Annotated in this window: 209 protein-coding genes and 4 tRNA genes (1 of these 213 running past the window's edge); 136 read left to right on the forward strand and 77 right to left on the reverse strand. The window is 70.8% G+C overall.

Going from position 1 to position 228,167, the window contains the following annotated elements; translation table 11 throughout:
• Positions 1-226 precede the first annotated feature (226 nt).
• The 5 genes from BCR15_RS03305 (at position 227) to BCR15_RS03325 (ending at position 8,869) form a co-directional block, all read left to right on the forward strand.
• Positions 227-1,885 (forward strand): NAD(P)-binding protein, encoded by a 1,659-nt coding sequence (locus tag BCR15_RS03305; protein WP_068750427.1) that lies wholly within the window; start codon positions 227-229, stop codon positions 1,883-1,885.
• Positions 1,882-5,457, forward strand: coding sequence for a pyruvate:ferredoxin (flavodoxin) oxidoreductase (gene nifJ / locus BCR15_RS03310; protein ID WP_068750429.1), 3,576 nt, complete (start codon positions 1,882-1,884; stop codon positions 5,455-5,457). Before BCR15_RS03305 ends, nifJ begins: the two co-directional genes overlap by 4 nt.
• Positions 5,454-6,467, forward strand: coding sequence for a dihydroorotate dehydrogenase-like protein (locus BCR15_RS03315; RefSeq protein ID WP_068750431.1), 1,014 nt, complete (start codon positions 5,454-5,456; stop codon positions 6,465-6,467). Before nifJ ends, BCR15_RS03315 begins: the two co-directional genes overlap by 4 nt.
• A 154-nt stretch (positions 6,468-6,621) precedes the next feature.
• The gene (locus BCR15_RS03320) at positions 6,622-7,701 is read left to right on the forward strand and encodes an IS630 family transposase (RefSeq protein WP_078919742.1); all 1,080 of its coding nucleotides are present in this window, start codon (positions 6,622-6,624) and stop codon (positions 7,699-7,701) included.
• An 88-nt stretch (positions 7,702-7,789) separates the two neighbouring features.
• A complete protein-coding gene (locus tag BCR15_RS03325) occupies positions 7,790-8,869 on the forward strand; it encodes a type I restriction enzyme HsdR N-terminal domain-containing protein (protein ID WP_068750435.1) in 1,080 nt (359 codons plus the stop codon).
• Between the two features lie 81 nt (positions 8,870-8,950).
• On the opposite strand, the gene BCR15_RS03330 is transcribed toward BCR15_RS03325, so the two are convergent.
• Positions 8,951-9,026 (reverse strand) — tRNA-Arg (locus tag BCR15_RS03330).
• A 465-nt stretch (positions 9,027-9,491) separates the two neighbouring features.
• Here BCR15_RS03330 and BCR15_RS03335 point away from each other — a divergent pair.
• The 13 genes from BCR15_RS03335 to BCR15_RS03395 all read left to right on the forward strand — a co-directional run bounded on the left by BCR15_RS03335 (position 9,492) and on the right by BCR15_RS03395 (position 25,599).
• Positions 9,492-10,871, forward strand: a complete 1,380-nt coding sequence (locus BCR15_RS03335; RefSeq protein WP_068750437.1) for an MFS transporter — start codon at positions 9,492-9,494, stop codon at positions 10,869-10,871.
• A 3-nt stretch (positions 10,872-10,874) separates the two neighbouring features.
• Positions 10,875-12,974, forward strand: a complete 2,100-nt coding sequence (locus BCR15_RS03340) for a molybdopterin oxidoreductase family protein (RefSeq protein WP_068750439.1) — start codon at positions 10,875-10,877, stop codon at positions 12,972-12,974.
• A complete protein-coding gene (locus BCR15_RS03345; RefSeq protein ID WP_068750441.1) occupies positions 12,971-14,455 on the forward strand; it encodes an FAD-dependent oxidoreductase in 1,485 nt (494 codons plus the stop codon). The genes BCR15_RS03340 and BCR15_RS03345 overlap by 4 nt, the downstream gene beginning before the upstream one ends.
• A gap of 106 nt (positions 14,456-14,561) precedes the next feature.
• A complete protein-coding gene (gene nirB / locus BCR15_RS03350; RefSeq protein ID WP_068750443.1) occupies positions 14,562-17,162 on the forward strand; it encodes a nitrite reductase large subunit NirB in 2,601 nt (866 codons plus the stop codon).
• Positions 17,159-17,551, forward strand: a complete 393-nt coding sequence (nirD, locus tag BCR15_RS03355; protein ID WP_068750445.1) for a nitrite reductase small subunit NirD — start codon at positions 17,159-17,161, stop codon at positions 17,549-17,551. The genes nirB and nirD overlap by 4 nt, the downstream gene beginning before the upstream one ends.
• Positions 17,552-18,682, forward strand: coding sequence for a uroporphyrinogen-III synthase (locus tag BCR15_RS03360; RefSeq protein WP_068750447.1), 1,131 nt, complete (start codon positions 17,552-17,554; stop codon positions 18,680-18,682).
• Positions 18,679-19,386 (forward strand): sirohydrochlorin chelatase, encoded by a 708-nt coding sequence (locus BCR15_RS03365; protein ID WP_068750448.1) that lies wholly within the window; start codon positions 18,679-18,681, stop codon positions 19,384-19,386. Before BCR15_RS03360 ends, BCR15_RS03365 begins: the two co-directional genes overlap by 4 nt.
• 33 nt (positions 19,387-19,419) lie before the next feature.
• A complete protein-coding gene (locus tag BCR15_RS03370) occupies positions 19,420-19,701 on the forward strand; it encodes a DUF2249 domain-containing protein (RefSeq protein WP_061620526.1) in 282 nt (93 codons plus the stop codon).
• Positions 19,701-20,159, forward strand: a complete 459-nt coding sequence (locus BCR15_RS03375; protein WP_068750450.1) for a hemerythrin domain-containing protein — start codon at positions 19,701-19,703, stop codon at positions 20,157-20,159. Before BCR15_RS03370 ends, BCR15_RS03375 begins: the two co-directional genes overlap by 1 nt.
• Positions 20,119-21,222 (forward strand): DUF8744 domain-containing protein, encoded by a 1,104-nt coding sequence (locus BCR15_RS03380; protein ID WP_197971697.1) that lies wholly within the window; start codon positions 20,119-20,121, stop codon positions 21,220-21,222. The genes BCR15_RS03375 and BCR15_RS03380 overlap by 41 nt, the downstream gene beginning before the upstream one ends.
• The gene (locus tag BCR15_RS03385) at positions 21,219-23,822 is read left to right on the forward strand and encodes a multicopper oxidase domain-containing protein (protein WP_068750452.1); all 2,604 of its coding nucleotides are present in this window, start codon (positions 21,219-21,221) and stop codon (positions 23,820-23,822) included. The genes BCR15_RS03380 and BCR15_RS03385 overlap by 4 nt, the downstream gene beginning before the upstream one ends.
• Positions 23,823-23,885: 63 nt before the next feature.
• Positions 23,886-25,265 (forward strand): UTP--glucose-1-phosphate uridylyltransferase, encoded by a 1,380-nt coding sequence (locus tag BCR15_RS03390; protein ID WP_068750454.1) that lies wholly within the window; start codon positions 23,886-23,888, stop codon positions 25,263-25,265.
• Entirely contained in the window at positions 25,258-25,599 is a 342-nt protein-coding gene (locus BCR15_RS03395; RefSeq protein ID WP_068750456.1) for a hypothetical protein, read from the forward strand. Before BCR15_RS03390 ends, BCR15_RS03395 begins: the two co-directional genes overlap by 8 nt.
• Here BCR15_RS03395 and mscL read toward each other — a convergent pair whose 3' ends face one another.
• The 4 genes from mscL to BCR15_RS03415 form a co-directional block, all read right to left on the reverse strand.
• Entirely contained in the window at positions 25,600-25,965 is a 366-nt protein-coding gene (mscL, locus tag BCR15_RS03400) for a large conductance mechanosensitive channel protein MscL (RefSeq protein WP_068750458.1), read from the reverse strand. It lies immediately after the preceding gene.
• 105 nt (positions 25,966-26,070) lie between these two features.
• The gene (locus BCR15_RS03405; RefSeq protein ID WP_068750460.1) at positions 26,071-26,700 is read right to left on the reverse strand and encodes an SAF domain-containing protein; all 630 of its coding nucleotides are present in this window, start codon (positions 26,698-26,700) and stop codon (positions 26,071-26,073) included.
• A 52-nt stretch (positions 26,701-26,752) separates the two neighbouring features.
• Complete coding sequence (locus BCR15_RS03410) at positions 26,753-27,025, reverse strand: FmdB family zinc ribbon protein (protein ID WP_068750462.1); 273 nt, start codon at positions 27,023-27,025, stop codon at positions 26,753-26,755.
• A 44-nt stretch (positions 27,026-27,069) separates the two neighbouring features.
• On the reverse strand, positions 27,070-27,645 hold the full coding sequence (locus BCR15_RS03415; protein ID WP_176715180.1) for a 5-formyltetrahydrofolate cyclo-ligase: 576 nt from the start codon (positions 27,643-27,645) through the stop codon (positions 27,070-27,072).
• 18 nt (positions 27,646-27,663) lie between these two features.
• Between BCR15_RS03415 and BCR15_RS03420 the strand changes: the two genes are divergently transcribed.
• From BCR15_RS03420 to BCR15_RS03430, 3 genes are all read left to right on the forward strand, one after another.
• Positions 27,664-28,965, forward strand: a complete 1,302-nt coding sequence (locus tag BCR15_RS03420) for a molybdopterin molybdotransferase MoeA (protein WP_068750466.1) — start codon at positions 27,664-27,666, stop codon at positions 28,963-28,965.
• 80 nt (positions 28,966-29,045) lie between these two features.
• Positions 29,046-29,819 (forward strand): hypothetical protein, encoded by a 774-nt coding sequence (locus tag BCR15_RS03425; protein ID WP_068750468.1) that lies wholly within the window; start codon positions 29,046-29,048, stop codon positions 29,817-29,819.
• Between the two features lie 61 nt (positions 29,820-29,880).
• Positions 29,881-29,956 (forward strand) — tRNA-Ala (locus BCR15_RS03430).
• Between the two features lie 10 nt (positions 29,957-29,966).
• Here the strand turns inward: BCR15_RS03430 and gtfA are convergent.
• Positions 29,967-31,463: a sucrose phosphorylase gene (gene gtfA / locus BCR15_RS03435; RefSeq protein ID WP_068750471.1), complete on the reverse strand. Its 1,497-nt coding sequence runs from the start codon at positions 31,461-31,463 to the stop codon at positions 29,967-29,969.
• Between the two features lie 44 nt (positions 31,464-31,507).
• Positions 31,508-32,698, reverse strand: coding sequence for a MarP family serine protease (locus BCR15_RS03440; RefSeq protein WP_068750472.1), 1,191 nt, complete (start codon positions 32,696-32,698; stop codon positions 31,508-31,510).
• 91 nt (positions 32,699-32,789) lie between these two features.
• Here BCR15_RS03440 and BCR15_RS03445 point away from each other — a divergent pair, with 91 nt between their 5' ends.
• The 3 genes from BCR15_RS03445 (at position 32,790) to nhaA (ending at position 36,280) form a co-directional block, all read left to right on the forward strand.
• Complete coding sequence (locus tag BCR15_RS03445) at positions 32,790-34,121, forward strand: MFS transporter (RefSeq protein ID WP_068750474.1); 1,332 nt, start codon at positions 32,790-32,792, stop codon at positions 34,119-34,121.
• 9 nt (positions 34,122-34,130) lie between these two features.
• Positions 34,131-34,727, forward strand: coding sequence for a hypothetical protein (locus tag BCR15_RS03450; protein WP_068750476.1), 597 nt, complete (start codon positions 34,131-34,133; stop codon positions 34,725-34,727).
• 260 nt (positions 34,728-34,987) lie between these two features.
• Complete coding sequence (gene nhaA / locus BCR15_RS03455; protein WP_078919739.1) at positions 34,988-36,280, forward strand: Na+/H+ antiporter NhaA; 1,293 nt, start codon at positions 34,988-34,990, stop codon at positions 36,278-36,280.
• An 18-nt stretch (positions 36,281-36,298) separates the two neighbouring features.
• Here nhaA and BCR15_RS03460 read toward each other — a convergent pair whose 3' ends face one another.
• Together BCR15_RS03460 and BCR15_RS03465 are read right to left on the reverse strand one after the other, a co-directional pair.
• Complete coding sequence (locus BCR15_RS03460; protein ID WP_078919738.1) at positions 36,299-36,784, reverse strand: flavin reductase family protein; 486 nt, start codon at positions 36,782-36,784, stop codon at positions 36,299-36,301.
• 53 nt (positions 36,785-36,837) lie between these two features.
• Positions 36,838-38,271: a uracil-xanthine permease family protein gene (locus tag BCR15_RS03465; RefSeq protein ID WP_068750478.1), complete on the reverse strand. Its 1,434-nt coding sequence runs from the start codon at positions 38,269-38,271 to the stop codon at positions 36,838-36,840.
• 86 nt (positions 38,272-38,357) lie between these two features.
• On the opposite strand from BCR15_RS03465, the gene BCR15_RS03470 reads away from it, so the two are divergent.
• Positions 38,358-39,431, forward strand: coding sequence for an FAD-dependent oxidoreductase (locus BCR15_RS03470; RefSeq protein ID WP_068750480.1), 1,074 nt, complete (start codon positions 38,358-38,360; stop codon positions 39,429-39,431).
• 6 nt (positions 39,432-39,437) lie between these two features.
• Here the strand turns inward: BCR15_RS03470 and BCR15_RS03475 are convergent, their stop codons facing one another.
• Positions 39,438-40,991 carry a dolichyl-phosphate-mannose--protein mannosyltransferase gene (locus BCR15_RS03475; protein ID WP_068751064.1) on the reverse strand — a complete coding sequence of 518 codons (1,554 nt, stop codon included), beginning with the start codon at positions 40,989-40,991 and terminating at the stop codon, positions 39,438-39,440.
• 26 nt (positions 40,992-41,017) lie between these two features.
• Here BCR15_RS03475 and rsmI point away from each other — a divergent pair, with 26 nt between their 5' ends.
• From rsmI to BCR15_RS03500, 5 genes are read left to right on the forward strand one after another with little or no spacing between them, the layout of a single operon-like run.
• Entirely contained in the window at positions 41,018-41,866 is an 849-nt protein-coding gene (gene rsmI, locus BCR15_RS03480) for a 16S rRNA (cytidine(1402)-2'-O)-methyltransferase (RefSeq protein WP_068750482.1), read from the forward strand.
• Positions 41,867-42,727 (forward strand): TatD family hydrolase, encoded by an 861-nt coding sequence (locus BCR15_RS03485; protein WP_228383442.1) that lies wholly within the window; start codon positions 41,867-41,869, stop codon positions 42,725-42,727.
• A complete protein-coding gene (gene rsmA / locus BCR15_RS03490) occupies positions 42,720-43,583 on the forward strand; it encodes a 16S rRNA (adenine(1518)-N(6)/adenine(1519)-N(6))-dimethyltransferase RsmA (protein WP_068750484.1) in 864 nt (287 codons plus the stop codon). The genes BCR15_RS03485 and rsmA overlap by 8 nt, the downstream gene beginning before the upstream one ends.
• 44 nt (positions 43,584-43,627) lie before the next feature.
• Positions 43,628-44,527, forward strand: a complete 900-nt coding sequence (locus BCR15_RS03495) for a 4-(cytidine 5'-diphospho)-2-C-methyl-D-erythritol kinase (RefSeq protein ID WP_068750486.1) — start codon at positions 43,628-43,630, stop codon at positions 44,525-44,527.
• Positions 44,524-45,009 carry a MarR family winged helix-turn-helix transcriptional regulator gene (locus tag BCR15_RS03500; protein WP_068750489.1) on the forward strand — a complete coding sequence of 162 codons (486 nt, stop codon included), beginning with the start codon at positions 44,524-44,526 and terminating at the stop codon, positions 45,007-45,009. Before BCR15_RS03495 ends, BCR15_RS03500 begins: the two co-directional genes overlap by 4 nt.
• On the opposite strand, the gene BCR15_RS03505 is transcribed toward BCR15_RS03500, so the two are convergent.
• The 3 genes from BCR15_RS03505 to BCR15_RS03515 all read right to left on the reverse strand — a co-directional run bounded on the left by BCR15_RS03505 (position 44,976) and on the right by BCR15_RS03515 (position 46,768).
• Positions 44,976-45,707 carry a TetR/AcrR family transcriptional regulator gene (locus tag BCR15_RS03505; RefSeq protein ID WP_078919737.1) on the reverse strand — a complete coding sequence of 244 codons (732 nt, stop codon included), beginning with the start codon at positions 45,705-45,707 and terminating at the stop codon, positions 44,976-44,978. The two genes, BCR15_RS03500 and BCR15_RS03505, sit on opposite strands and share 34 nt — an antisense overlap.
• On the reverse strand, positions 45,704-45,922 hold the full coding sequence (locus BCR15_RS14880) for a hypothetical protein (protein WP_068750491.1): 219 nt from the start codon (positions 45,920-45,922) through the stop codon (positions 45,704-45,706). The genes BCR15_RS03505 and BCR15_RS14880 overlap by 4 nt, the downstream gene beginning before the upstream one ends.
• 267 nt (positions 45,923-46,189) lie before the next feature.
• A complete protein-coding gene (locus BCR15_RS03515) occupies positions 46,190-46,768 on the reverse strand; it encodes a DNA-3-methyladenine glycosylase I (RefSeq protein ID WP_068750493.1) in 579 nt (192 codons plus the stop codon).
• Between the two features lie 145 nt (positions 46,769-46,913).
• On the opposite strand from BCR15_RS03515, the gene BCR15_RS03520 reads away from it, so the two are divergent.
• Both BCR15_RS03520 and BCR15_RS14885 read left to right on the forward strand, forming a co-directional pair.
• Positions 46,914-48,293 (forward strand): 13E12 repeat family protein, encoded by a 1,380-nt coding sequence (locus BCR15_RS03520; protein ID WP_068750495.1) that lies wholly within the window; start codon positions 46,914-46,916, stop codon positions 48,291-48,293.
• A gap of 115 nt (positions 48,294-48,408) precedes the next feature.
• Positions 48,409-48,487, forward strand: a tRNA-Gln gene (locus tag BCR15_RS14885).
• Between the two features lie 6 nt (positions 48,488-48,493).
• On the opposite strand, the gene BCR15_RS14890 is transcribed toward BCR15_RS14885, so the two are convergent.
• Entirely contained in the window at positions 48,494-48,670 is a 177-nt protein-coding gene (locus BCR15_RS14890; RefSeq protein WP_176715181.1) for a hypothetical protein, read from the reverse strand.
• Positions 48,671-48,756: 86 nt separating this feature from the next.
• On the opposite strand from BCR15_RS14890, the gene BCR15_RS03525 reads away from it, so the two are divergent.
• Genes BCR15_RS03525 through BCR15_RS03540 form a run of 4 tightly spaced genes read left to right on the forward strand, consistent with a single transcriptional unit; the run spans position 48,757 to position 51,149 of the window.
• The gene (locus BCR15_RS03525; RefSeq protein WP_068750497.1) at positions 48,757-49,014 is read left to right on the forward strand and encodes a hypothetical protein; all 258 of its coding nucleotides are present in this window, start codon (positions 48,757-48,759) and stop codon (positions 49,012-49,014) included.
• 9 nt (positions 49,015-49,023) lie between these two features.
• The gene (locus BCR15_RS03530) at positions 49,024-49,377 is read left to right on the forward strand and encodes a cupin domain-containing protein (protein WP_068750499.1); all 354 of its coding nucleotides are present in this window, start codon (positions 49,024-49,026) and stop codon (positions 49,375-49,377) included.
• Positions 49,378-49,382: 5 nt separating this feature from the next.
• Positions 49,383-50,603, forward strand: coding sequence for a Gfo/Idh/MocA family protein (locus tag BCR15_RS03535; protein WP_068750501.1), 1,221 nt, complete (start codon positions 49,383-49,385; stop codon positions 50,601-50,603).
• 45 nt (positions 50,604-50,648) lie between these two features.
• Complete coding sequence (locus BCR15_RS03540) at positions 50,649-51,149, forward strand: DUF427 domain-containing protein (RefSeq protein WP_068750503.1); 501 nt, start codon at positions 50,649-50,651, stop codon at positions 51,147-51,149.
• 75 nt (positions 51,150-51,224) lie between these two features.
• Here the strand turns inward: BCR15_RS03540 and BCR15_RS03545 are convergent, their stop codons facing one another.
• From BCR15_RS03545 to BCR15_RS03570, 6 genes are all read right to left on the reverse strand, one after another.
• Entirely contained in the window at positions 51,225-54,602 is a 3,378-nt protein-coding gene (locus BCR15_RS03545) for a choice-of-anchor Q domain-containing protein (RefSeq protein WP_068750505.1), read from the reverse strand.
• Between the two features lie 105 nt (positions 54,603-54,707).
• The gene (locus BCR15_RS03550; RefSeq protein ID WP_068750507.1) at positions 54,708-55,757 is read right to left on the reverse strand and encodes a LacI family DNA-binding transcriptional regulator; all 1,050 of its coding nucleotides are present in this window, start codon (positions 55,755-55,757) and stop codon (positions 54,708-54,710) included.
• 68 nt (positions 55,758-55,825) lie between these two features.
• Positions 55,826-56,557 (reverse strand): phosphatase PAP2 family protein, encoded by a 732-nt coding sequence (locus tag BCR15_RS03555; protein WP_068750509.1) that lies wholly within the window; start codon positions 56,555-56,557, stop codon positions 55,826-55,828.
• On the reverse strand, positions 56,554-59,013 hold the full coding sequence (locus BCR15_RS03560) for a hypothetical protein (protein WP_068750510.1): 2,460 nt from the start codon (positions 59,011-59,013) through the stop codon (positions 56,554-56,556). Before BCR15_RS03560 ends, BCR15_RS03555 begins: the two co-directional genes overlap by 4 nt.
• Positions 59,010-60,029 carry a LacI family DNA-binding transcriptional regulator gene (locus BCR15_RS03565; protein WP_068750512.1) on the reverse strand — a complete coding sequence of 340 codons (1,020 nt, stop codon included), beginning with the start codon at positions 60,027-60,029 and terminating at the stop codon, positions 59,010-59,012. Before BCR15_RS03565 ends, BCR15_RS03560 begins: the two co-directional genes overlap by 4 nt.
• Positions 60,029-62,095, reverse strand: coding sequence for a glycoside hydrolase family 36 protein (locus BCR15_RS03570; protein ID WP_068750514.1), 2,067 nt, complete (start codon positions 62,093-62,095; stop codon positions 60,029-60,031). The genes BCR15_RS03565 and BCR15_RS03570 overlap by 1 nt, the downstream gene beginning before the upstream one ends.
• A gap of 208 nt (positions 62,096-62,303) precedes the next feature.
• Between BCR15_RS03570 and glmU the strand changes: the two genes are divergently transcribed.
• Positions 62,304-63,785, forward strand: coding sequence for a bifunctional UDP-N-acetylglucosamine diphosphorylase/glucosamine-1-phosphate N-acetyltransferase GlmU (gene glmU / locus BCR15_RS03575; protein WP_068750516.1), 1,482 nt, complete (start codon positions 62,304-62,306; stop codon positions 63,783-63,785).
• Between the two features lie 5 nt (positions 63,786-63,790).
• Positions 63,791-64,765, forward strand: a complete 975-nt coding sequence (locus tag BCR15_RS03580) for a ribose-phosphate diphosphokinase (RefSeq protein WP_068750518.1) — start codon at positions 63,791-63,793, stop codon at positions 64,763-64,765.
• 4 nt (positions 64,766-64,769) lie between these two features.
• Here the strand turns inward: BCR15_RS03580 and BCR15_RS03585 are convergent, their stop codons facing one another.
• Positions 64,770-65,954 (reverse strand): Nramp family divalent metal transporter, encoded by a 1,185-nt coding sequence (locus tag BCR15_RS03585; RefSeq protein WP_197971785.1) that lies wholly within the window; start codon positions 65,952-65,954, stop codon positions 64,770-64,772.
• 160 nt (positions 65,955-66,114) lie between these two features.
• On the opposite strand from BCR15_RS03585, the gene BCR15_RS03590 reads away from it, so the two are divergent.
• Positions 66,115-66,870 carry an ABC transporter ATP-binding protein gene (locus BCR15_RS03590; RefSeq protein WP_068750522.1) on the forward strand — a complete coding sequence of 252 codons (756 nt, stop codon included), beginning with the start codon at positions 66,115-66,117 and terminating at the stop codon, positions 66,868-66,870.
• On the forward strand, positions 66,870-69,266 hold the full coding sequence (locus BCR15_RS03595; RefSeq protein ID WP_068750523.1) for an ABC transporter permease: 2,397 nt from the start codon (positions 66,870-66,872) through the stop codon (positions 69,264-69,266). The genes BCR15_RS03590 and BCR15_RS03595 overlap by 1 nt, the downstream gene beginning before the upstream one ends.
• Before the next feature lie 15 nt (positions 69,267-69,281).
• Here the strand turns inward: BCR15_RS03595 and BCR15_RS03600 are convergent, their stop codons facing one another.
• The 7 genes from BCR15_RS03600 to BCR15_RS03630 form a co-directional block, all read right to left on the reverse strand.
• Positions 69,282-71,798, reverse strand: a complete 2,517-nt coding sequence (locus BCR15_RS03600) for an FGGY-family carbohydrate kinase (RefSeq protein ID WP_068750525.1) — start codon at positions 71,796-71,798, stop codon at positions 69,282-69,284.
• Positions 71,798-72,958, reverse strand: coding sequence for an L-rhamnose isomerase (rhaI, locus tag BCR15_RS03605; protein WP_141680024.1), 1,161 nt, complete (start codon positions 72,956-72,958; stop codon positions 71,798-71,800). Before rhaI ends, BCR15_RS03600 begins: the two co-directional genes overlap by 1 nt.
• A 72-nt stretch (positions 72,959-73,030) precedes the next feature.
• Positions 73,031-74,050 (reverse strand): LacI family DNA-binding transcriptional regulator, encoded by a 1,020-nt coding sequence (locus BCR15_RS03610; protein WP_228383440.1) that lies wholly within the window; start codon positions 74,048-74,050, stop codon positions 73,031-73,033.
• An 11-nt stretch (positions 74,051-74,061) separates the two neighbouring features.
• Positions 74,062-74,886 (reverse strand): carbohydrate ABC transporter permease, encoded by an 825-nt coding sequence (locus BCR15_RS03615; RefSeq protein WP_068751071.1) that lies wholly within the window; start codon positions 74,884-74,886, stop codon positions 74,062-74,064.
• Between the two features lie 5 nt (positions 74,887-74,891).
• On the reverse strand, positions 74,892-75,827 hold the full coding sequence (locus BCR15_RS03620; protein WP_228383439.1) for a carbohydrate ABC transporter permease: 936 nt from the start codon (positions 75,825-75,827) through the stop codon (positions 74,892-74,894).
• 154 nt (positions 75,828-75,981) lie between these two features.
• Positions 75,982-77,313: an ABC transporter substrate-binding protein gene (locus BCR15_RS03625; RefSeq protein WP_068750527.1), complete on the reverse strand. Its 1,332-nt coding sequence runs from the start codon at positions 77,311-77,313 to the stop codon at positions 75,982-75,984.
• 162 nt (positions 77,314-77,475) lie between these two features.
• The gene (locus BCR15_RS03630; RefSeq protein WP_068750529.1) at positions 77,476-80,250 is read right to left on the reverse strand and encodes a glycoside hydrolase family 78 protein; all 2,775 of its coding nucleotides are present in this window, start codon (positions 80,248-80,250) and stop codon (positions 77,476-77,478) included.
• 143 nt (positions 80,251-80,393) lie between these two features.
• Between BCR15_RS03630 and BCR15_RS03635 the strand changes: the two genes are divergently transcribed.
• From BCR15_RS03635 to BCR15_RS03680, 10 genes are all read left to right on the forward strand, one after another.
• Positions 80,394-81,425, forward strand: a complete 1,032-nt coding sequence (locus BCR15_RS03635) for a LacI family DNA-binding transcriptional regulator (RefSeq protein ID WP_176715182.1) — start codon at positions 80,394-80,396, stop codon at positions 81,423-81,425.
• A gap of 144 nt (positions 81,426-81,569) precedes the next feature.
• Entirely contained in the window at positions 81,570-82,175 is a 606-nt protein-coding gene (locus BCR15_RS03640; RefSeq protein WP_068750533.1) for a 50S ribosomal protein L25/general stress protein Ctc, read from the forward strand.
• A complete protein-coding gene (pth, locus tag BCR15_RS03645; protein ID WP_068750535.1) occupies positions 82,172-82,753 on the forward strand; it encodes an aminoacyl-tRNA hydrolase in 582 nt (193 codons plus the stop codon). Before BCR15_RS03640 ends, pth begins: the two co-directional genes overlap by 4 nt.
• Positions 82,754-82,781: 28 nt before the next feature.
• Positions 82,782-86,264 (forward strand): transcription-repair coupling factor, encoded by a 3,483-nt coding sequence (mfd, locus tag BCR15_RS03650; protein WP_068750536.1) that lies wholly within the window; start codon positions 82,782-82,784, stop codon positions 86,262-86,264.
• Positions 86,265-86,343: 79 nt separating this feature from the next.
• Positions 86,344-86,853, forward strand: coding sequence for a hypothetical protein (locus BCR15_RS03655; RefSeq protein ID WP_068750538.1), 510 nt, complete (start codon positions 86,344-86,346; stop codon positions 86,851-86,853).
• A gap of 9 nt (positions 86,854-86,862) precedes the next feature.
• Positions 86,863-87,471: a nucleoside triphosphate pyrophosphohydrolase gene (locus BCR15_RS03660; RefSeq protein WP_068750540.1), complete on the forward strand. Its 609-nt coding sequence runs from the start codon at positions 86,863-86,865 to the stop codon at positions 87,469-87,471.
• Between the two features lie 77 nt (positions 87,472-87,548).
• Positions 87,549-88,829 carry a phosphopyruvate hydratase gene (gene eno, locus BCR15_RS03665; RefSeq protein WP_068750542.1) on the forward strand — a complete coding sequence of 427 codons (1,281 nt, stop codon included), beginning with the start codon at positions 87,549-87,551 and terminating at the stop codon, positions 88,827-88,829.
• 31 nt (positions 88,830-88,860) lie between these two features.
• Positions 88,861-89,496: an FtsB family cell division protein gene (locus BCR15_RS03670; protein WP_141680025.1), complete on the forward strand. Its 636-nt coding sequence runs from the start codon at positions 88,861-88,863 to the stop codon at positions 89,494-89,496.
• 52 nt (positions 89,497-89,548) lie between these two features.
• Positions 89,549-90,052, forward strand: coding sequence for a DUF501 domain-containing protein (locus BCR15_RS03675; protein WP_068750544.1), 504 nt, complete (start codon positions 89,549-89,551; stop codon positions 90,050-90,052).
• Positions 90,049-90,975 carry a Ppx/GppA phosphatase family protein gene (locus BCR15_RS03680; RefSeq protein ID WP_068750546.1) on the forward strand — a complete coding sequence of 309 codons (927 nt, stop codon included), beginning with the start codon at positions 90,049-90,051 and terminating at the stop codon, positions 90,973-90,975. Before BCR15_RS03675 ends, BCR15_RS03680 begins: the two co-directional genes overlap by 4 nt.
• 18 nt (positions 90,976-90,993) lie before the next feature.
• On the opposite strand, the gene BCR15_RS15425 is transcribed toward BCR15_RS03680, so the two are convergent.
• The 4 genes from BCR15_RS15425 to BCR15_RS03700 form a co-directional block, all read right to left on the reverse strand.
• The gene (locus tag BCR15_RS15425; RefSeq protein ID WP_068750548.1) at positions 90,994-92,412 is read right to left on the reverse strand and encodes a flotillin family protein; all 1,419 of its coding nucleotides are present in this window, start codon (positions 92,410-92,412) and stop codon (positions 90,994-90,996) included.
• Between the two features lie 20 nt (positions 92,413-92,432).
• On the reverse strand, positions 92,433-92,951 hold the full coding sequence (locus tag BCR15_RS03690) for an NfeD C-terminal domain-containing protein (protein ID WP_068750550.1): 519 nt from the start codon (positions 92,949-92,951) through the stop codon (positions 92,433-92,435).
• Between the two features lie 68 nt (positions 92,952-93,019).
• The gene (locus tag BCR15_RS03695) at positions 93,020-94,363 is read right to left on the reverse strand and encodes a hypothetical protein (protein WP_141680026.1); all 1,344 of its coding nucleotides are present in this window, start codon (positions 94,361-94,363) and stop codon (positions 93,020-93,022) included.
• Between the two features lie 166 nt (positions 94,364-94,529).
• Positions 94,530-95,390, reverse strand: coding sequence for a hypothetical protein (locus BCR15_RS03700; protein ID WP_068750554.1), 861 nt, complete (start codon positions 95,388-95,390; stop codon positions 94,530-94,532).
• A 140-nt stretch (positions 95,391-95,530) separates the two neighbouring features.
• On the opposite strand from BCR15_RS03700, the gene BCR15_RS03705 reads away from it, so the two are divergent.
• From BCR15_RS03705 to darG, 5 genes are read left to right on the forward strand one after another with little or no spacing between them, the layout of a single operon-like run.
• Complete coding sequence (locus BCR15_RS03705) at positions 95,531-97,387, forward strand: hypothetical protein (RefSeq protein WP_068750556.1); 1,857 nt, start codon at positions 95,531-95,533, stop codon at positions 97,385-97,387.
• Between the two features lie 2 nt (positions 97,388-97,389).
• The gene (locus BCR15_RS03710; protein ID WP_068750558.1) at positions 97,390-98,967 is read left to right on the forward strand and encodes a class I SAM-dependent DNA methyltransferase; all 1,578 of its coding nucleotides are present in this window, start codon (positions 97,390-97,392) and stop codon (positions 98,965-98,967) included.
• A complete protein-coding gene (locus BCR15_RS03715) occupies positions 98,967-100,121 on the forward strand; it encodes a restriction endonuclease subunit S (RefSeq protein WP_141680027.1) in 1,155 nt (384 codons plus the stop codon). The genes BCR15_RS03710 and BCR15_RS03715 overlap by 1 nt, the downstream gene beginning before the upstream one ends.
• The gene (gene darT / locus BCR15_RS03720; RefSeq protein WP_068750561.1) at positions 100,118-100,756 is read left to right on the forward strand and encodes a type II toxin-antitoxin system toxin DNA ADP-ribosyl transferase DarT; all 639 of its coding nucleotides are present in this window, start codon (positions 100,118-100,120) and stop codon (positions 100,754-100,756) included. Before BCR15_RS03715 ends, darT begins: the two co-directional genes overlap by 4 nt.
• Before the next feature lie 3 nt (positions 100,757-100,759).
• Positions 100,760-101,854 (forward strand): type II toxin-antitoxin system antitoxin DNA ADP-ribosyl glycohydrolase DarG, encoded by a 1,095-nt coding sequence (darG, locus tag BCR15_RS03725; protein ID WP_083196574.1) that lies wholly within the window; start codon positions 100,760-100,762, stop codon positions 101,852-101,854.
• Positions 101,855-102,050: 196 nt separating this feature from the next.
• Here the strand turns inward: darG and trhA (BCR15_RS03730) are convergent, their stop codons facing one another.
• The 3 genes from trhA (BCR15_RS03730) to BCR15_RS03740 form a co-directional block, all read right to left on the reverse strand.
• The gene (trhA, locus tag BCR15_RS03730) at positions 102,051-102,689 is read right to left on the reverse strand and encodes a PAQR family membrane homeostasis protein TrhA (protein WP_218058940.1); all 639 of its coding nucleotides are present in this window, start codon (positions 102,687-102,689) and stop codon (positions 102,051-102,053) included.
• 315 nt (positions 102,690-103,004) lie between these two features.
• Positions 103,005-103,319 carry a type II toxin-antitoxin system PemK/MazF family toxin gene (locus BCR15_RS03735; RefSeq protein WP_068750567.1) on the reverse strand — a complete coding sequence of 105 codons (315 nt, stop codon included), beginning with the start codon at positions 103,317-103,319 and terminating at the stop codon, positions 103,005-103,007.
• A gap of 3 nt (positions 103,320-103,322) precedes the next feature.
• The gene (locus BCR15_RS03740) at positions 103,323-103,556 is read right to left on the reverse strand and encodes a YlcI/YnfO family protein (RefSeq protein ID WP_068750569.1); all 234 of its coding nucleotides are present in this window, start codon (positions 103,554-103,556) and stop codon (positions 103,323-103,325) included.
• A 121-nt stretch (positions 103,557-103,677) separates the two neighbouring features.
• Here BCR15_RS03740 and BCR15_RS03745 point away from each other — a divergent pair, with 121 nt between their 5' ends.
• Together BCR15_RS03745 and BCR15_RS03750 are read left to right on the forward strand one after the other, a co-directional pair.
• Entirely contained in the window at positions 103,678-106,794 is a 3,117-nt protein-coding gene (locus BCR15_RS03745) for a type I restriction endonuclease subunit R (RefSeq protein WP_068750571.1), read from the forward strand.
• Positions 106,795-106,806: 12 nt separating this feature from the next.
• A tRNA-Leu gene (locus tag BCR15_RS03750) sits at positions 106,807-106,880 on the forward strand.
• A gap of 2 nt (positions 106,881-106,882) precedes the next feature.
• Here the strand turns inward: BCR15_RS03750 and BCR15_RS03755 are convergent.
• Positions 106,883-108,301, reverse strand: coding sequence for an MBL fold metallo-hydrolase RNA specificity domain-containing protein (locus BCR15_RS03755; RefSeq protein WP_068750572.1), 1,419 nt, complete (start codon positions 108,299-108,301; stop codon positions 106,883-106,885).
• Between the two features lie 127 nt (positions 108,302-108,428).
• Between BCR15_RS03755 and BCR15_RS03760 the strand changes: the two genes are divergently transcribed.
• Complete coding sequence (locus BCR15_RS03760; protein WP_068750574.1) at positions 108,429-109,253, forward strand: Bax inhibitor-1/YccA family protein; 825 nt, start codon at positions 108,429-108,431, stop codon at positions 109,251-109,253.
• Here BCR15_RS03760 and BCR15_RS03765 read toward each other — a convergent pair.
• Complete coding sequence (locus BCR15_RS03765; protein WP_068750576.1) at positions 109,243-109,935, reverse strand: NUDIX hydrolase; 693 nt, start codon at positions 109,933-109,935, stop codon at positions 109,243-109,245. The two genes, BCR15_RS03760 and BCR15_RS03765, sit on opposite strands and share 11 nt — an antisense overlap.
• A gap of 95 nt (positions 109,936-110,030) precedes the next feature.
• On the opposite strand from BCR15_RS03765, the gene ypfJ reads away from it, so the two are divergent.
• On the forward strand, positions 110,031-110,921 hold the full coding sequence (ypfJ, locus tag BCR15_RS03770) for a KPN_02809 family neutral zinc metallopeptidase (RefSeq protein WP_068750578.1): 891 nt from the start codon (positions 110,031-110,033) through the stop codon (positions 110,919-110,921).
• Between the two features lie 9 nt (positions 110,922-110,930).
• Here ypfJ and BCR15_RS03775 read toward each other — a convergent pair whose 3' ends face one another.
• The 3 genes from BCR15_RS03775 to BCR15_RS03785 all read right to left on the reverse strand — a co-directional run bounded on the left by BCR15_RS03775 (position 110,931) and on the right by BCR15_RS03785 (position 113,330).
• A complete protein-coding gene (locus BCR15_RS03775) occupies positions 110,931-111,920 on the reverse strand; it encodes a hypothetical protein (protein ID WP_068750580.1) in 990 nt (329 codons plus the stop codon).
• Positions 111,921-111,956: 36 nt separating this feature from the next.
• The gene (gene msrA / locus BCR15_RS03780) at positions 111,957-112,586 is read right to left on the reverse strand and encodes a peptide-methionine (S)-S-oxide reductase MsrA (protein WP_068751077.1); all 630 of its coding nucleotides are present in this window, start codon (positions 112,584-112,586) and stop codon (positions 111,957-111,959) included.
• A gap of 66 nt (positions 112,587-112,652) precedes the next feature.
• Complete coding sequence (locus BCR15_RS03785; RefSeq protein WP_068750582.1) at positions 112,653-113,330, reverse strand: uracil-DNA glycosylase; 678 nt, start codon at positions 113,328-113,330, stop codon at positions 112,653-112,655.
• A 116-nt stretch (positions 113,331-113,446) separates the two neighbouring features.
• On the opposite strand from BCR15_RS03785, the gene BCR15_RS03790 reads away from it, so the two are divergent.
• Both BCR15_RS03790 and BCR15_RS03795 read left to right on the forward strand, forming a co-directional pair.
• Positions 113,447-114,229, forward strand: a complete 783-nt coding sequence (locus BCR15_RS03790) for a hypothetical protein (RefSeq protein WP_078919728.1) — start codon at positions 113,447-113,449, stop codon at positions 114,227-114,229.
• Positions 114,230-114,231: 2 nt separating this feature from the next.
• Positions 114,232-114,675 carry a DUF2089 domain-containing protein gene (locus BCR15_RS03795; RefSeq protein WP_078919727.1) on the forward strand — a complete coding sequence of 148 codons (444 nt, stop codon included), beginning with the start codon at positions 114,232-114,234 and terminating at the stop codon, positions 114,673-114,675.
• A gap of 70 nt (positions 114,676-114,745) precedes the next feature.
• On the opposite strand, the gene greA is transcribed toward BCR15_RS03795, so the two are convergent.
• The 3 genes from greA to BCR15_RS03810 are packed head-to-tail and all read right to left on the reverse strand — an operon-like array spanning position 114,746 to position 116,256.
• Positions 114,746-115,246 carry a transcription elongation factor GreA gene (greA, locus tag BCR15_RS03800; protein ID WP_061616964.1) on the reverse strand — a complete coding sequence of 167 codons (501 nt, stop codon included), beginning with the start codon at positions 115,244-115,246 and terminating at the stop codon, positions 114,746-114,748.
• 12 nt (positions 115,247-115,258) lie between these two features.
• Positions 115,259-115,660, reverse strand: coding sequence for a DUF4307 domain-containing protein (locus BCR15_RS03805; RefSeq protein WP_068750584.1), 402 nt, complete (start codon positions 115,658-115,660; stop codon positions 115,259-115,261).
• Positions 115,657-116,256 (reverse strand): rhomboid family intramembrane serine protease, encoded by a 600-nt coding sequence (locus BCR15_RS03810; protein ID WP_068750586.1) that lies wholly within the window; start codon positions 116,254-116,256, stop codon positions 115,657-115,659. The genes BCR15_RS03805 and BCR15_RS03810 overlap by 4 nt, the downstream gene beginning before the upstream one ends.
• 93 nt (positions 116,257-116,349) lie before the next feature.
• Between BCR15_RS03810 and BCR15_RS03815 the strand changes: the two genes are divergently transcribed.
• A complete protein-coding gene (locus BCR15_RS03815) occupies positions 116,350-118,359 on the forward strand; it encodes a thioredoxin domain-containing protein (RefSeq protein WP_068750588.1) in 2,010 nt (669 codons plus the stop codon).
• Positions 118,360-118,372: 13 nt separating this feature from the next.
• Here the strand turns inward: BCR15_RS03815 and BCR15_RS03820 are convergent, their stop codons facing one another.
• From BCR15_RS03820 to trhA (BCR15_RS03840), 5 genes are all read right to left on the reverse strand, one after another.
• Complete coding sequence (locus tag BCR15_RS03820) at positions 118,373-118,984, reverse strand: anti-sigma factor (RefSeq protein WP_068750590.1); 612 nt, start codon at positions 118,982-118,984, stop codon at positions 118,373-118,375.
• Positions 118,981-119,550, reverse strand: a complete 570-nt coding sequence (locus tag BCR15_RS03825; protein ID WP_197971695.1) for an RNA polymerase sigma factor — start codon at positions 119,548-119,550, stop codon at positions 118,981-118,983. Before BCR15_RS03825 ends, BCR15_RS03820 begins: the two co-directional genes overlap by 4 nt.
• Positions 119,551-119,650: 100 nt before the next feature.
• Entirely contained in the window at positions 119,651-120,454 is an 804-nt protein-coding gene (locus BCR15_RS03830; protein WP_068750592.1) for a DUF4397 domain-containing protein, read from the reverse strand.
• A 115-nt stretch (positions 120,455-120,569) separates the two neighbouring features.
• Positions 120,570-121,916: an RNA 5'-3' helicase PhoH2 gene (phoH2, locus tag BCR15_RS03835; RefSeq protein WP_068750594.1), complete on the reverse strand. Its 1,347-nt coding sequence runs from the start codon at positions 121,914-121,916 to the stop codon at positions 120,570-120,572.
• A 183-nt stretch (positions 121,917-122,099) separates the two neighbouring features.
• A complete protein-coding gene (trhA, locus tag BCR15_RS03840; RefSeq protein WP_228383438.1) occupies positions 122,100-122,747 on the reverse strand; it encodes a PAQR family membrane homeostasis protein TrhA in 648 nt (215 codons plus the stop codon).
• A 93-nt stretch (positions 122,748-122,840) separates the two neighbouring features.
• Here trhA (BCR15_RS03840) and BCR15_RS03845 point away from each other — a divergent pair, with 93 nt between their 5' ends.
• On the forward strand, positions 122,841-123,641 hold the full coding sequence (locus tag BCR15_RS03845; RefSeq protein WP_068750599.1) for an isoprenyl transferase: 801 nt from the start codon (positions 122,841-122,843) through the stop codon (positions 123,639-123,641).
• 48 nt (positions 123,642-123,689) lie between these two features.
• The gene (locus BCR15_RS03850; RefSeq protein ID WP_068750601.1) at positions 123,690-124,247 is read left to right on the forward strand and encodes a DUF4245 domain-containing protein; all 558 of its coding nucleotides are present in this window, start codon (positions 123,690-123,692) and stop codon (positions 124,245-124,247) included.
• Here BCR15_RS03850 and BCR15_RS03855 read toward each other — a convergent pair.
• The 3 genes from BCR15_RS03855 to BCR15_RS03865 are packed head-to-tail and all read right to left on the reverse strand — an operon-like array spanning position 124,244 to position 126,432.
• Positions 124,244-124,447, reverse strand: coding sequence for an exodeoxyribonuclease VII small subunit (locus tag BCR15_RS03855; RefSeq protein ID WP_068750603.1), 204 nt, complete (start codon positions 124,445-124,447; stop codon positions 124,244-124,246). The genes BCR15_RS03850 and BCR15_RS03855 overlap by 4 nt on opposite strands.
• Positions 124,444-125,667, reverse strand: a complete 1,224-nt coding sequence (gene xseA, locus BCR15_RS03860; protein ID WP_068750605.1) for an exodeoxyribonuclease VII large subunit — start codon at positions 125,665-125,667, stop codon at positions 124,444-124,446. Before xseA ends, BCR15_RS03855 begins: the two co-directional genes overlap by 4 nt.
• A 12-nt stretch (positions 125,668-125,679) precedes the next feature.
• Positions 125,680-126,432 carry a hypothetical protein gene (locus BCR15_RS03865; protein ID WP_068750607.1) on the reverse strand — a complete coding sequence of 251 codons (753 nt, stop codon included), beginning with the start codon at positions 126,430-126,432 and terminating at the stop codon, positions 125,680-125,682.
• Positions 126,433-126,473: 41 nt separating this feature from the next.
• Between BCR15_RS03865 and BCR15_RS03870 the strand changes: the two genes are divergently transcribed.
• Positions 126,474-127,448, forward strand: a complete 975-nt coding sequence (locus BCR15_RS03870; RefSeq protein WP_068750609.1) for a 4-hydroxy-3-methylbut-2-enyl diphosphate reductase — start codon at positions 126,474-126,476, stop codon at positions 127,446-127,448.
• Between the two features lie 6 nt (positions 127,449-127,454).
• Here the strand turns inward: BCR15_RS03870 and ilvA are convergent, their stop codons facing one another.
• Positions 127,455-128,720 carry a threonine ammonia-lyase IlvA gene (gene ilvA / locus BCR15_RS03875; protein WP_078919723.1) on the reverse strand — a complete coding sequence of 422 codons (1,266 nt, stop codon included), beginning with the start codon at positions 128,718-128,720 and terminating at the stop codon, positions 127,455-127,457.
• Positions 128,721-128,812: 92 nt separating this feature from the next.
• Here ilvA and BCR15_RS03880 point away from each other — a divergent pair, with 92 nt between their 5' ends.
• Entirely contained in the window at positions 128,813-129,208 is a 396-nt protein-coding gene (locus BCR15_RS03880) for a hypothetical protein (RefSeq protein WP_068750613.1), read from the forward strand.
• 3 nt (positions 129,209-129,211) lie between these two features.
• On the opposite strand, the gene BCR15_RS03885 is transcribed toward BCR15_RS03880, so the two are convergent.
• Complete coding sequence (locus tag BCR15_RS03885; protein ID WP_068750615.1) at positions 129,212-130,768, reverse strand: DNA recombination protein RmuC; 1,557 nt, start codon at positions 130,766-130,768, stop codon at positions 129,212-129,214.
• A 95-nt stretch (positions 130,769-130,863) separates the two neighbouring features.
• On the opposite strand from BCR15_RS03885, the gene BCR15_RS03890 reads away from it, so the two are divergent.
• The 5 genes from BCR15_RS03890 (at position 130,864) to BCR15_RS03910 (ending at position 135,600) form a co-directional block, all read left to right on the forward strand.
• On the forward strand, positions 130,864-132,129 hold the full coding sequence (locus BCR15_RS03890; protein WP_068750617.1) for a M18 family aminopeptidase: 1,266 nt from the start codon (positions 130,864-130,866) through the stop codon (positions 132,127-132,129).
• 61 nt (positions 132,130-132,190) lie between these two features.
• Entirely contained in the window at positions 132,191-132,721 is a 531-nt protein-coding gene (locus tag BCR15_RS03895) for a DUF421 domain-containing protein (protein ID WP_068750619.1), read from the forward strand.
• Positions 132,722-132,811: 90 nt separating this feature from the next.
• Positions 132,812-133,909, forward strand: a complete 1,098-nt coding sequence (gene ychF / locus BCR15_RS03900) for a redox-regulated ATPase YchF (protein ID WP_068750621.1) — start codon at positions 132,812-132,814, stop codon at positions 133,907-133,909.
• An 8-nt stretch (positions 133,910-133,917) separates the two neighbouring features.
• On the forward strand, positions 133,918-134,148 hold the full coding sequence (locus tag BCR15_RS15060) for a hypothetical protein (protein ID WP_068750623.1): 231 nt from the start codon (positions 133,918-133,920) through the stop codon (positions 134,146-134,148).
• A 357-nt stretch (positions 134,149-134,505) separates the two neighbouring features.
• A complete protein-coding gene (locus BCR15_RS03910; protein ID WP_068750624.1) occupies positions 134,506-135,600 on the forward strand; it encodes a PIN domain-containing protein in 1,095 nt (364 codons plus the stop codon).
• A 15-nt stretch (positions 135,601-135,615) separates the two neighbouring features.
• Here BCR15_RS03910 and BCR15_RS03915 read toward each other — a convergent pair whose 3' ends face one another.
• Positions 135,616-136,638 carry a putative endonuclease domain-containing protein gene (locus BCR15_RS03915; protein ID WP_068750626.1) on the reverse strand — a complete coding sequence of 341 codons (1,023 nt, stop codon included), beginning with the start codon at positions 136,636-136,638 and terminating at the stop codon, positions 135,616-135,618.
• A gap of 491 nt (positions 136,639-137,129) precedes the next feature.
• Positions 137,130-137,414, reverse strand: a complete 285-nt coding sequence (locus BCR15_RS03920; protein ID WP_141680029.1) for a hypothetical protein — start codon at positions 137,412-137,414, stop codon at positions 137,130-137,132.
• A 393-nt stretch (positions 137,415-137,807) separates the two neighbouring features.
• On the opposite strand from BCR15_RS03920, the gene BCR15_RS03925 reads away from it, so the two are divergent.
• The 5 genes from BCR15_RS03925 to BCR15_RS03945 all read left to right on the forward strand — a co-directional run bounded on the left by BCR15_RS03925 (position 137,808) and on the right by BCR15_RS03945 (position 142,656).
• Complete coding sequence (locus BCR15_RS03925) at positions 137,808-138,359, forward strand: hypothetical protein (protein ID WP_068750630.1); 552 nt, start codon at positions 137,808-137,810, stop codon at positions 138,357-138,359.
• 138 nt (positions 138,360-138,497) lie between these two features.
• Positions 138,498-140,432, forward strand: coding sequence for an ATP-binding protein (locus BCR15_RS03930; protein WP_176715183.1), 1,935 nt, complete (start codon positions 138,498-138,500; stop codon positions 140,430-140,432).
• Positions 140,433-140,466: 34 nt separating this feature from the next.
• On the forward strand, positions 140,467-140,748 hold the full coding sequence (locus BCR15_RS03935) for a hypothetical protein (protein ID WP_068750634.1): 282 nt from the start codon (positions 140,467-140,469) through the stop codon (positions 140,746-140,748).
• 605 nt (positions 140,749-141,353) lie between these two features.
• Entirely contained in the window at positions 141,354-142,193 is an 840-nt protein-coding gene (cysE, locus tag BCR15_RS03940; protein WP_078919722.1) for a serine O-acetyltransferase, read from the forward strand.
• 31 nt (positions 142,194-142,224) lie between these two features.
• Entirely contained in the window at positions 142,225-142,656 is a 432-nt protein-coding gene (locus BCR15_RS03945; protein ID WP_068750636.1) for a CBS domain-containing protein, read from the forward strand.
• Between the two features lie 3 nt (positions 142,657-142,659).
• Here the strand turns inward: BCR15_RS03945 and BCR15_RS03950 are convergent, their stop codons facing one another.
• On the reverse strand, positions 142,660-143,214 hold the full coding sequence (locus tag BCR15_RS03950; protein ID WP_068750638.1) for an isochorismatase family protein: 555 nt from the start codon (positions 143,212-143,214) through the stop codon (positions 142,660-142,662).
• 54 nt (positions 143,215-143,268) lie between these two features.
• Here BCR15_RS03950 and BCR15_RS03955 point away from each other — a divergent pair, with 54 nt between their 5' ends.
• On the forward strand, positions 143,269-143,697 hold the full coding sequence (locus BCR15_RS03955; RefSeq protein ID WP_068750640.1) for an NUDIX hydrolase: 429 nt from the start codon (positions 143,269-143,271) through the stop codon (positions 143,695-143,697).
• On the opposite strand, the gene BCR15_RS03960 is transcribed toward BCR15_RS03955, so the two are convergent.
• Complete coding sequence (locus BCR15_RS03960) at positions 143,657-144,490, reverse strand: aldose epimerase family protein (RefSeq protein WP_068750642.1); 834 nt, start codon at positions 144,488-144,490, stop codon at positions 143,657-143,659. The genes BCR15_RS03955 and BCR15_RS03960 overlap by 41 nt on opposite strands.
• A gap of 49 nt (positions 144,491-144,539) precedes the next feature.
• Between BCR15_RS03960 and BCR15_RS03965 the strand changes: the two genes are divergently transcribed.
• From BCR15_RS03965 to dapC, 7 genes are all read left to right on the forward strand, one after another.
• Positions 144,540-145,043 (forward strand): GNAT family N-acetyltransferase, encoded by a 504-nt coding sequence (locus tag BCR15_RS03965; RefSeq protein ID WP_068750645.1) that lies wholly within the window; start codon positions 144,540-144,542, stop codon positions 145,041-145,043.
• A 35-nt stretch (positions 145,044-145,078) separates the two neighbouring features.
• The gene (locus BCR15_RS03970) at positions 145,079-145,585 is read left to right on the forward strand and encodes a phosphoribosyltransferase (RefSeq protein ID WP_068750647.1); all 507 of its coding nucleotides are present in this window, start codon (positions 145,079-145,081) and stop codon (positions 145,583-145,585) included.
• Between the two features lie 143 nt (positions 145,586-145,728).
• Positions 145,729-147,783, forward strand: coding sequence for a transketolase (gene tkt / locus BCR15_RS03975; protein WP_068750649.1), 2,055 nt, complete (start codon positions 145,729-145,731; stop codon positions 147,781-147,783).
• A 94-nt stretch (positions 147,784-147,877) separates the two neighbouring features.
• Positions 147,878-149,554: a signal peptide peptidase SppA gene (sppA, locus tag BCR15_RS03980; protein ID WP_068750652.1), complete on the forward strand. Its 1,677-nt coding sequence runs from the start codon at positions 147,878-147,880 to the stop codon at positions 149,552-149,554.
• Positions 149,555-149,635: 81 nt separating this feature from the next.
• Entirely contained in the window at positions 149,636-151,348 is a 1,713-nt protein-coding gene (locus BCR15_RS03985) for a VanW family protein (RefSeq protein WP_068750654.1), read from the forward strand.
• Positions 151,349-151,429: 81 nt separating this feature from the next.
• Positions 151,430-151,750, forward strand: coding sequence for a ferredoxin (gene fdxA, locus BCR15_RS03990; protein WP_068750656.1), 321 nt, complete (start codon positions 151,430-151,432; stop codon positions 151,748-151,750).
• Positions 151,750-152,841, forward strand: coding sequence for a succinyldiaminopimelate transaminase (gene dapC, locus BCR15_RS03995; protein WP_068750658.1), 1,092 nt, complete (start codon positions 151,750-151,752; stop codon positions 152,839-152,841). The genes fdxA and dapC overlap by 1 nt, the downstream gene beginning before the upstream one ends.
• Here dapC and BCR15_RS04000 read toward each other — a convergent pair.
• The gene (locus tag BCR15_RS04000) at positions 152,831-153,847 is read right to left on the reverse strand and encodes a LacI family DNA-binding transcriptional regulator (protein ID WP_068750660.1); all 1,017 of its coding nucleotides are present in this window, start codon (positions 153,845-153,847) and stop codon (positions 152,831-152,833) included. The two genes, dapC and BCR15_RS04000, sit on opposite strands and share 11 nt — an antisense overlap.
• 138 nt (positions 153,848-153,985) lie before the next feature.
• On the opposite strand from BCR15_RS04000, the gene arfA reads away from it, so the two are divergent.
• The 7 genes from arfA to BCR15_RS04035 all read left to right on the forward strand — a co-directional run bounded on the left by arfA (position 153,986) and on the right by BCR15_RS04035 (position 163,633).
• Positions 153,986-155,488 (forward strand): arabinosylfuranosidase ArfA, encoded by a 1,503-nt coding sequence (arfA, locus tag BCR15_RS04005; RefSeq protein ID WP_068750662.1) that lies wholly within the window; start codon positions 153,986-153,988, stop codon positions 155,486-155,488.
• A gap of 19 nt (positions 155,489-155,507) precedes the next feature.
• Positions 155,508-156,833, forward strand: a complete 1,326-nt coding sequence (locus BCR15_RS04010) for an ABC transporter substrate-binding protein (protein ID WP_068750664.1) — start codon at positions 155,508-155,510, stop codon at positions 156,831-156,833.
• Positions 156,833-157,795 (forward strand): carbohydrate ABC transporter permease, encoded by a 963-nt coding sequence (locus BCR15_RS04015; RefSeq protein ID WP_068750666.1) that lies wholly within the window; start codon positions 156,833-156,835, stop codon positions 157,793-157,795. Before BCR15_RS04010 ends, BCR15_RS04015 begins: the two co-directional genes overlap by 1 nt.
• Entirely contained in the window at positions 157,792-158,625 is an 834-nt protein-coding gene (locus tag BCR15_RS04020; protein WP_068750668.1) for a carbohydrate ABC transporter permease, read from the forward strand. The genes BCR15_RS04015 and BCR15_RS04020 overlap by 4 nt, the downstream gene beginning before the upstream one ends.
• A complete protein-coding gene (locus tag BCR15_RS04025; protein WP_078919719.1) occupies positions 158,625-159,623 on the forward strand; it encodes a glycoside hydrolase family 43 protein in 999 nt (332 codons plus the stop codon). Before BCR15_RS04020 ends, BCR15_RS04025 begins: the two co-directional genes overlap by 1 nt.
• 232 nt (positions 159,624-159,855) lie before the next feature.
• Entirely contained in the window at positions 159,856-161,703 is a 1,848-nt protein-coding gene (locus tag BCR15_RS04030; RefSeq protein ID WP_068750670.1) for an ABC transporter transmembrane domain-containing protein, read from the forward strand.
• A 1-nt stretch (position 161,704) separates the two neighbouring features.
• A complete protein-coding gene (locus BCR15_RS04035; protein ID WP_078919718.1) occupies positions 161,705-163,633 on the forward strand; it encodes an ABC transporter ATP-binding protein in 1,929 nt (642 codons plus the stop codon).
• A gap of 6 nt (positions 163,634-163,639) precedes the next feature.
• Here BCR15_RS04035 and BCR15_RS04040 read toward each other — a convergent pair whose 3' ends face one another.
• Both BCR15_RS04040 and dapD read right to left on the reverse strand, forming a co-directional pair.
• A complete protein-coding gene (locus tag BCR15_RS04040) occupies positions 163,640-164,458 on the reverse strand; it encodes a hypothetical protein (RefSeq protein ID WP_078919717.1) in 819 nt (272 codons plus the stop codon).
• Positions 164,458-165,390: a 2,3,4,5-tetrahydropyridine-2,6-dicarboxylate N-succinyltransferase gene (dapD, locus tag BCR15_RS04045; protein ID WP_068750671.1), complete on the reverse strand. Its 933-nt coding sequence runs from the start codon at positions 165,388-165,390 to the stop codon at positions 164,458-164,460. The genes BCR15_RS04040 and dapD overlap by 1 nt, the downstream gene beginning before the upstream one ends.
• 153 nt (positions 165,391-165,543) lie before the next feature.
• Between dapD and BCR15_RS04050 the strand changes: the two genes are divergently transcribed.
• The 7 genes from BCR15_RS04050 (at position 165,544) to BCR15_RS04080 (ending at position 171,354) form a co-directional block, all read left to right on the forward strand.
• Positions 165,544-167,121 (forward strand): circularly permuted type 2 ATP-grasp protein, encoded by a 1,578-nt coding sequence (locus BCR15_RS04050; RefSeq protein WP_068750674.1) that lies wholly within the window; start codon positions 165,544-165,546, stop codon positions 167,119-167,121.
• The gene (locus BCR15_RS04055) at positions 167,115-168,035 is read left to right on the forward strand and encodes an alpha-E domain-containing protein (RefSeq protein WP_068750676.1); all 921 of its coding nucleotides are present in this window, start codon (positions 167,115-167,117) and stop codon (positions 168,033-168,035) included. The genes BCR15_RS04050 and BCR15_RS04055 overlap by 7 nt, the downstream gene beginning before the upstream one ends.
• A 22-nt stretch (positions 168,036-168,057) precedes the next feature.
• Positions 168,058-168,900: a transglutaminase family protein gene (locus tag BCR15_RS04060; RefSeq protein ID WP_068750678.1), complete on the forward strand. Its 843-nt coding sequence runs from the start codon at positions 168,058-168,060 to the stop codon at positions 168,898-168,900.
• A gap of 13 nt (positions 168,901-168,913) precedes the next feature.
• A complete protein-coding gene (gene dapE, locus BCR15_RS04065; protein WP_068750680.1) occupies positions 168,914-169,984 on the forward strand; it encodes a succinyl-diaminopimelate desuccinylase in 1,071 nt (356 codons plus the stop codon).
• Complete coding sequence (locus tag BCR15_RS04070; protein ID WP_068750682.1) at positions 169,981-170,715, forward strand: LOG family protein; 735 nt, start codon at positions 169,981-169,983, stop codon at positions 170,713-170,715. The genes dapE and BCR15_RS04070 overlap by 4 nt, the downstream gene beginning before the upstream one ends.
• A 5-nt stretch (positions 170,716-170,720) precedes the next feature.
• Complete coding sequence (locus BCR15_RS04075; RefSeq protein WP_068750685.1) at positions 170,721-171,113, forward strand: hypothetical protein; 393 nt, start codon at positions 170,721-170,723, stop codon at positions 171,111-171,113.
• Between the two features lie 73 nt (positions 171,114-171,186).
• Positions 171,187-171,354: a DUF3117 domain-containing protein gene (locus BCR15_RS04080; RefSeq protein ID WP_068750687.1), complete on the forward strand. Its 168-nt coding sequence runs from the start codon at positions 171,187-171,189 to the stop codon at positions 171,352-171,354.
• Positions 171,355-171,408: 54 nt separating this feature from the next.
• On the opposite strand, the gene glgA is transcribed toward BCR15_RS04080, so the two are convergent.
• Entirely contained in the window at positions 171,409-172,593 is a 1,185-nt protein-coding gene (gene glgA, locus BCR15_RS04085; protein WP_068751093.1) for a glycogen synthase, read from the reverse strand.
• A gap of 97 nt (positions 172,594-172,690) precedes the next feature.
• Between glgA and glgC the strand changes: the two genes are divergently transcribed.
• Positions 172,691-173,917 carry a glucose-1-phosphate adenylyltransferase gene (gene glgC, locus BCR15_RS04090; protein ID WP_068750689.1) on the forward strand — a complete coding sequence of 409 codons (1,227 nt, stop codon included), beginning with the start codon at positions 172,691-172,693 and terminating at the stop codon, positions 173,915-173,917.
• 67 nt (positions 173,918-173,984) lie between these two features.
• Here the strand turns inward: glgC and BCR15_RS04095 are convergent, their stop codons facing one another.
• Entirely contained in the window at positions 173,985-174,638 is a 654-nt protein-coding gene (locus tag BCR15_RS04095; RefSeq protein ID WP_068750691.1) for an O-methyltransferase, read from the reverse strand.
• Positions 174,639-174,732: 94 nt separating this feature from the next.
• Between BCR15_RS04095 and dapA the strand changes: the two genes are divergently transcribed.
• From dapA to BCR15_RS04115, 4 genes are all read left to right on the forward strand, one after another.
• On the forward strand, positions 174,733-175,635 hold the full coding sequence (gene dapA / locus BCR15_RS04100) for a 4-hydroxy-tetrahydrodipicolinate synthase (RefSeq protein WP_083196575.1): 903 nt from the start codon (positions 174,733-174,735) through the stop codon (positions 175,633-175,635).
• Between the two features lie 106 nt (positions 175,636-175,741).
• Positions 175,742-176,323, forward strand: coding sequence for an RNA polymerase sigma factor SigE (sigE, locus tag BCR15_RS04105; RefSeq protein WP_068750693.1), 582 nt, complete (start codon positions 175,742-175,744; stop codon positions 176,321-176,323).
• Between the two features lie 6 nt (positions 176,324-176,329).
• On the forward strand, positions 176,330-177,748 hold the full coding sequence (locus tag BCR15_RS04110) for an anti-sigma factor family protein (protein ID WP_068750694.1): 1,419 nt from the start codon (positions 176,330-176,332) through the stop codon (positions 177,746-177,748).
• Between the two features lie 29 nt (positions 177,749-177,777).
• Complete coding sequence (locus BCR15_RS04115) at positions 177,778-178,179, forward strand: sec-independent translocase (protein WP_068750697.1); 402 nt, start codon at positions 177,778-177,780, stop codon at positions 178,177-178,179.
• Between the two features lie 11 nt (positions 178,180-178,190).
• Here BCR15_RS04115 and BCR15_RS04120 read toward each other — a convergent pair whose 3' ends face one another.
• The 4 genes from BCR15_RS04120 to BCR15_RS04135 form a co-directional block, all read right to left on the reverse strand.
• Positions 178,191-179,345: an Mrp/NBP35 family ATP-binding protein gene (locus BCR15_RS04120; protein ID WP_068751096.1), complete on the reverse strand. Its 1,155-nt coding sequence runs from the start codon at positions 179,343-179,345 to the stop codon at positions 178,191-178,193.
• Between the two features lie 68 nt (positions 179,346-179,413).
• Positions 179,414-179,752 (reverse strand): hypothetical protein, encoded by a 339-nt coding sequence (locus BCR15_RS04125; RefSeq protein ID WP_068750698.1) that lies wholly within the window; start codon positions 179,750-179,752, stop codon positions 179,414-179,416.
• A gap of 3 nt (positions 179,753-179,755) precedes the next feature.
• Positions 179,756-180,256 carry a DUF1003 domain-containing protein gene (locus BCR15_RS04130; protein ID WP_068750700.1) on the reverse strand — a complete coding sequence of 167 codons (501 nt, stop codon included), beginning with the start codon at positions 180,254-180,256 and terminating at the stop codon, positions 179,756-179,758.
• Entirely contained in the window at positions 180,249-181,535 is a 1,287-nt protein-coding gene (locus tag BCR15_RS04135; RefSeq protein ID WP_068750702.1) for a magnesium transporter MgtE N-terminal domain-containing protein, read from the reverse strand. The genes BCR15_RS04130 and BCR15_RS04135 overlap by 8 nt, the downstream gene beginning before the upstream one ends.
• A gap of 31 nt (positions 181,536-181,566) precedes the next feature.
• Between BCR15_RS04135 and BCR15_RS04140 the strand changes: the two genes are divergently transcribed.
• Genes BCR15_RS04140 through BCR15_RS04155 form a run of 4 tightly spaced genes read left to right on the forward strand, consistent with a single transcriptional unit; the run spans position 181,567 to position 184,466 of the window.
• Positions 181,567-182,478 (forward strand): HpcH/HpaI aldolase/citrate lyase family protein, encoded by a 912-nt coding sequence (locus BCR15_RS04140; RefSeq protein WP_068750704.1) that lies wholly within the window; start codon positions 181,567-181,569, stop codon positions 182,476-182,478.
• Positions 182,478-182,972 carry a YflT domain-containing protein gene (locus tag BCR15_RS04145; RefSeq protein ID WP_061616799.1) on the forward strand — a complete coding sequence of 165 codons (495 nt, stop codon included), beginning with the start codon at positions 182,478-182,480 and terminating at the stop codon, positions 182,970-182,972. The genes BCR15_RS04140 and BCR15_RS04145 overlap by 1 nt, the downstream gene beginning before the upstream one ends.
• On the forward strand, positions 182,969-183,589 hold the full coding sequence (locus BCR15_RS04150) for a class I SAM-dependent methyltransferase (RefSeq protein WP_068750706.1): 621 nt from the start codon (positions 182,969-182,971) through the stop codon (positions 183,587-183,589). Before BCR15_RS04145 ends, BCR15_RS04150 begins: the two co-directional genes overlap by 4 nt.
• 52 nt (positions 183,590-183,641) lie before the next feature.
• Entirely contained in the window at positions 183,642-184,466 is an 825-nt protein-coding gene (locus tag BCR15_RS04155) for an alpha/beta fold hydrolase (RefSeq protein WP_068750708.1), read from the forward strand.
• Between the two features lie 21 nt (positions 184,467-184,487).
• Here BCR15_RS04155 and BCR15_RS04160 read toward each other — a convergent pair whose 3' ends face one another.
• A complete protein-coding gene (locus tag BCR15_RS04160; RefSeq protein WP_068750710.1) occupies positions 184,488-185,945 on the reverse strand; it encodes an aminopeptidase P family protein in 1,458 nt (485 codons plus the stop codon).
• Between the two features lie 39 nt (positions 185,946-185,984).
• Here BCR15_RS04160 and coaA point away from each other — a divergent pair, with 39 nt between their 5' ends.
• The 4 genes from coaA to BCR15_RS04180 all read left to right on the forward strand — a co-directional run bounded on the left by coaA (position 185,985) and on the right by BCR15_RS04180 (position 190,633).
• Positions 185,985-186,968: a type I pantothenate kinase gene (gene coaA / locus BCR15_RS04165; protein ID WP_068750712.1), complete on the forward strand. Its 984-nt coding sequence runs from the start codon at positions 185,985-185,987 to the stop codon at positions 186,966-186,968.
• Between the two features lie 67 nt (positions 186,969-187,035).
• Positions 187,036-188,868, forward strand: a complete 1,833-nt coding sequence (glmS, locus tag BCR15_RS04170; protein ID WP_068750714.1) for a glutamine--fructose-6-phosphate transaminase (isomerizing) — start codon at positions 187,036-187,038, stop codon at positions 188,866-188,868.
• A 23-nt stretch (positions 188,869-188,891) separates the two neighbouring features.
• Positions 188,892-189,242 carry a holo-ACP synthase gene (locus BCR15_RS04175; RefSeq protein WP_068750715.1) on the forward strand — a complete coding sequence of 117 codons (351 nt, stop codon included), beginning with the start codon at positions 188,892-188,894 and terminating at the stop codon, positions 189,240-189,242.
• Entirely contained in the window at positions 189,239-190,633 is a 1,395-nt protein-coding gene (locus BCR15_RS04180) for an NAD(P)H-hydrate epimerase (protein WP_068750717.1), read from the forward strand. Before BCR15_RS04175 ends, BCR15_RS04180 begins: the two co-directional genes overlap by 4 nt.
• Here the strand turns inward: BCR15_RS04180 and BCR15_RS04185 are convergent.
• Entirely contained in the window at positions 190,619-191,818 is a 1,200-nt protein-coding gene (locus BCR15_RS04185; RefSeq protein ID WP_068750719.1) for a Dyp-type peroxidase, read from the reverse strand. The genes BCR15_RS04180 and BCR15_RS04185 overlap by 15 nt on opposite strands.
• 94 nt (positions 191,819-191,912) lie before the next feature.
• Between BCR15_RS04185 and BCR15_RS04190 the strand changes: the two genes are divergently transcribed.
• Together BCR15_RS04190 and BCR15_RS04195 are read left to right on the forward strand one after the other, a co-directional pair.
• Entirely contained in the window at positions 191,913-192,416 is a 504-nt protein-coding gene (locus BCR15_RS04190) for a copper chaperone PCu(A)C (RefSeq protein WP_068750721.1), read from the forward strand.
• Positions 192,417-192,453: 37 nt separating this feature from the next.
• On the forward strand, positions 192,454-194,868 hold the full coding sequence (locus BCR15_RS04195) for a glycoside hydrolase family 31 protein (protein WP_197971694.1): 2,415 nt from the start codon (positions 192,454-192,456) through the stop codon (positions 194,866-194,868).
• Positions 194,869-194,871: 3 nt separating this feature from the next.
• Here BCR15_RS04195 and BCR15_RS04200 read toward each other — a convergent pair whose 3' ends face one another.
• On the reverse strand, positions 194,872-196,008 hold the full coding sequence (locus tag BCR15_RS04200) for a glycosyltransferase family 4 protein (protein WP_068750725.1): 1,137 nt from the start codon (positions 196,006-196,008) through the stop codon (positions 194,872-194,874).
• 255 nt (positions 196,009-196,263) lie between these two features.
• On the opposite strand from BCR15_RS04200, the gene BCR15_RS04205 reads away from it, so the two are divergent.
• From BCR15_RS04205 to BCR15_RS04290, 18 genes are all read left to right on the forward strand, one after another.
• Complete coding sequence (locus tag BCR15_RS04205) at positions 196,264-198,339, forward strand: DEAD/DEAH box helicase (RefSeq protein ID WP_068750726.1); 2,076 nt, start codon at positions 196,264-196,266, stop codon at positions 198,337-198,339.
• 20 nt (positions 198,340-198,359) lie between these two features.
• A complete protein-coding gene (gene tsaE / locus BCR15_RS04210; RefSeq protein ID WP_068750728.1) occupies positions 198,360-199,280 on the forward strand; it encodes a tRNA (adenosine(37)-N6)-threonylcarbamoyltransferase complex ATPase subunit type 1 TsaE in 921 nt (306 codons plus the stop codon).
• Positions 199,277-199,924 carry a tRNA (adenosine(37)-N6)-threonylcarbamoyltransferase complex dimerization subunit type 1 TsaB gene (tsaB, locus tag BCR15_RS04215; RefSeq protein WP_068750729.1) on the forward strand — a complete coding sequence of 216 codons (648 nt, stop codon included), beginning with the start codon at positions 199,277-199,279 and terminating at the stop codon, positions 199,922-199,924. Before tsaE ends, tsaB begins: the two co-directional genes overlap by 4 nt.
• Positions 199,921-200,409: a GNAT family N-acetyltransferase gene (locus BCR15_RS04220; protein ID WP_068750731.1), complete on the forward strand. Its 489-nt coding sequence runs from the start codon at positions 199,921-199,923 to the stop codon at positions 200,407-200,409. The genes tsaB and BCR15_RS04220 overlap by 4 nt, the downstream gene beginning before the upstream one ends.
• Positions 200,402-201,445 carry a tRNA (adenosine(37)-N6)-threonylcarbamoyltransferase complex transferase subunit TsaD gene (gene tsaD, locus BCR15_RS04225; RefSeq protein WP_068750733.1) on the forward strand — a complete coding sequence of 348 codons (1,044 nt, stop codon included), beginning with the start codon at positions 200,402-200,404 and terminating at the stop codon, positions 201,443-201,445. Before BCR15_RS04220 ends, tsaD begins: the two co-directional genes overlap by 8 nt.
• Before the next feature lie 145 nt (positions 201,446-201,590).
• On the forward strand, positions 201,591-203,447 hold the full coding sequence (locus BCR15_RS04230; protein ID WP_068750735.1) for an ABC transporter substrate-binding protein: 1,857 nt from the start codon (positions 201,591-201,593) through the stop codon (positions 203,445-203,447).
• A 168-nt stretch (positions 203,448-203,615) separates the two neighbouring features.
• Positions 203,616-205,136, forward strand: a complete 1,521-nt coding sequence (locus BCR15_RS04235; protein ID WP_068750737.1) for an ABC transporter permease — start codon at positions 203,616-203,618, stop codon at positions 205,134-205,136.
• A 16-nt stretch (positions 205,137-205,152) separates the two neighbouring features.
• The gene (locus tag BCR15_RS04240; RefSeq protein WP_068750739.1) at positions 205,153-206,145 is read left to right on the forward strand and encodes an ABC transporter permease; all 993 of its coding nucleotides are present in this window, start codon (positions 205,153-205,155) and stop codon (positions 206,143-206,145) included.
• A gap of 11 nt (positions 206,146-206,156) precedes the next feature.
• Positions 206,157-207,908, forward strand: coding sequence for an ABC transporter ATP-binding protein (locus BCR15_RS04245; protein ID WP_068750741.1), 1,752 nt, complete (start codon positions 206,157-206,159; stop codon positions 207,906-207,908).
• A 1-nt stretch (position 207,909) separates the two neighbouring features.
• Complete coding sequence (locus BCR15_RS04250) at positions 207,910-208,389, forward strand: NUDIX hydrolase (RefSeq protein WP_068750742.1); 480 nt, start codon at positions 207,910-207,912, stop codon at positions 208,387-208,389.
• Positions 208,386-209,513 carry a class I SAM-dependent methyltransferase gene (locus tag BCR15_RS04255; RefSeq protein WP_078919701.1) on the forward strand — a complete coding sequence of 376 codons (1,128 nt, stop codon included), beginning with the start codon at positions 208,386-208,388 and terminating at the stop codon, positions 209,511-209,513. The genes BCR15_RS04250 and BCR15_RS04255 overlap by 4 nt, the downstream gene beginning before the upstream one ends.
• A 36-nt stretch (positions 209,514-209,549) precedes the next feature.
• On the forward strand, positions 209,550-210,128 hold the full coding sequence (locus BCR15_RS04260; protein WP_068750745.1) for a sugar O-acetyltransferase: 579 nt from the start codon (positions 209,550-209,552) through the stop codon (positions 210,126-210,128).
• 167 nt (positions 210,129-210,295) lie between these two features.
• Positions 210,296-210,592 carry a co-chaperone GroES gene (groES, locus tag BCR15_RS04265; protein WP_068750747.1) on the forward strand — a complete coding sequence of 99 codons (297 nt, stop codon included), beginning with the start codon at positions 210,296-210,298 and terminating at the stop codon, positions 210,590-210,592.
• Between the two features lie 12 nt (positions 210,593-210,604).
• Positions 210,605-212,188: a chaperonin GroEL gene (groL, locus tag BCR15_RS04270; protein ID WP_068750749.1), complete on the forward strand. Its 1,584-nt coding sequence runs from the start codon at positions 210,605-210,607 to the stop codon at positions 212,186-212,188.
• A gap of 159 nt (positions 212,189-212,347) precedes the next feature.
• Positions 212,348-213,853 carry an IMP dehydrogenase gene (gene guaB, locus BCR15_RS04275; protein WP_068751099.1) on the forward strand — a complete coding sequence of 502 codons (1,506 nt, stop codon included), beginning with the start codon at positions 212,348-212,350 and terminating at the stop codon, positions 213,851-213,853.
• Positions 213,854-213,869: 16 nt separating this feature from the next.
• Positions 213,870-214,970, forward strand: a complete 1,101-nt coding sequence (locus BCR15_RS04280) for a GuaB3 family IMP dehydrogenase-related protein (RefSeq protein WP_068750751.1) — start codon at positions 213,870-213,872, stop codon at positions 214,968-214,970.
• Positions 214,971-214,986: 16 nt separating this feature from the next.
• A complete protein-coding gene (locus BCR15_RS04285; protein ID WP_068750753.1) occupies positions 214,987-215,280 on the forward strand; it encodes a chorismate mutase in 294 nt (97 codons plus the stop codon).
• Between the two features lie 3 nt (positions 215,281-215,283).
• Positions 215,284-216,465, forward strand: a complete 1,182-nt coding sequence (locus BCR15_RS04290) for an FAD-dependent oxidoreductase (RefSeq protein WP_068750755.1) — start codon at positions 215,284-215,286, stop codon at positions 216,463-216,465.
• 4 nt (positions 216,466-216,469) lie between these two features.
• Here the strand turns inward: BCR15_RS04290 and BCR15_RS04295 are convergent, their stop codons facing one another.
• Together BCR15_RS04295 and cysK are read right to left on the reverse strand one after the other, a co-directional pair.
• Positions 216,470-217,303 (reverse strand): NAD-dependent epimerase/dehydratase family protein, encoded by an 834-nt coding sequence (locus tag BCR15_RS04295; RefSeq protein WP_068750757.1) that lies wholly within the window; start codon positions 217,301-217,303, stop codon positions 216,470-216,472.
• A 67-nt stretch (positions 217,304-217,370) separates the two neighbouring features.
• The gene (cysK, locus tag BCR15_RS04300) at positions 217,371-218,300 is read right to left on the reverse strand and encodes a cysteine synthase A (RefSeq protein ID WP_068750759.1); all 930 of its coding nucleotides are present in this window, start codon (positions 218,298-218,300) and stop codon (positions 217,371-217,373) included.
• A gap of 111 nt (positions 218,301-218,411) precedes the next feature.
• On the opposite strand from cysK, the gene guaA reads away from it, so the two are divergent.
• The gene (gene guaA / locus BCR15_RS04305; RefSeq protein ID WP_068750761.1) at positions 218,412-219,965 is read left to right on the forward strand and encodes a glutamine-hydrolyzing GMP synthase; all 1,554 of its coding nucleotides are present in this window, start codon (positions 218,412-218,414) and stop codon (positions 219,963-219,965) included.
• A gap of 7 nt (positions 219,966-219,972) precedes the next feature.
• On the opposite strand, the gene BCR15_RS04310 is transcribed toward guaA, so the two are convergent.
• Genes BCR15_RS04310 through BCR15_RS04320 form a run of 3 tightly spaced genes read right to left on the reverse strand, consistent with a single transcriptional unit; the run spans position 219,973 to position 221,560 of the window.
• Entirely contained in the window at positions 219,973-220,254 is a 282-nt protein-coding gene (locus BCR15_RS04310) for a PspC domain-containing protein (protein ID WP_068750763.1), read from the reverse strand.
• Positions 220,251-220,445, reverse strand: coding sequence for a hypothetical protein (locus BCR15_RS04315; protein ID WP_068750765.1), 195 nt, complete (start codon positions 220,443-220,445; stop codon positions 220,251-220,253). Before BCR15_RS04315 ends, BCR15_RS04310 begins: the two co-directional genes overlap by 4 nt.
• Before the next feature lie 2 nt (positions 220,446-220,447).
• On the reverse strand, positions 220,448-221,560 hold the full coding sequence (locus BCR15_RS04320) for a PspC domain-containing protein (RefSeq protein WP_068750767.1): 1,113 nt from the start codon (positions 221,558-221,560) through the stop codon (positions 220,448-220,450).
• A gap of 136 nt (positions 221,561-221,696) precedes the next feature.
• On the opposite strand from BCR15_RS04320, the gene BCR15_RS04325 reads away from it, so the two are divergent.
• A complete protein-coding gene (locus tag BCR15_RS04325; protein WP_068750769.1) occupies positions 221,697-222,953 on the forward strand; it encodes an ATP-binding protein in 1,257 nt (418 codons plus the stop codon).
• A complete protein-coding gene (locus BCR15_RS04330; RefSeq protein ID WP_068750771.1) occupies positions 222,950-223,609 on the forward strand; it encodes a response regulator in 660 nt (219 codons plus the stop codon). Before BCR15_RS04325 ends, BCR15_RS04330 begins: the two co-directional genes overlap by 4 nt.
• Before the next feature lie 73 nt (positions 223,610-223,682).
• Here BCR15_RS04330 and BCR15_RS04335 read toward each other — a convergent pair whose 3' ends face one another.
• Positions 223,683-223,946, reverse strand: a complete 264-nt coding sequence (locus BCR15_RS04335) for a GlsB/YeaQ/YmgE family stress response membrane protein (RefSeq protein WP_068750773.1) — start codon at positions 223,944-223,946, stop codon at positions 223,683-223,685.
• Positions 223,947-224,056: 110 nt separating this feature from the next.
• Here BCR15_RS04335 and BCR15_RS04340 point away from each other — a divergent pair, with 110 nt between their 5' ends.
• Entirely contained in the window at positions 224,057-224,398 is a 342-nt protein-coding gene (locus tag BCR15_RS04340) for a hypothetical protein (RefSeq protein WP_068750775.1), read from the forward strand.
• A 3-nt stretch (positions 224,399-224,401) separates the two neighbouring features.
• On the opposite strand, the gene BCR15_RS04345 is transcribed toward BCR15_RS04340, so the two are convergent.
• Positions 224,402-225,631 carry a phospholipase D-like domain-containing protein gene (locus BCR15_RS04345; RefSeq protein WP_228383437.1) on the reverse strand — a complete coding sequence of 410 codons (1,230 nt, stop codon included), beginning with the start codon at positions 225,629-225,631 and terminating at the stop codon, positions 224,402-224,404.
• Between the two features lie 56 nt (positions 225,632-225,687).
• Between BCR15_RS04345 and pcrA the strand changes: the two genes are divergently transcribed.
• Positions 225,688-228,102: a DNA helicase PcrA gene (gene pcrA, locus BCR15_RS04350; protein WP_068750777.1), complete on the forward strand. Its 2,415-nt coding sequence runs from the start codon at positions 225,688-225,690 to the stop codon at positions 228,100-228,102.
• A gap of 1 nt (position 228,103) precedes the next feature.
• Here pcrA and BCR15_RS04355 read toward each other — a convergent pair whose 3' ends face one another.
• On the reverse strand, positions 228,104-228,167 hold the final stretch of the coding sequence (locus tag BCR15_RS04355) for a M23 family metallopeptidase (RefSeq protein WP_068750779.1). Its footprint extends 950 nt past the window's final position; only the last 64 of its 1,014 coding nucleotides appear in the window; its start codon lies off the right edge, out of view — the gene reads right to left on this strand; the stop codon is at positions 228,104-228,106.

Consider the following 228,167-nt stretch of genomic DNA (forward strand, 5'->3'; position numbering starts at 1 on the left):
TTAAGCCTTTCAGCGCCGATGGTACTGCAGCGGGGACGCTGTGGGAGACTAGGACGCCGCCGGACACTTACTTGAATACAGCGAGGGGGAAGACACCCTGCCGGCCTGGCCGGTGTGTGTGTCTTCCCCCTCGCTTTTTTCATGCCCACACGAATGTCAGCTGCTCGGTGTCCCTACCCCCCGTCGATACCCCCTGGGGGAAGGTCTACGATGCTGAGTAGTAGACATGCTCTGGGAAGGGGCGATGATGGCCTTCGAGCGACGCGATATGACGGTGCAACCGGACCTCAGCCACACGGAGGGTCGGGTGGCCCCCGTCCGGGCGCGCAAACCGATCTACCTCGACATGTTGCCGCCGTGCAACGCGGGCTGCCCGGCGGGTGAGAACATCCAGGAGTGGCTGCGGCTCATCAAGGCCGGACGCGCGGAGGCCGCGTGGCGGCAGCTCATCGTCGACAACCCGTTCCCCGCCATCCACGGGCGCGTGTGTTACCACCCCTGTGAGACGGCCTGTAACCGCCAGGACCTGGACGCCGCGGTCTCGATCCACTCCGTTGAGCGCTACCTCGGCGACATGGCCATCACCAACGGCTGGAAGGTACCGCTGCCTCGGCGTCGATCGGGGCGTCGCGTGATGGTGGTCGGAGCGGGGCCCGCGGGCCTGTCGGCCGCCTACCATCTGGCCCGGCTCGGGCACGAGGTCGAGATCTTCGACGCCGGAGACAAGCCCGGCGGCATGATGCGCTACGGCATCCCCGAGTACCGCCTGCCGCGTGACGTGCTGGACGCGGAACTGCAGCGTCTGGTCGAGCTCGGCGTGGTGTTCCGCCAGAACGCACCCATCAAGGATCTCCTGGCCACGCAGGCCGAGGGCCGCTTCGACGCGGTCTTCGTGGCGGTCGGGGCCCACATCTCCAAGCGAGTGGACATCCCCGCAGCAGACGCGACGCGCGTCGTCGATGCTGTCAGCTTCCTCCGTGACGTGGCCTCCGGCGAACGGCCGATGATCGGGCGCCGGGTCGCCGTCTACGGCGGCGGTAACACGGCCATGGACGCGGCCCGCGTGGCGCGCCGGCTCGGGGCCGAGGAGTCCGTCGTCGTCTACCGCCGCACACTCGAGCAGATGCCGGCCCACGCCGAGGAGCTCGAGGGGGCACAGGCCGAGGGCGTCCAAATGAACTGGCTGCGGACGATCACGTCCGTCGACGAGGAAGACCTCACCGTCGAGATCATGGAGCTCGACGAGCACGGCAAGGCCCGGGGGACCGGCCGCTACGAGAAGCTCGCCGCCGACACCGTCATCCTCGCCCTCGGGCAGCGGGCCGACACCCAGTTCCTGCAAGCGATCCCGGGGATGAGCTTCAACGACGACGTGGTCGAGGTGGACCCGTCGACCCTGATGACCGCGGTCCCCGGCATCTTCGCTGGCGGTGACGCGGTGCCGTCGGACCGCACCGTCACCATCGGCGTCGGACACGGCAAGAAGGCGGCCAAGCGCATCGACGCCTGGCTGAACAAGGAGGAGTGGGTCCAGCCGGAGAAGCACCCGGTCGTCACCCTCGACATGATGAACGTCTGGTACTTCGGCGACCACGCCCGCAGGCAGCAGACCGAAACCGGCATCGACGAGCGCTTGGAGGGCTTCGGCGAGGTCGTCGCCGGCCTCAGCGACGAGGAGGCCAAATTCGAAGCGAACCGGTGCCTCAGCTGCGGCAACTGCTTCGAGTGCGACGGCTGCTTCGGCGCCTGCCCGGAGGATGCCGTCATCAAGCTGGGTACGGGTAACCGATACCGCTTCGACTATGAGAAATGCACCGGATGCGCCACATGCTACGAGCAGTGCCCGGTCCACGCGATCGAGATGATCCAGGAGCTTCCCCGATGAACGAACAGGCCATCATCGACGGCAACGAGGCCGCCGCCGACGTCGCGTACCGCGTCAGCGAGCTGTGCTCGATCTACCCGATCACGCCGTCGTCCACCATGGCCGAGCTGGCCGACGAGTGGTCGGCGCATCGCCGCCCCAACATCTTCGGGCAGGTGCCGACCGTCATCGAGATGCAGTCCGAGGGCGGAGCGGCCGGCGCCATGCACGGGGCGCTGCAGGGCGGCGCGCTGTCGACGACGTTCACGGCCTCGCAGGGCCTGCTGCTGATGATCCCCAACATGTACCGGATCGCGGGGGAGCTGACGTCGACCGTCTTTCACGTCGCGGCGAGATCCCTCGCGACGCAGGGCCTGTCGATCTTCGGCGACCACCAGGACGTCATGGCCGTCCGCCAGACCGGTGTCTGCCTGCTGAGCTCCGCCTCCGTGCAGGAGGCCCACGACATGGCGGCCATCTCGCATTCCGCCACGCTGCGGACGCGGCTGCCCATCGTCCACTTCTTCGACGGCTTCCGCACGTCGCACGAGCTCAACACGATGGTCCGGCTCTCGGACGACGAGCTGCGGCGCATCATTCCGCGCGAGCTCGTCCTGGAGCACCGGTCGCGCGCGCTGAGCCCGGCGAATCCGTTCATCCGAGGCACGGCGCAGAATCCCGACACCTACTTCCAGTCGCGCGAGACGTCCAACCTCTACTACCAGTGGGCGCCGAAGGTCATCGCCAACGAGATGGAGAAGTTCGCGGAGCTCACCGGCCGGCGCTACGGCCTGGTCGAGTACCACGGCGCGCCGGATGCCGACCGCGCCGTCGTCGTGATGGGCTCCGGCATCGAGGCGATCCTGCCGGTGGTGGAGCGGATGAACGCCGAGGGCGCCCGGGTCGGCGTTCTGCAGATCCGCCTCTACCGGCCGTTCCCCACGGAAGCGTTCCTGGAGGCGCTGCCGCCGTCGGTCACGCGACTCGCGGTCCTCGACCGCACGAAGGAGCCCGGCGCATCGGGCGAGCCCCTCTTCCTCGACGTCACCTCGGTGCTCGGGGAAGCTGTCGCCGGAGGCGCGCGGGAGAAGCTCCCCGTGACCATCGGCGGCCGCTACGGCCTGTCGTCCAAGGAGTTCACGCCGGCCATGGCGAGGGCGGTGTTCGATGAGCTGGCCGCCGAGTCGCCGCGGCCCAGGTTCACCGTCGGCATCCACGACGACGTGACCAACCTGTCGCTCGACTACGATCCCGCTCTCGACTTCGAGGATCCCGAGACGCTGCGCGCCGTGTTCTACGGCCTCGGATCCGACGGCACCGTCGGCGCCAACAAGAACACCATCAAGATCCTCGGATCCTCGGCCGATACCTTCGCCCAGGGCTACTTCGTCTACGACTCGAAGAAGTCGGGCTCGCGGACGGTGTCGCACCTGCGTTTCGGGCCCAACCCCATCCGCGCCCCGTACCTGGTCAGCCAGGCCGGCTTCATCGGATGCCACCACTGGTCGATCCTCGAGCGGGTCGACATCCTCGAGTTCGCCCGGCCGGGCACCGTGCTGCTGCTGAACTCGCCGCACGGCCCTGAGGAGACCTGGCATCAGCTGCCGGTGCCCATGCAGCGGCGGATCGTCGAGCTGGGCATCCGGGTCTATGTCATCGACGCCGGGAAGGTCGCCCGTGCCGCCGGGCTGGGCAGCCGGACCAACACGATCCTTCAGACGTGCTTCTTCGCTATCTCCGGGGTGCTGCCGCGGGAGCAGGCGATCGAGCGGATCAAGGCGGCGATCACCAAGACGTACGCGCGCAAGTCGGCCGAGGTGGTGCGGAAGAACCACGACGCCGTCGATTCGGCCCTCGCCGAGTTGCACGAGATGCCGGTCCCGATCGACGACTGGTCCGACCGCGGGCTTATCCCGCCGGTGCCCGAGGGTGCGCCGAAGTTCGTGCGCACGGTCACGGCCGAGATGCTCCGCGGTCGCGGCGACGATCTGCCGGTCTCGGCCCTGCCGGTCGACGGGACCTACCCGTCGGGCACGACGAAGTACGAGAAGCGCAACATCTCCGAGATCGTCGCCGAGTGGGACGCCGAGGAGTGCATCCAGTGCGGCAACTGCGCCTTCGTCTGCCCGCACTCGGTGCTGCGCGCCAAGTCCTACCCTGCGGACGCCATTGGGGATGCGCCGGAGGGGTTCCTCTCCGCGCCCCTCAACGCGGCTGGACTCCCGCAGACCCGCTACACCCTGCAGGTGTACGTGGAGGACTGCACGGGCTGCGGCCTGTGCGTCGAGGCCTGCCCCGTCAAGCCGGTGGATCAGCCGTCGCGGCGGGCCATCAACCTCACGCCCCTGCTGGACCGCGAGAAGGAGAAGCGGGCGGTCGACTATTTCGAGTCGATCCCGGTCAACGACCGGTCGCGCGTCGACTTCGGCACCGTCCGCGGCACCCAGTTCCTCGAGCCGCTCTTCGAGTTCTCCGGCGCCTGTTCGGGCTGCGGCGAGACGCCCTACCTCAAGCTGCTCAGCCAGCTCTTCGGGGACCGGGCGACCATCGCCAACGCGACCGGATGCTCGTCGATCTACGGCGGCAACCTGCCGACCACCCCGTGGGCGAAGAACGCCATGGGCCGCGGGCCCGCCTGGTCCAACTCGCTGTTCGAGGACAACGCCGAGTTCGGGCTCGGCATGCGGCTGGCCGCAGACCTGCACGAGGATCTGGCCCGGACTCGGCTGGATGAGCTGCGCGGTGCGATCGGAGATGACACGCTGGTCGATCAGATCCTCGCGGCCCCGCAGCGGCTCGGATCGGAGCTCACCGAGCAGATGGACCGGGTCAATCGCCTCAAGGCGCGCCTCGAGGGCCTGGCCGGTCCCTCCGTCGAGGACCTGCGCAGCGTCGCGGACCACCTTGTCCGGCGCTCCGTCTGGATCGTCGGCGGCGACGGGTGGGCGTACGACATCGGCAGCTCCGGCGTGGACCACGTCCTCGCGTCGGGCCGCAACGTCAACATCCTCGTCCTCGACACCGAGGTGTACTCCAACACCGGCGGGCAGGCGTCCAAATCGACGCCGCTCGGCGCCGTCGCGAAGTTCGCCTCGGGCGGGAAGCTCACCAACAAGAAGGATCTGGCCCTGCAGGCCATGAGCTACGGATCGGTGTACGTGGCGCGTGTCGCCATGGGGGCCGACCCGCAGCAGACGCTCAAGGCGTTCCGGGAGGCGGAGGCCTACGACGGTCCGAGCCTCATCATCGCCTACAGCCACTGCATCGCCCACGGCTACGACATCCGCAAGGGCCTCGAGCAGCAGTACCGCGCCGTGAACTCGGGACACTGGCCGCTCATGCGCTACAACCCGGTGATCCGCGACGCCGGCGGCAACCCCTTCCTGCTGGACTCGCCCAGGCCTCGCCTGACGCTGCAGCAATACCAGTCCGCCGAGCTGCGCTACAAGGTGCTGAAGGCGGCCGATCCCGTCGAGGCCGACCGCCTTGTCGCGCTCGCGCAGGACCAGGTGGACCGCAAGTGGGCGGAGTACGAAGAGTTGGCCAACCGCGGCGCCCACCAGTTCGCCGCCGACCCGAGGAGCCGGGCATGATCGACCTCACCACGAACTATCTGGGCTTGGCGCTGCGCAACCCGGTCGTCGCGTCGGCCGGGCCGCTGTCGCAGACCGTGGCCGGGGTGAAGTCCCTGGCCGACGGCGGGGTCGGTGCCGTCGTCCTGTACTCGCTGTTCGAGGAGCAGCTGCGCCGCGAGGCCGAGGCCACGGCCATCCTCGAGGACATGTACGAGGAGTCCCACGCGGAGGCGATCTCGTACTTCCCGACGGTGCCGAGGGCCGCCCACGACGCCTCCGCCACCTACCTCCGGCTGGTTGAGCAGGCGGCGGCGGCGATCGATGTGCCGCTCATCGCCTCCCTCAACGGCGCATCGCTCGGCGGGTGGACGCAGACAGCGCGCCGGCTCGCCGACGCCGGGGCAGCGGCCATCGAGCTCAATATCTACTTCGTGCCGGGTGACCTCACGATGACCGGGCACGCGGTGGAGGAGCGTCACCTGGCGATCCTCGCGGCCGTCAAGGGGGCGGTGAACATCCCTGTCGCGGTGAAACTCAGCCCGTACTTCTCCTCGGTCGGCAACATGGCGCTGCGGCTCGACGCCGCGGGGGCGGACGGCCTGGTGCTGTTCAACCGCTTCCTGCAGCCCGACATCGACCTGGACCGGCTGACCGTGGAGTCCGGCGTCACGTTGTCGTCGCCCGTGGACGCACGGCTGGCCAGGACCTGGATCTCCGTGCTGCACGGACATCTGGAGGCCTCCATCGCCGCCACCACCGGCGTCGACACCGCCGACGACGTCATCAAGTACATCCTGGCCGGGGCCGACGTCGTCATGACGACGTCATCGCTCATCCGCCGCGGGCCGGCGTACGCGCAGGTCCTCGTCGAGGGGCTCGGGCAGTGGTTGGCGGCTAAGGGGTTGTCACTGTCCAAGGCGAGGGGGCTGTTGGCGGTCCCGGCTGAGGCGGCTGCGGACGCATACGAGCGGGAGGGCTACGTGTCGGCGTTGGAGAAGGCGAAGTCGACGTACGGGTCGCTGCGCTGAATCGGCGACCCAACGTATGATCTGCGGTCGCGGGAGTTAGCCCAGATAGGCAGAATTGTCGCGTGACCCCGCCACAGTGGGAGTATGCGGGGACTGAGAATAACTAGTGGCGTGTCGGTGATATAACTTTACGGTTGGGTGGGACAATGGGTGCATGGCGAATCGGACAGCCCCAGCATTGGAGTTGCGTGACGGTGACAGGGGTGAGTTGGAACGCTTGACCCGGTCTGCGACGGTGATGGCCTCGACCGCGCAGCGTGCGCGGATCGTATTGTTGGCCGCTGACGGGGTCGGGAACCAGGTGATCGCAGACACCGTCGGAGTGTCAAGGCCGACGGTGAACCTGTGGCGAGACCGCTACGCCGAGCGCGGTCTGCGCGGTCTGGCTGACGAGCCCCGCCCGGGGCGACCCCGACAGGTCGACAGGGTCGCGATCCTCGCCGCCACCCTGGATCCGCCGCCGGCCAGTCTCGGGGTGACGCACTGGTCGTCTCGGCTGCTGGCCCCACGGTTGGGGGTCGACCATGCCACCGTCGCGGCGGTGTGGAAGGAGTTCGGGGTCCGCCCGTGGAAGGCGGAGACGTTCAAGTTCTCCACCGACCCGGAGCTGGTGGCCAAGGTCACCGACGTGGTTGGCCTGTACCTGGCGCCACCGGAGAACGTGATCGTGTTGTGCGTGGATGAGAAGTCCCAGATCCAGGCGTTGAACCGGACCCAGAAGACACTGCCGATGGCGCCGGGCCATGCGGAGCAGCGCACCCACGACTATGTCCGCCACGGCACCACCACCCTGTTCGCCGCGTTGGAGATCGCCACCGGGAAGGTCACCGGCCTGTGCAAGGACCGTCACCGGCATCAGGAGTTCCTCGGCTTCCTCAAACACGTGGCCCGCGCCTACCCCGACCAGGAACTGCACCTCGTCATGGACAACTACGCCACCCACAAGAAGGCCGAGGTCCGCGACTGGCTCGCCGGCAACCCCAGGATCACGGTCCACTTCACCCCGACCTCCGGCTCGTGGCTCAACCTCGTCGAGGTCTGGTTCGGCATCATCGAACGCCAAGCGATCCGACGCGGGGCCTTCACCTCGGTCCGCGACCTCACCGGCAAAATCCGCGCCTTCATCAACGGATGGAACCGGCGCAAACACCCATTCATGTGGACCAAAACTCCCGACCAGATTCTTGACCGAATAGACCGGAAACGTAAACATGTCTCAACGACAGGCCACTAGGACATCGTTGTGGAGGCGCTGCGCTTTGGATCAAGCAGGGCTGCTGATCCGGCGCATTCGATTCCAGTAGAAGGGACGTACATCACTCATGCCGATCGAAGACGCGATCAAGGAACTGGCCACCAAAGTAACCGATCATGGACGGGCTCTGCTCACCGAGGAGGCGACCAAGACCGCTGTGGTGCTGCCATTCATCGCCCGCGTGCTCGGGTACGACGTGTTCGACCCCAGTGAGGTCCTGCCGGAGTTCACGTCGGATATCGGTACCAAGAAGGGGGAGAAGGTCGACTTCGCAATCCTGCGTGGGGGAGATGTCCAGATGTTGATCGAGTGCAAGCCGATCGGCGCACCTCTCGACATCAACCACGCATCACAGCTGTTCCGGTATTTCCATGTGACTAACGCCCGCATCGGAGTGTTGACCAACGGTCAGTACTGGCACTTTTTCACGGACTTGGATCAGCCCAACAAGATGGACCAGCATCCATTCCTCCGGCTCAACCTGCTCGATGTCGACCCGTACGCGCTCCCCGAGTTACAGAAGATGACGAAATCGACGTTCGACCTCGACTCGGTGCTCTCCGCTGCCGAGGAACTGAAGTATGTCTCGGGGGTGAAGCAGGCGATCGACCAGCTTTTCGCGTCACCGACTGAGGAGTTCGTGCGGCTCCTGGCGGCCAAGGTCTACGACCGACCTCTCACCGCCAAGATGCGTGAGTTCTTCACCGGCGTTACGGTCAAGGCTTCCAAGCAGTGGATCACTGAGCAGGTCAACACTCGGTTGAAGACAGCATTGCAGGGCCAAGGCGTCAGCATGCCGGCCCCTGCCGCCACCTCTGATCCGGTTGAAGACAGCGAAGGGGATGAGGGGCCGAAGGACATCGAGACCACGTTCGAGGAGATCGAAGGCTTCAACATCGTCCGTGCTATCGCGGTCAGCGACGTACCGGTGGAGCGAGTTGCGGCACGGGACACGAAGTCGTACTTCGGGATTCTCCTCGACGACAACAACCGCAAGCCCATCTGTCGGCTGCACTTCAACCGGAAGCAGAAGTTCATCGGGATTGTCGGAGAAGACAAGAGCGAGACGCGAATTCCCATCGACAAGATCTCCGACATCTATCACCACGCCGACGCCATCCGCGAGGCAGTCAGGCGTTTCGCCTGAGCCGTTCGGCGCCTGGGTGTCGATCCGACCGCGGGGGTCGGGGACACCTTCATAGGTCCACAGCTGCCGCAGGCCTATCGTTGGCGACCCCGGGAAGATTCGAACTTCCGACACAAGGTTTAGGAAACCTCTGCTCTATCCCCTGAGCTACGGGGCCGTGCCGCCGCGACGTCGTCGGGCAACTCGGACAGGATACCGGGCTGCGCCCGCCGCTGCAGCACGCCTCCCGTGAGCACACCGTCGGGCGGCCCCACCGTCGCCTTGCGCCCCCGCCAGCCGTCCCCCGATGAGCCTGCGGAACGGCTCGACGCAGATCTGAACGATCAAACTCGAAAATTCGGTGTTGAGGTTTGGCGCAGGCTCATCGGGAGGCGACGAAACTCGGCGCAGGCTCATCCTCGGCCCACAAGGTGCGTGTCAGGCTCAACGCAGGGGGACGGGAGCCGGTGCCCACCGTCGCGCAACGCCTCCGCGGGCCTCACAGCCGACGGCGGGGGCGCGTGAGGAACTGGTGACAGGGCCGTTACCGGGCGCCCGATCGGCCGTCACACCCGGTTCGTACGTTCTGTCGTGAGCAGCGTCGCTCATGGACCGAACCGACCTACGAGCCGAAGGAGCGACCATGACCTCCACCCGCACCCTCCCGGGGGGTCCCGCGACTGCCCCACCCACCGACGACGTCCGCGCCTCAGCGCTCGAGCACCGTCCCGGCCGATGGATCGACGGATGGGACCCCGAGAACCCCACCCAGTGGGCGACGACGGGCCGCCCCATCGCCCGCCGCAACCTCTGGCTGTCCATCTTCGCCGAGTTCCTGGGCTTCGCCGTCTGGGCGCTCTGGAGCATCGTCGTCCCGCAACTCAACGGCGTCGGCTTCGACCTGAGCGTCAACGAGATGTTCTGGCTCGTCTCGACGCCCGCGCTCGTGGGGGCCACGCTCCGGATCCCGTACACCTTCGCCGTCCCGCGATTCGGGGGCCGCAACTGGACCGTCGTGTCAGCCCTCCTCCTGCTCCTCCCGACGGGGGCCCTCGCCTGGGCCGTCAACAACCCCGAGCTGCCGTTCATCGCGCTCGTGGGCATCGCGGCGCTGGCGGGTGTCGGCGGAGGCAACTTCGCCTCCTCGATGGCCAACATCTCGTTCTTCTTCCCCGCGAAGGAGAAGGGCGCGGCGCTCGGCCTCAACGCCGCCGGCGGCAACCTCGGCACCGCGGCCGTGCAGCTCGCCGTCCCGATCGTCATCACCATCGGCGCCGGGGTCAGCTTGGACCGCGCCGGGCTGATGTTCATTCCGCTGGCCCTCCTGGCCGCCGTGCTCGCCTGGCGGTCGATGGACAACCTGTCCAGCGCCAAGTCGGACCCCCGTGCCTACGCCGTGGCCCTCCGCCACCCGCACACCTGGATCCTGTCGTTCGTCTACATCGGGACCTTCGGCTCGTTCATCGGCTACTCCGCGACGTTCCCGACGCTGCTGAAGAACCTCTTCCCTGCCATGACCATCTCGCTGGCCTTCATGGGGGCTCTCGTCGGTTCGCTGGCCCGTCCCTTCGGCGGCTACCTCTCCGACCGCATCGGCGGCGCCCTGGTCACCTGCGCGTCCTTCGTCGCCATGGCGATCGGGGCGGTGGGTGCCATCCTCGGGCTGCAGGCGCAATCCTTCCCGATCTTCTTCCTCTCCTTCCTGTGGCTGTTCGTGTTCACCGGCATCGGCAACGGCTCCGTATACCGGATGATCCCGGCGGTCTTCGCGGGCACCGCGCGCGGCGACGCGGCGGCGCTCACCGCGGCCGGTCGTGCCGCGGCGGGCTGCATCGGCATCGCCGGGGCCGTCGGCGCCTTCGGGGGGTTCCTCATCCCCCAGGGGTTCGCCCTGTCGCGGACGATGACCGGCGACCTCCAGGCCGCGCTCTGGGTGATGGTGGGGGTCTACCTCCTCATGCTGGGTCTGACCTGGTTCGTGTACCTGCGCCGGACGTCGCCGCTGGCCGCGCTCAAGGTCTGAGCCATGACCGCGACCCACTGCCCCTACTGCGCGCTGCAGTGCGCCATGGACGTGGCGCCGGCCGACCCGGGGGTGACCCCGACGGTCACCCCGCTGGAGTTTCCCACCAACCGGGGACGGCTCTGCCAGAAGGGGTGGACGTCCGCCGAGGTGCTCACCACCCCCGACCGGCTCACCAGCCCCCTGGTGCGCCGCGACGGGGAACTGGTGCCCACCGACTGGGACACCGCGCTGACGCTGGTCGCCGACACGCTGCTACGCCTGCGGGCCGAGCACGGGCCGGAGTCGGTGGCGGTGTTCGGAGGCGGCGGGCTCACCAACGAGAAGGCCTACACCCTCGGCAAGTTCGCCCGGGTGGGGCTCGCCACGCCGAACATCGACTACAACGGCCGCTTCTGCATGTCCTCGGCCGCGGCCGGTGGGCGCCGGGCGTTCGGGCTGGACCGCGGCCTGCCGTTCCCGCTCGCCGACCTCGACGGGGCGGGCGCCATCCTGCTGGTGGGGTCCAACCCGGCCGAGACGATGCCCCCGTTCTGCACCCACCTGTCCGGGGCGCAGGAAGCGGGCGGGCTGATCGTCGTCGACCCCCGCCGCACCCCGACGGCGGCCCTCACGGGCGACGGCCGCGGCCTGCATCTCAGCCCGCTTCCTGGCACCGACCTCGTCCTGCTGCTGGGCCTCACCCAGATCCTGTGGACCGAGGGGCTGGTCGACCGGGACTACCTCGCGGAGCGGGTCAACGGCGTCGACGAGCTGCGCGCCAGCCTGGCCGCGTGGTGGCCGGAGCGCGTGGAGCGCGTCACGGGGGTGCCGGTGACGCAGCTGCGCGCCGCCGCCAGGATGCTGGCCGAGGCGAGCCCGGCCCGGGGCGGTAGGGGGACATACGTCCTCACCGGCCGCGGGGCCGAGCAGCACGCCCACGGCACAGACACCGTGACCGCCGCCGTGAACCTCGCCCTCTGCCTGGGACTCCCCGGAAGGGTCGGCTCCGGCTACGGGTGCCTCACCGGCCAGGGCAACGGCCAGGGCGGGCGCGAGCACGGGCTCAAGGCGGACCAGCTGCCCGGATACCGCTCCATCGCCGATCCGGCGGCCCGCGCGCACGTCGCCGCCGTCTGGGGCGTGGATCCCGACTCGCTCCCGGGGCCGGGGAAGCCCGCCGTCGCGCTGTTCGAGTCTCTCGCCTCCCCCGGAGGCCCGCGCGCCATGCTCATCCACGGCGCCAACCCCGTCGTCAGCCTGCCCGACGTGCTGCGCCTCACCGAGCGATTGGGCGACCTGGACCTGCTCGTGGTCAGCGACTTCGTGCTCTCCGAGACCGCCGCCCTGGCCGACGTGGTGCTTCCCGTCACCCAATGGGCGGAGGAGACCGGAACCATGACCAACCTCGAGGGGCGGCTGCTGCTGCGGGCCCGCGCAACCCTGCCCCCCGTCGGCGTCCGCACCGAGCTGGAGGTGTGGAGCGAGCTGGCCGAGCGTCTCGGCAGCCCCGTCGAGTTCAGCGCCGACCCCGCCGTCGTGTTCGACGAGTTGGCCCGAGCCAGCGCCGGCGGCGTGGCGGACTACGCCGGCTTCAGCCACCAACGGCTCCGCGACGGCGACGCGCTCTACTGGCCGTGCCCCGCCCCTGACCACCCCGGCACGCCGCGGGTGTTCCTCGACCGCTTCGAGACCTCCGACGGGCGCGCGGTGCTCCACCCCGTCGACCAGACCCCGCCTGACGACGAGCTGACCCCGGAGCTGCCGCTGTACCTGGTGACCGGCCGGGTCCTGCAGCACTACCAGTCCGGCGCGCAGACGCGGCGCGTCCCGACGCTCAACAGCGTGGAGCCGGAGGCCTACGTCGAGCTGCACCCGCTTCTCGCGCAGAGGTTGGGTGTCGCGGCGGGGGACAAGGTGGCCGTCCACTCCCGCCGCGGCAGCTGCGAGGCGGTGGCCCGGCTCACCGAGGGCATCCGCCACGACACTGTCTTCATGCCCTTCCACTACCCGGACGCCGGCGCGGTCAACCGGGTCACCAACGCCGCCACCGATCCCATCTCGGGCATGCCCGAGTTGAAGGTCGCGGCCGTGCGGCTGACCCGGATCGGAGCGGCGGCATGAGTCACCGGATCGTCGTCGTGGGCCACGGCATGGTGGGCCACCGATTCCTCGCCGACCTGGCCTCCCACCGCCTTGACGACGTCGAGGTCACGGTCCTGGGCGAGGAGGGGCACGCCGCCTACAACCGCATCCTCCTGCCCGACGTGATCATGGGCCGCGCCGACCTGCCCGGGCTCACGCTGCCCGAGAGCCGGGACGTACGGATGCTGCGCGCCCGCAAAGCCACCGGGGTCGACCGGCGCAACCGCGTCGTCCTCGACTCCATGGGGGAGGAACACCGCTTCGACACGCTCGTGCTCGCCACCGGCGCCGAGCCGGTGTTCCCCACCGTCGACGGCATGGTCCGCGCGGACGGCACCCCCATGCCCGGCGTGGCCGCGCTACGTACGTGGGACGACGCGGACCGGGTCCGCTCGGCCGCGGCCGCCGGCGCCAGGGTCGTGGTCATGGGGGGAGGGGTCCTCGGCATCGAGGCCGCCGTCGCGCTCGCCGAGGCCGGCAGCGACGCCACCATCGTGCACCGCGGCTCGGCCCCGCTGGACCGCCAGTTCGACCCCGCCAGCGGCGCCGTCGTCCGCGCCGGGCTGACCGACCGCGGGATCACCACGCTGGTCGACGTGCGCGTCGCCGGGGTGGAGCGTCGCCGCGACGGCGCCCTCACCTCCGTCAGGTTGACCAGCGGCAAGCACATCCCCGCCGACCTCCTGCTCGTCGCCATCGGGGTCCGGCCCCGCACCCGCCTGGCGGAGGCGGCCGACCTGTGGGTGCGCAACGGCATCCTGGTCAGCGACACGTGCCGCACGGACGACCCGGCCATCTACGCCATCGGCGACTGCGCCCGCACCCCGCGCGGCTGTCCCGGGCTGGTGGGTCCCGGCTGGGAGCAGGCCCGCGTCCTGGCGCACCACCTGGCCGAGAAGATCAGCGGCCGTTCCGGTCCCCGCCCAGTGCTCGGCGCCGACTCCGGCGTGTTCCGGGTCAAGGCCGAGGGCCTTGAGGCGGTCACCATGGGCGAGTTCCCGGCCGACGAGTTCGCGCCCGGCGCGCCGCGGGTGCTCTCCCTCACCGACCCTGTGGGGCGCCGTCGGGTCCGGGTCGCCGTCGCGGACGGACTGTTGGTGGGCGCCACCTGCGTCGGCGATCCCCAGGTCGCGGCCGACCTGACGGTGGCCTTCGACTCGCGCACGCCCGTCCCCGACGACCCGGCCGCGCTGTTGGCCCGCCCGCTCGCCGGCGCCGCGCCGGCGACCTCGGTGGCCGACCTGCCCGATGCCGCCATCGTGTGTCGCTGCAACGCCGTGACCAAGGCTGCCATCACCGATGCAGTCAAGGCCGGCGCCGACACTCCCGAGGCCGTCGCGACGGCGACCCGCGCCTCCACCGGCTGCGGAAGCTGCACCTCCGACGTCTGCAGCCTGGTCGCCGCCCTCGGCGCGGCCGGCACCCCGCGAACCTCACTCGAACGGGTCACGGTCGCGTGAGTGGCTTGTTGCACAGCCGAAACGTGACTGATCCAGCCCCGGAAACTGCGCCACTTAGCGTCGTAGATACCAAGGAGCCCAACCGACAAGACCCCTGGAGGCCGATATGAGCAAGCTGTGTGTGGTGGTCGGAGGTGGCATGGTCGCCCACCGATTCGTCGAGGCACTGCGTTCGCGCGACGAGGCCGGCGAGTGGCGGGTGACCGTCCTCGCCGAGGAGCCCCGCCCCCCGTACGACAGGGTGGCGCTGACCAGCTACTTCGAGAACCGAGACCCCGAGCTGCTGAACCTCGGCGAGGCGCACCTCTGGCAGGACCCGAACGTGAAGCTGCGACGCGGAGCCAAGGTGGTCTCCGTGGACCCGGCGGCGCACACCGTCATCACCGAGAACGGCATGTCGCACGCCTACGACTCCCTGGTGCTCGCCACCGGCTCCTATGCGTTCATGCCCCCGGTGCCCGGACGTGAGCTGCCCGGTTGCTTCGTGTACCGCACCATCGACGACGTCGCGGCCCTCCGCGGCTACGTCGAGACCCTGCAGGAGCGCAACCCGAAGCGTCGCATCCGAGGCGCCGTCATCGGGGGTGGACTGCTGGGCCTCGAGGCCGCCGGAGCGCTGAAGAAGCTCGGCGCCGACGCCACCGTGGTGGAGTTCGCGCCCAGGCTGATGCCGCTCCAGGTGGACGACGGCGGCGGCGAGTCGCTCAAGCGCCTCATCGAGGCCATGGGCGTCGACGTCCGCGTCGGCAGCGCCACCTCGGCCATCAAGGGCCGGATCGCCGTCGAGAAGATGGTCTTCAACGACGGCTCCTCCATCGACGTGGACGTGGTGATCTTCGCCACCGGCGTCCGCCCCCGCGACGAGCTCGCCCGCGACGCCGGCCTCGAGGTGGGGGAGCGCGGCGGCATCGTCGTCGACGACACCTGCCGTACCGCCGACCCCGACATCTACGCCATCGGCGAGGTGGCCTGCATCCAGGGCCGCGTCTGGGGTCTCGTCGGCCCCGGCTACACCATGGCCGAGGTGGCGGTGGACCAGATGCTCGGTCGCTCCGGCACCTTCACCGGCGGCGACCTCTCCACCAAGCTGAAGCTCCTCGGCGTCGACGTGGCCAGCTTCGGCGACGCCTTCGGAACCACTGAGGGCGCCCTGTCAGTGGTCTACACCGACCCGATCGCCGGCGTCTACAAGAAGCTCGTCCTCTCCGACGACGCCCGTACCCTGCTCGGCGGCATCCTGGTGGGCGACGCCTCGGCCTACGCCGGCCTGCGCCCGATGGTCGGCCGCCCCCTCGGCGGCGATCCGGCCGCCTACCTGGTCCCCGCGTCGCCGGAGGGCGCCGCGCCGCAGGGCGAGCTGCCCGATGACGCCCCCGTGTGCTCTTGCAACAACGTGACGGCCGGAGCCATCCGCTGCTCGGTCACCGAGGGCGGCTGCACCGACCTCGCGGGCGTCAAGGCCTGCACCAAGGCGGGCACCAGCTGCGGCTCCTGCCTGCCGCTGGTGCGCAAGTTGATGATCGCGGAGCTCGAGAAGTCCGGGACGGTGGTCAGCAACGCCCTGTGCGAGCACTTCGAGCTCTCCCGGGCCCAGCTGTTCGACGTGGTCCGCGTCACCGGGCTCACCACCTTCTCCGAGATCATCGACCGGCACGGCCGCGGCCGCGGGTGCGACATCTGCAAGCCGGTCGTCGCCTCCATCCTCGCCAGCCTCGGCAACGGGCACATCCTCGCCGGCGAACAGGCGGCGATCCAGGACACCAACGACCACGTGCTGGCCAACATCCAGAAGGACGGCACCTACTCCGTCGTGCCGCGCGTGCCGGGCGGCGAGATCACCCCCGACGGGCTCATCGTCATCGGCGAGATCGCCCGCGACTTCGGGCTGTACACCAAGATCACCGGCGGCCAGCGCATCGACCTGTTCGGCGCCCGCATCGACCAGCTGCCCCAGATCTGGCGCCGCCTCGTCGACGCCGGGTTCGAGTCCGGCCACGCGTACGGCAAGGCACTGCGGACCGTGAAGTCCTGCGTGGGCTCGACATGGTGCCGCTACGGGGTCCAGGACTCCGTAGCGCTGGCGATCGACCTCGAGCTGCGGTACCGCGGGCTGCGCTCGCCCCACAAACTCAAGCTCGGCGTCTCCGGCTGCGCCCGCGAATGCGCGGAGGCCCGAGGCAAGGACGTGGGGGTCATCGCCACCGAGAAGGGCTGGAACGTCTACGTCGGCGGCAACGGCGGCTTCACCCCGCGCCACGCCGCCCTCCTCGCCGAAGACCTCACCACCGAGGAACTCGTGCGCACCATCGACCGCTTCCTCATGTACTACGTCCGCACCGCCGACCGCCTGCAGCGCACCGCCGCGTGGCTCGAGAGCATCGAGGGCGGGCTGGACCACGTCCGGCAGGTGATTCTCGACGACTCGCTCGGCATCGCCGCGGATCTCGACGCCGCCATGGCCCGGCACGTCGAGGGCTACCGCGACGAGTGGCGCGACGTCCTGGAGGACCCGGTCAAGCTGGCCCGATTCGCCGGCTTCGTCAACGCCGCCGACGCGGTGGACGACAACCTGCAGTACGTCGGCGAGCGCGGCCAGGCGCGCCCCGCCACGGACGCCGACCGCGAGGCCGGCGTCGAGACCGTCGATTCCGAACGCCGGCCGGTCCTGGTCGCCGGCGCCACCCTGCCCGTCGGAGGACCGAGATGACCACCATGCACCCCGTCTGCACCCTCAGCGACCTGCTGCCCGAACGCCCCGTCGCCGCCCTGATCTCCGGCCACCAGGTCGCCGTCGTGCGGCTGCATGACGACCGCGTGTACGCGGTCGGCATGTGGGACCCCTTCGCCCGCGCCAACGTCATGGCCCGTGGACTCGTCGGGTCGTCCCTGGTGGATGGCGAGGAGGTGCCCGTACTCTTCTCTCCCATGTACAAGCAGGCGTTCGATCTCCGCTCAGGCGTGTGCCTGTCGGATCCCGCCGCCGCGCTCGGTACCTGGGAGGTGACGGTCCTCGACGGCCGGGTATACGTCGGGGGGCAGGTGACCTGCGAGTCGCCGGCCCGCCGCAGCGACGCGCCCCTGGCGAGGGCGGGCTGAATGGACGGTCCCGCCGCCGGCGCCCCGGGCGCCACCACCCTCGCGGGGTGCCGTGTCGTGTTGACCGCCAAGCGGCGAGCCTCTGAACTGGCCTCCGCGCTGGAACGGCGCGGAGCCGAGGTTCTGCGGGCGCCCATCCTGTCCATCGTGCCGCACGCCGACGACGAGCTGCTGATCGCGCAGACCGCGGCGCTCATCGCCGACCCTCCGGACGCGGTCGTGGCGACCACGGGAGTCGGCTTCCGGGGCTGGATGGACGCGGCCGACGCGGCCGGGTGCGCCGACGAGCTCCTCGCGGTGCTGCGCCGGGCCCGGATCATCGCCCGCGGCCCGAAGGCCCAGGGCGCCGTGCACGGGTCCGGGCTCACCGCGGACTGGGTCGCGGATTCCGAGACCGCCGCCGAGATCAAGGAACTGTTCGCCGACGAAGGTGCGGCCGGGCTCCACATCGCTGTGCAGCACCACGGCTCGGGCAGCGACGGCATCGACGAGCTCCTGACCGGGTTGGGCGCGCGGGTCACCTCCCTGGTCGTGTACCGGTGGGGGCCGTCTCCGGATCCCGAGGCGGTCTCACGCGCCGTCGGCCTGGTGGCCGGCGCTGAGGTGGACGCCGTCGCGTTCACGTCCGCCCAGGGGGTGGTCGAATTCCTGTCGGCCTGTGAGCGGGAGGGACTCCGCGACGAGGTCATCGCCGCGATGGCCGGCCCGGTGCTCCCGGCGACGGTGGGGCCGGTCACCGCCGCGCCGCTCGTCGAGCTCGGACTGAGCCCGCTGGTTCCCGACCGGTACCGGTTGGGCGCCCTCGTGCGTGAACTCAGCGCCGCGCTGAACGACCGCTCTCCGTCTGACGTCGTCACCCCGTCGGGCGTGCTGCGGCTGCGTCGCGCGGCGGCCGCCCTGGACGGGCGCGCGCTGCCGCTCAGCCAGGTGCAGCTGGCCGTGCTGAGGGCCCTGGTGAGCGCCGAGGGTGGGGTGGTGTCGCGGGAGGACATCCTGGCGCTGCTGCCCGGGTGCTCGAACGATCCCCACGCCGCCGAGGTTGCCGTCGCGCGTCTGCGAGACAGCATGGGCGACCGCTCGCTGGTGCGGACCGTGCCGCGCCGCGGCTACCGACTGGAGGTCTCCGCATGACACCTGTCCTCATCGTGTGTGCGCACGGCACCGACGACCCGGACGGGCAGGCGGTCGTCCTCGAGATCGCCGCGGCGGCCGCGCGACGGCTGCCCGGGGTGACGGTCGAGGCAGCGTACGTGGACGTCCAGGAGCCGAAGCTCGGCGACGTGGTTGACCGCTGGGTGGGTGCCAGCGCGACGGTCGTGGTCGTCCCGGTCCTCCTGACGCTCGGATTCCACACGGAGGTGGACGTCGCCGAGGCGGTGTCCGCCCACCCCGGAGCGGTCGTCTCCACCGGCCCTCTCGGTCCGGACCCGCGCCTCGAGCGCGCCCTCGTGGACCGGCTGCGGGAGGCCGGGGCTCCGGAGGACGCGGCCGTGGTGGTCGCCGTCGCCGGGTCGTCGCGCCCGGAGGCGGCCGACGTCGCGCATCAGGTCGTCGCCGGTGTGCAGAGCCTGTGGCCGGGTCGTGTCTCGGTGGGCTTCCTCTCGGCCGCCGAACCTCGGGTCGCCGAAGCCGTCGCCTCCGCCCGGGGGATGGGCCCGGTGGCCGTGGCCTCCTATCTCATCGGCCCGGGGTTCTTCCAGCGCCGCGTGGACAAGGCAGGCGCCGACGTCGCGGCAGCGCCCTTGGGCGCCCACCCGCTGCTCGTCGAGGTGGTGGTCGACCGCTACCGCGCGGCCGCGGCTGGGCTCGTCGCCGATCAAAGCCACCCCGGTTAATTGATACAAAGTCCTTGTAGTAATCTGGCAGGCATGACAGAGATCTCCCTCACCCCCAAGTCAGGCTGCGGTTGCGGCGGTCATGACGAGTCCCTGCCCGAGCTCGACGCGCGCGCGATCCCGCATGCCGTGCGTCACGCGGCCATCCACGGCGTCGTCGACGGGCTCCAGCCCGGTGCCGCCTTCGTGCTGGTCGCCCCGCACGACCCGGTTCCGCTGCTGCGCCAGATCTCGGATCGCCACGGCGACTCGATCGCCGTGAGCTACGTCCAGGAGGGCCCCGACGCCTGGAAGCTGAAGCTGGCCCGCGTCTGATGTGCAGCTACTGCGGGTGTGACTCGATCACGGTCATCGGCCGGTTCATGGCCGAGCACGTCGAGATCGTCAACGCGTGCGGCCAGTTGCGCCGTGCCGTCACCGACGGCGGGGACGTCCCCGCCCGCGCCCGCGACCTCGCTCACCTCCTCGGTCCGCACACGCAGTCCGAGGAGGTGGGCCTCTTCAGCGTCATGAAGCGCCGCGACGAGTTCACGGAGCACGTCAACGGCCTCTGCGGCGAGCACCGCTCGCTCGACGAGCTCCTGGCGGCCATCGCCGCCGGCGACCACTCGCTGATGGACACGTTCGAGGTGGCGCTGCGCGACCACATCGACAAGGAGGACAACGGTCTGTTCCCGGCGGCGGCCCTGGGCCTCGACGGAGACGAGTGGACCGAGATCGACGGCAAGACGCATGAGCACGACCACGCCACCGGCGTCCCGCACCACCACTGACGGTCCCGCCGCGACCCGCCGCCTCCGCGTCGCGCTCATCGCCCTGGCCGGCGTCTCCCTGCTCACCGGGCTGAACGCGGCGCTGCTCAGGCTGGGCGTCTGGGCGCCGGTGTCCTCGAGCCGGCTGGCCGACCTCCACGGACCAGCCATGACCCTGGGCTTCATGGGCACCCTCATCTCCCTGGAGCGCGCCCAGGCGCTGCGCAATCCGCTGGCCTATCTCGCGCCCGCGCTGCTCGGCGCCGGATCGCTGGCCCTGATTTCGGGCGCCCCACCCCTGCTGGGTGAACTCCTCCTGCTCGACGGCGGCCTCGCCTTCCTCGCCGTGGCCGGCGCGCTGTGGCTGCGCGCCCCGCTCCCGCTGGTGGCCGCGCAGGCGTTGGGGGCGCTCTTCGTCCCGCTGGCGGCCGCCGCGATCCTGCTGGCGGACGTGGCGGCGGCGCTCCCGCTGCTCGTCGCGTTCGTGGTGATCACGATCGCCGCGGAGCGCGCCGAGCTGGCCCAACTGACCATGGGGGCCCGCGCCGTCCCCACCCTGCTGACCTTGGCGACGGTGGTGGCGCTCGGCGCGGCGCTCGCGATCGCGCTGCCCGCCGTCGGATTCCGGGTGCTGGGGCTGGGCTGCGTGGCGGTGGCGGCCTGGCTGATCCGCGACGACGTGGGGCGCCGGATGATCCGCGCCGCCGGCTTCCGCCGCTTCAACGCGGCCGCGCTGCTCGCGGGCAACGTCTGGCTCACGATCGCGGGCGCGGTCTGGGTCGCAGTCGGGCAGCCGACCGCCCAAGGCCACTACGACGTCACGATCCACGGGGTGTTCCTGGGCTTCGGGGTGTCGATGATCATGGCGCACGCCCCTACCATCTTCCCGGCGGTCATCGGCCGGGCGCTGCCGTACCGAGTGTCTATGTGGCTGCCCCTGGCGCTGCTGAACATCGGCATGGCCACCCGAGTGTCCGGCGCCCTCGCCGGCGCCGGCCTGCTCTACCGAACCGGAGGAACCGTGACCGTGCTCGCTCTGCTGGCGTTCGCGCTGACCGTCGTCGCATCGGCGGTGCGGGGATGAGGCGCCGCCGCTCCCTGCGCGACTACGCGGTCCTGGTGTGGCTCCTGGCCGCGGCTGTGGTCGCAGTGGCCCACCGGTGGGTCCCGGAATCCACGTGGCTCATGGTGCACCTGGTGGCGCTCGGTGCCCTGACCCACTCGGTGATGGTGTGGAGCGCCCACTTCACCGCGGCACTGCTCAAGACCCGCGACGACGACGCCACGCGGCGGCGGGCGGACGTACGGCTCGGGGTGCTCGCCGCGGGCTCGCTGCTGGTGTTCGCGGGCGTCCCGACGGCGCAGTGGTGGCTGGTCGTCGTCGGCGCTACCGCCGTCTCAGCGGCGGTGCTGTGGCACGGCGCCGTCCTGGTCCGCGACCTCCGCCGCGCGCTGCCCGGACGCTTCCGCATCTGCATCCGCTACTACGTCGCGGCCGCAGCCTGCCTGCCGGTGGGAGCCGCGTTCGGAGCGACGCTCGCCTGGGGCCTCGACGACCGTTGGCACGCCGCATTCCTCGTCGCGCACACCATGACGATGCTGCTGGGCTGGATCGGCCTGACCGTCGTGGGAACGTTCGTGACCTTCTGGCCGACGGTGTTGCGGACCCGGATGGACGACCGCGCCGAGCGCCTCGCGAAGCAAGTGCTGCCGGTCCTGCTGGCGTCGATCGGCGTGGTCATCCTCGGCTCCATGCTGGGCGTCCGCGCCGTGTCTGTGGCCGGCCTGGTGCTGTACGCCGGGGCGCTGATCTGGTGGGGCCGCTGCCTGGTCGCTCCGCTGCGCGCGAAGCCGCCGCGCGAGTTCGCCGCGGCCTCGATCCTGGCCGGCGCGGTGTGGGCCTGTGTCGCGATCATCGCGACCGCGGTCCACGTCGGCCGCTCCGACGACGTCGAGCTGGCCTCCGGGTATCCGATGCTGGCCACCCTGTGGGTGGTCGGCTTCCTGCTTCAGCTGGTGACCGGGGCCCTGTCGTATCTCCTGCCGTCGGTGATCGGCGGCGGCCCGCGGGTGGTGCGGGCCGGTGCGGCCGAGTTCGACCGCTTCGCGACCGTGCGGCTCGTCGTCATCAACGGCGGGCTGATCGCCTGGCTGACGCCGCTGCCCAGCTGGGTCAAGGTGACGGTCTCGGTACTCGTGCTGGCCGCGCTGGCGGCCTTCCTGCCTCTCATGGTGCGCGGCATCCGCGCCTCTGTCGCCGAGCGCCGGCGCGCCGTGGCGGGCGTGCCCGCGGCCGAGATGCCGGAGCGCCGCAGCGCCTTCACCGGCGATGGGCTGGTGGCAGGGGTTGCCGCCCTGGCCATCGCCATCAGCGTCGGCGTGGGCCTGGACCCGGCCGCCGCGGGAGTCGCCACCGTGGGGTCCGCGGCCGCCCCGGTGGCGGTGGCCGAGACCGGGACCACCGTCCGGGTCCAGGTCGCGGCCCGCGACATGAGGTTCGTGCCCGCCAGCGTGGAGGCGCAACCCGGGGACCGGGTCATCATCGAGCTCGTGAACGAGGACCCCACCACCGTGCACGACCTGCTCGTCGGCACCGTCCGCACACCCCGGTTGGCGCCCGGCGAGCGGGCGGAGCTCGATCTGGGGATCGTGGGGCAGAGCATGGCCGGCTGGTGCACCGTCGTGGGCCACCGGCAGATGGGCATGACGTTCGACGTGGTGGTGGCGGGCTCGCCCGCCGCGGAGGCCGGGGCCGAGCCCGCGGCGCCGCAGCACAGCCACCAGGGCGCCGGAGACCCGGACGCGGAGCTGAGCGCCGTCGTCGACCCCGTCGCGCCTGCCCTGACCCCCGAGACCGTCCGCCGCTATGAATTCCGCGTCACCGAGGTGCCCCTCGAGGTGGCGCCGGGCGTGTGGCAGCGGCGGTGGACGTTCAACGGCGGCAGCGTCGGGCCGACGCTGCGGGGCCGGGTCGGCGACACCTTCGAGATCACGCTGATCAACGACGGGTCCATGGGGCACTCGATCGACTTCCATGCCAGCGCCCTGGACCCGACGGGGCCCATGCGCACCATCGCGCCCGGTGAGCGCCTGACCTACCGGTTCACCGCGAACCGCGCCGGGGTCTGGATGTACCACTGCTCGACGATGCCCATGAGCGCCCACATCGCCGCCGGCATGCACGGCGCCGTCATCATCGAGCCCGAGGCCGGCCTGCCCGAGGTCGACCGGGAGTACGTGCTCGTCCAGTCCGAGGTCTTCCTGGCCGACGCCGCCGCGACCGCCGAGGACGCCACCGACCTCGACGCGGACGCCGTGCTGGGCGAGCACCCGGACAAGGTCGTGTTCAACGGCGTCGCGAACCAGTACGACCAGGCTCCGCTGGTGGCCCGCACGGGGGAGCGGGTGCGGTTCTGGGTGCTCGACGCCGGGCCGAACCGGGCTACCAGCTTCCACATCGTCGGCGCGCAGTTCGACACGGTGTACCGCGAGGGCGGGTATCTGCTCAAGGAGGGCGTCGACCCCTTCGGGACCACGGGAGGCGGCGCGCAGGTCCTGGCGCTGGCGCCCGCCGAGGGTGGCTTCGTCGAACTGGAGATCCCTGAGCCGGGGCGCTATCCCGTCGTGAGTCACGTGATGGTCGACGCGGAGCGCGGCGCCCACGGGTACGTCGAGGTGTCCTGACCGTCCCGCCGCGGAGGCGCTGGCCTAGGATCGGAGTCGACCACTCGACGAAGGGAAACCGCCGTGTCTGAAGCCGGCCTCAACGCCGCCCGCCAGAAGATGATCGACGCCGGGGTCGCCGCGCCGGCCATCGAGGTCTTCTCCCGGTTCTACGAGCTCCTCGAGAGCGGCGCCACGGGTGTCATCCGCGAGGACACGATCGACCCGCTGCTGGATCCGCCCATGCTGGCCGATGTCGACATCACCGAGGCGGAGGCCCGGGAGGCCATCGGGCAGACGGTCATCATCAAGCTCAACGGCGGACTCGGCACGTCGATGGGGCTGGACAAGGCCAAGACGCTGCTCGAGGTCCGCGACGGGCTCAACTTCCTCGACCTCATCACCCGTCAGGTGCTGGCGGCGCGCGACCGCTACCACGCCCGGCTCCCGCTGCTGCTGATGAACTCCTTCCGCACGGAGGCCGACACGCTGGCGCACCTCGAGCAGTACCCGGAGCTGCCGGTCGACGGGCTGCCGCTCAGCTTCATGCAGAACCAGGAGCCGAAGCTCCGCGCCGACGACCTCACCCCGGTCGAGTGGCCGGCCGACCCCACGCTGGAGTGGTGCCCGCCGGGCCACGGCGACCTCTACCCGGCGCTGGAGGGCTCCGGCGTGCTCGATCAGCTGCTCGAGGCGGGCTTCCGCTACGCCTGCGTGTCCAACGGCGACAACCTCGGCGCGGCCCCCAACGCGACCATCGCAGGCTGGTTCGCCCGCTCGGGGGCTCCGTACGCTGCGGAGCTGTGCCGCCGGACGGTCAACGACAAGAAGGGCGGCCACCTCGCCGTCCGGAAGGCCGACGGGCAGCTCATCCTGCGCGACACCGCCCAGACGGCCCCCGAGGAGATGGACTTCTTCACCGACGAGCACCGCCACCCGTTCTTCCACACCAACAACTTGTGGTTCGATCTACGGGTCCTGCGCGAGACGCTCACCGAACGCAACTCGGTGCTCGGCCTGCCGCTCATCCGCAACGAGAAGACCGTCGACCCGTCCGACGGCGAGTCGACCCCCGTCATCCAGGTCGAGTCGGCGATGGGCGCGGCCATCGAGGTGTTCGAGGGCGCCACGGCCATCTGCGTGGGCCGGGACCGGTTCCTCCCCGTCAAGACCACCAACGAGCTGCTGCTCCTGCGCTCGGACGTGTACGAACTCACCGACGAGGGGCGCCTGGTCTCGACGACGGAGACCTCGCCCGAGGTGTCCCTGGACTCCCGGTACTACAAGAAGGTCGACAAGTTCGAGGCCCGCATCCCGGCCGCGCCGTCGCTGCGCGAGGCGGTGTCGCTCAAGGTGAAGGGGGACTGGACCTTCGGTGCCGGCGTCCGCGTCGTGGGTTCCGTGGAGCTTCTCGACGAGGGCGCGGCCCGCACGGTCCCGGACGGGTCCGTCCTCGGTGGGTGACCCTGAACTGGCGGCGGCCCTGGGGCTCGCCCTCACGGGCCGGCGCCTGCCGCTGTCCTCGCCGCAGCACCTCGCCGACGACCTGCGGCAGCTCGGCTTCGACGGCGACGCCCTGGTGCGGCTCCGCCGGGAGCGGCAGGCCGCGGGGGAGCCGTGGCCGTGCCCCGTCCCACTCGAGGAGCGGCGGGCCATCGGATTCGCCCGGTTCGACGCCGCGCTGGCCGACGCGCGCGCCGCGCTGGGGCTGTCCGGACTGACGGACGCGGTCCGCGCGAAGCGGCCCCTCAGCGCGGAGGAGCGCCGCCTGGCGGCGGACCGGCCGCCGCACTGGTGATCAGGGACGACCGGACGTCAGCGCGTCGCGGATCTCCTCGAGGAGCGTCTCGGTCTTGGTGAGCGCGGGCGCGTCCGCCTCCTCCCGGGCGAAGCGTTCCTTGGCCTTGGTGTAGGGCAGCACGACACCGAAGTACACGACCGTCGCGATGATGAGGAACGCCACCAGCGCGGTGAGGAACGCGCCGACGGACACCCCGGCCGGCTTGAACGACGAGAAGTCCGGCGTGCCGCCAAGCAGCCCGAGGAGGTCCATGAACATGGTGGTGAACGCCTGGACGACGGTGGCGAACGCGGCGCCGACGACGAAGGCGACGGCGAGCTCGATGAGATTGCCGCGCATGATGAAGTCCTTGAAGCCCTTCATGGGGGTGCTTCCTTCCGGATAGGTGACAACGTGCGACCCACCGGCACGGACCGGCGGTGGCCGGCCGCATCGATGGGCCCCGGTCACCTTAACCGCATCCTGGGCTCATGGCCCATCGGTGACGCCGCCCAGCGCGATGCTCAGCTGCCCTCCTTGGCCGAGGATCGCGACCATCGGCGCCGTCTCCGCCGGAACGTCCACCAGGAGCAGGTCGCTCTGGCTGCTGCCGACCGCGAGCCCGGTGGTTTCGACCCGCTCGGGTACTGCGGCCACCCGGGCGTCGCTCGTGAGGACGTCAGCGGATTCGGCTGCCGCGACGATAAGGGTGATGCGGTCCCCGGGGCGCAGCAGCGGCCGCAGCCCCGGATCTGCGAGCGTGATCGGCACGACGGCGCGACCAGGATCGACGGCGTCCGCGCCGGCAAGGAGGCCCGGCTGCAGGACGGTGCCCGCGGAGAGGGGGACGGCCGTCGTCGCTCCGAGCGCGGCGGCCGCATCGTTCAGTGCGTCCGCGGGAACGGCGTCGACGGGGAGGGCAGCCTGTCGGAGATTCTCAGCCGCGAGCGCGTGACCCGCGGGGACGTCGGTGGCCGCGATGAGGACCGGGACGGTGGCGCCATCTGAGCCGGCGAGCCAGTGGGCGAGTCCGAGGACCGACAGCCCGGCCAGCAGCGCGCCGATCGAGCGCCGGTGCCAGGAGACGAAGGCCGCGATGGCCGCGAGAGGTCTGGTCATGCCGCCATGGTGGGCGGTCAGCGACCCGATCCTCCGTTGTCCACAGACTGGATCAGGCGGTGGCGGCGGCCCCCGCGGTCGCAGCGGGCTTCGGCGCGGCAGGCTTGGCGTCCGCGGCGGGGGCGGGGGCCGACGTCGCAGACTTCGTCGAGCGGGAGTCGGTGGCGTAGAAGCCGGAGCCCTTGAACACCACTCCCACTGCGCTGAACACCTTGCGCAGGTCGCCGTCGCACTCCGGGCAGTCCGTCAGCGCGGGATCGGTGAACTTCTGCACCGCCTCGAGGTCGGTGCCGCAGGAGGTGCAACGGTACTGGTAGGTGGGCATGCGCGGTCCTCATGAGATGGGGGTCGAGTGCCCCCCATGGTATGTCAGGAGCGCAGGCGGACAGAAACCCGTTCCGTGACATAGCCGTCCACCGCGACGTCGTGGGACAGCGTCGGCAGCGCGTCGACGATTTCGGCGTCCCTCGCCAGGGCGATGATCCGCGCGTCGGCGGCGCGATGCACCAGCGCTCGGTCGTACCAGCCGCCGCCCGTACCGAGCCGCGAGCCGTCCCGCCCGACGGCGAGGCAGGGGACGACGATCGTGGCGGCCCCCGCCAGCGCACCCGGGGGCAGGGGCTCGCCGGCCGGCTCCGGAATGCCCATCCGGCCGGCCCGCAGGTCGTCCCAGGAGCGGACGGACGCCCACCGAGGGGTCCGGTCGAGCACGGGGAGCAGCACGCGCCAGCCGAGGGCGAGCAGCGACTCCCCGATCACGCGCGTGTCCGGCTCGTCGGGGCGCGAGGCGTAGAGCGCCACCGTGCCGACGGGGTGTGTCGCGAGGTCGTCCAGGAGCCGACGGGAGCGTGCGGCGTTGTCAGCGGCCCATTCCTCGGTGGTGAGCTGCGCCCGGCCGGCCAGGAACCGCGCCCGCAGCGCGTCCTTCCGGGCCTCGATGGTCATTGGCATATCGTAGGCCCCATGGCTTGGTTCACCCGGAAGAAGCAGGACGACGGCGTCGCGGCCGTCGAGGCACCGGTCGAGGAGGAGCCCCGCCTGCCGGAGCCTCCCCAGCTCGACGCGTCGGGTCTGCGCAGTGTCGCCGACCATCTGGCGTACCTGCAGAGCCTCGTCGAGCCGCTGCGGCCCTTCGGGATGTCGCTGCTCGAGGCGTGGGACCAGGTGATGTGCGAGGACATCGACTCGATGATCAACGTGCCGCCCAACAGCACCGCCAAGATCGCCGGCTACGCCGTGCGAGCGGCCGACCTGGTCGACGACGAGGGACACCTCGCGCCGCCGCTCGAGATCGTCGACCTCGACGTGGAGCGGCTCCCGGTCGGAGGCGCGGCCACGGTCGCGCCCGGCGACGTCCTGCCCCGCGGCGCCACGGCGGTGCTGCCCGCCACGTTCGGGACCGTCGAGGACGGCCGGGTGCGCCTCATCGAGCGGGTCTCCGACGGTGAGTATGTGCGGGCCGCCGGCGAACACCTGCGCTTCGGCACGCGGCTGCTCAGCGAGGGCGACGTGCTCGACGACCGCGGCATCGGCCTGCTGGCCAGCGCCGGCATCGACAAGGTGATGGTGCGGCCCAGGCCGCGCGTCGTGGTGGTGAGCTCCGGCGAGCATCTCGTCGAGCCCGGCCCGTCGGTCCAGCACGGTGAGGTGTCCGACGCGAACTCCTACATGGTCGCCGCGGCAGCCAAGGCGGCGGGCGCGACCGTCTTCCGGGTGGCCGTCCACTCCAACGAGCCGGACGCGATCCGGGAGGCCATCACGGACCAGCTGATCCGCGCGGACCTGGTGATCTCCACCACCGGCGGCCGGCGCGAGGACTACGAGGCCGTCGTCGACGTGATGTCGGAGCTGGGGCTCGTGGACTCGGTCAACGTGGCGATGTCGCCAGGCCGCACCCAGACCTTCGGGCTGATCGGCGAGGACCGCGTGCCCATGCTCATGCTCCCCGGGAACCCGGTGAGCGCCTACGTGTCCTTCCACGCCTTCGCGCGGCCGCTGATCCGCGCGCTGATGGGTGTGCGGGCCGAGCACCGCCCGGTCCGGGCCATCGCCGCGCAGGGCATGCGGTCCCACCGCGGACAGCTCCACCTGCTGCGCGGCCGCGTGACCATGGAGGGCTCCATCCGGCACGTCACGCAGGTGAGCGAGCCGTACGCGCTGGCCGAGCTGGCCGGGGCGAACGCCCTCATCGTGCTCGACGAGCACTCCGAGGTGGTCAACGCCGGCGAGGCGGTCAAGGTGTGGCTGCTCGACGAGGACGAGTGAGCCGGAGACTTTCCGGACCAACCTGGCGACGCGCCGACCCCTGGCGGGCGAATCACACCGTTGTTGTTTAACGTGGGGGCGTGCTCGCCGGACTCCTCATCGCCATCGTCGTCGTCGTCGGTCTGGCCGTGGGTCTGCCCTGGGTTCTCAGCAGCCGCGACACGGACCAGGAACTCGAAGGCGACCCCACCGAACGGTTCTCCGACTCGGTGCGGATCCTCCACCGCGACGTCGTCGACGCCGTGGCCGAGGAGGACGCCGCCCGCGTGTCCACCCCCCTGACCAGGCGTGCCGACCTGCTGGAGCTGCGGATGGTGGCCCGGCAGGCGGCGCGCCGCCGCCTGGTGGTGCTCGCCGTCCTCGCGCTCGCCGTCGTGACCCTCACGGTGCTCGGGGCCCTGGGCATCACGCCGTGGGGGCCGGTGGCCATCCCCGCCGGCCTCATCGTCGCCTTCCTCGGCGTCGCCCGCTTCTCGGTCGTCGCGATGCACCGCGACCTCGACCAGCGGGCCGCGGTCCTCAAGGCCGGGTTCGACGAGGACGAGGACACCGCCACCATCGATCTGACCGAACGGGAGAACACCGAGTCCGTGGAGATCTCGATCGACCTGTCGATGCCGACGACCATGGGCGCCCTGTGGGATCCCATCCCGGTCGTCCCGGCCACCTACGTCCAGCAGCCGCTGCTGCCGAGGACCGTGCGGACCATCGACCTGTCGGCGCCGGTGTCGGCCACCTCGCCCTTCGTGCCGACGGCGGACAACCCGACGCACGAGGCGGTCGCGGACGAGGCCACCGGGCCGATGGAGACGGGTCGTGTCGCGGAGTTCCGGCCCCGCGCCGTCGGGGAGTAGAGCCTGACCAGCGCGACTTGGACGCCTCTCCGGGGTGGTGCTAAGCTTCGTGATGCTTTAAGGGGCTATGGCGCAGTTGGTAGCGCGTCTCGTTCGCAATGAGAAGGTCAGGGGTTCGAATCCCCTTAGCTCCACCACAACCGGGTTTCACGCCCCGCCCAACTCCAGCAGGTCATCGACCCGCCACTCACCCTCCCGCGATTGCCAGCTGAGCCTCGCGCTGCCGTCGGCCAGAGTGATCGCCGCCTCCACCACGCAGGTCGGGTCCACGACACCCCGCCGTCGCATGGTCAGGGTCGTGCCGTCCAACTCGACCTCCAACGCGCCGTCGAAGGCGGGCAGCGTCGACCGCAGCCGGCAGAGCGCCATCAGTGCCCGCACCACGGGTCGCGCCAGCGCCTCGTCGATCTCGTCGACCGTGTAGTGGTGCCGGTTGATGTCGCGGCCCACGCTGGTGCGCCGCAACAGATCCAGGTCGTTGCCCCCGGCCAGCGCGCCCACGTAGTAGACCTGCGGTACCCCCGGCGTGAGGAACTGGATGAGTCGCGCCGCCAGGTACCTGCGGTCGTCGCCGACGGCGTCGTAGAACGTCGAGTTCACTTGATAGAGGTCCAGGTTGGAGGCCGCCGCACCCGTCGCCTGGCGCGACGCGCCGCCGGTGCGCTCGTGGATGCCCTCCACCAGGGCGTCGATCTGGTCCGGGGTCAGCAGCCCGGGCCGCGGCGGGTCGCCCGGTTCGACCGTCTGGTCGGCGCCGACGTCGATGACACCGATGCCGTCGTGCGTGTCGAGCACCGTGACGCAGTTGGTGGGGCGGATCCGTAGCCACTCCATCAGGGGGGCTCCGTCGCCGGTGTAGAGGGCGTGCAGCACGAGCGGCGGGAGGGCGAAGTCGTAGACGAGGTCCACCTTCTCGGCGATCTCGATCTGCCGCTGGTAGTAGGAGTGCACCTCTACCAGCACCTCGGCGCCGCGGGTGCGGGCCTGGTCGGCGAAGCCGGCGATGAACCGGTAGGTCTCCGGCGTCATGAACGAGGTGGTACCGGGGGTCTTGACCGCGTAGCCGACGGCGTCGAGCCGGACCAGCTTCACGCCGCCGCCCGTCACGGCGTCCAGGACGGACTCGAGGTACTCGCGGCCCGTGTGTGTGGAGATGTCGATGTCGATCTGCTGGGGTGTGAACGTCGTCCACACGTAGCGCAGGCGGTCGCCCAACCGGATCGCTGTGAACGGCAGGCCCGGCCGCGGCCGGTAGATCCTGGCCAGGTCCTCCTCGCGTGCGCCGTCGGGGAACACCGAGCCCATGGTCAGGAACAGCTCGGCCCACGGCGAGGCGTCCCCGCGCTCCCGGACGTCGAGGAACTGGGGCGAGTCGGAGGAGACGTGATTGACGATGAGGTCCGCCATCACCTCGTGGGTCGCGGCCAGGTCCGCGACATCGCCCCAGGTCCCGAGCCGGGGGTCGACGGCGGTGTGGTCGATGGGATCGAAGCCCGCGTCCGCCCCGTCGAACGGGACGTAGAACGGAAGGATGTGCACGCCGCCGAAGGCGCCCGCGAACCGGGTGCGCAACACCTCCCTCAGGCCCCGGATCGAGCCGCCCAAGCGGTCGGCGTAGGCGATGAGCTGTACCTGGTTGCGCATGGTTCCTCCCGATGCACCCGATCCACTCAGACTACGCCGGCGCCTCAGCCCACGCAGGCCTGCGTGTCGACCTCGGCGGTGGCCGTGGCGGCCCCGTCGACGAGCGCGTCCGTCTGTGCGGTGGTGAGGGCGTAGGTGGTGTCGGGGTCGACCAGTGACACGGCGAACACCGTTCCGGCCACCTCGCCCGCCTCGGTGAGCAGTGGGCCGCCGGAGTTGCCCGGCTCCGCGACGGCGCGCAGCGCGTACACCTCCCGCAGCACCCCGGTGGAGCCGTAGATGTCGTCGCCGTTGGCGTCGAGTGTCCCGCGCACGCGCCCGGAGGTGACGGTGTAGGGCCCGCCGCCCGGATAGCCCGCGACCGCCACGGCGGCGCCCGTGTCCAGCGCGCCGGCGCGGACCAAGGGCTGCGCGCCCAGACCGGGGACGTGCAGGACCGCGAGGTCCAGGTCCGGATCGAAGGCGACGACCGTGGCCGCCAGTTCCCGCCCGTCGACAGCGACGGTCACGTCGTCCGAGCCCGCGACAACGTGCGCGTTCGTCACGACGCGCTCGGGAGCGCTGACCCAGCCGCTGCCGGAGCTCGCGGCGAACGGCCCGCGGCACTCCGGCACGGGCGCGGTGATCCGCAGGACACCGTCGGCGGCCGCCTGGACGCCGGGCAGCTGGGCCGTGGCGCCGTCAGGTGCGGGCACGGGGAGGTCCGGTTCGGGGAAGAGTCCGCTGAAGACGCGCGGGAAGCCGGCGGCGTCGAGCACGGCCGTGAGGCGCGCAGCCTGCCGGGTGGCCTCCGCCGGCAGCATCCTGCCGAGGGTGGCCAAGGTGGGGGACTGGTCGATGGCCTTGGCCCACGGGGTGGGGGCGATGGGCTTGACGGCGGCCGCCAGGACCCCGATGACCAGCCCCGAGACCAGCACGGCACCGGCGGCGCCCAAGACTGCGTCGACGGGGTGCGGCCGCCGCGGCCCGCGCAGCGACCGTCCGATCGATCCGATGACGGCGTCGCCGAGGGAGGCGCCGAGGACCGCGGCGCCGATGAGAGCCAGCGTCTGAGCGACGAGCGACCAGTCGGCCCCGAACGCGGCCAGCAGCCTCGGACCGGCCCACAGCCCGCCGACGATGCCGACCACGGTGCCGACGAGCGAGAACGCCCCCGCCACCAGCCCGGTGCGCCAGCCGCGCAGCGCGTAGCCGAGCAGGAGCACGACGATGACGACGTCGAGGATCCCAGGCATGTGGCCCTCCTTCCGGGCGTAGCTCAAGGGTGCCACCACCGCCAGGTGACCCCGGGTGGACAACGTTTCCCAGTGGGGGTTGACTGTCCCGGTGAGCCGCGTCCGCAACCCCATGATCGTCACCCTGCTGGGGTTGCGCGGCAACGGCCGCGCATCGGTCTACACGGAGCCCCTGTGGGGCCTGTCGATGCAGCTGGTCCTGCCCTACGCGTCGGTGTTCATGCTCGCGCTGGGGGTCCGCGACGCGGAGATCGGCCTGTTGGCGACCATCTCGATGCTGTCCCAGGTGGTGTTCGGGCTGCTGAGCGGCGTCATCACGGACAAGCTCGGCCGGCGGATGACGACGGCGCTGTTCGACATCGTCGCCTGGTCCATCCCGTGCTTCATCTGGGCGTTCGCGCAGAACTTCTGGTGGTTCCTCGCCGCGTCCCTCATCAACGGCGCCTGGCAGGTCACGCAGAACTCCTGGGACTGCCTGCTCGTCGAAGACGTGGATCGCGCCGAGATCCCCAAGGTCTATTCGCTGGTGAAGGTCGCGGCCGAGTTCAGCGCGCTCTTCGCTCCCATCGCCGCCTTCCTGGTGTCCAGCCTCGGCCTCGAGTTGGCCGTGCGGATCCTGTACCTCAACGCGTTCTTCATCATGTCGGTCAAGATCTGGCTGCTCTACCGCTACACCACCGAGACGGCGACGGGCCGCATCCGGATGGAGCAGACCCGCGGGGTGAGTATCTGGCGGTCGCTGGCCGAGTACCGCGGCGTCCTCGGGCTGATCGTCCATTCGAAGGGAACGATCTTCTCCCTCGCCATCGCCGCCATCGTCGGCGCGGTGGCGCTCGTGAACGCCACCTTCTGGCAGGTCGTCATCAACCAGCGCCTCGGAGTGCCGGACGCGCTGCTGCCGTTCTTCCCGATGGTCCGCTCCCTGCTGTCGGTGCTGTTCTTCTTCACCCTCATCCCGATGCTCACCCACTCGCGGCACCTCAAGGCCCCCACCCTGATCGGTTTCGCGGTGTACCTGACCGGCCAACTCCTGCTCGTCGGCATCCCATCACCCGACGGCGCCGCAGAGGTTTCCACCTACGCGCTGCTGGGCGTGTGCCTGCTGTTGGACGCCTTCGGAGGCGGGATCCTGTTCATGTTGGCGGAATCGCTGGTGGCGCTGCACGTCGACCGGCATGAGCGCTCCCGTGTCATGGCCATCCAGCGCACCGTCGTCATGCTCATGACCGCACCGTTCGGGTGGATCAGCGGCTGGCTGTCGGGGATGGACCGCAGCTGGCCGTTCCTCCTGACGTCGGCCCTGCTCGTGCTCGGCCTGGTGGTGGCCGGGTTCCTCTGGGTCACGACGCACGGTGAGCACGACGATGAGGATCCGCTCGGCATCGAGGACGCGGTCCCCGGCGGGGGCGCGCCGGGCGCGTAGCCTGGACGGATGACTGAGCCGAGGAAGCCCCGCCGCCCCGCCCTCCGCGAGCCCGCGGTGCTCGACGTCATGGGGGAGGGGGTCGACCCCGTGGCCGACCTCCACGCGGCGCACGAGAGTGCCGCGGTCCTCCTGGGCGTCGGGCGCGAGCGGCGCGATCCGGAGGTCACGAACCGTCTGCTCGCCGTCGTCGACGAGGTGGGCATCACGACGTTGGCCGACCTGTGGGCGGCGCGGCCGGCTCGTTCGCTCCCCGGAGTGCTGTACCGCCTCTACGTGCTGCGGGAGTGGGTGCGTGCTGAGCCCGACCAGGCCGCGCGCCAATACGCCGCCGGGACGCACTTCTCCGAGCCCAACCACGCCGTCGCGGGCGCGGACCCGACGGGCCCCGACGCCGTGCGGCGCGTGATCGACGACATCCTGCGCGGCGTCTTCGACGGGGACTTCGGCCTCGCGATGGAACGCGCCGCGGCGTTCGCCCGGGTGGTGTCGGCCGGCCGAGACAACCTCGTCACGCGCGACGGCCACCTCTCCGGCAACCTCATGGTCCTGGCCGACGACCTCGCCGCCAGCGCCAAGCTGTGGCGGGCCGGCGCGCTCGAGTGACGCGCGGTTTGCGTCGCGGGCTGTGGCGGGTATTCTCGGCGAAGTGCCGAGCCGCGGTAGCCCCGGGCTCCAACCTTCGCCGCTGAGAGCGGCCACGCGCCGAGAGGCGCTCCCGGCTCGGCACCCCACTCTTCCCCCGGCGCGGACGCGCTGGGGGATCCCGCGGCGGGTTCGGTAATCTTGCCCCTTGGAGTGTCGGGAAGTCTGGTCGACGTCGTGTTCGGCGAACCCGCCGCACCGGCCGACCGGAAGGAGCCCGTGTGACCCCGACCCCCGAGACCATCAGCCCTCGCCAGCGACTGCGCCGCTGGGTGACGCTCGAGACCACCAGCGGTGTCCTCCTGCTGATCGCCGCCGTGCTGGCCCTCATCTGGGCCAACTCGCCCTGGTACGAGTCCTACCTGGCGCTGTCGAAGACCGTCGTCGGCCCGGAATCGCTCCACCTCGACCTGTCGCTGGCGAAGTGGGCCGCGGACGGCCTGCTGGCCGTGTTCTTCTTCATCGTCGGCGTCGAACTGAAGCACGAGATCGTCGCCGGCAGCCTGCGCTCACCGCGCGAGGCCGGTGTCCCGGTGTTCGCCGCGGTCGGCGGCATGGCAGTGCCAGCGATCATCTACACGATCGTCATCCTGTGGGCGGGGGACCGGACCGCCTTGTCCGGCTGGGCCATCCCGACGGCCACCGACATCGCCTTCGCGATCGCCGTCCTGGCCATCTTCGGCCGGGGCCTGCCGCGCGCCCTGCGCACCTTCCTCCTGACGCTGGCCGTCGTCGACGACCTGCTCGCCATCATCGTGATCGCCGTGTTCTACACCGACGGGCTGCAGCCGCTGTGGCTTCTCGCCTCCTTGGCCGTGATCGCGGTGTTCGCCTTCGTTGTGCGGTCGCGGCGTCCCTCGCCGTGGCTGCTGCTGCCGCTGGCCGCGGTGGCCTGGGCGATCATGCATGCCTCCGGCGTCCACGCGACCATCGCGGGTGTCCTCCTCGGCTTCACCGTGCCCGCGCTGCTGGTGCACGGCGAGGACCACCCCCGCACGCACCACTACGAGCAGGCCGTCCGGCCGTTCTCGTCGGGCATCGCCCTGCCGCTGTTCGCGTTCTTCTCGGCGGGCGTGTCCCTCGTGGAGGGCGACGGCGCCGCCAGCCTGTTCGCGCAGCCGGTGGTCCTGGCGATCGTGCTCGGCCTCGTGGTCGGCAAGGTGATCGGCGTGCTGGGCGTCACGGCGCTGGTGACCCGCGTGACGCCGCTGCGGCTCCCGGACAGCATCGGCCTGCGTGACCTGCTGCCCATCGGGTTCCTCACCGGCATCGGCTTCACGGTGTCGCTGCTCATCGCCGAACTCTCGTTCCCGGATGAGGAGCACACGGCCGCCGCCAAGCTGGCGATCCTGCTCGCCTCGCTGATCGCGGCCGTGCTCGGTGCTAGCTTCCTGCGTTGGGACGCCCGCAAGCTCCGCAGCCGCGACATGAACGAGGACGGCGTGCCGGACACGAAGACCGAGATCATCCGCGATGCCCGCGACGTCTCCGACGACGTCGACCCCGTCCACTGAGGCCACGGGCCCGCGCGGTCAGGGGACCGGCGCGGGCACCAGGTCCTGGAACTGACGCAGGTGGTAGGCCAGGGATGCGACGCCCCCGGTCTGCGCCGCCGTCACCGTGCCGAGGATGATCGTGTGGTCGCCGCCCGGCTCGAACGTCAGTTGGTCGCACCGGACCCAGGCCGCCACCCCTTCGATGCGGGGCAGGCCGTGGTCGTCGTGCCACGCGAGGCCGGCGAACCGGTCGGTGAGGTCGCGGCGGGCGAAGCGGAGCGCGATGTCCGACTGGCCGGCGGCCAGGATGTTCACGCCGATGCGGCCCGCGGTGCGCACGCGGTCGATCATCCCGCCGCGGTTGTCGAGCGCCAGGACCACCATGGGCGGCATGATCGACAGCGACGCGAACGCCGACACAGTGGTGCCGCTCGGCGTTCCGTCGACCGCGGTGGTGATGACGGTCACCGGCGCCGGCACCCTGGCCATGGCGTCGCGGAAGGTGCTCTGCAGGTCGTCCACCACTCCAACCTAATGGTGGGCGCCAAGCGGGCGCCCACCATGTCCGGCGGGGGTCAGCGGACGGGGTCGTCGTCCTCGTCGACGTAGATGCCCGGCGCGTCGTAGATGAGCGAGGCACCGTCGGCCGCCTCGCGCATCTCGCGGGGGGCGATGAGCCGCGCCAGGTGGTACACGCCGATGGTGACGATCGTGCCCAGCGCGATGCCGCCGAGGCTGAAGCCGTCGCCGAAGGGCAGCTGCACGTCGCCGACGCCGATGATGATGCCGGCCGCCGCCGGGATGAGGTTGAGCGGGTTGCCGAAGTCGACGCGGTTCTCCTTCCAGATCTTCGCGCCGAGCAGGCCGATCATGCCGTACAGCACGACGGTGATCCCGCCGAGCACGGCGCCCGGCGTCGCGGAGATGACCGCACCGAACTTGGGCGAGAACCCGAACAGGATCGCCACGAGGGCGGCGACGACGTAGGCGGCGGTCGAGTACACGCGGGTGGCGGCCATGACGCCGATGTTCTCGGCGTACGTGGTGGTGGGCCCGGCGCCGACGAACGTGGCGAGCATCGAGCCGGCACCGTCGGCGGCGATGGCGCGACCCATGATCGGGTCGAGGTCCTCACCGGTCATCTCGGCGACGGCCTTGACGTGGCCGGTGTTCTCCGCGATGAGCGCGATGACGACGGGGAGCGCCACGATGATCGCGGCGAACGAGAACGACGGCAGGTGGAAGCCCACGACGTTGTCGGTGGCGCCGTAGCTCCAGGTGGCGAGGTCGGAGACGGGCGGCAGGCCGAACCAGTCGGCGGAGGCGACCGACGCCCAGTCGACGCGCAGCTGCTCCGTGACGGTGCCGTCCTCGGCGACCTTCTGCATCGGCCCGAAGGCGAGGTCGAAGACCCAGCTGAGGATGTAGCCGATGACCAGCGACAGGAAGATGGCGATGCGGCCCATGAAGCCGCGCAGACCGATGCTCAGCGCGATGACGATGAGCATCACGACGAAGGCCAGCCACGGGTCGACCGGCCAATACACGGACGCGACCACGGGCGCGAGGTTGAAGCCGATCAGCATGACGACGGCGCCCGTCACGACAGGCGGCAGGGCGCGGTGGATGACCTTGGCGCCGGCGAAGTGGATGATGAGGCCGACCATGAACAGCGTGAGCCCGACGACGAACAGGGCGCCCGTCAGATCGGCCGGGTCACCGCCCGCGCCGTAAATGGCGGTGGCGACGCCGACGAACGACGCCGACGAACCGAGGTAGCTGGGGACGCGGTGCTTGACGGCGACGAGGAACACCAGCGTCGCGATGCCGGACATCATGACGGCGAGCTGCGGGTTCAGCCCCATCAGGAGGGGGAACACGAACGTGGCGCCGAACATCGCGACCACGTGCTGCGCACCCAGCCCGATCGTGCGGCCCCAGGTGAGGCGCTCCGTCGGTTTGACGACGGCGTCGGGTTCGAGGATTCCGTTGTTGTGCAGCTTCCACATGGGGCGCATTCCTTTCGTCGGGCAGATGCTACTGCCTGGCGTGCTGCTGCCCGGCACCGGGACCGCCCCACGTTAGGGTGGACGCCATGGTGCACGACGTGGTTGTGCTGGGGGCGACCGTGGCAGGGCTGACGGTGGCGCGCCGGCTCGCGGCCGAGGGATACGACGTCCTCGTCCTCGACCCGAACCTGGAGGGGCTCAGCGCGGGCATCGGGCACGGCGTCGCGGCCGTGGGGCACGCCTCGACGGCCGCGGCCATGGCGCACGCCTACGGCCTGGACAACGCGCTGGAGCACACGCGCCGCAACATCGCCGCGATCGGCGAGATCCGCGCGATCCACCCGGACCACACCGTGCTGCCGCTGCGTGACCGCTCGCTGCCGGGCGGCGACGAGCGGGAGACCCGCGAGATCGCCGAGCTGTTCCGCCGGGCGGGCGCAGACGTCGACCTGCTGCTGGCGCCCGACGGTGCGGCGCTGCGGTCGTCCGCGATCGTGGTCGACCCCCTCGAGTACTCGGCATCCCTGCGGGCCGCCGCCGTCGCGGCCGGCGTCGAGGTCCGGCACAGCGTCACGGTGACGCAGCTGGCCCGGCACGAGGGGGCAACCCGGGTTTCCTTCCGCACGAACCTGGCGTGGGAGCGCGAGTCGGGCTCGGTCGGCGGGGTCGCGGTCATCGACACGCTCGGCGTCTCGCCGTGGGGCCGGGCCGCCCGGGTCGCGCCGACGCAGTGGGTGCCGGTGGTCCGGTGCACGCCCAGCCGGCCGCTGACCGAGGTGTCGCTCACCGCCGTCGGACCTGCCTGGTTGCAGCGTCCGGTGGGGCAGCGGGCCCTCGCCCTGGGCCACAAGACGACCGGAGAGCGGATCGGGGACGCGGTGGAGGACCTCGCCCGCTGGGCCGAGTCCGCGCTGGGCGCGACAGAGGTGGAGACCGCCCGGCTCGCGATCGACCCCAGTGACCACGGGCGCCCCGTCGTCGGCGCCTCCGCGATCCCCGGGGGCTTCTACGCCCGGGGCAACGGGCGCGGGGAGCTCATGAACGGGACCGCCAGCGGGTACTACCTGGCGGGGCTGCTCACGGGCGCGGTCGGCTCGGGGAACGCGCTGCCGCCGCTGAGCCGCCTCCGCGCCTACGGCACGCGCCACCGGCGGCGCTGAGCGCGCTCAGATCCAGGCGTTGCCCAGCCACATCCGCATCAGCCAGGCCGGCCGGCTGATGACCTCGCCGGTGAGGATGGGGTAGAAGAACGCGAAGTTCAGGATGATCAGGGCCACCGCGATGCCGACCAGCATGGCCCGCAGCCGGCGGTGCGGGTGCCGAGCGGGGCCCAGGAGTTTCCCCAGCGCCATCGCCAGGAGCGTCGCGCTGAACGGGACGATCATGATCGCGTAGAAGAAGAACAACGGGCGCCCCGCGTAGCGGAACCACGGCAGATACGTCGCGGCGATCGCGAGCAGCGGCACGCCGAAGCGCCAGTCCCGCCCGACCAGCCACCACACCAGGGCGGCGCCGATGGCCAGAGCGGCGCCCCACCACAACAGAGGGGTGCCGATGCCGTTGACGATGCTGACGCACGTGGTGCCGACGGCGTCGCAGCCGTCCGTGCCGGCCTCGATGTCGTTGACGGCGTAGATCGCGATCGGGCGCGCCAGGAACAGCCACCCTGCGGGGTGCGCCTCGTACGAGTGCGTGGCGTCGACCATCATCCCGTCACCGGTGTGGAAGCGGTACATCTCGACGTGGTAGTGCCACAGCGCGCCCAACGCCTCACCGAAGCGCTGGACGACCGGGTCGTCCGGGTTGTCGCGTCCCCAGTCGCGGTAGTACCCGCCGTCGGTGGTGAACCACCGGAACCAGGACGCGAGGTACACCGGGACCGCGAGCACGACCAGGTTGACGAACGCCATGGGGGCGTCGATCAGCAGCGACCACCACCGGGAGCGGCCGGCGCCCGCCAACCGCCGGGCACCGAGGTCCCACGCCACCGCCACGAGACCGAAGACCGCGATGAGGAAGACGGAGTTCCACTTCACCGACACCGACAGCGCCAGCATCAACCCGCCCGCCAGGCGCCAGGGCCGCCACAGCAGCAGCGGACCGAACGCGCCGTCGAGGTCCGGCAGCCCGCGGGCCCGCAGGTGGTCGGCGAGGCGGTGCCGGAACCAGTCCCGGTCGGTGACGAGGGCCGCGACTCCGGCCACGGCGAACGTCGCCTGGAAGATGTCAAGCAGCGCGATGCGGCTCATGATGAAGGCCAGGCCGTCGAACGTGAGCAGGAGCCCGGCGACGGCGCCCACGAGTGTCGAGCGCGACAGCCGGCGGGCCATCCTCGTGGTGAAGAACACCAGCAGCGTGCCGAAGATCAACGCCATGAACCGCCAGCCGAACGGGTTCATGCCGAACATCGCCTCACCGACCGCGATCAGGAGCTTCCCGACCGGCGGGTGCACGATGTACGCGGCCTGCTCCTTCATGCCGCTGAGGTCGCCGTCCAGGATCATGTCGTTCGCGTCGTCGACCCACTGCCGCTCGTAGCCCGACTGCAGGATCCCCCAGGCGTCCTTGGCGTAGTAGGTCTCGTCGAACATGAGCGCGTGCGGCTCGCCGAGGTTGTGGAACCGCAACACGAACGCCAGCGCCGTGATGACGAGGGTCACGACCCAGCCCGCGGTCCGGTCGCGGAGTCGCCCGTCGTCAAGGGCCTGTTGCGTCGTCAGCACACCAGGCATCATAGGCTGAGCGCATGCACCCCCTTCCGAACGGAGCGTTGATCCTGGCCGGCACCCCCATCGGGTCGTCCGAGGACGCCAGCGGCACGCTGCGGGAGGCGCTGCTCACGGCCGACGTCATCGCGGCCGAGGACACGCGCAGGTTCCAGCTGCTGACCAAGCGCCTGGGCATCGAGCCGACGGCCCGGGTGGTCAGTTATTTCGAGGGCAACGAGGCCTCCCGCACACCTGATCTGGTCGACGCCGTCGCCGCGGGGCAGCGGGTGGTCCTGGTCACCGACGCCGGCATGCCGTCGGTGAGCGACCCCGGCTACCGGCTCGTCGTCGCCTGCATCGAGGCCGGCCTCAGGGTGACGGCGGTCCCGGGCCCGTCCGCGGTCCTGACGGCGTTGGCGGTGTCGGGGCTGCCGGTGGACCGGTTTTGCTTCGAGGGCTTCCTGCCCCGGAAGGCCGGCGAGCGAGGCCGGCGCCTGACGGAGCTCGCCGGGGAACAGCGCACCATGGTGTTCTTCGAGGCACCCCACCGGCTGGCCGAGTTCCTGGCTGACGCGGCTCGGGCGCTCGGCGCCGGGCGGCGGGCGGCGGTGTGCCGGGAGCTCACCAAGCCGTTCGAGGAAGTGATCCGCGGCACGCTCGAAGACCTTGCCGCCTGGGCGACAGGCGGGGTGCGCGGTGAGGTGACCGTGGTGATCGCCGGCGCCGACGCCGTGGAGCACACCGCCGCCGACGCGCTGGAGCTGGTTCGGCAGGCACGCGCGGGAGGTGCGAAACTGTCGGCGGCGGTCGCCGACGTGGCCCGCCTCACCGGCACCGACCGCAAGCAGCTGTACGCCGCCGCGTTGGCCGACAAGGAGACCATCTAAGTGATCCTGGACACCCTGGGCCTGCCCCCGCTGCCGGAGACGCTGCCCCGGCCCGTCGTCGACAACCACACCCACCTGTGGTCGACGGAGGAGTACTCGGGGCTGTCGGTCGCGGACTCGCTGCGGTTGGCCGCCGAGGTGGGCGTCACGCGCGTGATCGAGGTGGGCTGCGACGTGCCGTCGTCGCGGTTCGCCGTCGACCTCGCCGGGCGCGAGCCGGCCGTGCGCGCCGCGGTGGCCCTGCACCCCAACGACGCCGCCCGCACCGCGGCCCGGGACGGTGAGGAGGGTCTCGCGGCCGTCCTCGCGGACCTCGAGCCCCTGGTGGCGGAGTCCGGCGTCGTCGCGGTGGGGGAGACCGGGTTGGACTACTACCGGACTCGTGACGCGGCCGGCCAGGCGGCCCAGGAGGTCTCCTTCCGCCGCCACATCGCCTGGGCGAAGCGGCACGACCGGACGCTGATGATCCACGACCGCGACGCGCACGACGACATCCTGCGGGTGCTCGACGACGAGGGACTGCCCGAACGCGTCGTCATGCACTGCTTCTCCGGCGACGCGGAGTTCGCACGCCGGTGCGTCGAGCGCGGCGCGTACCTGTCCTTCCCGGGCGTCGTGACCTTCGGCTCGGCGGGGGACCTGCGGGAGGCGGCGCTCGCGACGCCACCGGACCGGATCCTGGTCGAGACCGACGCGCCCTACCTGACGCCCGCGCCCCGGCGCGGCAAGCCCAACGCGCCGTACCTCCTGCCGCACACGGTCCGGTTCCTCGCGGAGCTGCTCGACGCCGACGTGGCCGAGTTCTGTGACCGCATCGTGGCGAACACGGCGGCCGCCTACGGATGGGGGAGCGATGCCTGAGACCGGACTGCTGGACCCGGCCTCGGTCCGCCGGATCGCGGCCGAGCTCGACCTGCGCCCCACCAAACAGCGGGGACAGAACTTCGTCGTCGATCCCAACACGGTGCGGCGGATCGTCGCCCTGTCGGGCATCGGGGTGGACGACGTCGTCCTGGAGATCGGTCCAGGGCTGGGCTCGTTGACGTTGGGGCTGCTGGAGACGGGGGCACGTGTGGTCGCCGTCGAGATCGAGGACCGGCTGGCGCACCGGCTCGAGCGGACGGTGCGGGAGCGGATGGGCGACGACGCCGCGGGGCGCCTCGCGGTCGTCAACGCCGACGCCCTCGAGGTGTCGCAGCTGCCCGGACCGCCGCCGTCGGCGCTGGTGGCCAATCTGCCCTACAACGTGTCGGTGCCGGTGCTGCTGCGCATGATGGAGCTGTTCCCGGAGTGGCGCACGGGCCTCGTCATGGTGCAACTCGAGGTCGCGGACCGGCTCGTCGCCGCGCCCGGCAGCAAGGTGTACGGGGTGCCGAGCGCCAAGGTGGCCTGGTATGCGGAGGCGACCCGCGTCGGCACCGTGCCCCCGAAGGTGTTCTGGCCCGTCCCGAATGTCGACTCCGGGCTGGTGCGCCTGGTCCGGCGGCCTGCCCCCGACACAACGGCCACCCGTGAGGACACGTTCCGCGTCATCGACGCCGCCTTCGCGCAGCGCCGAAAGATGCTGCGGGCGGCGCTGGGCTCCCTCGCCGGTTCGGCGGCTGAGGCGTCGGCGGCCATCGCGGAAGCGGGCATCGACCCGCAGCTGCGCGGCGAGATGCTCGGCGTGGACTCCTTCGCCGCGATCGCCGAGCGGCTCGGCCCGCGCGTGCCGTGACGGACGCGCTAGGCCGCGGCGTCGGTGTGCGCTAGGTTCGTCGCGTGACGGCGGTGAGGGTTCGCGTCCCCGCGAAAGTGAACCTCGCCCTGCGGGTCGGTGGGACCGACGAGCAGGGCTATCACCGGCTGGGCACCGTGTTCCAGGCGGTCTCCCTCGGCGACGAGGTGGTCGCCGACGATGCGCCGGCGGGCGAGTTCAGGCTCGTCTTCAACGGCGAGGGGGCAGGGTTCCTGCCTGTCGACGACACCAACCTGGCCATCAAGGCGGCCAAGTTGCTGGCCACACGGTTCGGCCGGACCGACGTGGGTGTCAGCCTCCTGATCCGCAAGCGCATCCCGGTGGCCGGAGGGATGGCGGGTGGCTCGGCCGACGCGGCCGCGGTGCTGGTGGCCTGTACGGCGCTCTGGGGCATCGACGCCGACCGTGAGGAGCTGCACCGGCTGGCGGCCGAGCTCGGCGCCGACGTGCCGTTCCTGCTCATGGGCGGCACCGCGATCGGCACCGGGCGCGGCGACGTGCTGACCCCCATCATGTCCAGCGGGACGTTCCACTGGACGCTGGCCCTGTCCCACACCGGCTTGTCGACGCCGGCCGTGTTCCGCGAGTTCGACCGGCTCAGCGAGCCGCAGGACACCGAGATCCCCGTGGCGCTGCTGGAGGCGCTGCGCGCGGGAGATGCGGCGGCCGTCGGCGCCTCCCTCGTCAACGATCTGGAGCGCGCCGCGATCTCGCTGCAGCCCACCCTGGCCCGCACGCTGGAGTTGGGCCTCGCGGCGGGGGCGCTCGGCGCGATCGTGAGCGGCTCGGGCCCCACCTGCGCCTTCCTGGCCGGGTCCGACGCCCACAGCCACGAGTTGGCCGAGGCCTTGGCCGTGTTCAGCGGGGTGCGTGCGGTCCGCCGCGCGTTCGGGCCGGTCCCGGGAGCGCAGGTGCTGTCGTGACCGACGAAGTCGACGACGTGGTGTCCGCCTGGGCCCGGGAACGTGGCGACCTGGCGTTGGGTCCCATGCACATCTGGTCGCGCATTGACCGGCTCTCGGGCATCCTCGCCGGCCACCGCAAGCGTGCGTTCACCGACCACGCGATCGAGGGCTGGGAGTTCGACGTCCTGGCGGCGCTGCGCCGCGCCGGCCGCCCCTACCGGCTCTCGCCGGGCCAACTCCTCCGCGAGACGCACGTCACGTCCGGGACCATGACCAACCGGGTCGACCGGCTCGCGGCACGAGGGCTGGTCCGGCGCGACCCCGATCCCGACGACGGCCGCGGCGCACTCGTCACGCTGACCCCGGCCGGGTTGGCTCTCGTCGATGCAGCGCTCGGCACGCTGTTGGCGGTGGAGGAGTCGCTGCTGGGGGACTGGCCGGCCGACGACCGCGCCCGGCTGGCCGACTACTTGAGGCGGCTGCTGCTCGGCTCCGCCTGAACCTCGTCCGCGGTGGGGGCCTCGGCGGCCGCGTTGCGGTTCATCCGCTCCATGATGAGCCGGGGGTCGCGCTGGAGATGGGCCATGCCGTTCCACGCCAGGTTGATGAGGTGGCGGGCCACGACGAGGCGGGACGGCTCACGGTTGTCGAGCCACTGCTGGCCCGTCTGGGCGACCAGGCCGACCAGGGCCTGGGCGTACAGCCCGGCGAACTGGGGATCGTGACCGGTGCGCTCGAACTCACCGGCGAGGATGTCCTCCACCTGGACGGCGATGTCGCTGAGGATGGACGCGAACGAGCCGCTCGGCTGACCCGTGGACGAGTCGCGCGAGAGGATCCGGAACCCGTCGGGGCAGCTGTCGATGTAGTCGAGCAGGGCCATGGCGCCGCGTTCCAGCAGTTCGCGGGCGCCGGCGCCGGGTGTCGTGAGGGCGGTGCGGATGGCGGTGTGGAGGACCTGGGTCTCGCGGTCCACCACGACGGCGTAGGCCCCCTCCTTCCCGCCGAAGTGCTCGTAGACCACGGGCTTCGACACGCCGGCGCGCGCGGCGATCTCCTCGACGGACGTACCCTCGAAGCCGCGCTCCGCGAACAGCTCCCGGGCGATTTCCAGCAACTGCTCGCGGCGCTGCGCCGCGGTCATCCGGGTGCGGGAGCGGCGGGCGCGGGCTGGCTGGCGGGTCGACACGACGCTCATTCTCGCACGCCGGGCGCACTCGCCTTCTTGAACCTCTGCTGGGCACCCTGCTTCGTGAGGCCGTAGAGCTCGCCGATCCGCGACCACGACGCACCCGCCCGCCGCGCTTCCGCCACAGCGTCGAGTTCCCGTTCCTCGGCCGCCTCGCGCGTGCGCCGCGCCGCATCCAGCGCGGCGAGGGATGCGGCGCGGGGATCCGGACTCTTGTCGGCCATGGTGGCATCGTAGCCCCGCGCCGCCGTCAATGAGTGCTTGACACTAGCGTCAATGCCTGGTTGACTTGCGTGTCAACGAGCCATTGACGTAGTGGAGGTGATCTCATGGCGAAGAAGAAGGACAAGAAGAAGGACAAGGTGGTCAAGGCCGCGAAGGCTGCGAAGGCTGACAAGAAGTCGGCCAAGGCCAAGAAGGCCAAGAAGTCGAAGAAGTGACCGCGCACTGATGCGTGAAGGCCGGCCCTCGGCACAGGGGCCGGCCTTCCTTCATGTCCGGGGGGTTGTCCCGGCGAGCCAGCACCCTTGAATGTGGTCGTCGACCATGCCCACCGCCTCCATGAGGGCGTAGATGATGGTGGGTCCGACGAACCGGAAGCCGTGCTGCTTGAGGGCGGCGCTGGCCGCCATGGAGCCGTCGGTCTTGGCCGGCAGGTCCGCGAAGCTCAGCGGTGGCCGCGGCCGGGGCGCGGGGGCGTGCCCCTGGATGAGGTCGGTCAGTCTGAACCCCTCGTCGTGCATGGCCAGCAGCGCGCGGGCGTTACCGATGGCCGCGGTGATCTTGGCGCGGTTCCTGACGATGCCCGTATTCGACATGAGCCGCTCGACGTCCTCGTCGTCGAACTCCGCCACGGCGGCGGGGTTGAATCCGTGGAAGGCCTCCCGGAAGGCGTCGCGCTTCCGCAGAATCGTCAGCCACGAGAGGCCCGCCTGGAAGCCCTCCAGAACCAGGCGCTCGTACATGGCGCGCTCGTCCGGCGTGTCGGGGACGGGCCTGCCCCACTCCTCGTCGTGGTAGGCGGCGTAGAGCGGGTCCCCCGACCCGAAACAGCGAATCTTGTCATCCATGGCAACCCCTTCGTCATCCGTAGTGTGCCTCGTCACACTGGGCGGTGAGGTCGGTGCCGTTCCGCGGTCGGCATGGATTGTGGACAACTGATCGGCGTTGTCCCCAGCGTCGAAAGATGTCGGTCATGCGTTCTATTATGGGGTCATGGATGTGGAACGGGCTCGGCACCTCGCCGATGGTCTGCGGGCGGCGCGGCTCGCCCGGCGTCGTGCGGAGGCGGAGGAGTTGCGGCTGATCACGCAGTTGGCGTGCGGCTATCACCTCGAGACGGAGTCGGACGCCCACGACGCGCTCTATGAGCAGGACGAGCCGGTCGGCGGAGACGGCTGCCCGCTGGTGTCGGAGTGGTTGTCCCTCGAACTGGCCGCACTCCTCGGCTGCACGTCCCGGCAGGCGACGTCCCTGATCGGTCGCGCCCTGAATCTCAGGTATCGGCATCCCCGGTTATGGACGGCGGTCCAGCAGGTGGAACTGGATCCGCATCGGGCGGCCGCGGCCGCGGCACGCTGCGAGAGCCTGCCGCCGGACGTGGCCGACGAGGTCGGCGTCCGGTGGGCCGCCGCCCAACACCGGCTGAGCTGGGGCGCGGCCATGAATCTGATGGACCGGCTCATCATCGAGGCCGCTCCCGAGATCGCTGCGGAGCGCGAGCGGCGGACCCTCAACGGCAGGTACGTGTCGATCTCGCGGTACCGCGAGGGATCGATGCAGGTCTCGGCGCAACTAGACGTCCTGGATGCGAAGTACCTCGAGGCGGCCGTGTCCCAGATCAGTGGGCTGCTCGTCGACGACGGTGCGGCCGCCGGCTGCGATGCGGACCAGGTCCGCGCCAAGGCGCTCGGCGTGCTCGCCAACCCGGCCTACGCCTTGGCCCTGCAGCAGCGGGCGGCCATGCAACCCCGCCTCATCGAGGAGCGGGCCCCAGGGCGGTCGCCCATCCATGGGGATGAGCCGGAACCTGATCCCATGGACGGCGAGCGACGGCCGCATCCGGCCGACTGCGCGGGCCACGTGTGCGGCACGATCACCGTGCCGCTGACCCAGCTGAGGCCCGCCACGGACGTCGTCGTTCACATCCCGGCCACCGCCGTCGAGGGCCTCGCCGGCGGCGCGCGCGTGGAGCGGGCCGGGTGGCTCACGATGGAGACCCTCAAGGACCTGCTCGGGGACAGGAAAGTGGCGGTGCGGCCGGTGATCGACCTGCCCGAGATCCCGGCCGAGGACCCGTACCGGCCGTCGGCGAGGCTACGGGAGGCCGTGATTCAGCTGTTCCCGACGGAGGCGTTCCCCTATTCCGAGACGGCGTCGAGGGCTCTGGAGCAGGACCACACGCGCGCGTTCCGGACGGGGCCGCCACGGCAGAGCCGCATCGGAAACCTGGCGCCGCTGCGCACCCGGACCCACCGCGCGAAGACTGCTGGGCACTGGTGGTATGACCAGCCCGCTCCGGGGTGCCTGATCTGGCGAAGTCCGTTGGGTTATCGCTACCGCGTCACCCCCCACGGGACCTATCCCCTCAACTGATTCCCGCCCATGGCCGAGCCCGCCACCGAAGACCGGTGAGCGGGCCGTCGGTGCGTGCCCGCGGGTGGCTGGGCGCGGGTGGGCTGTATAGACTCGGGCGAGGCCCTCGGGCCGTTCCCCGGTTGGTCTTTCGGTAGGGCCCGCCTGACTTTGAATCAGGATTAGCGCAGCAGGTTCGACTCCTGCCCGGGGAGCCGAAGTCAGTCCGGCGTCTGCGTGGACTCGCGACGGGTCTCCTCGGGGTGGAGGGTGCGATCCTCGGACTCCTCCAGAATGGCGCGCGCCTGAGCCTCGGGGTCGTCGCTGCCCGCAGCCAACTCCTCGGGGAGGAGCGCTTCGCGGCCCTCGGTCTGGTGGTCGTCGTGTGATTCGGTCATGACCCGACCCTAACTCTCGGTACGCCCGGCCCCAGCAGTCTTTGTGATGAGCGTGACGGTCGCCGCTGGGAGCCTACGATGCGGAGATGAGCGCCATTGCGACTTCCTTCAACCGCTCGTCGTTCGGCCGGTGGATCAACAGTCCGGCGGGGCGCGTCTTCCGCACGGTGGCCGGGGTGGCCTTCATCGCCGCGGGGCTGGTCCGGAGAGGAAAACCGGGCAGCCTCGCGCTACTGGCCTGGGGGATCCTGCCGCTCAGCGCCGGCACGCTCGATGTCTGTTACGTGAGCGCTTCTTTGGCCGGACCTCTGCGTGGGCAGAAATGCCGGGACGAGGCCCTCTAGGCTCGGTGCATGGCGACACTTACTCCCATCACTGAATCCACCGCCCACCTGGACCTGGCCACCGCGCTGCCTGTGGTTCGCGAGTCGACGACCTCGCGCGTGCTGGTCAACAACGACCTCATGCGCGTGGTCCAGTTCACCTTCGATGCGGGCGAGATGCTGACCGAGCACACCTCGCCGCGGGCGGTGGTCGTTCAACTCGTCAGCGGCCGGATGCGGTTCACCGTCGACGGAGACGAGCACCTGATGGGGGACGGCGACATCATCTACCTCGCGCCAGGCGCGGCCCACGCCCTGGTCGCCGACACCGCGTGCCGGATGACCCTGGTGATGGTCGATGTGGCCGTCGCGACGGGGGTGTGAGAGACGTGAAGATCGGGGTCATCGGAACCGGCCAGTTCGCGCGCAGCTTCATCGCCCTGTGGCAGCTCCATCCTGCGGTCGAGGCCGTGTATGTGACCGACCTCGTCGCGGAGCGGGCCGCGCAGCACGTCGAGCAGTACGACCTGGCGGGCAGCTTCCCCGACGTTGACGCACTGCTGGCCTCGGACGTCGACTCGGTCGCCATCATGACCCAGCGCTGGACCCACGGCGAGCTGGCCCTCAGGGCACTTGAGGCCGGCAAACACGTGTACTCCGCTGTCCCCATGGCGATCACCGCGGAGGAGATCGCGGCCATCGTGGCCAAGGTCGAAGAGACGGGCCTCATCTACATGATGGGGGAGACCAGCTACTACAACCCTGCGGTGATCTACGCCCGCACGAGGATCGCCGAGGGCCGCTTCGGCCGCGTCTTCTACTCCGAGGGCGACTACGTCCACGACATGGACAACGGCTTCTCCGCCGCCTACCGGTTCAGCGGCGGGGAGGACTGGAAGTCGACCGCCAGCTACCCGCCCATGCTCTACCCCACCCACGCCATCGGCGGGGTACTCGGGGCGCTGCCGACTTACGCGACGTCCGTGTCGTGCCTGGGCATCGTCGACACCGGGACCGACGGCATCTTCGACGCGACGCTGTCGCGGTGGGGCAACGACTTCTCGAACATGACCGCACTGTTCGAGCTCGCCGACGGCGGCGCGATGCGCACCAACGAGTTCCGCCGCGTGGGCTACTGGAAGGGACACGAGTCGCGGTTCCGCTTCTACGGCACCGAGGAGGTCTTCGAGCAGTCCGGAAACGGTGCGACGCTGAGCGTCAAGACTGAGGGGGAGGACTACGCCAAGGGCGACACCCTCGACGTGAGCGACCTCCTCGCCACCGGGCCCGGCGAGCTGCCGGAGGGCTTCGGCGACGTCGACCCCGCCCTGATGCAGAGCTTCGCTTCCGGCAGCGCCAAGGTCCAGGACCGCTCCCGCCTCCCGCGTGAGTTCGACGGCGCCCACAACGGCCACGAGGGCAGCCACCACTACCTGGCCGACGACTTCGTGCGCGCCGTCACGACCCGCACCCAGCCGCCGGTCAACGCGTGGCGGGCGGCCCGATTTACGCTGCCCGGCGTGATCGCCTTCGAGTCCGCACGGCAGGGCGGTGCACGGCTTCCCATCCCGGACCACGGCGACGGCCCGGCCGATCCCGGCTGGGACTGACCCAACCCCCGGGGGTGGTCTGAGCGCCCGAGCTATCGTCGAGGCATGGCGCTCAGACCACGGCCCGACCCGACCGGCCCCGGGCAGGAGTCGGTGTGGGATTACCCGCGCCCGCCCGCGCTCCGCACATGCAGCCTGCCGATCGAGGTGATCCTCGGCGGCGAGGTCATCTGCCGCACGTCCCACTCCTGGCAGGTCCTGGAGACGAGCCATCCACCGACGTACTACCTGCCCCGCTCTGCTTTCGTCCCTGGAGCCCTGCGGCCGGCGGAGGGTCGCTCGTTCTGCGAGTGGAAGGGCGCGGCGCGGTATCTCGACGTGCACGGCGGCGGACGCACGGTGCCCTCGGCCGCCTGGTACTACCCGGCGCCGACGGACCCTTTCGCGGCGCTGCTCGACCATGTGGCCCTGTACGCCGGGCCGATGGACGCATGCCTCGTCGGCGGAGAGAGGGTGACCCCCCAGCCCGGAGGGTTCTACGGCGGGTGGATCACCTCCGCGGTCGCCGGCCCCTTCAAGGGCGTGCCTGGCTCCATGGGCTGGTGACGGCCAATCTGACCGGCCCGCGGGGAGACAGAACTCCACGCGGGCCGGCCAGGCTCATCTCACCCGAGGATCAGCTCACGCCACCTCCAGCTCGAACGACCCGGCGTCGGGGCCCGCACCCTGCGGACGGGCGACGCCGCGCTGGTCCGTGTCAGGGCCGGACGCATCGCCCGCGTCGAGGGCGGGGCTGCCGGGCAACAGGGCGTGGGTCAGCGTCGGCCCTCCGTTGTCGGCCAGCGGGCCGAGCAGGGCGTCGTCGACGACCACATCCGTGGATGCCGCCGCGCCACAGGTGGCGTCGCCCAGAACGTTGGCGCCGAGCGACTCCATCGCGAACGCGCCCCCGTAGAAGACGATGCACTCGTCGCCGGAGTTCCCTGAGACGATCGATCCCTGCAGCGAGGCGCTTCCGTTCGGCGCACCGAACGAGCCGAGGAACAGCCCGCCCGCGGTGCCGCCGGGTGCAGTGTTGCCGGTGACGGTCGACGCCGAGATGGTCATCTCGCCGTCGGTGTGGAACACGCCGCCACCGTGCCAGCCCGTGGAGGTGTTGCCGCTGATCGTGCTGTTGACGATCGTGGTGTTCCCGAGCGACCGGATGCCCCCGCCGACGTCGTTGGCGGAGTTGCCGCTGATGGTCGAGCGCTCGATGGTGACGGTCGAGTTGAAGAACCCGTACACCCCGCCGCCGGCCCCGCCCGTGACAGAGTTGTCGCGGACCGTGCTGTCGCGCAGAACCAGCGTGGCGCCGTCGCCGTTGTAGATCCCGGCGCCGCCCTTCCAGAACTCGACGGCGCCGGTGGTGACCGTGTTGTCGGCGACCACGACGTGGTCCAGCGTCAGGTGCCCGTTGTTGAGCACGCCGCCGGCCAGGTCAAACCCGTAGCCGTCGCGCAGCGTCAGCCCGGTGACGGTGGCGGTCACACCCGTGTTGACGACGAGCGCGCGCCTTGCGTCCTGGCCGCTGACGGCCACGCCGGGCGCCGCCGACGCGTCGATCGTGACGTCCTTGCCCAGCGTGAGCTCGGAGCCGCTCAGGATCGTGGCGCCCGCCAGGTCCTCGGCGAAGGTGACCGTCCCGTCGGCGCACACCGCGCCCAGCGCGGAGCGCAGGGATCCCGGACCGCTGTCCGCGTCGGTGGTGACCTCCATGGTGGAGGAGCAGGCCAGGCGCAGGTCGTCGACGAGGACGGACTCGCCGCGCTTGGTCTGGGCGCTCAGCGAGATGGCCCGGACGTCGGTGAGGTCGAGCGTGGCGCCGTCCTCATTGAGGAAGGAGCTGAACGGAAGGTTCACCGTGCGCCATCCGGCGACGTCGTCGCGGAAGGTGGAGGTGAACGTCACCGGACGGGTCGCCGGCTGGTAGACGCGGACGTAGTCGACCTTCAGCGTCTGCGGGAACGTCGTGTTCTCGCCGACTGTGCCGCCGAAGTTGCCGCCGACCGCGGTGTTCATGATGAGGAAGAACGGGTGCTCGAAGACCCACTGGTTGGGATCCACATCAGCGGGGGCAGCATCGTGGAACTCGATGCCGTCCACCGTCCAGGTGATCTCTCCCGGTGCCCATTCGACGGCGAAGGTGTGGAAGTCGTCGGCGACGGGGACGTCGAAGTCGTACGTGCCGCCGAAGGACTGGCCACCCGAGTAGCCCGGTCCGTGGATGGTGCCGAACACCGTGTTCGGGTTGCGGCCCACGTTCTCCATGATGTCGATCTCACCCGACGCCGGCCAGGGGTTGCGGTTGATGTCGCTGCCGAGCGCCCACACCGCGGGCCACAGGCCCGAACCGGAGGGCACCTGCGCGCGCGACTCGATGCGCCCGTACTGGAACTCGGCCTTGTCCTGGGTCACCAGGCGGGCAGAGGTGTAGAGGCAGGGACCGTAGTAGCACTGCTGCGCCGTCTCGGGGTCGGTCTCGCGGGTCGTGATGACCAGGTTGCCCTCGCCGTCGGTGGCCACGTTGTCCGTGCTGTCGGTGTAGTACTGCAGCTCGTCGTTGCCCCAGCCCGGCTTGCCGATGATCGTGCCGTCGCCGATCTCAGGGGTCCAGATGTCGGGGTTCGGCGCGGTGCCAGCCGGGGTGTCGAACTCGTCGGCCCAGGCGAGCTCCCAGGTCGCGGGATCGGCGTAGCCGACCTGCGCGGCGTCGTTCTCGATGCCGACGCTGACCTTCTTGCCCGTGCCCTGTCCGTAGTAGAGGAACTCGAGCCCGGCCGAGCTGCTCCAGTCCTGGGCCGCGGGGAACTCGCGGCGCACGGCGGTGTTGCCCGAAGTGGGGAGCGAGGCCTCAAGCACGTTCTCGTAGGCGTCCTGGCCGGGGACCTCCAGCGGGTCGCCGGCCGGGATCTCGCGGGTGTCGACGGTGGCGCGCTTGCCGGCGTCCCAGAAGTACGCTCCGGCTTCGAACCCGTCGATGAGGCTCGGATCGTGGCTCTCGTCGTCGAGCACCAGGACGCGCGTCAGCGGGGGCCGTCCCATGTCGGCGCCCACCGGATTGCTCAGCTCGACCACCACGCCGCGCTCGCCCTGGTAGGCGTCGTCATCGATCGTCTCGACGGCGATCGTCGCGCGGGTCTGGTTGGGTGCGAAGGTCACCGTCCCGGAGGCGGGGGTGTAGTCCCGCTCGGGTGTGGCGGTGCCGGTGGTGGTGGCCCAGTCGACGGTGACCGGCTCGGCCGATGGCTTGCTCAGCTTCAGTTCGACCGACGCGGTCTTCCCCTCGACCACCTGGGTGTCCGCGACCGAGAAGCCGACGGTGAGGGGCCGTTCCGGCGCGACGCCGTAGAGGGTGAAGTCGTCGAGGTAGTAGGACTGGGTGCCGCTCGTCGCGAGCGTCCCGAACGCCCAGCCGTGGACCTCGGTGAGGCCGAAGCCGTCGTTGGGGGCGCCGTTGCCGATCTCCTTGCGCGCCATGTCGGTGAACGGCAGCTGGATCGTCTTCCAGCCCGTGAAGTTGTCGACGAAGGCCGCGCTGAAGCGCTCGGCGGTGTCGGTCGTGGTCCCGGGGGCGGTGTTGTCGATGACGTCGATGAAGAGGTTCGTGCCGGTGTTCTGGCCGTAGAGCTGGAACTGCAGGCCCTCGTAGGCGCTCCAGTCCTGGGAGACCCACTGCTTCGCGTCGGCGTCCTCGAACCCGTGGATGATCACGCCGAAGGAGTCGACGGTGAAGTCGCCCTTGAGCACGTGGTTACCGTCGGCCGACCCCGGAACGGGCTCCGGCGCGGTCGTCGTGCGTTCGAAGGTGGTGGTGCTCTTGGGGTCAGTGGCGACGAAGAACCCCAGGGGCACGCCGGCCTCGGTGGAGGCGCCGGTGACGAGCGGGGCCTCGAAGTCGTCGACGACGGGCAGCTCCTCCGCCATGGCGGCGGGAGCGGTGAAGAGGGAGAGCAGCAGTGTGGACGCCAGCGCGGCGCCCCCGGCTCTCGGGAGGGATCGGAACCCCGGTCCGGACATGCGGTGGCCTTTCGTGAGGGTCTCGCCGGGCGCCCTCGCCCGGGAGAGCGCTCCCAGAGAGCGCTCTCTGAAGAAAACCACACAAGTGTCGCTGAGGCAAGAGGGTCAGGCGGATTCGCGCTCGACGAGAGCGACGGGCAGGACCAGGCGATCCAAGCCGCGGAGGTCGGGGAGGCCGCCGTCGGACGGCGCCGGCCGGTCGGGGCGAATGGCGCTGAGCAGCATGCGGGCCATCGCGCGGCCCTGCAGCACGGTGTCCTGACGCACCGTGGTGAGGGGCGGCTCGGCAGCAGCGGCCAGCGGGATGTCGTCGAAGCCGACCACCGCCACGTCGTCGCGGACCCGGCGGCCGGCGCGTCGGAGCGCCCGGAGGACGCCCAGCGCCATGAGGTCGGACGCGGCGAAGATCCCGTCGATGTCGGGGGCGCGGCTCAGCAGGCGTTCGGCCGCGATCTCTCCGCCCGGCTGGGTGAAGTCGCCGTGCTCCACGAGCCGCGCGTCGAAGCTCGCGCCCAGCGCGTCGGAGAATCCGCGGAGGCGGTCCGTGCCCGCGGTCATGTCGCCGGGGCCCGCGACCGTGGCGATCATTCGGCATCCCCTCGACAGGAGATGCTCGGCGGCGATCCGCCCACCGCCGACGTTGTCGTTGTCGACGTAGGGCACGCCCAGGCCGTCGTCGATCGGGCGCCCGCCGATCACGAGGGGGAGCCCGGCGTCGTGCATCGCGAGGGGGATGGGGTCGTAGGCGGCGTGCTCGGAGATGAGGAGCACACCGTCGAGCGGCGCGCTGCGCAGGTATCGCTCGATGCGGTCGAGGTCCGGATAGGACTGCGCCATGAGCAGGGTCAGCTGGACGCCGGCGTCAAGCAGCTCCTGGCTCACGCCGCGCACGATGGCGGAGAAGAACGGGTCGCCGAAGACCCGGGGATCGGGCTCGGCGGCCACGAGCGCCACGGCGTCCGTGCGTCGGGTCACCAGGGTGCGGGCCGCCTGGTTGGGAACGTAGCGCAGGTCCGCGATCGCCTTCTCCACGCGCGTGCGCAGGTCGGCGTCGACCGTGGCGACCCCGTTGACGACGCGCGAGACGGTCGCCCTGGAGACGCCGGCGGCTGCAGCGACCTGCTCGAGGTTGGGACGGCGTGTCGACGGTGTCACGTCGCCTCCTCCCGGCCATGGTGCGGGCCGCGCGCGCGGCCAGGGGTGATGCTACTGGACCGGGTCCGCTACTCGACCGGGCCCCTGTCCGGTTGCGGCCGCATGGCGTGCCAGAGGCGATGCACGCCGATGACCATCGCGAGCCAGGCCAGGCCGAGGACCCAGGCCGCGAGGACGTCGGTGAGCCAGTGATGCCCCAGATAGACCCTGCTGAGCCCCATGGTGAGGGCGTACACGGTGAAGAAGGCCACCCACGCGACCCGCGCGAGCGGGCGCCGCCCGTCCAGGTGGATCAGCACCAGGTAGCACAGGATCCCGGCGATGACGAGGGCGTTGAGACTGTGCCCGCTCGGGAAGCTCGCGGACACCTCGTGCGGCGGGATGGCCTGCTCGAACGGTGGCCGGATGCGTCCCACGGCCCGCTTGCCCAGCACCGTCATGGCCAGGGCGCCGCCCGCCGCGATGAGCGTCAGCACGAACGGGCGCACCGAGCGGTAGCGCCAGCAGAGGAACGCGACGACGGCTGCGGTGACGATGGGCTGCCACAGCGGGCCGCCCGCGTTCGAGTACCACGCGATCGCCGCGTCAGCGGCCGGCGTCCGCGCGGCGATCATCCAGTCGAGGAGGGGGCGGTCCCACATCGCGATGCCGTCGCGATCCGTCACCGACTCGAGGACCTCCCCGGCGGCCCAGAAACCCGCGACCGCGACGATGAAGGCGACGCCGACGGCGCCCCAGAGCAGTGAATACCAGGCCGGCGTCGGCGCGGGAGCGGGGACGGCATCGCTACGTGAACTCATCCGCACAGTGTCGCGGACGGGGGATCGACCGACAAGCGCAGCGGGGCCACGACGATCCGACTCACCACAGGCGATGGGCCGCCCACCGGGACGAGCCGCAGCGGATCGTCCGCCGTCTCGAGGACGACGGGCAGCGCCCGATCCCACTCGTTGGCCCAGGAGTAGGTGTACCGACACCCCGCCCGGCCCACCGGCCGCTCGCCCTCACTGAGCTCCAGGTGCCGATCGACGACCTGCGGGTTGTAGTCGTGCTCGCCGTCGAGGTCGGCGTTGGCGTACGTGATGACCACGTGGTGGGGGCCGGGGGAGGCGATGGTCCCCGTCCGCGGCACCTCCAGCGCGTCCCCGTCGGCCGCGACGACCACGCGGTCAGCGTCGTACGACGCGGCCCGGCGCAGCTCGAGCGAGATCACCTCGGCGACGCCGGCGGCCGCGGACAGCTCCACCTCCGTCACGCCCTCCACCAGGTGCACGACCGCACGACCGGGCGCATCGCCGTCGCAGTCGACGATGCCGACGGGGCAGCCGTCCAGCGCCACCACGACCCCGCCGGGGCGGGTCGTGCGGAGGATCAGTTCGTGATAGCCGGTCTCCCAGGCGGTGACGTACGCGTCGGCCCGGGCCCGGTCGGCCAGGACCGCGGCCCCGCGGGACGGCGCCCACTCGAGACGCGCGCCGTCCGCGAGCCGGAACGTCGCGGCGGGGTGCACCTCGAGGTCTCCGTCGGAGGCGTCCATGAGCGTGAACCGGTCCAGCGTGATCTCCGCGCCGGGCAGGAGCGTCACGCCGTCGAGGCTCGGGCGCACCGAGAACTCGTGCTCGCCCCGGGTGAGCGTGAGCACCACCTCGGCGCTACCCCGGTAGTGGCCCCGTGAGGTCTCGTTCAGCGCGAGACCCGCGGGATGACGCAGGAGGCCGGCAGACGCACCGTCGACGAACACCGCCAGCTGCCCCGGTTCGCCGGCCGCGGTGCCGATGGACTGGAGCCGGTACCGGCCGTCGTGGGGCAGGGCCGTCTGCCAGGTCGCGGCCGACGAGGGAGCGCTGAAGTCGACGACGTGGGCGGACCCGGAGGCCAGGAACTGCCATCCCTCCCGCGCCCGCGGATCCTGGACGGCCACGGTGGCGTCGTCGAGCCGAGTCGTCTCCGCCTCGACGTCGGCGCGCCAGCGGGCCGGCGGCAGCGCCTGACCGACGGCGGGGGTGATGAGGACCTGACAGGCGCTGGTGGGGTCCGGCAACGCGAGCCGCAGCTCGAGGGGCACGCCGTCATGGACCGCGAGCCCACGCCACGCCCTGACCACTGGCGGCGCGGGATGCAGCCCGTCGACGCCCGTGAGGCGCGCCTCGCGCACCGCGACATCGACCCTTCCGGCCAGCCCCGCCTCGGCCAGGCCCCGCAGCTCGAGGACGACCTCGCCGGAGCCACCGCCGAGCAGGACCGTCGCACGGCGGTTGGTGGCGTCGCCGGCGCCGATGGCCTGGAGCGTGTCCGGGACGTCAGCGAGCGGTGGCGCGACGCGGACCGTGGTGGCACCGTCGAGGTCGCCGTACCACTTCCACAGCCACCACCCGCCGTTGGCGCCATGGGCGCGGGCGGAGTTGTCCGAGAGGTTGCCGGCGTAGTTCCAGTACGCCACCTGCGCGTCGACCTTGGTGTCCTCGAACAGGGCGAACCATTGGATGAGCTGGCCGGGGACGGCCATGTCGCGCAGCATGCCGTACTCGGTGATGTTCACCTCTAGGGGCCCGAGTCCGAGGCGGGCCTCCAGCGCGCGGTACTCGGCCAGGTGGCCGCGGAAGGTGCCCAGATTCTCGATCCCCAGCTCGTGCCAGATGACGACGTCGGGGAGGCAGTCGTGGGCCACCGCGAACTCGAGGAAATCGGCCGTGCGCCGGGGCTGCCACTTCATGTCGCCGGGGCCGCCGATCCGGGGGCGGCCGAGCCCGTGGCGCTCCCAGACGTCACGCAGCACCTGGACGGTGGCGCGCCAGTCGGCGAGGAACTGCTCGCACTGCGCGGGCCAGTCCGGGTACCAGTTGCCCCCGTCCGGCTCGTTGAAGGGGATGAGCACGTAGTCGCCCGGCCGGGCGGAGCCGGCCGCCACCGACTCCGCGACCCGCTCGGCGACCGCGAGGAAGGACCACCTGCCGTCGGCATCGTCGCCGGGCCGCCGGCCCCCGTGATAGGGCCAGTCGGGGTAGTGGTCCTGCAGGTAGACGTACATGTCGCGGCCGTGCTTGGCGAAGAAGCCGCCCTCGACGGCAAGCGCGTCCCCGCTCGGGTGTTGCGCGCCCCCGGGCGCCTTCTGCGATGACGTCGTCACGTGGGCGCCGTTGAGGACGGCTCGGGTTGGCACGCCGTTGTCGCCCAGCCCGTACAGCGTCCCGGCGGCCCCGCCGCGGAAGGGGCCGACGGGGGCGGTGAAGTCGACGACGAGGCGCTGCTCGGTCATGGGGCGGTCCTTCCGGCAGACGGTGGCGCCGTGCTGGCGCGCAGGATGACGTCGGGGGTGAGGCTGACGAGGCGGGTGCTGGTGGATCCCTGGATGCGGCCGGCCAGCATGCGCCAGCCGCGACGCCCCAGCTCGGCGAAGTCCTGGCGCACGGTGGTGAGGGCCGGATCCCACAGCTCGGCGATCGGATGGTCGTCGAAGCCCACCAGGCTGATGTCGCGGGGGACGGCGACGCCCCGGTCGCGGAGCCCGGCCGCCACGCCCATCGCCACCTCGTCATTGCCGCAGAACAGCGCGGTCACGTCGTGGCGCTCTGCGAGCAGGTGACCGATCCGCCGTGCCGCGGCAGGTTCCCACGTCGTCTCCAGGACCTCCGGCTCCGGGCGGCCCGCGGCGCGGAGGGCGGCCCGCCAGCCGGCCGTGCGGCCGAGCTCGCCGCCCTGGGCGGGGACGCGCAGGTGGTGCACCGTGGGATGCCCCAGGCCGAGGAGATGCTCGACGACGAGACGAGCGCCGTCCTCCTCGCGGATGACCGCCTGCGCGCGTCCCCGCTCCCGCGCCCCGGCCAGGGCGACCGTCGGCAGCCACGCGGGCAGACGCTCGAGTGCCGCGGCCCCGGCGGCGTCGAACTTCAACACGACGACGCCCGCGATGGGCTGCGACATCGCGAGGGCGACCGCCCCGGCGACGGCCTCGTCGGCCGCGCTGTCCAGCGCGGTGATCGTGACGACGAAGCCGGCCGCGCGCGCCGCCTCCTCCACTCCCCGGATGGTCTCCGCGTAGCCATAGCGCGACGTGTCCCCGGTCAGCACCGACACCACCTGCGGCGGGCGGCCGACGAGCGCCCGGGCCGCGGCATTCGGCGTGAAGCCCAGGTCCGCGACGGCCGCGGCGATCCGCAGCCTCTTGTCCTCGCTCACCCGTGCGGCGCCGCTCAGGAAGCGCGACACGGTGGGGACGGACACTCCAGCCCGCTCGGCGACGTCCTTCATGGTCGCCGGACCCGAGGGGCGCATCAGGCCTCCGGGGTGAGCCGGAAGAGGCGGGCGCTCCTCGGCTCGCCGGCGCCGACCGTCAGGACGCCGGCCTCCCGGTCCCACCGGGTCTGCCAGGCCGCCAGCGTTCCGGGGAAGAGCTGCTCGACCGCGCACCCGCGCCCGCGGAGCCCGGCGAGGGGGAGCGCCGTGTCCCCGGCCCCGTCGCGGCGCCACACGGCCAGGATCGTCTCCCGTTCCGTCGCGAGCGCGACGGCGACCACCCGGTCCGTCCACCCCGGCAGGCCCAGGGGCCACGAGGGGACCGCCTCCGGGAGCACGTCGCGGAGCAGCCGCGCGACCCCCACGGCCTCCCGGACCAGCCCCAGCTCGGCCCGCGTCATGCGGTTGAGGTGACCGGAGAGGTAGAAGCGCCCGACCAGCCCGGTCACGAGGCAGAAGGCGGCCTCCTCCGCGGACATGCCCGGCTGGGGGTAGGCCCAGTTCGCGGCCTGTTCCGGCAGCATCTGCATCGGCGCCGCGGCCGCGATCGGCGGATAGAGCAGGGGCTCCTGCTGGTCCGAGGTGGACTGCAGCTGCAGCCGCGACAGCAGAGCGAAGTCCGCCCGCATCGCGCCCGATCCGCAGTTCTCCAGGATCAGGCCGGGATGCCGGTCGGCGACCCCGTCGAGCCACGCGAGGTGGGCCCGGTTGTGCTCCAGCAGCCCGTGGCCGACGCTGGGCGCGTCGACGTCAGTGCCCGGGCCCGGGTTGATGTTGTAATCGAGCTTGAAGTAGCCGACCCCGAACTCGCTGACGAGCCGGTCGACGACCTCGTCGAGGTGTCCGCGCGCCGCGGGGTGCCTCAGGTCCAGGTGGTAGCGGTCGTGTTCGACGATCCGCTGCCCGCCGCGCTGGAGGAATGCCGAATCCGGGAGCCGGTCCGCGACCGGACTGCGCACCCCGACGACCTCGGGCTCCAGCCAGAGCCCCGGCGTCATGCCGTGCGCGCGGATGCGGTCGAGGACCTCGCCCAGCCCGCCGGGGAAGCGGGTGTGTGACGGCCGCCACTCGCCGACCCCGTCCCACCAGTGACCCGAGTCGTCGTACCAGCCGGCGTCCACGACGAACACCTCGGCGCCGACGCCGGCCGCGGCGTCGATCAACGGCAGCAGCTTCTCGGTGGTCGGGTCGCCGCCCAGCGTGTTCATGTAGTCGTTGAAGCACACGGCGGGCCGGTCGTGGTCGGGGTGTGGCCGGCGCGCGGCGCGTCGGAACCGGGTCATGGCGGCCGCCGCGCCGTCGAGATCGGCCGCCAGCGCCAGCGTCACCGGGACGGTCGTGAACGACTCGCCGACGGCCAGGGGCAGCGTCCACGCGTGGTCGAGGTCGGTGGGGCCGCTCAGGGCCACGGCGAAGTCCCCGGCCAGCTCGCGCACCTCCATCCGCCACGCGCCGTTGTGCTCGACCTGCCACAGCCAGCACGCACCCGGCCCGGCCGCGGCGGCGACGGGGGCGTGGCGCCCGCTGGACCACGTTCCGGTCGACACCAGCGAGACCTCGCCGCGCGGGGTCTGTCCGGTCAACGTCGCGGCGATGTCGGGGAACAGCCCGTCCCGGAATTGCCGCGACCGCCAGCGGGACTCCGCCAGCCAGTCGCTGTCCGCGGTCACCAGCGACCATCCCGCGCCGTCGTCGGTCGCCCCGAGGGGCCCGGACCAGGAGGCCACGGACCGCAGGACCACCGGGCGATCCACGGCCGTCACCGTGAGGTGTGACCGGACCGCGGCCACGCCGTCGGGTGACTCCATCCGTGCGTCGACCCGCAGGCCGTCGGCCTCCATCGTCACGAGGAGCCGGTGCCACCCGGCGTCGCTGGTCGCCTGATGGTCGACGTAGCGCAGCAGCGACCCCAGCCGGGTCAGCCCGAGCCCTGCGCTGGCGGGCGCGTGTCCCGAATCCACCGTGAGCACCTGCGCCAGGCCGACGGGTGCCCCGCCGGCCACGTGCGCGTCGCGGGCGGCGGCCGACAACAGGGAGACCGGCGCGTCGTCGTCGGTCGAGAACGTCAGCTCGAGTGCGTCGTGGCCCCAGGTCAGCGTTCCCACGGATGTCGTCCTTCTCTCGATGCGGCGCCCCAGTCAAGCACAGACGTGATAGCGCTTTCAAGGGTGATGAACACGCTTTCATCGCGTGAGGTCCGGGCCACGGGGCGCGGGCTGGTATTTTGACGGCGAGAGAGCGGCCCCAGGCCCGTAGCTCGTCCGGCTCCACGGCAGCGGAGCGTTTCGGTCGGCACCGAAGGAGAGATATCCCGTGTCCAACTCTGACAGCGATCTGGCGCCCGTAGCGGCCGTCGTGGTGCTCGCCGCGGGAGGCGGCACCCGGATGAAGTCCAACAAGTCCAAGCTGCTCCATGAGGTGGCGGGCAAATCGATGCTCAGCTTCTCCGTCTCCGCGGCGGCGGCGCTGAACCCCGAGCACCTGGTCGTGGTCGTGGGTCACCTGCGGGAGCAGGTCGTCGAACACCTCGAGCAGCTCTCCGAGACGGTGAGCACCGCCGTCCAGGACGACCAGCTCGGCACCGGCCACGCCGTGGCGTGCGGGCTCGACGGGCTCGGCGACCTGGAGGGCGACGTCGTCGTCACCTACGCCGACGTGCCGATGCTCACGGGGGACACGCTGCGTCAGCTCGTCGCCGTGCACCGCGCGCACCACAACGCCGTCACCGTCCTCACCGCGAGGGTCGAGGACCCCACCGGCTACGGCCGCATCCTGCGCGACGGCGACGTCGTGACCGGGATCGTCGAGCACAAGGACGCCGACGAGGCCCAGCGGTCGATCGACGAGATCAACTCCGGCATCTACGTCTTCGACGCGGCCACGCTCCGCGAGGGCCTCGCCTCGCTCACCACCGACAACGCGCAGGGCGAGCAGTACCTCACCGACGTCCTGCGGTTCGCGCACGAGAGCAGCCGGCGCTGCGGGGCCCACCTCATCGACGACGTGTGGCAGACCGAAGGCGTCAACGACCGGGTGCAGCTGGCCCGCATGAACCTCGAGATGAACCGCCGCATCCGCGACGCGTGGATGCTCGCGGGCGTCACGATGGTGGACCCCGCCACGACGTGGATCGACGTCGACGTGGACCTCGCCCGCGACGTCGTCCTGCTGCCCGGCGTCATCCTCCAGGGCGCCACGACGATCGGCGAGGGCGCCATCATCGGCCCCGACACCACCCTCATGGACGTCGAGGTCGGCGCCGGCGCCGAGGTCGTCCGCACCCACGGCTCCTTCGCGGTCATCGGGGAGGGGGCCACCGTCGGCCCGTTCGCCTACCTGCGCCCAGGCACCGAGCTCGGCAAGGGCGGCAAGATCGGCACCTTCGTCGAGACCAAGAACGCGGTCATCGCCGACGGCTCGAAGGTGCCGCACCTCACCTACGTCGGAGACGCCGTCATCGACGAGGGCGTCAACATCGGCGCGGGCACGATCTTCGCCAACTACGACGGCGTCTACAAGTCGACGACGCACGTCGGCGCGCGGGCGTTCGTGGGGTCGAACTCGGTGCTCGTCGCCCCCGTCGACATCGGCCCGGGAGCGCTGGTGGGCGCCGGGTCGACCATCACCGACGACGTGCCGGCCGGCAGCCTCGCGCTCGCGCGCGGACGGCAGCGCAACATCGACGGGTGGATGGCCGAGCGCCGCCCCGAGTCCAAGGCGGCCGCCGCGGCAGCCGAGCACGACGGTGGGATCCACCCCGCCGTCGAGGAGTCCCGAGCCAAGAAGAAGGCCTGATCGCTGTGTCCCATACCGCCAAGAACACCAAGCACCTCATGCTGTTCAGCGGGCGTGCCTTCCCGGAGCTCGCGCAGGAAGTCGCCGCCCTCATGGACGAGGAACTCGTGCCGACGCGCGCCCTCACCTACGCCAACTCCGAGATCTACGTGCGCTTCGAGGAGTCGGTGCGCGGCTGCGACGCCTTCGTCATCCAGTCGCACACCGCGCCGGTCAACGAGTGGCTGATGGAACAGCTCATCATGGTCGACGCGCTCAAGCGCGCGTCCGCCAAGCGGATCACGGTCGTGGCGCCGTTCTACCCCTACGCCCGCCAGGACAAGAAGCACCTCGGCCGCGAGCCCATCTCGGCCCGCCTCGTCGCCGACATGTACAAGGCGGCGGGCGCGAACCGGATCATGTCGGTCGACCTCCACGCCGCGCAGATCCAGGGCTTCTTCGACGGCCCCGTCGACCACCTGTGGGGCCTGCCGGTCCTCTCGGACTACGTCAAGGAGAAGTACGACGCCAACGAGATGTGCGTCGTGTCCCCGGACGCCGGCCGCGTCCGCCTCGCCGACATGTGGACCGACGTGCTCGGCACCCCGCTGGCGATCGTCCACAAGCGACGCGACCACGAGAAGGCCAACACGGTGGCCGTGCACGAGGTCGTGGGCGACGTCGAGGGCAAGGTGTGCCTCCTCGTCGACGACATGATCGACACCGCGGGCACCATCGCCCAGGCGGCCCAGGCGCTGCACGACCGCGGGGCGTCCAAGGTCATCGCCGCGGCCACGCACCCCATCTTCTCCGGCCCCGCGGCTGAGCGGCTCAACGGGGCCAACTTCTCCGAGATCATCGTCACCAACACCCTGCCGACCCGCACCGACGTGCCGATCAACAACCTCACCACGCTGTCGATCGCACCCCTGATCGCCAAGGCCATCAACGCGGTCTTCCTGGACGGCTCCGTGACGTCGCTGTTCGGGGGCGTCGCCTAGCGGCTCAGCCGAAGCTCGTCGCGACCACCGCGACGTTGAGCGACAGCACCGCGGCCACCACCACCCAGGCCGCCGCGGTGAGCCACCGCGGATTGCGGTAGTCGCCCATCGTTCTGCGGCTGGCGGTCAGCACCACCAGCGGCACCACGGCGAACCCGATCCCGAAGCTCAGGACCAGCTGCGACTGTACGAGCGCCTGCGTGGGAGCGAGCCCGATCATCAGGATGGCGACGGCGGGCACCAGCGTGATCAACCGGCGCACGGTCGGCGTGATCTTCGGTGAGACTAAGTCGCGCACCATGCCCGCGCCGGCGTCGGTCCCGACGATGGCGGACCCGACGCCGGAGAACAGCAGACCGATGGCGAACACGGTCGCGGCCAGGGGACCCACCAGTGCGGTGACCTCGCCGTGTGCCGCCTCGATGGAGTCCACCGTCGCGCCGCGCAGGGCCGCCGCGGCGAACAGGAGCATCGAGACGTTCACCACCCCGGCCACCGTCAACGCGATCATCACGTCAACGCGTTGCACACGCAGCAGCCGCGGCACCGTCTCCGAGGAGCCCTCATGGCGTGAGCGGGCCAGTTCCGAGTGAAGGTAGACGGCGTGGGGCATCACGGTGGCCCCGAGCATTGCCGCCGCCAGCTGGAGTGACTCGGCGCCGGCGAATCGGGGGACGAGGCCGCCGATGACCTGCGCGGGGTCTGGCGGCAGCCAGATCAGGCTGGTCATGAAACCGATCGCGATGATGGCCAGCACGCCGATGAGCAGCACCTCGAAGAACACCTCGCCGTGGGAGCGCAGCCACTGCAGCATCACGATGGCGACCAGCCCCACGATGACGGCCCCCACTGGCAGCGGGAGGCCGAAGAGCAGGTTGAGCGCAATGGCGCCGCCCACCACCTCGGCCACGTCCGTGGCAATGGCGACGGCGAGCGCCTGGGCCGCGTACAGCGCGCGCCACACCTTTCCACGCCGACGCCTCAACAGAGAGGCGCGGACCAGGCCGCTGAGGCTCTGGCCGGTGACCACGCCCAGCTTGGCCGACAGGTACTGCACCAGCATCGCCATGAGGCACGCGAGCACCAGCGACCAGACCAGGAGGTAGCCGAACGTGGCGCCGGCCGTCAGGTTCGCCGCCACGTTGCCGGGATCCACGTAGGCCATGGCCGCGACGAACGCCGGTCCCAGGAGGGCGACGGTGCGGCGGGTCATGGCGTGAGTCTAGGCACCCTGAGGCCCTGGCAGGGTCTGGCTCAGGGAGCGGCCATACCCAGGTGCACCCCCTCCTGGACGCTCAGCCGATCCGCCGGCGGCACGCCCGGTCCTAGGTTCGATGCGAGACCCACCCATGGAGAGGACCACGGCAGTGACCGTCATCACCCACACCGCCTGCGCCACCCGGCACCTGACGAAGATCTACGGCAGTACCGCTGAGCAGGTGGTGGCCGTCGACGACGTGTCGGTCGACATCGCCCGGGGGTCGTTCACCGCCATCATGGGGCCCTCCGGCTCCGGCAAGTCGACGTTGATGCACTGCATGGCGGGACTGGACCGCCCGACGAGCGGCCAGGTCCTCATCGGCGACGACGACCTGGCGGCCCTCCCCGAGCGGGCCGTGACGCGGGTGCGCCGCGACAAGGTCGGCTTCATCTTCCAGGCCTTCAATCTACTGCCCACCCTCACGGCCGAGCAGAACATCGTCCTTCCGCTCGAGCTCGCCGGGCGGCGCGTCGAGCGGTCCGTCCTCGACGCCGTCGTCGACTCCCTCGGACTGGGCGACAGGCTGGGGCACCGACCGAGCCAGCTGTCCGGCGGGCAGCAGCAGCGCGTGGCCGTCGCCCGGGCCCTGGTCACCCGCCCCGAGGTGATCTTCGCCGACGAGCCGACTGGGGCGTTGGACCAGAAGACCGGCACCCGCCTGCTCGACTACCTGCGGGCCTGTGCCCGCGACGACGGGCAGACGATCATCATGGTGACCCACGACGCCCGCGCGGCCGCCTATGCCGATCGCGCACTCATGCTGCTCGACGGCCGCATCGTCGGCGACCTCGCCCAGCCGACCGCCGAGGCCGTCACCGGCTTCCTCGGGGCGGTGGCCGCCTGATGTTCCGCCATGCAGTCAGCGAGTTGAGGCTCCACCCGGGCCGCTTCATCGCCACCCTCGTCGCGATCGCCATCAGCGTCGGGTTCATCGTCGCCATCTCGGTGTTCATCAGCACCGAGCAGAACGGCACCGGCAAGGCCAACTCCATGGCCCTGTCCACGGCCGACCTCGTCGCCGTCGCTGGCGACGAGGGCCTCTCCGCCGAGGCCGCGGAGCTGATCGGGACCGTCGACGGCGTCGCGGCCGTCCAGCGGGTGATCAACGCGTCAGCGGAGGTCACGGCGGGGGACCGCACCGTGTTCGCCACCCTGTGGGTCAACCAGGCCCCGGAGTTCCGCTGGGCCGAGCTGGCCGAGGGCGCCTACCCCGAAGCGCCCGGGGAGATCACCGTCGCCCGGGACATGGCCGACAAGCTCGGCGTCGGGCTGGGCGACGAGGTCCAGGCCGGCCCCGGCCAGCCGCTGACCGTCGTCGGGATCACCCGTGACGCCCGCAGCCTGTTCACCTCCACGGGATACCTCTGGCAGCCGGCCGACGAGTTCCCGGCCGCCGGAGCGGTGGCGATCCTCCTCGCCGAGGACGCGGACCCGTCCGCGGTGGCCGACGAGGTCGTCCGCGCCGCCGACGGCGTGGCGCCCGGGCTGACGGTCCAGACCGCCCAGGAGTACCGCGACGCCGCCCTCGTGGCCACCACCGGTGACTTCGACGTCTTCAAGAACCTCCTGCTGGCCTTCGCCGTCATCGCGGTGCTCGTCGGCATGATCACCATCGCCAACACGTTCACCATCCTCCTGGCGCAGCGGCGCCGCCAGCTCGGGCTCCTGCGCGCCGTCGGCGCCTCGGGGAGCCAGGTCATGGGCCGCATGGTCCTCGAATCCCTGCTCCTCGGGCTCGCCGGATCGCTCGTCGGCGTCGGCCTCGGCTTCGCGGTCGCGGCCGCCGGCTCGGCCGTCACCGGCTCCTGGTACTGGGGGCTGACTGTGGACTGGGCCGAGGTCGGGCTGGCCGTCCTGGTCGGAGTGCTCGCGACGCTGATCTCCGCGGTCGTGCCGTCGGTCGCCGCCGCGCGCGTCCGGCCGCTCGAGGCCCTGCAGGCCGTACCGACCGAGGCCCAGGCCCGGCGGGCCGGCGCGGTGCGGGCCGTCGTCTGCGGCCTCCTGATCGCCGGCGGGGTGGCGTTGGCGGTGCTGTCGCAGGTCGGACGCTCGGAGATGAACCTCGTCTACGCGGCCGCCTCCGGCGTCCTGCTCACCCTGGGGGTGCTGGGGGCGGCGCCGTTCTTCGTGCCGGCCCTGCTCCGGCTCGCGGGCAGGCTGGCCGGTCCCGCCGGACCCACCGCCCGGCTGGCGCTGAAGAACTCGGCCCGCAACCCCCGCAGGGCCGCCGCCACCGCCAGCGCGCTCATGCTGGCCATCGGGCTCATCGTCACCCTGCAGATTGCGCTGACCAGCGCTCGGACGTCCGCGATGGACACCATCGACCGCGAGCTGCCGCTCGACCTGTCGGCCACCTACGAGTCGGGTGTCCCGGCCGGCACCGCCGATGCGGTCCGCGCGGTCCCCGGAGTGGCTGAGGTCGCGGTGCTGCCCGGGAAGGTGGTCGAGGTGGACGGCGCCTCGTACTTCGCCGTCGACGACCACGCCGCGCGCCTCGACATGGGGGTCGAGGCGGAGCCGATCCCCGACACCGTTGCCCGCTTCGACGAGGTGGGCCCCGACACGCCCGCGACCTTCGCGATCGGCGACGTGGAGCTGACGTCGGAGACGGGGGAGCTGTACGGCTGGCGGGCGTTCGGCGTCAGCGCCGCGACGCTGGACCGGCTGCCCGGCCAGATGGTCGACGCCGCGCTCTGGGTGAAGCTCACCGACCGGACCGACGCCACGGCCATCAACCGCGCCATCGCGGCCCTCGCCGCCGAGGAACAGCCGGATCTCAGCAACAGCGGGGCACAGATGGCCGGCATCCTCGAGCAGGTCGTCGGGGTGGTCATCCTCATCATGACGGCGCTGCTGGGCGTCGCGGTGCTCATCGCGGTGGTCGGGGTGGGCAACACGCTCGGCCTGTCCGTGCTCGAACGGCAGCGCGAGTCCGCGCTGCTGCGGGCGCTGGGCATGCAGCGCGGACAGCTGCAGCTCATGCTGCTCATCGAGGCGCTGGCGCTCGTGCTGGTCGGCGCGCTGGTCGGCTTCGCGGCGGGGATCTTCTTCGCGTGGCTGGGGCTGTCGGCGGCCTTCGCCGCCGTGCCTGGTGGCACCGTCGACCTCCGGCTCGCCATGGACCCGGCGTGGACCTTCGGACTCGTCGGGGTGTGCCTGGCGGCCGCCGCGCTGGCGTCGGTGCTCCCGGGGCGGCGTGCCGCGGGGGCGACCCCGACCGAGGCGCTCGCCGTCGACTGATGTCGCGGCGGGGGCTCAGGCCTTGGCGACCTGCCTGCGGTACGCCTCGGCCTCCCAGGTCTCGATGAAGCGACGCTCCCGCTCGTCGAGCGCCCGGACCCGGCCCAGCGCGGTCGCGGCGTGCCCCACGGTCAGGGCGTCGACGTAGACCTGCAGGGCCGTCGTCGCGGACCTCTCCGAGTCGCCCACGGCGACGACCCCGGACCCGGGCACCACCGTGACGACCGGGTCCACCCCGCGGGCCTCGCGGAACTCGGCCAGCCTCGGCTGCACCTCCGCGACGCCCGTGACGACGAGCGGGAACGAACCGGCGTAGACGATCTGGTCGGGGATGAGCGGACCCTCGACGAGGAACCGCGTGCCGGCCTCGGTGACGGGGAAGGCGCGGGCCAGGTCCCCGTCGTCGGTGGCGGCGGCGGCCGCACCGACGGCGGCGCGGAACTCCTCGGCGACGGCGGCCAGGTCGGCCAGCTCGGCCTCGGCGGCCGCGGGGGTCTCCGCCTCCCTCGCCGCGGCCGCGGCGGCGACCGCGTCCTCGATGCGCCGCAGGATCCGGTAGCTCTCCTCGGCCACGGCCACGGGATCGTCGCCGGAGACGATGAGGCCGTGGTTCATGAGGAACGTGGCGCTGGGCGCCGGGCGGCCGGTCCGTGCCGTGAACTCCTCCCGGCGGGCCTTGATCTCACGGGCCAGGGGCAGACCGGGATCGACGTAGGGCACCCAGAGGACGTCGTCGCCGAAGTGGTCGCGGGTGAGGCGCTCGCCGTCCGCGTTACAGGTGATGGCGTTGATCAGCAGCGGGTGACTGTGCAGCACGTAGGTGTCGGGGATGAGCGCGTGGAACAGGATCTCCACCGACGGGCGGCGGGGGCCGTCGTCGCGGCGGGCCAGCGTCGCGATGTGGTTGACCGGGTCGCCCAGCGCCGGGTCCGGGTCCGGCGCATCGAGCGAGTCGAGGAGCACGGCCAGGTCGAGGGGGACGAGGTCCTCGGCGGTGAGGGTGCCCATGGACACGCCGCTGGGCTTGATCCAGAGCACGCCGTCGGCCTTCGCCGACGAGTTGCCGCCGCCGGCGCGGGCGAAGGCCGGGTTGGCGCCGAACTCGTTGGACAGCGCGGTGATCGCGGCGAGCTCCTTCTCGGGGCGCGGGAGGTACTGGGTCACGGTGGTCGATGCCATCACGGTCCTTCTGAGGTCGGTGAGCGAGCCGGCGAGCAGCCCGACGGCGCGCGCCTGGATGAGGCAGTTGCCGAGTGCCGTCGCCTCGACCGGGCCCGCGGAGACGGGCAGGCCGGTGCGGTCGGCGGCGCGCTGGCACAGCAGAGTGTTATGGGAGCCGCCGCCCACCACGACGATGCGGCGGGGTGAGCGGCCCGTGATCGCGGAGATCTCGGCGATAACGTCGGCGTAGGCGTCGGCCAGGGACTCGATCAGGGCGCGGGTGAACACGGCGGGGTCGTCCAGCCGCGCGTCGCCGCCGGCCAGGGCCTTGACCCGACTGACCATGTCGCCGGGCGGCAGCAGGCTCGGGTGCATAGCGTCGAAGTGGGGCGCGTCCCGCACGGTGCGGGCCGCCGCGACCAGCTCCGGCACGGACAGGTCCCTGCCCTCCGCGGCCCAGTGCCGGACCGCCTCCGACAGGATCCAAAGACCCATGACGTTCTTGAGGTAGCGGACGGTGCCGTCGACGCCGCCCTCGTTGGTGAGGTCAGCCGCCCGGGACTGCTCCGTGAGGATGGGGGCGTCGAGTTCCATGCCGACCAGCGACCACGTCCCGGACGAGATGAACACGTCGTCGTCGGCCAGGGGCGCTCCCACGACGGCGGAGGCGGTGTCGTGGGTGCCGACGGCGACCAGTGGGACGCCCGCGGCCGGGCCCTCGGTGATGGTGCCGAGCAGCGTGCCGGGCTCCACCACCTCCGGGAAGATGCGTCGCGGGAGCCCGAGCCGGTCGACGAGCTCCCAGTCCCACTGACCCGTGAGTGGATCGAGGAGAGCGGTGGTCGACGCGTTGGTCCGTTCCGCCACCTCCAGCCCGGTGAGCCACGAGGCCAGGAGATCGGGCAGGAGCAGGAACCGCCGCGCCCGGTCGAGCCGACCGGCGGCGAGGTCGTCGGCCAGCTGGTTGACCGTGTTGAACGGCACGTCCTGCAGCCCCACCCGCGAGTACAGCTCGGCCTCGGAGATCCGCTCCCGGACGAGGGCCCGGCCGTGCTCCGTCCTGGGGTCGCGGTAGTTGAAGGGTTGTTCGAGCAGTCCGTCATCGCCGAGCAGGCCGTAGTCGACCGCCCAGCAGTCGATGCCGAGCGACACCACCGGCGCCGTGGCCGCAGCCATGGCCAGGCCGATCCCGGTCTGGATCTCCGCGAACAGCCCGGCGACGTCGAGCCGGAGCCCGTCGTCGGTCTGCCGGGCGGCGGTGGAGAACCGGTGGACCTCCGTCAGGTCGATGCGGCCGCCGGCGAGGGTGCCGAGCACCACCCGCCCGCTGGTCGCGCCCAGGTCGACGGCGATGACGGACTGCGCGGCCATCAGGCTCCCCAGCCCGCCTGCGCCCCGCCGACGCGCTCCTCGGCGATCTTGGCCAGGTAGCCGGACTCGGCGAATGCCTTCATCGGGTTGCCGGGCAGGCCGCGGGACTCGCGCCACTCGGCCAGCATGGGGCGCACGTCGGTGTAGAAGGCGTCCATGAGGATCTCGTTCGCGCCGAGGACGTCGTTGGCATCCTGGGCCGCGGCCAGCTCGTCGGCGTCGAGGAGCAGCACGCGGGCCGTCATCTCCTGCACGTTGAGCACGGAACGGATCTGGCCGGGGACCTTGTCCTCGATGTTGTGGCACTGGTCGAGCATGAACGCCACGCCGGTGGCCGGATCGAAGCCGCCGCCGCGCCGAACCTCCCACAGGATCCGGAACAGCTGGAACGGATCGGCGGCGCCGACGACCAGGTCGTCGTCGGCGTAGAACCGCGAGTTGAAGTCGAACGAGCCGAGCTTCCCCAGGCGCAGCAGCTGAGCGACGATGAACTCGATGTTGGTGCCGGGGGCGTGGTGGCCCGTGTCGAGGCAGACCAGCGCCTTGTCGCCGAGGGCGTTGACGTGCGCGAACGAGGTGCCCCAGTCCGGGACGTCGGTGTGGTAGAACGCGGGTTCGAAGAACTTGTACTCCAGCACGAGCCGCTGCTCGGCGCCGAGCTCCGCGTAGATCGTGGCGAGCGACTCGGCGAGCCAGTCCTGGCGGCGGCGGATGTCGCCCTGTCCGGGATAGTTGGTGCCGTCGGCGAGCCAGATCTTGAGGTCGGTGGAGCCGATCTCGTTCATGATCTCGAGGCACTCGAGGTGGTGATCGATGGCCTTCCGGCGCACCTTCGGGTCGTTGTGGGCCAGGCTGCCGAACTTGTAGGCCTCGTCCTGGAAGGTGTTGGAGTTGACGGTGCCGAGCTCCAGTCCGAGCTCCTCCGCGTAGGCCTTGAGCCCCGCCCAGTCGTCGACCTTGTCCCAGGGGTAGTGCAGGGCGACCTTGGGCGACAGACCGGTGAACCGGTTGACCTGCGCCGCGTCGGCCAGCTTCTCCTGGATGGTGCGGGGCGTGCCGGGCGAGCCGAAGACCCGGAAGCGGGTGCCGGAGTTTCCGTACGCCCACGACGGGACCTCGATGACCTGGGCCTCGAGTTGGGAGCTGATGGTGTCGATCATGGCGCCTCCTCGCGCTACTTAAATCGTTTCACAAACGAGTGATTGAAACGATACAACGATGGGCTCCGCCGGTCAACGGGACGTGGAGTCCCGGACGACGAGGGTGGGGGTGTAGACGATGGTGCGATGCTCGTGGTCCACGCCCGCGTCGTGGTCCTCGAGTTCCCGGATGAGCAGATCCGCGGCGGCCCGGCCCAGGTCACGCCTGGGCTGCGCCACGGACGTGAGCGGCACGGTGGCCGCGGACGCGAACTCGATGTCGTCGTATCCGACGATCGCGACCTCCTGCGGCACCCGGATCCGGGCGGCGACGAGGCCCTGCAGCAGCCCGATCGCGATCATGTCGTTGGCGCAGAAGATCCCCGTCGGGCGCTCATCGGCGGGCAGTGTGGACAGGTGTTCGGCGGCCGCCCTGCCGGATCCGAAGTCCAGGGCCGGCACTGACACGGCCAGCAGGGTGGCCCCGGCCTCGGCGGCGGCCTGTTCGGCGCCCTCGCGGCGGTCGCGGACCTGAGCCAGCGTCGACGGCCCGCCCACGAAGGCGAGCCGGCGGTGCCCCTGCGCGACGAGGTGCCTGACGGCGATGCGCCCGCCCTCGACGTCGTCGACGCCCACGGTACAGCCGGCCTCGCCGGCGGCGCGGTCCACGAGCACCGAGGGGATCCTGGCGCGGTGCAGCGCCTCGACCTCCGCCGGCAGCGCCCCGATCGGCCCGAGCACGACGCCGCGGACGCGCTGATCGCGGAACGAGCGCAGGATCGCCGCCTCGCGGTCGGGGCGGTTGTCGGCGTCGCCGATCGTCGCCCCGTAGCCGGCCTCCTCGAGGCGGGCCTGGGCGCCGCGCAGGACGTCGGCGAAGAACGGGTTCGCGACGTCCATGACCGCCAGCCCGATGGTGCGGCTCCGGCCGGCCCGCAGCGCCTGTGCCTGCTGGTTGGGGGCCCAGCCCAGCGTCCGGATCGCGTCCTCCACCCGGGCGCGGGTGGAGGGGAGCACCCGGTCCGGGTTGTTGACGACGTTCGACACCGTCCCGATGGAGACTCGGGCCAGGTCGGCGACGTCGCGCATGCTGAGGCGGGGCTGCGGGTTCACGAGGTCTATCCTCAGCCCTTCACGGCCCCGGACGTCATCCCGGCCACGATCTGACGCTGGAAGAAGATGTACATGATCAGCGGCGGGATCGTGATGAGCAGGATGTTGGTGAACAGCAGGTTGTAGGACGTGTTGAACTGGCTCTGGAAGTTGAACAACGTCAGCTGCACCGTGGCGTTCTTGTCGCCCGGGAGGAAGTACAGCGGGTTCTGGAAGTCGTTGAAGACGAACACAGACTGCACGACCACGACGGTGACGATGACACCTCGCAGCAGGGGCAGGATCACCTGGAAGAACAGCCGCATCGGCCCCGCGCCGTCGACGATGGCCGCCTCGTCGATCTCCTTCGGGATGGTCGAGATGAAGGCCCGCATCATCAGCACGGTGAACGAGAGGCCGAAGGCGACCTCGATGAGGATGAGTCCGGGCAGGGTCTTGAAGATCCCCAGGGTCTGCATGACCCAGATGGTGGGGACGACGGCCGGCGGGATGATGAGTCCCGCGAGCACGAGCCCGTTGATCCACGGGTTGATCCAGCTCTTGCGGCGCTGGAGGACGTAGGCGATCATCGCGCCGAAGATCACCATGAGGGTGACGCTCGCCACCGTGAGGATGGTCGAGTTGATGAACGCGATGATGAGCATGAAGTCGCGGGCCTGCACCACGTCGACGATGTTCTGCCACAGCTGGATCTCGGTGGGCCACGAGAACTGCAGCAGGTTCGCCTCCTGCTTGGGCTTCATCGCCGTGAGCAGGATGAACGCGAACGGCAGGATGAATACGACGGCGGTGACGGCGATCCCGATGATGCCGACGATGTAGCCGATGGGCCGCATCTTGGTCACAGGACGACCTCCTTGGAGTTGAGCCACCGCGACAGAGGGTAGATGATCGCCGTGACCACGATGAACAACACGACGTTGCCCGCGGTGGACAGGCCGTAGAAGCCGGCCTGGTACTGCTTGTAGATGACCGACGCGATGACATCGGACGCGAAACCGGGCCCGCCCTGCGTGGTCGTCCAGATGAGGTCGAACGACCGCAGGCCGCCGATGAGCGACAGGATGATGACGGTGGAGGTGGCCGGGAAGGACAACGGCAGCATGATGGTGCGGAAGATGTCCCACGCGCTGGCGCCGTCGACCCTCGCCGCCTCGTAGTACTCCTGCGGGATGGCCACCAGCCCGGCGATGTAGATGAGCGTCGCGAGCCCGATGCCCTTCCACACGTCGATCGCGGCGACGGTGAGCAGCGCGATGTCGGGATCCACCAGCCAGCGCGGTCCGTCGATGCCGACGGCGCCCAGTGCGGCGTTGACCAGGCCGTCGGTGGGGTTGAGCAGCACCTGGAACGTCAGGCCGACCCCCACAGCCGAGACGAGGACCGGGAAGAACGTCAACGACCGCAGGTAGCCACGCGCCCAGATGTGCTGCACCAGCACCACGGCCAGCGCCATGCCGAGCACGACCTTCGACCCGGACGTGACGAAGGCGTAGATGAGGGTGTTGACCAGCGAGCCGATGAGCCCCGGCTCGCTGAAGAAGGTGACGAAGTTGTCGAAGCCGACGAACGTCGCGTCGAACAGCGTCCACCGGGTGAAGGCGTAGTAGAACGACAGCACCGTCGGGACGATGAAGAGGATGAGGAAGACCAGCCCGCCCGGCACGTAGAACCACATGGGGTAGGTCTTGTCGATGTGGACGGGCGAGATGCGCGGCTTGGCCGCCGGTGGCGACGGCGGCGCCGCGGGTGTGGTGGAGGCGGTGGAGGCGGACACTCAGGGCTCCTCGGGATGGGCTGTCACGTCAGTGTGAGGCGGCTGCGCTGCCGCTGTGCGCAAAGGCGCGGGAAATGAAGCGGAGGGTGGGGGAGGAGCGAACAACCCCCACCCTCCGTCAGGAGAGGTGCCGACCGTCACCGGCCGGTCTGGCTCACCAGCCCTCGAGGCCGAGCTGCTGTGCCTGCTTCTCGACGTCCTGGTCGTAGAGCTTGGCGCCGTCGGCCGCCGAACGGATGCCGGAGCCGACCTCGACGGTGATCTTCTCCAGGTTCGGGCCCTTCACCGGGGACACGAACTCGAGCGCCGGGCTCGCCTTGCCCTCGTCGAAGTAGCTCTGCAGGTCGAGCACGGCCTGGGGCAGGTCGTCGGGCAGGGTGCAGCCCTGGACCATGTACGGGCCGGTGGGGGTCACGGCCTCGGTCTGCGCGTCGCAGGCCTCCGGGGTCGCCACGTAGTCCAGGAAGCGCTTCGCGGCCTCGAGCTCCTCGCCCTCGGTCGTCGCCGGCAGGTAGATGCCGGCCGGGGTCCACGCCGTGAGTCCGTTGGTGGCGGCGTCGTCGCCGGGCTGGGCGAAGAAGCCGATGTTCTCGGCGGCGTCGTCGGCCAGCGTCACGTACGTGTTCACCACGAAGGTCAGCATCGGGTAGTGCGCGCCCTCACCGTTGACGAGCTTGGTCAGCGCCTGATCGAGCTTCGCCGTCGCGTAGTCCTCGTTCATGTAGCCCGCCGTGGCCACTTCCTCGAGCCGCTGGAAGCCCTTGATGGCGGGCTCGTCGACGTACTTGGCCTGGTTGGCGGTGTACTTCTCAGCCCAGTCCGACTGGGCCTGCGTGACGTTGTGGAAGTCGGCCAGGATGAACAGCTGAGAGGTCCACGTGTCGCCGAAGCTCTGGATGACGGGGTCGATCCCGGCGGCCTTGATCTTCTCGTTGTTGGCCATGAACTCGTCCCAGGTGGTGGGCACCTCGAGGCCGAGATCGTCGTAGACGGACCGGTTGTAGAGGATGCCGCCGGCCATCGCCTGGCCGAACGGCACGCCGAAGACCTTGTCGCCGGAGCTGACCGACGGCAGGAACGCCTCATCCACCCGGCTCATGAACTCCTCGGAGCTCAGGTCGACCAGCTGATTGGTGGGATCCAGCGCCTGGAGGAGCGAGCCTGAGTTGTACATGAAGATGTCGTTCATCTCCCCGGTGGCCAGCTTGGTCTTGACGATGTTGTCACCGTCGGCGCCGCCCGGCCGGGATTCGATGGTGATCTCGACGTCGTCGTTCTCGGCCATGAAGCCGTCGGCGATCGCCTGGGCCGTCATCTGGCTGGTCTCCGTGTTGTCGACGAGGAACGACAGCTCGATCTTCTCCGCTGCAGCACCGCCCGAGGTGGTGTCGTCGTCGCTCGAGCCGAGCGAGCCTGCGGAACAGGCGCTGAGCGCCGCTGCGGCAGCGATGGCGATCGCTGCGATCCCGTGCTTCTTGAAGTTCATAGATGCCCTCCGTTGGACTCATCTACCTGAAACGTTTCAGGTAGGTATTGAAAGGTTAAAATCTCGACACTGGGAGTGTCAAGGGGTTTTCGGTATCGGTTTGATCACGGTTGGCGCCGCCGGGGGAAGGGCGGCGCCAACCGTAGTCAGATAAGGAACGGCCTACGCCTTGATCCGCTCGACCAGGGCGGCCAACTCCTCGCGGCCGCCGTCGCTGCCGCCCAGCGTGAACGCGTCCACGAGGACGTCGACGGGATCGTCGAGGTGGGCCTTGACCCGGTCGGCCACCGTCGCCTCGTCGCGCACGGTCACCATCCCCTTGAGCGGCACGGCCAGGGCGCCCTCGACGAACGCCGGCCAGCGGACCGGATCGTCCATGAGGTCGCGGACGGTGGCCGGGGAGCCGTGCTCGGGCTCCGGCCACTCGACGCGCCACTCGTGGCGACCCGAGCCGACCTTGGCGCTGACGCCAGGGAGGTCCACCTCGGCGGTGACGCCCGGCGGGACGCTGGCGGAGACCAGGACCGAGTCGCCGTCGCGCCGCCAGCCCACCTGGATCTCGCCGAACGGCGACAGGTGACGGGCCGAGGCGTGGGAGAGTCCACCGCCGGGCCGCGGGGCGATGCGGATCCGCCGGTAGCCGGGCTCCCGCGGGGCCAGGCCCGCGACCGTGCGGTGCAGCCAGTCCGCCACCGCGCCCAGGGCGTAGTGGTTGAACGACGTCATCTCGCCCGGGTTGATGGTTCCGTCGGGGAGCATGGAGTCCCACCGCTCCCAGATGGTGGTCGCGCCCATGGTGACCGGGTAGAGCCACGACGGGCAGCCCGTCTGCAGCAACAGCCGGTACGCGGTCTCGACGTGACCGGCGTCGGCCAGAGCGTCGGTGACCAGCGGCGTGCCCACGAAGCCCGTGGAGATCCGGAAGCCGGAGGTGCGCACCAGGTCGGCGAGGCGGGCCGCGGCCGCCGCGCGCTGGTCCTCGGTCTCGAGGAGGTCGAAGACCAACGCCATGGCGTAGACGGTCTGCGCATCGCTGAGGATGCGCCCGCCTGGGGTGACGAAGTCGCGCCGGAAGCCGGCCAGCGCCCGGTCCGCCACGGAGCGGGCATACGCCTCGGTCTCGGCGTCGCCGACGATGGCAGCGGCCCGCGCGGTGAAGTCCGCGCTGCGGTACACGTGCGCCGTCGCGACGACATCCGGATCCGCCTTGGCGCGGGCGGGCTCGTCCGGCGGGGCCGTCGGGTCGAGCCAGTCGCCGAACTGGAAGCCGCCCGACCACACGCCGTCGTCCCCAGCCGCCTTGTCCAGGTACTCGACCCAGCGCCGCATGCTCGGCAGCTGCCGGGCCAGGACCGCGACGTCGCCGGAGCGCTCGTGCAGGACGGTCGGGACGATGGCGGCGGCGTCGCCCCACGCGGTGGCGACCATGCCGCCCAGGACGTTCGGCACGACGATCGGGACTCCGCCGTCGTCGAACTGGTCGGCCTCGAGGTCGCGCAGCCAGGAGCGCAGGAACCCGGTGGCGTCGTAGAGGAACTCCGCAGTCGGCGTGAAGACCTGGATGTCGCCGGTCCAGCCCAGCCGCTCGTCGCGCTGCGGGCAGTCCGTGGGCACGTCGACGAAGTTGCCGCGCATGCCCCACACGACGTTCTCGTGCAGCCGGTTGAGGAGGTCGTGCGAGGAGTCGAACCACCCGGTGCGCTCCATGTCGGAGTGGATGACCACGGCTTCCACCGAGACGATCTCCGCCTCGGCGACGCCGTCGATGCGCGCGTAGCGGAAGCCGTGGAACGTGAACGTGGGCTCAAGGACCTCGTCGCCGGCGCCCGCGAGGTGGTACGTGTCGGTGGCCTTCGCGGAGCGCAGTGGCCGGATGCCGAGCTCGTCGTGTTCGAGGACCTCGGCCTGGGTGACGACGACCTCCCGCCCGGACTCGGCGCGGACCCTCAGGCGGACCCAGCCGACGACGTTCTGGCCGAAGTCGACCAGCAGCGCCCCCGAGGGAGACCGCCACATGGACTGGGACGCGACGACCTGGGTGACGCGCACGGGTGGGCCGTCGGGAGCCACGAGGAGGGACAGGTCGGCGTCGACCACCTCGACGGCGTCGTCGCCCAGGGGCTCGGTGATCCGCAGGTCGGTGGTGCAGCCGTCGTAGATGTCGTCGGCCAGCACCCGCGAGGTGTGGGCGCGCCAGGTGTCGTCGGTGCCGAGGACGTGGCGCGCCCCGTCGGCCGTCGTGACCTCCAGCTGCGCGAGCAGCGCGAGCCGGTCGCCGTAGACGGCTCGCCGGTCGCCCCAGGTGAGCCGACCGCGGTACCAGCCGTTGCCGAGCAGGGCGGCGACGTCGTTGGCGCCGGAGCGCAGGAGTTCGGTGACGTCGTGGGTCTGGTACCGCAGCCGGTGGTCGTAGCTGGTCCAGCCGGGGGCCAGGTACTCGTCGCCGACCCGGCGCCCGTTGATGCTGACCTCGTACAGGCCGTGCGCCGTCACGTGGAGCCGGGCCGCGACGATGTCGGCCGGCAGGTCCCAGGTCGTCGTGAGCAGGGGCGCCGGGGTCAGGATGCCGCCGAGTGTCGTGGGTGAGATGAAGCGGGCCTGCCAGTCCTCGGGGGCGAGGAGGCCGGCCTCGATGGTGACGGCGTCGCTCCACTGCGCCCACCCGCCGTCCTCTCCGCGCGCCCGCACCCGGACGACGGCGCGCTCGAGGGACGCCAGGGGGGCGTCGGGCCAGGCGACGAAGAGCTGTTCGCCCGAGTCTGCGGCGTGGACGGCGCTGTGATCGCCGCGCTCGATCTCGATCTCATAGCCCGCCTGGCGCCACCCGTCGGGTGCGTCGGTGACCTGCCAGGACAGGCGGGGGGCGGTGTCGCCCAGGCCGAGCACGGCGGGGGCGACGGGGCGGTTCTCGACCCGAAGTCGGGTGGTACTGGTCATGCGGATCCTCGACGGTGAGAGATGGACAACGCCATGAAACGTTTCACCCCATGGTGGCGCCCCTTCCGGACTCCCGTCAAGAGGGTGGACGAAGAAATCTGAAGCGTTTCATGTGGGACTCCTGGGCGCATAGAGTGACCCCCATGACACCGAGGGGGGCGGGGCGGCTGCCCAGCATGAACGACGTGGCGCGCGAGGCCGGCGTCTCGCTGGGCACGGTCTCGAACGTGCTCAACAGGCCGGAGTCCTGCCGTCCGGAGACGGTGCGGCGGGTCCAGGCGGCGGTGGAGCGCCTGGGCTTCGTCCGCAACCTCAACGCGCGATCCCTGGTCGGCGCCGCCTCACACACCATCGGCCTCAACGTGTTCGACTTGGGCAACAGCCTGTTCGTCGACATCGCGCGGGGCGCGCAGACGGTGCTGCGCGACCGTGGCTACCAGCTCGTCATCACCGATTCGGAGGTCGACCAGGGGCGGCAGCGTGATCACCTCGACTACTTCGACGAGACGCGGGTCGCCGGCGTGCTGCTGGCGCCCCAGTTCGACCCGACCGAGGACGTCCGACGCCTCGCCGGGCACGGCCGGCGCACGGTCGTCCTCAACCACGACGCGGCGGGGGCCACCTGGTCGACGGTGTTGATCGACAACGAGCACGCCGGGTACCTGGCAGCGTCACACCTGGCGGAGCGCGGCGCGCGGAAGTTGGCTTTCGTCACGGTCGCCGAGCAGCTGCAGCCGGCCGTCGAGCGACGCCTCGGCGTGGGTCGGGCCGTCGCAGGGATGGACGGTGTGTCCCTGCGCGACCTGCACGTCCCGGACCTCGAGATCGACGGCGGGATCGACGCGGGCCGTGCACTGCTGTCGCTTCCGGAGGGCGAGCGGCCCGACGGCGTCATCTGTGTCGCGGACCTCACCGGCATGGCGATCGTCCAGGTGCTGTCGGGTGCCGGCGTCCGCGTTCCCGACGACATCCTCGTCATGGGGTGTGACTCCAACATCAACGCGTGGGGTGGCGACGTGCCGCTGACCACCGTGGCCCAGCACGGCGACGAGATGGGCGCAGCCGGAGCCCGCATCCTGCTCGACGAACTGGCCGACCCGGGCCGCCCCCCGACGCGCCACGTGATCCGACCCGAGCTGATCGAGCGGGCCTCCACCTCCCCACGGTCCCGCTAGGCCACGGCGATTGGCCCGGCCGCGGGTGCTGAGGTAGGCTTGGCGGGCTGCCTGGCGAGGGACCCCCAGGGTCCGTGATCGACATGCCACTGTCCTCGCTCGGCGCCCGCACGCGTACACCACCCGAAGCTTGAGGAGTTCCGCATGGCAGACGTCACCCTGACCGCCACCACCCGCACCGAGTTCGGCAAGGGCGCCGCCCGCCGCCTGCGTCGCGCCGGCCAGACGCCGGCCGTCCTGTACGGCCACGGCACCCAGCCGGTCCACCTGGCGCTGCCCGCGCGCGAGACCTTCCTGGCGCTGCGCCAGGCCAACGTCCTGCTGCACATCACCGTCGAGGGCGAGAAGAAGCCGTTCCTCGCGCTGCCCAAGCAGATCACCCGCGACCCGATCCTCCCCGCCATCGAGCACGTCGACCTGGTGCTCATCACGGCCGGCGAGAAGGTCACGGTCGACGTGCCGCTGTTGTTCACGGGCGACGTCGAGCGCGGCGCGCTGGTGAACCACGACCTGTCGACGGTCAGCGTGCTGGCGCCCGCCACCGACATCCCCACCGAGGTCGAGGTGTCGCTGGAGGGTCTCGCCGTCGGTGCGCAGATCACCGTGGCCGACCTGACCTTCCCGCAGGGTGTCGAGGCCGCCGTCGACGGCGACACGCTCGTCGTCAGCGTCGTGCCGGCGCCGGTCGCCGACCTCGGTGAGAGCGCCGAGGGCGAGACCGAGGCCGAGGGCGGCGCCGAGAGCGAGTGACCGACTCGACGTACCTCGTGGTCGGGCTCGGCAACCCGGGTCCGACCTACGAGGCCACCCGGCACAACGTCGGGTTCTGGGCCGTAGCGGACCTCGTGGACCGCTACGGCTCGTCGTTCTCCCTCAACTCGCGGCAGCGCGCCGAGGTCGCGACCGCGCTGGTGCCGGGCACGTCGATCAGGCTCGTGCTCGCGCGTCCGACGACGTTCATGAACGATTCCGGTTCGGCCGTCCGCTCCCTGGCGACGTTCCACAAGGTCAAGCCGTCCCACATCGTCGTGATCCACGATGAGCTGGACCTGGATGCCGGCCGCCTGCGCGTGAAGCTCGGGGGCGGCGACAACGGGCACAACGGACTGAAGTCCATCCGCGCCCACCTCGGGACCGGAGACTTCCACCGGGTGCGGGTCGGCGTGGGGCGCCCCCCCGGTCGGCAGGACGCGGCCGCCTGGGTGCTGGCGAAGATGAAGCCCGCCGAGCTGGAGGAGATGCGGGTGGATGCCGCCGTGGCGGCGGACGCCGTCGAACTGCTCGTGCGCGAGGGCCTGGTGGCGACGCAGAACCGCTACAACTCGTGATGTCAGAGGGCCGTGGAAGGATGGCGACGTGTTGTTCCCCGGACTGCTGACCGCACTCGAGCGCGACCACGCCGTCGCCGCGACGCTGGCCGATTCCCGCCGCTCGGGCGTCACGACGCTCGACGTCACCGCCGTCCCCGCGTTCTTCCCGGTGCTGACGGCGGCCATCGCGGAGGAATCGGGCCGCACGGTGCTGCTGGTCACCTCCACCTACCGCGAGGCGGAGCAGGTGACGGCGGAGCTGGGCGGGTTGCTCGGCGAGGACGCCGTGGCCTACTACCCGGCCTGGGAGACCCTGCCCCACGAGCGGCTGTCGCCCCGCGCCGACACCGTGGGCCGCCGGCTGTCCGTGCTGCGCCGCCTCACCGGACACGCCGAGCTCCCGGTGCCGCGCGTCGTGGTGGCACCCATCCGCTCCGTGCTGCAGCCGCAGGTCAAGGGGTTGGCGGACATGGCCCCCGTGCGGATCGCCGTGGGGGAGGAGTACCCCCTGTCCACGCTGCTCGCGGACCTCTCCGGCGCCGCCTACACGCGCGTCGATCTCGTGGAACGGCGCGGCGAGTTCGCGGTGCGTGGCGGCATCGTCGACATCTTCCCGCCCACCGAGGAACACCCGGTGCGCGTGGACTTCTTCGGCGACGAGGTGGAGGAGATCCGGTCGTTCACCGTCGCCGACCAGCGCTCCACGGGCGACACGCTGCCCGAGATGGTGGCCCCGCCGTGCCGGGAGCTCCTGCTCACCACCCCGGTCCGCGAGCGCGCCCGGGCGCTGGCCGCCCAGCACCCCGAACTGGGGGACATGCTCGGCCGCATCGCCGAGGGTCACGCCGTCGAGGGCATGGAGGCGCTCACGCCCGTGCTGGTCGACGGCCTCGAGCTGCTCGTCGACGTGCTGCCGGCCGGGTCGCTGATCCTCGCGTCGTCGCCGGAGCTCATCCGCGCCCGCGCGATCGAGCTGGTCCAGACGAGCCAGGAGTTCCTGGAGGCCAGCTGGGCCGCGGCGGCCGGCGGGGGCACCTCGCCGATCGACCTCGGCGCGTCCGCCTACTGGAGCCTCGCCGACGTCCGTCAGCACGCGCTGGCCGTCGGCCACCGCTGGTGGTCGCTGTCTCCGTTCGCGGCAGACGACGAGCAGACCATCGACGCGGACTCCGTGCACTCCCGCTCGGTCAAGGTGGGGGCCGTCGAGTCCTTCCGCGGTGACACGGAGGCCGCAGCCCGGCACATCGCCGAACGCCGCGCGGCCGGCTGGGGCGTGGTGCTCAGCGTCGAGGGACGCGGCCTGGCGCAGCGCATGGTCGAGCTGCTCGACGAGGCGGGCGTCCCCGCCGGCATCGACGACCTCACCGAGCCACCGGGTCCGGACCGGGTGACGGTCGTCGTCGCGACGCTCACGCACGGCTGGCGGGCCGATGAGGCCAAGGTCGAGCTCATCACGTCGACGGAGCTCACCGGACAGACGGTCACCGACCGCTCCGAACGGAAGCTCCCCAGCCGCCGCAAGGCCACCATCCAGCCGCTCGAACTCAAGGCCGGCGACGCGATCGTCCACGAACAGCACGGCGTCGGGCGGTTCGTGGAGCTGGTGCAGCGCGTGGTGCAGGGCGCCACCCGCGACTACCTCGTCGTGGAGTACGCGCCCAGCAAGCGCGGACAACCCGGGGACCGGCTGTACGTGCCGATGGACCAACTCGACCAGCTCAGCCGCTACGTGGGGTCGGAGGCGCCGGCGCTCGACAAGATGGGCGGCGCCGACTGGACCAAGCGGAAGGCCAAGGCCCGCAAGGCCGTCCGGGAGATCTCGGCCGAGCTCATCAAGCTCTACGCGGCCCGGCAGGCCACCCGAGGGCACGCCTTCGGGCCGGACAACGTGTGGCAGCGCGAGCTGGAGGACGCCTTCAGCTTCGTGGAGACGCCGGACCAGCTGTCGGCCATCACCGAGGTGAAGTCCGACATGGAGAAGATCGTGCCGATGGACCGGCTGATCTGCGGCGACGTCGGCTACGGCAAGACGGAGATCGCCGTGCGGGCCGCCTTCAAGGCCGTGCAGGACGGCAAACAGGTGGCGGTGCTGGTGCCCACCACGCTGCTGGTGTCGCAGCACTACCAGACCTTCGCGTCGCGGTTCGCCGGCTTCCCGGTCCACCTCGCGCAGCTGTCGCGGTTCCAGTCCGACGCCGAGTCCAAGAAGATCCTCGACGGCCTGGCCACCGGCCGCATCGACGTCGTCATCGGCACGCACCGCCTCCTGAGCAAGGAGGTCCAGTTCAAGGACCTGGGGCTGGTCGTCATCGACGAGGAGCAGCGGTTCGGCGTCGAACACAAGGAGCGCCTGAAGGCCATGCGGGTCAACGTCGACGTCCTGTCGATGTCCGCGACCCCGATCCCCCGCACGCTCGAGATCGCCATCACCGGCATCCGCGAGATGAGCGTCATCGCCACGCCTCCGGAGGAGCGGCACCCCGTCCTCACGTTCGCCGGGCCCTACGACGACGCGCAGGTCAAGGCAGCCATCCGGCGCGAGCTGGCGCGCGAGGGTCAGGTGTTCTTCGTCCACAACCGCGTCGGCACGATCGAGAAGACGGCCGCGCACCTGCGCGAACTCGTGCCCGAGGCGCGCATCGTCACCGCGCACGGCCAGATGAGCGAGACGCGCCTGGAGCAGGTCATGCTCGACTTCTGGGAGCGCCGGGCCGACGTCCTGGTCAGCACCACCATCGTCGAGGCGGGCCTCAACATCCAGAGCGCCAACACTCTCATCATCGACCGCGCCGACACCCTCGGACTGTCCCAACTGCACCAGCTGCGGGGCCGCGTCGGCAGGTCCCGCGAGCGCGGCTACGCCTACTTCCTGTATCCGCCGGACAAGCCGCTGACGGAGGCGTCGCACGAACGCCTCGCTACGATGGCCGCCAACACGGACCTCGGCTCCGGCATGGCCATCGCCATGCGGGACCTCGAGTTGCGCGGCGCCGGCAACCTGCTCGGCGAGGACCAGTCCGGGCACATCGAGGGCGTCGGCTTCGACATGTACCTGCGCATGGTGGGGGAGGCCGTCGCCAGCTACCGCGGCGACGACGTCGAGCCCGAGCCGCAGATGCGCATCGAGCTGCCCATCGACGCCCACCTCCCGGAGGACTACATCGAGTCCGAGCGCCTGCGCCTGGAGATGTACAAGCAGATCGCGGAGATCCGCACGGAGGCCGACATCGAGGCCGTCCGGGCCGAGCTGGCGGACCGCTACGGGGAGCCGCCGGCCCCCGTCGTCGCCCTGCTCGGGGTGGCGCGGCTGCGGATGCTGGCCCGCGAACACGGAGTCCAGGAGATCGTCCCCCAGGGCAAGGTGGTGCGGTTCGCGCCGGTCACGCTGCCCGATTCCCGGCAGGTGCGGCTGCGCCGGCTCTACCCGGGTGCCACCCTCAAGCCGGGCGCCGAGCAACTGCTGGTGCCCAAGCCCGACGGGGACCACCTCGCCTGGGCCACGACGCTGCTGACCCAGCTGTACGGCTGACGCCATCGGGCCGCCGGAGAGCCATGCGCTAGGCTGGCCCGCGGTGTCACCGCCCTCCTGTTCCACCGAGAGGACCCCCATGAAGCTGACCCGCCTCATCCCGATGGCCGCGGTCGTCGCGGCAACCGTCGCCGCCGGCTGCAGCCCGATGCCGAGCACGGCCGCCCAGGTCGGCGATGCGCGGATCTCGGAGGCGCAGCTGACCCGCGTTGCCGAGGGCTGCGAGTCGGTCGGCCTCGGGCCGGACCAGGTGCAGCGCAGCCAGCTCCTCATGTCCGAGATCCTCGGTCTCATCGCCGAGGACCTCGCCGCGGACAACGGCCAGACCGTGACCGACGAGGAGGCGCAGGCGGTGCTGCGCGAGACCAACGGCACCAGCCCCGCGCTCGGCAATCCGGACTGCGCCCGGGTCGCCGCCAGCGGCGCGAAGCTGCAGATCCTGGTGACGAAGCTGGGGGAGAACGCCGACATCGCCGCGCTTCAGCAGCAGTTCGAGGCGGTCGACGTGCAGCTCAACCCGCGCTACGGCTCGTGGGACCCCGCCGGCGCCGGGATCACCGGCACCGGGTCGCTCTCGGTCCCCTCCTGAGCCGCCCGGATGGCCTCTGAACTCGAGCGGCTGCGCGGCATCATGGCCGAGCTCCGCACGAAGTGTCCCTGGGACGCGGAGCAGACCCACCGGTCGCTGCTGAACCACCTCATCGAGGAGGCGTGCGAGGTCGTCGACGCCGTCGAGGCCGGGGACGACACCGAACTGGTCGAGGAACTGGGCGATCTGCTGCTTCAGGTGTACTTCCATGCCCGCATCGCCGAGGACGAGGGCCGCTTCACGCTCGACGACGTGGCCCGCGGCATCTCCGACAAGCTCGTCAGGCGGCATCCGCACGTGTTCGCCGACGAGGACGTGCCGTCGGACATGTGGCAGTCCTGGGAGGAGCGCAAGCGCGCCGAGAAGGGCCGCTCGTCCGCCCTCGAGGGCATCGCGCAGTCCCTGAGCGTGCTCGGGCGGGCGCACAAGGTGGTGTCGCGGACACGATCCCACGGCGTCGCCGTCGACCTGCCCGACGAGCCGATCGATGAGGAGAGCGTCGGCGCGGAGATCGTCGCGCTCGTCGCCCGCGCCCAGGCCCACGGAATCGACGCCGACGCCGCCGCCAGGCAGGCGCTCAGGGCGCTCGAGGAACGCATCCGCAGCGCGGAAAGTTAAGCCGTCCCGCCGACGCTTTCCTGCCCCTGGATAGCTAGGCTGGACCCGCAAGAGAACAACTCTTCGAAAGGGAGCACATGGCATCCATCGAATTCATCCAGGCACGCGAGATCCTCGATTCGCGCGGCAACCCGACCATCGAGGTCGAGGTCGAGCTCGAGTCGGGTGCGAGCGGTCGCGCCGCCGTCCCGTCGGGTGCCTCGACCGGCGCCTTCGAGGCCGTCGAGCTCCGTGACGGTGACAAGGGCCGCTTCGGCGGCAAGGGCGTGCTGACCGCCGTCCAGAACGTCACCGAGGCCATCGGTGAGGAGATCCTCGGGCTCGACGCCTCCGAGCAGCGCCTGGTCGACATGGCGATGCTGGAGCTCGACGGCACCGAGAACAAGGCCAAGCTGGGCGCCAACGCCATCCTCGGCGTCTCGCTCGCCGTCGCGCACGCCGCGGCGGAGGAGGCCGGCCTGCCGCTGTACAAGTACGTCGGTGGCCCCAACGCCCACATCCTGCCCGTCCCGATGATGAACATCCTCAACGGCGGGTCCCACGCGGACTCGAACGTCGACATCCAGGAGTTCATGATCGCCCCCATCGGCGCCGAGAGCTTCGCTCAGGCCGTCGAGATGGGCGCCGGTGTTTACCACGCGCTCAAGGCCGTCCTCAAGGAGAAGGGCCTCAACACCGGCCTCGGCGATGAGGGCGGCTTCGCCCCCAACCTCGAGTCCAACCGCGCCGCCCTCGACCTCATCCTCGAGGCGATCAAGAAGGCCGGCTACGAGCCCGGCGCCGACGTGGCGCTCGCGCTCGACGTCGCGGCGTCCGAGTTCTACAAGGACGGCGGCTACCAGTTCGAGGGCACCTCGAAGACGGCCGACGAGATGATCGACTACTACGCCGAGCTCGTCGACGCCTACCCGCTGGTGTCCATCGAGGACCCGCTGAACGAGGAGGACTGGGACGGCTGGAAGGCCATGTCGGACCGCCTGGGCAGCAAGGTCCAGATCGTCGGCGACGACCTGTTCGTCACCAACGTCACCCGCCTGCAGAAGGGCATCGACACCGCCACCGCCAACGCGCTGCTGGTGAAGGTCAACCAGATCGGCTCGCTGTCGGAGACCATCGACGCCGTCGACCTCGCGCACCGCAACGGCTACCGCACGATGATGTCGCACCGCTCCGGTGAGACCGAAGACGTGACGATCGCCGACCTCGCGGTGGCGCTCGGCTGCGGCCAGATCAAGTCGGGCGCCCCGGCGCGCACCGACCGCGTGGCGAAGTACAACCAGCTGCTGCGCATCGAGGACGACCTGGACGAGGCGGCCGTCTACGCCGGCCGTTCGGCGTTCCCGCGTTTCAAGGGCTGAGTTACCCGGCCTGATCCGGCACACTGGGTCAGTGCCTCAGACTCCTCGGAACAAGCCGACACGCAGTGGTCCGGGACGCGGTACGCCGCGGTCCCGGACCACTGCGCGTCCGGGGGAGCGCAGCACCCGCCCCCGGGTCGAACCGCTCCCGGACCGCGACGTCACCGCCGCGATGGACCCCAAGCCGGGCCCGATTCCCCGCGCGCAGCGCGCCATGTCCGCGACGTGGCGACTCATCGTCCTGCTCGTCGTGATCGCGGGGCTCGGTCTGGTCCTGGCGCACTCGTTGCGCGTCTACTTCGCCCAGTCTCAGGAGATCGCCGCGGTGCGGGCCGACATCGCCGCCAAGCAGGAACAGATCGCCGATCTCGAAGACAAGCTCAACCGCTGGAACGATCCGGAGTACGTACGCTCCGTCGCCCGGGTCCGGCTCGGGTGGGTCATGCCCGGCGAGGTGGGCTACCGCGTGATCGGCGCTGACGGTCAGCCGCTGGAGGGCGCCGAGATCGAGACCCCGGCGGATCGCGAGGAGCCGGGACTCTGGTGGGAGAAGATGTGGCGGTCGGTGGAGATCGCCGATGCGCCGGAGCCTGAGCCCACCCCCGCCCCCAGCCCGGAGCCGGACCGCACCATCCAGCCGAGTCCTGCCCCCACCCCCGAGCGCTGACTCTCGGCGGAGTCCGACCCGCTAGGCTCGGACGTCGAGTGAGGAGGCGCCCATGAGCGAGCACACCCAACCGAGCGACGAGGATCTCGCCGCCGTCGCGGCGCAGCTCGGCCGCGAACCCCGCGGCGTGCTGGCCGTGGCCTGGCGCTGCCCCTGCGGGAAGCCTGGCGTCGTCACGACGGCACCTCGCCTCCCCAACGGGACGCCGTTCCCCACGACCTACTACCTGACCTGTCAGCGAGCCGTCGCGGGCTGCTCGGCGCTCGAGGCCTCCGGCCTCATGACCGAGATGACGCAGCGCCTGGCCGAGGACGAGGACCTCGCGGCGCGGTACCGGGCGGCCCACGAGGCGTATCTGGCGGACCGGGCCGCGCTGGGACACGTCGAGGAGATCGACGGCATCTCCGCCGGCGGCATGCCGAACCGCGTCAAGTGCCTCCATGTGCTCGTCGGTCACGCCCTGGCGGCAGGGCCGGGCGTCAACCCGCTGGGCGACGAGGCCCTGGAGCGGCTCGGCGAGTTCTGGGCCAACCCCTGTGCGCAGGAGGACGCATGACCACCGTCGCCGCCGTCGACTGCGGCACCAACTCCATCCGCCTGCTCATCCTGCGTCGGGAACAGGACGGCAGCATCACCGAACTCGCCCGTGAGGTGCGCCTCGCGAGGCTCGGTCAGGGCGTCGACGCCACCGGGGAGTTCCACCCGGACGCGCTGGCCCGCGCCAACGTGATCTTCGAGGAGTACGCGGGGCTCATCGACGCAGAAGGGACAGATGAGGTGCGGTTCGTGGCGACGTCCGCCGCGCGCGACGTCAGCAACCGCGCGGAGTTCGAGCGCAACGTCCGGGACCGGCTGGGCGTCGCCGTCGACGTCATCACCGGTGACGAGGAGGCCCGCCTGTCCACCATGGGCGTGTTGAGCGGCGTCGACGCATCCACCCCGGCCCTCGTCTTCGACATCGGGGGCGGCTCCACCGAACTCATCGTGGTCGACGACGGCGCCGCGGTCCGATCCGCCCTCAGCCTCGACATCGGCGCCGTGCGCATCAAGGAACGCTTCCTGCACTCGGATCCGGCTACCGCCGACGAGGTCGCTGCCGCGCGCGAGCACGTCGGAGCGCTCCTCGACGGGGCGGGCGTGGATTTCGCGGCCTTGAAATCGGCCATCGGGGTGGCGGGGACCGTCACCAGCGTCGCGGCGTCGGTCCTGGGCCTGCAGCAGTATTCGCGCCAGGCCGTGCACGAGACGGTGCTCAGCCGCGCCGACATCGACCGGACCGTGTCGCGTTGGTTGGCCCAGACCGCTGAGCAGACGGCCACCGAGCCGTGCATGCATCCGCTCCGCGCCGCCGTGCTCGGGGCCGGCGGCCTGATCCTGGACGAGATTTCCCGCCGCGTCCCGGACGGGGCGGTGCTGGTGAGCGAGACCGACATCCTCGACGGCATCGCGCTCGGTCTCCTCGGCCGGACTGCCGGCTGAGGAGACCGAGCGCCTCCGTCACTCGGCCGAGGCGCGATCCCTCGAGGCGAACCGGTCGAGGGCCGCGGTGAGGTCGTAGCCGGTGGTGTCCTTCACCATCTGCAGCGTCTGCAGCATGTTGGTGGTCACCGTCTTCGGGAGAGCCGAGGCGCCCTCGGTGGAGACGACCGTGAGGGTGTCGATGCCGGCCATGGGCGCGGCCACCTTCTCCGCGATCTGCGGCAGCACCTCAATCAGCATCTGCAGGACGGCCGCGTCGTTGTAGTGCGCGAAGGCTTCGGCCCGCTTGTCCATCGCCTCCGCCTCGGCCTGACCGACGGCGAGCACGGCGGCCGCCTTCGCCTCGCCCTCGGCGCGGACCGCCTCGGCCTCCGCGGTACGACGCGACTTCTCGCCCACTCCCGTGAGTCGGGCCTTCTCCGCCTCCGCCTCGGCGTTGGCGATCGACGCCGCCTTCCGGGCCTCGGCCTCGAAGATCGCGGCGTTGCGCTGCGCCTCCGCGGCGGTCTCGACGCGGTACCGCTCGGCGTCTGCCGGCCGGCGCACCTCGGTGTCCAGCTGGCGCTCCTTCAGCGCCGCCTGCGCCACGGCCACCTTCTCCTGCTCCAGCAGGATGGCCTGATCCCGGTCCGCCTGAGCCAGGGGCCCGGCCGCGGCGGCCTGCGCGCGGGCGGCGTCCGTCTCCGCCTGGATCTCGGCCTGCTTGAGGACGAGCGCCCGGTTGGCGATCGCGATCTCCTGCTCGGCCGCGATCTGCGCCTGCTCGGCCTCGCGGCGTGCCTCCGCCTCGGCCACGGCAGCCATCCGGCCCAGCTTGGCCGACTCGGGGCGGCCGAGATCGGACAGGTAGGAGCCGTCGTCGGTGATGTCCTGGATCTGGAACGTGTCGAGGACGAGCCCCTGACCGGTGAGCGATGACTCGGACTCGTCGGTGACGCGCTGGGCGAAGGCGGCGCGGTCGCGGATGATCTGCTCGACCGTCAGCGACCCGACGATGGAGCGCAGCGACCCGGCCAACGTCTCCTGCGTGAAGGTCTCGATCTCGCCCTGCTGGGACAGGAAGCGCTGCGCCGCGGCGCGGATGGAGTCCTCGTTGCCGCCGACCTTGACGATGGCGACGCCGTCGACGTTGAGCTTGATGCCCTGCCCGGACACCGCGTTGCGGATGGTCACCATGATGCGGCGGGACGACAGGTCCAGGACGTGGAGGCGTTGGATGAACGGCACGACGAACACGCCGCCGCCCATGACGACCTTCTGGCCGCTGAGGTCGGTGGACACCAGCCCGGTCTCGGGGTTCCGCACCTCCTTGCCTTTGCGTCCGGTGATGATGAAGGCCTCGTTGGGCTTGGCCACCTTGTAGCGGCTGGCGATGAGCAGGCCCACGAGGAGCAGCAGGAGGAGGAGCCCTCCTACGGCGAGGACGGCGGGTGGCATGGGGCGCCTTTCTGTCGGGTTCAGTTGGTGGAGTCGGGCAGTGCGGCCGCCGGGGTGACCTCGACGGCGGTGGGGGAGACGATGGCGGAGATCCACACGTCGGTCCCCGTTGGGATGGGCGAGTCGGCGCGGGCGGCGAGCTTGCGGACATGCCCGGCGATGCTGACGTGGACCTCGCCGTAGCCCCCGACGGGGATGGCGGTGATGACCCGGGCAGGGTGGCCGAGCATGGCGTCCGGGCGGAGCGCGGCTGAGTTATCGCCGGAGCGCAGGGCGCGGGTGAGGCTGATGGCGCCCCAGGCCGCGGCGGCACCGACGACGATCCCCGCGAGGACCGCCAGCAGGGTGTTCGGCACGAGCGCGAGCGCCAGCGCGCCGCCGAAGCCGAACGCTCCGATGAAGGCGGCCAGGCTGGACACCGAGAACAGGTCGCTGTCCAGGGCGTCGAGGCCGAGGACGCCGTCGAGGACATCGCCGATGACGAGGGTCACCACGACGAGGGCGAGACCGATCCCACCGATGAGAAGGAACGTGGTCATGGCTGCACCCTTCCGTGGGCGGACGCATCCACCCTAGCGGGAGGCCAGGTCAGCGCGACTTGGCGGCCCTAGTCAAGCGGGCGGGTGCCGGTGGTGGTGACTTCGTAGGTGAGGCCGAGTGGGCTGGACCAGATGAGTTGTCCGGGTCTGGGTTGGTCGACGCGCCAGGCGCGGTTGGTCTTGGCGCGGTGGGCGGTGCGGCCCAAGGGTGCGAGGTTCCCGACGCGGGTCTGCCCACGGCGGCCGGGCCGGTGGCTGCGGGTGTGGTCGACATCCAGGCCCTGGGACCGGTGCTGCCGGTAGAGGAACATGTCGTTGTCGAACGCGAGCAGGATGCCCCTCTTCAGCGGCACCGACGGCACGTACTGGTCCTCGGCGGGCAGCTCGGGCAGGTCGATGACGGGCTGGACCTTCACATCCAGCCCGGGCAGCAGCTCGGCCAACAGCGCGGTGGTGATGTGGCCCGCCTTGTCGACGCGGGCGGCGCCGGTGAGCCGGCCGACGGCATCGGTGTGGATGTGGACCGCGAGCTCGAGGGTGGGGCGCAGCCGCGACAGGGGCGCGGTGATGGTCCCGCACAGCGCGCCGAGGCAGTGCGGATCATGCCGCTGCCCACCCGCCTCGAAGGCTGGATCGCCGACCGGATCGTCGACCGGGTCGTCGAGTAGCGACGGCTGCGCGGCGCGCTGCAGCAGCGCCAGCGCGTAGGCCGGGTTGGCCAACACGCCCAACGCCTTCGCCCGCAGGATCGTCCTGGTCTGCTCGGGCTGCTCCACGGCCAGAATGTCGGCGACCCGATCCACGGCCGCATCCAGGTAGCGGGCATCCAGCACGTCCAGGCGTCCGGTGAGGTTCATCACACCCTCGTACAGACCCCACACGTGGACCCCGCGATCCGCGCGCTGCTTGACCTCCCGCGCGGCGGCACGTGCCGGGTCGGCCTCGATGATCAGCTTCTTCAACCAGTTGAACGCCGCGGTCCAGCCGAGCTTTCCCTGCCGCCCGAGCCACCGGCTCGTGACCTGCTCGGCCACCTCCTGCGGCAGGCCGCTGCACAGATCGGCCGCCTTACACGCCCGTGCTGGCTCGACCTCGAACAACCGCACCGCCCGAAACAGCTCCGGATGGCGATACTTCAGGTTCAGCGCGTCGGCGAGCTTCGTGGCCGCCGCCATCGGCGTGCAGCGCAGCAGCCCCGCCAACTCCAACGCGATGAACTCCGACACCCCCGGCGTCCCCGCCCCACCCACCGTGACCTTCCGCTCGGCCAGGATCTCATGGACCTCGTCACAGCCGACCGAGTACTCCTCAGCCAACTCGCACAACAACGCCACGGTGTTGGCCTCCGCGACCCGGCGCAACTCATCCGCGGAACGCAACTGCTCCGCGATCCTGCGCGCCACCTCTGTCATGACCCCCACGCTACGGACCACCACCGACAATTTCCGATCGTGCGAGCGAATCTGTGGATTTCCAGTCAGATTCTCTCTGGTCCTGGGTGAGCATCACAGGGCCGCCGGCGAGTCAAGTGCCCCCCAGAACACTCGTCTCGCCGGCGGCGGCTCGCGGGTCCTCCACTCAGGAGGCGGCGACGGTCCACGCCCCATCGGCGGTGATGAGCAGGAGGGAGGGGCCAGCCATCAGCGGCACACTGCCCTCGTAGGGACCGATCTCGTTGATGAGCAGATTGGGCCAGGTGCCATCGGACTGATGGACCACAAAGTTGGCCGACCCGGTATGGGTGATCGATGCCACGGCTGCCGGCCCCTCGTACTTGTAGACGGCGTCGCCGCTGCCCTTGAGTGGCCCGGTGGCTAGCGGTGCCGTGGTGATGGGGGCGATCTGGACGGTCCATGCCCCATCGGCCGTGATCTGGAGCATGCCGCTCTCGTCCCCCATCAGCCCGTAGGACACGGTGCCGGAGTAGGCGCCGATCTCGTTGACCAGCAGCTCCGACATCTGATTGGAGCCGTCGAGAGTCTGCAGGACGAAGTTGGCGCTGCCCTCGTGGGTCGCGGTGATGAGGGCTGCTTGGGCCTCCGCCGGGAGTTGGATGACCGAGTCGCCGGTACCGGCCCCAGCGATGGGCGTGAATGACCCGAAGCGCTCGGAGTAGGGATCAGGCGCCGTCGTCGCGGTCTCGGCAGGTGCGGCTGTGCTGGTGTCCACGGGAGACGACGCGGGTGCCGAACTGGCGGATGCGGGCGCGGACGCCGTGACTTCGGTCGGTGCGGAACTGGAAGTCGACGTGGTGGCGGCTGGGCTGCTGGCCGCAGGGGCGGCTGCGGGTGTCGTCTCGTCAGGATCGCCGAGGGCCCCGCCGATGCCGGCGAGGAGGACCAGTCCTGCGGGAATCAGGACGCGCTTCTTGCGGTACCAGGGTCGGGTGGCCGGCACGGGCGCCGCGCCTGCCGTCGGCTGCCACTGGGGAGTGGTCATGGTGTCTCCTTCGGATCGAGATGGCATCAGGTTCACACCCGACGACGAAAATGACACGTCATGTTGTGATAAGGGGGCTTATCCAAGACATTCCCCACCAAGGGGCGGCATGGCTAGACTGCGGCCGAGGAGGAACAGAGATGATGATCACCGCAGCTGACGTGGCGCTCATTGCGCGCGTCCGGAGGCCAGTGGTGACTATGTGGCGCAAGCGGTACACGGGGACCGACGCGTTTCCCCCGGCCGACGCGGAGGGGCGCTTCGACGCTGACCGCGTCGTGGCCTGGCTCGCTGAGCACGGGCGCGGGAACAACCCGCAGCCCGAGCGAACGCTGCCGCTGCTCGGCATGCTGATCGGGGCGCGCACGGACGTGGCGCGGGCGATGGAGCTGTCCGCCGTGCTCGCGCTTCGGGCGGCCTACGGCGATGACCTCGTCGACGATCTCACTTCGCGCGGAGCGGCACTCGGCGGACTCGACAAGCTGGACCGGCTCGGCTGCTTCGGCAGCGAGGTCCTGGCTCTCGGCCCTGGCCTGCCGGAGACTGCCGCGGCCGTCGACGCCTTCCTCGACGAGCGCTTCGGCGCGGCCGACGCCATGCGGTGGTTGACCGACGACTGCCTCGTCCGCCACCTCCCGACCTTCGCCGCCGCAGGTCTGTCTGACGCGGCAGCAGGGCTGGTGGCACAGGCCGCCGTGGCGCTCGCGGACCTCTCCCCGCAACCCTCCCTCCTCGATTCGGCAGGCACCGGCTTCTCCTGGCTGCAGCACCTTCCCTCGGAGTGGCCCGCGCCGGTGGGGATCCGGATGCACGAGTCACCGGTGGGCCGACACTCCCGGCGGGTCCTGCAGGTGGGGGAGTGGGACGCGCAGCCGGTGGACGACGAGCGCGGCTGGGCCGTCGCCGTCGACGCCGCCCTAGACGGTGAGCCCTCGGCGCTGTTCGCGCGCGCTGCGCTCGGTGACGACGGCCAGGTCCGCCTGGTGCTGGGCCCCGCCAGACTGCTCGCCGATCCCGCAGGGGATGTGGCCGCCCGCGACGCACTCCTCCGCGACGGCGTGGTCCGGGCGGTCGTCAAGCTACCGGCGGGCTGCCGGCCCGCCCACCCGCGCGAGGCGCTGGCGCTCTGGCTGGTGGCAGAGCGCGACGAGTTGCCGTTCGAGCAGCATCGCACCTTCGTCGCTGACCTCACCGGCTCGGATCTGACGGCCCCGCTGGTCGCCGACCTCGTCGTCGATCTCACCGTCGCCGCGCAGGACCTCCCCGCCCAGCAGCACCGAGCGTGGCGCGTCCTGCGCCCGGCCCTCACCCGGCACCTCCTTGCCCGCGGCGGCTCACTCGTGTCCACCTCGCAACCTCCGTCTGGCAAACACACCTCGGCGCCTTCGCCGGAGGAGCTGCGGGCCAAGGCCGCCGCGGCCGGCGTCGACGGGGTCCAGGTCACGCCCGGCGTCGGGGCACCCCGCCGCGACACCACCGCCCAGGCCGGCCTCACCGACGGATGGCTCAAGCTCCTCCCCGGCTCCCGGGTCTCGCCCGCCCAGCTCGGCGACGGCGACCTCACCGTCTGGACGGTCGACGGCGGACGCCTCGCCCCGGCGGCCACCGCGGACCGGCTCACCGCCCTCGCCCGCCCCAGCACCTGGCTGACGCAGCCGGGGGACGTGATCCTCGGCCCCGGACCGACCGCCGTCGTCGACCTCGACGGCGGCTCGCTCGTCGCCGCCCCCGCCCGCGCGCTGCGCCTCACCGCCGACGCGCCCGTGACCGCCCAGCAGCTGGCCCGCGCCGTCGCCACCGCACCGCGCGGCACCAGACCGTCCCAGTGGCGGCTCACCCCGCTCGATCCCGCCCAGCGCGCCGCACTGTCCGCCGCGGCTGACAGGATTGGGCAGCGTCGGGCAGAGCTCACCGCGCAGCTCGACGCCCTCAACTCGTTCGAGGACGCCCTCCTCGACGCCTGCGAGACCACCACCATCACCCTGGAGACCCGCTGACCATGGCCAGAACACCCGCCGCCCCCGCCGCGCCCAGCACCGCGAAGGAGCTCAAAGACCTGCTGTGGAAGTCGGCTGACAAGCTGCGCGGCTCGCTGGACGCCAGCCAGTACAAGGACATCGTGCTGGGGCTGGTGTTTCTCAAGTACGTCTCCGACGCGTTCGAGGAGCGCCGCGAGCAGATCCGTGAGGAACTCATCATCGAGGGCTACGACGAGGCCACCGTCGCCGAGACGCTGGAGGACCGCGACGAGTACACCGGCTCCCAGGTGTTCTGGGTGCCGCAGGAGGCCCGGTGGTCCTACCTCGCCGCGCACGCCAAGGGCACGCCGGACAAGTCCACCGGCGAGCTCGTCGACGACGCCATGCGCCGCCTCATGGAGGAGAACAAGTCGCTGGCAGGGACGCTGCCCATGGTGTTCAACCGGTCCAGCGTGGACATGCGCCGCCTCTCGGAGCTGATCGACCTGCTCAACGGCGCCCGCTTCACCGGCGCCGGCGCCACCAAGGCCCGCGACCTCCTGGGCGAGGTCTATGAGTACTTCCTGGAGAAGTTCGCCCGCGCCGAGGGCAAGCGCGGCGGCGAGTTCTACACCCCCGCCGGCGTGGTGCGGGTGCTCGTCGAGGTGCTGCGCCCCACGTCGGGCCGCGTCTACGACCCCTGCTGCGGATCGGGGGGCATGTTCGTGCAGGCGGAGAAGTTCCTCGAGTCGCACCACCGCTCGCCCGGCAGTATCTCCGTCTACGGGCAGGAGCTGAACGAGCGCACCTGGCGGATGGCGAAGATGAACCTGGCCATCCACGGCATCCTCGGCAATCTCGGCCCCACCTGGGGCGACACCTTCGCCCGCGACCTCCACCCGGACCTCAAGGCCGACGTGGTGATGGCCAACCCGCCGTTCAACATCAAGGACTGGGCCCGCCGCGAGGATGACGCCCGCTGGGCCTACGGCGTCCCGCCGGCCGGGAACGCCAACTACGCGTGGCTGCAGCACATCCTCAGCAAGCTCACCCCCGACGGTCAGGCGGGCGTGGTGATGGCCAACGGCTCGATGTCGTCCAACAGCGGCGGGGAGGGTCAGATCCGCGCCGAGATGGTGGAGGCCGACGTGGTGAGCTGCATGGTGGCGCTCCCCACCCAGCTGTTCCGCTCCACCGGCATCCCCGTGTGCGTGTGGTTCCTGGCCAAGAACAAGGGCGCCGCCGGCGAGGCGACGATGGACCGCCGCGGCCAGACGCTGTTCATCGACGCCCGCAACCTCGGCCACATGGTCGACCGGGCGGAGCGCGCCCTGAGCGACGACGACATCGCGAGGATCGCGGGCACCTTCGCCGCGTGGCGGGGCATCGAGGGCGAGTACGACGACGTCCCCGGCTTCTGCCGCTCCGTCCCGACGGCGGAGATCAAGGCCGCGGGCTACGCCCTGACCCCTGGCCGCTACGTCGGTACCGCGGCGGTCGAGGACGACGGCGAACCTCTCGATGAGAAGATCGAGCGGCTCACCGAGGAGCTGTTCGAGGCGATGGACGAGTCCGCCCGCCTCGACGCCGTCGTCCGCCAGCAGTTGGGACGGCTGTGATGCCGGCCCTGGGTGATCTCGTCCAGATCTACGACGGGCCGCATGCGACGCCTACGCGCCGCGATTCAGGGCCCTACTTCCTCAACATCTCCAGCTTGAAGTCGGGACGGCTCGATCTAGGAGAGTCTGATCACGTTTCGGAAGAGGACTTCGTCCGCTGGACTCGCAGGATGCAGCCGCGGGTGGGTGACCTTCTGTTCTCCTACGAGACGCGGCTCGGAGAAGCGGCACTCATGCCTGACGGGGTTCGGGCCTGTCTGGGACGACGAATGGGAGTGTTGCGTCCAGACCGGGCGCTGCTCGAACCTCGGTATCTCCTGTACTACTTCCTTTCCCCGCTCTTCCAGGAACTCATTGCGGAGAGGACCGTTCATGGCGCGACCGTGCCGCGCCTACTTCTGAGTGAGATGGCGTCGTGGCCCGTGGAGGTGCCGGACCTCGCCACCCAAACCGCCATCGCCGACGTCCTGGGAGCGCTGGACGACAAGATCGCCGCCAACGAGCGGGTTCGGCGAGCAGTTGGGGAGCTGTCGTCCGTGCTGTTTGCCTCTGCTACCCGCGACTCCCGAACGGCTCGACTCGGAGACTGCGCGAAGCTCAATGAACGGACGCTCAAGCCTGGCTCAGGCTCCATCCGCTACCTCGACATTTCGTCCGTCGGCGTAGGCGAGTTCGCTCAACCCATCGAGATTGCGTGGTCGGAGGCACCCGGACGTGCCCGTCGCGGCGTTCAGAACGGCGACATCATCTGGTCGACTGTTCGCCCGGAGCGCAGGTCCCATGCGTTGATTCTCGATCCCCCTGACGACCTGGTCTGCTCCACCGGCTTGATCACGATCACGCCGACCAAGGTCGGGTCAGCCTTCCTTTACGAGGCGACGCGCACCCAAGAGTTCGTAGACTTCCTGATCGCTGGTTCTACGGGCTCCGCGTACCCCGCAACGAACGCGGCCGTCTTCCTTGAAGCGCCCATTCCCCTGCCTGACGCGACAGTGCTGGGCGAGTTCGAGGCTCAGATGGGCCCGGCTTGGAGGAGGGCAGCGGTGGCGGCGGAGGAGTCACGCCGCCTCGCCGCAACGCGCGACGCCCTCCTCCCTGAGCTCATGTCCGGCCGACTCACTGTGGACGGCGTCACGGGAGGGGCGTCGGAATGATCCACGCAGACGCACGGGGAGGTGAGGCGACCCGGGTCTTCCACTTCACACACATCGATAACCTGTCGACCATCGCCCGTGAGGGGCTTCACTGCGACTCCACGGTCCAGGGCAACGGCTTACTGCTGCAGGAGGTTGGGAACCAGGACATCAAGGAACTGCGACGCCGCCGACGGGTGCCGGTGCCTCCGGGTGGTGTCGTTTCCGATTACGTTCCGTTCTACTTCGCTCCGCGAAGCCCGATGATGTTCGCCATCCACAAGGGTAAGGTGCCGACCTACCAGAAGGGTTGCGACGATGTCGTGTACCTAGTCTCAACGCTCGGACAGCTGCGTGCGGCTGGGCAGCCAGTGCTCCTTACCGACCGAAACGCGACCCTCGCGGTTGCAGCGTTCGCGACTGACGCGGGCGATCTCCGGATCGACTGGGACTTGATGGGAGAGCCGATCTGGAAGAACACTGACGAGTACCCCGACCGTCGCGAGAAGAGGATGGCGGAGTGTCTCGTCCATCGACTCGTTGAGCCAAATGGCATCAGAGCGCTCGTGACCAAGACCCAAGCGGTTGCGGACCGGGTGGGTAGACTCGTGGGCGCCACCTGGCCGGTTTATGTCCGAGGTGGATGGTACTTCTAGGACATGGAGACTGCAGTGATTGTGCGCGGCGAGGGCAACCTCCTTGAAGCGCAGGTCGATGCGTTGGTCAACACCGTCAACACCGTCGGCGTGATGGGCAAGGGAATCGCCCTGCAGTTCAAGCGCGCCTACCCAGAGATGTTCGAGGACTACGCACGGGCAGCCAAAGCGGGCGAGCTCGCGGTTGGATCGATGCACGTGTGGGCCACGGACGCGGCTCACGGTCCGCGGTACGTCATCAACTTTCCCACCAAGCAGCACTGGAAGGGCCGCTCGAAACTGGAGTACATCGAGGCTGGCCTACGTGATCTTCAGCGGGTGGTGCGAGAGCTTGACATCGAATCCGTGGCCTTGCCTCCACTCGGATGTGGAAATGGTGGCCTGCGTTGGGAAGTCGTTCGCCCGCTGATCGAAAAGGCCTTCGCCGAGAGCCCGGTGGCAGTGACGCTGTTCGAGCCCTCCGGCGCTCCTGAGGCGGCTCGGATGCCCGACAGGCGCACGAAGTCCAGGATGACGCCCGGTCGCGCCGTGCTCCTCCGCAGCATGCAGCGTTACGTGGATTCTGCGCTCGAGGACCCGTCCCATTTGGAGTTGCAGAAGCTTCTGTACTTCCTCCAGGAGGCGGGCGAGCCGCTGAAGCTTCGCTTCGCGAAGGCGCGTTACGGTCCGTACGCCGACAACCTGCGCCACGTGCTGGTCGAGCTTGAGGGCCACTACGTCGATGGCTATGGAGATGGCACAGACCCCGTCACCGAGTTTCGACCCATCCGGCTCCGGTCTGATGTCGGTGCCCCGGAACCAACTCCTGAATCTGCGGAGCGTCTAGACCGCACCATGAAGCTCTGCTCGGGTTTCGCGACGCCCTTCGGCATGGAGCTTCTGGCAAGCACCCACTGGGTTGCCACTCACGAGGGTGCTCAGGACCTTGAGGACTGCACAGCTGCCCTATGGCGCTGGAACCCGCGGAAGCGAGACCTGTTCACGGCCCACCACATCGAGACGGCGTGGACCGCCCTCCATGCCCAGGGATGGCTGGATCAGCCCTCCAGCGGGGAAGTGGCAGCTGGTACAACAGTCGACGCGATCCAGCGAGCCTGAGTCTCGAGCTCACTGCACATCACTGAGCGCTCACTGAACAACAGTGATGTGCAGTGAAGGAGAGTGACGAGTGAGGCCGGGACTGATGGACCTTGATCTGAGCACCGCGACCGTGCAGAGCCTTGACACTTTTCGAGTGTGGACGGAAAGCAGAACTCCGAGTGGGGCACGCGGCGTCATCTCGACTAGGCCTGGATCACGCGGGTAGCACGTAGAGATACATCAAGAGGTAGTGCAGGAACGCCGCGACGGCCACGAGCACGTGCCAGATCTCGTGAAAGCCGAAGATCCCGGGCCACGGGTTCGGCCGCTCGATCACGTAGATCACGAAGCCCGCGCTGTACACCAGGCCGCCCGCCGCCAGCAGGACCAGTGCGGCCGGCGGGAGCGAGACGTCCGCGCCCAGCAGCGCGATGGTCATCCAGCCCAGCGTGATGTAGAGGGTGTTGGTGACGTACTTCGGGACTCGTCGCCACACGGAGCGCAGCACGATCCCCAGGATCGCGACGGCCCACACCGCGCCGAACACCGCCCATCCGTACACGCTGCGGAAGAGAACCAGCACCAGGGGAGTGACCGTGCCGGCGATCAGGGTGAAGACGGAAGCGTAGTCGAGCGTCCGTAGCGCCTCGTTGATTCGGGGGCCGCGATCGAGCCCGTGGTGGAGCGTGCTCGCCGCGAAGAGGGTCATGAGGGACAGGCCATAGATGCTGAAGCCGACGATCTTCCACGGGTCTCCCTGCGCGATGGCCTGGGAGACCAGCAGGACCGTCCCGAGGACCGAGAAGCAGAAGGCCACCAGGTGCGAGAGGGTGTTGAACCGCTCGTCGGTCACGTGGACGCTGCCGTCCCTGCTTCTGATAGCGCTGTTCACAAGCCGCCTTCCGCCGTGTGGCCGTGCGTGAGGGGGGTCCCGTCACGACGCACTTTACCGGGGCGAAACTGTCGTATCTGCGACCTAGCGTCGGCGTCAGGAGTCGACACTCAGGTCGGCTCGCGAACGGTAGGAGGTCCTCGTAGGGTGGAGGATTCTCGGTCGGCGGCCAGGCGCGCGGCGCGTGACAGCGGAGTTCTTCCACGCCATGGGTCGGCCCGTGAAAAGCCGCCGTGCACAATCCATGAGATGCGTCACGGCTGTGCAAGCCGTTCGTCAATCAAGCAACGCGATATCGAGGTCGTAGGCCAGGACGACCGCCCGGGCGAGCTCGGCCTCCTGCCCGCGGGTCAGAAACCCGACGGTGCGCCCGAGTAGCTTACTCGGAACGGTGACGACGTTGTCGAGGGAGATTACGCCGTCGTGGTCGAGGCCGTTGGCAAGGCCGACCGGGACTTCGCTGGACAGGCCCTTGACGGTGGAGGTGATCGGCGCGATCGTGACTTTCGTCATGGCCGCCCGCGCGGCCTCGCGAGTCAGAACGACTGCTGGCCGTGTCTTGTCGAGCCGGACCAGGCAGATCTCACGCACGGGTCAGTCCTCGACGGTGGTGTGTGTGACGGACCAGTTGACCAGCTCGTCGAGCTCCTCAGTGGTGCCCCGCTCGCGCAGGATGGCGGCGTCGTCCTCGGCAACCTGACGGCGCATCTCGCGCTCGAGGGCGCGAGCCACCAGTGCTGCTCGGCTGGGAGCGTTGCCGGCGGCCACGGACTTGTCCAGGAAGGCCACCATGTCGTCGGGGAGTCGGATCGCGATCTGCGTGCTCATGTCACCATCATACCGGAGTGGGTCCCATAGTGGGATGCATGCCATTCTTGCTCAACCTGGATAACGGGCGTTCTCGCACGCCGCGTCGGATGCGGACAGACATGCGGGCAGACTAGGGCTCATGCTCGAAGACGACCTCGAACTCCTCGCCCACGACTACCTGGGCGAGCTCGGGTGGCGTCCGGTTCACGGCTCCGAGCTCAACGCCCGCCGCGGGTCGGCCGCGGACCCGGTCCTCGTCGTCGACTTCCGCGCGGCGCTGGCCCGGCTCAACCCGGCGGTGCCCGCGACACTGCTGGACCAGGCCGTCACAGAGATCCTCTCGCCGGCGTCGCAGGACGCCGCCTCGGAGAACCTGCGCCTCCACGAGCTCATGGTGCACGGCTACCGCGGGGTCAGCTGGCTGGAGCCCGACGGCACCGAGCGCACGCCCACGCTGCGGCTGATCGACCCCGACCCGTCGGCCAACGACTGGCTGGCCGCTCGCCAGGTGATCGTCCGCGACCGCGACGCCCACCGTCGCTTCGACCTCGTCCTCTACTGCAACGGCCTCCCCGTCGGCATCGTCGAGCTGAAGAACGCCGGTGACCAGTCCGCCACAGTCGCGACGGCGCACGCCCAGCTCGCCACCTACCTGCGCGAGTTCCCGATGGCCTTCCGCGCGTGCGTGGTCACGCTCCTCAGCGACGGCGTGGTGGCCAAGTACGGCAACCCGTTCGCCCCGCTCAACCACTACGCCGAGTGGAACGTCGACGACGACGGCCTCCCGCTCGCCGACCAGGCGCCCGCGCTCGAATCGCTGCTCGACGGCGTGGCCAACCTGGAGCGCTTCGGCCAGCTGATGCGCAACTTCACCGCCTTCGCGGAGGGGGAGGGCCGCATCCTCAAGCGCACCGCCAAACCGCACCAGTACTTCGCCGTCACCAAAGCCGTCGGCCGCACAGTCCAAGCCGTCGAGAGCGACGGCAAGGCCGGCGTCGTGTGGCACACGCAAGGCTCCGGCAAGTCGCTGGAGATGGAGTTCTACACCAACCTCCTCCTGCGCACCCCCCGGCTGCAGAACCCCACCGTCGTGGTGGTCACCGACCGCACCGAGCTCGACGGTCAGCTCTTCGACGGCTTCGCCGCCTCCAAGCTGTTCCCCGAGAAGCCGGAGCAGGTCTACACCCGCGAGGCTTTGCGCACCGCGCTCACCGAGCGCAACTCCGGCGGCATCCTGTTCACCACCCTGCAGAAGTTCGGCCGCACCCAGCAGGAGCGCGAGGCCGGGCGCGAGCACCCGCTGCTGTCGGGGCGCCGCAACATCGTGGTCATCGTCGACGAGGCGCACCGCAGCCACTACGACGACCTCGACGGCTACGCCCGCCACCTCGCCGACGCCCTCCCCAACGCCACGCTCATCGCGTTCACCGGCACGCCCATCAGCTTCACCGACCGCAATACGCGTGAGGTGTTCGGCGACTACATCGACATCTACGACCTCACCCGAGCCGTCGCCGACGGCGCCACGGTGCCCGTCTACTACGAGCCGCGGCTCGTCACCGTCGGGTTCGACGACGGCGTCACCGCCGAGCAGCTCGACGCGGCAGCCGACGAGCTCACCCGCGACCTCGACGAGACCGAGCGCGAGCAGGTCGAGCGGTCCGTGGCAGTCATCAACTCCATCTACGGCGCGCCCGAGCGGCTGCGCACGCTGGCGGCGGACATCGTCGAGCACTGGGAGAAGCGCCGGGCCCGGATGTACCCGGAGATCGAGGGGCCGGGCAAGGGCCTCATCGTGTGCGCGACCCGCGAGATTGCAGCCAACCTGTACTCGGCCATCGTCGCGCTGCGGCCGGACTGGCACTCGGATGCCATCGACGGCGGCCGCATCAAGGTGGTCTACTCGGGCACCGCTTCGGACCAGCCCCCGATTAGCGACCACGTCCGCCGCGAGTCCGAGAACAAGGTGATCAAGAAGCGGCTCGCCACCGCCGAGGACCCGCTGGAGCTGGTCATCGTCAAGGACATGATGCTTACCGGCTACGACTCGCCGCCGCTGCACACCCTCTACCTCGACCGCCCACTCAAGGGCGCGCTGCTCATGCAGACCCTCGCCCGGGTGAACCGCACGTTCCGCGGGAAGTCCGCTGGTTTGCTGGTGGCCTACGCCCCGCTCACCGACAACCTCGCTCACGCCTTGGCCGAGTACACCCTCTCGGACCAGCGCGAAAGGCCGATGGGGCGCGACGTCGGCGAGGCGGTCGAGCTGGCGCGGGCCCTCGTCGAGCAACTCCGCGACCTGGTCCGGCCCGTGAACTGGAGGGCCAAGCTCGGCACACCTAGAGGCTGGATGGACGCGGCCCGGCTGCTGACGGCCTGGCTGCGGGACCCGCGGAATCCGGGGAACCGCGTGGCGGAGGGGCACGCGACGCTCACCGACAGGTACCGGCACCTCACCACGCAGCTCGGCCGCGCGTGGGCGCTCTCGGCCGGTGCGGACAACCTCGCCGACATCGCCGACGAGGTCCGGTTCTACGTCGAGGTGCGCGCCTGGGTGGCGAAGCTGGATGCCGCAGAGAGGGAGGCGGACGGGCGGCCGGTGCCCGAGGAGGTGGCACGGGCGCTGCTTGCCGTCGTCGAGGACTCCACCGACTCGCGCGACGTCATCGACATCTATCAGATGGCGCAGATCACCCCGCCAGACTTCGACCATCTGGCGCCGTCGGTGCTGGAAGAGGCGCAGGCGTCGCAGAACCCGCAGCTGGCGATCGAGGCGTTGCGTGCCGCGCTGCTCCTGGAGGCGGCGCGCGTGTCGGGCCGGAACCTGGTGCGGCAGCAGACGTTCGGCGACCGAGTGGCAGACGTGATCAACCGTTACACCAACGGGCAGCTGACGTCCGCTGAGGTGCTTCTGGAGCTGTGGCGGACAGCGGAGGAGATCGCGTCGGAGGCGCGGCGGGGCGAGCAGTTCGACCCTCCGCTCGGCACCGACGAGCTGGCCGTCTACGACGCCGTCGCAGCCAACGACTCCGCCATGGAGGTGCTGGGGCAGCCGGTGCTGGGGCAGATCGCTCGCGAGCTCGTGGAGATGCTCAGGCGCGACGCGAAGACGGACTGGACGGTGCGCGACGACGTGCGCGCCTCGATCCGGGCCAAGATCAAGCGGCTGCTGCGCAAGTACAAGTATCCGCCGGACCGCTCCGAGGAGGCGGTGAAGCTGGTGGTGCAGCAGATGGAGGTGCTGTCGCGGGGATAAACTCGCCGGCACGCCCTCGTGGCCCAATCGGTAGAGGCAGGCGGCTTAAACCCGCTTCAGTACGGGTTCGAATCCCGTCGGGGGCACCTCAGTCCGCGACGTCGAGGTCCTCCGGGTCCACGCCGTCGGCGAGCAGGCTCACCACCTCGCCGTACCGCGGCACCACCGCCACCCAGTCGAGCTCATCCGCTATCCGCCGTGCGAAGGTCTCGGCCACCTCCGGTTCGCCGTGCGTCACGAAGACCGTCTCCGGAGCGGGCCGCAGTGCGCGCAGCCAGTCCATCAGGTCGGACGCGTCTCCGTGGACGGAGAACTCGTCGTCGCGGACGATCTCCGCGCGCACCGGCACGTAGTGACCGAAGATCTTCACCTCCCGGGCCCCGCTCTCCAGGGCGCGTCCGCGCGTGCCCGCAGCCTGGTAGCCCGTCAGGACCACCGCGTGCCGGGCGTCGCCGAGGATCCGACGCAGGTGGTACAGCACCCGCCCGCCCTCGGCCATGCCGGAGGAGCTGACGATGATCATCGGGTCGCTGCGCTCGTTCAGCCGCCGCGACTCTCCGGCCGTGCGGGCCTCGGTGAGGTCGAGGTCCGAGAAGTCGTCGACCGTGATGTCGTGGTCGAGTTCGTCCAAGGACTCGTCGCGGTACGCATCCAGCGCTGCCATCGCCATGGGCCCGTCGACCACCACGGGGACCCGGGGGATGCGCCCCACCCGAGTCAGCTGGACGAGCGCGTGCAGCACGAGTTCGGTGCGGTCGATCGCGAAGGCGGGGATCACGATCTGACCGCCGCGCTCCACGGTTCGGCGGACGGCTGCGGCGAGGGGCTCGTGCGCCTGCCGCGGCTCGGGGTGCTCGCGGTCGCCGTAGGTGGACTCGCAGACGACGATGTCCGCCCCGGGCGGCGTCTGGCGGTCCTTGAGGATCGGGTGGTCATGGCGCCCCAGGTCGCCCGAGAACAGCACGCTCCGCTCGCCCATCCGGACGTGGATACTGGCCGAGCCGAGGATGTGACCGGCGCGTACCCACCGTGCCGTGAGCCCGTGGAGGTCCACGTCGCGGTCCCACGGGACCGCGTGGAACAGGGGAAGGGTGGCCTCGGCGTCCGCGACCGTGTAGATCGGCCGTGGGTCGGCGTGGCGTGAGTAACCGCCGCGCACGGCGTCGGCCACCGCCTGTTCCTGAAGCTTGCCGGAGTCCCGCAGCACGATGGCGGCCAGCCGGATGGTGGCGGGAGTCGCCCAGATCCGCCCTGTGAACCCCGCCGCGACCAGGGCCGGGAGGTACGAGGAGTGGTCGGCGTGTGCGTGCGTGAGAAGGATGTCGGTGATCGACGACGGGTCGACGGGGAAGTCGTCGCGGTTCTTGAGCCGCCAACGCTTGTCTCCCTGGAACATGCCGGCGTCCACGAGGATCCGACGACCGTCCACGGTGATGAGGTACTTCGACCCGGTGACGGTCCCGGCGGCACCGAGGAAGGTCAGGGTCGCGACGTGCGGGGTGCCCATACTCGATCGTGGCACGCGGCGGTGGCCCGCGGGCGCGAAGCGACAAGCGCGGATGCTTGGCGCCCTCGGTACCATGGGCAGTGACCAATCTTCCTTCAGGTGGGGTCACCCAGAAAGAGCACAAGACATGGCCAATCCGATCATCGGTCGCCCCGACGCCTTCACGCGCGGGGCCGCCCCTCAGCCCCAGCCGGGCTACGGGTACGACCAGTACCAGCAGCCTGCCGGGCAGTACCCGCAGCAGGCTCCTTATGCCCCGTACGAGCAGCCGGTCCGCTCCGGCGGCGTGATGACGCTGGACGACGTCATCGCCAAGACCGCGATCACGCTGGGCGTGGTCCTCGTCGTCGCCATCGCCACCTTCATGTTCATCCCGACGGCGCTGCTCACGCCGGCGCTCATCGTCTCCGCGCTCGTCGGCTTCGTGACGGTGCTGTTCGTCGCGGGTCGCGCCAAGCTGCCCGTCGGCGGCGTCCTGTTCTACGCGGTCGTGGAGGGCATCTTCGTCGGCGCGTTCTCGTTGCTGTTCGAGATGATGTTCCCGGGCATCGTCGTGTCCGCGGTGCTGGCGACCTTCGTGACGGCCTTCGCCACGCTGGGCGCCTACAAGTTCTTCAACATCCGGGTCACGGCCAAGTTCCGCAAGGTCGTCACCATCGCGGTCATCTCCATGGCGGGCGTCTTCCTCGTCAACCTGGTCCTGGCCCTGTTCGGCATCGACCTCGGCCTGCGTTCGGTCGGCCCCGAGGCGGGTCTGCTCTCCATCGGGATCTCGATCCTCGCGGTGGTGCTCGCCGTCCTCAGCCTCGTCGTCGACTTCGACTCGGTCGAGCGCGGCATCCGAGCCCAGGCCCCGGCTCAGGAGTCGTGGCGCGCGGCCCTCGGCATCACGGTCACCATGGTGTGGCTGTACACCGAGATCCTGCGCATCATGAGCTACTTCAGGGACTGACCGGACGCGACAGCTTCCGGGCGAACTGCGACAGCAACGTCCGGGAGCTGTTGGTCCAATGCAACCTGCGCCAGTCGCGCACCGGCACCCAGTCGGCCCGCATCGTCGATCCACCCACATCGTGGACGACGGGGTCGCTGGGTGCTTCGCATATCGCCCCGTAGACGACCCGCAGCGCGTGGAAGTCCTCCAGCCGCCCGGTCAGCGCCCGCCCGACCCAGTGTTCGGACTCGAGCGCCAGCACCCGGTCGATGACCACGTCCTGGCCGGTCTCCTCGAACACCTCCCGCAGGACGGCGTCCGCGGGGGCCTCGCCCGGGTCCACGCCGCCGCCGGGCAGCGCCCACGTCCCCGGAGCCGCCGTGAGCGTGGAGTTCACCGTGCCGAGGATGCCGCGGTCCGACAGCACCAACGCGTAGGCCCCGATGCGTTGATGGCGGTGCGGGGTCTCCCGCGACGACGCCACGTAGACCGTGTGCCGCTCCGGTGGCCGGTGGTCCGCTGGGGACACCTCGCGGACGAGCCACGTGAAGACGATCTCGTCCCCATGCATGGCAGCGGCGAGAGGGCGCAGCGGGATGTAGCCATGGTCGAACATCGTCACCCGAGGGTGCTGGCCATGTTCGACGGCGAAGCTGGCCACTGGCGCCCCAACCGGGTTGGTGACACCGATGACGCGCATTCGGCAAGTCTAGACGCTGCTGTCAGACCCTTGATTTCCCCGACGGCGCGGAGCGCCCGGCTAGGATGACTGGACGGACCGTAGGGGAGGCAGCCATGGAATTCCGGGACAACGCCCGCATCGACAACGCCAACATCCGCTACGGCGGCGGTGGCGGCGGGCGTCGCGGCGGACGCGGGCTCGCCGTCGGCGGTGGCCTGGGCGGCCTCATCATCACGCTGCTGCTGCTCGTCTTCGGCGGCGGCAACCTGGGCATCAACCCCGACGACATCCTCGGGGGCGGACAGGCGCAGCCGCAGAGCGTCGAGCAGAATCCGGAGTGCCGCACGGGCGCCGACGTGGACGCGAATCCCGACTGCCGCTGGGCCGCCTACGTCTCGGCCATCGAGGGCTACTGGTCGCAGACGGTCGAGGGCTACCAGAGCGGCACCACCCAGCTGTTCAGCGGACAGGTGAGCACGGCGTGCGGCACCGGTTCGTCGGAGATGGGCCCCTTCTACTGCCCTGGTGACTACACCGTCTACATCGACACCGAGTTCATGGGCGTCCTCCTCGACCAGCTCGGCGCGGCAGGCGGGTACGCGGCCGAGGCGTACATCGTGGCCCACGAGTACGGGCACCACATCTCCAACCTGACGGGCACCATGCAGCAGGCCCGCTCCATGGGCAACGACACCGGACCCACGTCGGGCCAGGTGCGCCTGGAGCTGCAGGCGGACTGCTACGCGGGCGTGTGGTTCGCGAACACGATCAAGGATCCCGAGTCGCCGATCGAGTCGGTCACCCAGGACGATCTCAACCGCATCGTCGACGCCGCGCGCGCCGTCGGCGACGACCACATCCAGCAGCAGCAGGGCGGCCGCGTGGTCCCGGAGAGCTGGACCCACGGATCCTCCGAGATGCGCCAGCTGTGGGTGGCCAAGGGCTTCAACAGCGGCGACCCGCGCGTGTGCGACACCTTCTCCACCGACGACCTCGGCCAGTGAGGCACGCTCTCAGCCGATGAGGTCGGTCATGTCCCGGCCCTCGAGGTCGGAGTACGTGACCCGTCCCTGACAGTCGACGCGCGCCACGGGAGCGGACCGCCCCAGGCTCATGTCGACGACGACGTCGCACTGCTCGTCCGGTGAGCGCTGCGCCCGGGCGACCGCCTGGGCCAAGGCGGCGGCGTCGATGGCGGACGGGTCGAACGGGGTCAGCGTGGGCGTCTCGGTGCGGCGGGTCTCGAACAGCGGCACGGCCCCGACCCGGGCGCGGTTGAGGACGAGGCCCGGGTCCGTGTCGGGCAGGTCCGCCCAATAACCCCGGGTCGCATTGAACCCGACGGCGTACGCCTCGGTGGCGTCGCCGATGACCTCGGACAGGCCGGCGGCGATGTCGGCGACGCCGGTCATCCCGAGCACGGCGACGGCGGTGCCGTCGGGGCGGAAGAAGACGGTCTCCGACTCGGGCCGCGACGTCACCGTCATCAGCACCTGGCCCTCGCGGTAATCCACCACCTGCAGGACGAGATCGCCCCGGACGCCGCGGAGGTCGGCGACGTCGAACATGCGCCCCACGGAGTCGAGGGGGAAGTCGGCCGGATCGAAGGTGGCCTGTTCGAAGTACTGCACGTCCGAGTCGGCGCGGTCGATGACTCCGTCGCGCCACTGGTAGGTCACGACCGAGCGGTCCGGGCGCACCGCGCTCAGGGTGGCGGTCTCCGTCGTGACGTCCACCTTCAGCACCGGCAGCCCCCCGGCCACGCGATGCAGCTCGGCCACGACGTCAGCGGCCGCCCCGTCGACCAGCCGGCCGGTGATGGGGTGATCCAGCGGCAGCTCGTCGTCGGGGACGGGGCTCGCCGTGGCAGAGGGCAGGGCGGGTGCCGACGTCGTCGGCGGGCCCGGCTCGACGGAGGAGGATCCCGTCACGCCGGGGGCGGGGGAAGTGCAGCCTGTCGCCAGGACGGCGAGCGCCACGAGCCCGGTCCGCCACTTGGTCATTGCGCCAGTGTAGGAGGCGCGACGGCCAGGCAGCGATCAGGGCCGGGGGCCGCACGCCACGCCGGTGGCGTGCACGGGGCAGTAGCCGTGGGGGTTCTTGTGCAGGTACTGCTGATGCTCGACCTCGGCGAAGTAGAACGTCTGGCCGGGCGTGATCTCCGTGGTGATCTCACCGTAGCCGGCGGCACTCAGGTTCTCCTGGAACTCGCCGCGCGTGCGCTCGGCAGCCGCCCTCTGCTCCTCGTCCACCGGGAAGACAGCGGAGCGGTACTGCGTGCCGATGTCGTTGCCTTGTCGGTTGAGCTGCGTCGGGTCGTGGTTCTCCCAGAACAGGCGCAGCAACTCCTCGTAGGAGACGCGCTGCGGATCGAACACCACCTGCACAGTCTCCGTGTGGCCCGTCCTGCCGGTGCACGTCTCCCGGTAGGTGGGGTTCGGCGTGAAGCCGCCCATGAAGCCCGCCGCCGTGTTGACCACGCCGTCGGTCTCCCAGAACAGTCGCTCGACCCCCCAATAACAGCCCAGCGCGAAGTAGGCCACCTCGGCGCCGGGCGGGACCTCGTCCAGGGGGAGGCCGAGCACCTCGTGGACCGGCATCGGGGCGAGCACGGGCTGGGAGCGGCCGGGCAGCGCGTCTGCGGCGGACACCATCTGGGGTGCGGCCATCCGGGAGTTCAGCCAGGCGAGGACGTCGATATCCATACCCGCGATGCTAACCGGGGAGGGCAAACCTCAGGCGGGCAGCTGCCAGTCGATGGGTGCTGCCCCCCGCTCATCGAGCAGCCGGTTGGTCTGGCTGAAGGGCCGGGACCCGTAGAAGCCGTTGCGGGCGGACAGGGGCGAGGGATGGGCGCTGGCGATCACTGGGACGGAGCCCAGCATCGGCCGCGCGGTCTGGGCGTCGCGGCCCCAGAGGATGGCGACGAGGGGCCCGCCGCGCTTCGCGAGGGCCTCGACGGCGCAGGCCGTCACCTCCTCCCATCCCTTGCCGCGGTGCGACGCGGGCGCGCCCGGGCGGACGGTGAGGACCCGGTTGAGCAGCAGCACGCCCTGGTCGAACCAGTGGGTGAGATCCCCGTGCTGGGCCGGCTCGATGCCCAGGTCGGACTTGAGCTCGCGGTAGATGTTGACGAGGCTCCCGGGCAGCGGCCGCACGTCGGGGGCCACGGAGAACGACAAGCCCACCGGATGGCCGGGCGTGGGGTAGGGGTCCTGGCCCAGGATGAGGACCCGCACGTCGGCCAGCGGGAGAGAGAATGCCCGGAGGATGTGGTCGCCGGCCGGCAGGTAACCGTGACCGGCCGCGAGCTCCTCCCGCAGAAAGGCACCCATCGCGCTGATCCGATCCTCGACGGGCGCGAGGGCCTCGGCCCAGTCGGGAGCGACGAGGTCGGTGAGCGGCTTCGGCATGGCCACACTCTGGCACAGGCGCGGCCGGGGCGGAACCCTCAGGGTCGTCCCGGACAACACCCGGGAGAATGGAAAGCGCGTCTTGCCACAATGGAAAGGTGGCTTACCATTGGGCCATGACCAACCCCGATATCCGTCCCATCCTGGACGATCTGGCGGCGGGCCGCATCGATGCGCAGGAGGCCTCACGGCGCATCGAGGCGGCCAAGGCGGCCGCAGTCGAACACGACATCCCCGCCGACACCGCCACGCAGGGCGGACCCAAGGCCGGCGGGCTGGCCCGGGTCGCCGTCACCGCCGTCGGCCGCCGGGTCCGCATCGAGGGCGACCCGTCGGTCGCCACCCTGACCATCGACGGGCCACACGTCCTCCGCCGCGTCGGAACCGTCATGGAGGTGAGTTCGACCGGCGAGATCGGGCCGTCCTTCCAGGGCTTCTCGCTCATCCGCCCGCCCCGCAGCCTCGACGATCTGCGCGACCTGTCCCTGGGCAAGGAACTGGTGGTGAAAGTCAACCCGTCCCTGATCGTCGACGCCGAGGTCACCACCGGTGGCCTCCGCACGGTCGGGGTGCCGCGCCTGGGCCGGATCCGCGTGACAGCGGGTGGCTCCAGCCTGGACGACGTCCACGAGGTGGAGGACCTGCTCAGCCAGGCCGGCGGCATCAGCGTCTCCGGCCCCATCAGCGTGGGCCGCTCCCGCATCCGCGTCGAGTCCGGCACGCTCACCATCCACCTGACCAAGGGCGCCAACGTCGCCATCCGTGGTGAGGCGAAGCTCGGCCGCATCAGCTGGCCCGGCGGAGGCGAAGGGGTCGACGAGTACGTCGTGGGTAACGGCGCCGCGCGGCTCGACGTCGCCGTCGTCATGGGCATGGCGACGATCAAGACGGAGGAGTGACGATGAGCGGACGACACATGTACCACGCTCCCGCGGCCTGCCCGGTGTGCGGCGACCAGCTGATCACCACCCGGAAGGGCTGCCTGCAGTGTGGGACGGAGATCGCGGGCGAGTTCGCTGCCTGCGAGTTCTGCGCCCTCAACGAGGCGGACCTCGAGCTGCTGCGCGTGTTCCTCGGCTCCCGCGGCAACCTCCGCGAGGTCGAGCGCCACCTGCAGGTCAGCTACCCGACGGCGCGGACCCGGCTCGACGCGGTCCTGGCCAAGCTCGGCCTCACGCCCCCGGGCGACCCGGCACCCGCACCCGAGGAGCCGCCGGCCGGGGACGAGTCCGGGGAGTACGGCGAGGAGATCGGCGCGCCCGCCTCGGCGCAGGAACAGATCCTGGCTCGTGTGGCCAGCGGCGAACTCAGCGCGGAGGTCGCGGCGCAGCTGCTCGGGTCCTGATCGGTACGGAAACGAGATGGCCGCCATCCCGGGTGGGTGGCGGCCATCTCGCGTCCGATGTGGGAGTGGATCAGAAGGCGGCCACCTTGGTCACGACGACCATGATCTCTCGGCCGTTGGGAGCTTCGTAGCGGACCTCGTCGCCCACCCGCGCGCCGACGATGGCCGCGCCGAGCGGCGACTGCGGCGATACCGCGTGGTCGACGGACGAATCGGTGCCGAGGATCTCCCTCGAGCCCAGCAGGAAGGTCTCGGAGTCGTCCTCATCGCCGTCGTAGGCAACGGTGACGATCTTGCCGGGGGCGACCTCGTCGTGATCGCCTTCCGCCTCGCCGACCTGCGCGCGGCGCAGGAGGTCTTCCAGCTGGCGGATGCGGCCCTCCATCTGGCCCTGCTCCTCGCGGGCCGCGTGGTAGCCGCCGTTCTCGCTGAGGTCCCCCTCTTCGCGGGCGCTGGCAATGCGGGCGCTCACCTCGGGGCGCCCCACGGTCTTCAGCTCATGCAGCTCGGCCTCGAGCTTGTCGTAGGCCTCCTGCGTGAGCCAGATCACATCGGTGTTGGTCTCGGACATTCGACAACCCTATCAGGAGGTCACGCGGCACCGGTCGAGGCTGACGCTCGTGGCCTCCTTGATCGTGGTGAGCGTGACATCAACGGAGGTCAGCGTGTCGGCACCCGGCGCGACGCGCACGGCCTGCTCCGCCACCTTCTCGAAGGAGGGCGCCTGCGCGTAGAGCGTGCACTCCACGGGCGTGCCCGGGTCGCGGCGCTGGACGACGATCTCGGCCGTGACCTTGGTGGGGCTGACCACCTCGAAGCTGCGCACCATGCCGGCGACCGGCGGATTGGACCGCAGCACGCCGGTGACGATCACCAGGACGACCGCACCGAGTACCGCCAGCGCCGCGAGCCCGCCCAACAGATAGTCGGTGGTGGAGCGCTGCGGGTAGCGGGCGGCGATGCGGGCCTGGTCCTGGCTGGTCACCTGCCCATTGTGCCCTGTACCGCCGCCGTCGGGCGCCGGTGGAGCTGCCACGCCGCGACCACTCCGCCGAGGGCGCCGCCGAGGTGGGCCTGCCAGCTGACGCCCGGGGCGGTCGGGAAGACCCCCCACAGCACGGAGCCGTACAGGAGGAACACCACGACCGCGATGGCGATCTGCCCGGGCCGGCCGCTGAAGATGCCGCGCACCAACAGGTAGGCGAGCCAGCCGAAGATGACCCCGGACGCGCCGGCGGTGATGGTGCCCAGGGGCGACAGGAGCCAGGCCGCGACCCCGGAGGTGACGGCCGAGGTGAGCGTGGCCACGATCCAGCGCGCGACACCGGCGAGGTACGTGAGCACCCCGAGCACGAGGAACGGACCGGTGTTGCTGATGAGGTGGGCCCACCCGTAGTGCAGGAACGGGGCCACCAGGATGTTGGGCAGGTCCTCGGTCTGGCGAGGCTCGATGCCGTACTGGTCCAGGCTGTTCATCGTCAGCGTGTCGAGGATCTCGAGTCCCCACAGGACGGCCAGGAGGCCGCCGATGACGACGAGGGCTCGCGACAGCGTGGGGGCGGTGTCCTGGCGCGTGGGCATGTGTCCAGTGTGACGGACGCGCACAACCGCCGCCCATACCCGGGTCGGGTACCCGTCGGAGGCCGGGTGGGGCGGGCCGATACCCTTGTGCGCATGGTCAACCGCCTCCGGGAATCGTCCAGCGACTATCTGCGCCAGCACGCGCACCAGGCCGTCGACTGGTGGGAGTGGGGTGCCGAGGCGCTGGCCTCCGCCGTCGAGCTCGATCGGCCCATCCTGCTGTCGGTGGGTTACGCGTCGTGCCACTGGTGCCACGTGATGAGCCACGAGTCGTTCGACGATCCGGCCGTCGCGGGCTTCATCAACGACCACTTCGTCGCGATCAAGGTGGACCGCCAGCAGCACCCCGACGTGGACGCCGTGTATATGACGGCCACGCAGGCCATGAACGGCGGGGCAGGGGGATGGCCCATGACCGCGTTCCTCACCCCGACGGGCGAGCCCTTCTTCACCGGGACCTACTTCCCGCCGGAGCCCCAGGGAGGCCAGCCGTCGTTCCGGCAGGTGCTGGAGGCGATGGCCGACGCCTGGCACTCGCGCCGCGACAAGGTGAGCGCCTCGGCGGCCTACATCGTCGCCTCCCTGAGCGCACACGAGACGCCCCAGACCGACTCGGCGCCGGATCTGCGCAAGGCCGTCGACGACATCGAGTCCGCGTTCGACCTCATCCACGGCGGGTTCGGGCGGCAGCCGAAGTTCCCGGCGCCCACCCTCCTCGACGCCCTGCTCGTCAAGGGCGATCCCCGCACCCTCGAGCTCGCCCAGCGCACGCTCGAGGCCATGGCACGCGGCGGCATCCACGATCAGGTCGGTGGCGGCTTCCACCGGTACGCCGTCGACCCGGGCTGGGTCGTGCCGCACTTCGAGAAGATGCTCTACGACAACGCCCTTCTGCTCGGCACCTACGTGCGTGGCTGGCGGCGGACCGCCGACCACGACTCCGGGCTGCGGGCGCTCCTCGAACGCACCGCCTACGGCATCGTCGAGTGGCTGGAGCGCGAGATGGTGGGCGACCACGGCGCGTTCATCAGCGGCCTCGACGCCGACTCCTGCGACATCCGCGGAGCCGTGCACGAGGGCATCTTCTACCTGTGGAACCCCGAGCTCCTCGACGACGCCCTCGGGCCCGAGCTGGGGGAGTGGGCCGCCGAGACCTTCCACGTCACCCGCGGGGGGACCTTCGAGGACGGCCTGTCGACGCTGCAGCTGCGCGGCCGGCCCGACTTTGCGAAGCTGGACGAGGTGAGCCGCGTCCTGCTCGAGGAACGGGCGACTCGCTTCCGGCCGGGCGCGGACAACCTGGTGGTCGCGGCCTGGAACGGCTGGATGATCTCCTCCCTCGTCACCGGCGCCCTCATCTTCAACGAGAAGGGCTGGCTCGAACTGGCTCTCCGGGCGGCGGAGCACCTCGTGGCCGTGCACCTGGGCGACGGCGACCTGCGCCGGTCGTCGCGGGACGGTGTCGCGGGTCCGGGGACCGGGATCGCCGAGGACTTCGGGGCGGTCGCCGAGGCGTTCGCGCTGCTCGCCGGCGCGACGGGCGACGCGGGCTGGTTGCGCCGGGCCGAGGCGCTGGTCGACCGGGGTGTCGAGCTGTTCGCGCACCCCGACGGCGGGTTCTATGACGCAGCCGACACCGGCCTGTTCGACCGGCCGCGGTCCCTGACGGACAATGTCACGCCCAGCGGCACGTCCGCGATGGTCGCGGCCCTGCGGCTGGTGGGTCTGCTCGCCGAGCGCCCTGACCTCATCGAGCGTGCTGACGCCGCGGCACGGACCACCTGGTCCGCCGTCGCCGAGACGCCGCGGTTCGCGGGCGCGGCCCTGGCCGACCTGCTCATCTCCGACGAGGCCCGCCGTGGTCTGAAGCCGGCTGTCGCCGTCGTCGTCAGTGACGATCCGTTCGACGAGCTGGCCCGGGCGGCCTGGCGGCTGGCCCCGGCCGGCTCCGCCATCCTCACCGCGCCGGCGGGGGCGGAGGGCTGGGGCACGCATCTGGAGCACCGCGACCGGCACGCCGTCTACGTGTGTCGCGGGACGGTGTGCTTCGATCCGGTCACCGACTACAACGAGCTCAAGACGCCCCTGTGGACCCGGGCCTGACTCGGAGCGGCCGCTAAGCGCGCAGCTCGCCGCGCATGATCGTGTCGCCGGAGTGGCGGGGCTCGTCGTCGAACGGTTCGTTCGACAGGTCGACGATCAGGTAGCCCGAGTCGATGAGCGCGTCGTCGACGGTGAACCGCCCCACCTCGTCGGCGGCGAACACGCCGACCGAGATCATGCGGGTCAGGTCGGTGTTGATGAGCCACACCTCGACGTAGCCGTCCGGGTTGCTCAGCCCGCCGGGTACCTCGACCGCCAGGCTGTAGCCCACGCTCCGGCGAAGCAACTCGGCGCGTCCCAGCTGCTGGGAGGGCTGGTCAAGGGGGGTGAGGACCGCCCGGCGGACGGCGTCGCCGACCTCGTCGCGACCTCCGGTCAGCCAGCCGACCGCCAGGCCTGCGGCGCCTCCGACGGCCAGGCCGCCCAGGCCGAACAGCCACTGTCGCCGGCTCATCCCGGCGGGGGCGGGCTCAGGTGTCGCGGGAGCCGGTCCGGGGAGGCCCGTGGCCGCGGCGATCGCGTCCCAGGTCCCCGGGCTTGGCGACGACCAGTCCGGCTCGGAGCGGGCTGCCCGTCGGAAGCGGTCGGCGACGGCGTCCAGCGGCAGCTCGTTGCTGTCAGTCATGCCGCATCCACCTCCTCGAACACTGCCCTCAATCTCTCCAGCCCGCGCCTCACGTGGCTCTTCACCGTCCCCAGCGGGAGGTCCAGCCGCCTGGCGACCTCGTCGTGGGTGTGGTCCTCCAAGTACACCAGCCGCAGGATGGTGGCCCTCGGATCCCCGAGGGCGGCCAGCGCGTCCTGCACGATCACGGAATCGATCACCTCGTCCACGCGGGCGGCCTCGACAGGGGGCTCCCCGGCCATGGCCTCCGAAGCCAGCAGCTCGTCCTTCCGGAACGCCCGCGACCGCGCCCGGAGCGCGTCGATGACCTTGAGCCGGCAGATGCCGAGCAGCCAGGCGGGGAGGCTCTCGTCCGTGGCCCGCAGCGTCGCCCGCGACTGCCAGGCGGCGATGAACACCTGCTGCGTGACGTCGTCGGCGTCGGCCGAGGATCCGAGAGAGGTCCGCGCGATGGTGTGGACCAGCCGCGACCAGCGCTCGTAGGTCTCACGCAGTGCCGACTCGTCTCCGGCGGCGAACCGACGGGCCAGGACCCCGATGGGGGTGGTGGTGGCGTCGGCGATCACGCGCCAAGTCTCGCACACCGGCGCCCGTCCGGACGCGGACGCGGCGCGGCTCCCGCCCCTGGGAACCGTGGGAAGGGCGGGAGCCGCTGGAGCGGATGCGTCAGGCGTTGCCGCGCACCCGGGCCCGCTGGGCCGCCACGACCGTGGTCGCCACGCCCGCCAGGAGCAGCGAGGCGGCGGCGAGGTTGAGGAACGAGGTGTCCGCGGGTCCCTCGGCGCCCGTGCTGGGCATCCCGGTGGTCAGCTTGACCGTCTGGGTGGCGAGGGCCAGGTTCTCGTCGTCCAGGGAGCCCCAGGCGTAGACGATGGTGTTCATGCCGGCCGCGATCTCAAGATCGGCGGGACCCAGCACGACGGTGTCGGTGCCCGCGGCGACGACGTCGGCGGCGACCGTGCCCGCCGCGAGGTCGAGCTTGGCCTCATCGGGGTTCTCGAGCCCCGGCACGACCACGCTGCCACCGGCGCGAACGTCGACGGCCGGGGCCGCCGCCACGTGCCGGACGGTGAGGCGCGCGCCCTCCTCGGAGGCGGCGGTGTCGTTGACGAACGGGGTCAGGGTCGGCGTGCCGTCGGCCTTGAGGTGCGCCACGACGGTGATGTTCGCGCCCGCAGGGACCGCGACGTCGTTCGCCTCGATGACCGCGGCGCCGTCGGCGCCGGCCCCGGCCGCGACGACCTTGAGATCGTAGGTGCCCTCCGGCAGCTCCTGCGGGGCGGTGAGGGTGCCGGGCGTGAAGTTCGTCAGCAGGGCGGAGCCGTTGGCGTAGACGTCGACGGTGGCGCCGGGCACTCCGTGCAGGATGGACACCATCGACGTGTGGTCGTCGGCGTGGGCGAGAGCCGCGGAGCCGGTGACGGCCGCCAGGGCGAGGGAGCCGGAGAGGACGATGCGCGAGAGCTTCATGGGAGGTTCCTTTCGAAGTACTGTCGCCAGGCGACGATCGCCGTGACACCCAGTACTTCGCACCGACCCCCTCCGCCGGATGCAGCGGAGGCGAAGTTTTTTTCCCGCCGTCCGATCAGGCCAGTTCGTCGACCTCCAACATGTCGGTGACAAGGGCCGCGATCTGCGACCGCTCGGACCGCGTCAGGGTGACGTGCGCGAACAGGGGGTTGCCCTTGAGCTTCTCGATGACCGCGACGACGCCGTCGTGGCGGCCGACCCGCAGGTTGTCGCGCTGCGCGACGTCGTGCGTGAGGACGACCCGGGAGTTCTGTCCGACGCGCGACAACACGGTGAGCAGCACGTTGCGCTCGAGCGACTGGGCCTCGTCGACGATGATGAACGCGTCGTGGAGCGAACGCCCGCGGATGTGCGTGAGGGGGAGGACCTCGATCATGTCGCGCTCGAGCAGCTCGTCGATGACGTACTTGTTGGTCACCGACGACAGGGTGTCGAACACCGCCTGGCCCCAGGGGGCCATCTTCTCGCCGGCCGTTCCGGGCAGGAAGCCGAGGTCCTGGCCCCCCACCGCATACAGCGGGCGGAACACCATCACCTTGGAGTAGCGGTGGGCCTCGAGGACAGCCTCGAGGCCGGCACACAGCGCGAGCGCGGACTTGCCGGTCCCGGCGCGGCCGCCCAGCGACACGATCCCGATGCTCTCGTCCATGAGCAGGTCGAGCGCGACGCGCTGCTCCGCCGACCGGCCGTGGATGCCGAAGACCTCCCGGTCGCTGCGGATCAGCCGGAGGGTTGCGTCCGGCAGCCGGCGGGCCAGGGCGCTGGAGGTCGGGGCGTGGAGCACCACCCCGGTGTGCGCCGGCAGGTCGGCCGCCTGGGGGAGGTCGACCACGCCTCGCTCGTAGAGCTCGGCCACGTCGTCGGCCGTGACGTCCAGCTCGGCCATGCCCGTGAAGCCGGCCTGCAGCGGGAGCTCGTTGCGGTACTCCTCGGCGGCCAGCCCGACGGCCGCCGCCTTGACCCGCAGCGGGAGGTCCTTGGTGACCAGGACGACGTCGTGGCCCTCGTTGGCGTAGTTGAGGGCGACGGCCAGGATGCGGGTGTCGTTGTCGCCCAGCCGGAACCCTGCGGGCAGGGAGTGCTCGTCGGTGTGGTTGAGCTCGACGCGCAGGTTCCCGCCGATCTCGTTGGTGAGGAGGGGCGTGTCCAGTCGCCCGTGCTTGACGCGTAGGTCGTCAAGGAGTCGCAGGGCAGAGCGGGCGAAGTAGCCGAGCTCTGGGTGGTGCCGCTTCGCCTCAAGCTCCGTGATGACGACCAGCGGCAGCACGACGTTGTGTTCGGCGAACCGCAGGACAGCGCGGGGATCGGACAGGAGGACGGAGGTATCGAGCACGTAGGTCCGGATCGCGGCGTCGCTGTGGACCTGGAGGGGGGAAGTCTGCTGGTCGGATGTGTTGAGCACTGCTGCTCCCTTCGCGGGGGCGGCGCTCGGATCCGGCGGCCCCCGATGTGGGGTCAAGGGACCGGACGACTGGTGATGGAGTGGATCTCCATGGGCCCGACAATAACCGCCCCGGGGGCCGCGGTGAAGGGGTTTGGGCCGGGAAAATCACACTCGTGTGATTCACCCGGCCGAACCGCCTGGTCAGGAGCCGAAGACGGCCAGGCCGATGGCCACTGTGTGCAGCAGGGCCGCGACGATCGTGCACGCGTGGAAGACTTCGTGGAACCCGAACCAGGTCGGTGACAGCTGTGGGCGCTTCGTCGCGTAGGCGGCAGCGCCCAGCGAGTACACCAGCCCGCCCGCGATGATGAGCGCCACGATCGCCGGTCCGCCGGCCGCCCAGAACTGGCTGAGCCAGCCCACCGCGGCCCAGCCCATCGCCACGTAGAGGAACGTGTAGAGCCACCGGGGGGCCGACAGCCACACGATCCGGAACGCCACGCCGAGCACCGCGATGCTCCAGATGAGGATCAGCAGGCTCCACCGGGCCCGGCCCTCCAGCAGGCTCAGCGTGAGCGGGGTGTAGGTGCCGGCGATGAACACGAAGATGTTCGAGTGGTCGATCCTTCGGAAGATGGCGTTGGCCCGCGCCGACCACGTGCCGCGGTGGTAGGCGGCGCTGGTCGCGAACAGCTGGACCGCCGCCAGCGTGTAGACGCCGCAGCCGATGCGGCCGGTCAGGGTGGGGGCGAAGACGGTGAACACCAGGCCGACGATGAAAGCGATCGGCGCCATGCCGAGGTGCAGCCATCCGCGCAGGCGGGGCTTCGGTGCAACGGTGTCTGTCACGGGGTCCATGTCCTACCTACGGTCGGGTAACTTACGCAAGCGTAGGTTACTACCTCGGTCGCCCGATGCCAACAGGACGCTACGCTTCGTAGCATGTCTGCGGTCACTCGCCTCGTCGATCGATGGTGGCCGCCGCGATGGCTCTATGCCAGCTATGAGCGGCAGGTGCTGCGGCACCTCGACCGTGGAAGCCTCCCGCGTCACGTCGCGGTCCTGGCCGACGGTAACCGGCGCTGGGCACGCATGAACGCCCCCGGTGAGCCGCTGGTCGCCGGGTACCGCGCCGGTGCCGACAAGCTGGTCGAGTTCGTCGAGTGGTGCGACGAGACGGGCATCCGGGTGATCACGTTGTGGGTGCTCAGCACCGACAACCTGCAGCGCGCCGCCGACGACGAACTCGCGCCTCTGCTCGAGGTGATCGAGCAGCTCGTCGCGCGGCTCGCCGCCACGAGGCGCTGGTGCGTCCAGGCCGTCGGCGCGCTCGACCTCCTGCCGGCCGAGGTGGCCGACTCGCTGCGGGCCTCGTCGGAGTCGACGGCCGGCATCACCGGCCTGCACGTCAACGTCGCCGTTGCGTACGGCGGCCGGCACGAACTGCGCGACGCCGTCCGATCCCTCCTGGCCGAACGCGCAGCCGAGGGCGCGACCCTGGCAGAGGTGGCGGAGACCCTGGAGATCGACGAGATCTCGGCCCACCTGTACACCAAGGGGCAGCCGGATCCCGACCTCATCATCCGGACCTCTGGGGAGCAGCGGCTGTCGGGGTTTCTGCTGTGGCAGTCCGCGCACAGCGAGTTCTACTTCTGCGAGGCGCTGTGGCCGGACTTCCGCCGCGTGGACTTCGTCCGCGCCCTGCGTGCCTACTCGCAGCGGGAGCGCCGCTTCGGCCGGTGAGCCGCCGGCTTTTGTGGGCGCCCGGCGCCGCGTGCGACGATGGCGCGCATGGCTCGACGCAACTCTGCCGCCCGCCCGCGGGACATGGTCATCTCGATGGCCGTGCTGCTCGTGCCCATCGCCCTGATCGTGTGGTGGTTCACCGTGACGCCCGATCCTCGTCCCGAGGCCGTCGACGTCGACGCCACCCTGACCCGCGCGGTCGCGGAGTCCCCGTATCCGGTGCTCCGCGCCGAGGGTCTGGGCGAGGGCTGGCTCCCGGTGCGCGTCGCCTGGGCCAGGCAGGGCGACCCGTGGATCACGAACGAACCCGCGACCGGGAACTGGTGGCAGGTGGGGTACCTCTCCCCTGAGGAGGTCTACGTCGGCGTCCAGCAGCGCGACGGCGCCGTCGGGGACTTCGTGTCCGCGACCACGCGAGAGGGGCGGTCCCTGGGAGGGAGCGTCGACGTCGCAGGCCGGAGCTGGGAGCGCTACGAGAGCGACGACGGCCGCACCCGCAGCCTCGTCCACGTCGCCGACGACGTGACGTCGATCGTCACGGCCGACACCGACTTCACCGAACTTGAGACGTTCGCCGCCGCCCTGGTGGAGGAACGGGCCTAGTCCTCGGTGGGCGCGGGGCGGGCCTGGGCCACTTGGGCTTTGGCTCCGTCGAGGAATCCCTGGCAGATCTGCGCGAGTTTCTCGCCGCGCTGCCACAGCTCCATGGATTCGGCGAGAGACGCGCCCCCGGACTCGAGCCGTCGCACGACCTCGACGAGTTCGTCGCGGGCGGCCTCGTAGGTGAGTGTCTTGTCAGTCACTGGTCTCCTTCGGGGGTGGTGGCGACGACGTCGAGGTCCAAGGAGCCGTCGGCCAGGTAGGCGTGGATCCGGGCGCCGGGTGCGGTGTCCGCGACGCCGCACACGGAGCGGTGGGCGTCGTCGACGAGGACGGCATAGCCACGCTCGAGCGTGCGCTTGGGTGAGAGCGCCCGGATCGAGCTCACGGCCGAGCGCACGTGGGACTCCTCGTCGCGCAGCCGCCGCTCGATCGCGGCGTCGAGGCGGTGCCGCAGCAGGCTCAGCCGGTCGAAATGGGCTGCGAACGCGCTGGTCGGGTCCACGAGCACCGGCCGGGAGCGCAGCTGATCGAGGTGGCGCTGCGCCTCGGCGATCCGCACACCGACGGCGCGCCGGAGCCGGGTGCGGGCGTCCGCCAGGGCCGCCGACTCGGCCGCGTGGTCGGGCACCACCCGCTTGCCGGCGTCGGTGGGCGTGGAGGCCCGCAGGTCGGCCACCAGGTCGACGATGGGCGAGTCGCGTTCGTGCCCGATGGCTGTGACGACGGGGGTGCGGGCCGCCGCGACGGCGCGCACCAGGCCCTCGTCGGAGAACGAGAGCAGGTCCTCCAGGGCGCCGCCTCCGCGCGCCAGGATGATCACCTCGACCTCCGGGTCCCCGTCCAGCGCGGCGAGGGCCGTCATCACCGACTCGGCCGAGTTCGGGCCCTGCACCAGCGCGTGCCGGGTCCGGATCTGGGCGGCGGGCCACCGCCCCGCGATGGTGGTCACCACGTCGCGCTCCGCGTCGGAGTTCTTGCCGGTGACGAGCCCGATGACCCGGGGCAGGACGGGGAGGCGGCGCTTGCGGGCGGGGTCGAACAGGCCCTCTGCCTGCAGCTTGCGCTTGAGCTGCTCCAGCTGGGCGAGCAGGCGGCCCTCGCCGGCGACCTGCAGCTCGAGGCACTCGAACGTCAGCGACGAGTTGCGCTCCCACATCCGGGGACGGATCCGCGCCGTCACCCGGGACCCCTCCGGCAGCGGCCCGGCCGCGTCGAGCACCATGGCCGAGACGGTCACCTGGGCCGACATGTCCGCGACGCGGTCGCGGAACGTCAGGAACTGCGTCGGGGCGTTGCGCCGCTTGATCTCGACGACCTGCGCGTCCACCCAGATCTCACCCAGGCGTCCGACCCAGTCCTTCGTCGCCATGATGACGCGGCCCAGCGGCTGAGGCTGGTCCGGCGAGCTGCCTAACGCCATGCGTCCGGTCCCTCAGTCCCAGATCCCGGAGGAGCACGTGGCGTACCAGGTGCCGTGGACCACGTTGCCCACCTCGAGCGGCGTCTCGGCGGGGACGGCGCACGTGATGTCGACGGCGCCGCGGCCGGTCACGTACTGGAACTCGGCGCCGGTCAGCTCGTTGCGGCGCCGCTCCACGGCGGTCACCTCCACGCCCATGAGCACGGCGGGCGACGCCTCCTGCGGGGGGATCGCGGCGGCCTGCAGCGCCAGCAGGGACGGCGAGATGAGCGCGTCGGCCGCGATCCGGAGGTCCCCGCCGGGGGCGGCCTCCGGCGAGGCCTCGAACGCGGCCGCGTCGTCGTACACCGTCACCTCGATGGCCAGCGCCCCGACGCGCAGGTCCTCGACGACGCTGTACTGCCCGCCCGGGGCGAGGTCGTGCTGCGGGTAGGCGACCGGGTCGTCCACGAGTGCGACGAACTGCGCCAGCAGCGGCCCGGGGGACTCGGGGCCGTACAGCGCGACGCGGGCCAGCAGGTCCGTGAAGCGCACCACCTGGGCGCGGTAGCGGGTCTCCGCGGCGAGTGCCCCCGTGGTGCTGACGCCCTGCCCGGTGCGCTTGACGAAGCTGAGCCGTGCGCCGCTCGGATCGGAGTAGCTGCCGACCAGGTCGAAGCCCGGCGCGGAGTCCACGCCGCGGACGCCGGCGTCGAACGCGGCCTTGACGAGCTGGTCCAGGGACTCGGCGTCGAAGCCGACGGCGTGGAGCTGGGGCGAAAGCATGCGGCTAGGGTACCGGCGGGGTTCCACCTAGACTGGGCGCCATGACTAGCGTTGCCCCGGCCACCAAGCGTGTCGTCGTCGCAGCCCCGCGCGGGTACTGCGCGGGCGTCGACCGCGCCGTCGTCACCGTCGAGAAGGCGCTGGACCTGTACGGGCCGCCCGTCTACGTGCGCAAGCAGATCGTGCACAACAAGCACGTCGTGGAGACCCTCGAACAGCGCGGCGCCATCTTCGTCGAGGAACTCGACGAGGTGCCGACCGGCGCCACGGTGGTCTTCTCGGCCCACGGCGTGTCGCCCGCGGTGCACGCGGAAGCCGCCGACAGGGGGCTGAAGACCATCGACGCCACCTGCCCGTTGGTCACGAAGGTGCACCACGAGGCCAAGCGGTTCGCCGCCGAGGGCACCCAGATCCTCCTCATCGGCCACGCCGGCCATGAGGAGGTCGAGGGCACGATGGGGGAGGCCCCCGAGCAGACCATCCTCGTGCAGTCGCCGGCCGACGTCGACGGCCTCGATCTCCCCGAGCACGGCAACCTCGCCTGGCTGAGCCAGACCACCCTCTCGGTCGACGAGACCATGGAGACCGTCGGCCGGCTGCGGGAACGGTTCCCGCTGCTCATGGACCCGCCGTCTGACGACATCTGCTACGCCACCCAGAACCGTCAGCTGGCCGTCAAGCAGATCTCTCCCGGGTGTGACCTGATGATCGTCGTGGGGTCGCGCAACTCGTCGAACTCCGTCCGCCTCGTCGAGGTGGCGCTGGAGGCCGGGGCCAAGGCCTCCTACCGGGTGGACAACGCGGCCGAGATCGACCCGGCTTGGCTCGTCGGCGTGAACTCCGTCGGCGTCACCTCCGGGGCGTCCGTGCCGGATGTCCTCGTCCAGGGGGTGCTCGACTACCTGGAGTCCCAGGGCTTCCCGCCCGCCGTCGAGGAGCGCCTCACGGAGGAGACGCTGCAGTTCGCGCTCCCCCCGGAGCTACGCAAGGACCTGCGCCGCGCAGTCAAGCACTGACGGACGTCACACCAGGAACTGGAAGAAGGGGCTGTCGTAGGCCACCTCCTGCGCCGTCATGCCGCACTCGTCGATCCGCCGCAGCAGGAACGGGTAGTCCCCGGGGTTGCCGAGCTCGACGCCCACCAGCGCCGGGCCGGTCTCCTTGTTGTTGCGCTTGACGTACTCGAAGTAGGTGATGTCGTCCTCGGGGCCGAGCACGGAGTCGAGGAACATGCGCAGCGCCCCGGGCTGCTGCGGGAAGTCGACGAGGAAGTAGCGCTTCCGGCCCTCGTGGATGAGGGAGCGCTCGACGACCTCCGCGTAGCGCGACACGTCGTTGTTGCCGCCGGACAGCAGCACGAGCACGCGCGACCCGGTCGGGATCTGCACCCGGGGACCCACCCCGCCCGTGGGGAGTGCCGCGGCGGCCAGCGCGCCGGCGGGCTCCGCGATGATGCCGTCGGTCTGGTAGAGGTCCAGCATCTCGGAGCAGACCTGGCCCTCCGGCACCCGGACCAGCTCGACCCGGGCCTCCCGGATGACCTCGAAGGTGAAGTCCCCGACGCGCTTGACCGCGGCGCCGTCGACGAATGTGTCGATGTCGTGCAGCACCACCGGCCGGCCGGCCGAGATCGCGGCCGCCACGCAGGGCGCCCCCTCGGGTTCGACGCCGATGATGCGCACCTCGGGGTGGGCGGTCCGCAGCCACGCGGCCGCACCCGCGATGAGACCGCCGCCGCCGACCGGCAGCACGACGACGTCGGGCACGAAGCCCAGCTGCTCGAACGCCTCGACGAGCAGCGTGGCCTGGCCGGCCGCGGTCCGTTCGTCGTTGAACGCCGGCACGAGAACCTTCCCCTGGGCGGCGAGGCGGGCGGCCTCGTCGGAGGCGTCGTCGTAGGACGCGCCGTGGAGGACGAGGTCGATGTGGCCGTGCCCGATCTCCAGGATCCGCTGGCGCTTCTGGCGTGGCGTGGTGTGGGGCACGACGACCGTGGCCTGGATGCCCAGGGCGGCCGCCGAGAACGCGACGCCCTGCCCGTGGTTGCCGGCCGATGCGCAGACGACGCCGGCGCGCTTCTCGTCGTCGGACAGCTGCGCCATGAGGTTGTAGGCGCCGCGCAGCTTGTAGGAGCGCACCGGCTGCAGGTCCTCGCGCTTCAACCAGATCTCGGAACCGGTCGCCCGGCTGAGGCGCGCGTTGAGCTGCACCGGGGTCCGGCCGGCGATGCCGGCCAGGCGGTCCACGGCAGCGGGGATCTGGGCGGCGAGATCGGTGAGGGCGCTCATGGGGCCCATTGTCGTCGTCGCCCGCCGCCGGGGCCAACCGTGTCACGTCGGTGGCACGATGGAGGGAGGCCGACGATGGGAGGTGGTGCTCCGTGGACACGGATCAGACGGGCGCCCCGGGCGGACGCGACGCCGCGTTCCGCCGCCCCGGATCGAGCGCGGGCCCGGCTCAGCCCTGGCTGTTCGGCCGGGAGGACGACACGGGTCAGCCGACACCGCGCCACGGTGACTGGACGACGGCGCGCGCAGCCACCCACCCGCCACCCGAGGGCGACGGCGGAGACTGGCTGCGCGGCCCGGGGCCGGGCGTTCCGGTTGCGGGGCGGCTGGACAGCGACGGGGTCGACGAATCGGCGCCCCGCTGGTTCCGCATCGTCGGGGGAGCTGTGATCCTCCTCGTGGCGGCGTTCGCGCTGGGGGCCATGCTGTCGCGGCCGTGGACCGGGGACGGGCCACCGGGACCGGTGCCGACAGTCACGCGGCGGTAGGGCTCACGTCTCCGTGGTGCCCGTGCGGGGCCGCAGGTGCCGCACCGGGGCGTCGACGAGCGGGGGCTCGTCGACGAGGCCCTCCAGCGCTCCCTGGTCCAGCTGCCGGAGCTCCTCGAACTCCAGCATCTCGGGCACCGCGATCTGACGCGGCGCCTCCGCCGACACCACGGAGACCTCGGGGAGGTCCGACGACACGATCCCCAGCTCCCTGAACTTGCGGGCCGTGACCATGACACGGCCCTCCACCGCGCCCACGGCCTTGTTGTAGTGCCCGAGGGCGCTGCCCAGCGCCCGCCCGAGCTTGTCGAAGTGCCCGCCCAGGGTCGCGAGCCGCTCGTAGAGTTCGCGACCGAGCCGCGAAACCTCTGCGGCGGTCTCTGCGATCGCCACCCGGTGCCAGCTGCTGGCGATCACCTGCAGCTGGGGGATGAGCAGGCCAGGCGAGGCCAGCACGACCTGGCGGCGGGTGGCGTAGTCGTGCAGTGCCGGGTCCTGTTCGAGGGCCAGGCGATAGAACTCGTCCGAGGGCAGGTAGAGCACGACGAACTCGGGCGAGCCGGCGTCGAGCGCCCAGTACGTCTTCCCGGAGAGGTCGTCGACGTGCTTGCGGACGTGCCCGGCGAACGTCTTGAAATACGCCTTCTGGGCCTCCTCGTCCTCCGTGTTGTAGGCCTCGAGTGCCGCCGACAGCGGCACTTTCGAGTCGACGAAGATCACGTTGCCGCCGGGGAGGTTGACCCGCAGGTCCGGCCGGAAGCGGCCGTCCTCGGACGAGTAGGTGCGCTGGGCGTCGAAGTCGCACCGCTCGGTGAGCCCGGAGATCTCGACGATGCGCTTGAGGCTCTGCTCGCCCCAGGCGCCCCTGACCTGCGGGGTGCGCAGCGCGTTGCTGAGGCTCATGGTCTCCCGCCGGATCGCGTCTCCCGAGAGGCGCACGGCCTGCACCTGCTCCCCGAGTTCGGCGGCCATGCGGACGCGCTCCTTCTCCACCTCCTGCAGCCGCTCCTGCAGCTGGCGCAGCCCGTCGGTAAGGGGAGAGACCAGCTGTTCGGTGGCCTTGAGCCGGGCCGAGGCCGCCTCGTCGGCCTGCCTGGACTGGCGCTCTAGCGACTCGGCCGACAGCACCTTGAACCGGTCGAGCAGGGCCTCCCGGTCCGCCGCGAGCTGCTCGGCGCGGTGCAGGGCCGCGTCCCTTTGTGCCGTCACCGCCGCCACCTCCGCGGCGACCTCGGCGTCACGGCCCTGGCCCTCCGCGAGCCGGCGTTCTGCGTCCGCGACGGCGGCCCGCAGCTCGGCCTTCTCCGCGAGGTGCTGTGCGACCTCCGCCTTGACCAGCGCGGTCTCCTCCCGTACCCGCGACGCCTCCTGCCATGCCCGGGCCGACTCCTGCCGCGCGTCCGACAGCGCCAACTGTTCGGCTGCTCGAGCCTGCTGGGCCGCCTGGTCTGCCTCGCGCGCCGCTTCCGCCGCGCCCCGCCGTCGCCCGACGACGATGCCTCCGGCGAGGCCGGCGGCGAGGGCGATGAGGGCCAGGAGAATGGCGGTGAGAACGTCCATGTCCCCACTCAATCAGAGCCCCCCGACAAAACCGTGCTGCCACTCCGCCGACCCGGCGCGGCGCCCCGGCTGAGGGCCCGACTACGGTGGGACGCATGTTCGCCGACGCCTCGCTGCACACCGATGACCTGGCCGCCTTCGTCGCCGCCTCACCCACCTCACTCCACGCGGGGGAGGAGCTGGCCGCCCGCCTCCGGGCGGCGGGGTTCGAGGAGCTGGACCCGCGGCGGCCGTGGCCGGCGGTGGCCGGGCGGCGGTTCGTGCGGCGGGGCGGCTCCGTCGTGGCCTGGGTGGCTCCCGAGGAGCTCGATGACGAGGCCGGATTCCGGATCGTCGGCACCCATACCGACTCTCCCACCTTCAAGATCAAGCCCGGTGCGCCCATCCGCTCGGCGGGCTGGGTGCAGGCCGGCGTGGAGATCTACGGCGGGCCTCTCATCAACTCCTGGCTCGACCGCGACCTGGGCGTCGCGGGGCAGCTGGCCACCGTCGACGGCGCCACCCACCTCGTGCGGACCGGCCCCGTCGCAAGGATCCCGCAGCTGGCGATCCACCTGGACCGGTCCGCCAACGAGAAGCTGACCCTGGACAAGCAGAGCGCCACGCAGCCGGTACTCGGCGTGGAGGTCGCCGTCGACCTGCTCGCGCACCTCGCGGGAATCGCGGGGGTGGAGCCCAGCGACGTGGTGGCGCACGACCTGGTCCTGTTCGACACCCAACGCCCGGCCCTCATCGGCCTGGAGGGCGAGTTCCTGGCGTCGGGGCGCCTCGACAATCTGGCCTGCACGCACGCGGGGCTGGCGGCCATCGAGTCGGTGCGCCCGGGCGGCGATGTCGCGGTGTTCGTCGCGTTCGACCACGAGGAGGTCGGCTCCGCCACGACCACCGGCGCCGGCGGGCCGGTGCTGCAGGACGTGCTGGACCGCATCGCGGCCGGCTACGGCCTCGGCCTGGACCAGACGCGGGCCATGCTCGCGCGATCCAGCTGCATCTCCGCCGACACCGGGCACCTGGTGCACCCGAACTACCCGGGCCACCACGACCCGGTGAACCGGCCGCTGCCCAACCAGGGACCGCTGCTCAAGCTCAACGCCAACCAGCGCTACGCGACCGACGCCGTGGGCGCCGCGATCTGGCACCGGGCGTGCGCCGAGGCGGGGGTGCCCACGCAGCCGTTCGTGTCGAACAACGCGGTCCCCTGTGGGTCGACCATCGGCCCCATCACCGCCACCCGGCTCGGCATCACCACCGTCGATGTGGGTGTCGGTCTGTTGAGCATGCACTCCGCGCGCGAACTGTGCGGGGTCAAGGACCCGTGGTACCTGGCGCGCGCCGTCGAGGCGTACTGGCAGGGCGCCTGAGGCCGTTCGCTGAGGTCGCTCCCGGTGCACCGGCTGGGCCCGAGAATGCGACGCTAGTGGCATGTGGTTCGAGTCCTGGTCCATCCTCCTGCGCATCCTGCTCGTCGGCAGCGCCACGTACCTGACGCTGATCGCGCTGCTCCGATTGACGGGCAAACGCACACTCAGCCAGCTGAACGCCTTCGACTTCATCGTCACGGTCTCGATGGGGTCCGTGCTGGCGACGGTCCTCACCAGTGCGGACACGACGTGGGCCCAGGGAATCACGGCGCTGGGTCTCCTCGCGGCGCTGCAGTTCGTGGCCGCCTTCCTGGCGTCCCGCTGGTCACCCTTCCGGAGCGTGGTCACCTCGCGGCCCGCGATCCTGTTGTTCGACGGCGACGTGCGCCCAGACGAGTTGGCGCGCCACCGTTTGACGGAGTCCGAGCTCTACCAAGCCGTCCGCATGAGCGGCACAGGTGACCTATCCCAGGTCAAGGCCGTGGTCCTCGAGACCAACGGGACCTTCAGCGTCATCACCCGCGACAAGTATGGCGAGGGGAGTGCGCTGCAGGACTCGCTGCTCGGGGAGGGCGACTCCCCACACGGGTGACCGGTCGCCGCATGAGGAAGCACCCTGATGTGACAAGGGGGGATGGCGGGTGTTCGGCCAACGTCGCCTCGGCCGGTAGGCTGGCCCCTCGTGGCACTCACCATCGGAATCGTCGGCCTCCCCAACGCCGGCAAGTCGACCCTGTTCAACGCGCTCACCCGCAACGACGTGCTCGCGGCGAACTATCCGTTCGCGACGATCGAGCCCAACGTCGGCGTCGTCGGCGTGCCGGATCCCAGGCTCGCGAAGCTGGCCGAGCTGTACGGGTCGGAACGCATCGTCCCCGCGACCGTCAGCTTCGTCGACATCGCCGGCATCGTGAAGGGGGCCTCGCAGGGTGAGGGGATGGGCAACGCCTTCCTCGCCAACATCCGCGAGGCCGACGCGATCTGCCAGGTCACCCGCGTGTTCGATGACGAGGACGTCACGCACGTCGACGGTGAGGTCAACCCCGCCAACGACATCGACACCATCACCACCGAGCTGATCCTCGCCGACCTCGCCACCGTCGAGAAGGCGCTGCCGCGCGTCGAGAAAGAGGCGCGAATCAAGAAGGAGTCCCAGCCGAGGCTCGCGGCCTACCAGGCAGCCAAGGACGCGCTCGAGCACGGAAAGGGCGTGCGCGCAGCGGGCCTCGACGTGGAGGAGCTCCGCGACCTCTTCCTGCTCACCGCCAAGCCGTACCTCTACGTCTTCAACTGCGACCAGGACGAACTCGGCGACGAGGATCTCAAGGCCCGCATGCGCGAGCTCGTGGCCCCGTCGGAGGCCATCTTCCTCGACGCGAAGTTCGAGTCGGAGCTGGTCGAGATGGAGGAGGACGAGGCCCGCGACTTCCTCGCCGAGATGGGTGTGGACGAGCCGGGGCTCGACGTGTTGGCCCGCGTCGGCTACGACACGCTCGGCCTCCAGAGCTACCTCACGGCCGGCCCCAAGGAAGCCCGCGGGTGGACCATCCCCAAGGGGGCGACGGCGCCCGAGGCGGCCGGGGTCATCCACACCGACTTCCAGAAGGGCTTCATCAAGGCCCAGGTCATCAGCTTCGACGACCTCATGGCGGCCGGCTCCGAGGCCGCGGCCAAGGCGGCGGGCAAGATGCGGCTTGAGGGCAAGGACTACGTCATGCAGGACGGCGACGTCGTGGAGTTCCGGCACGGAGCAACCTCTGCCTCCGGCAACAAGAAGTAGGCGCTGGCATGGCAGAAAGCACCACTGAGAACTTGTTCCGCGAGTTCTACGGGGCCTCGACGTTCATCGAGAAGCGCGACATCCCGAAGAAGTTCGGCTTCCGTTCCAAGCGCAAGGGCTCGACGGACGACGAGGTCGACGCGGCGTCGAGGGCGCAACAGGTCGTCGCCTGGCAGACCCTGACGCCCGAAGCGCTCGCCTTCCAGCACTGCCTCTCGGCTCAGGGCGACGGCTCGTAGCCGTGCATTGACGCGCGTGCCGTGCCCCGCCCTGATCCCCGTTCAGGGGCACGGCTCTACGACGTGGGACGGACGGACATCGGGGCCCCGTGTGATCGACCAGTACCTCGAGAGAATGGTTGTTTGCCCGAATGCACGTGTCGGACGCAAAGGCCGTATTCGACTGTCGTGTAGCCTTCCGGATCGACCCGTCTAGTAAGGAATATTGCAGGACATAGTTTTAAGACACCTTGGCGGTGTCTGGGCGCACCCAGGGACCGTCTCGCCCACAGTCCCGGCAACTGGTCGGTTTCAGGACACGAGAGTCGACCGACTTCTGAACGGGTCGGAAGGCACCCCGCCCAATATTCTTTGGGCATGCAGCCAGTCGTGATCATCGATACGAACGCCCTCTACGGCCGGAAGCCGTTCACTCAGGCGTACAGCGTGCGGTTGCTGGCTCTCGCCGAGTCCGGACACGTCAGGTTGATCGTCCCGGAGGTGGTCCTGCTCGAACTCTCGAGGCAGTGGCTCGAGGAGGTGCAGGGGAAGTCGGCCGAGGTCCTTACGGGAGTGAAGAAGCTCAACGAGGCATTCGTCGAGTTTGAACTCGGGCAGGTCGGGCTCGAAGTCCCCAAGCCTGACCGAACTGCGTTCTACGACTATGCCGAGAACTTGTTCCGCTCCAAGCGTGCCGAGATCCCATCGCCGCCCGAAGTGTCCGTAAGAGATCTCCTGGCCAAGGAGATCGAGGTCAGGAAGCCATTCGCCAGACAGGGCACCGGCTTCCGCGACGCGCTGATCTGGGAGACCGTTCGCGAGCTCTGCGCCGACCTGGACGATCCGGAGACACCGGTTGTATTCGTCACGAACAACCACACGGACTTCTGCGACAGGAAGGGCGGCAGCCTCCACCCGGACCTGAGGGAGGACCTCGCTGCAAGTCAGGCCTTCGACGTCGTCCCCTCGCTCCGCCACCTGCTGGACCATGAGGCAGTCGCACCGCTTGCTGAGGCCTTCCGTGTAATCGAGGACACCTTCACCCCGGATCGCCTCGAGGAGCTGGTCGACAGCGCAATCGCAGACCTGCACGGCGTCGACGTCGAAGAGGCGCTCGGCGTACACGTCGGCGACGGCATGTACGAAGTGCCGATCAGTACAGGGCTCAGTGGCGCTGCATTCGAGGAGATCATGTTCGAGGAGGACACCATCTCCTCCGAGATCTACCGAGCCGGGGACGAGCTGACAATCCGCGTAACGGTGGACGCCGACTGCAGCTTCGACGGCTACATCGACAAGAGCGACTACTTCCTCCACGACGAGGCTCCTGGGTTCTCTGTGTTGGAGGACTGGAACGACTACGTCTTCAGGGCATCCGTGCTAGGGCGGCTGCGCTTCACGTTCAGCGCGTCCTTCACCGAGGCGACCATGGAGGACATCGTGCTGTCGCTCGACGAGGCTGAAGAGATCTGAACGCCGCGAGGTCGTTCACCGCATCCGCTCGGTCAGCTGGTCGAAGAACTCGGCGAGCATCGTGCCTGCGTCGTCTCGCATCAGCTCCGCTCCACCGAATCGGTAGACCTCGTACCCAGCAAGCCTGAGCCGGCGGTCTTCTGCAACCATCTCGCTGTACAGCGCTGGGCTCGCGGTGTCGCCGTTCGCGTAGTGCTGCTTCCCATCCACCTCCAGCACCACGCGATGCCGACTGGAGAACAGGATGAGGAAGTCCATCCGCTGCCGAGCCAGCGGGCTGCCGCTCTGGCCAGAGGTCTGCCTGGCGCGTTGGGTCGCAGGATCGAAGTGCAGGTAGACCTGCGGGATCAGGGCCGGGATGTCGAAACCATCCTTGTAGCGAGCGGCGTAAGCATCGAACACCTGCAACTCGACCGGGTTGTCGTCCAGGGAAGCCCGCAGACGCTGGTGCAGGTCCAGCCCGATGTCGCGTGCTGGCACCGCGTCGTCGAAGCCCTGGCGCTTGCGCCACCACTCGATCAGCGTGCTGTACGACAGCCCGTCTGCAGGAATTGGCTGGTCGAAGATCAGGCAGAACTCGGCATTGCGCACGATCTCGATGTCGTTGTTGAGGGCGTCCCGGAGTACCAGATCAGGCTTGGGTCCGTTGGCCGCGAAGATCAGGTTCTTGGCTGGCGACCCCACCCCGCCGCCGCGGTCGTACTCGTTGAGCAGGGCCTCCAAGTCCTCCAGCAGCGTGCCGGTCACCTCGAGCTCCGTGGTGATGCGCCGTGCGAGGGCTACTAGGCGGGGAAGGTCCCAGCCGTGGGTGTAGCCCTGGATGACAGCGCGCTTGGTGAAATCCGTATCGGTCGGTTGGCTGTCGGCCAGGAGCCAGGGCAGCTTCAGCTCTTCGTCCAGCACTACTTCGAGGTCGCGACGCGTGTAGCTGTGGATGAGCGCTTCCTCGATCGCGCTGCGGAAGGAGCGCGACGAGACCTTCACCGGCACCTTCGGTGCGTCGGCGAGGACCCCCTCGAAGAAGTTGAAGCTGTTCATCCCACCATTGTCGCCGCCGGGCCCGACTGATGGGTGGAGGCCAACCAGGCGCAGCGAACCCCGGCAGCGTCGCCACCGGAGTCCGGGTCCGTCCTACTTCTGTACTTCTTCGCCTGCGTCGTCCACGGTCATCGGAGCCAGCAGCGACTCCAGACCTCCCGCACTACTGGCTCGACCGCCTCGTGCTTCCTCCCCGTGGAGCTTCACCGCTCGCGGCTTCTGGGTTGACGCCGAGCCTGTCTCCGACTCGGTGCAGCCGGTCAGCCCGAGCACTGCCGTTCCCAGCAGCAGTGCGGCTATCGGCCTCTTCATGTCCCCTGGATGTAGAGAGGCCCCGGCTTCCACCGGGGCCTTCTGGTCGATTTCCTAGCCGCAGGGGCTGTCCGGATGCGCTGGCCGGAAGGTCGTTCCCGTCAACCTCAGAGAGGTCCAGCGGCTTGCTCGGATCGGCTTCCATGGTCTCGGGATCGGCAGCATGCGCCTGCCGGAGTTCAGCCCCGGCCGACCTCCTTACCGCCTGGCGCTTCGAAGACGAGCTGATTGCCCTTGATGACGCCCAGATGCTCCTTGACCAGTGTCGGAGCGCCGTCCTCGCAGGTATAGGTGCTGAGGGTGGCGTTGCCCTGGTCGTCAACGACCAGCCGCTGGCCGTGGTCATTGCCGAAGGTGTAGGCGTGGAAATACGTGCCCTGTTCGAGCGACACGGTGGCCGGTGCAGCGATCGTGCTGCAGTTCCCTCGCAAGAGAGGGTTGTGTGCGCAGGCGTGGGTGCGCATGTGCACGAACCCCCAAATCATCCGTCACATAAGTAACAAGTACAGCAAGTACCCTGTCTGACCTGCCTGTTTGGGTGTTGCCGATGGTGTTTCTGATGGTCAAGACATCCGTAACATCCGTAACGCTTCGCCTGCACCCCTCCACTGGCTCGCGACGTCGGCGCACCATCTCGCATGCACCACGGGCGGCACCTGCCTCGTGCTCACCCTCATCTCTGACCTCTCCTCCATGACGTGGAACTCTGACGAATGAAGACCGAGGCCCGCTGGCCGACAGGCCGGATCTCCTTGCCAGCATGTGATCCCGCGTGCTCGTCAGCACCTTTACCCGGCTGAGGTGGCTCGTGCCGGCAGTGCCGCCGGCATGCCCCAGTGACATGGCAGGATCGAGCCATGGATGTCCTCGCGCTGGTGATCTCGGCCCTGTCGCTGCTCGTCGCCGGCGTCGGCACCTACCAAGCGAACAAGCGCGCCAACGAGGCACTCGCCGAGTCGCGCAAGGCGGCCGAGGACGCACGCTGGTTCGCGGTGCAGGAAGCCGTGCAGCGCCTCATCGGGTTCGATCCCACCGCAGAGCCGGTGGGGGAGCGGCTGGCCAACCTGCGCATCACGTCGATCGCGCTCGTGGACCAGCTCGAAGGCTGGGACGGCATCGACTCATGGCTGGAGGCCGAGCGCACTCTGGGCGCGACCATCGGCCGGCAGGTGATGAAGGCGGCCAAACCCGGCGACACCGTTGAGCGGCGGGTGCGGAACCTCGACCCGCTGATGAGCTGGGCGCACGCGCTGAGCAGTAACCTGCGCCATTTCCGATCAGTCGGCCACGATGCCGCAAGCCTCGCCAAGCTCCAGGCCAACGCCGAGGAGCACGTCAAGGACATCCATGCACGCCACGGCTGGGATCTGCCGCCTCGGACCAACCCTCGGATCCAGCCGTTGGAGTAGATCTTTTTGCTTGGCAGCGGAGCGATAGCAACAAGGCGTCGTGGACCGCCTGCAGGCCCCGCCGCGGTCGCGATGGATGTCGCCGTCTACTGGCACACTGAGGTCATGCCTCGGGTTACCCTCACAGCTGGAAACGACTTGGTCCAGCGTCTCGCGGGTGAGACCGATCCGGTCCGAGCGGTCATCGAGCTTATCTGGAACAGCCTTGATGCTGACGCCAACGAGGTGTCGGTTATTCTCGACCGCAACGTCGCGGACGGCATTGTCGGCGTCACCGTCCGCGATGACGGCCTCGGCATGAGCCCGGAACGGGTCGAACAGGACTTCAAGTGGGTGGGGAACTCCTGGAAGCTCGGGGCACGCGTCACCGAGCGCGAGAAGCGACCCCTGCACGGCAGGCTCGGCCAGGGGCGTCTGCGCGCCTTCGCGCTGGGAACCCGCATCACCTGGGAGACCGTTGGCCAGGAGGCCACGGGCGCGTTCAAGAAGACTCGTGTGTCGTCGACAATCGACCATCGCAACGACTTCTCCGGCCCCGATCCTGTCGATGCCCAGGGGCCGACCTACACGGAGTTCCGAGCTGAAGGCCGCGACTCGCTCGGCCGGCTCGAAGGCGACTCTGCGCGGCCGCGCATCGGTGCCGCCCTCGCTCTGCATCTGCTGACTTTCCCGACGATCGAAGTCCGGTACGACGGAGTCAAGATCGACCCCGCCGCAAACATCGAGCGCGAGATGACGCACGAGCTGAAGTGGTCCTTCGACGGAGCCGACCGCCGCGCCGCACTGAGAGTCGTCGAGTGGCGGGATGTGCAGGGCCGGACACTCTATCTCTGCGACGAGAAGGGCGTTCCCGTCGATGAGACGCCGATCAGGCGCTTCGCCGACTTCAACTTCGCTGCGTACGTCCTTTGGGCGGACATGGCGGAGCATGCCAACGAGGTGCTGCTCGTCGATATGGAGCAGGAGGCCTCCCTGCTCGGATCCCTGATGCAGGTCGTGGACTCCACGCTCGAGGACCACTTCGAGGCTCGCCGGGCCGAGCAGCGTCGCGAGCTCGTCGGTCGCTGGAAAGAGACCAAGACCTACCCCTACGAAGGCGATCCCGCCTCGGAGGAGGAAGTGGTTGAGCGAGCGACTTTCGATGTCGTCGCGACCGCTGTTCGCCGGCACATTCCCAAGACCCGCGGCCAGGAGAAGCTGACGCTTGGTCTCCTCAAGGACACGCTCCAACGGAACCCTGACGGCGTCAAAACGCTCCTGAACCAGTACGTCGGGCTCACCGAAGGCGAGAGCGAAGAACTCGATCGACTTCTTGAGCGCACGCCGCTCTCAAGGCTCATCCGGGCGACTACCGACGTGACCGACCGCCTGGACTTCCTGAGCGCTCTTCGCGAGATCGTCTTCAACCCCGAAGCCAAGGGGCTGGTCAAGGAGCGCGACCACCTGCACAAGATCCTGGAGCGCGAGAGCTGGGTATTCGGGGAACAGTTCAACATGATGAGCTCTGAGATCGGTCTCACCCGAGCGCTCGAGCAGCACCTCAGCATGCTTGGCCGCGAGGGGGAGCCCACTACGAAGGTCACGAAGACCGATGGCAGCCAGGGTCGCCTGGACTTGATGTTCTCCCTGGCTGCGCCCGAGCACGAGACGAAGCGGCATCTGGTCGTGGAGCTGAAGGTCCCCTCTGTGGTTGCGTCGTACAAGGAAGCCAACCAGATCAAGGGCTATGCGCGTGCGATCGTCGAGGACCCGCAGTTTGCCGGCACACACACCGTCTGGGACTTCGTGCTCGTCGTGAGCGACTACAACAACGACGTGCGGCGCGACATCAACCAGCGTGGCCGTGAGTCGGGGTTGCTCGACGAGTCCGAGCTCGACCCGAACTCCCCATTGCGCTACCGGGTTTGGGTGCGGCGCTGGTCGGAGATCCTCGAGTCCGCGGACCAGCGCTTGCTCTACTACAAGCGCGGCCTGCAGCACGATGCCTCGCTCATCGACGTCAAGCGCTATCTGCGTGATCACCACGCGGACGTGCTGCCGGAGGGGTTGTTCTCGGAGGATGGCCCGAGCTAGATCGGCTGCCCGCCTGGTTCCGAAAGGAAGTCGCATGCCTATGAAGGCGCACGTACGGTTGCCGCACGTGATTGATGCTGCCCAGCAACTTGCCGGTGGCCTTGAGAACCCCTGTCGCCTCGTAACGCTTCATCGCGATATTGACCAGCTGCACGATGACGACGGCAATAGGCTTGGGCAGTCCAAGAAGCAGCATGCCTTGCGTTGGGCGGTGTTCACCATGGCCTATGGGGCGATTGAGGCATTCTTCAACGACATCTTGAGAGGCAATGACGACACCCGCGTCATCCCTTTGAAACCCTGGCAGACTCCGTGATGCCGGCACGAAGCAAGACGTTCGTCTCTTCACGAACGAATGGGCTGTGCGAACCCGCGCACTTCTTCAGGATCGACCCGGGCGGCGCTCTCGCTGGGTCGTCTACTCGGGAACGCAGGAGCTCAACGCGTACCTCGCCGACATGAAAATGCTTCGAGATCTTCTGAACCACGGTCAGGATCCTCGTTCGGTCTCAAATACGTCTGGCGCGCTCTGGCCGCTCGCGGACGGCAGGAACTCGATGCGCCTCATGGGTGCAGAGGGATTCATTCAGGCATGCTGTGACCTCGCGTCGCATACGGTGGTCGCATACGGTGGTTGCGCCGCAGATCTGCCAAAATGGCCCGAGCCAAAACGGGCAGGTCTGGCTGCAGAGCCGAAGCCCGACCTCGAGCTCGTGCCGTAGTCGCGTGGACACCAGTACGCGTCGGTCAAGAACTCACAGGATGGTATGTGCCGGAACTCGGTGGAGTTCCGCTTCAACGTCTAGTGATTGAACCGACCGTCGCACGCCGAGCGCCGGTTCGCCGTCAGCGGACGTTCCCGGTAGGGCTGGTGCGGGTGGGTAACGTTGGCAGGCGTCAGGCCAGCACCGAGGAGAACTCATGGATCCCGCCCGCATCGTCCCCGACGACCAGATCTGGGACGCCATCAAGCAGGAGTGCGCCGACGCCGCGGCGAACGAGCCGCTGCTGGCCGGCTTCCTCCACACGGTGGTCCTCAGCCAGCCCGGTCTCGAGGATGCGCTCAGCCTGATCCTCGCCGCGAAGCTCGACAACAGCACGCTGCCGGCCCTCAGCCTGCGCGACATCATCCACGACGTCATCCTCGAGGACGAGTCCATCCAGCGCGCCATCCGCGCGGACCTGCAGGCCGTGGTGTCCCGCGACCCCGCCTGCCCCGGCTACGCCAACCCGCTGCTCTACTTCAAGGGTTTCCAGTCGATCCAGGCCTACCGGGCCGCCCACTACTACTGGCAGCACGACCGCAAGCCCTTGGCCCTGTACCTGCAGAGCCGCATCTCGGAGGTCTTCGCCGTCGACATCCATCCCGGGGCCCGCATCGGCAAGGGCATCATGTTCGACCACGCAACAAGCGTGGTGATCGGCGAGACAGCAGTGGTCGAGGACGACTTCTCCATGCTGCACGAGGTCACGCTGGGCGGCTCCGGCAAGGAGGGCGGTGACCGTCACCCCAAGATCGGGCGCGGCGTCATGATCGGTGCCGGGGCCAAGGTGCTCGGCAATATCCGCGTCGGAGAAGGGGCGAAGATCGGCGCGGGCAGCGTCGTGCTGCACGAGGTCCCGCCCCACACCACGGTGGCGGGGGTCCCGGCGAAGGTCGTCAACGTGCCGGCGTCGGCGCTGCCGGCCTTCGACATGGACCAGAGCATCGACGACGACGACGAGGAACCGGCCGGGAGCGTCTCGGAGCACACCTGGTGACGCCGCCCCGTCCGCGGCGCTAGCGTGAAGCATGCGGATCAACGACATCATCACAGCCAAGGGCACCACCGTCATCACCGCGCGCTCGGCTCAGCGGGTCTCGGACCTGGTCCGCGTCCTCGCCGAGCACCGCATCGGTGCCGTGGTGGTCACCGACGACGGCGACATGGTCGAGGGCATCGCCGGTGAACGCGACGTCGTCCGGGCACTCGCGGAGCGCGGCGCCGCCGCGCTCGACGCCACCGTCGGGGAGATCATGGACCGCGACGTGCATGTCTGCGTGCCCGACGACGACATCGCGACCGTCGCCGGGACCATGACCGAGTTCCGGTGCCGGCACATGCCGGTGATGCTCGACGGGCGCTTCGTCGCCATCGTCAGCATCGGGGACATCGTCAAGAGCCGGATCGACCAGCTGCAGACCGAGCACGAGTACCTGCTGCACTACGTGCACGGCGAGTGAGGGTCACTCCACCCAGTCGACGCGCTCCTCGCGCAGGGCGGTGACGACGTCGGCCACGCCGTCGGGATGGACGGCCGCGACCAGGCCGCTCAGGACCCGGGTGTCGAAGCCCTCCCGCGCCGCGTCGACGGCGGTGGCCCGCACGCAGTAGTCCGTGGCGATGCCGCACACGTCGACGTCCGTGATGCCCTGCTCACCGAGCCACCGGGCGAGCCCCACGCCGTCGTCGGTGCCCTCGAACCCGGAGTAGGCGGCGGCGTAGGAGCCCTTGTCGAACACCGCATCGAACGCGACGCCTCGCAGCGCGGGGTGGAGTTCCTGGCCGGGGGTGCCGACGACGCAGTGCGGGGGCCAGGTGTCGACGTAATCCGGCTCGTCGGAGAAGTGGGTCCCGGGATCGACGTGGTGGTCGCGCGTCGCGACGACCTTGCGGTAGCCGTGGTCGCCGGCCAGCAGCGCCGCGACGCGCTCGGCCACCGCGTTGCCGCCCGTGACGCCGAGCGCACCGCCCTCGCAGAAGTCCACCTGTACGTCGACGACGATGAGCGCTCTTCCCACGGCCGCCCCCTTTCCGGTTCGATCCGCCCAGCCTAACGGCGGTAGCCTCCGGGCATGGACCGACGCATCCACGTGACCGCCGTGGTGCTGCGCGACGCCGCGGGGGCCGTGCTCCTCGTCCGCAAGCGCGGCACGGCCATGTGGATGAACCCGGGGGGCAAGCCGGAAGCAGGGGAGTCGCCGGAGGCCTGCGGTGCACGCGAGGTCGCCGAGGAACTCGGGCTGAGCCTGGACCCGGCCCTGCTGGTCCCGCTCGGCCTGTTCGAGGCCGCCGCGGCGAACGAGCCCGACCATGTCGTCGTCGCGCACGTGTTCGCCTGGCCCGATCCGGTCGAGGGGCCGGTGCATCCCGCGGCCGAGATCGACGCCGTGCGCTGGTCCGACCCGTTCGACGCCGGCCTGCTCCGGGCGGACCCGACGCTGGCGCCCCTCTACGCCGACGTCATCGCCCCGCGGCTGGGCGCGGTGCCACCGCGACCGTGAGCCCCAGCGTGTGGCTCCCGGCGGCCGGGATCGCCACGGCGCCGCCCTGCACGCACCCGTACTCGACGCACGCGAACTCCCGCCACTGCCCGTCGGCCACCTGCGCACCGCCCGGCCCCGGGTTCCACACCACCACGTTGCGCGCCCCGGCTCCGGACAGCCGAAGCTCGCGCGCCCCGTCGGTCAACCGGGTGGGCGGGGCCGCGGCGTACACGCGGTCGACGGCGCGGCCGACCCCCACCGGGGCGAATTCGACCCCCCGTGCGGCGCCCTGCGCGTAGTCGACGAACCGCACGCCGTCGAGCCCCGTCACCGTGGCCTCGGGCGCCTCACAGCGCAGGTACGGGTGCAGCGCGATGTCGACGACCGTGTCGCGGGTCGGACTGTCGACGGTGAGCTCCAAGCGAAGTCGCCGGGCGTCGGCGGTGACGTCGAGCCGGTAGCCCAGGTCGTCCGGGTAGTGCCCCGCGCCGGGCAGGTGGGCGAACGCCGGGGACTCCACGGCCAGCCGCACCCGCGCCCCCCGCTCGTCCGACGTCACCTCAAGGGTCCGCCACGGCACCCGCGACACGAGCCCGTGCGTGAAGGGCACCGGGAACGCGCCCCGGCCGGAGCCGAACCACGGCGCGCACACGGGGATCCCGCTGTGCCACATCGACCCCGGGACGAGCCGCGCCTCCCGGGCGGTGAACAGGACCTCGTCGTGCCCGGCGGGCCGCCAGCCCAGGACGCACGCGCCCAGCTCGGCGACGCGCAGCCGTCCCCAGGGGCCGCTCAGGTCGTGGATCTCCATGGCCGACCACGCTAGCGGCCCGGCGCCGCGCTGCCCCTAGCATGTGGCCATGCCGCTCATCCGCCCCGCGCAGTCGTCCGACATCCCGGCGATCACGGACATCTACAACGAGGCAGGGGTGGGCACGACGGCGTCCTACGCGCTGGAGCCTGTCACCGTCGACAACCGGCGGGAGTGGTGGCGGCGGCTGACTGCGGCCGACTGCCCGGTGCTGGTCCTCGAGGACGACGGCCACGTCGTCGGCTTCGCCAGCTACGCGCAGTTCCGGCCGCTGGCGGGCTACGCCCACACGATGGAGCACAGCGTCTACATCCGCAGCGGCCGACGCTCGTCCGGGGCGGGGCGGATGCTGATGCAGGCGCTCCTCGACTATGCCCGGGGTCGGGGCGTCCACGTCATGGTGGGTGTCGTCGACGGCGCCAACGAGGACTCGCTCGCGTTCCACCGGAAGCTGGGCTTCGAGGAATCGGGCCGGCTGCCCGAGGTCGGGCGGAAGTTCGGGCGGTGGCTCGACGTGGTGTTCATGACCCGGATCCTCGACGACTCCCACTGACCCACGGCCCCAGCCGCCCGGTTAGCATGTCACGCATGGCTTATCACGCGGACGCGACAGACCTGGCGGACAAGGAGGTCCTCACCTGGGAGGGCTTCGGAGCAGCGCAGCGCGAGATCGCCCAGGCGGTCGCCGACTCCGGATTCCACCCCACGGTCATCGTGGCGGTCGCCCGGGGCGGCATGGCCGTCGCCGGCGCGCTCACGTACTCGCTGGGCGTGAAGCTGACCGACGCGATCAACGTCGAGTTCTACACCGACGTGGATCAGACCCTGCCGGATCCGATCCTGCTGGCCCCGATGCTCGACACCGAGTCGATCACCGGCAAGAAGATCCTCGTCGTCGACGACGTGGCCGACTCGGGACGCACCCTCGGCCTCGTGATCAAGCTGCTGCGCGGCTTCGGGGCCGACGTGCGGAGCGCCGTGCTTTACGCGAAGCCCTCCACGCTGGTGCAGCCGGACTTCGTCTGGCGCACCACGGACCGGTGGATCGTGTTCCCGTGGTCCGCGGAGCCCCCGGTCACGGCCCGCGACGCCTGAGCATCTGCCCAACCTGCCCGGGGGCGGGGCAACGGACTGGAACCGGGGGGTGAGCCGAAATGACGCACGCTAGGCTTACGCCCGAGACCGCGCAGCACCGTGGACACCGCTGCCGCGCCACGACCCAAGTAAGGAACCGCAACGTGACTCTTGAGTGGACCGACCAGGACTCGCGGGCCGTCGACACCGCCCGCATCCTCGCCGCCGACGCCGTCGAGAAGGTCGGCAACGGACACCCGGGCACCCCGATCTCCCTGGCGCCCGTCGCCTACCTGCTCTACCAGAAGGTCATGAACACCGACCCGACCGACGACCTCTGGCTCGGCCGTGACCGGTTCGTGCTGTCGGCGGGCCACGCGTCGCTCACGCAGTACACCCAGCTGTACCTGGGCGGCATGGGCCTCGAGCTCGACGACATCAAGGCGCTGCGCACGTGGGGTTCGCGGACGCCCGGGCACCCGGAGTACCACCACACCAAGTTCGTCGAGTGCACCACCGGCCCGCTCGGCGCCGGCATCTCCAACGCGGTCGGCATGGCCATGGCGGCCCGCCGTGAGCGCGGCCTCTTCGACCCCGAGGCCCCCGAGGGCGAGAGCGTCTTCGACCGCCAGGTCTACGTCATCGCCGGCGACGGCTGCCTGCAGGAGGGCATCTCGTCCGAGGCGTCCTCGCTCGCCGCGACGCAGAACCTCGGCAACCTCACGATGATCTACGACGACAACCGCATCACCATCGAGGGTGAGACGGACATCTCCTTCACCGAGGACGTCAGCGCCCGCTACGAGGCCTACGGCTGGCACGTCGCCCACGTCGACTGGACCAACGGGGGCACCGAGTACCGCGAGGACATGGACGCGCTCTACGCCGCCATCGAGGAGGCGAAGGCCGTCACCGACAAGCCGAGCTTCATCAAGCTCACCACCGTCATCGGCTGGCCGCTGCCCAACAAGCAGGGCATGCACGCCGTGCACGGCTCCAAGATCGGCGGCGACGAGATCGCGGCCATGAAGGAACTGCTGAAGTTCCCGCAGGAGCCCTTCGCGATCGACACCGACATCGTCGACTACGCCCGCCGCAACGCTGCCGAGCGCGGCCGTGCGGCCCGCGCCGCCTGGGACGAGAAGTACCAGGCGTGGCGGGACGCGAACCCGGAGCGCGCCGCGCTGCTGGACCGCGCCGCGGCCCGCAAGTTGCCCGAGGACCTGAGCCTGCCGGTGTTCGAGGAGGGCAAGAAGTCCACCCGCGCCGCGTCCGGCGAGGTGCTGTCGGCGCTGGCGTCCCAGCTGCCCGAGCTGTGGGGCGGCTCCGCCGACCTCGCCGGCTCGAACAACACCACCATGAAGGGCGAGCCCAGCTTCCTGCCCACCGAGCGCGCCACGCACGACTGGCCCGGCAACCCCTACGGGCGCACGCTGCACTTCGGCATCCGCGAGCACGCCATGGGCGGCATCCTCAACGGCATCAACCTCTCGGGGCTGACCCGCGCCTACGGCGGCACCTTCCTCGTGTTCGCCGACTACATGCGTCCCGCGGTGCGCCTGGCCGCCATCATGGGCGTGCCCACGGTGTTCGTATGGAGCCACGACTCGGTCGGCGTCGGCGAGGACGGGCCCACGCACCAGCCCATCGAGCACCTGGCGTCGCTGCGGGCCATCCCCGGCGTGGACATCGTCCGCCCGGCGGACGCCAACGAGACCTCCGTCGCGTGGGGCGAGATCCTGCGGCGCACCGAGCGTCCGTCCGGCATCATCCTCTCCCGCCAGGACCTGCGCACCATCCCGCGCGGCGAGAAGTACGCCTCGGCGGAGGGTGTGGCCAACGGTGGGTACGTCGTGAGCGAGGCCGACGGGGACGCCACCGTCATCCTCATCGCCTCAGGCTCCGAGGTGGCCCTGGCCCTCGACGCCCAGGACGCGCTCCAGGCCGAAGGCATCGCCACCCGCGTGGTCTCCATGCCCTGCCAGGAGTGGTTCGACGAGCAGCCCGAGGAGTACCGCGAGTCGGTGCTGCCCGCCGCGGTCACCGCGCGCGTCAGCATCGAGGCCGGCATCGCCATGGGCTGGTCGAAGTACGTCGGGCCCAAGGGCGCGTCGGTGAGCATCGAGCACTTCGGCGCCTCCGCCTCCGGCAACAAGTGCTTCGAGGAGTTCGGCTTCACGGTCGACAACGTCGTGGCGACGGCCAAGTCCGTCCTCTGACCGCATCCGACGGCGGCGCACCCGGTACGGGGCGCCGCCGTCGCGCATGCCCGGGCGCTGACGGCCGGACTTGCCGTGTCCGTAAGCTGGGGTCATGAGCATCAAGGACGTGCTGGGGACGATCGTCGGTGACAAACCCGTCGTGCTGGAGCTCGACGTGGCCAGGGGGGTGCTGGTCGCCAAGCCCACGACGCCCGCGCAGGCGCTGCAGCTGATCAACAGCGCCAGCATGGCCGCGCTCCGCGACCACCTGGCCGCGGCGGCCGAGGATCCTCGGGTGCTCGGACTCGTCGTCCACTCGGTGCCGTCCCAGCTGCAGCTCGCCCACGTCGAGGAGCTGGCCGGCATCGTCGAGGCGTTCGACGAGAAGAAGCCGACGATGGCGTGGGCGGAGTCCTTCGGCGAGCTGGTGGGCGGCCTCGCGGCCTACCGCCTCGCCACCGCGACCCGCGACATCTGGGTGCAGCCCACCGGCATGCTCAGCATCGGCGGGGTCGAACTCAGCATCACCCTGCTCAAGGGGATGCTCACCAAGGTGGGCCTGGAGCCGCAGTTCGGTCAGCGCCACGAGTACAAGACCGCCGCCGACACCTACGCCGCCGACCATGTGACCGACGCCAACCGCGAGATGATGCAGCGGATCGGCCAGTCCCTCGTCGACGCCCTGGTGGGCGACATCGCCCGCCGCCGGGGGATCCCCGCCGAGCAGGTGTGGGAGGGCGTGAACTCCGCCCCGGTGGCGCCCGAACGGGCGCTCGAGCTGGGGCTCATCGACCACGTCGGATACCGCGACGAGGCCTACGCCGCCGCCCTCGACGCGTGGGGAGCGCGCCCAGAGCAGCTGCTCTTCGCGCACCGCTACACCTCGAAGGCCGCGCTGGCGAAGCGACTGCGGCCCGGGCAGCCGAAGATCGGACTGGTCACGCTCCGCGGCGCCATCGTCACCGGGCGCGGCCAGCGCAGCCCCCTGGGCGGGGAGCAGGCCGGCGCGGACGTCGTCGACGAACACCTGCGGGCCGCGCTGCGCGACGACGACATCAAGGCCGTGGTGTTCGACGTCGACTCCCCGGGCGGGTCCGCCGTCGCCTCTGACTTCATCCACCGGTCCGTGTCCCGACTCCGCGAGGCGGGTAAGCCGGTCGTGGCGCGCATGGGCGCCGTCGCGGCCTCCGGCGGGTACTACGTGTCCATGGGCTCCGACGAGATCGTCGCGCACGCGGCCACCCTCACCGGCTCGATCGGCGTCCTCGGCGGCAAGGTCGTCACGCAGGGCCTCTACGACAAGCTGGGGCTGATCCGCGAGACCCTGCCGTTCGGGGCGGGGGCGTCGCTGATGTCCGACGCGTCGCCGTTCAGCGACGACGAGTGGGAGCGGCTCAACACCTGGCTGGACCGCGTCTACCGCGACTTCACGACGCTCGCCGCCCAGGACCGGAGGATGGACTACGAGCACCTGGAGCAGCTGGCCCGCGGACGCGTCTGGACAGGCGCGGACGCCAAGGAGCGCGGCCTCGTCGACCACGTCGGCGGCCGCACCCTCGCCGTCGAGCGGGCGTGCGCGCTGGCCGACGTCGACCGGAAGCGGGCGAAGGTCGTCCACGTCGGCGACTCCGGCATATTGGCGCTCATCAAGCCCGCCACCTCGAGCGAGGCCGCCGCGGGGACGGCGGGACTGCCAGACGCCGAGGGGCTGCTGAGCGACCTCGCGGGCCGCGCCGGTCTCCGCAGCGACGGCGTGCTCAGCCTGCCCTGGCAGCTGCGCGTGCGCTGACCGTCGGATTCGGCCCCGGCCCTCCCGGGTGCGTACCATGGGGAGCCGGGCGTGCGGCCGTGGGGTCGCTGAGGGGTGAATGTGAAGAAGGCGTCGAAGATCGCGATCGGTTCCGGTGTGGGTGCCGTGGTCCTCCTGGGCGGGGTGTACGTCGCGTCGTACTTCGTCGCCGGCAATCAGGTCCCCGCGAAGGCGAGTGTCGAGGGGGTCGCGATCGGCGGCCAGTCCCCGGCCGAGGCCGTGGCCACCCTCCATGCAGAGTTCGCCGATCAGACCGAGCGACCTTTCCCCGTCACCGCGGCGGACCTGTCCGCGACCCTGGACCCCGCCACCAGCGGCCTGGGCGTCGACTTCGATGACACCGTCCGCAGCGCGGGCGGCGGGTTCAGCTGGAACCCCGTCGACATCGTCACGACGCTCACCGGCGGCGAGGACGTCCCCCTCGTGCGCACCGTCGACGAGGCGGCGCTGCGCGAGGCGGTCGAGGGACTCACCGACGACTTCACGGTCGAGGGCACCGACGGCTCGCTGGCCTTCGAGGAGGGCCGGATCGTCCGCACCGAGGCCGTCCAGGGCGTCGCACTGCTGGTCGACGAGACCGTCGCCGCGGTCAGCGCGGCGTACACGGGGGGCGCAGAGAGCGCCGAGGCGGCCGTGACGACGGAGGAGCCGGCCATCACCGACGCCATGGTCGATGCCGCCGTCACCGAGTACGCCGAGCCCATTCTCTCCGGGCCGATCACGCTGACCCACACCACCGGCTCCATGCAGATCGCGCCGGCCGCCATCGCCGAGGTCACCACCTTCACCGTCGAGGGCGGGGCCCTGGTGCCCACGATCGACGGCGAGGCCCTGCTCGCGATGGAGTCCACGGTCGAGGCGCAGCGCGCCCTCGACCTGAACGCCCCGAAGGACGCCTCATTCAGCTTCACCGGCGGAACGCCCGCCGTCGTGCCCGCGGTCGCCGGCGAGGTCCTGGAGCCCGAGCCCTTCACCGAGGCCGTCCGGACGGCCGCCGTCGCCGAGGGGGAGGGCCGCACGGTCCCCCTGAGCGTGACGACGAAGGAACCGGAGTTCACGACCGCCGAGGCGCAGGCCGTGCTGCCGAAGGAGGTCATCGGCGAGTTCAGCACGAACTTCCCGTACGCCGCGTACCGCAACACCAACCTGGGCCGCGCGGCGTCGTCCGTCAACGGGACCGTGCTGATGCCCGGGGAGATCTTCTCGCTCAACGACACCCTTGGGCCCCGCACCGCCGCCAACGGCTACGTCGACGGGTATGTCATCAACCAGGGCCGGCTGGTGAAGGAGTCCGGCGGCGGCATCTCCCAGGCCGCCACGACGCTGTACAACGCGGCGTTCTTCGCCGGTTACGAGGACATCGAGCACAAGCCGCACAGTCTGTACTTCGACCGGTACCCGGCCGGCCGCGAGGCGACGATCTACTACGGCGCGCTCGACATGCGATTCCGCAACGACACCGAGTACCCCGCGATCGTCCAGGGCTACATCTCGAAGGCGGCGCCCGGCAAGCGCGGCACCATCACCTTCAAGATCTGGTCCCAGCGCACCTACACGAAGGTCGAGTCGACCGAGCTCAGGAAGTCGGACTTCTACAACGGCGAGGAGCGGGTCGTCACTGACGAGAACTGCGAGCCCCAGGCGCCGATCCAGGGCTTCACCGTCACCTGGCAGCGCCTGTTCTACCAGGGCTCGGACGTGGTCAAGCGCGAGAACTACCGCTGGAAGTACGCCGCCGGCGACAAGATCACCTGCGCCGAGCCGCAGTCCTGATCGCCACGGGCGGAATGGTCGGCGGTTTCACCGCTGGCCAGCGCGCTAAGCTAAGCCCGTCCGCGCCTGAAGGAGTGAATTGTGACGTACATCATCGGTTTGCCGTGTGTCGATGTGAAGGACCGCGCCTGCGTCGAGGAGTGCCCGGTCGACTGCATCTACGAGGGCAATCGCATGCTCTACATCCACCCCGAGGAGTGCGTGGACTGCGGCGCCTGCGAGCCGGTCTGCCCCGTCGAGGCCATCTACTACGAGGATGACCTCCCCGAGGACCAGGCACAGTTCTACGACGTCAACGTCCAGTTCTTCGACGACCTCGGCTCGCCCGGTGGCGCCGCGAAGCTCGGCGTCATCGACAAGGACCACCCCGTCGTCGAGGCGCTGCCGCCGCAGGCCGAGTGATGGGCCTCGGTGCCCGCCTGCCTGACTTCCCCTGGGACACGCTGAGCGCCGCGAAGGCGCTCGCGTCCACCCACCCCGACGGTCTGGTCGACCTGTCGGTCGGCACGCCCGTGGACCCCACGCCGGATCTGGCGCGCGAGGCGCTCGCCGCGGCGTCGGACGCCCACGGCTACCCGACGGTGTGGGGGGCCCCGGCCACGCGGAGCGCCGTCGTCGGCTACCTGGCTCGGCGCTGGTCGGCGCTGCCGCTGCCCGACGAGGGCGTCCTGCCCGTGATCGGGACCAAGGAACTGGTCGCCTGGCTGCCGACGCTGCTGGACCTCCGTGCCGACGACGCCGTCGTCTTCCCCGAGTGCGCCTATCCCACCTACGAGGTCGGTGCGCTCACCGCGGGGGCGCGCCCCGTGCCACTGGACGACCCTGCGCGCATCCCCGAGGACGCCCGGCTCATCTGGATCAATTCGCCGGCCAATCCGACGGGTCGCATCCTCGGCCTCGACGAGATGCGCGCCTTCGTGGCCGCCGCCCGCGACCGCGGCGCCGTCCTGGCCAGTGACGAGTGCTACGGGGAGTTCGCCTGGGAGGCCGAGCCCTTCTCGGTGCTGGACCCGCGGGTCAACGACGGCGACGTCACCGGGCTGCTCGCGGTCGGCTCGCTGTCCAAGCGGTCCAACGCCGCCGGATACCGGGCCGGCTTCGTCGCCGGCGATCCCGCCGTGGTCCAACGGCTCGTCGCGGCCCGTAAGCACCTCGGCATGATCGTCCCCGCCCCCATTCAGGCGGCCATGGTCGCGATGCTGGGGGATCAGCGGCACGTGGAGGAGCAGCGCGAGCGCTACCTCGCCCGGCGGGCCCTCCTCGCTCCCGCGTTGCGGGCGGCCGGTTTCCGGATCGAGCACTCGGAGGGGTCGCTGTACCTGTGGGTGACCCGCGACGAGGACTGCCGGGCGAGCGTGGAATGGCTCGCGGAACGCGGGATCCTGGCCGCCCCGGGCGACTTCTACGGCGCGGCGGCGGCCCGGCACGTCAGGGTGGCGCTGACGGCCACCGACGAGCGGATCGCCGCGGCGGCAGCACGGCTCACCGCCTGACGCGTCGCCCCCTCGTCGACTCGCGAACGGTCAGCGTCCACGGCACATGCACCCGCTCGCCCGGACCGGTGTAGCCGTCGATACGCCTGGTGAGCAGCCGCAACACGTGGCTCACCAGGAGATCCATGTCCGGGGTGATCGTCGTGAGCGTGGGCGTGCTGTAGCGGCTCTCGGCGATGTCGTCGAACCCGGCCACGGCCACGTCCTCGGGGACGCGCGCACCCGCCTCCGCGCAGGCCCGCAACGCGCCGATGGCCATCACGTCGTTGAAGCAGAACACCGCGTCGGGAGGCACGGGTAGCCGCAGCAGGTCGTGCATGGCAGCGCGGCCGGCCTCGCGCGAGTACTCGTCGGTGGCGCGCAGGTAGTCGGGCTCGACGGGCATGCCGGCCGCTTCCATCGCCACCTGATAGCCCTGCTGGCGCACGGATCCGGTGCTGACGCCGCGCCCTCGCCCGATGGTCGCGATGCGCTCGCGGCCGATGTCGATGAGGTGCTGTGTCATGGAGCGCGCCGCGGCGACGGAGTCGACCGCGACGTGGTCGACTCCTGGGGGGATCGCGCGCTCACCCAGGAACACCGTGGGAACGTCCGCGCGGAGGCTGCGCTGGATGTCGCCGACGTCCAGGCTCATGGGGGAGAACACCACGCCGTCGATCATGTGGGTCTCTACCCCGCTCAACACGACCCGTTCAACGGCTGGGTCTGCGCGCGTGATGTCGAGCAGCATCATGAAGCCCAGGTCCGCGGCCGCGGCGTCGAACTTCGCTGCCAGTTCGGAGAAGTAGGGGATCGCGAGCTCCGGGACGGCGAGGGCGAGGAAGCCGCCCCGGCCGTACTTGAGGTTGCGCGCGGCGAGGTTGGGGCGGTAGCCCAGGTCGTCGATGGCCCGCTGCACCTTCTCCCGCGTGGCCTCGCGCACGTTGACGGTCCCGTTGACGACGTTCGACACGGTCTTGAGGGACACGCCGGCCCGCTCTGCGACATCCCGCAACCGCACTGCCATGCCAGCAGGCTATCCGGTTGCCGTCCCCAGCGGAACATTCCACCGTTGCAAAATCGTGACCTTCTGGGTATTGCCTCCACGGCGAGCCGTGGTGCAGACTCGTGCCACACGCAATTACTCCCGTTGTAAAGGTGCTCAATGGCCGAGTCCCAGATCACGATCCATCCTTCATACCGCGTCGGACCACTCAACCGGCGCCTCTTCGGCACGTTCGTGGAGCACATGGGCCGGTGCGTCTATACCGGCATCTACGAGCCCGGCCACGCAACGGCCGACGCCCACGGATTCCGCGGGGACGTCGCCGAGCTCGTGCGCGAACTGGGGGCGACCATCGTGCGTTACCCCGGCGGCAACTTCGTCTCGAACTACAAGTGGGAGGACGGGGTGGGCCCCAAAGAGCAGCGCCCACGCCGGCTGGACCTCGCCTGGCGGTCCATCGAGACCAACCAGGTGGGCACCGACGACTTCCTCGCCTGGTGCGAGAGGCAGGGCATCGAGCCCATGCTCGCGGTCAACCTCGGCACGCGCGGGCTGGAGGACGCTGTGGAGTACCTCGACTACGTCAACGGTAGCGGCACCACGTTGGCGGACCAGCGCGCGGCCAACGGACGCGAGGAGCCCTGGGGGGTCAAGGTCTGGTGCCTCGGCAACGAGATGGACGGGCCGTGGCAGATGGGCCACATGACGGCCGCGGAGTACGGCCGGGTGGCCGAGGAGGTCGGCAACGCGTTCCGCCGCTTCGACGACTCCCTGGAGCTGGTCGCCTGCGGCTCCTCCAACCGGCTGATGCCCACGTTCGGCGCCTGGGAACGCGAGGTCCTGGAACGCTCGATCCACGTCGTCGACCACATCTCCGCCCACGCCTACTACGAACCGATCGGCGGCGACACGACCTCGTACCTCGCCTGCGCCGAGGACATGGACCGCTTCATCACCTCGGTGGCGGCTACCGCCGACGCAGTGGCGGCGGCGCGCAAGGTCGACAAGTTGGTCACCATCTCGTTCGACGAGTGGAACGTCTGGTTCCAGGAGCGGTTCGACGGCGAGAACGCCATCCAGGTGCAGGAGGCGCCGCCGCTCATCCAGGACGTGTACGACGTCGCCGATGCCGTCGTCGTCGGATCCCTGCTCATCACCCTCATGCGGCACACCGACCGTGTCGCGATGGCGTGCCAGGCCCAGCTCGTCAACATCATCGCGCCAATCCGCACCGAGCCTGACGGACCCGCGTGGCGGCAGACCATCTTCCATCCCTTCGCACTGACCAGCCGCTACGCCCGGGGCGACGTCCTCGACCTGCGGATCGCCTCCCCCACGATCGACACCGCCGCTTTCGGGCCCGTCGACCAGATCTGGGGCACCGCCACGCTCGATGACGCCACCGGTGACCTCGCCATCTTCTGCGTCAACCGATCCGAACGTGACGACCTGACCACCTCGGTGGACCTGGCGCCCCTCGGCAACGTGGAGATCGTGGAACACCTCATGGTGCACGAGGACGATCCCTCCCTCACCAATGTCGCGGGCGACGAGCGGGTGGGCCCGAAGCCCGGCCGCAGTGCCCTCGACGGCTCCACCCTGACCCTCACCCTCCCCGCAGTGTCGTGGCACTGCATCCGGCTGTCCGTCCGGCCAGCCTGACCACCCGAAAGGAACCCTCATGAATCTGATCAGTCGACGTGGACTGCTCGGTGCCGGCATTGCCGTCGGCGCGACCGCCGGCCTGGCCGCATGCGGCCAGAGCGCCGTCACCCCCACCGGTGCGGCGTCCGCAACTGGCGACGGCGGGGCCGCCGGCTACGACGGTCCGGCGGTGACGCTGGCCTTCTGGAACGGCTTCACCGGCGGCGACGGCGCCTACATGAAGCAGCTCGTGGACCAATTCCAGGCGGAGCACGAGAACATCGCCGTCACGGTCCAGACCATGCAGTGGGGCGACTACTACACGAAGCTGCCCACGGCGGTGCAGTCGGGCAACGGCCCCGATGTCGCGGTCATGCACGTCGACTCGGTGGCCACCAACGCGGCCCGCAAGGTCATCCAGCCCCTCGACGACGTCGCCACCGCCTTGGAACTGACAGAGGGCGACTTCGCCCCCGTGCCGTGGCAGGCCGGCCTGTACAAGGACGTGCGCTACGCCATCCCGCTGGACGTGCATCCGCTGGGCTTCTTCTACAACAAGACCGTCATGGAGAGCGCGGGCCTGGACCCCGAGAACCCGCCCATGGACCACGACTCGTACATGGCCGCGCTGGACGCCCTGAAGTCGAAGGGCATCCAGGGCCACTGGGCCTCGCCGTTCAACTTCACGGGCGGGCTCACCTGCCAGTCCCTGGTCTACCAGTTCGGCGGCAGCCTGTTCAACGATGACGCCACGCAGGCGGCATGGGGCGACGAGGGCGGCGTCAAGGCGCTCACCTGGTGGCAGAACCTCATCAAGGACGGCTACTCCAACCCCAAGGTCGGCCAGGACGCCGACTTCATCGCCCTCCAGAACGGGCAGACTGCGTTCAACTGGAACGGCATCTGGTCCATCAACACCTTGGCGGAGAAGAAGGACCTGCAGTGGGGCGTCACGACGCTGCCGAACATCGGCGGCGAAAAGGCTGCGTGGGCCGGATCGCACCAGTTCGTCCTCCCGACGCAGAAGTCGCCCGACGAGAACAAGGGGCAGGCGTCGCGGGTGTTCCTCAACTGGATCTCGCAGCAGTCGCTGGAGTGGGCCAAGGGCGGTCAGATCCCGGCCCGCAACTCGGTGCGCGAGTCCGAGGAGTTCCAGGAGCTCACGCACCAGGCCGAGCTCGCCAAGCAGATCGACGACCTGCGGTTCCCGCCCGCCGTCGCCGGCATCGGTGACGCGATGCTCGAGTTCGAGAAGGCCGTCAACGAGATCACCCTCGGGATGAAGGACGTCGCGACCACGCTCAACGCAGCCGCTGACCGCGCGAACAAGATCCTCGAGGCGAACGCGAAGAAGTACGCCTGATGATGACCAGCACGACCCGCCGGGGCCGGGGTAGCCCCGGCGGGTCGCCGCTGATCGCCTACCTCTTCCTGGCCCCCTATCTGATCCTGTTCGCCATGTTTGTGCTCCTTCCGGCCCTGTACGGGTTCTGGATGTCCCTGCACGACTGGGACTTCACGTTCGAGGGTCGCCCCTTCGTTGGGCTGCTGAACTACACCGACCTCTTCGACCCGGCGTCGGTGCAGTACCAGCCCTTCTGGCGGGGCATGTCCAACACGGCGATCTTCACGGTGGCCAGCGTCCCGTTCCTCGTCGCCGTGCCGCTTGGGCTCGCCCTGCTGCTCAACACGGTGTTCCCGGGGCGCACCTTCTTCCGGGCCGTCTACTTCCTGCCCTACGTCCTCGGCGTGGCCGTCATCGGCGTGATGTGGCGCTACCTGCTCGACGGAAACTTCGGCCTGGTCAACGCCCTGTTCGGGCTCGACATCCAGTGGACCACCGATCAGCCGTGGGCCTGGATCGCCCTGGTGGGCGTCACCGTCTGGTGGACGATGGGCTTCAACGCCATCATCTACATGGTCGGCCTGGGTGACATCCCCGGCTACCTCTACGAGGCCGCAGCGCTCGACGGCGCCGGCCCGTGGCAGCGCTTCATCCATGTGACGCTGCCCGGTCTGCGGCCGGTGCTCATCTTCATCCTCGTCACGACGATCCTCGCAAGCGCCAACATGTTCGGCCAGTCCTACATGATCACGCAGGGCGGGCCGACCGAGTCGACCATGACGGCCATCATGGTCATCACGGGCGTCGGCTTCGGCCAGAACCGCGCCGGGCAGGCCGCCGCGATGAGCTACATGCTCGCGCTCGCCCTGGCCATGGTGTCGGTGCTCAACTTCTGGCTGATGCGGGATCGGGATGCGGCCCGCGAGGCGCGGGCACTGAAGCGCCAGAGGCGCCTGGCCGCGAAGGAGAACGCGCGATGACATCCTCCCGACGCAACCGCAACCCGCTGTTCTGGCTGGCGCTGGTCCTCCTCTCCCTCGTGTTCGTCGGGCCCGTGGCGATGATGATCCTCACGTCGTTCAAGACCCGGGTGGAGTCGCAGACGGTGCCCCCGACGTTCCTGCCCCAGGAATGGACGACGCGCGCCTACGAGGTGCTCTTCGCCGCGGACTCCACCACCCCCGTGCTGCGGTGGTTCCTCAACTCGATGCTCGCCGCAGCCGGCCACGCCGTGCTGGTGGCCATCGTCTGCTCCATGGCCGGTTATGCCCTGGCCCGTCTGACGTTCCCGGGCCGTGGCGTCATCTTCGGCGTCATCATCTCGACGCTCTTCGTGCCGGGCTTCATCTTCCTGATGCCCAACTTCGAGATGATGTCGAGGCTGGCCTGGCTCGACTCCTACCTCGCGCTCATCGTGCCCGGCGCCGCCGGCGCCTTCGGCGTCTTCTTCATGCGCCAGTTCTTCCTCGGCCTGCCCGTGGAGCTGGAGGAGTCGGCCCGGATCGACGGCGCGGGACCGTGGCGGATCTTCGTCAGCATCGTCCTGCCCAACGCGAGAGCGGCCGTGGTGACGTTGCTGGTCATCTCGTTCCTCGCCAACTGGAACGACTTCGTGTGGCCGCTGTACGTCATGTTCTCCACCGAGATGCTGACCATCCCCATCGGGCTGTCCCGGCTCCAGGGCGCCTACACGATCGACTACCCGGTCATCATGGCCGGTGCCACGGTCGCGGCCGTGCCCGTCCTGCTCCTCTACGTCTTCGTCCAGCGCTACATCATCGAAGGCGTCGCGTCCTCGGGGATCAAGTGATGTGGCGCCCGTTCCTCATCGCCCTCGGGGCGGTCGCGCTCGCTGCGTGCGGCGCGCCCGCCCCGTCGGCCCCGCCCAGCCAAGGAGAGACCGCCGTGCCTGAGCCCACCAACCCCGTCTACCCGCTCGACTTCCCCGACCCGCAGGTCCTGCCCGACGGCGACGGCTACCTCGCCATCGCCACCAACGGCAACGGCATGAACGTCCAGACCATCCACAGCGACAACCTCATCGAGTGGAGACAGGGTGTCGACGCGCTGCCGAGCGTGGCGCCATGGTCGTCCTCGGGCAAGGTGTGGGCGCCGGAGATCATCGAATGGCCAGACGGCGGATACCGGCTCTACTACACGACGAAGGCACCGGACCCCGCGTGGCAGTGCGTCAGCGTCGCCACGTCCGACACCCTGGCCGGGCCCTACGTGGACGACTCCGGTGAGCCGCTGATCTGCGAGATCGAGGAGGGCGGGTCCATCGACGCCTCGCCGTTCATCGACGACGACGGCACCGCCTACCTCTACTGGAAGAACGACGGCAACGCGATCGGCGTCGACACGCACCTCAAGGTGGCCCGGCTCAGCCCTGACGGCATGGCCGTGGAGGGTGAGGTCACCCAGCTGTTCAAGCAGGACCTGCACTGGGAGGGGCACCTCGTCGAAGGCCCGGCCGTGGTCAAGGTCGACGGCGTCTACCACATGTTCTATTCCGCCAACGACTATGGATCCGACCGCTACGCCGTCGGGCATGCGGTCGCCGACTCGGCCCTCGGGCCCTTCGTCAAGGACCCGGAGCCGGTGCTGTCCACCAACGAGGTCGCGGCCGGGCCGGGGCACTGCCAGCTGTTCCTCAAGGGCGGGCAGTGGTGGATGGTGTATCACGCCTGGAAGCCCGGGTACGTGGGCGATTCGCTCGAGGGGCGCAAGATGTGGCTGTCGCGGGTGGCGTTCGACGGCGCCGCGGTGACGGTTGACCCGCCGGCCACCGAACTCGAGGCGCCCTGACGACCATCCGGTGTTGACAGGGCCCGGGAGAGGTCCTTAGTGTTGCCGTGTCGTCGACACGGAGGAGGTGCACGCAGATGTTGAGCAACACTGCCGTCCTCGGTCGTCCGCGCGCGTTCGTCGCCCGCTGACCTGAGCCGCGCCGGGGCTCCACGCCCCGCCCGTGACGCCCCGCGTCCCACACCTCACACCACCTCGCGTCGTCGCGACGCCGTCCGTCAGGACCTCTCCCATGCATGCAACGCCCCGCGGGCGATACGATTTCCCGCCCGCGATCCCGCTCGACGCGCGCCCCGACGTCCGCTCGCCCATCCGATTCCTCTTCTGGCTCATCCGGTCCTACGGCTGGGTCGTGCCCGCCATGACGCTGGCCGCGTCGTCGTGGCTCATCCCCGCCGCGCTCACGCCCTGGCTGCTGGGACGCGCGATCGACGCCGGAGTCGCGCGCGGTGACGCCACTGCGACCCTCGGCTGGCTCGCGCTCCTGCTGGCCGTGATCGCCGTGGGCGTCACGGGAGGCATCCTCTTCCACACGTTCGCGGTGCGGATGTGGCTGCTCGGGATCTACGGCATCCAGCGGCGGGTCTCGCGGCACGCCGTGCACCTGGGCCACGTCCTGAACCGGCGGGTCCCCACCGGCGAGGTGCTGAGCGTCTCGTCGTCCGACTCCGACCAGTTCGGCGCCACCATCGAGTCCTTCGGCCACGTCATCGCGGCCGCGGTGAGCTTCGTGCTGGCGTCGGCGCTCATGCTCAGCACCTCGCCGTCGCTGGGCGCCCTGGTACTCGTCGCCACCCCCGTGCTGCTGCTCGCCTCGACGCCGGTGCTGCGCCCGCTGACCCGGGCGCAGTCGGCGGAACGGACCGAGAGTTCGTCGCTGACCTCGTTGGCGAGCGACATCGCGACGGGGCTGCGCATCCTGCGCGGCATCGGAGGGGAGCGCACGTTCGCGCGCAACTACGAGCGCCAGTCCCAGAAGGTCCGCGCGCTGGGAGTGCGGCTCGGGACCTGGCAGGCCGTCGTCGAGGCCACGAGCATCCTGCTGTCCGGCCTGCTGCTCGTGGCGCTGGTCCACCTCGGATCCCTCAGCCTGCTCGACGGCGACCTCAGCGTCGGGGAGCTGATCAGCTTCTTCGGCTACGCGGTGTTCCTGACCTCACCCATGCAGACGTTCTTCGACTTCGCGCAGAAGTGGGTCCAGGGCCTCGTGGCCGCGCAGAAGACGCTGGCCTTCCTCGGCTCCGAGGTGCCGTGGGCGCCGTCGGGTGCACCGCTCGGTCCGGACCCGGTGCTGCACGACGAGGTCTCGGGCGTCACCGTCCAGCCCGGACGGATGCTGGGCGTGGTGTCCGCCGACCCCGACGTCACCGCGGCGCTCGCCGACCGGCTCGGCCGCTACCTCCCCGATGGCGCGCCGGACGCGCCCGACGAGGAGGACCTGACCGGGCGCGCGCGTCGGCTCGCCAGGCGGGAGCGGATCGCCGCCCGGGCCCGGCGCGCGGCGGAGGACGCCGAGCTGGCCGCCAGGCCGTGGGGCGTGACCGCGGACGGCGTCGACTACGCGAGCCTCGACGTGGCCGATCTCAGGCGGCGTGTCGTGGTGTCCCACACCGGGGCGTCGCTGTTCTCGGGAACCCTGCAGACGGCCGTCGATCCGTGGGGGACCCACAGCCGCGAGCAGGCCGAACGAGCCCTCCTGGCGGCCGCCGCGGAGGACATCTACGAGTCTCTCCCCGGCGGGTGGCAGGGGCGCATCGACGAGAAGGGCCGAGGGCTCTCCGGCGGCCAGCGTCAACGGCTGGTGCTGGCGCGCGCCCTGGTACAGGACCCCGACGTCCTCGTGCTCGTCGAGCCCACCTCCGCGGTGGACGCCCACACCGAGGCCAGGATCGCCGTCCGGCTCGCGGGGCACCGCCGCGGCCGCACCACGGTCGTCGTGACCGCATCCCCACTGCTGCTGCGCCACTGCGACGACATCTCGCTCCTGGTGGACGGCCGCGAGGTGGCCCGCGGCACCCACGACGAACTGCACGACCATCCCGACTACCGCCGCGTCATCACCCGCGGCATGGAGCACTGACATGAGCGACTCACTGCTGGGGACGACGTCCCCCGCCACGTGGCGCGACGGGCCCGCGACCCCGCGGCTCCCCGACGGACTGGGGGCCCCGCGGGGCGTGGGGCTGCGGGACCGACTGGCCGCCCTCGTCCGGCGGCACCACATCCGCACGGCCACGGCGCTGGCCGTCTACGACGACGCCCGCGCGCCGCGGACCGGCTTCCCCGTGGCGTCGTCGACGCAGGCGCTGGGTTTCCTGCGCCGCCTGCTCGGCGGGCGGCGCCGCGCGCTGGCTTGGGCCGTGCTGCTCAACGTGGCGGCGGCGGGGGCCGGCCTGGTGGCGCCGTTCCTGTTGGGGCGCCTCATCGACCGCGTCACTGCGGGGCTGGTGGGACCGTCCGGGGTCTCGACGCTCGTCGCGGTCATCGCCGGCGTGATCCTCGCGCAGGCGGTCCTGACATTCGCGGCGCGGCGCGCGTCCGCGGTCCTGGGCTACGACCTGCTGGCCGCTGCCCGGGAGGAAGTCGTCCGCATCGTGCTGCGGCTGCCGCTCGGTCACGTGGAATCGTCCGGGTCTGGGGATCTCCTGACGCGGATCACCTCCGACGTGGGCAAGATGGCCACCGCCGCGCGCTGGGCGTTCCCCAACCTCATCGTGTCCATCGTGCTGATCGGCGCGACGCTCATCGCCATGGCCGTCAACTCCTGGCTGCTGGTGCTGCCGATGATCGGGACGGGCCTCGTGATGTGGCTCGGCGGCCGCTACTACCTGTCGCGCGCCACGGCCGGCTACATCACCGAGTCGCGGTCCTACTCCGTCATCAACTCCACCACCACGGAGACGGTGGAGGGCGCGCGCACGATCGAGGCGCTGGGCCTGGGCGAGGGGAGGATCGCCCAGATCGACGAGGACACCGAGGTGTCCGGACAGGCGGAGCGCTACACCATGACGCTGCGCAACATGCTCTTCGCCATGGTCGACTCGTCGTTCCAGCTGCCGCTCGTGGGCGTCGTCCTGCTCGGCACGTGGGGCCACGCCCAGGGGTGGGTCACGATCGGACAGATCACGACGGCGGCGCTGTACGTCTCGCAGCTGCAGGGCCCGTTGGACCGAGTCATCGCGGTCCTGGACCACCTGCAGCTGGGCATCGTGTCCACGGCGCGGCTCATCGGCGTCGCGCAGCTCGACGACGACCGGACGCCCGGAGAGGCGGAGCCCGACGGCGTCAAGCTGACCGGCAGCGACCTGCGCTTCGGCTACCGGGAGGGCGTCGACGTCCTCCACGGGGTCGACCTGGACCTGCGCCCGGGGGAGCGGCTCGCGATCGTGGGGCCCTCGGGGTCCGGCAAGTCGACGCTCGGGCGGCTCGTGGCCGGGATCAACCGGCCCCGGATCGGGGAGGTGACCGTGGGCGGCGTCGACGTCATGGACCTGCCGCTCGACCGGCTGCGCACCGAGGTGGCGCTCGTCACCCAGGAGCACCACGTGTTCGTCGGCACGGTCCGCGACAACGTGGTCCTGGCGCGGGAGACCACCGCCTCCGACGACGAGGTGATACAGGCGCTGCGCGCGGTCGACGCGTGGGGCTGGGTGTCGCGGCTGCCCGGAGGCCTGGACGCCGAGCTCGGCCACGGGAAGGCGACGCTGACGCCGGCACAGGCGCAGCAGGTGGCGCTGGCCCGGCTCATCATCGCCGACCCCCACACGCTGGTGCTCGATGAGGCCACGTCGCTCATCGACCCGTCCTCGGCCCGGCACCTTGAGGGGTCGATGGCGGCCCTCTTGGACGGCCGGGCGGTAGTGGCCATCGCGCACCGGCTGCACACGGCGCACGACGCGGACCGGATCGCGGTGGTCGAGGGCGGCCGCATCGTGGAGCTGGGCTCGCACCACGAGCTGCTGGAGCGCGACGGCCAGTACGCCGACCTGTGGCGGACCTGGCGCGACTGACGCGGGTCAGCCGAGGGTGAACTCGGCCGTGCCGGGCGCGGCGGCCCGCTCGGCCGGGCCCCACGCCGCGTCGTCGGCCGACCACTCCCGGTCGCCGACGACGGCCGACGTGACGCCGCCGGCATAGCTGTTGGCGATCACCATGTGCGTGGCCGCCCACAGCGCCGCCGGATCCGACGCGGTGACGGTGGCGACGCCGTCGCCGAGGGAGAACTCGACGCCCTCCAGCACGGCGAGCTGCCGCTCGAACTGGCCGGGGTCGGCGGCCGCGGCCTCGAAGCCGAGGCAGCCCAGAGCCTCCTCGCGGGCGCCGCTCAGCGCGGCCGCCACGGCGAGCGCCTTCTCCTCGTGCTGCCGGTAGGCCTCGGGGTGCCCGCTGCGCTGCACCTGCTGCGCCACATCGTTGACGTCGCCGGTCTCCCAGCCGTCGAACTTCACGAGCTCCTCGTAGAACCGGGCCGACGCGTACCAGGGGTCGAGGATCTGCTCCTCGGTGCCCCACCCGTAGGAGGGGCGCTGCTGGAACAGCCCCAGCGAGTCCCGGTCGCCGTAGTCAAGGTTGCGCAGGTCCGACTCCTGATAGGCCGTCGCCAGCGCGATCACCGCCGCCTGCTCGGGGAGTCCCGCCTCGACGGAGGCCGCGACGATGATCGACGCGTTGCGCGCCTGCTCCGGGGAGAGGGTGGTCACGCCGTCGTCCATCAGCACGGTGCAGCGCTCGGGTGTGACGCGCTCGTAGACGTAGCGGTAGACCCGGACCCCCACGACCGCCAGTGCGGCGATGACCGCGACCGCGAGCAGCGCCGCGATCACAGACCGGCGCATCAGTTGGCGTGCAGCTCGGAGTTGAGCGACACCTTCGCCCCGCGCCGGTTGCGGGCCATGACCGCGCCGGTGACGGAGTCGCGCAGGAACAGCAGGTCGTCCTGGCCGGACAGCTCGCGGGCCTTGACGACGCTGCCGTCGGGCAGCGTGACCTTGGTGCCGGCGGTGACGTAGAGGCCCGCCTCCACGACGCAGTCGTGCCCGAGCGAGATGCCGATGCCGGAGTTCGCGCCCAGCAGGCAGCGCTCGCCGAGGCGGATGATCTCCTGGCCGCCGCCCGACAGGGTGCCCATGATGGACGCGCCGCCGCCGACGTCGGTGCCGTCGGCCACCACGACCCCGGCTGAGATGCGGCCCTCGACCATGGACGTGCCGAGCGTGCCGGCGTTGAAGTTCACGAAGCCCTCATGCATGACGGTGGTGCCATCCGCCAAGTGCGCGCCGAGCCGCACACGGTCCGCGTCCGCGATGCGCACGCCGGCCGGGGTGACGTAGTCCACCATGCGCGGGAACTTGTCGATGCCGTAGACGGTCAGCTGCTCGCCGCGGGCGCGCAGCAGCATCCGCACCCGGTTGACGTCACCGATCCGGACGGGTCCGCGCGTCGTCCACGCGTTGTTCGGCAGCACGCCGAAGATGCCCGTGAGGTTCAGCCCGTGCGGCGCGACCAGCCGCGCGCTCAGCAGGTGCAGCCGCAGGTAGGCGTCCTCCACGGTGGCCGGCGGCTCGTCGAGCGCGATCTCCACCCGCACGGCCTTCGTCTCGACCTGCCGGATCTCGTCCACGTGCTGCGCCTCGGCCAGCAACGACGGCGGGTCGTCGGTCACCCCCGAGCCCAGCCGCGGCTCCGGGTACCACGCGTCGAGGACGGCGCCGGTGGTGTGGACGGTGGCCAGGCCCCAGGCCCAGGCGGTGCGGGTCTCGTTGGTCATGGCGGTCAGTCTAGTGGCGCATCGGGAGCGTCCAGCAGCTCGCGGGCCGTCAACGCGGCGTCCAGCGCCCCGGCCGCGTACACGACCCCAGCCTACGGGCGGATCCACGGTCGCGGATGTGGACGATCGGCCCGACCCCATACCCTGTGACGCATGAGCGCACTGTTCGACCACTACCCGCCGGGGGAGGCCTTCGACGAGATGGTCGGGCCGGAGGGCGTGCGGGCGTCCGCGACGTCGGTGGTCCAGGGGCTCGAACGGTTGGGGCTCGACGAGCTGCGCTCCCGGGCCGACTACCTGCGCACCACCTACATCGACCAGGGCGTCACGTTCGACATCGGCGGCGAGGAACGGCCGTTCCCCCTCGACATCGTGCCCCGCATCCTGCCCGCCGACGAGTTCGCGCACGTCGAGGCCGGCAGCAAGCAGCGGGTCCGCGCGATGGACGCCTTCCTCGACGACGTCTACACCGAGGGGCGCTGCTTCACCGAGGGCGTCATTCCCCGGCACGTTGTCGCGTCGTCGCCGCACTTCCACCGGGCCATGTGGGGCGTGACAACCCCCAACGGCGTCCGGGTGCACATCGCGGGGATCGACCTGGTGCGTGGCCACGACGGCGTCTTCCGGGTCCTCGAGGACAACGTCCGCAGCCCGTCCGGGGTGTCCTACGTCATGACGAACCGCCGCGCGGTCAACGCCGCGCTGCCGGAGATCGCGGCCCAGCACCGCATCCGCCCGGTGGAGGACTACCCGTCGGAGCTGCTCAAGGCGCTGCGCGCCGCCGCGCCGTCCGGCGTGGCGGACCCGACGGTGGTCGTGCTGACCCCGGGCGTGTACAACTCGGCGTACTTCGAACACGCGATGCTCGCCCGCATGATGGGCGTCGAACTGGTCGAGGGCCGCGACCTGGTCGCGCACGCCGGCCACGTGTCGCTGCGCACGACGCGCGGGCTCCGGCCGGTCCACGTCATCTACCGCCGCATCGACGACGAGTTCCTGGACCCGGCCGTGTTCCGCGCCGACTCGCTCATCGGCTGCGCCGGCCTGCTCAACGCGGCCCGCGCCGGCACCGTGACCATCGCCAACGCCGTCGGCAACGGGGTCGCCGACGACAAGCTCGTCTACACCTACCTGCCGGACCTCATCCGGTTCTACCTGGGCGAGGAGCCGATCCTCGCCAGCGTCGACACGTGGCGGCTCGAGGAACCCGAGGCACGCGAGGAGGTCCTGGACCGCCTGGACGAGCTCGTCGTCAAACCCGTCGACGGGTCGGGCGGCAAGGGCATCGTCATCGGCCCGCGCGCCACCCCGGAGGAGCTGGAGCGGCTCAAGCGCCAGATCCTGCGCGACGCCCGCGGCTGGATCGCGCAGCCCGTCGTCCAGCTCTCCACCGTGCCGACCATGATCGACGGCGAACTGAGGCCCCGGCACGTGGACCTCAGGCCCTTCATCGTCAACTCCGGCAACGACAACATCTTCGTCCTGCCCGGCGGGCTCACCCGGGTGGCGCTGCCCGAGGGCGAGCTCATCGTCAACTCGTCGCAGGGCGGCGGCTCGAAGGACACATGGGTGCCGGCCGGTCGCCGTCCGGTAATCGCACCCGTCGCCGCCGCCCCGCCGCCGCGACCCTCGTCGGTGCCGCTGTCGGAGCAGATGCTGAGCCGCGTCATCCGGCACCAGCACGAGCAGCAGCAACAACAGGAGCGGGCGGGGGAGGGGGCGCCGTGCTGAGCCGCATCGCCGACTCCCTGTTCTGGATCGGCCGCTATTTGGAGCGCGCCGAGGACACCTGCCGCATCGTCGAGGTCCACCTGCACCAGCGGCTCGACGACCCCGGCGCCTACCCCGCCCAGGCCGCCCGGGACCTGCTGCTGCTCATGGGGCGCGAGCCCGACAGCGACGAGCCGGACGTGCTGCAGGAGCTGTGCTACGACGAGAAGTCGCCGGTCAGCTTCCTGGCAGCCCTCGGCAGCGCCCGCGAGTCCGCTCGCCGGGCCCGCGAGACGGTGTCGACGGAGGTGTGGGAGTCGATCAACACCACGTGGCTCGCGATGCGCGGCGGCCGGCTGCAGCGCATGCGCCCGGCGTCGATGTTCAAGCTGGTCCGGGAGCGCTGCGCCGTCATCGCGGGCCTCGCCGATTCCACGATGAGCCACGACGAGGGCTGGCTGTTCCTCACGCTGGGGCGCAGCATCGAACGCATCGACATGACCTCCCGCCTGCTGGCCACCGCCTCGCTGGCCGGCAACTCGCCGCGCGCCTGGGACCACGTGCTCAGCGGCTGCGGCGCGCACCACGCGTTCGTCCAGCGCTACGGCGCGATCGCGTCGGACCGGGACGCCGCCGAATTCCTCATCCTCGACAGGCTGTTCCCCCGGTCGCTGATCTACACGCTGAACACCGCGGTGGACGCGCTGTCGCAGCTGGGACCGGTGAACCAGCGGATCCGCCCCGACGACCCCGCCACCCGGCTCCTCGGCGCGGCCCGCGCCACGCTCGAGTTCCTGCCGGCCGAGGAGATCCTCCTGGATCTGCCGGAGCAGATGGCGCGGCTGCAGGTGGTCTGCTCCGAGACGACGCAGGCCGTCTCCGCGCGCTACTTCGAGGGCTCGGCGGCCGCCGCCTGGGTGGGCGGTGCCTGGTGACCAGCAGCGGAAGGACCCGGCCGTGAGCCAGTACCGCATCGTGCACACCACCGGCTACCGGTACGAGGGTGGGGCGACCGACTCGTTCAACGAGGCGCGCATGACGCCGCTGACCAGCAGGCGGCAGCTCGTCCTGTCCTCGAAGCTGGACATCACCCCGGTGGCGTGGACGCACGCCTACCGCGACTACTGGGGGACCTCGGTGGTGGCCTTCGAGATCCACGAGGCGCATGCCGACCTCAACGTGGTGGCCACCTCCACCGTCGACATCCACGACGTGTCGCGGGCGGCCGAGCCGCTGGGCTGGGACGGGCTCGCCGACGCGGCCCTGCGCGACCGCTACGTCGAACTCCTCACGCTCACGGGCTACGTGCGGCCGCACCGCGACGTCGCCCGTCTGGCCGAGCAGGTCCGCCGGGCCGCCGACACGCCGGCGGACGCCGTCGGCGAGCTCACGCGACGCCTCCGCGAGCGCGTGGGCTACCTGCCGGGCGTCACCCAGGTGCACACCACGGCCGCCGAGGTGTGGGAGCACGGGGCCGGCGTCTGCCAGGATCTGGCCCACCTGACCCTGGGCGGCCTGCGCGCCATCGGCATCCCCGCCCGCTACGTGTCCGGATACGTCGTGCAACGCGCCGAGCCGGAGATCGGCGAGGCCATGGTGGGGGAGTCGCACGCCTGGATCCAGTTCTACGACGGCGAGTGGCTCGGGTTCGACCCCACGAGCCAGGCGGAGCCCCGCGGATCGCACGTCGAGGTCGGCTTCGGGCGCGACTACGCGGACGTCGCCCCGCTCAAGGGCATCTACACGGGCTCCGGAGGCTCCGAGATGTACGTGTCCGTGGAGATGACCCGGCTGACCTGACTAGGCTCGCACCATGAATCAGCTGGTTGCGGTGCTGCAGGAGATCATGGATGTCGAGTCCGTCTCGGGTGCCGAGCGCGAGCTGGCCGATCTCGTCGAGGGGTGGCTGGCCTCGTCGCCCCACCTTCGGCTCCACCGCGACGGCGACTGTGTCGTCGCCCGGACCGAGCTCGGCCGGCCCGAGCGGGTCGTCATCGCCGGCCACCTGGACACGGTGCCCGTCGCCGGCAACCTGCCGTCGCGGCTCATCGAGCACCCCGAGGGGCAGCGGGTCTGGGGCCGCGGCGCCTGCGACATGAAGGGCGGCGTCGCCGTCATGCTCACCCTGGCGCGGGAACTCACCGCGCCCAGCCGGGACATCACCTGGATCTTCTACGACCAGGAGGAGGTCGAGGCCACCCGCAACGGCCTCGGCCGGCTCGCCCGCAACCGTCCGGACCTGGTCGCCGCGGACTTCGCCGTGCTCATGGAGCCCACCGGGGCGCGCATCGAGGGCGGCTGCCAGGGGACCATCCGCATCGACGTGACCACCCGCGGCGTCGCGGCCCACAGCGCCCGAGCCTGGATGGGCCACAACGCCATCCACGACCTGGCGCCGGTGCTCGCGCGCCTTGCCGCCTACGAGCCCGAGGAGATCGAGGTCGAGGGGCTCACCTACCGCGAGGGCCTCAACGCCGTCGCCATCACCGGCGGCATGGCGGGCAACGTCATCCCGCCCTCGGCGACCGTGCAGATCAACTACCGCTTCGCGCCAGACAAGAGCGTCGACGAGGCCCTCAGCCGGCTGCGCGGCTGGTTCGCGGGAGTCGAGTTCACCGTCGCGGACGCGTCGCCCGCAGCACGCCCGGGCCTCGACCGGCCGGCCGCGCGGGAGTTCGTCGCAGCCATCGGCGAGCCCGCCTCCCCCAAGTACGGCTGGACCGACGTCGCGCGGTTCAGCGAGCTCGGCGTCCCGGCCGTCAACTACGGCCCGGCCGACCCGTCCATGGCCCACCGCGACGACGAGTTCTGCCCCGTCGCGGACCTCGACGCCTGTGCCGCCGGGCTCAGGCGATGGCTCAGCACCGAAGGAGATCCCCGATGAGCGACCAGTTGCGCCGCGCCGGCGCCGTCGTCCTGGGCGGCGGTGAGCGCACCCGCCAACCCATGGCTGACGAGGCGCTCCTCCAGCACACCGGGCAGCCGTGGAGCCACCTCGACCCGTGGCGGGTCCTGCGGATCCAGTCGGAGTTCGTCGAGGGCTTCGACGCGCTCAAGGAGCTGCCGCCCGCGGTCAGCGTCTTCGGATCTGCGCGGACCTCGACCGATCACCCGATGTACCAGGCGGCCGTGGAGCTCGGCCGCGGCCTGGTGCACCGTGGTTTCGCGGTGATCACCGGCGGGGGGCCGGGCATCATGGAGGCCGCCAACCGCGGCGCCTTCGAGGCCGAGGGCACCTCGGTCGGGCTGGGCATCGAGTTGCCCAACGAGCAGGGGATGAACGAGTTCATCTCGCTGGGGGTCAACTTCCGGTACTTCTTCGCCCGCAAGACCATGTTCCTCAAGTACAGCCAGGGCTTCATCACCATGCCCGGCGGCTTCGGCACCCTGGACGAGCTTTTCGAGGCGCTGACCCTTATCCAGACGGGGAAGGTCAAGAACTTCCCCATGGTCCTGTTCGGGCGCGCGCACTGGGCGCCGCTCATGGAGTGGGTCCGCGACACCATGGCCGAGCACGGCTTCATCGCCCGCTCCGACCTCAGCCTCGTCACCGTCACCGACGACGTCGAGGAGGCCCTCGACGCCATGGGCCGGCCCGGCGAGATCCCGGGCTGACCGCCGTGTGGATCCTCGCCGTCGTCGTCGCGATCGTGGTGCTGGGGCTGGCGGCCTTCGCGGGACTGGGTCGCCTCGGCCAGATGCCCTCGGACGCCGTGACGGATCGCCCCAAGGGGCGGATCCCCGCCGGCCCGGTGACCGCGCAGTTCCTCGCGGAGGCCCGACTCCCCACGGCCGGCACCGGATACGACCGCTCCCAGGTGGACCACTATCTGGCGCGTGTCGTCGACGGGACCGCGCCCCCGGCGGCCGAGACGGTGTTCGACGTGGTGCGGGGCGGCTACGACATGCAGGTCGTCGACGAGGTGCTGCTGCGCGTCGACTACGAGCGCCCGACGGCGGCGCCGCCCCCCGAGGACACGCCGCCCCCCGATGACACAAAGTTTCCTGGGTGAACGAACCTTGCTTGGTGCGATGCGGAATAATAGACCTCGTCCACAGTTCGACGAGCGAGAATGAGAGTGGCAGATGGCAGCGATGAAGCCCCGCACGGGTGACGGTCCGATGGAGGTCACGAAGGAGGGTCGCGGCATCGTCATGCGCGTCCCCGTCGACGGAGGCGGCCGCCTTGTCGTCGAGATGAATGCCACCGAGGCCACCGATCTGCTCAACGCGCTCAAGGACGTCGTCGGCTGACACACCCCCACTCCGTGCGCACAGGGCCGCCCCGCGGGGCGGCCCTGTCGCGTCTCAGCCCCGGGCGCCGATGGCGGCCTCGTAGACGGCCACCGTCTCGCGCGCGATCTTCTCCCAGGAGAACTCGTCGATGCAGCGCTGCCGCCCCGCCCGGCCGAAGCGCTCCGCCAGGTCCCGGTCGCGCGTGACGCGGTTCACCTTCGCGGCGAAGTCCGACTCGAACCCCGCGACGAACTCGCGGTCCCCGGCGCGCGCGGGGTCGTACGCAACCAGCAGGCCCGTCTCGCCGTCGACCACGACCTCGGGGATGCCTCCGACGGCGCTGGCGACCACGGGCGTCTCGCACGCCATGGCTTCCAGGTTGACGATCCCCAGCGGCTCGTAGATGGATGGGCAGGCGAACACCGTGGCGTGCGTGAGGACCTGGCGCACCGAGGCGCGCGGCAGCATCTCCGCGACCCAGACCACGGGGGCGGAGCGCTGTGCCTGCAGCGCGGAGAAGGCGGCGTCGAACTCCGCGGCGATCTCCGGCGTGTCCGGGGCCCCCGCGAGGAGGACGACCTGCGTGTCCGGATCGAACTCGGCGGCCGCGCGGACCAGGTGCACGAGCCCCTTCTGGCGCGTGATGCGTCCGACGAACACCACCGAGGGCTGCTCGGGGTCCACCCCGAGCCCCGTGACGACGTCGGTGCCGTGATCGGGCCGGAACTCGTCGGTGTCGATGCCGTTGCGGACCACGTGCACCTTGTCGGGGTCCAGGGCGGGATAGCTGTCGAGCACGTCGCGGCGCATGCCGGCGCTGACGGAGATGACGGCGTCGGCGGCCTCGTAGGCCGTCTTCTCGGCCCAGGAGGAGACCCGGTAGCCGCCGGCGAGCTGTTCGGCCTTCCAGGGGCGGTGCGGCTCCAGAGAGTGCGACGTCACGACGTGCGGGATGTCGCGCATGAGGCCGGCCAAATGCCCGCCCATGTTGGCGTACCAGGTGTGCGAGTGCAGGATGTCGGCGTCGTCGGCCACGGCTGCCGCCATGGAGAGGTCCGCGCCCAGGACCCGCAGGGCGGCGTTGGCGCCCGGGGGGAAGTCCTCGGCATGCGCGGTGGCGCCGTCGCGCGGCTCGCCCATGCAGTGAACCTCGACGTCGATGAGCTTGCGCAGCTGAGGCACCAGCTGGGCCACGTGGACACCGGCGCCGCCGTAGATCGTCGGGGGATATTCACGGGTCAACAGCGACAGCTTCATGGTCATGCCCGCATCGTTCCACACCATGGCTGCCCACGGGCCGGTCATTTGCGGGAATTCCTTGTGGGGGTGGTCCGTTTGGCAATAGGTTCGGGCCATGGCTGCACGTCCCAAGATCTTGTCCATCGTCCTGGCCGGAGGTGAGGGGAAGCGGCTGATGCCGCTGACGGCGGACCGGGCTAAGCCGGCCGTCCCCTTCGGCGGCACTTATCGCCTCATCGACTTCGTCCTGTCGAACCTCGCGAACTCCAACCTGCGGCAGATAGCCGTCCTGACCCAGTACAAGTCGCACTCGCTTGACCGGCACATCTCCAAGACGTGGCGCTTCTCCACCATGCTGGGCAACTACGTCGCGCCCGTGCCTGCCCAACAGCGCCTCGGGCCGCGCTGGTACCAGGGCAGCGCCGACGCGATCTACCAGTCGCTCAACCTCATCCGCGACGAGGATCCCGACTACATCGTCGTCTTCGGGGCCGACAACATCTACCGGATGGACATCGAGCAGATGATCGACGCCCACATCGACTCGGGGCTGGGCGCCACCGTCGCCGGGATCCGCGTGCCCCGCAGCGAGGCGTCGGCATTCGGCATCATCGATGCCGCCGCCGACAAGAAGATCAAGAGCTTCCTGGAGAAGCCCGCCGATCCGCCGGGCCTGCCGGACTCGCCCGACGAGTCGTTCGCCTCCATGGGCAACTACGTGTTCTCGAGCAAGGCCCTCGTCGAGGCGTTGCGCGCCGACGCCGAGGACCCGACGGCGCGCCACGACATGGGCGGCGACATCATCCCGTGGTTCACCGAGCAGGGGCAGTCGCAGGTCTACGACTTCAAGGACAACGTCGTGCCGGGCGCGACCGAGAAGGACGTCAACTACTGGCGGGACGTGGGGACCATCGACGCGTTCCACGAGGCCCACATGGACCTCGTCAACGTGGAGCCGGAGTTCAACCTGTACAACGACGAGTGGCCCATCTGGACCGACCAGGTCCAGGCGCCGGGCGCGAAGTTCGTCATCCGGGGCCGGGCCGAGGACTCGATCGTCACAGCCGGCTGCATCATCTCCGGCGGCGAGGTCGATCGCACCGTGCTGAGCCCCAACGTACACGTGGACAAGTGGGCGCAGGTCTCCGACTCGGTCCTGATGGACTCGGTGAAGATCGGCAAGAACGCCGTCGTGCGCCGGGCGATCCTCGACAAGTACGTCGTCGTGCCCGACGGAGTGCAGATCGGCGTGGACCACGAGCATGACCGGGCCCGCGGGTTCGTCGTGTCCGAGGGCGGCATCACGGTCGTGGGCAAGAACGTGGAGGTGGTCCGGGACTGACAGCGGACCCCTACGACATCGGCCCCCTCACCCGTCGCGGGTGAGGGGGCCGATTCGCGTCGGTGAGTCAGTTCTTGACAGCCAGGAGCAGCCCGTTGCCCACCGGCAGCAGCGCGCGCGTGTAGGCCTCCGTCGTGGCGACGGCGTCGAGCGCCTCGCGGATGATGATCGCCTCGTCGGACTCGTCCGCATCGTCGGCGACCCGGTTGTACCAGAGGACGTCGTGGACCAGGAGCAGCCCGCCGGGACGCAGCAGGCGCAGGGCGCCCGCGACGTACTCGACGTACTCGAGCTTGTCGCCGTTGATGAAGACGACGTCGTAGGCGGCGTCGCGCAGCTTGGGCATGATCTCGATCGGGGACCCGGCGATGAGGCGGAACCGCGACGACGGGATCCCGGCCGCGACGAAGTACCGCCGGGCGGGGAGCTGGTTGTCGGCCTCGACATCGATCGACGTCAGCACGCCGTCGTGCCCCATGCCCTCCAGGAAGGCGAGGCCGGAGGCGCCCATGAGCGTGCCCACCTCGACGACGGCGCGCGCCCCGACGGCCCGCGTGAGTGCGGTCAGGGTGGCGGCGACCCCGGGCGTGATGGTGCTGAGGCCGGCCAGCGTGGCCTCGTCGCGCGCGGCGGCGACGTGCTCGCTCGTCGGCGCGTGGTCCTCGGCGAAGGCCCAGCTGTCGGCGGTGGGGGGCTCGAGGTGATTTCCAGGCGTGTTCACGCCGCCAGCCTAGCGAGTGGTCAGGCGCGTGTGGCGCGTGGCCGCGAGACCCGACCCCGGACCCGCCCGCCGGTTCGCGGTTAAGATGACGCGCATGACAGACGACGACATGCAGCCGGTCTTCGGGCGCGTCCTGACGGCGATGGTCACCCCGTTCACGGCGGACGGCTCGGAGGTGGACTATGCGCAGGTCGCGCGCCTCGCGGCGCATCTGGTCGACGACCTCGGCAACGACGGTCTCGTCGTCAACGGCACCACCGGTGAGTCGCCCACCACCACGGACCTCGAGAAGCAGCGGGTGCTCGACGCCGTCGTCACCGCGGTGGGGGACCGGGCCAGCGTCGTGGCCGGTGTCGGTACCTTCTCCACGCGGCACTCGGTCGAGCTGGCGCGCCAGGCGGCGGACGTCGGCGTCGACGGGCTGCTCGTCGTCACCCCGTACTACTCGCGCCCGCCGGCCGACGCCCTGGAGGACCATTTCGTCGCGGTCGCGGACGCCACTGACCTCCCGGTGATGCTCTACGACATCCCGCACCGCGCGGGCATCGCCATCCCCGAGGACATGCTCATCCGGCTCGACGCGCATCCCCGCATCCGGGCCGTCAAGGACGCCAAGGGCAGCATCGTGTCGAGCTCGGTCGTGCTGGCGCGCACCAACCTGGCCTACTACGCGGGGGACGACGCCTTCCTGCTCCCGCTGCTGAGCGTGGGCGGGGTGGGCGTCGTCGGGACCTCGTCGCACTTCACCGCGGCCGCCGCGCGCCGGATCATCGACCTCTACCTGGCGGGCCGGGTGGAGGAGGCGGTCGAGGCGAACCGGGAGGCGCTGCCGGCCTTCCAGGGCATCTTCGCCACCCAGGGCTGCATGATGGTCAAGGCGGTCCTGGCCGAGCGCGGTTTCGACGCCGGCCCGTGCCGGGCCCCCATGGGGGTCCCGGACCCGGAGGTCGTGACGGGCTACGCCACCCTGCTGGAGAACCTCGGCTTCCACGCCTGACGGGAACAAACCCGGCCCTCCGGGCGTTTAACCCTAGAGGCCGCGGGTACCTTCACAGGTGCGGCACAGGTTCGGCTGTCAGGCTGGGTTCATGGAGAGGCGAGGCATGTTCAGAGGCACTCGATCGGCGAAGGCCGTTCAGGAGCCCGGCTGGACCGCGCCCACCTGGCAGGAGCTGGTGCGCGACCACTCGGCGCAGGTGTACCGCCTCGCCTACCGCTTGACGGGCAATCAGCACGACGCTGAGGACCTCACGCAGGACGTCTTCGTGCGAGTGTTCCGCTCCATCCACACGTTCCAACCCGGCACGCTTGAGGGCTGGCTGCACCGCATCACGACCAACCTCTTCCTCGACCAGGCCCGCCGCCGGCAGCGCATCCGCATGGACGCGCTCAGCGCCGCCCCGGACCATGTGTGGGGTTCCGCCAGCGGCCCGGACGAGCTTCACGACGACGCTGAACTCGACGCGGATGTCGCCGCCGCCCTGCGCTCGCTGAACCCGGAGCAGCGCGTCGCGGTGGTCCTGTGCGACATCGAGGGCATGAGCTACGAGGAGATCGCGAAGGTCCTCGACGTGAAGCTGGGCACCGTCCGCAGCCGGATCGCGCGCGGCCGCGCGGCCCTCCGCGACGCCCTCGCCCACCGGGCACCGACTGACGGCCGCACCAGGTACCTCGGAGTGTCCTGATCCGCCGTGAGCCGCTGCGACCGCATCCGACCAGACCTGTCGGCGTTCGCCGACGGGACCCTGCCGCCCCGGCGCTGGGAACAGGTCAGCTACCACCTGGCCGGATGCCGCGGGTGCCGCGATGAGGTCGCCGAGATCAGCCGCGTCTGCAGCACGCTCAGCCTCTGCAGCCGCTCGGCCGCGCCGGAGACGCTCACGGCCCGGCTCGAATCCATCGCCGGGGAGCACTCCGCCGCCCCCCTCTACATGGCCTCCGGCCCCGGCGACCTGCCCTCGACCCGGCGGCGCCGGGTGCGGCTCGCGGCCCAGTCAGGAGCCGCCCTCCTGGCCGTGATGCTGTCGGCCGTCATGCTCGCCGTCCTCGTCGCACCGGATCCCGTCCGCCTGGCGGATCCCATCAAGGCCGCCCGCGAGCAGTACTCGATGTCCACCGCCGCCATCAGTGCCACGGAGGCGGTCGGCGCCGTCCTCCTCGCGCACGAGCGGGGCGCCGATCTGGGCGAACCCACGTCCTACGCCCGCCGGGCCGCGCCCGGCGCGGGGACGCGGCTGGCGCCCGAGGAAGCCGCAGCACTGCTGCGGACCGCCACCGCCGCCGACCTCACCCTGAGCGGCGTCCAGCGCGTGTGGATCTCCGACGGGGAGGGCCGCTACCGGACCGCCGACGTCCGCACCACCAAGGTGCGGGGGGAGGGCGCCCAGCTGGAGGTCATGGACGCGCGCGGCGACCGCTTCAGCTCCAGCTTCCTGCCCCAGTTCGGCGCCACCCCCGTGGACGCGCCCGACGGGTGGCAGTTCTCGCTCGGCACCCTGCCCGAGCAGGTGGCGGGCCGCGCCGCCGTGCGCCTCGTTGCCACCGACGACGGCCGCGCCGTCGCCAGCTGGTGGATCGACGCCGTCGCGCACCTCGTGCTGTGGGCCGAGCGTTACGACAGCGCCGGCGCTGTGAGCCTCGCGGCCGGCTACACGCAGCTGACCCTCGGCAGCGCCGAGTTCCACGACGACGGCCTCACGCAGCTCATCTCGGTCCAGCCCGCCAGCGCGAGCCAGACCGAGGGGTGGTGCGTCGGCCCCGCCAGCTGCCCCCTGACCCTGGCCGGCCTGCCGATGGTCGCCTACTCGTCCACCGAGCGCCGTGGCGCCACCTCCATGAACCTCGTCTACTCCGACGGCTTCCAGACGGCCGTCGTCGGGTGGACCGACGGCGTGCTCGGCGACGACGTCACGTCGCAGGCTGACCAGTCCGCGGGCCTACCGGCCGTCAACGTCTGGCAGTCGGGCCCCGCCGTGATCTCGGTGACGACCAACGGATCCCCGGAGCTGATGGCGGCCATCCGGGAGGAACTGCCGGGCGAGGAGCCGTGCGTGCTCACGCTCCGCGACCGCGTCGCCGCCGGCCTGGTCCGCCTCGTCGGCGGGGAGTGAGCCGCGGGCGACGCGCTACCCTAGGCCCTGTGTTCGGCATCGACGCGGTAGACCTAGTCATCATCCTCGTGCTGGGCGTCGTCATGTTCGGACCTGAGCGGCTGCCCGAGTACTCGCGCAAGGCGGCGCGCGTGTTCGTGTACCTCCGGGACGTCGCGAACAACGCCAAGACCACCCTGCGGGGCGAGCTGGGCCCCGAGTACGCGGACCTGGAGCTGCGCGACCTGCATCCCAAGACGTTCATCGCCAAGCACATGCGCGAGGAGGTCGCCGCGATCGACGAGGCCCGCCGCGAACTCGACGAGGCGCGCCGCACCGTCACCGACACCGTGCACGACGCGGGCACCCAGGCGGACACGGTCATCGCGGCCGCGCACCTGGAGTTGCCCGCGCCGGTGGCCGCCTCCCCGTTCGACCCGGAGGCGACCTGACGCCGAACCGCTCAGGTGTTGAGCGGGAGCCTCGTCCCGACGAGGCCCCGCCGCCGCGCCGCGACCTCGCCCGCGAGCGCGACCATCGCCTGGGCTGCCGGATGCTCCGGATGCGTCTGGACGATGGGCCGGCCGGTGTCTCCGCCCGCGAGCAGCGTCTCGTCGAAGGGGATCTGGGCCAGTAGCGGCACCTCGTAGACGAGGCGGTCGGTCAGTGCCTCCGCGACGACCGTGCCGCCGCCCGACCCGAACAGCTCCAGGCGGTGCGTCTCGCTGCAGTGCGGGCAGGTGGTCTCCAGCCAGCTCATGTTCTCCACCACACCGAGGACGCGCTGCTCCATGATGTGCGCCATGGTACCTGCGCGCTCCGCCACCTCGGACGCCGCCGTCTGGGGGGTCGTCACGACGATGACCTCGGAGGTCGGGATCTTCTGTCCCAGCGACATCGCGACGTCGCCCGTGCCTGGGGGCAGGTCGAGCAGCAGGTAGTCGAGGTCGCCCCAGTACACGTCCGCGAGCAGCTGGGTGAGGGCGCGGTCCAGGATGGGGCCGCGCCAGGCGACCACCTGGTCCCGCGAGGGCTTGAGCATGCCGATCGAGATGACGCGCAGGCCCCCGACGGCGGGCACCGGCATGATCATGTCGTCGACCACGGTGGGGCGGGCGTCGCCCAGGCCCAGCAGATCCGGGATGGAGTGGCCGTAGATGTCGGCGTCGAGGATGCCGACGGAGCGCCCCTGCGCCGCCAAGGCCAGCGCGAGGTTGACGGTCACGGACGACTTCCCGACGCCGCCCTTGCCGGACGCGATGGCCAGCACGCGGGTGAGGTTGCCCGGCTGCGCGAACGGGATGACCCGCTGCGCCTGTCCGCCGCGCAGCATCGTGCGCATCGCCTCGCGCTGTTCGTCGTCCATCACGCCGAGGTCGACGGCGACGGAGCTGACGCCCTCGACCGCGGACACGGCCGCGGTGACGCGGGTGGTGATCTCGGAGCGCATGGGGCAGCCGACGACGGTGAGCAGCACGCGCACCCGCACCGCCCCGTCGTCGGTCACCGCGAGGTCGTCGACCATGCCGAGGTCGGTGATGGGGCGACGGATCTCTGGGTCCTCCACCTGGTGGAGGGCGGCACGGATGTGGGGCAGGAGCGGATGTTCGGTCACGATGTCCTTACTACGCGGCGACGGGCGTCGAGGCAAGTCTACGGATACCCACCCAGGGGTATCGGCGGGGGTCAGCGCGAGCGCTCGTCGAGTGCGTCGCCCAGCAGCGCCACGCTGGTCGCCACGATCGCCGGCAGCCAGAGGCCGGCGAGGCTCCCCAGGATGACGACGGCGGTGCCCAGCACCAGGGACAGCGCCAGCCGCTCGCGGTAGCGCAGCCGGGCGGGGGATCCTGGGGCCAGCAGCCGGAACCAGAGGGCCGCGACCACGGCCACCAGGAGGGCCGCGCTGGCCGCGCCCACCCACCATCCTCCCGCGATGCGCCACAGCGACACGGCTCCGAGCGCGGCGAGCGCCAGCTGGCCCACGAGTCGCACGATCCCGAACCAGCGGATCCGATCAGTCGTCATCGGTCAGGACTCGTCCCTCTGCTCGGCGGTGCGCTCCAGCCGTTCGGCCAGCTCCCGCAGCTCGGTGCGCAGCTCGCCGCGGACGAAGTCGCGGGTCGCGAGCTCGCCGAGGTTCATGCGGATCGACGCGATCTCGCGGGCCAGGAAGTCCATGTCCGCCCGGGACTGCGCCGCGATGCGCCGGTCCTCGTCCAGGCTCAGCTTGTCGCGCACCTCCTGGCGGTTCTGCGCCAGCAGGATGAGGGGCGCCGAGTAGGACGCCTGCGTGGAGAAGAACAGGTTGAGCAGGATGAACGGGTAGGGGTCCCAGCGCAGCCCGAACAGGCCGATGAGGTTGATCGTCACCCAGACGATGACGAAGACCGTCATGTAGACGAGGAACTTCGCGGTGCCCATGAACCGGGCGAAGCTCTCGGCGAACACGCCGAAGGTCTCGGAGTCCACCGACACGCGCGGCAGCCAGCTGCGCGTCCCCGGCTGCGACAGCGGGTTGCGCTCAGCCATGGCTCACCTCGGCGTTGCCGAGGTCGGTGGCCTCCACCTCGTCCATCTGCTCGCCGCGCCAGTCGTCGGGCAGCATGTGGTCGAGCACGTCGTCGACGGTCACCGCGCCCAGCAGGTGCCCGTCCTCGTTGACGACGGGCGCGACGACCAGGTTGTAGGTGGCGAAGAACCGGCTCACCTGCGTCAGCGGGTCGGCGGGCGACATGGGTTCGAGGTCGCGGTCGAGAAGCGTGGCCACCAGCGTCGTCGGCGGCTCCCGCAGCAGGCGTTGCAGGTGGGCGGCGCCCACGTAGCGGCCCGTGGGGGTCTCCAACGGCGGGCGCGTCACGAACACCATGGAGGCGAGCGCCGGGGTCAGGGACTCCTCCCGCGCCTGCGCGAGGGCCTGCGCGACCGTGGCGTCGGTGTCGACGACGATGGGTTCGGGGGTCATCATGCCGCCCGCGGTGTACTCCTCGTAGACCAGCAGGCGCCGCACGTCGGCGGACTCCTCGGGCTCCATGCGCTGCAGGAGTTCCTCGGCCACGTCGGAGGGCAGGTCCCGGATGAGGTCGGCGGCGTCGTCGGGGTCCATCTCGCCGAGCACGTCGGCCGCGCGCTCGGTGTCGAGCGCGGAGATGATGTCGATCTGCTCGTCCTTGGGCAGCTCCTCGATCGCCTCGGCCAGCGTCTCGTCGTCGAGGGCCTCGACGACGGCCGCCAGCGACTCAGGCTCCAGGTCGTGCAGTTCCTTGGCGACGTCGGCGGGCTTCATCTCCGAGAACTCGGCGATGAGGTTGGCGGCGGTCCGGCCGGTGGACAGGATGAGCCCCGGGATCTCGCGCCACGACACGATCTGCGGCGCGCTGCGGCTGCCGAACCCGAAGCGCCCGGCGCCCCCCGACGAGCGCAGCGCCACGGAGTCCAGCTCCCACTCCCGGTTGCGGACCATGTGCATGGACACGTCGAGGATGCGGGTGGGCCGCGCGCGCTCCAACGGACGGTCGAACAGGTCGGCGGCGACCAGCATCTCGGCCTCGCGCCGCTGGAACCGGCGGGCGTCCACCTGGCCCGTGATCGCGACCTGGTTCGGCGTGATGTCGTGGACCCGGATCATGGGCACGAAGATGCGCGCCCGCGCGAACAACTCGGCCACGAGGCCCTTGACGCGCGGGGCGCGGCCGTCGCTGCGCAGGTAGCACACGACGTCCTTGACGCGGCCGACCTGGTCGCCGGCGGCGTCGACGATGGGAAGGCCGATGACCCGCGAGACGAAAACCTGCGTATCTTTGGCGACCATAGGGCAAATCTAACCGCAAGGACCCGCCGCCATGACCCACCGCCCCGCCCGCGCCCGTCGCACCGTGCTGTCGGTGCCGGCGTCCAGCGACCGGTTCATCGACAAGTCGCGTCACCTGGCCGTCGACCAGGTGTTCCTCGACCTCGAGGACGGTGTCGCGGCGGCGGCCAAGGACGACGCCCGCGCCCGCGCCGTCGCGGCGCTCCGCGCCGGGGGCTGGACGGCGCCGACGGTGTCGGTGCGCGTCAACGGCTGGGCCACCGTGTGGACGCACCGGGACGTCATCGACGTGGTGACCGGGGCCGGGGACCTACTGGACACCGTGCTGCTGCCCAAGGTCGAGGGACCGGGCCATGTGGAGGCGCTCGACCTGCTCCTCACGCAGCTCGAACGGGCCGCCGGGCTCGAGGTCGGCCGCATCGGCATCGAGGCCCTCATCGAGGACGCCGGGGCCCTGGTCCGCGCCGACGCCATCGCGGCGTCGAGCCCGCGGCTGGAGGCGCTGCACCTCGGCCCGGGGGACATGATGGCGGCCCTGGGCATGCCCTCCCTGCAGGTCGGCGGCCTCGTCGACGGCTATCCCGGGGACGCGCTGCACCACGTGTACGGCCGCATCCTCGTGGCGGCGCGCGCCCGCGGGCTGCAGGCGGTCGACGGGCCGTACGTCGCCGTCCGCGACGAGGACGGGTTCCGCGCCGCGGCCCGGCGCGCGGCGGCGCTCGGCTACGACGGCAAGTGGGTGCTGCACCCGGCCCAGGTGGCGGCGGGGACCGAGATCTTCACGCCCGACGACGAGACCGTCGCGCGGGCCGAGGCGATGGTGGCCGTGGCCGCCCGGGCCGCCGACGAGCGCGTCGGGGCGGTCATGCTCGACGACGAGATGGTCGACGAGGCGGGCGTAAGCTTGGCGAAGGCCACCCTGGCACGCGTACGGAGGACCTGATGACCGAGCCGATGAGCAGCCGACTCATGCAGCTGAACTACCCGCAGCACGTCGCCGAGTTCGTCACCTACGAGGAGGCGCAGTCGGCGGTGGACTACCTGGCGGACCAGAAGTTCGCCGTGGAGAACCTGCTCATCGTCGGGACCAACCTCAAGCTCCTGGAACGCGTCACCGGCCGGCGCACGTGGGCCACCGTGCTGGGGGAGGGCGCGCTGTCCGGCCTCACCACCGGCCTGTTCGTCGGCGTCATGCTCATGCTGTTCGTCGGCAACGGCAACTTCGCGATGCTGTACGTCGGCCTGGCCATGGGCGTGGCGTTCGGCATCCTGGCCCGCATGTTGGCGCACGCGCTCACCGGCGGCAAGCGGGACTTCAACTCGGCGCGGGTCACGGTCGCGACCCGCTACGAGGTGCTGGCCGAGCACAAGGTCGCCCAGCAGGCCCGCGACATGCTCGCCGAGCGCCCCGGCGCCCGCGCCGCGATGTTCGAGTGAGCGACGCCGCCACCGCCGGGTTCTGGGACGCCCGCTACGCGCACCCCAACCACGTCTTCGGGTACCGCCCCAACGACTTCCTCCGCCAGCAGGCCCGGTTCCTGCGCCCGCGCTCCCGGGTACTGGCGCTCTGCGACGGGGAGGGGCGCAACGGCGTCTGGCTGGCCGAGCAGGGCCACGACGTCGTGAGCCTCGACTTCTCCGCCGTGGGGCTCGCCAAGGCCGAGGCGCTGGCGGCCGAGCGGGGCGTCGCGGTGGAGACCTGGCTGGTGGACCTGGCGGACTGGATCCACCACCCGGCGCCCGAGCGTCCCTGGGACGCGGTGGTGGCGATCTTCGCGCACCTGCCGTCCGCCCTGCGCCGGGACGTGGCGCGCGCCATCACGGCGCAGGCCGCGCCGGGCGCGCTGCTCATCTACGAGGCCTTCACACCGGCCCAGCCCTCGCTGGGCAGCGGGGGCCCCACGGATCCGGACCTGCTGGTGACGCGCGGCGACGTCGTCGACGACTGGGCCGGATGGCGCCCCGACGTCCGGCTCACGGAGCGACGCCTCTTCGAAGGCATGGACCACCAGGGCCTGGCCTCCGTTGTCCAGGCCTTGGGTCTCAAGGCCTGAGGCCCTCCGGTAGGTTCTTCCTCAACACCCGTGTCGCCCTGAGGAGTTCACGATGGATCTGAACTGGACGTACTACAACCCGGACACCCCCGCCGAGCGGGTGCTGCTCGTCGGCCCCAGCCTGGGCGGGAACGCGGCACACCAGTGGACGCGGGTGGCCGCCGAACTCATCGACGACGCGCGGGTGGTGTTCGTCGACCTGCCCGGCACCGGCCTGGGGTCCGTCTGGGACGACGCCGACGAGCCGACGCTGGACGCCGTCGCGGACGGGATCGCCCGCGTGGCAGCCGAGGTCCGCGCGGATCTCGGCGCCGACCTGCCCGTCTACTTCGCGGGGCTGTCCATCTCCGGCGCCACCGCGCTGCATCTGGCCCGCGACCACGCCGACGAGTTCTCCGGCGTCGTGGTCGTCGCCTCCGCCGCGACGGTCGGCGAGCCTGCCCGCTGGCTCGAGCGCGCCGACCAGGTCGAGGCCACCGGGACGCAGCAGCTGGTCGAGGAGACCACCAAGCGCTGGTTCACGCCGATGTTCCGGGCGCAGCAGCCGGCCGTCGTCGACGTCATCATGGAGGGCCTGTCGGTGGCCGACGACCACTCCTACGCCCAGCTGTGCCGGGCGCTCGCCGCGCACGACGTGCGCGACGACCTGCCCTACATCACCCTGCCCGTCGTCATGGTGGCCGGCGAGCGCGACACCTCGACGCCCATCGCGAACGTCGAGCTGGTGGCCGAGACCGTGCAGCGCGGCGAGCTGCACGTCGTGCCCGAGGCGGCCCACCAGGTGACGGTCTGCCGCCCAGCGGACGTGGCGCGGATCATCCGCGGTCTGTTCACCCGCGGGCAGACCTCCAAGGTCGTCTCCGAGTCCGCGGACTGACCCGGCGCGGGCCGCGGGGCCTCAGCCCCGCAGCCCGGCCATCCACCGCTCGACGTCGTCCGCGTCCCGCGGGAGCGCGGCCGAGAGGTTGACGGGGTCGCCGTCGGTGATGAGGATGTCGTCCTCGATGCGCACCCCGATGCCGCGGTACTCCTCGGGGACCAGCAGGTCGGTCGACTTGAAGTAGATGCCCGGCTCCACCGTGATGACCATGCCCGCGCGCAGCGTCCCGAGCCGGTAGTTCTCCGCCCTGGCCTGCGCGCAGTCGTGCACGTCGAGGCCGAGGTGATGGCTGGTGCCGTGCACCATCCAGCGGCGGTGCTGCCCGCCGTCGACCGACAGCGACACCTCCGGCGTCACCGGCAGGATCCCCAGCTCGGCGAAGAACTCGGCCAGCACCGTCACGGCGGCCTTGTGCACGTCGGCGAACAGTGCTCCGTCCCGGCACGCGGCGATGCCGGCGGTCTGCGCGGCGAGCACGGCGTCGTAGACGCGGCGCTGCGCGGCGCTGAACCGGCCGCCGACCGGCAGCGTGCGCGTCACGTCGGCGGTGTAGAGCGAGTCGACCTCCACGCCGGCGTCCAACAGCAGCAGGTCGCCGTCGTTCAGGGCGCCGTCGTTGCGGATCCAGTGCAGCGTGTTGGCGTGGTCGCCGCCCGCCGCGATGGTGTCGTAGCCCACCGCGTTGCCCAGGTGCCGGGCGTGCAGGCCGAAGATGCCCTCGACCCAGCGCTCGCCGCGACCCAGTTCGACCGCACGGGGCAGCTCGCGCGCCACCGCCTCGAAGCCGACGGCCGTGGCCGCACAGGCCCGCTCGAGCTCCGCGATCTCGAACTCGTCCTTCACGAACCGCGCCTCGGAGGCCGCGCGCTCCAGCTCGGCGTCGACGTCGGTGTGCGGGTCCCCGTCGACCCCGGCCGGGTGCGCCACCCGCGCCGCGTCGACCTGGGCCGTGACGGCGGGATCGGCCCCCCGGATCACCCCGAAGGGGCCGCCGGACTCGCGGAGGGCCGCGTCGAGTTCGCGGATGTCTCGGCAGGTCAGGCCTGTGGCGGCCGACATTTCCTCGAGGGAGTCGCGCTGACCGACCCACATCTCCCCGTAGCGCGCGTCGGCGTAGAACTCGCGGTCGGTGCGGGGGGCGCGCGGGCGGAAGAACAGCGTGGCGTCGTCGTCCCGGACGACCAGCACGGCGTCAGGCTCGCGGTCCTCGCCGAGGCCGGTGTAGTACGCGAAGGCGCTGTGCGGCCGGAAGCGGTAGTCGGTGTCGTTGGAGCGGGTCTTCAGCGGGCCCGCCGGCAGGACGAGCGTCGCCGCGGGGAACTCGGCCACGAGCCGGCGTCGGCGCTCGGCGGCGTACTGGGCGGCCGGCAGGCGCTCGGGCAGCCGGTCCGGGTACGGCGCCCAGTCGCTGACGATGAAGGCCTTGAACTCCTCGGAGTACGGGTCGCGGCGGTTCTCGGAACGGTCGTCGGTCATGTCGCCACTGTACTTCCCGGCGTCGGGCGCCCCGCGGCGGTGACGCCGTCGCCTGTACGATGGCCGATCGACGCCGACGAAGGAGTGCAGGTGACCGGACCGTACGTGACGCTCGACCGACCCGCCTGGGCGGCGCTCGCCGACGCCACGCAGATCGACCTCGACGAGGCCACGCTGGACCGGCTGCGCGGCATCGGCGACCCCACCTCGAGTCGCGACATCGAGGAGGTCTACCGGCCGCTGACGCAGCTGCTGCACCTCTACATGGTCAACACCGGGCGGCTGTACTCCCAGAGCAACGACTTCCTGGGCCTCGACGTGGCCCGCACGCCGTTCGTCATCGCCGTGGCGGGGTCGGTGGCGGTCGGGAAGTCGACGGTGTCGCGGCTCCTGCAGGAGCTCCTGCGCCGCGCCCCCGGCCATCCGAAGGTCGACCTCATCACCACGGACGGCTTCCTGTACCCCAACGCCGAGCTGGAGCGTCGCGGGATCCTGCACCGCAAGGGGTTCCCGGAGTCCTACAACCGGCGGGCGCTGCTCGACTTCGTCGTCGACGTGAAGTCGGGCACCCCGCGCGTGCTGGCGCCCGTCTACAGCCACATGGTCTACGACATCGTCGAGGGCGAGCACATCGCTGTGGAGAGCCCCGACATCCTCATCATGGAGGGCCTCAACGTCCTCCAGCCGGCGCGCGTGGAGGCGGACGGCCGGCCAGGGCTCGCGGTCAGCGACTTCTTCGACTTCTCGGTCTTCGTCGACGCCGATGAGGCGCACATCCGCCAGTGGTTCCTCGAGCGATTCCTGACGCTGCGCCGCACGGCGTTCACCGACGAGCGCAGCTACTTCCGGCGCTACGCCGAGCTGTCGGAGGCCGACGCCGTGGCCTTCGGCAGGCGGGTCTGGGAGGACATCAACGGGCCCAACCTCCGGCACAACATCGCCCCCACCCGGGACCGCGCCACGGCCATCCTCGTCAAGGACGAGACGCACGCCGTCGACTCCATTCTCATCCGCAAGGTCTGAGCCCTCCGCCGGAGCTCGCCGCGCGGGGATGTCAAGAAACGCGCAATCATCATGTACGGTTTTCCGCGTGTGTGGAATCGTGGGATATGTCGGACAACGTGACGGACTCGATGTCGTACTGAGCGGCCTGCGCCGCTTGGAGTACCGCGGCTACGACTCGGCGGGCGTCGCCCTGCCCAGTGCGGGCCGCATCGAATGGCGCAAGAAGGCGGGCAAGATCGCCAACCTGGAGGCGGCCATCGAGGCGAACCCGCTCCCGTCGGGGCAGGTTGCCATCGGTCACACCCGGTGGGCCACCCACGGGGCGCCGACGGACCAGAACTCGCACCCGCACGTCGCGGACCGGGTGGCGATCGTCCACAACGGCATCATCGAGAACCATGACCAGCTGCGCGAGGAACTTCCCGGCGTCGAGTTCTCCTCCGAGACCGACTCCGAGGTGGCGGCCCACCTGCTGCGCCGCGAACTCGACGGCGGGGCGGATCTGCTCGCGGCCATGCGGACCGTGGTGGGCCGGCTGGAGGGCGCCTTCACGCTCGTCGCCGTCGACGCCCAGGACCCCGAGCGCATCGTGGCGGCCCGCCGCAACTCGCCGCTGGTGGTCGGGGTGGGCGAGGGGGAGTACTTCCTCGCCTCGGACGTCGCGGCGTTCATCGCCTACACCCGCGACGCGGTCGAGCTGGGGCAGGACCAGATCGTCGAGCTGACGCGCGGCGGGGTCTCGGTCACCACCTTCGACGGCGCCCCCGCGGAGACCAAGGAGTTCCACGTCGACTGGGACCTCGAGGCCGCGCAGAAGCAGGGCTACGACTGGTACATGCGCAAGGAGATCTTCGAGCAGCCGCGCGCGGTGGCCGACACCCTGCTGGGCCGCCTCAACGAGCGCGGCGAGCTCATCCTCGACGAGATCCGGATCAGCCCCGAGACGCTGCGCCGGATCGACAAGATCGTCATCGTCGCCTGCGGCACCGCCTTCTACGCCGGCCTCGTGGCGAAGTACGCCATCGAACACTGGACCCGCATCCCCTGCGAGGTCGAGGTGGCCTCCGAGTTCCGCTACCGGGACCCGATCATCGACCCGATGACGCTGGTGGTCACCATCTCCCAGTCCGGTGAGACGGCGGACACGCTCATGGCGATCCGCCACGCCCGCGAACAGGGGGCCAAGGTCATCGCCATCTGCAACACCAACGGGGCCACGATCCCGCGCGAGTCCGACGCCGTCATCTACACCCACGCCGGCCCCGAGATCGGCGTCGCGTCGACCAAGGGCTTCACGACGCAGCTGGTGGCCTGCTACCTGCTGGGCCTCTACCTGGCCCAGGTGCGCGGCATGAAGTACGGCGACGAGATCGCGGCGCTGCTGCGTGAACTGGAGCGGATGCCCGAGGCCATCCAGGGCATGCTCGACAACCAGCAGCAGGTCCTCGATCTGGCACGCGAGTTCGTCAACGAGCCGTCGGTGCTGTTCCTCGGCCGGCACGTGGGTTACCCCGTCGCGCTCGAGGGCGCCCTCAAGCTCAAGGAACTGGCCTACATCCACGCCGAGGGCTTCGCCGCCGGCGAGCTCAAGCACGGCCCGATCGCGCTCATCCGCGAGGACCTTCCCGTGTTCGTGGTCGTGCCGCCGCGGGGCCGCGACCAGCTGCGCGACAAGGTGGTGTCCAACATCGCCGAGGTGCGGGCCCGCGGCGCGAAGACGATCGTGCTGGCGGAGGCCGACGACGAGGAGGCGCGGGCCGCGGCGGCCGTGTTCATCGAGCTGCCCAAGCTCTCGACGCTCCTGCAGCCCGTGGCGGCGATCATCCCGCTGCAGCTGTTCGCGTGCGAACTGGCCACGGTGCAGGGCCACGACGTGGACCAGCCGCGCAACCTGGCCAAGTCGGTCACCGTCGAATAGCCCCGCCGCCTAGAGTGGCGCCCATGATCGTGGGCATCGGTACCGACCTCTGCGTCATCGAGCGCTTCCGCGAGATGCTCGCGCGCCGTCCGGGCCTCGCGGAGCGGCTGTTGACACCCGCGGAGCTGGAGCTCTCCATCGAGTCCCAGGCCGCGCGGTTCGCGGCCAAGGAGGCCCTCGCCAAGGCCCTCGGCTCGCCGGGCGGCATGCGCTGGCTCGACTGCGAGGTCACCAAGAACGCCGACGGCGACCCGGGGTTCGTCAACACGGGCTCGGTCGCCGCCCGGGTCGCGGCGATGGGCATCGAGAGCATCCACCTGTCGATCAGCCACGACGGGGGCTTCGCGACCGCCATGGTGGTGTGCGAACGATGAGGGCGGTCATCAGCGCGGCCGAGATGCGCGCCGCCGAGGAGGCCGTCTTCGCGGCCGAACCCGGAGTCGACCTCATGGGCCGCGCCGCGGCCGAGGTGGCCCGGATCGCGCGGGTCACGTCGCCCCCGGGACCCGTGCTGGTCGTGGCCGGGCCGGGCAACAACGGCGGCGACGGCCTGTTCGCGGCGGCGGATCTGGCGGCCGACCGGCCGGTGGTCGTGTGGCTCGCGATGGAACGGGGGCACGAGGACGGGCTGGCGGCGGCACGCGCCGCCGGCTGCGCCGAGGTCGATGCGCTGGGAGCGCTCGATGGGCTCGCCGACGCCGCGCTCGTCATCGACGCCGTGACCGGGCTGGGTTCCCGGCCGGGCCTGCCCGACGAGGTCGCGACCTTCGCCGCGGCGTGCGAGGCGGCCGCGGTGCCGGTCCTCGCCGTCGACCTGCCCAGCGGCCTGGACGCGGACAGCGGACGGGCGCACCCGAGCTTCCGCGCCCACGACACCGTGACCTTCGCCACCGTCAAGCCGTGCCACGTCCAGGCACCCGCGGCGGACCGTTGCGGCCGCGTCCACGTCGTCGACATCGGGGTGGACGTGCCCGCGACCTCGCTGCGCCAAGCGGAGGAGTCCGACGTCGCGGCCTGGTGGCCCGCGCCGCACTCCGCCTCCGACAAGTACTCCCGCGGCGTGGTCATGGTCGACACCGGGTCGGCGCAGTACCAGGGCGCCGCGCTGCTCAGCGTCTCCGGCGCACTGCACGCGGGGGCCGGCATGGTTCGCTACACGGGGCGCGTGCCGTCCGGGCTGGTGCTGAGCCGGTTCCCCAGCGTCGTGATGGGGGAGGGGCGCGCCCAGGCGATGGTGTTGGGTTCCGGCTGGGGCGACGGCGAGGGCAGCGAGGGCCGCGTGTCCGCCGCGCGGCTCCATGGCGTGCCCGCGGTCGTCGACGCCGACGCCCTGCACGCTCTGCCGGCCGGTCGGCTCGACGGCTGGCTGCTCACCCCGCACGCCGGCGAGCTCGCCCGCATGCTGGGGTGCACCCGGGCGCATGTGGAGGCCGAGCCGCTCGTGTGCGTCCGCGAGGTGGCGCGTCACACCGGCGCGGCGGTGCTGCTCAAGGGGGCGACGCAGTACGTGGCCGAACCCTCGGGGCGCGTGACCGTCGCGGTGGCGGGGCCGGGCTGGACCGCGCAGGCCGGATCCGGAGACGTGTTGGCCGGCATCTGCGGCTCGCTCCTGGCCGCGGGGCTCCCCGCGTGGCGCGCGGGCGTCGTGGGGGCGAGCGTCCAGGCCATCACCGCGGCCCGCAACCCCGGTCCTCATCCGCCGGACGAACTGGCCCGGCGGGTGCCGGCCACCGTCGCGGAGTTGCTCGCCTCAGTCCCCCAGTAGGCCCTGGGCCAGCCAGGCGCCCTCGGCGAACCCGGGCGGGATGACGAAGACGGCCGAACCGATGGCCGTGGTCCACTCGTTGAGGGCGTCGCCCTGGTCGAGCATGCGCTGCACCGGGATGAACTGGTCCGCGATGCTGGCCTGGAACGCCGTGAAGATGAGCCCGGCGCTGCTGGTCCAGGAGCCGTCTATCCACTCCTCGTGGGTGTAGTTGAGTCCGCGGCGGAGCATCCGGCGCCCGGAATTGTGCGAGGGGTGCGCGACCCGGGCGTGGGCGTCAGCCGCGATGACGGGTACGCCGTCGACGGCTGCGGTGAGGTCGACGTCGTCGTGTTCCGCGGTCCCCGTGAGCGGCGCCCCCGTGTCCAGGGCCCGGCCGATGACCCGCTCCTGGCGGTCCCGCGTCAGCTCGTCCCACGTGGCCAGGTTCATCTCGATGCGGCGCACGACGAGCTGGGTGCCGCCGGCGAGCCAGCCGTCGGTGGAGAACACGGTGGCGGTGAGCGTCTCGCCGCTGGGATTGGCGCTGCCGTCGAGCTGTCCGAACAGGTTGCGGCCGGTGACGGGATTGCCGTCGGCGTCCACCGGACGCCAGGACCCGCGCTGGGTCCACCGCGGCCGGGCGAAGGGCGCCGCGTCGGTCGTCAGCCGCCGGACGGCGTGGGCCACCGAGGTGGCGTCGTCGGCCGACACCCAGGCCAGCAGGTCGCCGCCGCTCCACCGGTCCTCGAGCCGGTCGTGGGCCATCGGGGGGATCTCCTGGAACCCCGTCGGGCGGGCTGCGGCGAGACCGGGAAGGTCGAACACGCGGGGCCCCAGCCCGATGAGGATCGACAGGGACACGCCGGCCTGGGCGAGGTCCGGGGCCGCGTCGCCTGGGACCGGGCGGCCGGCGGCGAGGGCCGCGACGTCACCGCTCCACACTCGCATGAGGCGACCGAGCGCGGTGCGGTCGACCGAGGGCAGCAGGTCGAACGCGACGAGTTCGCCGACGGCCGGGGTGGGGGTGAGGATGCCCGACTGATGGTCCCCGTGGGCGAGGTACGTGCGCCCGCCGACGCGCTGGGCGGCGGCGTCGTCGGACCCCGCGGTGGCCCGGCCGGCGACCACCCCGGCGGCGCCGCCCAGCCCCGCCGCGCCGGCGTAGCCGAAGACGTGACGTCGACTGAGGCGAGGATCGGGCATGGTGCCGAGTCTACGAGAGCCGGTGCGGGTGCCAAGGATCCCCCACCGGGTATGGGTACCCCCTGGGGTATGCGATGTCGGTTACGCTGGCCGCGTGAAGTGGACCAGCATCCCCGTCGCCGCCGCCGTCGTCGCACTCGCCGCCTGTTCCAGCCCGGCCGACTCCGCGACCCCGGGCATCCTCGCCGCCGACCCGTGGGTCCGCGCCACCGTCGGCACCGAACGGCCGGACATGACCGCCCTGTTCGTCAACCTCACCAACCCGACGCAGGAGGACCGCACCCTGGTCGCGGCCGACTGCGGCGACGTGGCCGGGAAGGTCGAGCTGCACGAGATGGTGATGGTGGACGGCGAGATGCTCATGCAGGAAGTCGACGGCGGCCTCCCCGTCCCCGCGGGGGAACACGCGCACCTCGCGCCCGGCGGTCCGCACGTGATGCTCATGGACCTGGCGCGCGAGCTGCCGGCGGGCGGCGAGGAGATCGACTGCACGCTATCGTTCGACGACGGTCAGGTCATCGAGCTGACCGCCCCGGTGAAGGAGTTCACCGAGGAGCAGGACACCTACCACACGCACGCGCCGTCCGACGACAGCTGAGGCCCGGCGCGGGAGAGGACACGCCTCGATGTTCGCCATGTCTGACGGAGTCCCCGCGCCAGCCCATCCCGACGCCGTGGTCGCCGGTCCCACGTACCGCTTCACCGTCCTCAGTGAGCGGCTCATCCGCATGGAATGGGACGAGGCCGGCCGCTTCGTCGACGAGCGCACCCAGGTCGTCGTCGAGCGCGACTTCGGCCTGCCGGACTTCTCCGTCGAGCGCATCGGCGACGGGCTGGAGATCCGCACCTCGCACCTGCGGCTGCGCTACGACGGCGGCCCCTTCACCGCGTCCGGCCTGAGCGTCACGCTGACCAGGGGAGCCGCGGACCCCCACTACGCCACCTGGCGCTACGGAGAGAGCTACCCGCAGGACCTGCCCGGCCGCGGCAACCTGCTCGGCACCGCGCGGACGCTCGACGAGGCCGACGGGGCCTGCGAGCTGGAGCCCGGAATCCTCGCCACCTACGGGTTCGCCGTGCTCGACGACTCGACGTCGGTGCTCTTGGGCTCCGACGGCTGGATCCAGGCCCGCCCGGGACGCGGCCAGGACCTCTACCTCTTCGGCCACGGCCGCGACTATCGCGCCGCCCTGGCGGACTTCCACCGCCTCACCGGCCCCGTCCCCCTCGTCCCGCGCCACGTGCTGGGCAACTGGTGGAGCCGCTACTGGCCGTACCGGGCCGACGAGTATGTGGGGGTCATGGACCGCTTCCGAGCCGAGCGGATCCCGCTGTCGGTGGCGGTCATCGACATGGACTGGCACGTCGTGGACGTGGACCCGGCGATCGGGACGGGGTGGACCGGGTACACGTGGAACCGCGACCTCTTCCCCGACCCGCCCGCGTTCCTCGCGGCCCTGCACGACCGCGGTCTCGCCGTGACGCTCAACGTCCACCCGGCCGACGGCATCCGCCGCCACGAGGAGGCCTATCCGGAGGTGGCGCGCGCCGTCGGCATCGACCCGGAGTCCGGAACCGCCGTCGAGTTCGACGTGACGTCGCGAGAGTTCGTCGACGCCTACCTGCGGCTGGTCCACCACCCGCTGGAGGAGCAGGGGGTCGACTTCTGGTGGATCGACTGGCAGTCCGGCGGCGCCACCGCCGTGCCAGGCCTGGACCCGCTGTGGATGCTCAACCACATCCACTACGTGGACTCGGGGCGTGAGGGCCGGCGCCCGCTCACGTTCTCCCGCTACGCCGGGCCGGGCAGCCACCGCTACCCGGTGGGTTTCTCAGGCGACACCATCACCACGTGGGCGTCGCTGGACTTCCAGGCGTACTTCACCGCGACGGCGGCCAACGTCGGCTACCCGTGGTGGAGCCACGACATCGGCGGCCACATGTTCGGCTCGCGGGACGTCGAGATGGCGGTGCGCTGGTTCCAGCTGGGGGTGTTCTCCCCGATCAACCGCCTGCACTCGTCGTCGAGTCCCTTCGCCTCGAAGGAGCCCTGGGGCTACGGCCCCGCGGCCGAGCGGGTGATGGCCGCCTTCCTGCGGCTCCGGCACCGGCTCGTGCCCTACCTGTACACCGGGGCCTGGGCCGCACACCTGGAGCAGGTCGCGCTGGTGCGCCCCATGTACCACGACCACCCAGACAAGGGTGACGCCTATCAGGTCCCGGGCCAGAGCATGGTGGGCGACCACCTCCTGCTGGCGCCGATCACCAGCCCGGCGGAGCCGAGGACGCACATCGCCGCCGTGCGGGCGTGGCTCCCGGAGGGGGCCTGGTTCGACCTGTTCACCGGGCGCCGCTACGACGGCGGGCGCCGCGTCCAGCTCCACCGCGACCTCGGCCGCTACCCGGTCCTCGCCCGGGCGGGCGCCGTCGTGGCGCTGCAGGCGGACCCGATGGCTGACGTGACCATGGCGCCGCGGGCCCTCGAGCTGCGCGTGTTCCCGGGCACCGGGGGGTCGCGGCTGATCGAGGACGACGGGTCGGCCGAGCCGGGTCCCGAGGAGCGGCGGGAGACCCGGATGCGGCAGACGCTGCACGTCCGGGACGACGGCGCGGCGGACCTGGAGCTCCACGTCACGCAGGACCGTCCGGGGCCGGACGTCCGGGCAGTGGCGGTCGACGTGGTCGGCGTGGCAGGCGTGGCGGCCGTCGAGGTGGTCGTGGGGGAGCGGCGTCTGGTCGTCGCTGAGCCGCGCGAGGTCGTCGACGAGCTGCTCGCCCCTGCCTTGCGTGTCGACCTGGGCGACGTCGACGTCGCCGCAGGTGTGTCGGTGCGCCTCGTGGGGGCAGTGCCGCGGCCGCTGGACGTCGCGGGCGAGGCCTTCCGGGTCCTCGATGCCGCGGAGATCGAGTTCGCGGTGAAGGAGGCCGCGTGGCGCGCGGTCACCAGTCTGGAGGGCCTGGCGCTGGTGCAGGAGTTGGCGACGGTCGACGTGGAGCCGCGGCTCCGCGACGCCCTGATCGAGGTCGCGGCCGCCCGCCGGGCCTGGTAGGCCTCAGGCGATCAGCTGACCGCCACGCACCGACTTGGCGATCGCCTTGCGGTAGTGGCCGACCAGTTCGGAGCACACGCGCTCCCACGTCCGGTCCAGCGTGGAGGCGCGCGCGGCGCGCCCGAAGGCGGCGCGCTTGGCGTCGTCGCCGATGAGGTCGACCACGTGGGCCCGCATCGCTGCCAGGTCCCCCGGGCGGTAGAGCCAGCCCGTGCGCGAGTGGTCGACGAGGTCGATCGGCCCGCCGCGCCTCGGCGCGATGACCGGCAGACCCGAGGCCTTCGCCTCCTGGATGGACTGGCCGAAGGTCTCCAGTTCCCCGGGGTGCACGAACAGGTCGAGGCTGGCCAGCGCGTCGGCGAGCTCGTCGCCGCCCAGCTCGCCGAGGAAGCGGGCGCGGGGGAGCGTGGCCTCGAGCTGCCCGCGCAGCGGCCCGTCGCCGATGACCACCAGGCGGGTCCCGGGGAGGTCCGCGATCGTGGCGAGATCCTCGACCCGCTTCTCGACGGCGAGCCTGCCCATGTAGCCGATGAGCCGCTCCCCGCCCGGCGCGTGGCGGCGGCGGAACGCGGGGCTGCGGCGCGCCGGGTCGAAGCGGGCCGAGTCCACGCCCCGTCCCCAGACCCCCACCCGCGGCACGCCCTGGGCGAGTAGCTGGTCCCGGGCGAAGGTCGAGGGCGCGAAGTTCAGCGACGCCAGCGAGTGCACCTGGCGAACGTGGTGCCACAGGAGCGGCTCGGCCTGGGGGAAGCCGTAGCGGGCCGCGTACGTCGGCACCTCGGTCTGGTAGATGCCCACCATCGGGATCCCCAGCCGGGCCGCCACCGAGGCCGCCTTGAAGCCCACGACGACCGGCGAGGCCAGGTGGATCACGTCGGGGGCGAAGCCCGTGATGATGCGGGCGATGGTCTGCGACGGTGTGGTCACGACCCGGACGACGTCGTAGCCCGGCAGCCCGACGCTGGCGACGGTCTCGACGGGGAACCCGCAGTACTCGCGCGGCGTCCGGTCGCCGACGGCCGGGGCGATGACCATCGCCTCGTGCCCGGCGGCACGCAGGTGCTCGAGGACGCGCAGCACCGAGTTCGTGACCCCGTTGACGCTGGGGAGGAACGACTCCGCGATGATGGCAACCCGCACACCTCGATCCTATGCAGCGAGATGACCACCGCCCCCGGCTGCGGCGAACGTCCGATGAACAGCCGGTGACGGTTCTGCTCGGCCTTCACGGGCGTCGATTCGGAGAATCCCGCGGCATCCCGTAGACTCGACGGGCCCGGTAAGGCGATCAACGCCAGCGTGTGACAGATGAGCGGGCATGTTTCAGTGGCCCCGCATGTGGGCCCGTGGCCCGGCTCCTGGGCCCCCCATCACCCGCAGAGGATCTCTTTCATCATGAATGCACCACGCCGAAAGCAGCGCTGGTCCGCCGAGCAGCGCGCCGCCAAGGGCCACTCCCCGCAGCGTCGGGCCAACCGCCGGGACTCGAACGAGTCGGGCGAGCCGTTGAACCGCAAGCAGCGCCGCGCGCTGCAGTTCGGTCCCCCCACCTCCGCCGCACCGGGAGAGGACCGCGCGCCGCGGCAGGACCGCGACGACCGCCCACGCTACCGCGACCGCGACGACCGCCCGCAGCGTGAGGACCGCAACCGCGACGATCGGCCCCGCTACCGCGACGCCGACGACCGCCAGCCGTCGCGTGACGATCGTCCGCGTCGTGATGACCGGTTCCAGTCGCGTGATGACCGGCCGCGTCGTGATGACCGGTTCCAGTCGCGTGATGACCGGCCGCGTCGTGATGACCGGTTCCAGTCGCGTGATGACCGGCCGCGTCGTGATGACCGGTTCCCGTCGCGTGACGACCGGCCGCGTCGCGATGATCGCTTCCAGTCGCGTGACGACCGGCCGCGTCGTGACGACCGGTTCCAGGATCGCGACGACCGTCCGCGACGTGACGACCGGTTCCAGGACCGCGACGACCGGCCGCGCCGCGACGACCGCGGGCACCACCGCCCCGCGTCGCGCCCGCCGCACCTCGACATCCGCCGCCCGCACGAGCCCCGCGGCCACGACGACCGCCGCGGCCGCCACCACGACACGCGCCAGGACTCCCACGACGTCGAGACCGACCAGATGAGCTGGACCGCGGGCGTGGCCGAGGAGGTCCAGGGCGACGTCACGTCGGGATTCTTCGAGCTCGGCGTTGCCGAGTCGCTCGTGCGCCAGCTCTCCGCGCAGGGCATCACGGAGCCCTTCCCCATCCAGGCCGCCACCATCGGTGACGCCATCGCCGGCCGGGACGTGCTCGGCCGCGGCCGCACGGGCTCCGGCAAGACGCTGGCGTTCGGCCTGCCGATGCTCACGCGCCTGGCCGAAGGCAGCCCGGTCGGTTCGCCCCGCGCGGTCATCCTCACGCCGACCCGCGAGCTGGCGCTGCAGATCGCCGACGTCCTGTCTCCGCTCGCGGCCGCTGTGGGGCTGGACCTGACGTTGGTGGCGGGCGGCATGTCGTACGGGCCGCAGCTGCGCGCCTTCGAGCGCGGCGTCGACGTCGTCGTGGCCACCCCCGGCCGCCTCATCGACCTCCTGGAGCAGGGGGCCGCCGACCTCAGCCAGGTCGAGGTCACCGTCCTCGACGAGGCCGACCACATGGCCGACATGGGCTTCCTCACCGAGGTCCGCTCGCTGCTGGACGCCACGCCCGAGCACGGGCAGCGGCTGCTGTTCTCCGCGACGCTGGACAACGCCGTCGGGGCCCTCGTCAAGGCCTACCTGCACGACCCGGTCACCCACGAGGTCGACTCGGGCAAGAACTCGGTGGCCACCATGGTGCACCGGCCGCTGCTGGTGAAGCCGCACCACAAGAACCAGGTCACCGCCGAGATCGCCAACCGCGACGGCCGGACCGTGCTGTTCGCCCGCACCCAGCTGGGCACCGACCGCATCGCGGGCCAGCTCCGCGACGCCGGCGTGATGGCGGGGGCGCTGCACGGCGGCCTCACCCAGGGAGCCCGCGCCCGGATCCTGGCGGCGTTCCGCGAGGGCACCGTTCCGGTGCTGGTCGCCACCGACGTGGCGGCGCGCGGCATCCACGTCGACGACGTGACCCTGGTCCTCCAGGTAGACCCGCCCCGCGACTCCAAGGACTACCTCCACCGCTCCGGGCGCACCGCCCGCGCTGGTCAGGAGGGCGTCGTCGCGACCATCGTCCTGCCGCACCAGCGCAAGACGGGCCGCCGACTCCTCGACCAGGCCGGGGTGGGGGCCGCCTTCATCGAGGCCGAGCCCGGCTCGCCCGAACTCCGCGACGCCACCGGCGCCCGGCCCACCTCCGGCGTGGCGATCGCCGAGGAGGACTACCTGAGGCTCATCGCGCCCAAGCCGCAGCAGCGCAAGCGCCCCGAGGGTCAGCGACGCGGCCGCGACCAGGGGCGGGGCCGCCGTGGCGGCTACCGCAACGACCGGTGGTGAGAGGGTAGGATTCTGCGCCGATGGACACTTCCGACGTGAGGGTGCGGGTCGCCGATCCCGCCGACGCCCCTGAGCTGCTGCGAGTCATCCACGCCGCGTTCTCGGCCCGCCCGGCGGTCGACCCGCCGGCGGAGGCGCTGGCCGACGAGGTCGCCGACATCGAGCGCGCGCTGACCGACGGCTACGGCATCGTCGTCGAGCGGGACGGGGCGATCATCGCCGGCCTGCTCGTCGACATCGCCGACGACACCGCCACCCTGCGCCGCGTCTCGGTCCTCCCCGAGGCCAGCGGGCAGGGCGTCGCCCGGGCGCTGGTCGAGAGCGCGCTGACCGTGGCCGCGGACCTCGGTGCCCGGCGAGCGGCCCTGTTCGCGCGCGAGGAGTTCCCGCAGTTGGTCGCGTGGTGGAAGGACCACGGGTTCGACGTGGTGGCGCCCGCTCCCTACGGCTTCCACATGGGCCGCGACCTCCCCGTCGTGGTCGACGTCCCCACCGCCGACGACATGCAGCGGCTGGGCCGGCGGCTCGCACGCCTGCTCCGGAAGGGCGACGTCATCGTCGCGTCGGGGGACCTCGGGGCGGGCAAGACGACGCTCACCCAGGGCATCGGCGCCGGGCTCGACGTCGAGGGACCGGTCATCTCCCCGACTTTCGTCCTGTCGCGGGTGCACCCCGCCCGCGGCGACGGCCCAGCCCTCGTGCACGTCGACGCCTACCGCCTGGGCGGCTCCCTCGAACTCGCCGACATCGACCTCGACGCCTCGCTGGCGGACTCCGTCACGCTCATCGAGTGGGGCCACGGCCTGGCCGAGTGGCTGGCCGACGACCGGCTGGAGATCGACATCGTCCGCGGCGTCGACTCGGACCAGCGCACCGTCTACCTCACCGGCTTCGGCCCCCGCTGGGCCGGGGCCCTCGACGCACTCAGGGAGACCCGATGACCTGGACGCTCGGCATTGACACCAGCCACGCCGTCGCCGTCGGCCTGGCCCGCGACGGCCGGCCCGTCGCGCGCGTGGTGGTCGACGACACCCGCGCGCACGCCGAAGAACTCATGCCGTCGATCCTGCGGGCGTGCGCGGACGCGGGCATCGCGCTGACGGACATCGACGAGTTCGCCGTCGGCATGGGCCCCGGCCCGTTCACGGGGCTGCGGGTCGGCGTCGCGACGGCCTGGACCCTCGCGCACACCGCGGGGCGCCCCGTCCACGGCGTCTGCTCCCTCGACGTGGTGGCCCGCCAGTGGGCGGACCTCGGGGCGCCCGACGACTTCCTCGTCGCCGCCGACGCGCGCCGCAAGGAGCTGTACTGGGCGCGCTACTCCGCCGACGGCGTCCGCGTCGACGGACCTCGCGTGACCGCCCCCGATGAGCTGCCCGCGCTCCCTGTCGCGGGCGCCGTGCCGGAGGCCTACCGCGCCGGGCTCGACGTCCAGGGGCCCGACGCCCTGGACCCCGCCGTGCTCGCGGCCCGCTGGGCCGACCTCGCGCCCGCGGGGGACGAGCCGTTCTACCTCCGCCCGGCGGACGCGACCGTGCCCGGCAGGCCGAAGTCCGCGCTTCCGCGGCTGCGGGTCCGACGATGATCGTCGAGACCGCGGCGCCCTCGGACCTGCCCGACATCCTGGCGCTCGAAGCCCACTTCGGCACGCCCTGGTCCGCGGAGTCATGGCTTCAGGAGCTGTCCGGCCCCGGACGCCTCATCCTCGTCGCGCGGGGGAGGGAGGGCGACACGATCGGTGTCGCCGCCTTCCAGCTCGTCGACGACGTGGCGGACCTGCACCGCATCGTCGTGGCCCCGCACCAGCGGCGCCTGGGGTTCGCCCGCGTGATGCTCGTGGCCGGCCTGCAGTGGGCGATCGGCGAGGGGGCGCACCGCATGCTGCTCGAAGTCGAGGACTCCAACGATGCGGCCATCCAGCTGTACCGCGGGTTCGGCTTCGCCCCGGTTGCCACCCGCCCGGACTATTACGGCCCCGGCGCCGACGCGCTCATCCTGGAGCGACGGCTCGAGGGCGTCGACGCCGACTCGGTCGGCATGTGGGAGATGGAGGAGAGCGGCGATGAGTGAACCCCTGGTGCTCGGACTGGAGTCGTCCTGCGACGAGACCGGCGTCGGCATCGTGCGGGGACGCACGCTGCTGGCCAACGAGGTGGCCAGCTCGGTCGACCTGCACGTCCGCTTCGGTGGCGTCGTGCCCGAGGTCGCCAGCCGGGCGCACCTGTCGGCCCTCATTCCGACGCTGGAGCGCGCGGCCGCCAAGGCCGACGTCGACCTGGCCGACCTCGACGCCATCGCCGTGACGGCGGGACCCGGTCTCATGGGGTCCCTGGTCGTCGGTCTGGCGTCGGCCAAGGCGCTCGCCGCCTACCTGGGCAAGCCCCTCTACGGCGTCAACCACCTGGTCGGGCACGTCGCGGTCGACCTGCTCGACCACGGTGAGCTGCCGATGCCCTCGCTGGCGCTGCTCGTCTCCGGCGGCCACACGCAGCTGCTGCACGTCGAGGACATCGCCACCCGCATCACGGAGGTCGGCTCCACCATCGACGACGCGGCCGGCGAGGCGTACGACAAGGTCGCGCGCCTCCTGGGACTCCCGTACCCGGGCGGGCCGGTCATCGACAAGGCGGCGCAGGAGGGTGACCCGACGTTCATCCGGTTCCCGCGCGGCCTCACGGCCCGGCACGACCTCGACCGGCACCGCTTCGACTTCTCCTTCTCGGGGCTCAAGACGTCCGTGGCCCGCTGGGTCGAGCAGCGCCGCCTCGACGGCGAGCCGGTCCCGGTGGCCGACGTGGCGGCCAGCTTCCAGGAGGCCGTCTGCGACGTCCTCACCGCGAAGACGGTCGACGCGGCGCAGCACCTGGGCGTCAGCTCCATCCTCATCGGGGGCGGGGTGGCGGCCAACTCCCGGCTGCGGACCCTGCTCGAGGAGCGGGCCGCGGCCGCCGGTATCGAGCTGCGCCGCCCCCGGCCAGCCCTCTGCACCGACAACGGCGCCATGATCGCCGCCGTCGGCAGCGAGGCCATCCGGGCCGGCCTCAAGCCGTCCGGCCTCGGCATCTCGGCCGACTCCGGCCTGCCCGTCAGCACCGTCGTCGTCTGATTTTGGTGCGCTAGGCCACAGATTGGTAACGATCTGGTGTCAAACACCGCGTGGCCCTAGCCGATTTGAACGTGCCTTGGCTATGTTCCTGGAACACATGGCCCGTCGGGCCGCTTTTCCGTCGGTCTACGACTTAGGAGAAAGAATGAAGTTCCAGGGAACCAAGGCGTCCCTTGGTCTGGTGCTCGGCAGCGCACTGCTGCTCGGCGCCTGCACCAGCCCCGACGCCACCGATCCCGACGCCACCGCCACCGGCTCGGCGTCGGCATCGGCGTCCGCCAGCGGCGGCACCGACGGCGACTCGGCCGCCGCCGGCTGCCTGCAGGACGTCGGCATCACCGAGACGAAGGACGGCGAGGTCCGCTACACCGCCGGCCCCGGCGACTGGAGTGGCTACAACTCGATCACCAACGCCACGTACTCGACCTACAACTCGGTCATCGCGGCCCACATGTTCTCCAGCTTCGTGTACTTCGGTACCGACGGCACGATCTGCGACAACACGGACTTCGGCACCTACGAGGTGACCTCCGAGGACCCGCTGACGATCAAGTACACGATCAACGAGGACGCCGTCTGGTCCGACGGCACCCCGGTGACCATCAACGACTACCTCATGGAGTGGGCGGCCCAGAACCCCGAGTTCATCGCCCCCGGCTTCGCCAGCGGTGAGGACAAGGAGGCCTCGGCGGTCTTCGACCACGTGTCGACGTCGTTCGCGCAGTACGTCCCCGAGGGCCCGGAGGGTGAGGTCGGCTCCAAGGAGTTCACCGTCACCTACAGCAACCCCAACCCGGACTACCGGATCATCGTCACCTCCGCGCTCCCCGAGCACGTCATCGCCCGTGAGGCCGGCCTCGAGCCCGGCGCGCTGGCGCAGGCCGTGATCGACCGCGACGCCGACACCGTGAAGTCCGCCGCCACGTTCTGGAACGAGGGCTGGATCTTCAACCCCGGCGAACTCCCCGACCCGGCGCTCACCCCGTCGTCCGGCCCGTACGTCCTCAAGGAGGGCAGCTGGCAGGCAGGTAACTCCCTGACGTTGACCGCCAACGAGCAGTACTGGGGCACCCCGGCCGCTACCCGCGACCTCGTGTTCCGGTTCATCGACGATGCGCAGCAGGTTCAGGCCCTGGGCAACAAGGACGTCCAGGTCATCCAGCCTCAGGCCACCGTCGACACCGTCGGCCAGCTGGAGGCCCTCGGCTCCGCCGTCACCATCGAGTCCGGTTCCTCCCTGACGTGGGAGCACCTGGACTTCAACTTCCGCGAGAACAACGTCTTCGGCAACCCGGACACCGGCCTGCAGCTGCGTGAGGCGTTCGCCTACTGCGTGCCGCGTCAGCAGATCGTCGACACGCTCATCAAGCCGATCTCCCCGGAGACCGAGCTCATGAACGCCCGCGAGGTGTTCCCGTTCCAGGACAACTACGACGACGTCATCGGCGCGTCGTACGACGGCCGCTACGACACCGTCGACATCGAGAAGTCGAAGGAGCTCATCGCGGCCGCCGGTGTGGCGACCCCGGTCGATGTCCGCATCGGCTACCGCGCCGGTAACCAGCGCCGCGCCGAGACCGTCGCCGCGATCCAGGCCTCCTGCAAGGACGCCGGGTTCAACGTGATCGATGCCAGCGCGGAGGACTTCTTCGACAACGCGCTCGTCAACGGCGACTACGAGGTGGCCCTGTTCGCCTGGGCCGGCTCGGGTCAGATCACCTCGGGTGAGAACATCTACGCCACCAACAAGGGACAGAACTACGGCAAGTACTCGAACGAGACCGTCGACGCGGCCTGGGCCGAGCTCGTCGCCACCCTCGACGAGAGCGTCCACCTCGAGCAGACCAAGATCATCGAGAAGGAGCTGTGGGACTCGCTGTTCGGTATCCCGCTGTACGCCCACCCGCTGGTCGTCGCCTACGACTCCACCCTGCAGAACGTGCGCGCCACCGCCACGCAGGACCAGGTGTCGTGGAACGCCCCACAGTGGGTCGCCCAGTGACCCGGCTGACCACACCAGTCAGTAATCAGTAACGGATCGGGGCAGGTGGCCGCGCGTCACCTGCCCCGATTCCCGTGCATACACCATTTCATCCACTCTGCCCGCTGCCGTAGTATGCGGCGGATGGGGCGCCGCTGAAGGCGCCCGGACCATGTCGAAGGACCGATCTTGCTCAAGTTCATCGCGAAACGCCTGGGGATCTCGCTGGCGATCCTCGTGCTCGGGTCACTGCTGCTGTACGTGCTCGTCATCAACTCGGGCGACCCACTGCAGGACCTCCGGGAGTCGAACGACCCCAACCGGGAGAACCGCATCCGGCAGCGGATCGAGAACATGGGCCTCGACATGCCGTGGTACGAGCGCTACTGGGACTGGCTGACCGGCGCCTCGCGGTGCCTCGTCGGACAGTGCGACCTCGGCACCGCGATCAACGGGCAGTCGGTCAACGCACTGGTCGCCACCGCCGCGGCGTCCACGCTGCGACTCGTCGTCCTCGCCTCGCTGCTGGCCATCGTCATCGGCGTCATCCTCGGCATCATCACCGCCATCCGGCAGTACTCCGGCTTCGACTACGGCGTGACGCTGTTCGCGTTCATCGCCTTCTCGCTGCCCGTCTTCTGGCTCGGCGTGCTGCTCAAGCACTACGCGGCCATCGAGTTCAACAACTGGATCGTCGACGCCGACCTCAGTTGGCCGGTCATCCTCGCGGTCGCGGCCGTGCTGGCCTTCATCCTGCAGGCCGCCCTCGGCGGCGACCTCAAGCGTCGCCTGATCACCTTCGCGGCGGTCGCGCTGGGCATCGTCGCGATCCTCACCTACTTCGACCTGGTCACCTGGTTCCGCCGCCCGGCCATCGGCATCCCCGTCTACGTGCTGGGCGTCATCGGCGCCGCCGTGCTGGTCATCGTCTTGACGTCGGGCTTCCACAACCAGCGGGTACGCAACGCCGTCGCCGCGACGGCCGGCGTCGCGCTCGTCGGCTACATCGCCGTGCGCGGGTTCCTCATGACCAGCGCAACCATCCCGATCCTGCTGGTGTGCTTCGTCGCCGCCATCGCGGTCGCCGTCGCGGCGGGCCAGCTGTTGGGCGGATTCTCCCGTCGCCAGGCCACCCTCGCCTCCGTCGTGACAGCGCTGCTGGCGTCACTGCTGGCGATCGCCGATCTGCTGCTGTCCAACTGGTCGGGGTACCTCAAGGAGCAGCCGCGGCCCATCCCGACGATCGGCTCGGCCACGCCGAACTACGAGTCGACGTTCTGGATGCATTCGCTCGACGCGCTGACGCACATCGTGCTTCCGACCGTCACCCTCATGCTCATCTCGATCGCGTCCTACACGCGCTACACCCGCGCCTCCATGTTGGACGTCCTCAACCAGGACTACATCCGTACCGCGCGGAGCAAGGGCATCTCGGAGCGCAAGGTCATCACCCGGCACGCGCTGCGCAACTCGCTCATCCCACTCGCCACCATCGTCGCGTTCGACTTCGCCGGCCTCATCGGAGGCGCCGTCATCACCGAGACGGTCTTCGGCTGGCAGGGGATGGGCAACCTCTTCCGCACGGGCCTCGCCGCCGTGGACCCGGCCCCCGTCATGGCCTTCTACCTGGTCACCGGGACGGCCGCCGTCACCATGAACATGCTGGCGGACATCGCCTACGCCATCCTCGACCCGCGGATCGCCCGCTAGGAAGTGAGGGTCAACCATGACTGAACCGAACAACCCCGCCCAGCTCGACCAGGTCCACGAGGCCGAGTACGAGATCGAGAGCATGCCCGACGAGGTCACGACGACCGACAAGTCGTACTCGCAGGGGCGCCTCGTCCTGCGCCGCTTCCTGCGGCACCGCGGTGCGATGATCTCGCTGACCTTCCTGATCCTCATCGCGCTCCTGGCAATCACGTCGATCGGGTTCGGCCCGATCCCCGGCTGGTGGAGCAAGAACCACGTCGACCTCTACCCGATCCAGGAGGTGGGCGGCGCCCCGACCCTCACCCTGTGGCCGTTCTCCATCGGCGAGCACCCCTTCGGCCAGAGCACCATCGGCAAGGACTACTTCGCGCTGGTGATGCTGGGCACGCAGAACTCCCTGGCGATCGCCTTCACCGTCGGCATCGCCGCCACGATCATCGGCACCCTGGTCGGCGCCGCCGCCGGCTACTTCCGGGGGCTCGCCGAGGCGTTCCTCATGCGCGTCACCGATCTGTTCATCATCATCCCGACGCTGGTGCTGGCCGCCGTCCTCGGCCGCATGGCCGGCAACGTGGGCGGCATCTTCGCGCTGGCCGGCATGCTCGCGCTGGTGTCGTGGACCGGCCTGGCCCGCCTCGTCCGCGGCGAGGTCCTCTCCCTGCGCGAACGGGAGTTCGTCGCCGCGGCACGCGCCGTGGGAACCTCCCCGTGGCGCATCATCGTCCGGCACATCCTGCCCAATGCGCTGGGCACGATCATCGTCAACGCGACGCTGCTCATCTCGGCGGCGATCCTCGTGGAGACCGCGCTGTCCTACCTGGGCTTCGGGGTCAGGCCGCCGAACACGTCGCTGGGCCTGCTCATCTCCGAGAACCAGAACGCGCTGAGCACCCGCCCCTGGCTGTTCTGGTGGCCGGGCGTGTTCATCGTCGCCGTGGCCCTGTGCGTCAACTTCATCGGCGACGGCCTGCGCGACGCGTTCGATCCCCGCCAGCAGATGGACTGAGGAGCCCGACCATGACCACCACCCCCCGCTTCACCGGTGAGAACCCGGTCCTCAAGTTCGACAAGCTCGACGTCCAGTTCCGCACCGAGTTCGGCACCGTGCACGCCGTCAAGGGCATCACGCTCAGCGTGGAGCCCGGCGAGGTGATGGCGCTCGTGGGCGAGTCGGGCTCGGGCAAGTCCGTCACCGCGACCACGGCGCTCGGACTGCTGCCCAAGACCGCCCGCATCCAGGGCGACACCCGGGTCACGGACAAGTCCATCGGCCAGCTCTCGGGCCGCCAGCTCCGCTCCCTGCGCGGCAACCGCGTCGCCATGGTGTTCCAGGAGCCGATGACCGCGCTCAACCCCGTCATCACCGTCGGCGAGCAGCTCACCGAGGCTATGGAGGTGCACGGCGTCGCCTTCGGCCGCGATGCCTGGGACCGCGCCGTCGACCTGCTCAACGCCGTCGGCATCCCCAACGCCGAGCGCCGCGCCAAGCAGTTCCCGCACGAGCTGTCCGGTGGCATGCGGCAGCGCGTGGTGATCGCCATGGCGCTGGCCTGCGACCCGGACGTCATCATCGCCGACGAGCCCACCACGGCCCTCGATGTGACCGTCCAGGCCGAGATCCTCGACCTCCTGCGGTCGTTGAAGGACAAGCTCAATACCGGCATCCTGCTGATCACGCACAACATGGGCGTCGTGGCCGACATGGCCGACAACGTCGCCGTGATGTTCAAGGGCACCATCGTCGAGCGCGGGCCCGTCGAGCAGGTCCTGCTGCAGCCGCAGCACCCCTACACGAAGCGGCTGCTGGCCGCCGTGCCGCGCCTGGGGGAGGGCCACGGCCAGTTCGGCGTCGCGCCCAACCCGGTGGAGCCGACCGCCGAGGCCGCCCTCGACGTGCGCGACCTCGTCGTCGAGTACCACCGCGCCGGCAAGAAGCCGTTCCGCGCCGTCGACGGCGTGAGCTTCGACGTGCGTCGCGGCGAGATCGTCGGCCTCGTCGGCGAATCCGGATCGGGCAAGTCGACCATCGGGCGTGCCCTGCTCGGCCTCATCCCGTCGAAGTCCGGCGAGGTGCGGGTCCTCGACCAGAACCTGCTCGGCCTGCGGGGCCACGAGCTGAAGTCGCTGCGCAAGCGCATCGGCGTGATCTTCCAGGATCCTGCCGCGTCGCTGAACCCGCGGTTCCCGATCGGCGACGTCATCGCCGAACCGATGAGCGTGCACAAGGTGGGCAACGCCAAGGAGCGCGAGGCGCGTGTCCACGAGCTCCTCGACGCGGTCCAGCTGCCGCGCAGCGTCTACAACCGGTACCCGCACGAGCTGTCCGGCGGACAGCGCCAGCGCGTGTCCATCGCCCGCGCGCTGTCGCTCAGCCCCGACCTGCTGGTCGCCGACGAGCCCACCTCGGCACTCGACGTGTCCGTCCAGGCGTCCGTGCTCGCCATGTTCACCGAACTGCAGCGCGAGTTCGGCTTCGCCTGCCTGTTCATCTCCCATGACCTCGCCGTCATCGACTCCCTCGCGCACCGCGTCGTCGTGATGCAGTACGGCAAGATCGTCGAGAAGGGCACGCGCGAGGACGTCCTGCTCCACCCGCAGGAGGAGTACACGCGGCGTCTCCTGGCCGCGGCGCCCGTCCCGGACCCGATCGAGCAGCGGGAGCGCCGCGAGGCGCGCTATGAGCTGCTCAAGGAGCTGGGCGACGAGGTCGTGGAGCTCGACACCCGCGAGCTCGACTACGACGCCCGGGGCCCGCGCACCGAGTCCTGACATGCCGTATGCGCCGGAACTGACGACGCTGGGCTACATCCTCAGCCCGGACCGCCGTCGGGTGCTGCTCGTCCACCGGATCTCCCGGTCCGACGACGAGCAGCTCGGCAAGTACAACGGGCTCGGCGGCAAGGTCGAGCGGGACGAGGACGTCGCGGACGCGATGCGCCGGGAGATCCGCGAGGAGGCCGGCATCGAGGTGACGTCGATGCGGCTACGCGGCACGGTCTCGTGGCCCGGCTTCAACGGCCGCGACGTGTTCGGGTTCGTGTTCCTCATCACGGGCTTCACCGGCCGGCCGTTTCCGGAGAACCCCGAGGGGACGCTCGCCTGGCACGACGTCGACACGGTGATGGAGCTGCCCATGTGGGACGGCGACCGGCACTTCCTCCCGCTGGTCTTCGACGAGTCGGTCCCGCAGTTCCACGGCGTCCTGCCCTACGACGGCGGCCACAGCGTCGGTTGGCGGTACTCGACGTGATCGGCCCGGCGCGCGTCGCCGCCCTCGAGGTCGCCGCGCGCGAGCCGGACCCGTCGTCGCTCGGTGCGGCCACCCGCCTGCGCGCGGTGGCCGGGCCCGAGGACGCGGCGTGGGCGCTCACCCAGACGGCCCTGCGCCGGCGTGCCCGGGCCAAGGTCGCGCGGGCCGACGCCATGCTCTTCACGCCCGATGGCCTCGAGCAGGCCACCCGCGATCTCGTGAGCGCCTGGCGCGCCGCACGCTTCGCCGCGGCCGGGGTCCGGGAGGCGTGGGACTTGGGCTGCGGCATCGGGGCCGACGCCATGGCGATGGCCGAGGCAGGGCTCGTCGTGCACGCCGTCGACGCGGACGCGCTCACCGTTGAGGTCGCCACCTGGAACCTCGCCCTGGTCGGGGCCGGCCCCGCGAGCCTCGGCCGGGCGGAGGACACGCCGGTGCCCCTGTCGGCCGGGGTGTTCCTGGACCCGGCCCGGCGCACCGCCCGCGGCCGCACGTGGCACGTCGCGGACTTCACCCCGCCGTGGCAGCTCGTCCTCGACCACCTCGCCTCGCCCCGCTTCGTCTGCGTGAAGCTCGGCCCGGGGCTGCCCAAGGAGCTGATCCCCGACGGCGTGCGCGCCACCTGGGTCAGCGTCGGCGGCGACGTCGTGGAGGTGTCGCTGTGGAACAGGCTGCCCGAGGGGCGCAGCGCCGTGCTGCTGAGCGCCGGCAGCGCGCTGGAGCTCGAGCCCGATCCGACCCTCGGGCCGGCCCAGGTGGCCCAGCTCGGCCGCTACCTCTACGAGCCCGACGGCGCCGCCATCCGCGCCGGACTGGTGCGGGAGGCCGTCCCCGGGGCGTGGCTGCTCGACCCCCACGTCGCCTACCTGTCCTCGGACGATCCGGTGGACACGCCGTGGGCGACCCGCTTCGAGGTGGTCGACGTCCTGGACCACTCGGTCAAGGCGCTGCGCGCCTACGTCCGGCAGCACTCCATCGGCACCCTGGAGATCAAGAAGCGCGCCGTCGACGTCGACCCGGCCACCCTGCGGCGGGAGCTCAGGCCCAGCGGGCCGGCGTCGGCCACGCTCATCCTGGCCCGCACCGTGGACGGCACGAAGGCGGTCGTGGCGCGGCGGGCCTAGGCTGGCCGCGACACTGACCGACCACCAGGGAGACTCATGGGCCACTTCGACGGCGACGACCGCAGCAACTGGGACCGCATGATCGCGGGCGACCCCTACATCGCGGACGACCCCAGGATGGCGGAGCGATCCGCTCGCGCCCTCCGCCTCGCCGACGAGTACCAGCGGGCCGTCGTGGCCGGCGACCCGGGCGCGCGGGCGATTCTCGCGGACCTCGTCGGGGACCTGGGGGAGGACGCGCACGTGCGTCCCCCGCTGACCGTCGACTACGGCGACTTCCTCACCATCGGCGCGCGGACGTTCGTCAACGCCAACCTGACGGCGCTGGACGTCGCTTCCATCGTCATCGGGGAGGACTGCCAGATCGGGCCCAACGTGCAACTGCTCACCCCCACGCACCCCCTGGACCCACAGGCCCGGCGCGACAAGGTCGAGTCGGCCAAGCCCATCACGCTCGGCGACAACGTGTGGCTCGGGGGCGGCGTCGTCGTCTGCCCAGGGGTGACGATCGGCGACAACGCCGTCATCGGCGCGGGATCCGTCGTGACCAAGGACATCCCCGCCGATGCCCTGGCGGTCGGCAACCCCGCACGCGTCATCCGGGTCATCCGCTGAACTCTGGCACTCGGCTTGATTGAGTGCTAAACCCGGGATAACGTAAGAGCTGGCACTCGACCTGGTCGGGTGCTAACGGTCGGACGGCACCCGCGACGACGCCCGGCCGCTGCTCAACCTGACCTATTCGCCGACCTCAGGTCGGATATGACAGAAAGGTGTTTGACGTGGCAACCACGATCAAGCCGCTCGAGGACCGCATCCTCATCCAGCCCCTCGAGGCCGTTCAGACCACCGCTTCCGGCCTTGTCATCCCCGACACCGCCAAGGAGAAGCCGCAGGAGGGCAAGGTCATCGCCACCGGCCCCGGGCGCATCGACGACAAGGGCAACCGCGTCCCGCTCGACGTCGCCGAGGGCGATGTCGTCATCTTCTCGAAGTACGGCGGCACCGAAGTCAAGTACGACGGCCAGGAATACCTCCTGCTGAACGCCCGCGACATCCTCGCCGTCGTCAGCAAGTAAGGACACCACTTCATGCCCAAGATTCTCGCTTTCGACGAGGAAGCGCGCCGCGCGCTCGAGCGCGGCGTCGACATCCTCGCCAACACGGTCAAGGTGACCCTCGGCCCCAAGGGCCGCTACGTCGTCCTCGACAAGAAGTGGGGCGCCCCGACCATCACCAACGACGGCGTGACCGTCGCCAAGGAGGTCGAGCTCGACGATCCCTACGAGGACCTCGGCGCGCAGCTCGCCAAGGAAGTCGCCACCAAGACCAACGACGTCGCCGGTGACGGCACCACGACGGCCACCGTCCTCGCCCAGGCCATGGTCCACCAGGGTCTGCGCGCGGTCGCCGCGGGCGTCAACCCCATCGGGCTCAAGCGCGGCATCGACAAGGCCGTGGAGGCCGTCGTCGAGCGGCTGCGGGAGAACGCCCGCCCGGTCGACACCACCGCCGACATGGCGTCGGTCGCCACCATCTCCTCGCGCGACGAGCAGATCGGCGACCTGATCGCCGAGGCGTTCGACAAGGTCGGCAAGGACGGCGTCATCACCGTCGACGAGTCCAACACCATGGGCACCGAGCTCGAGTTCACCGAGGGCATGCAGTTCGACAAGGGCTACCTGTCCCCGTACTTCGTGACCGACGCGGACCGCATGGAGGCCATCCTCGACGATCCGTACATCCTCATCCACAGCGGCAAGATCTCGTCGATGAACGACCTGCTGCCCCTGCTGGAGAAGGTCATCGCGGCCAAGGGCACGCTGTTCATCGTGGCCGAGGACGTCGACGGCGAGGCGCTGTCGACGCTCGTGGTCAACAAGATCCGCGGCACGTTCACCTCGGTGGCCGTCAAGGCCCCCGCGTTCGGCGACCGTCGCAAGGCCATGCTCGAGGACATCGCGATCCTCACCGGCGGCCAGGTCGTGGCGCCCGAGGTGGGCCTCAAGCTCGACCAGGTCGGTCTGGAGGTGCTCGGCCGCGCCCGTCGCGTCGTCGTCACCAAGGACAACACGACCATCGTCGACGGCGCGGGCGACCACGCCGAGGTCACCGGCCGCGTGTCGCAGCTGCAGGCCGAGATCGCGCGCACCGATTCCGACTGGGATCGCGAGAAGCTCCAGGAGCGGGTCGCGAAGCTGGCCGGCGGCGTGTGCGTCATCAAGGTCGGCGCCGCCACCGAGGTGGAGCTCAAGGAGAAGAAGCACCGCATCGAGGACGCCGTGTCCGCGACGCGCGCTGCCATCGAGGAGGGCATCGTCGCCGGAGGCGGCTCGGCCCTCATCCACGCCGGCGCGGTCCTGGGGGACCACCTCGGCCTCGAGGGCGACGAGAAGGCCGGCGTCGACGTGGTGGCCAAGGCCCTCGTCGAGCCGCTGCGCTGGATCGCCGAGAACGGCGGCGTGTCGGGCTACGTCATCACGTCCAAGGTCGCCGAGATGGAGGTCGGCCACGGCTACAACGCCCGCACCGACGAGTACCAGAACCTCGTCGAGCACGGCGTCATCGACCCGGTCAAGGTGACGCGTTCCGCGCTCGCCAACGCCGCGTCGATCGCGTCGCTGCTGCTCACCACCGAGACCCTGGTGGTGGACAAGCGCGAGGACGAGAGCTGAGTCTCCCGGCCTGACTGCATGCGGGGCCCCGTCCGGTTCGTCCGGGCGGGGCCCCGCCGCGTCCCCGGCGGGTGGAAGCGCGGTCGGCGCGCAGGCGTCGGCGGCGTAGACTGGCCCCGACGTGCCGGTTGAGTGAAGGGTGGATGCGTGTTCGAGGAACTGACCGGAGCCGGGGTGCCCAGCCCGTTCGCCGCCTTGGGGCTGACGTTCGACGATGTGCTGCTGCAGCCCAACCAGTCCGACATCATCCCCTCGGCTGTCGACACCGGCACCCAGCTGACCCGCCGGGTCCGCCTGGGGGTCCCGCTGGCCTCCGCCGCGATGGACACCGTCACCGAATCCCGGATGGCCGTCGCCATGGCCCGCGAGGGCGGCATCGGCATCCTGCACCGCAACCTCGCCATCGCGGATCAGGCGCAGATGGTGGACCAGGTCAAGCGGTCCGAGGCCGGGATGGTCGGCAACCCCATCACCGTCCGTCCCGACGCCACGCTGGGTGAGGTCGACGAGATGTGTGGCGCCTACCGCATCTCCGGCGCCCCCGTCGTCGACGACGACGGCCGCTTGCTGGGCATCATCACCAACCGGGACATGCGTTTCGAGGACGACCCGAGCCGCCCGGTGTCCGAGGTCATGACCCGCATGCCCTTGGTCACCGCACGCGTCGGCGTCAGCTCCGACGAGGCCCTTGCCCTGCTGGCCCGGCACAAGGTCGAGAAGCTGCCCATCGTCGACGACGAGGGGCGCCTGACCGGGCTGATCACGCTCAAGGACTTCGTCAAGGCCGACAAGTACCCCAACGCCGCCAAGGACGACCAGGGCCGGCTGCGCGTCGGCGCCGCCGTCGGGTTCTTCGGGGACTCGTGGGAGCGGGCGATGTCGCTGGTCGAGGCCGGCGTGGACGTCATCATCGTCGACACGGCACACGGGCACAGCAAGGGCGTCGTCGACATGATCAAGCGGCTCAAGGCGGATCCCGCCGCGGCTGCCGTCGACATCATCGGCGGCAACGTCGCGACCTATGCCGGCGCCAAGGCGCTGGTCGAGGCGGGCGCCGACGGCGTCAAGGTGGGCGTCGGTCCCGGCTCCATCTGCACGACGCGCGTGGTCGCCGGCGTCGGGGTCCCGCAGGTCACGGCCATCTACGACGCCGCGCGCGCCTGCCGTCCGGCCGGGGTGCCGGTCATCGGCGACGGCGGGCTCCAGTACTCCGGGGACATCGCCAAGGCCATCGTCGCGGGCGCCTCGTCGGTGATGCTCGGCTCGCTGCTCGCCGGCTGCGAAGAGAGCCCCGGCGAGCTCGTGTTCATCAACGGCAAGCAGTTCAAGAGCTACCGCGGCATGGGGTCGCTGGGCGCCATGGCCGCACGCGGCCGGAAGGCTTCGTACTCGAAGGACCGCTACTTCCAGGGCGACGTCACCACCGACGACAAGCTCATCCCCGAGGGCATCGAGGGGCAGGTCGCCTACCGCGGCCCCCTGGCCGCCGTCGCGTACCAGCTGGTCGGCGGGCTGCGGCAGTCGATGTTCTACTCCGGCGCCGGCACCATCCCCGAGCTGCAGGAGCGGGGCCGGTTCGTGCGCATCACGCCCGCCGGTCTGCGAGAATCGCACCCGCACGACATCCAGCTCACCGCCGAAGCCCCCAACTACTGGTCGCGCTGAGGCCGAAGGAGAACCCATGTACGAGCTTGGGCGCAGCAAGCGCGCCAGCCACGCCTACTCGTTCGACGACGTCGCCATCGCGCCCACGCGGCGCACGCGCGGCGAGGACGAGGTGGACCTGACGTGGAAGATCGACGCCGTGTCCTTCGACGTCCCCATCGTCGCGGCGCCGATGGATTCGGTCATGAGTCCGGCCACGGCGATCCGGATGGGCGAGCTCGGCGGCCTGGGCGTGCTCAACCTCGAGGGCCTCTGGACGCGCTACGAGGATCCGCAGGCCCAGTACGAGCAGATCACGCAGCAGTCGGACCAGGTCGTGGCGACCAAGCGGCTGCAGGAGATCTACGCCGAACCGGTCAAGGCCGAACTGATCCGGGACCGGCTGGCGGAGCTCCGGACGGCCGGCGTCCCGGTCGCCGGGTCCCTGTCGCCCGCCCGGACGCTTGAGTTCGCCCCCGTGCTGGAGAAGGCGGGGATGGACTTCTTCGTCGTGCGCGGCACCACGGTCTCGGCCGAGCACGTCGGTGGCGAGGACACGCTCAACCTCAAGGACTTCATCTACCGCTTCGACGTGCCCGTCCTCGTGGGCGGGGTCGCGACCTACCGGGCCGCCCTGCACCTCATGCGCTCCGGCGCGGCCGGTGTGCTGGTCGGGTTCGGCGGCGGAGCCACCCACACCACGGCCTCGGTGCTCGGCATCGAGGTTCCGATGGCGTCGGCGGTCGCGGACGTCGCTGAGGCGCGCCGCGACTACCTGGAGGAGTCCGGCGGTCGCTACGTGCATCTCATCGCCGACGGCGCCGTCGGCCGCTCCGGCGACATCGCCAAGGCCATCGCCTGCGGTGCGGACGCGGTGATGGTGGGCTCGCCGCTCGCGCGGGCGACGGAGGCCCCCGGCCGCGGGTGGCACTGGGGCAGCGAGGCGTGGCACGCCCGCCTGCCGCGCGGTGAGCGCTCCTTCTTCGAGCAGGTCGGGACCCTCGAGGAGGTCGTGCTCGGCCCGTCGCGGGTGCCCGACGGCACGATGAACCTCGCGGGTGGCCTGCGCAAGGCCATGGCTCTGACCGGCTACACCGACATCAAGTCCTTCCAGCGGATCGACCTGATCCTCCACTGAGCCCCGAGGAGCGCCGATGGACGACGCACTGACCGAACTCAACCGCCTGCGCGGCAGCATCGACAACATGGACTCCGCGCTGATCCATCTCCTGGCGGAGCGGTTCAAGGTGACCCAGCGCGTCGGCGAGCTCAAGGCCCGCGCCGGGCTGCCGGCGGCGGACCCGGACCGCGAGGCACGACAGATCTCCCGGCTGCGGGCGCTCGCGGTGGAGGCGGAGCTCGACCCGGAGCTGGCGGAGAAGTTCCTCACGTTCATCGTCGCCGAGGTGGTACGGCATCACGAGAAGATCGCCCGAGGGGAGGGCTGACCCATGGGTCGTGTCATCGTCGTGGGCGCGGGGCTCGCCGGGTTGCGGGCCGCCGGCCGGCTCGCCGCGTCGGGGTCCGAGGTGCTCGTCCTCGAGGCAGCCGGCCGCGTGGGTGGCCGGGTCGCCACCGAGGAGGTGGACGGCTTCCGCTGTGACCGCGGCTTCCAGCTGCTCAACCCCGGCTACCCGGCCGCACGCAGGGCCCTCGACCTGGCCAGGCTCGACCTCCACCGGTTCGGGCGCGGCGCGGTGCTGCGCACAGCCGCGGGGCGCTCCGTCCTGGCAGACCCGACGCGGCACCCGGCCCACGCCGCCGACCTGCTCCGCGGTCCGCTGACGGGCGCCGACCTGGCCGCGGTGGTGCGCTGGCTGCGCGGCGCCGGGGACGACGCGGCCACCCTCGCCGAGGCCGTGGCCCGCGCGGGGTTCTCGCCCGTCGTCGGGCGCGCGCTGCTGCGGTTCTTCGCCGGCGTCACGCTCGACCCGACGGGGGCGACTGCGGCGGCGCAGGTGCGCCGCCTGGCCGGCTACTTCGCGCTCGCGACGCCGGGAGTACCCGCGCAGGGCATGGCGGCGGTGCCGCTGCAGCTCGCCGAGCCCCTGGCCGGGCGCATCCAGCTCGGCACGCCCGTGACCGCGGTGGTGCCGGATGCCGCCGGCGTCATCGTGCACCGCGCGGACGGCCGGGAGGAGCGCGCGGCTGGAGTGGTGCTGGCGGCCGGGCCGGTCGGCAACGCGGCCCTGCTGGGGCTGGAACCCCCGCGCATGCTCGGCGCGACCACCTGGTGGTTCGCGGCGGACGAGGCGCCGAGCAGGTCGCCGTTCCTGCACCTCGACGTGCGGGCCGAGGCGCGGATCGCCAACACCTGCGTGCAGTCGAACGCGGTGCCCTCCTACGCGCCGGCCGGGCGGCACCTCGTCCAGGTCACCGCCGTGGGGGCGCACGGACTGTCCGACGGCGACGCCGCGCGGGAATCCGGCGACGTGCTGGGCGCCGACCCGAGGTCGTGGCAGCTGCTGGTCCGCCACGACGTCACGCACGCCCTGCCGGCCATGGCACCGGGCGCGCACGCGCTGGCTCCCGTGCCGGCCCGGACCGCCGTCGCCGACGACCTGCCGGGGGCCTCCATCCAGGACGCTCTCGCTGCCGGGGAGCGGGCGGCCAGCGCGGTCGTCACCGGCTGACGGGTCAGCCGCTGACCTCGTCGCGCCACGTGTGCTGCGGGTGGAAGCCCATCTGGTCCTTGGCGGCCTGGTTGCTCAGCAGGGTTCCGTACTCCGCGACGGAGTCGGGGACCTCCATGCCCGGGTGGATGACCTCCAGGGCCTCCCGGGTGGGCACGTCGAGGATCGTGTCGTCGGCCGCGATGACGAACGCGTGCGAGCCGGACAGGCTCGCCGTCAGGGCGGCCTCGCACGAGCGGGCGACGTCGCGGGCGTCGATGTAGCCGAACAGGTTCCAGCGCCGGGCCTCCGGATCCCGGGCGAACGCCGGCTGCTGCGCGTAGTCGTCCACGGTGAAGATGTTGCTCAGCCGCAGCCCGATGAACGGGATCCCCGCCCAGCGCGAGAACTGCTCGGCCATCGTCTCGGTCATCACCTTCGACAGCGAGTACGTGGAGTTCGGCAGGGGGTAGTGGCCCTCGTCGACCGGGAGGTAGTTGACCTCGTCGAACGGCAACCCCAGCGTGGTCTCGCTCGAGGCGTAGACGACGCGCTTGAGCTTGAGCTTCCACGCCGCCAGGAACACGTTGTTGTTCATCAACATGTTCGCGTTGAGGGTGTGCGAGTCCGTGTGGATCCAGTCGGCCGGGATGTTCGCCAGGTGGATGACGGCGTCCGCGCCCGCGAGGACATCCATGGCCTCGCCGAACTGCGTCAGGTCAGCGCGGTAGAAGCGGCCGGTGTACCACGACGGCCTGGCGGCGATGTCCGTGGCGACGATGTCGTGGTCGGTGTCGGAGAAGTGGCGGAGGGTGGCCTGGCCGGCTTTGCCCGAGGCTCCCGTGATGACGATGCGCATGCGCCCAGTCTAGGGAAGCGCAGCGCGGGCAGGGGCGCCGCGTCGCGACGCCCCCCCTCGCCACGACTCACTTGTCCAGCAGGCCCTCGAACAGCACGGTCGAGAGGTAGCGCTCGCCGAACGACGGGATGATCACCACGATGGTCTTGCCGGCGTTCTCCGGGCGCCCGGCAACCTCGATGGCCGCCGACAGTGCCGCGCCGGACGACAGGCCGACCAACAGGCCCTCCTCCTGGGCAGCGCGGCGAGCGAACTCCACCGCCTGGTCGATGTTGCGCGGCAGGACCTCATCGATGACCGACCGGTCCAGGATCTCGGGCACGAAGTTGGCGCCGATGCCCTGGATCTTGTGCGGGCCGGGCTGCCCGCCCGAGAGGATCGGGGACTCCTGGGGCTCGACAGCCACGATCCGCACCTCAGGCTTGCGCTCCTTGAGCACCTGCCCGACGCCGGTGATCGTGCCGCCGGTGCCGACGCCCGCCACGACGATGTCGACCGTGCCGTCGGTGTCGTTCCAGATCTCCTCGGCCGTGGTCCTGCGGTGGATCTCCACGTTGGCGGGGTTGGCGAACTGGCGTGCCAGCACCCCGCCGCGCTCCGCGGCGATCTCCTCGGCCTTCTCGACCGCGCCCCGCATGCCCTGCGGGCCGGGGGTGAGGACCAGCTCAGCGCCGTAGGCCTTCAGCAGCGCGCGCCGCTCCAGCGACATCGTCTCGGGCATGGTCAGCACCACCTTGTAGCCGCGCGCGGCCCCCACCATGGCCAGGGCGATGCCGGTGTTGCCGGAGGTGCCCTCGACGATCGTGCCGCCGGGCTGCAGCTGGCCCGACGCCTCGGCGGCGTCGATGATGGACACGCCGATGCGGTCCTTGACGGAGTTCGCCGGGTTGTAGAACTCGAGCTTCGCCAGGACGGTGGCGTTGTCGCCGGCGATGCGGTTGAGCTTCACGAGGGGGGTGCGGCCGATCAGGGCGGTCACGTCAGAGTAGATGTTCATGCCGTCGGCAACCTCCTCCGGTGACCGCTTTATTCCCGCGGGGAGCCACGAATCTCACGCGGCGGGGCCGCGGATGGGAGTTCCCGGCGCCGACGCAATAGACTGCCGCGCATGACCGTCCAGCACGAGAAGGTTCTCGTCGTCGATTTCGGCGCCCAGTACGCCCAGCTCATCGCGCGCCGGGTCCGCGAGGCAGCCGTCTACTCGGAGATCGTCAGCTCGAAGATCGACGCCGACGCCATCCTCGCCCAGCGCCCCGCCGCCATCATCCTCTCCGGCGGGCCGTCGTCGGTGTACGAGGAGGGCGCGCCGCAGCTCGACCCGCGGCTGCTGGAGGCCGGCATCCCCGTGCTCGGGATCTGCTACGGCTTCCAGGCCATGGCACAGGCGCTCGGCGGCACCGTGAACCGGACGGGCCAGCGCGAGTACGGCCGCACGCCGCTGTCGATCCACGACGGCGGGTGCCTGCTCGGCAGCTTCCCCAACACCCTCAACGTCTGGATGAGCCACGGCGACTCCGTCAGCCGCGCGCCCAAGGGCTTCCAGGTCCTCGCCCGCACCGCGGGCGCCCCCGTCGCGGCCTTCGAGGACGTCTCGCGCAAGCTGGCCGGCGTGCAGTGGCACCCCGAGGTGCTGCACTCGCAGTGGGGGCAGCAGGTGCTGGAGCACTTCCTGTTCGACATCGCCCGCCTCACGCCCGACTGGACGCCCGCCAACCTCGTGACCGAGACCGTCGACGCGGTCCGCACGCAGGTGGGGGACCGGCACGTACTGTGCGCACTCTCCGGCGGCGTCGACTCGGCGGTGGCGGCCGCCTTGATGCAGCGCGCCATCGGATCGCAGCTCACCTGTGTCTTCGTCGACCACGGCCTGCTCCGCGAGGGGGAGGCCGAGCAGGTCAAGGAGGACTTCGTCGCGGCCACGGGCGTGGACCTGGTCGTCGCCGACGAGCGGGAGCGTTTCCTGGGCGCGCTGGCCGGGGTGACCGACCCCGAGGAGAAGCGCAAGATCATCGGCCGCGAGTTCATCCGCACCTTCGAGGCAGCCGCCCGGGAGCTCGCCGGCGAACGGGGGATCGACTTCCTGGTCCAGGGAACGCTGTACCCGGATGTCGTGGAGTCGGGCGGCGGCGAGGGCGCGGCCAACATCAAGAGCCACCACAACGTCGGCGGCCTGCCCGACGACCTGCAGTTCACGCTCATCGAGCCCCTGCGCCGGATGTTCAAGGACGAGGTGCGGGCGGTCGGTCTTGAGCTGGGCCTGCCGGAGGAGATCGTGTGGCGGCACCCGTTCCCCGGCCCGGGGCTCGCGATCCGGATCATCGGGGAAGTCACGGAGGATCGCCTCACGACCCTCCGCCAGGCCGACGCGATCGCCCGCCACGAGTTGGCGGAGGCCCGCCTCGAGCGGGAGATCTGGCAGTTCCCGGTGGTGCTGCTCGCGGACGTCCGCTCGGTCGGGGTGCAGGGCGACGGGCGGACGTACGGCCACCCGATCGTGCTGCGGCCGGTGGTGTCCGACGACGCCATGACGGCCGACTGGGCCCGGCTGCCCTACGACGTGCTCGAGAAGATCTCCTCACGGATCACCAACGAGTGCGTCGAGGTCAACCGGGTCGTCGTCGACATCACCAGCAAGCCGCCGGGCACCATCGAGTGGGAGTGATACCCGCTCAGATGTCGTAGCGGGGGCCGCCCTCGGGCGGTTGCGGGTTGTTGCGCGAGTCGTACCAGCGCTTCGCCTTGTCGAAGCCTTCCTCGGCCAGCGACCCGCCGTCCTCCTCGCGGGGGATGACGGCCCACAGGACCAGGTAGATGAGCACGCCGCTGCCGGCGAAGATGGCGACGAGCACGAACGCGATGCGCACGAGCGTCGCGTCGACGCCCAGGTAGCGGGCCAGGCCGGCGCAGACGCCGCCGATCATGGCGCCGGAGCGGGGGCGGGTGAGTTTCATGGGAGTTCCTTTCGGGGGGTTCGGCCGCGGGAGGCGAGGAGTCCGATCGCGCCGGCCGCGGCCAGGATCACGGCGAGGATCGGTTGCATGAAGGGCGCCGCGAGCAGCGGAGCCGTGATGAGCACGATGCCGAAGCCGACGGCGGCGAGGCCGACCGCCAGGGCGGACAGGTCCAGCGGGGGCCGGGTCATGGTCACTCCTCAATTCTGACGCGGCTGAGCGTCGCGTCGACGATGACGTCGATATCGAGGCGTTCCCGCCCGCGCTCGCTCGGCCAGGCCGGGTCAAGCGTCACCTCGCTCAGCACGTTGGTGTGGTCCGCGACACCTCCGGTGGGCCAGGCGGGGAGGAGCACGGTGACGTCGGAGGCGACGGCCTCGACGCGGAGCTCGGTGATGTCGGTGAAGTCGGTGTCTGTGAGGTCGATGACGCGGCTGTCGGCCACCGTCTTGACGGTCAGGACGCCCGGGTCCGGGGCCGTCAGTTCGCCGGCTGCCTGCGTCGACAGCCACCCGGAGGCAGCCATGCCGGCCACCAGCGCGATCAGCAGCGGCCGCGGCACGCGTCGCTCCCGCGTCACGAGCGCGTACCCGACGGTCAGCAGCCCTGCGGTGACCATGCCGGAGCCCAACGCGGCGGGGACGCTGCCGAGCAGGACGAAGGCCGCGGCCGACGCGACGACGGCGACGCCGAGGATCCCGGCGCCCGTCCCCCACGCGGCCGGTGGGCGCGGAGCCTGCGGGCGGGCGGGCACGGGGGAGTAGAGGTCGACGACGGGCAGACTCGCGGCGAGGCGGTCCTGCCCTGCCGCCGCCTCCATGGTGGAGCGCCACCGCGCCACCAGGTGGTCGTCGCTTTCGGCCACCGGCTGCTCCGCCGGCGCGGCCGGGGCGGCAGTCCGGCCGCCCAGCTTGCCGCGGCGGGCCAGGACCAGGATGCCGAGGAGCAGGACGCCGGGGCCCCACGGCAGGGGGGTGGCGGAGCTGACCAGCGCGACGAGGGCGATCGAACTGCCCACCACCGTGCCCTGCTGGGCGAGCCGGCTCCAGGTGGCGAAGGCGGGGAGGTGCGCGTCGACGGGGCGGGTCCCGTCGCGGCCCGGGGTGAGGGCGCTGCCCCAGAGGTAGAGCGCCACGCCGATGCCGCCGCTGAGCGCCAGGAGGGCGAACGCGACGCGCACCAGCACGACGTCGACGCCGAGCCGTGCCGCGATGGCACGGGAGAGCCCGGTGCCGGGCCCCGCCTCCTGACGCCGGAGTCCGCGGAGGCCGGGATCGAGCCAACCCAGGTCGAGGTGCGTGGTCATGGAACCAGTCTCCCGCGGCCGGGGCGCCGGGGGCATCGGGTGACCCCCTGAGGGGCACCTGAGATGCGCGCCCGGGACCCCTGGAAACGGCCCGCGGCCCTGGTGGGGGCGCGCGTGTGCGTGACAGGGTGGGGGCATGACCGATCTCCCCGTGCCGACCGCGCCCCCGCGCGCGCCGCTGCAGCGACGCCCGGAGGGCCGGGTGATCGCCGGGGTGGCGTCCGGGTTGGCGGCGCACCTCGGCGTCCCCGTGGCGCAGGTCCGTCTCGCCTTCCTGGTGCTGGCCCTGTTCTCCGGCGCCGGCGTGCTGGCCTACGGTGCGCTGTGGGTCCTGCTACCGCGTGCCGCGGCGCAGGCCGAGGCGGCCGGCCTGGAGGCTGCCACCCGCAGCGGCATGCGGCCGCAGGCCGAGCCCGCCGCGTGGGGGGTCGACTCGGGCCTGATGGTCGCCGGCGGCATGGTCGTCGTCGGCCTGCTGTGGCTGTTCGTCGCCGGCGGCGTGGTACCCGCGGGGCTGTTCTGGCCGGTGGTCATCGGCGGCATCGGCGTCATCGTCATCTGGCTGCAGGTGGACGAGCGTGTCGGCCGCTCCGGGGTGGCGCCGGGGGCCGGCTGGTGGGGGCGGGTGAGCCGTGGCGGGGGGACCATGAGCCTGGTCCGTCTCGTCGGAGGCCTGCTCCTGGTCGGCGCCGGGACCAGCTGGATCCTCGCCACGCAGGTCGGTCTCACGCAGTTGCCGGGCGTGCTCGGCGCCTCGGGGGTGCTGTTGGCCGGGCTGGTGGTGGTGGCTGCCCCGTGGCTGGCCCAGCAGCGCACCCGTGTCCGGCAGGCGGACGCGGAGCGGCTGCGGGCCGAGGCCCGCGCCGACATGGCGGCGCACCTGCATGACTCGGTGCTCCAGACGCTGGCGCTCATTCAGCGCCAGGCCGGCGACGCGCAGACGGTCGCGACGTTGGCGCGCCGCCAGGAACGCGAGCTGCGAACCTGGCTGTACGGCGAGGCCACGCGCGCGGCGTCGCTGCGGTCCGCCCTGCGTGAGGTGGCCGCCGACGTCGAGGGCCGGTTCGCCGTCGACGTCGAGCTGGTCTGCGTCGGCGACGCGGACATCGACGACCGGGTCGAGGCGCTGGTGCAGGCCACGCGCGAGGCCGTCACCAATGCCGCGAAGCACTCGGGTGCGCCGCGGGTGGACGTGTACGCGGAGGTGGACGACGGACGCGTCGAGGTGTTCGTGCGCGACCGCGGCGCCGGCTTCGACCCCGACGACGTGCCTGAGGGGCGCATGGGCGTGCGAGAATCGATCCGGGGCAGGATGGAGCGGTACGGCGGCAGCGCCACGGTCCGGTCCTCGCCCGGAGATGGTACCGAGGTGAAGGTGGAGATCGCCCTATGAGCGAGGAGGCGGCCGGTGCGCCCCTGCGGGTGGTGATCGTCGACGATCACGCGATGTTCCGGGCGGGGGTCCGGCATGAGATCGGTCAGCGCTGCGCGGTGGTGGGTGAGGGCGAGGATGTGGCGACGGCGGTCGCCGCCATCGTCGCGACGCAGCCCGACGTCGTGCTCTTGGACGTGCACCTGCCCGGCGGGGGAGGCGCGGAGGTCATCAAACAGGTCCTCCCGGTCGCGCCGCAGGTGAAGTTCCTGGCGCTGTCGGTCTCGGACGCGGCGCAGGACGTCATCGGCGTCATCCGCGCCGGCGCCCGGGGCTACGTCACCAAGTCCATCAGCTCGGACGAACTGCTGGAGGGCATCGCGCGGGTGGCCGGCGGCGACGCCGTCTTCTCGCCGCGGCTGGCGGGATTCGTCCTCGACGCGTTCTCCGGGGCCGTCGACCTGTCGGGCATCGACGAGGAACTGGACCGGCTCAGCGCCCGGGAGCGGGAGGTCCTCAAGCTCATCGCCCGCGGCTATTCCTACAAGGAGGTGGCGCGGGAGCTGTTCATCTCCATCAAGACGGTCGAGACCCACGTCTCCAGCGTCCTGCGGAAGCTGCAGCTGTCCAACCGGCATCAATTGACGAAGTGGGCCACCGACCGCCATCTGATCTGACGGCGGAGCACATGAAAGAAGGGGCGGGCCCGGTGTGAACCGGGCCCGCCCCTTGTCGAGAGCCGAGTGGCGATCAGGCCTTGCGCTTCTGCATCCAGCCGTAGATGACGAGGATGAGCAGAGCGCCCAGGACCGAGAAGATCAGCCCGGACACGGAGAAGATGTCGGAGTAGGAGACGTTGAAGATGAGGCCGCCGAGGAAGCCGCCCAGGAGGGCGCCGGCGATGCCGAGCAGGATCGTGGCGAGCCAGCCGCCGCCCTGCTTACCGGGGAGGATGGCCTTGGCGATAGCGCCGCCGATGAGACCGATGACGATGTACGCAATGATTGTTCCCATGCCCCCATCATGCCCGGCATGGGGTGCACTGTAAACTTGGCGCGCCGAGTTCTGCCCTCGGTGAAATCCGGTTTAGAAGAGCCTCGCGCCGGTGGGCTAGCCTCGGGGACATGGAATTCCTGCGCGATCTTCTCGTCCTTCTCCACTTCGTCGGGTTCGCCGCATTGTTCGGCGGCGCATTCGTTCAGGTGAAGGGCCCCGGACGGGTGGTCAACGCCGCCATGGTGCACGGTGCGTTGACCCAGCTCGTGACCGGGCTGCTGCTGGTGGGGCTCGCGGAGATGGGTGACGCGGACGTCAACCACACGAAGGTCGGCATCAAGCTGGTGGTGCTGCTGGTCGTCGGCGCGCTCGTGTTCGTCGGCCGCCGTCGCGACCCGCTGCCCGCTGGCTGGTTCTGGGGGATCCTCGGCCTCACGCTCCTCAACGCCGCGGTGGCCGTGTTCGTCTGATCCTCAGAAGAGGGGCCGCCAGGGGCTGAGGAACATCTCGGTCGCCTTGGCGACGATCGACCGCTCGCGCCAGCGGTCCTCGGTGAGCTCGATGCAGTTCGACTCGTCGGTGAGGAAGACGTCCTCCATGTGGGCGGCCACGTCGTCGTCGGTGATCTCGATGTTGACTTCGTAATTGCCGAGCAGGCTCAGCCGGTCGAGGTTGGCGGTCCCGATGGTGGACCAGCGCCCGTCGATCGTGGCGGTCTTGGAGTGCACCATCGCGCCCTGGTAGAGAAACAGGCGGATGCCGGAGCGCAGGAGCGTCGTGTAATAGCCGCGAGACAACCAGTCGGCCACCACGTGGTTGGAGCGCGCCGGAACGATGATCCGGACGTCCACGCCGCGCCGCACGGCGTCGCGCAACGCGCCGACCAGGTCGTCGTCGGGGATGAGGTACGCGTGGGTCAGCCAGATGTGGTGGCTGGCCCGGTCGATGGCCTCGAGGTACATGTTGCGGATCGGGTAGACCTGCAGGCGCGGGGTGTTGCGATGCAGGCGCACCGTCGGCTCCCAGTCGCGCTCCGGGTTGGCCTCGATGCGGTCGCGGACCTTGGGGTGCAGATTCCAGAAGTCGATGAAGGCGTTCTCCAGCTCCGCAACTCCCTCGCCCTCGATCCGAGCATGCGTGTCGCGCCAGCCGGTGGCGTACAACGAGCCGATGTTGTAGCCGCCGACGAAGCCGACGCGGCCGTCGACGGTGAGGAGCTTGCGGTGGTCGCGGCCCCAGCTGCGCGGCGACCACGGCAGGGGGAACGCCGGGTGCGGCATGGTGGTGACGCGCTCGGAGATCGCGGCGTAGAACCGGCGGGGCACGACGAGGTTGGCGAACTCGTCCCACACCACGTAGACCGCGACCCCCCGCTCCGCGGCTCTGCCGAGGGCCTCCCGGAAGCGAACGCCCTCCTCGTCGCCCTTCCAGATGAAGGTCTCGAAGTAGATGTGATGCTGCGCGGCGTCGATCGACTCGATCATGGCGTCGTAAACGTGCTCGCCGTAGGTGTAGACCGTGACCTGGTCGTCGCCGACGGGCATCGGCTCCGGCTTGGTGACGGGAAACTTGCGGGTGCGGCGCTTCTTCTTGCGCAGCGACTCCACGGCGGTGAGCAGCACCATCGCGAGGACCTGGAGGAGGAGCACCGCGGTGGTGACCCGGCCGAAGATGTTCCGGGCGCGGGCGAACGCGTCACGCATGCCCGCAGCATAGCGAGGGGGACGCCGCCGGGCGGACGGTAGGCTTGACCCCCGACATGACTGACTCCCTCTTCCCCGACCTGTTCGCGGCCTTCCAGCCGGACGAGCCACCCCGCCCGGCCCCCGAGCGGGATCAGCGGCGCGCCTCGGCCAAGCGCGTCTCGGAGGAGGAACTCCTGGCCGGGCTGAACCCGCCGCAGCGCGAGGCGGTGCTGCACGCCGGCGGCCCGGTGCTCGTCGTGGCCGGCGCCGGTTCCGGCAAGACGCGCGTGCTCACACGCCGAATCGCCCACCTGGTGTCGCAGCGCGACGTCCATCCCGGGTCCATCCTCGCCATCACGTTCACCAACAAGGCGGCCGCCGAGATGCGTGAGCGGGTCGTGGACCTGGTGGGGAACCGGGCCAAGCTCATGTGGGTCTCGACGTTCCACTCGGCGTGCGTGCGCATCCTGCGCCAGGACATCGACCGCTTCGGCATGGCCAAGACGTTCTCCATCTACGACGACGCCGACTCGAAGCGCCTCATGTCGCTGGTGTGCCGGGACCTGGAGCTCGACCCCAAGCGTTACCCGGTGCGGGCCGTGATGAACAAGGTCAGCGGCTTCAAGAACGAACTCGTCGACTACGAACAGGCCCTCGCGGAGGCGTCGACGCCGCCGCAGAAGGTCTTCGCGGAGGCATACGCCGACTACCAGTCCCGCCTGCACGCCGCGCACGCACTGGACTTCGACGACCTCATCATGACGACCGTCCACCTGTTCCAGGCATTCCCGGACGTGCGGGAGAAGTACCGGCGGCGCTTCCGGCACGTGCTCGTCGACGAGTACCAGGACACCAACCACGCCCAGTACGCCCTGGTGCGGGAGCTGTGTGCGGGCGAGGTTGAGGGCGTGGTGCCGGGCTCCCCGACCGTGGAGCCGGCCGAGCTCATGGTCGTCGGCGACTCCGACCAGTCGATCTATGCCTTCCGCGGGGCCACGATCCGCAACATCCTCGACTTCGAGGCCGACTTCCCGGGCGCCCGCACCGTCGTGCTGGACCAGAACTACCGCTCGACGCAGAACGTGCTGACCGCCGCGAACTCGGTGATCTCCCGCAACCAGGGCCGGCGCGAGAAGCACCTCTGGTCCGAGCTTGGCGAGGGGGAGCTCATCGTCGGCTGGGTGGCGGACACGGAGATGGACGAGGCCCAGTTCGTCGCCGACGAGATCGACCGGCTGAGCGACGCCGGCGAGTCGCAGTACGGCGACACGGCCGTCTTCTACCGCACCAACGCGCAGTCGCGTGCGTTCGAGGAGGTGTTCATCCGCGTCGGGATGCCCTACAAGGTGGTCGGCGGCGTGCGCTTCTACGAGCGGCGCGAGATCCGCGACGCGCTCGCGTACCTGCGGGCGCTCGCGAACCCCGCCGACGACGTGTCCGTTCGCCGCATCCTCAACGTGCCCAAGCGTGGCATCGGGGACCGGGCCGAGGCGGCCATCGCGACCCTCGCCTCGGCGGAACGGATCAGCTTCTTCGATGCGCTGCAGCGCGCCGCCGAGGCCCCCGGGCTGGCGAGCCGGTCCGTGAAGCTCATCCAGGGCTTCGTCGATGTCATGAACCTGCACCGCGCGATGGTGGCGCAGGGCCGCCCGGCCGACGAGGTGCTCACCTCCATCCTCAAGGAGTCGGCGTACCTGCCGGAGTTGGAGGCGTCGACCGACCCGCAGGACGAGACGCGGGTGGAGAACCTCATCGAGCTGGTGTCTGTGGCGGCGGAGTTCGTGGCGGCCGCCACCACCGTCGACCTCGACGAGGCGGGGGCCGAGTCTGGGCTCGTCGCCGGCATGCCGGAGCCCGACGACTCCCTGGCCGCATTCCTGGAGCGGGTCGCGCTGGTCGCGGACTCGGACCAGGTCCCGGACCGCGACGAGAGCAAGGGCGTCGTCACGCTCATGACGCTACACACCGCGAAGGGTCTGGAGTTCGACACGGTGTTCCTCACCGGCATGGAGGAGGGAATGTTCCCGCACATGCGGGCGCTCACCGACCCCCACGAGCTGGAGGAGGAGCGGCGGTTGGCCTATGTGGGCATCACGCGGGCGCGCAAGCGCCTCTACCTCACCCGGTCGCAGGTGCGGGTCACGTTCGGCGCGCCGGCGTACAACCCGCAGTCGCGGTTCTTCGAGGAGATCCCCCCGCACGTGCTCGACTGGCGCCGCACGGGCGCCGCGACGACGACGTGGGCCAGCTCGGCCGCCACGCGCAACCGGCAGACGTCGGCGTCGATCCAGAGCTTCGGGACCGGCAGCGGGCCGAAGTTCACCCTGCCGTCGCTGACGGCGGGGGACCGGGTGCTGCACGCCAGCTTCGGCATGGGCAGCGTCGTCGCGGTGCATGGGGCGGGCGAGGCCACGAAGGTGGACGTGGACTTCGGGTCAGCGGGGACGAAGAGGCTGAGCCTCAAGCACGCCCCGATGGAGAAGCTCTAGCTCAGCGGACTCCGAGCGACCGCAGGAAGGTCATCGGGTTGGACGCCGCGTACACGTCGCCGGGG

Origin of the sequence: Tessaracoccus lapidicaptus (assembly GCF_001693815.1) — a bacterium.
GTDB lineage: Bacteria > Actinomycetota > Actinomycetes > Propionibacteriales > Propionibacteriaceae > Arachnia > Arachnia lapidicapta.

Coding starts and splice junctions, on each gene's coding strand:
- BCR15_RS03305 (WP_068750427.1), top strand. CDS start 227: ATGCTCTGGGAAGGGGCGATGATGGCCTTCGAGCGACGCGATATGACG.
- nifJ (WP_068750429.1), top strand. CDS start 1,882: ATGAACGAACAGGCCATCATCGACGGCAACGAGGCCGCCGCCGACGTC.
- BCR15_RS03315 (WP_068750431.1), top strand. CDS start 5,454: ATGATCGACCTCACCACGAACTATCTGGGCTTGGCGCTGCGCAACCCG.
- BCR15_RS03320 (WP_078919742.1), top strand. CDS start 6,622: ATGGCGAATCGGACAGCCCCAGCATTGGAGTTGCGTGACGGTGACAGG.
- BCR15_RS03325 (WP_068750435.1), top strand. CDS start 7,790: ATGCCGATCGAAGACGCGATCAAGGAACTGGCCACCAAAGTAACCGAT.
- BCR15_RS03335 (WP_068750437.1), top strand. CDS start 9,492: ATGACCTCCACCCGCACCCTCCCGGGGGGTCCCGCGACTGCCCCACCC.
- BCR15_RS03340 (WP_068750439.1), top strand. CDS start 10,875: ATGACCGCGACCCACTGCCCCTACTGCGCGCTGCAGTGCGCCATGGAC.
- BCR15_RS03345 (WP_068750441.1), top strand. CDS start 12,971: ATGAGTCACCGGATCGTCGTCGTGGGCCACGGCATGGTGGGCCACCGA.
- nirB (WP_068750443.1), top strand. CDS start 14,562: ATGAGCAAGCTGTGTGTGGTGGTCGGAGGTGGCATGGTCGCCCACCGA.
- nirD (WP_068750445.1), top strand. CDS start 17,159: ATGACCACCATGCACCCCGTCTGCACCCTCAGCGACCTGCTGCCCGAA.
- BCR15_RS03360 (WP_068750447.1), top strand. CDS start 17,552: ATGGACGGTCCCGCCGCCGGCGCCCCGGGCGCCACCACCCTCGCGGGG.
- BCR15_RS03365 (WP_068750448.1), top strand. CDS start 18,679: ATGACACCTGTCCTCATCGTGTGTGCGCACGGCACCGACGACCCGGAC.
- BCR15_RS03370 (WP_061620526.1), top strand. CDS start 19,420: ATGACAGAGATCTCCCTCACCCCCAAGTCAGGCTGCGGTTGCGGCGGT.
- BCR15_RS03375 (WP_068750450.1), top strand. CDS start 19,701: ATGTGCAGCTACTGCGGGTGTGACTCGATCACGGTCATCGGCCGGTTC.
- BCR15_RS03380 (WP_197971697.1), top strand. CDS start 20,119: ATGAGCACGACCACGCCACCGGCGTCCCGCACCACCACTGACGGTCCC.
- BCR15_RS03385 (WP_068750452.1), top strand. CDS start 21,219: ATGAGGCGCCGCCGCTCCCTGCGCGACTACGCGGTCCTGGTGTGGCTC.
- mscL (WP_068750458.1), bottom strand. CDS start 25,965: ATGAAGGGCTTCAAGGACTTCATCATGCGCGGCAATCTCATCGAGCTC.
- BCR15_RS03405 (WP_068750460.1), bottom strand. CDS start 26,700: ATGACCAGACCTCTCGCGGCCATCGCGGCCTTCGTCTCCTGGCACCGG.
- BCR15_RS03410 (WP_068750462.1), bottom strand. CDS start 27,025: ATGCCCACCTACCAGTACCGTTGCACCTCCTGCGGCACCGACCTCGAG.
- BCR15_RS03415 (WP_176715180.1), bottom strand. CDS start 27,645: ATGACCATCGAGGCCCGGAAGGACGCGCTGCGGGCGCGGTTCCTGGCC.
- BCR15_RS03420 (WP_068750466.1), top strand. CDS start 27,664: ATGGCTTGGTTCACCCGGAAGAAGCAGGACGACGGCGTCGCGGCCGTC.
- gtfA (WP_068750471.1), bottom strand. CDS start 31,463: ATGCGCAACCAGGTACAGCTCATCGCCTACGCCGACCGCTTGGGCGGC.
- BCR15_RS03440 (WP_068750472.1), bottom strand. CDS start 32,698: ATGCCTGGGATCCTCGACGTCGTCATCGTCGTGCTCCTGCTCGGCTAC.
- BCR15_RS03450 (WP_068750476.1), top strand. CDS start 34,131: ATGACTGAGCCGAGGAAGCCCCGCCGCCCCGCCCTCCGCGAGCCCGCG.
- BCR15_RS03465 (WP_068750478.1), bottom strand. CDS start 38,271: ATGTGGAAGCTGCACAACAACGGAATCCTCGAACCCGACGCCGTCGTC.
- BCR15_RS03470 (WP_068750480.1), top strand. CDS start 38,358: ATGGTGCACGACGTGGTTGTGCTGGGGGCGACCGTGGCAGGGCTGACG.
- rsmI (WP_068750482.1), top strand. CDS start 41,018: ATGCACCCCCTTCCGAACGGAGCGTTGATCCTGGCCGGCACCCCCATC.
- rsmA (WP_068750484.1), top strand. CDS start 42,720: ATGCCTGAGACCGGACTGCTGGACCCGGCCTCGGTCCGCCGGATCGCG.
- BCR15_RS03505 (WP_078919737.1), bottom strand. CDS start 45,707: ATGAGCGTCGTGTCGACCCGCCAGCCAGCCCGCGCCCGCCGCTCCCGC.
- BCR15_RS14880 (WP_068750491.1), bottom strand. CDS start 45,922: ATGGCCGACAAGAGTCCGGATCCCCGCGCCGCATCCCTCGCCGCGCTG.
- BCR15_RS03515 (WP_068750493.1), bottom strand. CDS start 46,768: ATGGATGACAAGATTCGCTGTTTCGGGTCGGGGGACCCGCTCTACGCC.
- BCR15_RS03520 (WP_068750495.1), top strand. CDS start 46,914: ATGGATGTGGAACGGGCTCGGCACCTCGCCGATGGTCTGCGGGCGGCG.
- BCR15_RS14890 (WP_176715181.1), bottom strand. CDS start 48,670: ATGACCGAATCACACGACGACCACCAGACCGAGGGCCGCGAAGCGCTC.
- BCR15_RS03525 (WP_068750497.1), top strand. CDS start 48,757: ATGAGCGCCATTGCGACTTCCTTCAACCGCTCGTCGTTCGGCCGGTGG.
- BCR15_RS03530 (WP_068750499.1), top strand. CDS start 49,024: ATGGCGACACTTACTCCCATCACTGAATCCACCGCCCACCTGGACCTG.
- BCR15_RS03540 (WP_068750503.1), top strand. CDS start 50,649: ATGGCGCTCAGACCACGGCCCGACCCGACCGGCCCCGGGCAGGAGTCG.
- BCR15_RS03545 (WP_068750505.1), bottom strand. CDS start 54,602: ATGTCCGGACCGGGGTTCCGATCCCTCCCGAGAGCCGGGGGCGCCGCG.
- BCR15_RS03555 (WP_068750509.1), bottom strand. CDS start 56,557: ATGAGTTCACGTAGCGATGCCGTCCCCGCTCCCGCGCCGACGCCGGCC.
- BCR15_RS03560 (WP_068750510.1), bottom strand. CDS start 59,013: ATGACCGAGCAGCGCCTCGTCGTCGACTTCACCGCCCCCGTCGGCCCC.
- BCR15_RS03565 (WP_068750512.1), bottom strand. CDS start 60,029: ATGCGCCCCTCGGGTCCGGCGACCATGAAGGACGTCGCCGAGCGGGCT.
- BCR15_RS03590 (WP_068750522.1), top strand. CDS start 66,115: ATGGAGAGGACCACGGCAGTGACCGTCATCACCCACACCGCCTGCGCC.
- BCR15_RS03595 (WP_068750523.1), top strand. CDS start 66,870: ATGTTCCGCCATGCAGTCAGCGAGTTGAGGCTCCACCCGGGCCGCTTC.
- BCR15_RS03600 (WP_068750525.1), bottom strand. CDS start 71,798: ATGGCCGCGCAGTCCGTCATCGCCGTCGACCTGGGCGCGACCAGCGGG.
- rhaI (WP_141680024.1), bottom strand. CDS start 72,958: ATGATCGACACCATCAGCTCCCAACTCGAGGCCCAGGTCATCGAGGTC.
- BCR15_RS03615 (WP_068751071.1), bottom strand. CDS start 74,886: ATGCGGCCCATCGGCTACATCGTCGGCATCATCGGGATCGCCGTCACC.
- BCR15_RS03625 (WP_068750527.1), bottom strand. CDS start 77,313: ATGAACTTCAAGAAGCACGGGATCGCAGCGATCGCCATCGCTGCCGCA.
- BCR15_RS03630 (WP_068750529.1), bottom strand. CDS start 80,250: ATGACCAGTACCACCCGACTTCGGGTCGAGAACCGCCCCGTCGCCCCC.
- BCR15_RS03635 (WP_176715182.1), top strand. CDS start 80,394: ATGACACCGAGGGGGGCGGGGCGGCTGCCCAGCATGAACGACGTGGCG.
- BCR15_RS03640 (WP_068750533.1), top strand. CDS start 81,570: ATGGCAGACGTCACCCTGACCGCCACCACCCGCACCGAGTTCGGCAAG.
- BCR15_RS03655 (WP_068750538.1), top strand. CDS start 86,344: ATGAAGCTGACCCGCCTCATCCCGATGGCCGCGGTCGTCGCGGCAACC.
- BCR15_RS03660 (WP_068750540.1), top strand. CDS start 86,863: ATGGCCTCTGAACTCGAGCGGCTGCGCGGCATCATGGCCGAGCTCCGC.
- eno (WP_068750542.1), top strand. CDS start 87,549: ATGGCATCCATCGAATTCATCCAGGCACGCGAGATCCTCGATTCGCGC.
- BCR15_RS03675 (WP_068750544.1), top strand. CDS start 89,549: ATGAGCGAGCACACCCAACCGAGCGACGAGGATCTCGCCGCCGTCGCG.
- BCR15_RS03680 (WP_068750546.1), top strand. CDS start 90,049: ATGACCACCGTCGCCGCCGTCGACTGCGGCACCAACTCCATCCGCCTG.
- BCR15_RS15425 (WP_068750548.1), bottom strand. CDS start 92,412: ATGCCACCCGCCGTCCTCGCCGTAGGAGGGCTCCTCCTCCTGCTGCTC.
- BCR15_RS03690 (WP_068750550.1), bottom strand. CDS start 92,951: ATGACCACGTTCCTTCTCATCGGTGGGATCGGTCTCGCCCTCGTCGTG.
- BCR15_RS03695 (WP_141680026.1), bottom strand. CDS start 94,363: ATGACAGAGGTGGCGCGCAGGATCGCGGAGCAGTTGCGTTCCGCGGAT.
- BCR15_RS03700 (WP_068750554.1), bottom strand. CDS start 95,390: ATGACCACTCCCCAGTGGCAGCCGACGGCAGGCGCGGCGCCCGTGCCG.
- BCR15_RS03705 (WP_068750556.1), top strand. CDS start 95,531: ATGATGATCACCGCAGCTGACGTGGCGCTCATTGCGCGCGTCCGGAGG.
- BCR15_RS03710 (WP_068750558.1), top strand. CDS start 97,390: ATGGCCAGAACACCCGCCGCCCCCGCCGCGCCCAGCACCGCGAAGGAG.
- BCR15_RS03715 (WP_141680027.1), top strand. CDS start 98,967: ATGCCGGCCCTGGGTGATCTCGTCCAGATCTACGACGGGCCGCATGCG.
- darT (WP_068750561.1), top strand. CDS start 100,118: ATGATCCACGCAGACGCACGGGGAGGTGAGGCGACCCGGGTCTTCCAC.
- darG (WP_083196574.1), top strand. CDS start 100,760: ATGGAGACTGCAGTGATTGTGCGCGGCGAGGGCAACCTCCTTGAAGCG.
- BCR15_RS03740 (WP_068750569.1), bottom strand. CDS start 103,556: ATGAGCACGCAGATCGCGATCCGACTCCCCGACGACATGGTGGCCTTC.
- BCR15_RS03745 (WP_068750571.1), top strand. CDS start 103,678: ATGCTCGAAGACGACCTCGAACTCCTCGCCCACGACTACCTGGGCGAG.
- BCR15_RS03755 (WP_068750572.1), bottom strand. CDS start 108,301: ATGGGCACCCCGCACGTCGCGACCCTGACCTTCCTCGGTGCCGCCGGG.
- BCR15_RS03760 (WP_068750574.1), top strand. CDS start 108,429: ATGGCCAATCCGATCATCGGTCGCCCCGACGCCTTCACGCGCGGGGCC.
- BCR15_RS03765 (WP_068750576.1), bottom strand. CDS start 109,935: ATGCGCGTCATCGGTGTCACCAACCCGGTTGGGGCGCCAGTGGCCAGC.
- ypfJ (WP_068750578.1), top strand. CDS start 110,031: ATGGAATTCCGGGACAACGCCCGCATCGACAACGCCAACATCCGCTAC.
- BCR15_RS03775 (WP_068750580.1), bottom strand. CDS start 111,920: ATGACCAAGTGGCGGACCGGGCTCGTGGCGCTCGCCGTCCTGGCGACA.
- msrA (WP_068751077.1), bottom strand. CDS start 112,586: ATGGCCGCACCCCAGATGGTGTCCGCCGCAGACGCGCTGCCCGGCCGC.
- BCR15_RS03785 (WP_068750582.1), bottom strand. CDS start 113,330: ATGCCGAAGCCGCTCACCGACCTCGTCGCTCCCGACTGGGCCGAGGCC.
- BCR15_RS03790 (WP_078919728.1), top strand. CDS start 113,447: ATGACCAACCCCGATATCCGTCCCATCCTGGACGATCTGGCGGCGGGC.
- BCR15_RS03795 (WP_078919727.1), top strand. CDS start 114,232: ATGAGCGGACGACACATGTACCACGCTCCCGCGGCCTGCCCGGTGTGC.
- greA (WP_061616964.1), bottom strand. CDS start 115,246: ATGTCCGAGACCAACACCGATGTGATCTGGCTCACGCAGGAGGCCTAC.
- BCR15_RS03810 (WP_068750586.1), bottom strand. CDS start 116,256: ATGCCCACGCGCCAGGACACCGCCCCCACGCTGTCGCGAGCCCTCGTC.
- BCR15_RS03815 (WP_068750588.1), top strand. CDS start 116,350: ATGGTCAACCGCCTCCGGGAATCGTCCAGCGACTATCTGCGCCAGCAC.
- BCR15_RS03820 (WP_068750590.1), bottom strand. CDS start 118,984: ATGACTGACAGCAACGAGCTGCCGCTGGACGCCGTCGCCGACCGCTTC.
- BCR15_RS03830 (WP_068750592.1), bottom strand. CDS start 120,454: ATGAAGCTCTCGCGCATCGTCCTCTCCGGCTCCCTCGCCCTGGCGGCC.
- BCR15_RS03845 (WP_068750599.1), top strand. CDS start 122,841: ATGTCTGCGGTCACTCGCCTCGTCGATCGATGGTGGCCGCCGCGATGG.
- BCR15_RS03850 (WP_068750601.1), top strand. CDS start 123,690: ATGGCTCGACGCAACTCTGCCGCCCGCCCGCGGGACATGGTCATCTCG.
- xseA (WP_068750605.1), bottom strand. CDS start 125,667: ATGGCGTTAGGCAGCTCGCCGGACCAGCCTCAGCCGCTGGGCCGCGTC.
- BCR15_RS03865 (WP_068750607.1), bottom strand. CDS start 126,432: ATGCTTTCGCCCCAGCTCCACGCCGTCGGCTTCGACGCCGAGTCCCTG.
- BCR15_RS03870 (WP_068750609.1), top strand. CDS start 126,474: ATGACTAGCGTTGCCCCGGCCACCAAGCGTGTCGTCGTCGCAGCCCCG.
- ilvA (WP_078919723.1), bottom strand. CDS start 128,720: ATGAGCGCCCTCACCGATCTCGCCGCCCAGATCCCCGCTGCCGTGGAC.
- BCR15_RS03885 (WP_068750615.1), bottom strand. CDS start 130,768: ATGGACGTTCTCACCGCCATTCTCCTGGCCCTCATCGCCCTCGCCGCC.
- BCR15_RS03890 (WP_068750617.1), top strand. CDS start 130,864: ATGTTCGCCGACGCCTCGCTGCACACCGATGACCTGGCCGCCTTCGTC.
- BCR15_RS03895 (WP_068750619.1), top strand. CDS start 132,191: ATGTGGTTCGAGTCCTGGTCCATCCTCCTGCGCATCCTGCTCGTCGGC.
- BCR15_RS15060 (WP_068750623.1), top strand. CDS start 133,918: ATGGCAGAAAGCACCACTGAGAACTTGTTCCGCGAGTTCTACGGGGCC.
- BCR15_RS03910 (WP_068750624.1), top strand. CDS start 134,506: ATGCAGCCAGTCGTGATCATCGATACGAACGCCCTCTACGGCCGGAAG.
- BCR15_RS03915 (WP_068750626.1), bottom strand. CDS start 136,638: ATGAACAGCTTCAACTTCTTCGAGGGGGTCCTCGCCGACGCACCGAAG.
- BCR15_RS03920 (WP_141680029.1), bottom strand. CDS start 137,414: ATGCGCACCCACGCCTGCGCACACAACCCTCTCTTGCGAGGGAACTGC.
- BCR15_RS03925 (WP_068750630.1), top strand. CDS start 137,808: ATGGATGTCCTCGCGCTGGTGATCTCGGCCCTGTCGCTGCTCGTCGCC.
- BCR15_RS03935 (WP_068750634.1), top strand. CDS start 140,467: ATGCCTATGAAGGCGCACGTACGGTTGCCGCACGTGATTGATGCTGCC.
- cysE (WP_078919722.1), top strand. CDS start 141,354: ATGGATCCCGCCCGCATCGTCCCCGACGACCAGATCTGGGACGCCATC.
- BCR15_RS03945 (WP_068750636.1), top strand. CDS start 142,225: ATGCGGATCAACGACATCATCACAGCCAAGGGCACCACCGTCATCACC.
- BCR15_RS03955 (WP_068750640.1), top strand. CDS start 143,269: ATGGACCGACGCATCCACGTGACCGCCGTGGTGCTGCGCGACGCCGCG.
- BCR15_RS03960 (WP_068750642.1), bottom strand. CDS start 144,490: ATGGAGATCCACGACCTGAGCGGCCCCTGGGGACGGCTGCGCGTCGCC.
- BCR15_RS03965 (WP_068750645.1), top strand. CDS start 144,540: ATGCCGCTCATCCGCCCCGCGCAGTCGTCCGACATCCCGGCGATCACG.
- BCR15_RS03970 (WP_068750647.1), top strand. CDS start 145,079: ATGGCTTATCACGCGGACGCGACAGACCTGGCGGACAAGGAGGTCCTC.
- sppA (WP_068750652.1), top strand. CDS start 147,878: ATGAGCATCAAGGACGTGCTGGGGACGATCGTCGGTGACAAACCCGTC.
- dapC (WP_068750658.1), top strand. CDS start 151,750: ATGGGCCTCGGTGCCCGCCTGCCTGACTTCCCCTGGGACACGCTGAGC.
- BCR15_RS04000 (WP_068750660.1), bottom strand. CDS start 153,847: ATGGCAGTGCGGTTGCGGGATGTCGCAGAGCGGGCCGGCGTGTCCCTC.
- arfA (WP_068750662.1), top strand. CDS start 153,986: ATGGCCGAGTCCCAGATCACGATCCATCCTTCATACCGCGTCGGACCA.
- BCR15_RS04010 (WP_068750664.1), top strand. CDS start 155,508: ATGAATCTGATCAGTCGACGTGGACTGCTCGGTGCCGGCATTGCCGTC.
- BCR15_RS04015 (WP_068750666.1), top strand. CDS start 156,833: ATGATGACCAGCACGACCCGCCGGGGCCGGGGTAGCCCCGGCGGGTCG.
- BCR15_RS04020 (WP_068750668.1), top strand. CDS start 157,792: ATGACATCCTCCCGACGCAACCGCAACCCGCTGTTCTGGCTGGCGCTG.
- BCR15_RS04025 (WP_078919719.1), top strand. CDS start 158,625: ATGTGGCGCCCGTTCCTCATCGCCCTCGGGGCGGTCGCGCTCGCTGCG.
- BCR15_RS04030 (WP_068750670.1), top strand. CDS start 159,856: ATGCATGCAACGCCCCGCGGGCGATACGATTTCCCGCCCGCGATCCCG.
- BCR15_RS04035 (WP_078919718.1), top strand. CDS start 161,705: ATGAGCGACTCACTGCTGGGGACGACGTCCCCCGCCACGTGGCGCGAC.
- BCR15_RS04040 (WP_078919717.1), bottom strand. CDS start 164,458: ATGCGCCGGTCTGTGATCGCGGCGCTGCTCGCGGTCGCGGTCATCGCC.
- dapD (WP_068750671.1), bottom strand. CDS start 165,390: ATGACCAACGAGACCCGCACCGCCTGGGCCTGGGGCCTGGCCACCGTC.
- BCR15_RS04050 (WP_068750674.1), top strand. CDS start 165,544: ATGAGCGCACTGTTCGACCACTACCCGCCGGGGGAGGCCTTCGACGAG.
- dapE (WP_068750680.1), top strand. CDS start 168,914: ATGAATCAGCTGGTTGCGGTGCTGCAGGAGATCATGGATGTCGAGTCC.
- BCR15_RS04070 (WP_068750682.1), top strand. CDS start 169,981: ATGAGCGACCAGTTGCGCCGCGCCGGCGCCGTCGTCCTGGGCGGCGGT.
- BCR15_RS04080 (WP_068750687.1), top strand. CDS start 171,187: ATGGCAGCGATGAAGCCCCGCACGGGTGACGGTCCGATGGAGGTCACG.
- glgA (WP_068751093.1), bottom strand. CDS start 172,593: ATGAAGCTGTCGCTGTTGACCCGTGAATATCCCCCGACGATCTACGGC.
- glgC (WP_068750689.1), top strand. CDS start 172,691: ATGGCTGCACGTCCCAAGATCTTGTCCATCGTCCTGGCCGGAGGTGAG.
- dapA (WP_083196575.1), top strand. CDS start 174,733: ATGACAGACGACGACATGCAGCCGGTCTTCGGGCGCGTCCTGACGGCG.
- sigE (WP_068750693.1), top strand. CDS start 175,742: ATGTTCAGAGGCACTCGATCGGCGAAGGCCGTTCAGGAGCCCGGCTGG.
- BCR15_RS04125 (WP_068750698.1), bottom strand. CDS start 179,752: ATGACGACTGATCGGATCCGCTGGTTCGGGATCGTGCGACTCGTGGGC.
- BCR15_RS04130 (WP_068750700.1), bottom strand. CDS start 180,256: ATGGCTGAGCGCAACCCGCTGTCGCAGCCGGGGACGCGCAGCTGGCTG.
- BCR15_RS04135 (WP_068750702.1), bottom strand. CDS start 181,535: ATGGTCGCCAAAGATACGCAGGTTTTCGTCTCGCGGGTCATCGGCCTT.
- BCR15_RS04140 (WP_068750704.1), top strand. CDS start 181,567: ATGACCCACCGCCCCGCCCGCGCCCGTCGCACCGTGCTGTCGGTGCCG.
- BCR15_RS04145 (WP_061616799.1), top strand. CDS start 182,478: ATGACCGAGCCGATGAGCAGCCGACTCATGCAGCTGAACTACCCGCAG.
- BCR15_RS04155 (WP_068750708.1), top strand. CDS start 183,642: ATGGATCTGAACTGGACGTACTACAACCCGGACACCCCCGCCGAGCGG.
- BCR15_RS04160 (WP_068750710.1), bottom strand. CDS start 185,945: ATGACCGACGACCGTTCCGAGAACCGCCGCGACCCGTACTCCGAGGAG.
- BCR15_RS04175 (WP_068750715.1), top strand. CDS start 188,892: ATGATCGTGGGCATCGGTACCGACCTCTGCGTCATCGAGCGCTTCCGC.
- BCR15_RS04180 (WP_068750717.1), top strand. CDS start 189,239: ATGAGGGCGGTCATCAGCGCGGCCGAGATGCGCGCCGCCGAGGAGGCC.
- BCR15_RS04185 (WP_068750719.1), bottom strand. CDS start 191,818: ATGCCCGATCCTCGCCTCAGTCGACGTCACGTCTTCGGCTACGCCGGC.
- BCR15_RS04195 (WP_197971694.1), top strand. CDS start 192,454: ATGTCTGACGGAGTCCCCGCGCCAGCCCATCCCGACGCCGTGGTCGCC.
- BCR15_RS04205 (WP_068750726.1), top strand. CDS start 196,264: ATGAATGCACCACGCCGAAAGCAGCGCTGGTCCGCCGAGCAGCGCGCC.
- tsaE (WP_068750728.1), top strand. CDS start 198,360: ATGGACACTTCCGACGTGAGGGTGCGGGTCGCCGATCCCGCCGACGCC.
- tsaB (WP_068750729.1), top strand. CDS start 199,277: ATGACCTGGACGCTCGGCATTGACACCAGCCACGCCGTCGCCGTCGGC.
- BCR15_RS04220 (WP_068750731.1), top strand. CDS start 199,921: ATGATCGTCGAGACCGCGGCGCCCTCGGACCTGCCCGACATCCTGGCG.
- tsaD (WP_068750733.1), top strand. CDS start 200,402: ATGAGTGAACCCCTGGTGCTCGGACTGGAGTCGTCCTGCGACGAGACC.
- BCR15_RS04230 (WP_068750735.1), top strand. CDS start 201,591: ATGAAGTTCCAGGGAACCAAGGCGTCCCTTGGTCTGGTGCTCGGCAGC.
- BCR15_RS04240 (WP_068750739.1), top strand. CDS start 205,153: ATGACTGAACCGAACAACCCCGCCCAGCTCGACCAGGTCCACGAGGCC.
- BCR15_RS04245 (WP_068750741.1), top strand. CDS start 206,157: ATGACCACCACCCCCCGCTTCACCGGTGAGAACCCGGTCCTCAAGTTC.
- BCR15_RS04250 (WP_068750742.1), top strand. CDS start 207,910: ATGCCGTATGCGCCGGAACTGACGACGCTGGGCTACATCCTCAGCCCG.
- BCR15_RS04260 (WP_068750745.1), top strand. CDS start 209,550: ATGGGCCACTTCGACGGCGACGACCGCAGCAACTGGGACCGCATGATC.
- groL (WP_068750749.1), top strand. CDS start 210,605: ATGCCCAAGATTCTCGCTTTCGACGAGGAAGCGCGCCGCGCGCTCGAG.
- BCR15_RS04280 (WP_068750751.1), top strand. CDS start 213,870: ATGTACGAGCTTGGGCGCAGCAAGCGCGCCAGCCACGCCTACTCGTTC.
- BCR15_RS04285 (WP_068750753.1), top strand. CDS start 214,987: ATGGACGACGCACTGACCGAACTCAACCGCCTGCGCGGCAGCATCGAC.
- BCR15_RS04290 (WP_068750755.1), top strand. CDS start 215,284: ATGGGTCGTGTCATCGTCGTGGGCGCGGGGCTCGCCGGGTTGCGGGCC.
- BCR15_RS04295 (WP_068750757.1), bottom strand. CDS start 217,303: ATGCGCATCGTCATCACGGGAGCCTCGGGCAAAGCCGGCCAGGCCACC.
- cysK (WP_068750759.1), bottom strand. CDS start 218,300: ATGAACATCTACTCTGACGTGACCGCCCTGATCGGCCGCACCCCCCTC.
- guaA (WP_068750761.1), top strand. CDS start 218,412: ATGACCGTCCAGCACGAGAAGGTTCTCGTCGTCGATTTCGGCGCCCAG.
- BCR15_RS04310 (WP_068750763.1), bottom strand. CDS start 220,254: ATGAAACTCACCCGCCCCCGCTCCGGCGCCATGATCGGCGGCGTCTGC.
- BCR15_RS04315 (WP_068750765.1), bottom strand. CDS start 220,445: ATGACCCGGCCCCCGCTGGACCTGTCCGCCCTGGCGGTCGGCCTCGCC.
- BCR15_RS04320 (WP_068750767.1), bottom strand. CDS start 221,560: ATGACCACGCACCTCGACCTGGGTTGGCTCGATCCCGGCCTCCGCGGA.
- BCR15_RS04325 (WP_068750769.1), top strand. CDS start 221,697: ATGACCGATCTCCCCGTGCCGACCGCGCCCCCGCGCGCGCCGCTGCAG.
- BCR15_RS04330 (WP_068750771.1), top strand. CDS start 222,950: ATGAGCGAGGAGGCGGCCGGTGCGCCCCTGCGGGTGGTGATCGTCGAC.
- BCR15_RS04335 (WP_068750773.1), bottom strand. CDS start 223,946: ATGGGAACAATCATTGCGTACATCGTCATCGGTCTCATCGGCGGCGCT.
- BCR15_RS04340 (WP_068750775.1), top strand. CDS start 224,057: ATGGAATTCCTGCGCGATCTTCTCGTCCTTCTCCACTTCGTCGGGTTC.
- BCR15_RS04345 (WP_228383437.1), bottom strand. CDS start 225,631: ATGCGTGACGCGTTCGCCCGCGCCCGGAACATCTTCGGCCGGGTCACC.
- pcrA (WP_068750777.1), top strand. CDS start 225,688: ATGACTGACTCCCTCTTCCCCGACCTGTTCGCGGCCTTCCAGCCGGAC.